Genomic DNA, 229384 nt, shown 5'->3' on the forward strand with positions numbered 1-229384 from the left:
ATGACGTGCTGGAGAAGGCCGACGGCGGCAGTGGAACTTCCAGCCCCACGTCCACCAGCACCTCCGGCTCCACGAGCCCGTCCTCGTCGGGCCGGTCAGAGTCGCCGACGCCGACGGCGACGTCAACGGCAACGGAGACCGAAGACAGCAGCACGTCATCGGCATCGCCGACACCGTAGCGATAGGGCTTTCAAGCGACAGAGGGCGGGCAGGACCAGATGGTCCTGCCCGCCCTTCTGTTGTGCTGCGGCTATTCGGCGGGGATGCCGGCCTTGGCCCGCTCAGCCTTGCTCATCTGGAACTGGGGAATGTCCTCGGGGTGCGGCCCGCCGCGGAACTTCGGTGACGGGTCCTGCCCCTCGCTGAGCCGCTGGAGCTCCTGGCCCTCAAAGACCTCCTCCTTGCCCAACATGATGGCGGAATCGTGGTTGGTGATCTCGCCCTTGAAGGCGCGCAGCATAACGCTCCGGTCGAACTGGCCCTCCCATTTGGAGACCACGAACGTGGCCACGCAGTTGCCCAGCAGGTTCACTACCACGCGCATGGAATCCATGAGCCGGTCGGCTCCAAGGAGGAGTGCGACGCCGGCTACCGGGAAGATGCCCAGGGCGGCGGCGGTGGCCGAGAGCGCCAGGAAGGATGACCCCGGGACGCCCGCCATGCCCTTGGAAGTCAGCAGCAGCACGCCGAGCGCTGCAAGCTGCTGGCCAAGGTCCAGGTTGTGGCCGAACGCCTGGGCGAGGAACAGCAGCGAGATGGACAGGTAGATTGCTGCCCCGTCCAGGTTGAAGGAGTAGCCGGTAGGGACCACCAGGCCGGTGGTGGCGCGGGAGCATCCGGCGTTGGTCAGCTTGGTCATGATGCGAGGCATCACAGCCTCAGTGGAGGCGGTGCCCAGGGCCAGGAGGAATTCTTCGCGGGTGTACTTGAGGAACTGCCAGAGCGGGACGCGTGCGGTAACCCAGGCCACCACGAACAGCAGGCCGATGAACACGATCGCCGCGGCGTAACAGGCGGTGATCAGCAGGGCGTAAGTGCTGAGCGTGTCCAGGCCGTACTGGCCGATGATGAAGGCCATGGCTCCGAAGGCTCCGATGGGAGCAACTTTCATAATCCAGGACATGATCTTGAAGATCAGTTCCAGGACGGTCTCCATGAGGCTGATCACGGGCATGCACCGCTCGCGTCCAATGACCACGATCGCTGCGCCGAAGAACACCGAGAAGAAGAGGACCTGCAGCAGGCTGTTACTGGCGAAGGCTCCGATCACGCTGGCCGGAATGACATCGAGGATGAACGATGCTGCGTCCTTGGGGGCGGCAGATCCGGTCTTGGCATCCAGGTCCGCCTGGGACAGTGTGGCGGGATCGATGTTTAGCCCGGCGCCGGGCTGGACGATGTTGCCCACCACCAGGCCGAAGACCAGGGCAAACAGGGTGGCTGCCGTGAAATAGACAAGGGCTTTGACCCCTACCCTTCCAACCGCCTTGACGTCGCCTACGGCTGAAATTCCGGTGACGATCACCAGGAAGATCAGCGGCGCGATGATCATCTTGATCAGTTTGATGAAGCCATCTCCGAGCGGCCTCAATTGTGATCCGAGGTCCGGCCAGAAATGCCCTATAAGGACACCTGCCACGACGGCGATCAGAATCTGGAAGAAGAGCGACTTGTACAGCGGCTTCCTCTTCGTGGGCACCGAACTCGCCTTCAGTGCCTCAGGGTTGGGGATCTTCATTGACCTTTACCTATCCAAATAGGGGATGCGCCCGCTGATCCGGGCCTTGGGTAAAACGTAACCCCGATCACACCATTTCCGCAAGGGGAAATTGTAATTCCATGATGTGAAAGCCGCCGCGGACCCGATTGGGGTCAAAAATCCGATTGTGACTGGTGGCACCGTAGGCTGGAGTCCATCCCGGACAGGATTTCCGGGATGGAAAGAAACAGGTACCTAGGTGAAAGGCAGGACCCATGACCACGTCCAATGAGGAGCCCCAAAACACCGCCGATCTCCGCGGCCCGGGTGACCCCGACGAAGCCAAGCAGGCAGCACAGGCGCCCCAGGGCGGCATGCATCCGGAGCTTCCCGGCGCCGCCAACATCCGCGAGGAGCAACAGGCCCACGCGGCCGGAACGGTGCCTGCGTCGTACACCGGAAGCGGCGAGCCGCCGGCAGGGCACAAACCCGAGGAAGCCCTGGAAGAGCCCGGAACCTGGGACGACGAACTCTGACGTGATTGCCCGAGCAGATGTTGAGGACGCGGCCCGCCGGACAGCCGGCCTCACCCGAGTAACGCCCGTGCTGCAGGCGGATACGGAGGCGTTCCCCGGCGAGGTCTGGTTCAAGTGCGAATTTATGCAGCACACCGGCACTTTCAAAGCCCGCGGCGCGCTGAACCGAATCCTGGCCAGCAAGGAGCGCGGCGAGCTGGATCCCGCCGTTGGTGTGGTGGTTGCCTCGGGCGGCAACGCCGGGCTTGCCAATGCCTACGCGGCAGCCCAGCTGGGAGTGCCGGCAACGGTATTCGTGCCGGCGGCTGCTCCGGCCGTGAAGGTTCGCAAACTCGAGGTGATCGGCGCCACTGTGATCCAGGGTGGCGCCGAATATGCCGAGGCGTACCAGGCCGCCGTGGAACATGCACGGCGCACCGGAGCTGTTTACTGCCACGCCTATGACCAGCCCGAGATCGCTGCCGGCGCCGGAACCGTGGGGATGGAAGTACTGGAGCAGATCGCCGGAGTGGACACCGTGCTGGTGGCGGTGGGCGGAGGCGGGCTGATGGCGGGCATCGCGGCGGCCGTGGAAGGCCATGCCCGGGTGGTTGGCGTGGAGCCCCGGAATGCGCCCACGCTCCATGCGGCCCTGGCCGCGAACGAACCGGTCGACGTCACTGTGTCGGGAGTCGCCGCAGATTCGCTGGGAGCCCGCCGCGTTGGCGACATCGGCTTCTCCGTCGCGGTCCGCACCGGCGTCGAAAGTGTCCTGGTGTCCGATGACGGCATCGTGACCGCACGCTCGCTGCTGTGGAACGACTACCGGCTGGTAGTGGAACACGGCGCGGCAGCGGCCTACGCGGCCCTGACGTCCGGCGCCTACGTGCCGAAGCCAGGGGAACGCGTGGCAGTCATTCTATGCGGCGCAAACACGGACCCGGCCACCCTGTAAGGCGGCCGGGTCCGTTCAGCAAAAGGCAAAGCAGTGAAGGCTAGCTGCAGAACTTCTGGTAGGTGCTGCCGGCTTCCTCGTAGCCAGCCTGCAGCTCCGCAATCTTGCCTTCGTCCGGGGTTTCCTTGGCCTGCTCGTCCGTGTATTCAAGGATGGACTCGAGGGCGGGCTTGAGATCGTCGGAAGCGACCTCGTGAATGGGGCGGATCTGGTTGGCCAGGCGGTTCATGCCCGTCTTGCCGGCGTTGTTGGCCGGGTTGGAGACCACGCTCTGGATCCGCTCACACGTTTCCGCGGTGGTGAGCTGGTTCGAGGCGGTGCAGGCCGTGGCGGAGACAACGAGCCCGGCGGCGATCAAGGCTGTGGCGAGTTTCTTCATGGGTCCCTCAGTAGTTGATTGAGGTTTCGATTGTAAGCAGAATCCGGAGATGAATGCGGTCCGGGTGCATTGCCCCCTTCCTTATGAAGGGGGCACCAAGTTCTGGCGGGGCTTCCTGCCGGTCCTTAAACTGGCAGCACCATCGTGCGGAGCTGCCGCTGATTGGCCCCGCGCAAAAACCCACATCGAGGAAGCATCATGCGCCGAACAGTACAACGCCGTACAGCCGTGGGATTCACCGCCCTTCTGGCACTGTTCTTACCCATTGCCCTGCCGGCAGTGGCCTCCGCATCCAGCAGCGACGACGTCATAGTGCTCGACGGCGCCACCTCCGCCGAGGGTATTGCGGCTGGGGAGGGGGCCACTTTCTATGCCGGAGACCTGAATACCGGCGATATCTACCGCGGCGATATCCATGACAGCGAGGCCAAACGTTTCATTAATGTGCCGGACGGCCGGATGGCTGTAGGGATGAAGGCGGACGTCGACAATGACCTGCTCTTCGTGGCGGGCGGGGCTACCGGCAAGGCCTACGTCTACAGCACCGAAACCCGCAAGACGGTGGCCGAGTTCACGCTGACCACGAAGGCCATGCAGTTCATCAATGACGTCACCCTCACCGAAGACGGCGCCTGGTTCACCAACTCTGCTTCGCCGGAACTCTATTTCGTCCCTGTGGGCGACTGTGGCGAGCTGGGAGACTCCGACGACGTAGAGACCCTGAAAGTGAGCGGCAGGGCAGCCAAACCCTTGAAGGAAGGCGAGTTCGGATTCAACGGCATCGCAAGCGCCGAAGACGGGGACACGCTCATAGTTGCGCACACTGCGCAGCAGGCGCTTTACGCTGTGGATCCCGAGACGGGAAAGAGCGACAGGATCGACGGACCGGACCTGGAGTTCATCGACGGCATCCTGGTTAAGGGCCACACCGTGTGGGCGGTCCAGAACATGGTTAACCAGATCAGCCGCCTGGAGCTTTCCCGGGACCTGTCCTCCTTCAAGGTTGAAGACGTGATCAAGAGCAAGCACTTCAACATCCCCACAACGGTGGCCAAGTTTGGGGACACCCTCGCAGCCGTGAACGCGAAATTCGGAAAGCAGGCAACCCAATATGACGTGGTCCTGGTCCCGGCCTGGGACTAGGTCAACCCCAACTGGCTGGCAGCAGACGTTCCCAAAACGCGGGTTCACAACGCCTGCTGCCAGCCAGTTTTATGTCCGGACCCGCCAGCGGGGAAACGGTCCGGGCGGCGGAAAGGTCCGCAGCTAGATGGTCCTCGTGGCCTTGGCCAGGTTGTCCTTCAGCTCCTGGGCATTCTGCCGCACCACGTACGCGGGCCGATCCCGCTCCACGCGCCAGCTGTCCTCCAGGAGTCCGATGTTCACGGTGTCGAAACCAAACTCGTCGTACAGGCGCGTTACCAGTTCGGCGGCTTCCGGGTAGTCGCTGGCCGTTGCCAGTGCCCGGCGGTTCTCCGTGCCGGTAGGAGTTCCATCAGTGGTGATCTGGGACGCCATGATGTGGTTGAAGCCCTTGGCCACTTTCGACTCCGGCAGGTGCTCCTGGAGCAGTCCCGAGGTGGTGGCCTCGCCCTTGTCCAGCTCCGGGATGCGGCCGTCCCGCTCCCAGTAGTAGTTGTTGGTGTCGATCACGATCTTGCCGGCCAGGGGCTCCACCGGAATGTCCTTGTAGTTCCTAAGCGGCACTGTCACCACGGCGAAATCGCCTGCCGCCGCGGCCTCCGCGGGGGTGGCTGCCCGGGCCTTCGGGCCAAGCTCCGCAACGAGGTCCGCCAGCGTCTCGGGCCCGCGTGAGTTGCTGATGACCACGTCATAACCCAGCTCCACCGCCTTCCGGGCAACTGCGCTTCCGATATGTCCTGCACCGATGATTCCGATTGTTGTCATACCGGCGCCAACAGCGGCTCCTCCGCGGATATTTCAGCGGAGCCCAGGGAATAAAAGGCGTCGGAAAAGCGTACGACGGCGTCGTTCCGCCTTCTGCGCCCGGCGGCACGCCGCCGTCGTGCTTCCGCTCTGAGACGACGTCCAGAGTCTGTCCCATATCGAAAGGTAATGGAACAAATTCGCCCATTAAGTAACGGAAAAGCCTTGACCTCTCTTGCGGCCCGCTGATAAACCTAAAGGGCAGAAAGCGCTTTCCCTCCTGCTTCATCCCGCCCGAACCGCCCAGAAAGGTTCGTCAGCGACGAGGAGTGAAACGTTCCAACAGTCGTTCGGCGGACTCAGCTGCCGACGCATCAAAGGAGATGTTCTTTTGGTTTTTCCCTCGAAATGTTCCCCCTCATCCCGGGCCGGCCGTGCCTGGAAAGCGGCTCCGCTTGCCGCAGCAGCCTCACTGACGGCCGCAGCCCTCGCCTTTACCGGCGTCCCCCTGGCGCAGGCAGACCCCGGCACCGCTCCCGGGCAGTCCGGCACAGAGCTCAAGCGCCAAGTGGAGAACCTGGACCGCGCACCGGTTGCCGTGCTGACGGACCAGGGCGTCACCTTGGGCTGGCGCATGCTTGGCCTGGACAAGGACAGCGTCGGATTCCATGTGCTCCGCGACGGCGTCCAGCTCACGGACGAGCCTATCCGGGACACCACCACCTACGTTGACCCGGCGGGTACCGCGGCGTCGAAGTATGTCATCAAGGCCGTGGGCAACGGCAACGGGCAGGACAAACTCAGCGCCGAGTTCACGCCGTTGGCCCAGAACTACCTGGCCATCAAGCTGGACAAGCCGGCCGACGGCGTGACCCCCACCGGGCAGGCCTACAGCTACACAGCCAACGACGCGAGCGTCGCGGACCTGGACGGCGACGGCACCTACGAGATCGTCCAGCTCTGGAACCCCACCAACGCCCAGGACAACTCGAAGTCCGGCTACACCGGCAACGTATACGTCGATGCCTACAAGATGGACGGCACCAAGCTGTGGCGCATCGACCTGGGCCGCAACATCCGCGCCGGCGCCCACTATACCCAGGTCCTTGCCTACGACTTCGACGGTGACGGCAAGGCCGAGGTGTCCATGAAGACGGCGGACGGCACCACGGACGGGGCCGGAACCGTGATCGGCGATGCTGCGGCGGACTACCGGAACAGCGCCGGTTATGTCCTGTCCGGCCCCGAATTCCTCACCGTGTTCAACGGTGCCACCGGAACCATCATGGACACCGTTCCCTACGATCCGCCGCGGGGCAGCGTCTCTGCCTGGGGCGACGGCTACGGCAACCGCGTGGACCGCTTCCTTGCCGGCGTGGCCTACTTGGACGGCGAGCATCCCTCCATGATGTTCAGCCGCGGCTACTACACCCGCGCCGTCCTTGTCACTTATGACCTGGTGAACGGCAAGCTGGTGAAGCGCTGGACGTTCGACTCGGATATTGCCGGCGCCCAGTACAGGGGCCAGGGCAACCACAACCTCTCCGTTGCGGACGTGGACCAGGACGGCAAGGACGAGTTTGTGTTCGGCTCCATGGCCATCGACGACGACGGCAAGCCGCTGTACAACACCAAGCTGGGCCACGGCGATGCCATCCACACCAGCGACCTGGATCCGTCCCGCCCGGGCCTGGAAACCTTCGCGGTGCACGAGAGCATGAGCCAGAGCGGCAACCGCGGCGCCACCTTCCGCGACGCTGCCACCGGCAAAATCCTCTGGAGCATTCCCGCCACCCGGGACACGGGCCGCGGCGCCGCGGGGGACATCGATCCGCGCTATGCCGGCGCTGAAGGCTGGGCTGTGGGCGGGGACGCTGCCTGGAACTCCCCGGTCGGCCAGCTCCGTTCTGCCAAGGGTGAGCTGATTGCTGAAAAGATCCCGGCTGCCAACTTCCTGGCCTGGTGGGATGGTGACCTGCTCCGTGAAATCGTTGACCACGATTTCGATGCCGCCACTCAGGTAGGTGTCCCCACCGTTTCGAAGTGGAACTGGGAAACCGAAACCAGTGACAGGCTGTTGACCGCCACCGGCGCGCGCACCAACAACGGCACCAAGGGCAACCCGTCCCTGCAGGCGGACCTCCTGGGCGACTGGCGTGAGGAACTGGCTTTCCCGTCGTCGGACAGCACGGAACTGCGGATCTACACCAGCACCTCGCCCACCGAGGTCCGGCTCCGCACCCTGATGCACGATCCGATGTACCGGACGGGCGTTGCCCGCGAGGCCGTCGCGTACAACCAGCCGCCGCACCCGAGCTTCTTCATCGGCGAGGGCATGGAGACCCCCGCAGCGCCGTCGGTCTTCTACGCCGGCACGGACAAGTAGCAACAGCACAGCAGTAACGGCAAAGCGCCGCCCGCCCCGGGGGAAGGGCGGGCGGCGCTTTGCTTTCCGTGGAACGTCCGGTTGTGAGTGAACCTCCGACGCCGGGACGTCCCCTCAGGCGGTCAGGTTGCCGTCAGTGCTGGCCGAGGTTGCCGCCTACAGGCGGCAGGCCGCCGTCCGGCCGGCGCTCGCTCTCGCGCCGTTCGCCGGCGCTCAGGTTCTCACCCTCAAGCGTCTCGTCCGACTCACCGGTGGTGTCCACCAGGCCGTTGGTCTGGTCGAAGGCGTGGCCGATCCTGTCATCACCCAGGTCCGCCACAGAACCGGTGGAACCGGCTGCCGACGTTGTGCCTGTTGTTGTTGTGCCTGTTCCCGTGGTGCCGGTGTTTGCGGTATCGGTAGCCGTGGTGTCGGTGGTCAGTGGCGTGACGGTGACGGGCTCTCCGGGAGTCACGGGGGTCACTGTTTCATCGGCGGCCCCCGTTGTGTCCTTGTTGCTGCTGGCTGCCATGGCTGCCGCAGCACCTGCTGCCGCTGCCAGGCCCACGCCTGCAGCCACCTTGCCGGATACGCCGGCCTTGCCCGAATCGCCGCGCGATCCTGCAGCATCCTCGATGCCGGGGGTGCCGACGGGAGCTCCGGAGCTGACACTGCCGCGCCATGCGCCACTGGCGTAGCCTTCGTCCTCGATGAATTCCTTGAACCGCTGCAGGTCTGCTTCGGCCTGGCGGTCCACCACGTTGAGCTTGTCGCCCACCTTCTCGATAATTCCCTCGGGCTCGTATTCGAGCGTCAGACGGATGGAGGTTTGGCCGCCGCCTACGTCTTCGAAATCCACGGAACCGGCGTTGGTGGCGCCTTCGGTGGCTGCCCAGGCGACTTTGCGGTCCGGGACCTGCTCCAAAATCTTGGCTTCCCACTGCCTGCGGATGCCGCCGATCTCGGCTACCCACTCGAGCCGGTCGTCACTGAGCTGCGTAACGCTCTTGACACCGCCCATGAAGTGCGGGAATTCCTCGAACTGGGTCCACTGGTTGTAAGCAGTGCCCACCGGTACGTTCACCAGAATGCGTTTTTCCACCTTCGTGCTCATAACGTCTCCTTTGCTGTGTAACCGGGACTGATGATTCCGTAAAAATCATCAGCATGCTTACCAACATACCTTTTGGGGGCGGAGGTTGCCAGAGCCGGTTCCGGGAAGCAGATGTCAGAAGCCCAACACGTCCGCACCGCCGGGATTCGGCGGAAGGCTCCTGCTGTGCTCCTCCCTTTGCCGGCGTTCGGCGGCACTGTAGTTCTCGCCGTCGGCGGTTCCGCCCGACTCCCCCTCAAGATCAACCAGGCCGTTGGTCTGGTCGAAGGGGTGCTCAAACCGATAGTCCTGGCGCCGCTCGTCGGTGGACCGTGCAGTGTACCGGGCAGCGGTGGAACGCTCCTGGCGCTCGATGAATTCCTTGAACTGCTTCAGGTCGTGTTCCGCCTGGCGGCCGACGACGTGGAGCAGGTCGCCCACCCGTTCCACCACACCCGCGGGCTGGTATTCAAGGGTCAACGCCAGCTCCGTCCTGTTGCCGCCGGCATCCTTGAAATCAACCGCGCCGGAGTTGGTGACGCCTTCCAGGGCGGCCCAGGCCACTCTCCGGCCAGGGATCTGCTCGAGGATTTTGGCCTCCCATTCCCGGCGTACTCCGGCGATGTGGGCCACCCACTTCAGGCGCTCATCGGCCGCCCGGACCCGGCCCACCACCCCTCCAATCACCCCCAACTGGGTCGCATTTAAGGCAGTGAAAACGCGGAATCACGACGTTAAATGCGACCCGGTTGGGGCAACGGGGTGGGCTGCTGCGCGGCTGCGCCTGCAGGGGGTGGCCGGAAGGCGCCAGCTATTGAGTGCCGGGGGAAGGGGCGTCCGGGGTGTCCGGTCCCTCGGCCGGATCCTGGCTGTGCGCCCTGATTTCGGTGGCATCCGCATCGGGATCGCCCTCGGCAGGTGCCTCGGTATGGACCCGTTCATCCTGCAGGGGATTTTCGCTCATGACTGCTCCTGACCGCGCCGGGGGTTTCGGTACAGATCATTCAGCGCTCCCGGGTGCGGCCTGTCAAGGACTCGGGGCGGCTCTGGCCGAGCGTTGCCTTCTGTGCTGGACTGGGGGGTGCAGTGGCACCAAGCGCCGTCCGGCCGCGGGCGGCACCTTTTCCAAACAGAACATGGACGGCCGGCGCTGACCGGCCATTGGAAGGAACACTCATGGCACCGTTCAAGATCGGATACTTCGTGGGGAGCCTCGCTACCGGCTCCATCAACAGGGTCCTCTCCCAGGCATTGATCAAACTGGCTCCCGAGGACCTGGAGTTCACAGAGATTCCCATCAAGGACCTACCCCTGTACAGCTACGACTACGACGCCGATTTTCCACCGGAAGGCCTCGCCCTTAAAGAGGCCATTGAAGCGTCTGACGGAATCCTGTTCGTGTCCCCGGAGTACAACCGTTCCATTCCCGGCGCCCTCAAAAATGCCATCGACTGGGGCTCCCGGCCGTGGGGCAGCAACTCGTTCGCCCGCAAGCCCACCGGCATCATCGGTGCCTCGGTGGGCAGCATCGGGACCGCGGTGATGCAGTCTTCTTTCCGCAGCGTCCTCAGCTTCCTGGATGCCCCGCAGCTCAATGCACCGGAGGCCTACATCCATTACAACGCCGAGGTGTTCGGTGAGGGTGGCGAGGTGAAGGACGAAGGGACCGCCAAGTTCCTGCGCCACTACATGGACGAGTACGGCGCGTTTGTTGCCCGCGTCCTGGCCGCGAACGCACCCGGCCACATTGGCGACCTGGAACCGGATGAGGCGAAACTCTCCCGGTAGCAGGACAACCCGGGCTTACGGATGCCCGCCGTCCCAGCGAAGGCGGGCATCCGGGTCTTCAGTCCAGCGGAAGGGTGACCGTCACGCTGGTTCCCTGGCCGGGGGCGGAGCAGATGGCCACGGTGCCGCCGGCCTCATGGACGGCCACGGACATCAGCCGGAGGCCATAACCGTGGTGACGGCCGCAGGAGGCGAGTTTGCTGTCAAAGCCCTTGCCGTCGTCGGATACCACCAGGCGGATCCCGTGGTCCACCGCGGCGAGCTGGACATTAAGGTGTGATGCTCCGGAATACTTGTAGGCGTTGCTGAGCGCCTCGCGCGCCGACTGGTACAGAAGGGACGCGCAGTCCGCGGGAATCTCGATGCCCCAATGGGGAGTGTCCCAGTGGACCGCGGTCCCGTGCTGGCGGAGAGGCACCGTGAGCCGGTCGATGCAGCCGGCGAGTCCCAAAGTATGGAAGTCGAGCGGATGACTGTCCGTCAGCACTCCCGCTACGGCTGTGACTTCATCAATTACTGCTTTGTGTCCCATGACTTCCTGCTCCCCACAAGCTGGTTGGTCCGTTGCCTCTGTTGGTTCGATGGCTCCAGAGTGGACCTGCAACGTCAATGGTCGGCAAGGTTTCCCGCAAGATCGCATCAATTCTGCGCGGCGGGTTAGAGGGGGCCTCTTTGGAGGGACATGGACGGTAAAACCGGGCCTTGTGGGGACGCCGGATGGCTGCCGGCCATGCCGGCAGCCACCGTGGTCAGCTTGCGTCCGGCGTCAAAGCGTAGAAGGGCGTGCAGCCCTCCCGGGTTCCGGGGGAGATATCGGAGCGGACCATCGAGGCGCGTTCCAGGGCTGCCAAGTGGTATCTCACGCAGTCACGGGAGGCGAAAATTCCACTGCTGATATCCGCCACCTTGCTGGCGCCGTTCTGTGCCAGGTAGTCGATGATCATCGACCTGACAGGGCTGCGGCGGTAAGGGGCGCGGAGGGGGCTTGTCCGGGTCTGGAGGTTAGTGGACATTGTGCACTCCCTTCAGCGGACGGAGGCGTGCTCTGGCGTCCCGACCGCCACATCGGTGGGATGGACGCCTGATGGTTGATTTGCTCTTCATGCTCAATCCTTTGGTTCAGGCCGGGCTGGCGGCCCGGTAGCGGAACGGTCCTCGTCATCGAGTGCCGTTTTTCTTTGCCCGCCCCGGAATGCGGGCACGTCAATGTGCCCCTGTTCCTGGGAACGGGCTGGGAGGGCGTGCTGCCTGGTGGTTGACCTTGTCGAAACCGGGTTTCGGTTTTGCTCGACTGCCGGTGGTTATTTGCTGAGGTTGGCGAGGCGTTCGGGGCTGAGGAGTTCCTGGAGCTGGGTGTGGGTGAGGAGCCCGTGTTCGAGGACGAGTTCGGCGACGCCTTTGCCGGTGGCGAGTGCTTCCTGGGCGATGGCGGTGGCGGTGGTGTAGCCGAGGTGGGGGTTGAGGGCGGTGACCAGGCCGATGGATTGTTCGACTGTTTGGCGGAGGTGTTCGGTGTTGGCGGTGATGCCCTGGATGCAGCGTGCGGTGAGGGTGTGGCAGGCTGCTTCGAGGTGGGAGATGCTCTTGTGGAGGCTGTGGACGATGATGGGTTCGAAGGCGTTGAGTTGGAGTTGCCCGGCTTCGGCGGCCATGGTGATGGTCACGTCGTTGCCGATCACTTCGTAAGCGACCTGGGAGACGACTTCGGGGATGACCGGGTTGATCTTGCCGGGCATGATGGAGGAGCCGGACTGCACGGCGGGGAGGTTGATCTCGCCGAACCCGGCGCGGGGGCCGGAGGAGAGCAGGCGCAGGTCGTTGCAGATTTTGGAGAGTTTCACGGCGACGCGTTTGAGGACGCCGGAGAGGTGGACGAAGGCGCCGACGTCCTGGGTGGCTTCGATCAGGTCCGGGGCGGTGACCAGGGGCAGGCCGGTGATGGTGGCGAGGTGCCGGCAGGCGGTGGCGGCGTAGCCGGCGGGGGCGTTCAGGCCGGTGCCGATGGCGGTGGCGCCGAGGTTGATTTCGTGGATGAGCAGTTCGGCTTCGGCGAGGCGGAGCCGGTCTTCGCCGATGGTGATGGCGTAGGTGCCGAATTCCTGGCCCAGGGTCATGGGCACGGCGTCCTGGAGTTGGGTGCGGCCCATTTTCACCACGGTGCGGAATTCCAGGGCTTTGGCGGCGCATGCTTCTTCGAGCCCGGCCAGCGCGTCGAGCAGCTCCCGGGCGGCGAAGATGGTGCCCAGTTTCACCGCGGTGGGGTAGACGTCGTTGGTGGACTGGGAGAGGTTGACGTGGTCGTTGGGGTGCAGCCGGGCGTAGTCGCCCTTGGGGTGGCCCAGGATTTCCAGGGCGCGGTTGGCGATGACTTCGTTGGCGTTCATGTTCGAGGACGTTCCGGCGCCGCCCTGGATGACGTCCACCACGAACTGGTCGGCGAGGCGGCCGTTCATCACCTCGGTGCAGGCCTGCTCGATGGCGTCGGCGCGTTCGGCATCCAGCAGCCCGAGCTCGCGGTTGGTGCGCGCCGCGGCGAGTTTCACCGCGGCCAGGCCCCGGACCAAGTGCATGTTCGAGGACAGCTTCTGCCCGGTAATGGGAAAGTTCTCCACTGCCCGGAGCGTATGCACACCCCAGTACGCCCCGGCCGGGACATCCCGGTCCCCCAACAAATCATGCTCAGACCGGACAAGTGCGGGTGCGATATCCGGGATGGTGCTGGCGGGGGAGTGCGCGGTGGTCATGGTGTCCTTAAATCTTTCTGGTGCCGGCGGGGCACGCCGGAGGCATGGAGGTAGTACGGAATCTGGGCGCGCGGAAGCCACACCGGATGGCGGCACGCGAAGTAACTGGTGGTTTTGGTTGGGATGGGAGAGCTGGCGGGGGCGCAGTTAGCCGGTAAGGCCTGCCCCGGATTTCCCGCTGCCCGGGATGACGGTGCCCAGGGCACACTCCACCCCGTGCAGATGCATGGTCATGGCCTGTGATGCGTCCTCCGCCGAACCGCGTTCGATGGCCTCGAAGATGCGTGCATGCTCTTCACCCGATTCCTTGCGCCGGTCGGCCACAAGGTTGAGGGTGTTGGACTGGTTGGCCATAGCCTCACAGATATCCGAGAGGAAGGATTCGAAGACGCCGTTTCCGCTGGAGCGGGCGATGGTCACATGGAATTCGGTGTTCAACTGGACCCACTGCTGAAGGTCTTTCGCGTCAGACATTTCGCGCAGTATTTCCCGCAGCGCTTCCAGATCCTCACTGGTGCGCCGTTGGGCGGCAAGCCCGGCGGCGGGAACCTCCACATGGGGACGTGCCTCCACGAGGGCACTCGCGGAGTACTTTCCGAGCTTAAGGTCCTGCGCCACTTTGTCAGCGATGACAAAGGTGCCTTTGCCGGTGTGGGTGGCAGTCAGTCCGAGGGCGGTGCAGGAACGTAGTGCTTCCCGCACCATGGTGCGGCTGACACCGTATTGCTTGGCCAGCGAGGCTTCCGAGTCCAGGCGGGTGCCTACCGGAATCTTTCCTGCTTCGATGGCGCCGCGGAGGGAAGCAAAAACCGCTTCGGCCGCACCAACGCGTACCACCGGTTCTTGTCTAGCTGTCCAGCTGTCCAACAGGTCCATGTAACGAGCATGGCATCAGTCGCAGGGTGTGTCAATGAAGCGGCGGCAATGTTGCGCAAGGTGCCAACCTGCCGTGCGACGACGGGTGGCCGGCGCTGCAGGAACACGCAGCCAGGTGTGCCTCCCGGCCCGCCTTCCTGTCCCGGTTTCCGGCCTGTACTACTCTGGGCTTTTTGAGGCTTGCCGGCTCCGGTGCCGGCGGCTGCGTGAGACAGGTTCCACGAGAGTGGGCCGGAAAGCGGGAACACGTGCCGGTATGGATGCAGGCGCTGCTATGGGGAACTGCTGCCGGTGCGGCACTGGTCCTGGGAGCCGCGTTGTCCTGGCGGTGGAACCTGCCGCCCAAGCTGGTGTCCTCCATCATGTCCTTCGGGGCCGGCGTACTGATTTCTGCCCTGGCCTTCGAGCTGGTGGACGAGGCTGTGCAGGGCGGTGGCCTGTGGCCCACCGTGGTGGGGTTCCTGGCAGGGGCCGTGGTGTACGTGGGCGCCAACATGATGCTGGCGCGTGCCGGGGCCAAGCACCGCAAGCGCTCCGGGGACCAGCAGCCCTCCGAATCCGAGGACCCCGGCAGCGGCACGGCCATCGCTGTGGGCGCATTGCTGGACGGCGTCCCGGAGTCAGTGGTGCTTGGTGTGGGCATGCTGGCCGGGGGAGCGGTGAGCCCTGCCATGATGGCGGCGGTGTTTATCTCCAACGTTCCCGAGGGGCTTTCCGGGACGGCAGGCATGAAGAAGGCCGGCAGGAGCGCCGGATATGTCTTCGGTATGTGGGGCGGGATCGCGCTGCTGTGTGGTGTGTCCTCGCTGATTGGCTATGCAGCACTGGAGAACGCACCCGGCGAAGTTGTTGCGCTCATTACCGCCGTGGCCGCAGGAGGAATCCTGGCGATGCTCGCGGACACCATGATCCCCGAGGCCTTCGAGCAGCACCACAACCTCACCGGACTCACGGCCTCGGTTGGGTTCCTGACCGCCTTCACCGTCCATCACATCGGAGGATGAAGCGCGACGGCGGGACGCGGCACTGTGCCGCGTCCCGCCGTCGTCAATGCAGGGGTTAGAGGCCCTGGCGGGCCAGGTCCTCGGCGACGAGGCGCGCCACTTCGGTGGCACCGGTGCGGTTGGGGTGCAGCGTGTCGCCGGTCATGAACAGTGCCAGCGTTGCCTCGGGGCCGATCCCGGTGAAGTACTGCGAGGCCAGGACGTTCAGGTCCACCAGGTGCACGCCCTCTTCCTCTGCCAAGGCCACTGTGGAGTGGCGGTACCAGCGGTCCACTGAAGAATGGACACCGTCAACGAAATCGGTGGCACGGCCCTGGGGCGTGACCAGAACGGGAGTGGCGCCGGTAGCCGCAACCTGCCGGACCATGTCCCGCATGATCTCCTTGAACTCGGCCTCGGTGGTGGCGTTCTTGGCGGCCGTATCGTTGATGCCCATCTCCAGCAGGAACAGGTCGCCGGGCTTGATGTACTGCAGGATTGCCTCAAGCTGGCCGTCGTTGCGGAAGCCGCGGGCGATCTGTCCGCCGGTGGCCATGTTCCGGACGTCAAACGCTTCCGGGTCCACAAACTGCGGCAGCATCTGGCCCCAGCCGCCCTGGACACTTGTCTCCAGGGGGTAGTAGCTGGCCACCGTGGAGTCGCCGCCCACCCAAATGGTGGGATCCATCGCCGGGTGCCGCGACACTTTCTCGATTTCCAGTGCGCTCAGCGTAAAGGCGGTGCCAACCTTGCCTTCGGTAACCAGCAGGTTCAACTGGCCGTCCGTCACGGGAATCTCGAAGGACGCCGTGGCTCCGTTGCCGGTGAGATTCATTTCCTGGAACACGCCCTCGGCGGCGATGCTGGCCCGGGAGGTGTCACCCAGCGTCACCGATACCTTGTACAGGCCCTCCTTGAGGTCCACGTTGAACGTGTTCGCGCTCTTGGTGCCGAACTCAAGGAAGCGGACGGCATCACTGCCGGCCCCGGTGCCTTTCGCGGGTACGTTCACCATGTGCCCGGGGGTGTTGAAGCCGTAGCGGGTCTCGGGGCTGTAGGCGTCGGTGGCGCTGACGCCGATATAGCCGTCCTCTACCGGCCCGCTGCCGAAATCGAACCTGTAGTTGCTTGGCTCCGCGTAGGCTGCGGGGGCGCTGAGGGTCAACCCCGCCCCGGCGGCCAGGGCGGCGCTGGCCAGGCAGCCGGCGAGGACCTTCCGAAAGGGTTTAGTGGAGGGCTGTTGCGAATGGTGCTCGGTCACGTTCATCTCCTTTGATGACGGGTGGAAGCGGGGCCACGACGTCGAGGTTTTGTATCGATTCAAAAGCAGGGCAAAGTGAGTCCCTGACATCTAAAGGGGGTGCGCGGAAGGAGGGGTGGTTCGTTCTGCGTTACAAGATTTGTAACAGCCCCCGCCGTTCGAAGTCAAGCACTTTTGGTAGTTCTCTGTGCTCTTTTGTTCCGGAATGTAGCAGCGGCACTTCGTGGCGTTTCCAATTTCTTGCGCCATGCCGGAGCCTTTCTGCCGCAGGACTGCTAGCGTGGAGGCCCGGCCATTGAAGGAGGAACAATGACGATCAACTCACCCGACTCCCTTCCTGAGGACGAGCCGCAGGGCGGCGCAGAGGGATCGAAGGGGAAGAACGACGGCGGCATCCCTGGCGGTGCGGACGGCGTGGGAATCGGTGCGGATGGAGAGCCGAACACCTTCGAACCCGAAGAGGACCCGGACGCAACCGACAGGCCCGAACCCGACTGAAGGATCCGTCTGCTCGCGCTCCCGCAGGCGTGGGCCCGTTGACAGCTTGGCTCAAGGTTCCATCAAGAATCGCGCAGTCAGGCCAAAATGGCCGGTTGGCATGGTTACCAGCCGGTAGATTTCTCTCTGTTTCCACGTTATTTCCCCCAACACGGAAGCGCAGAAAGCCCCCGCGCTGGAGTTCGACTCGCGCGGGGGCTTTCGTCATTTTCCGGCGGCGTCGGGCATGCGTCTACACGAACCCTTCGCCTGGCCCCCGATGAGGAAGGGCTTGTCGTCGCTTCCGAACAGCGCCACGACGTCGAACACGACACTCGCAGTCCAGGCGCCGATGGGGATGGTCACCAGTGTGGGGTGGAGCGGGTGCCCATAGGGTCCGGCCAGGGGGCTTTTAGGGTGCTTTGACCGCTGGTGGGCTGTGAGGTTTTCCATCACTGCTCCTTTTCTGTCTGTGCGTCATCGGTTGGAGGCTGGGGATCGGGCGCAGTGTCCCGGAGGGCAAGCGCGGCCTGGACCAGGGCAGAGTGGATGAGCGCCTGCGGAAAGTTGCCCAGGAACCTGCCGGACGCCGGGTCCATCTCCTCACTGAAAAGCCCCAGCGGGGAACCCTTTTCGAGCACGGCCTCGAACAGCGCAACGGCGTCTTTGTGCTGACCGGTGTTCGCCAGTGCTTGGACCAGCCAGAACGAGCAGGGCAGGAACGCCCCCTCCGTTCCGGGAAGGCCGTCCTGTCCGGGCGGATAGCGGTAGAGCAGCGGGAATTCGGCGGACAGTTCCCTGCGAATGGCCTCGACTGTTCCCGCCAGGCGGGGCGAACCTGGTTCTTCCAGGCCCGTGAGCGGCAGCACCAGCAGGGCAGCGTCCAGGTCGTCAGAACCGTACGTGCGCATGTAAGAGTTCCTGGCGGGGTTGTAGCCCCGCTCCCGCACCTGCGCGGCAATACGACTGCGTGTGGTTTCCCAGCGGAGCCGCCGCCGCTGGCTGACATGGTGCGTCGCCGCGATGCGGAGCGCGCGGTCCATTGCGAGCCACGCCATGACTTTGGAGTGGACGTGCTGGGCGGCGTCGCCGCGGACTTCCCAGATTCCGGCGTCGGGCGCCTCCCAGGTGGCGGCAACCAGGTCCGCGAAGCCGCGCATCGCGCACCACGTCTCCGAATTCAGCCTGCGCCCCCTCTCCACAAAGGCCCAGGCGGCGTCCAGCACCCAGCCGTAACCGTCGAGCTGGTGCTGGGCGGCCGCCAGATTTCCGGTCCGCACCGGGCTGCTATGGGCGTAGCCCGGCCAGCGGGACAGGTTCCGCTCTTTCGGGACACGTCCTCCGGTCAACGTCAGGAGCGCAGGCAGATGCGGCCGCTGCAGCCGGCTCGCGTGCAGGAGCCAGCCGAGGAAGTCCTCGGCCTCGCGCGTTTTGCCCGCCCGCAGGAAGGCGCCGACGCCGATGCTTGCGTCGCGGGGCCAGGCGTACCTGTAGTCCCAGTTGCGGATGCCGCCAGGGTCCTCGGGCAGCGAGGTGGTGGGAGCCGCCACCGGGGCGCCGGAGGGGGAGTAGGTGAGCAGCCGGAGCGTGAGCAGGCTGCGCACCACCTCGGAGTGGAAGGGGATGGCTGGGTCAATCTCCTCCGCCCACGTCCGCCAGCATGATTCATCCCGGCCCACGAGGTCCCACGCGGTGCCTGGGTCAACGTGGATCAGCGGCTCACCGTAGGCCAATGAAAAGACGAGGGTCAGCGGTTCTTCCGGCGTGATGTCGAACGTCAGGAGCCGCCCCGGCACAACATCGAGGCGGGGGCTCGTGGCGAGGGAAGCCGCCAGCTGACCCCACTCGCAGACGACGTCCCGCCCCCGGCGGACGCGCGGGTGTCGGTGCTGTTCGCCCAGCCGCGGGTCAAAAAGCAGGGCCACCCGTACAGGACTTCCTTCCGCGGCCAGGCGCCGGACCAGAATAGTGGTGGGCAACAACTGGCCGGCCACTTCCGCGATCATGGCCTCAGTGAGCGTTAGCCGCCCGTTGCCCGTGGCCCACACCGTTTCCAGCGTGGCCGTGTTGCGGCGGTAGCTGCGCGAGACCACTGCCGCAGGATGAGCAGGACCCGCGAGGAAGCTGCCCGCCTCCGGTCCGCCCAGCAAGGCACCAAAGAGAGGCTCGCCGTCGAACGCGGGAGCGCACAGCCAGTCCACCGATCCGGCAACGGAGACAAGCGCGGCCGTCCGCGTGTCGCCCAGGAGCCCATAGTCCGCGATGGGTGTGGGCCCTGGCTGGGCCGCGGCCTCCGCGGGACGCTCGCATTGCAGCGGGGCAGGATCCAGGTGGTCCAGGCTCATCGTGCCCCCAGGAGGAGCCCAAGCACCGCGCCGTAGATCACGTGCGCCACCACGGCAACGGCCGGCGTCTGGATGCCGTAGTTCAGGCCTAGCAGGCCCGGCGGTTCCAATGCCGCCGTGGTGGTGAGCCCGGCCCTGGTGGAGGCCATCCGGGGATGGATTCCGGGCAGCAGGGGCAGGATGACTGTCAGCGCAACGGCAACGTGGAGGAGTCCCAGCAACGCCCCAAGCCACCAGGTTGCCTGGTGCAGGAGCGCGAAGACGGCGGCGTAGCCCAGGGCAAATGCCTGCCCCGCGGCGAGATGGATGAAGAAGCCGGCCACCCGTGCCTTGTCCGGGTCGGCCGTGACCAGCGTCCCCAGCACCAGCGGCAGGTCGAGGCGGGTGAGCCCGGCCATTTGGGCGGCAATCATCACCGCGGTCAACACCGACGTTGCCACCAGCCCGAACAGGACCCAGCCCTGCCAGTCCATCTCAGCTCACCCGGCCCGGGCGCCTTGGCGCCGAATGCCGGAACCACATAACCCGACCCCGCCACTGCATCGTGGACTCCTTCTAAAAGTAGGTTCTCTAATTTTAGAAGCTCGGGTGCGTATTAGACAAGGAGTGCGTTTTTAGCGCCCGGTGCCGATCCAGTAGCGGCGCTTGCCGTTGCGGCTGTCCTCGTAGGTTCCACCGTTCTTCTCGATGGTGGCCCGGGAGCCGGCGTTGTCCTCGCTGCAGGTCACGAGCACACGGGGGATTCCCAGCCGGCCGGCCAGGGGGATGGCGTCAGCCAAAGCCTGTGCGGCGTGGCCGCGTCGCCTGGCCGATGGCCTGACGCTGTAGCCGATGTGCCCGCCCTCGTTGAGGAGGTACTCGGTCAGTTCATGCCTGATGGCCAGGGAGCCAAGGAACGTTCCGCCGTCCACGATCCACAGGTAGGTGCAGGGCACCTTGCCGGGCTTCCGGGGACTTTCGGGCAATGCATCGCTGACAAGGGCGTCCACGAAGCGTCGGAATCCATCGGCATCCTTGAGGTCATCCGGGTCCCAGCCGTCCGTGCCCGATCCGTCCTGCCGGGTGCCAGCGAACTCTGCAGCTGCTTCGAGCCAGGAGGAGTGGAGTTTTACGTTCGGAGCGACAAGTTGGGCCATCACAAGATCCTATGTTTCCCGGCGCCCTCATGATTCCACCCGCCCATGGCGGGAGCACTGCGCCGTCCAGCCCAGCGGTGTCACCTGGACTTTCATGCGCCGCCGGCACGAGGCGCAGTAGCGCGGCGGCTCCATCGCCAGACGCTCGCCACAGCGTTGGTGAACGTCCGACGGCGGGCCGTCACCGCCGTCAGACGCCTCACCGCAGTGCCCGCAAAAGTTTCCGGTGGTTGGGACTGTACTTCCGGAGGTTGAGCCCGCTGTGTTCCCGGTGGTTGAGCCGGCTGTGTTCCCGGTGGTTGAGCCGGCTGTGTTCCCGGTGGTTGAGCTTGTCGAAACCTCTTTCATAGGGTCTTCTGGAGTTCCTTGATGGGCATGTTGAGGTCCACGAGCAGGTTCAGGTCTGCGGTGGCGGGACGGCCCAGGGTGGTGAGGTAGTTGCCCACGATGACGGCGTTGATGCCGCCGAGCAGGCCGTCGCGGGTGCCGAGGTCCCCCAAGGTGAGTTCACGGCCGCCGGCGTACCGGAGGACGGTGCGGGGCATAGCCAGGCGGAAGGCGGCGATGGCACGGAGGGCGTCCTTGCCGTCCATGATGCCCTGGTTTTCCAGCGGGGTTCCGGGGCGGGGGTTGAGGAAGTTCAGCGGAACTTCGTGGGGTTCCAGGGCGGCGAGCTGGGCGGCGAGTTCGGCCCGCTGCTCCAGGCTTTCGCCCATGCCGATCAGGGCGCCGCAGCACAGTTCCATGCCGGCGTCCTTGACCATGGCGCAGGTTTCCAGCCGTTCCTCGTATGTGTGGGTGGTCACGACTTTGGGGAAGTAGCTGCGCGCCGTTTCGAGGTTGTGGTTGTAGCGGTGGACGCCCCAACCCGCCAGCTGGTCCACCTGATGCTGGGTAAGCATGCCCAGCGAACAGGCGATGTTGATGTCCACTTCCTCGTTGATGCGGCGGATGGCGAACTTGATCTGGTTCATCAGTTTGATGTCCGGGCCGCGGACGGCGGCCACGATGCAGAACTCGGTGGCTCCGGTGGCGGCGGTTTCCTTGGCGGCTTTGACCAGTTCCGGGATGTCCAGCCAGACGCCGCGGACGGGGGAGTCGAACAGGCCGGACTGGCTGCAGAAGTGGCAGTCCTCGGGGCAGCCGCCGGTCTTGATGGAGATGATGCCTTCCACCTCCACGTCCTCGCCGCAGTGCCGGAGCCGGACGTGGTGTGCCAGCTCCAGTGCGGCGGGAAGTGCTTCATCCGGGAGCCGGAGGACGTCTTCGAGCTGGGCTTGAGTCAGGCCGATGCCGTCCTCCAGAACCTGCCGGCGGGCGGTCTCCAGGATCTGGTAGCCCTTGCTTTGGTGCCCGTTGCCGGCGCTCGCGGAGTTCGGGCTGGTGGGCACGTTCGCCTGAATCGTCATGGATGGGTCCTTTGCGCTTGCCGTGGAAATGCCTCACAGCAGACGCTAGTTCTCCCTTTAGCCCGCCATTTTGGAGGGATCCAACAAGAATTTTCTTGTTCAGGAGTGCGGCCAGGTTCTGTCGGTGCTGGTCAGGCCGGGATCAGGCCGCGCCCCTGAAGGTCCTGCCACAACTCTGCAGGGACTGGAGTGGACATGCGTTCCGCGCTTTGGCTGATCTGTTGCGGTTTGCTGGCTCCGACGGTCACGTTGACGACGGCGGGGTGGCGGATGGGGAACTGGATGGCCGCGGTGGGAAGTTCCACGCCGTGGTCGTTGCAGATTCGGGCCAGCTGCCTGGCTCGTTCCAGGACCTCTTCGCTGGCCTGGGAGTAGTTGTAGTGCGCATCGGAAGGCAGCTCGGGCTTGGCGAGGATGCCGGAGTTGTAGACGCCGACGCTGACCACCCCGGTACCCACCTCCAGGCAGCGGTCCAGCAGCCCCTCGCCTGGACGGCCGTCCGAGCCGGGCTGCTCCAGCATGGTGAACCTGCCGGCCAGCATAAGGAAATCCAGGTCTGCCGCTTCCACGCATTCGAGGGCTGCGCCGGCAGTGTTGGTGCCGACGCCGATGGCGCGGACAAGACCCTCGGCCCGGACTTTCTCCAGAGCAGGCAGCGCCGACTTCACGGCGTCTTCCATGCTGTACACGTCGGGATCATGCAGGTAGGCGATGTCTATGTAGTCCAGGCCCAGCCGTACCAGCGAATCTTCGATGCTGCGCCTCACCCCGGCCTCTGAGGGATCCCACTCGCGCCTCAAAGCAGCAGGCACATCAAAACCTTCCGGATCCCGTGCATCTTCGGTTGCAGGCGACGGCACCAGAACCCTGCCCACCTTGGTGGAGAGGACGAATTCCTCGCGGGGTTTCTTCGCCAGGGCCTCGCCCATTCGCCGCTCGGACAGGCCCAGCCCGTAATGCGGTGCTGTATCGAAGTAGCGGATCCCGGCATCCCAGGCCGCCTCCAAGGTCGATGAAGCCTGCTCATCGGAGATAGCGCGGTACAGGTTGCCCACCCCTGTACCTCCGAAGCCAAGGCGGCCAAGCCGGTCCCGCAACTGCCCGTTCTCCTTGTCCACAGCTCGGCTCCTTCTCCTTTGGCCACGATGGCAGGAGCTTAAATTCGCAGGGTTGGCAGTGTCAACGGCAACGCGGACTTCGGATCAGGCTGCGGAACCGGCGGGGACTGGTTTGGACGCCACATCCCGCCGCATCAGTACTGCCTGAATAACGATACCCAGTGCGGCGAAGGCCATGATGGCAGCGGCATAGGACTGCAGGGTGGGAACCAGTCCGAGGAGTGGTACGAGCTGGCCGGCGATGATCAACGGGACACTGAACGCAAGGTACGCGGCCGCATAGATACCGGAGAAGACACCGGCGCGCTGGTGCGGCTGGATGTGCGGGGCCATCAGCCGAAGCTGGCCGCCGAACGAGCCGCCAAAGCCGATACCGCCCAGCACCGCACCAACCCAGACGGCGGGCAGCCAGGTTTCGTTGATGCCGAGAAGGACCAGGACTATTCCGGCGAGGATGAGGATCACGCCCAGGAGGGTGCTGCGCCGTGCAGGGTGCCGGGCGAACACAAAACTTGAAACTGCTGCCGCGAACGGGCCGAGGAATGAGGTGAAACCAGCTGCCAGGCCGCCCTCCACGGCGAAGTGGAGCCGGAGCACCGCGGGGGAAAGCCCCAGGAAGAGGGCCGGGAACATCCAACCGGCGATGTGCACCGGAATGCCGGCATAGAACTCGCCCCGGATATCGGCGGGGAGTTCAAGGCGCGGGGTGAGTGACCGGAGTGCGCCCGGCCGTTTTGCAGTTGTTTCACCGGTTCGGCCTACAAAGACAATGGCGACCACCATGACTCCGCTGAGGGCCGCGAAAATGAGTGTGTTGGCGTCCGGGTTGAACTGAACGGCCACTCCGGCCAGGAGTGCGCCGAGGCCCAGGCCGCCAGCCACGGACGCTCCCGCCAGGGCGCCTGCGAATTTCTTCAGGTGGGCGGGTGCATGCTCAACGATGGCTGCGTTGAAGGCGCTGGTGGCCAGCCCGGTGGCCAGGCCCTGAAGGGCTCGGGCCAGGATCAGCCAGGTGATACTTGGGGCAAACAGGAACAGCAGCATGGACGCCAGTTCGCCGTACAGGGCGGCGAGCATCACCGGCCGACGGCCGATGTGGTCCGACAGTGAGCCGCCCACCAGGAGTGCGGCCAGCAGCCCTAACGCATAAATCGAGAAGGCGATGGTCAGGGTTCCCGCAGAGAATCCCCATTCCTGCTGGCGGAGTGAGAGGAGCGGTGTGGGGGCACCGGCCGCGAAAAAGAACGCAGCAAAAACTGCGGCCAGTCCCGCGAATGATAAACGGGGTGAGAGCAAACGGGGCAAGATGGTTCTCCTTAGACAGAAAGGTCTAACAAGAACCAGTTAGACAGATCGGTACAACGAAGTCAAGCTGTTTTAGACAGATCTGTCTGATAAACTCGCTGTATGACTTCCACCCGAGTCCCGGCCCGGCAGCGCCTCCTCGAGGCTGCAGACAAATTGTTCTATGCCGAGGGCGTCCATACTGTAGGGATCGACCGGGTTATCGAAGAGGCCGGAGTGGCGAAGGGCTCACTCTTCTACAACTTCTCCGGCAAGGACGAGCTTGTGGCCGCCTATCTTGCTGGCCGTGACCAGCGCCGGCGTGACCGGATCGCACGGTACCAGCAAGGCCTGGAAGATCCCGTCGAGAAACTGCTCGCCATGTTTGACGCCCTGCAGGAAGCCGTCAGTGAGCCCGGCTACAAAGGCTGCGCGTTTGCCAATGCAAATGCTGAAGCACTGCCGGGCAGCGTTGAGGCCAAAGCCCTGCGTAGTTTCCGGGACTGGCTCAGCAGTATGCTTCTGGCGCTATGCGAGGAAGCGGGGTTCGCTGATGCTGCCGGGGTTTCGGCCCGCCTCGGCCTGCTCTACGACGGTGCGGTGGCAAATTCGCAGCTCGACGCGCACACGGACGCGGTCCGGTTGGCCAAGGAACTTGCTTCGTTGGTCCTGGAAACCTCACCAAGACTGTCCTGAGCAAGCCGCGCGGGGAGAAGAAAACTCGAACGGCGGCCGCCTGCTGTCACCTCCGCCACGGCGTGGGCCGCGGCCACCATCCCGGCACGTTGCGCTTGTAGTCAAGGTACTGCTCGCCGTATGTCTCAGTGAGGGTGGGCTCCTCGTAGCCCAGCACAAACGTGACCACTGCAGTGAGGGCAATCGCTGCGTAGAGCACCAGCCACCAGCTGCCGAACAGCAGCGCCTGGCCGAGGATGATGGCGAGCACCGCGAGGTACATCGGGTTTCGCACATGCCGGTAGGCGCCCGTCACCACGAGTGTCTCAGTTGGAGCGACCGGCGCGGGCGTCCCTCGGTGCAGGGCAAACAGCGCGAAGGCATGCAGGAGGAAAGCCACTCCGAGGACTATTGCGATCCAGGCAACCGGCACCACCCAGTCGGCGCCTCCCCAGTCATGCGGCCGCCAGCCGGAAATGAGCCATGGGATGAAGCCCGCCACGATGCCGGGCGCAAGGAACAGGAACACGACGGTGCCGATCCAGTCCCTTGCGCGGGCGGCAGACTGCCTCATAAACGTCAGGCTAATCCGGTTGCGCTAACCGCGCGAGTATGCGGTGAAGGTGCCGGAGCAGAACTGCGTCCGGGCGGGCTGCAAAAGTGCAGCCCGCCCGGACGTGTCCTTACTACATCGAACTCACTTCAGGTCGAAGCGGTCCAGCTCCATGACCTTTACCCAGGCCGCCACGAAGTCGTTGACGAACTTCTCCCCGGCGTCGTCGCTGGCATAGACCTCGGACAGTGCCCGGAGCTGGGAGTTGGAACCGAAGACCAGGTCCACCGGCGTTGCCGTCCACTTCAGTTCGCCGGTAGCAACATCGGTGATCTCGTAGACGTTCTCCTCCGACTCGGATGCCTTCCACTTGGTGCCGGGGGACAGGAGGTTGACGAAGAAGTCGTTCGTCAGGACCTGTGGCCTGTCGGTGAGCACGCCGTGGTTGGAGCCTCCCACGTTGGTGCCCAGGGCACGCATGCCGCCAATGAGCGCCGTCATTTCCGGCGCCGAGAGGTCCAGCAGGTACGCCTTGTCCAGCAGGAGCGTCTCCGGCTGAAGCTTCTCGCCGGGGCGCACGTAGTTCCGGAACCCGTCCGCCCGCGGCTTCAGGTACTGGAAGGACTCGACGTCGGTCTGGTCCTGGGCTGCGTCGGCGCGGCCTGGACGGAACGGCACAGTGACGGGGAACCCGGCGTCGCCCGCGGCTTTCTCCACCGCGGCACAGCCGCCGAGGACGATCAAGTCCGCGAGCGAAACCTGCCCGCTGGCCTGGGCGGAATTGAACTCCTGCTGCACTCTCTCGATGGCCTGCAACGCCGTCGAAAGCTGCTCGGGCTCGTTCACCTCCCACCCGCTCTGGGGCTCCAGTCGGATACGCGCACCATTCGCCCCGCCGCGCTTGTCGGTCTTGCGGTAGGTGGAGGCGGCGGCCCAGGCGGTGCTGGCCAGTTGGGAGACGGACAGGCCCGAATCCAGGAGCTTTGCCTTGAGCGAGGCGATGTCCTGCTCGCCGATCAACTCGTGGTTCACGGCCGGGATGGGATCCTGCCACAGCTGGGCTTCGGGAACCCAGGGCCCGAGCATGTGCGGGCCCACCGGTCCCATGTCGCGGTGCAGCAGCTTGTACCAGGCCTTGGCGAAGGCGAGCTGGAACTCGTCCGGGTTCTTCAGGAAGCGCCGCCCGATCTCCTCATAGACCGGGTCGAAGCGCAGGGACAGGTCCGTGGTCAGCATGGTGGGCCGGTGCTTTTTCCCGGGGTCGTGCGCGTCCGGAATGATCTCCGGAGCATCCTTGGCGACCCACTGGTGGGCTCCGGCCGGGCTCTTCACGAGCTCCCACTCGTACTCGAACAGGATCTCCAGGAAGCGGCTGCTCCACTGGGTGGGCCTGTCCGTCCAGGTGACTTCGAGGCCGGAGGTGATGGTGTCTCCGCCCTTGCCGCTGCCGTAGGTGCTGAGCCAGCCCAGCCCCTGGGCTTCGAGGTCGGCGGCTTCCGGTTCGGGGCCAACATGGGCGTCGGCGTCACCGGCGCCGTGGGTCTTGCCAAAGGTGTGGCCGCCAGCGATCAGCGCGAAGGTCTCCTCGTCGTTCATCGCCATGCGCTTGAAGGTCTCGCGGATGAATGCCGCCGCCAGCTTGGGATCCGGGTTGCCCATGGGGCCCTCAGGGTTGACGTAGATCAGGCCCATCTCGGTGGAGCCTACCTCCTCGGACATCTGGCCTTCGCCGATGTAGCGTTCGTCGCCCAGCCAGGTGTCCTCAGGCCCCCAGAAAATTTCTTCGGGCTCCCAGACGTCCTCACGGCCGAAGGCGAAACCAAAGGTCTTAAAGCCCATGGACTCCAGGGCCACGTTGCCCGCGAGGACCAGCAGGTCCGCCCAGGAAAGCTTCTGGCCGTACTTCTGCTTGACCGGCCACAGCAGCCGCCGCGCTTTGTCCAGGTTGGCGTTGTCCGGCCAGCTGTTCAATGGGGCAAAGCGCTGGCTGCCGTCGCCTGCGCCACCGCGGCCATCGTGGACGCGGTAAGTGCCTGCAGCGTGCCAGCTCAGCCGGATCATCAGGCCGCCGTAATGGCCGAAGTCCGCCGGCCACCAATCCTGGGACGTGGTGAGGACTTCGGTGATGTCCTGCTTGAGGGCCTCGACGTCGAGCTTTTGGAACTCCTCCCGGTAATTGAACGAGGGGCCAAGGGGGTTGCCTGCCGGGTGGTTGGAGTGCAGCACGGAGAGGTCCAGCTGGTTGGGCCACCAGTCCGCAACCGTCCGCGGCCGGTGTCCCTTGGGCTCGGGGGAGTCAATAGCCGGGTTTTCACTCTCGCTGCCGTGCGAGGTGACGCTGCCGTGGTCCACCGGGCACCCGCCCTCGACCTTGCTGTCCAGGCCTTGGGCGCTTCCCGGGGTGGGGACCGGAGGATGGTCCTGTGGATCGGTCATGTGCTTCCTTCCCTATGGCCGAGGCCGTGGAGCGGACTCGGGCAGCCGGTTCAACCTTTCCATTTGACCATGAGAGGGTGCCCGGGGGAGAGCCCCTTAAGCCATTCGAGAACCGGCGGGTTTTCTCCTTGCAGGAACCGTCGATGTGCCCTTCAGGTGGCTGCGGCATGCGCCGCAGCAGGTCGCTTTGACGTGTCGCCCATCACTCGCTAGTATTTATGAAACGATTCAAGCGGCGCCAGGCAGATAAATGAACTGCCTGTCCCTTGCCACCCCGCCAGCAGTCACGAGAAAAAGCCAAGCCGGAAAGAAAATCCGGTTCCTTGCCAAAGACGCCGAAGGAAACAGCGCATGACCACCATTCCCGCCGCGGACACCCCACAAAAGCTCGACGCCGGCCATCAACGCAGGGATCCGAAGAAGGCCGCGATGAGCGGCTGGATCGGCGGCGCCCTCGAGTACTACGACTTTGCCCTGTACTCGCTCGCTGCGACGCTGGTCTTCCCGGCCATCTTCTTCCCTTCGGGAAATCCCACCGTGGCGATCATCGCCGCGCTGGCGACGTACGCCGTCGGATATGTTTCCCGTCCGGTGGGCGCGATCGTCCTGGGCGCCATCGGTGACAAGCACGGCCGCAAGAACGTCCTCGTTTTCGCGATGCTGCTCATGGGTTTCGCCACCTTCGCCGTGGGACTCCTGCCAACCTATGGCCAGGTGGGCCTCCTCGCGCCCGCCCTGCTGGTGATCCTCCGCCTCATCCAGGGCTTCGCCGTCGCCGGTGAACTGGGCGGTGCCAGCGCGATGATCGTTGAGCATTCCCCGGACGCCCGGCGCGGCTTCTTCGCGAGCTTCAGCCTGCAGGGAACCCAGGTGGGCTCCATCCTGGCCACCGCTGTGCTGCTTCCCCTGTCCGCGCTGCTTCCCAAGGACCAGTTCGAGACGTGGGGCTGGCGCATCCCGTTCCTGCTCAGCGCCTTCGTGATCCTGGCCGGATACATCATCCGCCGCCGGGTCCAGGAACCGCCGGCCTACCTCGCGCAGTCCGAAGCGGGCCAGGCAAAGCGCCGGTTCCCGCTCATCGACCTGATGCGGACCCACCCGCGCGTCCTGATCCGCTGCATCATCATGACCTTCACCAACGTGGTGGGCATGGCCACCCTGATCTTCGGCGTTTCCTACGCCACGCAGAAGGGCTACGGCATCGGATTCTCCAGCAGCGAGTTCCTCTGGGTGACGCTGGTAGCCAACATCGCCGCCGTCATCACCATTCCCGTGTTCGGCGCCCTGTCCGACAAAATCGGCCGTAAAACGCTGATGATTGCGGGCGGCCTGGGCGGCGGCCTCCTGACCTGGGGCTACCTGTGGGCCATTGACCAGAGGAGCCTGTTCCTCGTCTTTGCCTGCGTCCTGATCGTGCAGGGCATCTTCTTCCAGATGTGGAACGCCACGTTCGCCACCTTCTTCCAGGAACAGTTCCCCATGCGGATCCGGGTCACCGGCTTTGCCGTATCCCAGAACGTCGGCCTGATGATCGCCTCGTTCTTCCCGAGCATCTTCACTGCAGTGGCACCTCCGGGCTCCACCAACGTTCCGATGGTGATCGGCATGATCACGTTCGGTATCTCCCTGGCCGCCGCTCTGGCCACCTTCCTGTCCTCGGACACCAGGGGCAAGTCCCTCGAGGACCTCGAGGCGCAGAAAGCCTGACAGCAAACTTACGACGCCGTTGCCCGCCTGTGCGGGCAACGGCGTCTTTGTCGTGAGCCGTCAGCTGCGGCTGAACCGTTCCGGCCGGAACGTTTCCAGCATGGGGTGCTTTTGGCCGGTAACGATTTCGAAGGAGAGCAGTTCTCCCGCGATGAGCCCCACGGTCGCGCCAGAGTGGGAGAAAGCCACAAAGCAGCCAGGCAGCTTTTCCAGTTCTCCAAACACCGGCTCGCCATCTCCGGGAACCGGCTTCCGGCCGACCTTGCAACTGGCGGCCGTCAGTTGCGGGTTGCCTTCCAGGAGCCGTGAGGCTTCCTCTGTCAGTTCCCCTACCACGTCATCCGGTAGGGAGAAGGTACCGTCTGCTGCTTCTACGATCTGTTCCTCATACCATGAATGGTCGAGCGCGAGGCCGCCTCCCGGGTTGGGTCGAACTGCCGCGCGGGGCGTGTTCAGGACGGCTTTAAGGCCAGTGCCGGCGGGCTCCGTGATGACGAGCGCTGAGACAGGCGATGCGTCTGCGATGTAGACGCCATGCTCTTCAACAACGCCCGGTGTCGCCGCACCACAGGCGACAACGATCCTATCGGCGGCGTATGTGGTCCCGTCTTCGGTGACGATGCCCGCAGCCTTTCCGTCTTCGGCGAGGACCCGTGATTTGCCTGCGTTCGTGACCAGTTCGCCCCCGCGGGCCCGGAACTCTTCCATGAGGTGGGCCACCAGGTGGGGAAGACTGACCCATCCTTCTCCGGGGTTGAAGACGGCAGCGTCGGAGACCGCGGTGGCGTCTATTGCGGGGGTAAGTGCCGAAATCTGCTCAGGTTTGACCAGGACGGAGTCGTATCCATGGGACTGCTCGTACTCATGCCGGGCTTCGGCCTTCGGCGCGTCCCCGGCCGGTGCCCAGAAGAGGCCCCCTCCGAACTGCAGCCATTCCCGCGTGGGGTCCGCTGCGAAGAGCGTCCGGTAGCGGTCGATGCCGGCCATGCGGAGGTGGTGATAGGCGTCGGACCGCTTTCCTGCGGAGTTCAGCCATGACAAGGAACGTCCGGTGGCGCCGCTGGAGAGTTCACCTTCGGTAATGAGGACCACGGAAGCTCCGCTCCGCAGGAGATGGACGGCAGTGGAAACACCCAGAATGCCGCCTCCGAGCACTGCGACGTGGGTTTCACTCTTTGGGGAAGTCATATCAGGGGATTCACTTTCTTCAACTTGAATGGTTGCTTTTGTCCGCGCTCTGGCTGGCCGCGCCTGGATTGGGAGTCCCCGCCCGTCCGCCCATATAAGTCCATATGGCTGCTGAACCTGCAGCAGGAGGCATGAGTTCGCCTTCGCTGACCCAGGCCTCGACATTTTGCCCTTCAGCCCGGGCGGCCCACATGCCCGACAGCGGACAGTGGCTTCCGGTCTTCATACCGTGACGCATGCCTGCCTCGAAGTTTGCGGGCCTTGCGTGGAGCAGGACGTTCGCTAGTACATCCCTTGCAGGCTGCTCCGTAAGGGCTGGTAAGTCAGACTGCATCGACAGGCGTGCGGGGAGGGGTGGGCGCCTTTTCAAGGTCTCATCCTTTTGCGTCGTTGCGAATAGGGTGGGGAACGTTCCCAAAGGAGCGTTTACATGACGCTACCGCCAGCTTCTGGAGCTAGTCAATAGGTCAGGCGCGCGAGGTAGGGCTTGCTGCCAGGGCGGAAATCGGCGGCTGTAGTGCCGGGATGAGAACGGTCCCAAAAAATCGTTGACGTGTGATCCAGCTCATGTCACACTCGATATCAGATCCCGATGGGAACCTTCCCAGTCTTCTCCCATTGCGGGACCAAAGACCCCTTATCAGCAGCCGCACGACAGGCAGGCAGAAAATCATGAGTCTAAGAATCGGTGTCGACACCGGAGGTACGTTTACGGATCTCTGTGCGTTCGACGAATTGACCGGACAGGTGCATGTCCGCAAGGTCTCCTCGACTCCGGATGACCCGGGCCGGGCCATCATCCAGGGTGTACAGGAACTGCTCGACCAGATCGGCGGGCGGAACATCGGTGAGATCAGCTACTTTGCCCATGGGACCACGGTAGGTACCAACGCCCTCCTGACCGGCCGTGGTGTGCGCACAGGACTGATCACCACCAAGGGCTTCCGGGACTTGCTGGAGCTGGGCCGGGGACGCAGGCCGCACATGTACGACCTCCAGGCTGATAAGCCGGAGCCGTTTGTTCCCCGGGACCTGCGCGTGGAGGTCACCGAACGCGTGCGCCACGATGGGCGGGTGGAAACCGGCCTGGACCCCGATGAGGTCCGGGCAGCCGTCCGGAAGCTGAAGGCCAAGGGCGTTGAATCAATTGCCGTATGCCTTCTGTACAGCTACGTCCGCCCTGAACACGAGCGTGAAATCGGCCGCATCATCGCCGAGGAATTTCCGGAAGCCTACGTCTCGCTGTCCAGTGAGGTGCTGCCTGAATTCCGTGAATTCGAGCGGCTATCAACGGTAGTGACCAACGCCTATGTGGGACCGGTGGTTGCCAAGTACCTGGCACGGCTCCGGAGTAACCTCGCGGAGGCCGGGCTTAAGTGCCTTCCGCACGTCACACAGTCAAACGGCGGCATCATCCCCTTCCCGACGGCGGAAGAACTCCCGGTCCGCCTTGTCCTGTCAGGCCCAAGTACAGGCGTGGTGGGAGCCGCAGCCATCACCGCGGCCGCCGGCAGCCCGGACATCATTACCTTCGATATGGGCGGAACATCTTCCGACGTTTCGCTCGTCCAGAACGGCACCCCCAAAGTCACCTCCAGCATGGAGCTCGACGGCCGGCCCATCCGCTCTCCTATGCTCGACATCCACACCGTCGGTGCCGGCGGCGGCTCAATTGCCTGGATCGACAGTGGAAACCATCTGCGTGTCGGCCCTGCCAGCGCCGGAGCCTTCCCCGGGCCCGCCTGCTACGGCAACGGCCAGGAAGCGACAGTCACCGATGCCAACGTGGTCCTGCAGGTCCTGAATCCTGAATACCTGCTTAACGGCCAGCTCAAGATCGATGCCCAGGCATCACACCGGGCGATTAAAGCCATCGCAGACCCGCTCGGCCTGTCAGTGCCGGAAGCTGCACAAGGCATTATCCGCGTCGTCACGGCCAACATGGCCCGCGCCATCCGGGTTATCTCGGTGCAGCGCGGATACGACCCCCGTGACTACGTCCTGGTGCCGTTCGGGGGCGCCGGTCCGCTGCACGCATCCCTGCTGGCCACCGAACTGGGAATCAACAGGATCATCGTTCCGGAGACCCCGGGCGCCCAATCCGCGCTGGGGCTGCTGATGACCGACATCCGCAGCGACTTCATGCGGACCAAGATCCTGGAGGTTACTACGGAATCGTCCAGCGGCTTCAGCCAGGTCTTCGCCGAACTCACCGAGCAGGCATCCGCCTGGTTCGCTGAGGAAAACATCGGAGAGGACCGTCGAAGCCTCCTGCGGCGCATCGAAATGCGCTACGCCGGGCAGAACTATGAACTCCCCGTCGATGTCCCTCACGGTGTCCTGGACGAGGACTCAATCAGCTCACTGATTGAAGCCTTCCAGCGGGCCCACGACCGGATGTACGGCTACAGCGCCCGAAACGAAGTGGTCGAAGCTGTGACCTTCCGCGTCCAGGCCATCGCTACCGTTCCACGTGCAGACCTGCGCCGTTCCGTCGCGGAAGGGCGCAGGCCTGAAGACGCCATCATCGGATACCGGGACGTCTTCCTGCCCGAAGAGGCCGATTACGTCCCCTGCCCCGTCTATGACCGCTCCAAGCTTGACGTCGGCCACCGCATTGCCGGGCCGGCCGTCGTCGAACAGATGGACACCACCACCCTCCTCTTGCCGTCGGACGTCTGCGTTGTGGACGACCTGCGCAACCTTGTCATCGAAATCCGCAGGAGCACCAGTGAATAAGCCACTAACAGCCGACCCCACCCGCCCGGACACTGTCCTGGTCGAGGTCATCGGCTCGGCACTGTCAACCATTGTTGAGGAAATGGGCGGCACCCTCGTCCGTGCCGCCTACTCCACCAACATCAAAGAACGCAGGGACTGCACCGCCGGACTCTTCGACGCCAGCGGACACGGCATCGCCCAGGACGAAGGCGGCTCGCCCCTGCATCTGGGCTCCTTGATGGGAATCGTGGACGGAATCCTGGCACGTTATCCGCTCGAAGAGATCGTCGAGGGCGATACTTTCATCGGCAACGACCCTTACAGCGGCGGCGGTTCGCACCTGCCCGACATCGTCCTGGCCACCCCCATTTTCATCGACGGTGTGCTCACCGCGTGGGCGGCCAACCTTGCCCACCATGCCGACTTCGGCGATCGCGGCCATGCCCACATTTTCCAGGAAGGCCTGCGGATTCCGCCGGTGCGCCTGATCCGGGCCGGCGTACTGCAGCAGGAAATGCTCAACCTGATCCTGCTTAACTGCCAGGTTCCCCACGAGCGTCAGGCCGACCTCCGGGCTCAGCAGGCGGCCAACCGGCTCGCCTGCCAGCGATACAAGGACCTGTGCGACCGTTACGGCCGCGAGGTTATGGTCGCAGCCGCCGCCGAGCTGCTGGACTACACAGAACGCCGGACCCGGGCAGCGATCGGCAACATGCCTGACGGCGTCTACACCTTCACCGACAAATTCGACTGCCCCGAGCTCGACAACGAACTCGAGCTGCAGATCCGGATTACCGTCTCCGGGGAGGAAATCCTCTTCGATTTCGACGGCAACCCGCCACAGGTGAGAGCCAGCGTCAACGTTGTCTGGACGGCTCTTTACGCATCTGTCTACTACTCGCTGAAGAGCCTCATCGACGCCGACATCGTCCCGAACGCCGGCCTGTACCGGCCGGTCCGCATTGAGGCGCCCCAAGGGTCCATCATCAACTGCCAGGAACCGGCCGCCGTCAATGGACGCAGCGAGACGTGCCAACGCATCGTCGACCTGATCCACGGCGCCCTTGCCGAGGCAGTGCCCGAACGCGTCACCGCGGCGAGCAATGGAGCCAACACCGGTGTGCACTTCTCCGGAAAAAACTCCCGCACGGGCAAAGAGTTCGTCTACCTGGAAACGATCGGCGGCGGATGCGGCGCCCGGGCCACCAAGGACGGGCTCGACGGCGTCCAGGTCCACATGACCAACACTTCCAACCTGCCGGTGGAGAGCCTTGAAGCCGAATACCCACTCGTCATCGAGGCCTACGAACTGATCCAGGATTCGGGCGGGGCGGGGCACCACAGGGGAGGCCTTGGCATCCGGCGTGCAGTCCGGGTGGAAGACCCGGACATTCACTTCTGGCTCGATACCAGCCGGCAGAAGTCCCAGCCCTGGGGCCTGGACGGAGGCCTGCCGGGAGCCAGCGCGAAAGCGGTCCTCAACCCCGAAGCACGGCCCATAGACCACGGGTACACGGTGCTGCAGCCCGGCGACCGGGTTGCGATCGAGACGGCCGGCGCCGGTGGCTACGGTTCACCCGCGCTCCGGGAAGCGGAGCAGGTTGCCCGCGACCTGGCCGAACAGAAAATCTCGGACGCCTACGCCCGCCAGGCGTACCCGAGCCAGATGCAGGACCTCACCACGTCTGACGGTTCCTGACGAGGAATGATGCCAAAGCCGGCCGGTGGGTGGCACCAGCAGCCCGCCGGCGGCCCGGCACTCCAACTGAAAACGCTCACCAATCTTTATTTCCCGTAATAGCCGGCTTTCGGCCCGGCAAGGACGCCCCGCCGAAAGCCCCCCCGCTGACGCCACCAGGCTCAGCCTTCACCCAAAGGAAAAATCATGTCTGATAACAGGACGCCGGACACCGACCTCCTGGCGGCCCCGGCAGCACGGCGGCGGATCTTCGCCTCCACGATGCTCGGAAACGTGGTTGAATACTACGATTTCACGCTCTACGGAACACTGGCAGCTATCATCGCCACCCAGTTCTTCCCCTCCGACAACCCCACGGTTGCCCTCCTGGCCGTGTACGTCGGCGTCGTTCTTTCCTATGCCATCCGCCCCATTGGTGGGATTATCCTGGGGCCCCTGGGTGACATCAAGGGCCGTAAATTCGTGCTGATCCTCACGATCGCCCTGATGAGCATCGGGACGGCAGGGATCGGCTTCCTGCCCACGTACGCTGCCATCGGCGTCGCCGCACCCGTCCTGCTGCTGCTGTCCAGGCTCCTGCAGGGAATCGGAGCCAGTGTTGAATACACCACGGCAGCGAACTTCCTCTTCGAACACGAACGGGGCCGCCGCCCCAATTTCATTGCCGGGGTGCTGAATTCCACGGCCTCCGTGGGGTCCTTCCTGGCGGCTGGGCTGGCGTACGTCCTCAGCGTCACCATGCCGGGAGACGCGTTCACCTCGTGGGGATGGCGCATCCCGTTCCTGCTCTCGATCCCCATCGCCCTCATCGGCGTCTACATGCGCAACCATCTCACCGAGACCCCGGAATTCCAGGAAGTTGTAAAGACGGTTGCTGCCGAAAAGGTAAAGCAGACCCCGCTGCGCACGGCCATCCGGTTCTACTGGTCAGACATGCTCAAAGCCATCGGCCTGGGTGCCGGGCAGAGGATTGGCTCCTACACGATCCAGGCGTACTTCGTGACCGCCCTGATCACCGCAGGCTTCCCGGCATCCCAGGCACTCCTGGCCTCAATGCTGACCTACCTCGTTGGACCCATCACCAGCATCTGGGGCGGCCAACTCTCGGATAGGTACGGTGCAAAGCGTGTACTGCTGATCGGATACGGACTCTTCGTGGCCTTGACCGTGCCGGCCTTCTACGCCATCGGCAACAAGTCCATCCTGCTCGCCACCGTCGCTGTCATTGTCTTCACCCTGATCAACAACCTTGTCGCGGCGCCCCTCAGCGTGGCCTATGTGCTCAGCTTCCCGCCGGAGGTACGGGCCACGGCAGCAGCCCTGAACTTCAACATCGGTACATCACTGATCGGAGCCACGGCAGGGCTCGTTGCGGTATGGCTCTTTTCCGTCACCGGGTCCAACGTCTCCTTCGGCTGGTACACCACCGCCGCCTGCGTCGTCTCGATCTGCGTGACCCTCTTCGCCCTTCCCGCAGCACTCCGCCGGGTGCCGCCTGCCAAAAAGGCGGTATCAGTGACGGTCTGACCTCGGTGTGAAAGGCCGGGACGCGGCATGACGCGTCCCGGCCTTTCCCATGCCCAGCCGGGAAAGTTCCAGCGGTCAGTGTTTGCGAGGCCTGGCGGTGGAATCCCTCAGGATCAGGCGGCCGCTCAGCGTCCGGTCGCCCCGCCGGTCCTCAGGCGCACCGATAGCGAGCAGCAGTTCCTTGGTGGCAGCCATTCCCAACTGATGGCTGGGCTGGTCCACCACCGTCAGCTTGGGCCGGACCAGAGTGGCCCATTCCTGATCATCAAAACCGATGAGGGACATATCTTTCGGGCACGCGATGTCCAGATCCTGCAAAGCCGCAAACGTGCCGGCACTCAATTCACTGTCAGTGCAATAAATGGCGGTCAACCCCGGGTTATCCCGAAGCAGGCGCCGGGTCGCCTCGTATGCCGAGGCCTTTGCATAGGCGCTGCGTCCGACGTACTCGTCGCGGTACCGGATCCCGGCGCCGCGGAGTGCATTCACATAGCCCACCAGGCGTGCCGCGCTGGGCCGCAGGTTCTTACTCTCCTGGCGGCTGTCCGGCTGCCATCCCGCGGGCATCAGCGCCTCGGTAACAATTCCAATATCGCGATGCCCAAGGTCAATGAGGTGATTGACGGCAAGTGTGGAAGCCTCCACGTGATTCACCGAGATGTAGGAAGCAGCCTTTACTTTGGGCGCAGGGCGGTCCAGCAAGGTCACGGCTATACCTTGCCCCTCAAGCCTCTCCAGGTGCTCCGTTTCCTCGGTGGAGACCGGCGCAACCACTATGCCGTCCACGCGCTTACCGGCGAGGAGTTCAACGGCACGGCGCTCCAACGCCAGATCGCCCTCTGTGCTGCTCAACAGAACCTCGTACCCGGCTTCGCGTGCAGCGGTGGAAATTCCCCGCATCGCGACGGCGAAGAAGTGGTTTCCCACATCAGGTATCACCACACCAATGGTCCGCGTCCGGCCGGTGATCATGCTGCGGGCAAGGGCATTGGGCTGGTACCCGAGTTCATCCGCCGCTTTCTGGACGAGTTCCCTGGTCTTGGGGCTGACCGACCCGTACCGCGCCAGCGCCCTGGCAGCCGTGGACTTGGACACGCCTGCCTTCAACGCGACGTCGATAATGGTGGCAGGAGGAAGCGGCGGTTGGCTCACGTGGTGGTCCTCTCCTCACGAAGTTTTTCAGCTGCACCCGGGGCTGCCGATTCCAGGCACCCTCGGTTCTGGGATCGTTACCATACTCTCACGGCTGTCCGGAGCCGGAACCTATGTGTTCAGGAATCAGCGGGTGTTGGATGTGGCGTCAGTGGGCCGCCCCGAGCTCGATGAGCAGGACGCCGCCGATGATGAGGCCCAGTCCGAGCATCATCACTGGGGTGATCGTCTCTTTGAAGAAGATGCGGCTGGCCAGGGCAGTCAGTGCGACGCCGGCTGCTGCCCAGATGCCGTAGGCCACTCCGAGGCTCATGCCCTGGTCCAGGGTCAGGGTGAGGAGCGTGAACGCCAGGACGTACCCGACGGCGACCGGCAGGTACCAGCGCCGCTTGCCGGTGGAAGCAACGCGCAGGAAGAGGGTGGCGGTCACCTCGGTGAGGATGGCCCCTGCCAGCAGCAGCCACATCATGAGTTCACCATTTCCTGTTCCGGTTCTTCTGCCGGCTCCCTATGTGACCCGAGTTCAACGCACAGCACTCCGCCAATGACCATGGCGACGCCGATCATCATCACCGGAGTCAGCGCCTCGCCAAAGATCAGGGCGGCCAGCAGCACCGTGAGTGTCACTCCCAGCGCGGCCCAGATGCCGTAGGCGACTCCGAGACCGAGGCCTTTGCGGAGGACTGCTGCGAGGAAGCCAAAGGATGCGGCGTAGCCCGCAACCACAACAACGAAGAACACGGGGTTGTCCAGGGCCGCCTTCAAGGAGAGCGACGCCGTCACCTCACTCAGGATCGCGCCGGCGAGAAGAATCCACTTCATGTAAACAGTCCTTGAGATCCGTTGGGGCTTGGTCCCCGTGTTTGCAACGGCGCGGTTGCTGGTGATGTTCCCGCGCTGCCCACCTGTGGGGGCTGGTGGGCAGCCGGGGCTGCCGTTTAGGCCTGGGGGACGAGCTCCGAACCCGCGATGGCGGAGCTGCCAAGGTCACTCCTGGAGAGGGCCTGCCGGTTGTTCAGAGCGTTGGTCCAGGTAGCCGTATCGGCCACGGCTGCCCAGTTCGAGTTCAGCAGGGTGAGGAGTGTGGTGTGGACGGTCTTCGCGTCGGCGAAGCCTGCCTCATTGGCGAGGTTGATGGCGCCGGTGGCGTCTGAGAGGACCTCGGTGGTGAAGCCGAGGAACTCTGCCTCCACGGCTGAGGCGAGCACGCAGTTGTTGGTCATGTAGCCCAGCAAGGTGACAGTGTCGACGTCGCGCTGCCGCAGCCAGTCGGCGAGGTCCGTGCCGGCGTAGACGGAGCCGTACTGCTTGACCAGCGACTTCCATTCGGTGGTTTTGCGGCGTTCAATCTCGGGGTGCAGCTCGAAGCCGGGCGTGCCGGGCGCGAAGACCGGCGCACCAACACCGGCGGTGTGCTGGATGACGGCAACGGGAATGCCGGCGGCAGTGGCGGCGTCGATGGCCATTGCGATGGTGGGCAGGGACTCCTGGTGCGGCGGGTACTGGATCTCGAGCGGGCCGCTGAAGTACTGCTGCTGCACGTCGATGAGGATGAGGGCGCGGCGGGGGCTGGTCATGTTCTTTGTTCTCCCTGGGTTTCTCTTTACTGCCTTTTGGCGACTTTTCCAGTCTTCCTGCTGCCCCTGCCCGCCGACAGTGGCACGAAGGCAAATGTACGATGGATTTGGGCCAAGGTAGGAAAAAGGAGCATTTTGAGGATCGCGGTATACGCCTTCGATGGGGCGACCATGTTTCACCTGGCCGTTCCGCAGATGGTTTTTGACGAGGTGGCCCGCCAGGGCCTTGCCGGGTGGAAGACTGTCCTTTTTTCCGAGCAGGCAGGCGGAATCACCACCGCTGAGGGCTACCGGCTGGGCGAGGTGAGAGGGCCGGAGGCCGCGGAAGAAGCAGACGTTGTGGTGGTGCCGTCATGGTTCGACGACGGGCGCGTCCCCAGTGATTCGCTGCGGCAGGTGCTCCAAGGGGCACACGGGCGCGGGGCCCCGATTTTGGGGTTGTGCCTGGGTGCGATTCCCGTAGCCGACGCCGGCCTGCTTGCGGGGCGCCGGGCGGTCACGCACTGGCAGGCATTCGACTCGCTGGCCGTTCGGCACCCCGACGTCCCGCTCGACCGGTCTGTGCTCTATATAGACCACGGCGACGTCCTGACTTCGGCCGGCACCGCCTCAGCCCTGGACGCCTGCCTGCACCTCGTGCGCGCCAAGCTGGGAGCGGAAGCCGCGAACCAGGTGGCACGCAGCCTGGTCATCGCCCCGCACCGGGAGGGCGGACAAGCGCAATACATTGAGCACCCCGTGCCGGAGCGCTCCACAGATGACCCGATCTCGCGCCTGCTTGAATGGGCGCTGGCCCGCCTGGGCGAACCGCTGACCATTGACCGGTTGGCGGCCCAGGCGCACCTGAGCCGCCGCACCTTTGTCCGCGCCTTCCGGGCCGTAACCGGGACCACGCCGGCCGCCTGGATCCGGGCCCGCCGCCTCGACGCAGCCCGGCGGCTCCTGGAGACAACAGACCTGTCGATCGACCAGGTCTCCGCCGACTGCGGCTTCGGCAACGCCGTCACCCTGCGCCAGAACTTCGCCGCCGCCTTTTCCACAACGCCCACGGAGTACCGGCGGCGCTTTGACGCGCGGCTTGGGTAATCACGATAAACGCCAGTGCTGTCTTCAAGCGGGGGGCTTGAAGACAGCACTGGCGTTTATGTCGACGACTTCGTGCTCAGAAGGGCCGATGAATCACCCATCCTTACTGCTTGAAGGCGGCGTCGAAGGAGGTGTTCGAGGGCGGGAAGTCGAATTTTTTGAGGTTGGCGAGGGCTTCGGGGGCGCCGTGGAGGCGGTCCATGCCTGCGTCTTCCCATTCGACAGAGATGGGTCCGTTGTAGCCGATGGCGGACAGGGCACGGAAGGACGCTTCCCAGGGGACGTCGCCGCGGCCGGCGGAGACGAAGTCCCAGCCGCGGCGCGGGTCGCCCCAGGCCAGGTGGGAGCCCAGGACGGTGTTGCGGCCGGTCTGGCGGACCTTGGTGTCCTTGCAGTCCACGTGGTAGATCCGGTCCTTGAAGTCCCAGATGAAGGAGACGGGGTCGATGCCCTGCCACATCATGTGCGACGGGTCCCAGTTCAGCCCGAAGGCGGGGCGGTGGTTGATTGCCTCGAGGGTGCGGACGGTGGTCCAGTAGTCGTAGGCGATCTCGGAGGGGTGGACTTCGTGGGCGAAGCGGACCCCGCATTCGTCGAAGACGTCCAGGATGGGGTTCCAGCGGTCGGCGAAGTCCTGGTAGCCGGCGTCGATGACCTTGTCGGGGACGGGCGGGAACATGGCCACGTACTGCCAGACGGAGGAGCCGGTGAACCCGACCACGGTGTCCACGCCGAGTGCCTTGGCGAGCCGGGCGGTGTGTTTCATTTCCTCGGCGGCGCGCTGGCGGACGCCTTCGGGGTCGCCGTCGCCCCAGACCTTGGCGCCGACGATGGCTTCGTGGCGGAAGTCGATGGGGTCATCGCAGACGGCCTGGCCCTTGAGGTGGTTGGAGATGGCCCAGACCTTGAGGTTGTACTTCTCCAGGATCTCGAGTTTGGACTCGACGTAGCCGGGTTCGTCCCAGCGCCAGGCGTCCAGGTGGTCGCCGGAGACGGCGATCTCCAGGCCGTCGTAACCCCACCCGGACGCCAGGCGCGCGACCTCTTCGAAGGGCAGGTCCGCCCACTGGCCGGTGAACAAGCTAAACGACCGGGGCTCTTGGTAGGTCATGATTGTTTCCGTTCTGGTGGGATCGCCTACGCAGCGGCGTAAGCGATGACGTTTTCTTTGGTTGCTTGGGCTTTGTCCAGTTCGGCCACCACTCGGCCGGCCCGCATGACCATCACTCTGTCCGAGAGCTCGAGCAGCTCGGGGAGCTCGCTGGAGATCACGAGCACGGCCACGCCTCGACGGGCCAGCTGTTCGATCAAACGGTGGATTTCGGCTTTAGCACCGATGTCGATGCCCTTTGTCGGCTCGTCCAGGATGAGGACCTTGGGATTGCTTGCCAGGCAGCGGGCGATGATGACCTTTTGCTGGTTGCCACCGGACAGGGATTGTATGGGGGTTTCAGCGGATGGGGTCCTGACATCGAGTTCCTTGATGTAGCCGCTGACCATCTTCTTTTCATAGGCCCGCTGCAGGATCCCCCACTTGCTGACCTGCTTCAGGAGCGTCAGCGTCGTGTTTTCGCGGATGGACAGCATCGGAATGATCGCCTGCAGCTTTCGTTCCTCCGGGACGAGGGCAATACCCGCGGCGATTCCGGCTGAGGCACCATGAAGATTCAGTTTCCGGCCGTGCACCTCTACGGTCCCGGCGTCGGCTTTGTCTGCCCCGTAGATGCACCGGGCGACCTCGGTCCGGCCTGCACCTACGAGTCCTGCGAGTCCAACGATCTCTCCTGCGTGCAGCTGGAGATTCACATCCTCAAACGCGCCGGCGAGGCTTAGACCCCGCGCTTCAAGGACCAGTTCACCGCGTTCGCGGGGAATGTGCTCGTAGAGGTCAACGTCCTTGCCCACCATCAGCTGCACCACGGAACGGGCGTCGAGTTCATCCGCCGGGACGGATGAGGCCACCGTTTTGCCTTCACGGATGACGGTGATCCGGTCGGCCAGTGTGAAAACTTCCTCCAGTTTGTGCGAAACGTACATGATCGCCAGGCCCTTGCTCCGCAGCTCGTCGACAAGTTTGTACAGTTTTTCAACGTCTTGCTCGGTCAGTGCCGTGGTGGGTTCATCCATGATGATGACTCTTGCGTCCTGGGCTATGGCGCGCGCGATTTCCACCATCTGACCGTCCACGGTTGAGAGCGCCATGGCAGGGGTGTCGAGATTGAGGTGGGGTGCCACCTGGTCCAGGGCCTTGCGTGCGCGCTTGCGGATCTCCCGGCGGGAGAGGATGCCGTTGTGTCCACCCCAGTTTCCCAGAAGAACATTCTCGGCCACGGACAGGTCCGGGACCAGGTTGTGCTCCTGGTAGATGGTGGCGATTCCGGCAGCCTTGGAGGCCACCGTGCTGGAGGGCATCAGCTCGCCGTCCACGTATACGCCGCCTTCGTCAGGAGTGTAAAACCCGCTGAGTGTCTTGATCAGCGTTGATTTTCCTGCTCCGTTTTCGCCGCAGACGCAGTGCACCTCTCCGGCATGAAGCTCAAAGTTCATGCCGGAGAGGGCGACGACGCCCGGAAACAGTTTTACGAGATTGCGTGCTTCAACGATTGCTGAAGCGCGTCCGGGCTTCTCGGTCATGCCAGTTCCCTCCTCAGGAAGGTGAGTCCGTCCCGGGCCAGTGCGTCCATGGATGGTGCCACCGGACGCCAGAGCGAAACGGCCTTTGCGATTTCCTCGACCGTGGGAAGGAATGACTCGACCACAATGGAACCTTGGTAGTTGATGGTTTTCAGTGCGTCGAAGGTCTCGGACCACGGCACGTGTCCGCTGCCGGGGGTTCCGCGGTCGTTTTCCGATACCTGGAAGTGGAAGACCTTGTCACCGGCAGCGGTGATGGCCGCACTGATGTTCTTCTCTTCGATGTTCATGTGGAACGTGTCGAGCATCAGGCCGACGTTGTCCCGGCCGATCAGCCCGCACAGTTCCAAACCCTGTTCGACGGTGTTGACCAGGTCGGTTTCAAACCGGTTGAGAGGTTCTATGGCCAGGGTGACGCCGCGTTCGGAGGCGTAATCGGCCACTTCACGCAGGCTGTCTGCCGCCCACTGGCGCTGCTGCTGGCGTTCCTCCTGGGGAAGCAACCGGGCTTTGCCGGTGGCCGAGTACATCGGACCGGCGACGTGGGGCGACCCAACGGCCTGGGCGATGTCGACGCACAGTTTCAGGTAGTCAATGCCCTGCCGCCGCTTCTGCGGGTCCTCGTGCGAGACGTCGCGGTCCGGTCCAAACGCGCCGCAGATGGACACAGGCAGTCCGGTCCGTTCTGAGGCCTTCTTCAGTGCTTCCGCGCTGACCACGGCGGGGTCTTCAATGCAAACCTCGATCAGGTCGTAGCCCATCTCCTTGGCGACATCGAACTGATCGACGTCGTTGTCGGTGAACGGGGAGACGAGGATGAAGGTGCTGACGCCGAACTCGTATTTACTCATTGGGCCACAGCTCCTGTTCCAGCTTCTTCATTTCGCTAATAGCCTTTTCGGTGTAGGAGTCCAGGAACTCCAGGTGGCCGCCGCGTGCCATCATGGCGAAGGGGTTCGACGCGGCGGGCAGGAGCTCGAAGGTCAGGTAGCCATCGAAGTTGATGTCCTTCAGCGTCTGCAGGGTCGGACGGAAGTCGGTGTGTCCTACGCCGGGGGCTGCACGGGTTGAATCGGCGAGGTGGACGTGGTTGACCTTGCTGCCGGCACGGGCGAAGGCGCCATGAATGCTGTCTTCCTCGATGTTCATGTGGAAGAGGTCGCCATGCACGCCGCCGTTTTTCAGGCCGGTGGCGTCCAGGAGTTCAACGGCACGGTCCAGCCGGTTCAGGAAATGTGTCTCGTAGCGGTTCCACGCTTCGAGGGTGATGTTGACGCCAACACTGGCTGCATATTCGCCGAGGGTGCGGACGTTCTCCACAGCCCATTCCCATTCCTGTTCGTCGCTGGCCAGGGCCTCGGTCTTGCCCACCGGGGACGGGCCGACGATGATGGTCGGAGCTCCGACGGCGGCGGCGAAGTCGGCTACCGACTTGCCGTAGTCCAGGGCCTTCTGCCGGTTGGCGGCGCTGGGGTTGATCAGGTCGCGTTCCTCGCCGAACCAAATGCTGCAAATGGAGCTGACATCGATGCCTGCGTCCTTGGTGAGGCGGTTGATTCCTTCGACGTTGTGCGTTGCCGGTTCTCCTACGAGTTCGATGGCGTCGTAGCCGTAGCGGGCGACGCGGTCGATGCCTTTGGCGATGTCTTCCTGGTAGTAGACGATGGCGTTGTAGGAATACTTGAAGCGGGACATGTTTCTCCTTGAAGTGGAATTGGTTTGTTGCTGCCGGGCCAAGGGACTAGCCCCGGCCCGGCCGTCACTGCTCTGGGGCTCTAGTCCTTGAAGATGTTGCCCCAGAGCTTTGGATCATCGACGTTCTCTTTGGTGATGAGCTTGGTGTCGGTCAGCTGCATCTTGGGCACCTGCTTGCCGTCCAGCAGATCAACCTCGGCCTGAAGGGCCAGTGCTCCCATTTCGAACGGGTTCTGGTCCATCGTGGCGTCCTGGATGCCCTTGCGGATGCGGTCCAGGGCCAGCGGTGTGCCGTCGACTCCGACGAGCGGGATGTGGTTTGCGGCTCCGACCGGAGCGTCTTTGTTGATTTGTGAGAGGCCGGAGACGATGCCACGCACCATTTCATCGTTATGGCTGAACAGGCCGTTGATGCTGGAGTCGGCGGTGAAGTTGTCGACGGTCAGGGACAGGGCGTTATCTGCGGTCCACTGGGCGTCACGGCCGACGACCTTGATATCGGGGGACTGCTTGATGCCCTCAGTGAAGCCCTTCCCGCGCAGAATGGCGTGGTACGCGCCCTTGGCTCCTTGGTATTCAAGGACGGTTCCCTTGTTGCCCATCAGTTTGGCCAATGCTTCAGCGCCAAGTTTGCCGGCCTTTTCGTTGTCGAATGCGACGGCGGCGTCGGCGATGTCGCCCGGGATCACCGAGTCGACCGTTGTGACGGTCTTTCCGGCGTCGTGGATCATCTGGACTCCGGGGACCAGTTCTGCAGAGTTGTTCGGGCTGAGGACGATGCCGTCTACGCCCTGGGCGAGCTGGTCCTGGATTTGGCTGATCTGGGTGTTGGAGTCACCTTTGGCGTCAAGGACTGTGACCTCCACGCCGAGTTCCTCCGCTTTATCCTTGACGCCCTGCCCGAGGGCAACCATGAACTCAAAACTCTGGCTGTAGAGCAGGACGGCAATCTTTTTTGTCTTGTTTCCGTCGTCCCCTTCCTGGGCGGCACTCGGTGCGCCGCAGCCGGTCAGGGCGATGGCAGCGGCGGAGATTGCCGCAAGGACCGCAAGTTTGGGTGAGGTCTTCATTGACTTACTCTTTCTGTTGAATGCTTGGCTGTGCCGGGTGAGCCGGGGTGTGGGCAGGTGGCGTGTCAGGCCGGCGTACCGGTGCGCTCTGTGACGGGCCCGCCAGCTGTGGTGCCGGCCTTCTTCGGGTCTGTCGCCGGCGGCGGCCCGATCTTGCGTTTCCGTGACAGGTTCTTTTGGACGTACTTGTAGCGGTACACATCCAGGGCGGCGGCCGCGAAGATGACGACGCCTTGGACAATCCGGTCGTAGGACGAGGGGATGCCGAGCAGGTTTACGGCGTTGGAGACCATGGCGATCAACAGCACACCGAGCAGGGTGCCCTTGATGTTTCCCTGGCCGCCGAAGAGGCTGGTTCCGCCGATGACCACGGCGGCGATCACGGTTAGTTCAATACCGTCGCCGGCGCGGGGGCTTCCGGAGGCCAGCCGGCCGGTGAGCAGGAGGCCGGCCATTCCGGCGGAGAGACCGGCGATGATGTAGGCATTCATCGTCACGCGGTCGACGCGGATCCCTGCGAGCAAAGCTGCTTCCTTGTTGCCGCCGACGGCGTAGATCGACCGCCCGTAGGTGGTGCGGGTCAGGGCCAGGTGGGCCAGTAAAGCCAGCACCAGAACGGCCGGTATGAGCAGGGGAATACCTGCGATTTTCGCGCTGACCAGGCCGGTGAGCATCTTCGGTACGGGGGTGATGTTGCCGCCGTCGGAGTAGGCGAAGGCGATGCCCGACCCGGCGGAGAGTGTTGCCAGCGTCGCGATGAGCGGGGATATGCCCAGCTTCGTGACCATCAGCCCGTTGAGGGCTCCGACTCCGGCGCCAACCATGAGGCCGGTCAGGAGTCCGATTGCCGGTGGCATGTTCATGTTGACGATCACGCCCATGGACAGCACGGAGGACAGGGCAGCGGTCGAGCCCACCGAGACGTCGATGCCGCCGGTAAGGATCACGAAGGTCATTCCAATGGCGAACACACCCAGGATCGTGCACTGGTAGAGCAGGTTCACCAGGTTGACAGTGGTCAGGAATACCGGGCTGAGGAACGTCAGCAGTACACCGAAGAGCAGGACGACGACGAGCAGGCCCTGTGCACCGATGAAGTCGCCAACAACGGATAGCCGTGAACGCGGGTTGTCTTGGGATTTTCCGGGGCCAGCCTTCCCGAAAACCGGACCGGCGGGGCCGGTGGCTGTTTGTGGCTGCATGGTTGTATCTCCAGTCAATTCGACACTTCCTCGGGTCGGAAGGTGCTAGTGGTTGCCGAAGAGTTCGGCGTTGGTCTTCAAGGAAATGGCCGCACCATCCTGGCGGGCGGAGTCGGCCGTGGCCATGACGAGCTGCAGGCTCTGGATGTTGTCGGTGACGTCCGTCTCAGCCTTTTGCCCTGTTTCGATGGCTTCGCGGAATGCGGCGAGGGTCCCCAGGCGTTCCTCGACCGGCAACGGGTCCAGGTCGACGTGCATCACGCCGGAGCGTTCCACCGCTCCGGCGAGGAAAACGGTGTCGAACAGTGAGGCGAAGTTTATGGTGACTTCGTTGTTCTTCCAGGTGATGGCGCCCTTGCTGCCTTGGATTTCCCAGTCGCCGTCCCAGCTGGTTTGCGGGCCGTAGGAGCTCCATGAACCGGTGTATACGACGCGGGCACCGTTGCGGCAGTCGAATTGCACCACCGCGGAGGCGTTGCCCTTGAACCTGGAAGTGCCAGTGTTCCACGAGCGCGCCCGGACAGTGGTGGGTTCAATACCGACGATGCCACGGAGCTGGTCAAGGTGGTGGATCATGGCGTCGACGATGAGGGGTTCGTCCATTTCGAGCCGGAACCCTTCGAATGGCGGGTTCTTCTTGTAGTCGACGAAGACGTGCTCGAGGTCTCCGATGACCCCTTCGCGGATGAGGCGCTGAACGGTGCGCGCGGCGCGCTTGAAACGGTAGTTCTGCGACACCATAGCCTGTTTGCCGGACTTTTCTGCCGCTTCGATGATGCGGATGCCGTCTTCAAGGTTGTGGGCGAGGGGCTTCTCTATCAGTGTGTGCACGCCGGCCTCAAGGGCCGGGATGGCCACGGCTGCATGGTATTCGGGCGGAACGATGACCAGGACAGCGTCGAACGTTTCCTTGTGCTTCAGCGCTTCCTGGATAGTGCCGTAAGCGGGGATTCCGTACTGTTCACCTGCGGCCCGTACGGCCTCGGGGTTGACGTCGACAACGCCGGCCAGCTCCCAGGTTTTGCTTTGGTGAATAACGTTCAGCCATGAAGCGCCCCACGCGCCGAGGCCTACCTGGATGATTTTCATTGCTGCACTCCTTCTAGTTCTTTCACATATGGGACGTCGGCCCACTCGCCGCCCTTGCTGGATTCGATGATGCTTTCGGTGAGGACGGCTGACCTGAGGCCGTCCCGGAAGGTGGGCAGGCCCTCGCGGATGTCTCCATGGATTGCGGCGTAGGTGTCGGCGACAAATGCATTGAAAGCATCCTGATAACCCTGCGGATGCCCTGCAGGCAGGACACTGAGCCGTGCCGCTTCGGGGCTGAGCGCGTCCGGGTCGCGGACAAGCAACTGGGAACCGGCCCGTTTCCCAAGCCACAACGTCTCCGGGGCTTCCTGGTCGAACTGAACGGTGCTCTCCGCACCCGAAATCTCGATCATCAGGCGGTTCTTCCGTCCAGGCGCAACCTGGCTGACCAGGAGGTTTCCCACCGTGCCGCCCTCAGTGGTGAAGACAGCCGCAACCAGGTCCTCGGTCTGGACGTCCCTATTGTTTGCCCGGCCGGAGAATACTGTGCGGCTCAAGGCCCCGACCCGTGATATCCGTTCACCGCTGACGAATTCGAGGAGGTCGCACAAGTGGGACCCGATGTCGGCGAACGCCCGTGAGGGGCCGCCAAGACCGGCGTCGACCCGCCAGTTATCGTCCTCCCGGCTCAGAAGCCAATCCTGAAGATAGGAACCCTGAATGGTGAAGATTTGTCCCGTCTGGCCGGATGCAATGCGTTCCCGGGCTTCCCGGACCATCGGGTGGAACCGGTAGACGAAGGGAACGGTTGCAACCATTCCGGCCGTATCAGCCAGCTCCACGAGTTCGGCGGCATCCTGCAGGTTGGTCGCCAGGGGCTTCTCACAGACAACGTGCTTGCCTGCTTTGAGCGCGGCCTCGGCCAGCGCGTGATGCGTTGAGTTCGGGGTGCAGACGTGGATGACGTCGATCGTGTCGTCCCGGAGGAGGTCCTGGACGGATGCGTATGCCTGTCCGACGCCCAAGCGGTCTTTGGCACGGGCGGCACTGGCAGGATTCGAGGATGCGATGGCGGCGATTTCCGCCCCTGAAGCACGAGCGGCCCTGCTGTGCACCTCAGCCATGAACCCGGCACCGACGAACCCGGCCCGCAATGGGGAGGAGGTTGTCGTGGTTCTGTTGTTTTCCATGGCCAAAACAGTGGCATGCAGCACTTGGCTTTAGTCAGGGCATCAGCAAAAGTCTGCACCTTTTGACGCTTAGGGAGTTGGAATGCGCGGCAAAGTTGCACTTTTTGATGCTGCGGGTATCGATGAGTGGACGGACACAAGCGGGCGGCTTGACACTGGGTGAGAAGCGGCCCCTCTCGGGGTCCTGTGAGCCTGTTGTCACGGCCTCAGCCTCACCGTCCACATCATCGAGCCCCGAAACGGAGAAACATGGACAACGGCGGTCCCGGCGAACTTTTACATATCCTTCGGGACGGACGTCCACGAACCAGGGCAGAGCTGGCCGGCGTAACCGGCTTGGGCAGGGCTGCCATCAGTTCCCGCCTGGAGCCGCTCCTAAAACTCGGACTGGTTGTTCCCGTATCCGATGCCCCTTCCACCGGAGGCCGTCCCTCGGCGCGACTAGCTTTCAATCCGGGGGCAAAGTTTGCCGCTGCCGCTGATGTCGGCGCCACACACGCCACTGTTGCACTCACCGACCTGTCGGGAAGGGTGCTGGTGGAAGCCACCGAACAACTTGAGATTTCATGCGGGCCGGAAGCTGTTCTGGATTGGCTAATGATGACGCTGAAGGGCCATTTGCACGTGATGGAGTGTTCAACAGCGGATATCATCGCTGTCGGTATCGGGCTGCCCGGTCCCGTTGAACACTCAACCGGAAAGCCGACCAGCCCGCCGATAATGCCGGGATGGGATGGATTCGATGTCCCCGCCTACGTGCGGCAGACCTTTGACGTTCCCGTCCTCGTCGATAACGATGTCAATCTCATGGCCCTCGGCGAACGGGCCGCGCGCTGGCCTAATGAGGACAACATGATCTTCCTTAAGGTCGCCACCGGTATCGGCTCCGGGGTAGTAAGTGGGGGAATGTTGCAGCGAGGTGCGGCAGGGGTCGCTGGAGACGTCGGCCATATCGCCGTTTCCAGGGGTGCAGGAATTCTCTGTCGCTGCGGCAAGAGTGGCTGCCTGGAGGCCATTGCAGGCACCCCGGCCATCGCCGCGCAGCTCCGCGGGAACGGACTCGAGGCAATCACCGGAAATGACGTCGTCTCGCTCGTTCGTTCCGGCGATATGGCTGCTATTCAAGCCGTCAGACAGGCCGGACGCGACATCGGGGAAATGCTCAACATGTGCGTGAGCTTCATCAACCCGGCGCTAATTGTGGTGGGCGGATCGCTGTCGCAGTCCGGAGAACATCTGATCGCTGGAATACGTGAAACGGTCTATGCACGCTCCACACCATTGGCGACCCAGCACCTGAATATCACCCAGTCTGAAACCGGGCCGGAAGCTGGAGTGATTGGGGCAAGCATCTTGGCCGTCGAATATGCCCTCGCCCCTCACCGGGTCAATGACCTCGCGAACACGCTGCATTTCGCCGGACATGACGATACCCACGATCTGCAGAAAGTGGTGTAAAACGGCGGGCTGGGTCCTTCTGTGAGCACCGCCATATCAAGAGGTGGAGGCGGGTAAAATGGTCCTGACAGCTGAAGTCTTTTCCGGCCGGTCTTATGAGCCGCCACAATGTCGTGGCAATTCTGAAGGCCGCCGTAAAGATCAGGGGGTCCAGGAGGATGGCATGCCTCAGTCTGATAACGAGAACAGCGGCCGTCTGCGACTCTATAAAGTGCCGGAGGGGCTCAGCCCTGAACAGAGATTCGAGCACTGGCGAGTGTGGTACGGCAGTGCCGTCGAAACCCCCATGCGATTGGAAAAGTCGGCACCTAGGACTTCGGTGTCCTTTAATCCTTCAGCCATTAATCTTGCCGGTCCGGGCTTCAGCCTCATAGAAATACACAACGCCCCTGCGCGGGGCTTATGGATGCCTAATCCCGACAGCACCGATCTACGCTTGGCCTACTTCCGCAAAGCGCCCGGCCTGATGCTCGCTCACAACGGCGTGCCTGAGCCAGTATCACCGGGCTCCGTGAGATTCATAGATACCTCGCTTGGTGGAAGTTTTGATGCCCCCGAAGGCTTTCACGCCTTGCAGGTCAACATCGACCGCAGCAGCCTGAATGTGAGCGAGGCTGCGCTGCGCTCCCTGCTTGGCCTTCCTGACCTTGCAAAACATCCAATTGTGGGCGCTTTCGTGATCCCTGCGCTGATGAGCTGGAAACGGCCAGGCATCGACCGCGAAACATCGGGAACCGCGGAAATCCTCCGTTCCGTGATGGCAACCCTTGTCGGTTCCCTGCTCGAAACGCTGGTGGACGATGAGGCCCAAAGACCCGCACTAAGCCGGGCTATAAAGAAATACCTGGATGCGAGCTATGACAACCCCGATCTGGACGTGACCATGGTCGCCGAAAGGTTCAACCTCTCCCGTCGCTCTTTGTTCTATTTTTTCGAGAATGAAGAACTCCGCTTGGGGGAGCGCATACGAGCCTTGAGAACGCGGAAAGCGCTCGAGCTCCTCCTTCAGGCTGATGACAAAAGGATCACCTACGCAGAAATTGCGGCATCCTCCGGATTCACCAATGTGCAAGGCATGCGACGTGCGGTGAAGGAGTTTACCGGGATGAATGTACGGGAGATCCATCGATCCGAGACCGTCGTTCATGGCGCGCTGCAACAACTGCGGGAGTCACTGAATCCTGGCGCTTGACCAAGCAAACTGACTGCCCGGTGACATGCCCAATTGGGACAAGAAGAATGGGATCGCATGAGCAACAAAGGCCGCGTACAACACCTCATCGAGGAGCATCAAAGAACGGTCGGATTCTGTCAGCTCGCCGTGCTCTCGGACTGGCGTACCCAGGGACCGCCGCTGCCGTCCGGGCAAGGAACAGCAGCAGCGGCCTCGTTGTAAGGGGCGGTGGAAGTCCTTAACCGTTGATGACTTGCGGTACGCCGAGTGCCTTGAGGCCTTCGACGCCGAATTCGAGGCCATAGCCGGACTGTTTGGCGCCGCCGAAGGGGATGCGAGGGTCCACGGCGCCGTGCCTGTTGATCCAGACGGTGCCGGCCTCAAGCCGGCCGGCGACTTCCCTTGCAGTGGTGAGGTCGGAGGACCAGACCGAGGCGCCCAGTCCGACGTCGAGTCCGTTGGCTTTGTCCACGGCTTCGTCGATGGTGCTGTATTTGATGATGGGCAGTGCGGGGCCGAACTGTTCCTCGGCAACGAGTGGGTTGTCGTTGTCGATGTCCGCGACCAGGGTGGTGGGGTAGAAGTAGCCGGGCTGGCTGGTGTCGGGGTTTCCGCCAAGCAGCACGCGTGCCCCGGAGTCCTTCGCTGCCTGCACGAGGTCGGCGACGATGTCGTACTGGGACTGGTTTTGGAGGGGGCCCAGAACGTTGTTCTCGTCCAGGCCGTTGCCCATCGGCATTGCGGCAGCCACGGCGGTGAGTTCTTCGCAGACGGCGTCGTAAATGTCTTCGTGGACGTACAGGCGCTTCAGAGCCGCGCAGGTCTGGCCGGTGTTGATGAAAGCGCCCCAGAAGAGGTCCTGGGCGATGGCTTTGGGGTCCGCGTCGGGCAGGACGATGCCTGCGTCGTTTCCGCCAAGTTCCAGGGTGAGGCGCTTGACGGTGTCAGCGGAGGATTTGATGATGGCCTTGCCGGCTGCGGTGGAGCCGGTGAACATGATCTTTCCGATGGCGGGGTGGTTGGTCAGGCGTGCGCCGACTTCGCGGCCGCAGGAGACTACTGACAGCAAACCTTCGGGCAGCTCTTCGTTGATGACCTTGATTAAGGCCAGGACGCTCAGCGGGGTGTTGCCCGAGGGCTTGACCACAGCCGCGTTACCCATCCGCAGGGCGGGGGCGATCTGCCAGACGGTGATCATCATGGGCCAGTTCCAGGGGCCGATGGCACCGACAACGCCGATGGGCTTGTAGTGCAGCTCCGCCCGGGTCTCTCCGTCATCAACAATCATTTCGGGCGCCAACCGAATAGTGGCCGCGGCGCGCAGCCATGCTGCGCAGGCACCTACCTCGAATCGTGCATTCGGCCCGTTCAACGGCTTGCCCTGTTCCCGGGAGAGGATGTGCGCGAGCTCTTCGGCGGAGCGTTCGACGGCGTCGGCCGCCTTGAGGAGCGCGGCGGACCGGGCGTCGTGGCCCGACGCAGCCCACGCCGGCTGGGCAGCCCGCGCGCCGGCAACTGCCTGCTCAAGGTACTCCAGGTCATGAACGGGCGCCTCACCCACCATCTCACCGGTAGCAGGGTCAAGGATGATGCGGGTCTTACCAGAGAATGCGGTGACCTCGTCAAGCAATGATTCGTACGTTTTCATTCTTTACTCCTCTTCGAGTACGGGGACTAATGCTTCTGAAAGTCCTGCGGGTATTCAGTGGTGTTCAGGACGCTGAGCCGGGAGTTGAAGGGCAGGATGACGGGTTCTCCCGCGGGATCGTCCCAGCCGAACATCCGGCCGATGGAGCGCTGCTCGCGCAGGTCCACCAGCAGCACGGCTTCGACGCACATCACCTTTTCGGTCCAGAAAAAGATGAAGAGGTCGTCTGCCACTTCCCAGGTCATGCAACGGTCAGTATCGGCCAGCCCTGCCTCGCCGCCGCGGACGCAGTTCCAAGTGAACGTGCCCGCGTTGAGGTAGATGTGTTCGTACGTTTCGACGTCGCTGTAGCGGTAGTAGATGCGCTTTCCGACCAGTGCCGTGGAGCGCTCGTGCCTTACGGCGGAAGCCCCGGTGTTGGCCTGGCTGAAATCGGTGGTGCTCCGCGTCCTGCCGTCCACGGTGACGAACCGGGAAACACCGGTTGTTGTGGCCCCCGTGTTGCGGTCCGCGATGATGGTGACGTTTTCTGCGGCCGGACCTTCGCCTCGGATGAAGTCGATGATGAAAATGCCGGGCCGGGCTTCGATCGCCTTGTAGCTGGCGGTTCCGCTGGTGCCGACCTCGCCGCGCCTTACGGTCCATGCGAGGGAGGATTCATCGTCGAAAACGTACCCGGCCTCGAAACCGTCCTCGTCCGAGAGGCTCAAAGCCGTGCCGGCCAGGGCGGGGGAGGCGGGCAGGGTCTGGTCGCCGAAGCCTTCCAGCATTGCCGAGACGGGGGGCCACTGATCTTCGGGGATGTAGTCCTGGATGTCAGCTGAAGTCATGTCCTGATTCCTTGTTCTTTTGATGCTGGTTGGTACTGGTCTGATGGTGGTGTGCCGGGTCAGCCGATGACGGCGGCGAAATTGATGGACGGCTTTTGTGCGCCGCGGGCGATCCCGGCCACGAAGAAGAGCGGGATGCCGAGCAGGAGCCACCGGGCCACCCCGCCTGCGCCGCCGAGCAGGGCGTCGTAGTTGTCCAGGGTCAGGTAGCCAATAACGATGAAGGCCAGGAAGGACAGGGACGGTGCGATCACGGTGACCCAGAGGTTGTCCCGCATGCGGTTTTTGGCGAAGAACACGACGATCGCCGCTGATGTCACCAACAGGATGGTGATGAACCCCGCAGTGCCCAGGGCGACGAACCAAGCGAACACCGTTGTGATCGGGTCCGCACCTGCCAGCAGGAAGATGCTGATGATGGCCAGGACAACGAGGCCGTTCACGAGCCCTGCGAAGTGCGGAGCTCCCGTCCTTGACACGGTCGACAGCTTGGCTGGCAGGGCTCCGGCACGGCCGAGGGAAAACAGGTAACGGGAGAACATGTTGGCCAGGCCCAGGAGCATCGCCAGGAAACTGGTGACAACGAGGATCTGCATGGTCAGGTTCAGCCAATACCCTGCGCTGGATTCAGCGAGATCGAAGACCATTCCTGCGGGATTTTCGGTGGCGACGGTTTGGATGTTGTCGATGCCGATGGCTCCACTGATGGCCCAGGTTGAGATGGTGTAGAAGATGCCGATGAAGGCGATGACAAAGTAAGCGGCCCGGGGGATGGTGCGCCGGGGGTTCTTTGCCTCCTCGGCGAAAACCACGGTTGCTTCGAAGCTGGTGAAGCAAGCGAAGGCAAACAGCAGGGAAATGCCCAGGCCCGGACCGAAGACACTGGACCCCGTAAAGCCTTCAAAGGTGAAGATCCCCAGCCCCTTCTGGGCAACGAGTGACACCACGAGGGCCGCTACCGCGAAGGCTTCACCAAGGATGAGGACTCCCAGCACCTTCAGGCTCGCGTCGACGCCCCGCATGGTCAGGCCCGTCACCACAGCGAGCAATGCCACGATCCAGAAGTAAACCGGCAGGCTAATGCCCGTGAGGCCTTCAATCAGCAACTGCGCAAAGTCGCCGAACTGGGACCACAGCCCAACTTGAAGGCTGAGGTAGGTCAGGATGGCGATCCCGGCCCCGCCAGTTGCCCACTTGTTGCCCAGTCCCTTGGCCATGTAAGCGACAAAGCCGCCCGCGTTGGTGATGTGCTGGCTCATCCGCAGGTAACCGACGGAGAAGAGAGCAACCAGCAGCGCCGCAATCACGTATATGACCGGTGTTCCGGGGCCGCTGGCCGAAAACAGTACCGGGCTGGCCCCCACCACTGCGGCCATGGGGGCGGCTGCGGCAATGGCAAAAAACGCGATTGCTATGACGCCGAGTTTGTTGGGCCTCAACCTCGGGGAGGTCGAGGCAGGTGGTGGATCCTCTTGCAGCGGGCGTGTAGAGATTCCGACTGGTTCTTGGGTCATCCGATTGGCTCTTTCAAGAAAGTGCACGGCGCAGGGCCTATATGCAGAAGTGTTGGAAGGTCCCTTGCTGGCTCGCGACGGTGCGTTCCACGGGAAAGGAAATCTGCTCGAGCTGGCTGAACTTATTGCGTGATATCAGCCACAACCGAAACTATACGTTTGTTTAGTTCTGGCTGTCAATGCTTTTTCTTGGCCGCGCCACGAGGGCTAGACTCGGTGCATGAACGAGCCGTCAACCCGCTTGCCTTATGGAGACGGGCGCGATGCCTTGCTGTCCGCAGTGATCGAGGTGGTCGGAGAAAAGGGTCTGCGTGGGGTTACGTACCGTGCCGTTGCGTCCCGGGCAGGAGTGAACCACACCCTTGTAACGCACCATTTCGGTTCCATCGAGGGTCTTCTGGCCGCCACCATGGAGTGGGCCATCCAGCGGTCCATTGAGGAGACGGGCCTGGAAAAGATCGCGGACTTTGACGAGAACTTCGCCGATTCTCTCCTCGCAACGGTGTCGCGGGAACCGGAGCTGCAACTCTTCCAGTTCGAGATGCTTCTCGAATCCCGGCGCAATCCCGAGGTGCGCGCCCTGGTGGAGCGCCTTTACGCGAACTACATGAGCACCGTTGAAGATGCGCTGCGGCAACGGGGCCTCAACGTCGACGACGGGGCCTCCTTGGCCATCTTTGCCGCCCTTGACGGCCTCATGCTGCAGTTCCTGACGATCAGCGATCCCGAGAAGATCAGGGCGGCCGTCATCCAGGTTGGCAAGCTCGTGAAAACTCTCGAGGGCGCCAGCGAAAGCCCCAACGGCAGCAGCCCCCTCCCGGTTCGATAAGCAGGGGTTTTTCTGAGCCGGTCTTAAAGATGTACCGGACAGTGCTCGATGCCGAACGGGTGGCGGCTATGTCACCCCTGCACCCTGCGCCAGAACTTGGGCGCCGCCTTTTCCACAACCCCCAGGGAGTACCGGCGGCGCTTTGACGCGCGGCTGAGGCCGTGACACTCATCGTGGGGCACTCGGCTTCACAGGCTTTTTGGTTGTTGTGGTCCATTCCGCGGCCATCCATAATGTGGCTGTGGGGATGTCGCTGCTTTTCGGCGTGGTGACTGCCAGTGCTTTGGTGCTGGGGGCCTTCGCGGGCGTGCGTTTTGAACTGCCGAAGCGCGTCCTGGCCATGGTGTTGTCCTTCGCGGCCGGCGCCCTGATCACTGCCCTGACTTTCGAGTTGTTCGAGGATGCCTACGAACGCGGCGGAGCGTGGCGCGCCGGGATTGGCCTGTTCGTTGGTGCCGTGGTCTTCACGGCGTTAAGCGCGCTGCTCGACCGGTGGGCCCAGGCTGGATCGAAGCCGGTTCCCGCGGATGAATACCGGGGCAGTCCCAAGCTCGACACGGACGCAGCCGCCGAGGGGCATGCCCCGTCCGCGGCGTCCACCCGCGGTACGGCGGGCCTGGCTTTGCTGGCTGCCGCCACCCTGGATGGGGTGCCGGAGAATCTCGCTCTTGGCGTTTCGCTGGGAGAGGGGACCGGCGGTCTGGCGCTGCTGGCCGCGATCTTCGTCTCCAATCTGCCCGAGGCCCTTGTGGGGGCAGCATCGATGCGCAGCCAGGGGATGTCCACGGCCGCCATCATCAGGCTCTGGGGCGTGTGCTCAGTGGTACTCATCCTTGCCGTAGTGCTCGGTGCCGGCCCGCTCTCCGGCAGCAGTCCTGAGACGATTTCGTTGCCGCTGGCTTTCGCGGCTGGAGCGGTGATCGCCGCCCTCGCGGACACCATAATGCCTGAAGCGTTTGAACACGGGGGACCGGCAGTGGCATTGAGCACGGCGGCCGGGTTCGTAGCCTCATTCCTGTTGTCCCTGGCGTAGGGGCTGCTGCCGACTCAGTATGCGGACGGTGGACGGGCCTATTAGCAACGCCCCGGATCCGGGCTGAGGCCAGCCGTCCGTTCCCGCTTCCTGGTGTGAGCACCCCCGACGCCGCGCCATGTACTAAGCGCGCTCTGATGGGAGCCCCCAGTGCTGGAACTCTTGAACCGCTCGCCGACAATCGCCCGTGTCCGGGGCGGTTAGTAGAGCGGCATCACGTCCCCCGCGACCACACCGCGTTGGATTTCCAATAGTCCGTTCACGTCGATTTCGCGTAGTACGCCCTTTGTGGCCTGATCGGTGGTTTTCACGAGGATCGCCGCCGAATTAATCCCTTCGCTGAGGGTGCGGGAGGCCGGTTGTTCAAGGGGCCAGGCTATGAGTCCCTGGTCATCGAGTGAAAGGCCCAAAGCCGTACGGTGCCAGACGGCTGCGTCGATAATTCCCCGGTTGAGGGCTGACGGGACTTGCGCGTAACTGACTTCTACGTACTTGTGATCCGGGAACTCGGCTTTGGTAAGGATGGTGTGATCGACTGACATCCGGTCGACGCCTATGCGTATGTCCTCGCCGACTTCCTGGCGTGATGCGCGGGCCATTACCAGCACAGACTCTGCCGCGTAGTAACTGCCTGGCGGGAGGACCGTTTGCATGGATATGTCCTCGTGCTTTGCTGTCCAGCGTTCGGCCGCTCCCAGGGACATGACAGCGATATGGGCCAGACCGTTTTGCAGTGCGGTAATGCGCTGTTCGGAGCCGTGCCCGTAGAGGAATGTAGAGGGGATGCCCAAGCGGTCCAGTTCGGACCGCAGTCCGGTGGCGAGACCTTGAAATTCCCAGCTGTTGGGCAGTGGAAGCAGCACTGAAAGGGTGGGTAACCCCGCGATACGCCATAGCTCACCGCTGCGCCGGCTGATGAGGAAGGTTCCTTGCCGCGGCTTCGGATCGAGGGTTACCCACCCGTTCTGTTGCATGTCCTGAAGTGCCTTTTGCACCGTTCCGGCTCCGACTCCAATGCTGGAGCGGAACTTGTCGACGTTTGGCAGCCGGGACCCGATATCAGTTGTGAGGATCGTCAGGGCAACACCAGCCATCGCCCGCTGCTGGGGCGTTTCTGCCACACGGGCCGGCGATGATGCACTTGGCACTGGCCTGACGGTCGCGTCCATGGACCCTCACATTACCCGACCTGGGCTACCTTCTTCGAGCGGCCAAAGATGGCCATCAGAGCCGCCCCAAGGATGCACACGGCACCGCTGAGGGTGAAGGTTGTTGCCCAGGAACCGGTGTTGTCGATGATCGCGCCGACGATGGCCGGCGCAGCTATGCCCGCCAGATTGGCAATCGCGTGGACGAAACCCATCACACCACCGACGCGGCGGCCGGGAACGATATCGGCGACGATGGCAAAGTACTGCGCACCTGTCAGGTAAAGCACGAAGACCACCGCGGCCATGAGTGTTACGGCAACGACTGTAGTAGTTGCCAGCCCGATCAGGGCAAACATCACCGCGGTGACGGTCAGCCCAACCACGATCATCAGTGCCCGGGCGGCGGCCGGCTTTCCGGTTTTGCTGGCAATCCGGTCTGTGATGAGTCCGCCCACAACGAAGCCAACCACACCGAAAACCCAAGGAATGGTGCCTGCTATGGCCAGTTCCTTAAGGTTCACGCCACGTTCCTGCGTGAGGTAGACCGGGAACCAGGTCAGGAAGGTGTACAGGACCCAGGCATAGCCAAAGAATGCGATCGCGGTGGACCAGATGATGGGCATCTTGAAGTAATGTCGCAACGGAGGCGGTTCTTCACTTTCGGACGCCGGTTCCGCCGCTGAATCAATACGCTCACGCTGCTCCTCGACGTCGTGGGCGCGCGCCCACGGGTGAATATCCGGGCGGTCCCGAACCACCGCGAACCAGCCGATAGTGCACAGACCACCAATGGCGCCGAGCACAATAAAGGACAGCCGCCAGTCCCCGATACTCAGCAGCCACACCACCAGCGGGGTGCCCACCACCCCGCCCAGGGGCGTTGCCCCCTGAACGATGCCCATGGCCGTTCCCATCTGCCGCTGCGGGAACCAGTTGTGCATTGTCTTGGTCGACACCGAACCCTGCGGTCCCTCTCCGAATCCGAAGAGAACACGGATGACCAGCAGGCTGATGAAGCCTGTACCGGCAGCCGTCAGTGCCGTAAACAGGGACCACCAAGCGACGGCTACGCCCATGATCGACCGCGGCCCGTAGCGGTCCGAGAGCCACCCGCCAAGGAAGGCGCAGGGAACGTAGCCGAAGAAGAACGCGCTGGCAATCAGGCCGAACTGGGCCTTGCTCAGTCCGAGCTCTTCCAGCATCTGCGGTCCCGCTACGCCGAGCGCTGCCCGGTCGGCGTAGTTAAGGACCAACAGGAGCGCGGTCATGCCGAGAATGACCCAGCGCAACCGGAACCCTCCCTGACGGGCGGGGGTTTCATTGGCTCCTGCATGGAACCGCTTTCGTACATCTCGTATAGGGGACATTGGTTTCACCTCTCTGTGATTTCCCTTACAAACAAAATACAGTATTCTGTAGATATTGCCAGACCCGAACAGGAGAAAGATCAATGAGCAGTCCCGCACATGCAAAAGTTGAAGCCCCGGAACGCAGCGAGCGGTTCCTGACGCGCCTGCAAAGCTCAGCCCCGTCGGTAGCTGTAACCACCGGAGCCAACGATCGTCTGGCCCGGTCCCGGGACCGTTGGCCTGAGGCCGCTAAGTGGTCGGACAACGACCAGGAGCGGCATCTGCCGGCCGCGGTCGTCGCTCCCGCCAGCGTGGAGGACGTGGCGAAAGTACTCCAAATAGCGCACGACGAGGGTATTTCCGTTGTCCCTTTCGGTGCCGGTTCAGGAGTTGTCGGTGGAGTCGTCAACGATGGACTCTTCATTTCGCTGGACCTTGGCAGCCTGAACGAGGCCCCCGTGTTCGACGATGAACGCGGGGAAGTTACAGCGGGAGCAGGCATGCTGGCAGCTGATTTGGAGGCTGCCCTCAATGCCCGCGGCAGGCGCATCCCGCACTACCCGCAGTCCCTTGCGCTGGCCAGCGTCGGCGGACTGGTCGCGACAAAGTCGTCCGGGACTTTCAGCAGCAAGTACGGAAACATCGAAGACCTGCTGGTGGCGCTGGAAGTTGTACTGGCTGACGGCACCATTGTCAGGACCCACGCCGTTCCCCGATCTTCCACAGGGCCCGGGATTGCCCAGCTTTTCGTCGGCAGTGAGGGAACTCTTGGCGTCATCACCTCCGTCACTTTGCGCACCTTTCCTCTTGCCCGGGCCAGCCGGTTCCGGGGCGTAGCGTTCGACGAACTTGCCGACGGACTGGCGACGGTGCGTGGCGTGCTGGATGCCGGTGTGACCCCGGCGGTGATCCGGCTTTATGACGGCGACGAGGCGGCACATATTTACGAGCGTGCCGGAATCGACGGTGAAGGCCGCGCGCTGCTCATTCTCGGCCATGACGGGCACGAGGCCGTCACGGCCACAGAAGAAGCCGTCGCTCTCAGCGTGGCAGCCGATCACCGCGGAACCGACCTTGGTACGGGACCCGGCGAGACGTGGGAACGCACCCGCTTTGACGCCAGCTGGCTCGATCGTGGCAACGCGGGAGAAACAAATATTGCTGACGCCATCGAGGTCTCTGCGGGCTGGCCAGAACTGGCAGGACTCCATAGCAGGGTTTTGACAGCCATGGCCCCCTACGTGGACAAGGCCTACGCTCACTATTCGCACTTCTACCCCAACGGTGGAGCGGTCTACTTCATCTTCTTCACCAGCGGCAAGGACCGCGAGGAAGTACTTGAGCGGTATCGGCAGGCATGGAATGCTGCCCTCCAGGCCGTCGTCGCGACCGGCGGATCGGTCAGCCATCACCATGGTGTGGGCGAGGCCAGGAAAGACTGGATGTCCCAGGAACACGGAACGGCCCTGCAGGTCCTCGAAAAAATCAAGGACGCACTGGATCCGGCCGGAGTACTGTCTCCGGGAAAGCTGGGAATTGCGGCACGAGTGAACGGACAGAACAATGACTGATAACGCCCCTGTAGCTCTGACCATTGGTGATCCAGCCGGGATCGGTCCCGAGCTAAGCCTCCGCATCGCCTCAGAGCCGGCTCATATGCCTTCCCGGCCGCTGCTGCTGATCGGGTCGTCCGAACTCCTGCGCCGCGTCGCCGATGCGGCCGGCCTGGACGTGGAAATCCGGGTGGTCACCGATCCCCTGGCTGCACGCTCTGATCCAGGCGTCGCCTACGTTCTGGACGTACCGATGGACTCGGCGGCGGTCGTGCCGGGCCAGGTGGCGGCAGCCTGTGGCCAGGCAGCGGTCGATGCCATTGAGGTGAGCGCCCGCCTGGCCCTGGAAGGCAAGGTCGCCGCTGTCTGTTCTGCACCTGCCAACAAAGAGGCGTTCAACGCAGCAGGCCACCACTTCGAGGGTCAGACCGAAATCTACGCCCACCTGACCAAGACGGAGGCATTTCATACCATCCTGGTCGGCGGGCCACTGAGGGTCAGCCTGGTCAGTGCCCACTGTTCCATGCTCGAAGCTGTAGCCCGTGTCCGGGCCGACCGCATTGAAAGGATCCTGGGCGAGCTCCACACAGCCATGCGGGATCATTTCGGCGTGGCCGAGCCTCGGATCGGCGTCGCCGGACTGAATCCTCATGCAGGGGAGAACGGGGTTTTTGGGACCGAGGAGATTGAACACGTCAAACCTGCCCTGGAAAAATGCCGTGCCGCGGGCATGAACCTCAGCGACCCGCTGGCCGCGGACAGCCTTTTCGCTGCAGCGGAAGCAGGGCGCTATGACGCAGTCCTCGCGATGTACCACGACCAAGGCACCATCCCCCTCAAGCGCTACGGATATGTCACCTACGCGGCCGGCCTGCCGATCATCCGCACAACGGCAGGGCACGGCACGGCTTTCGACATCGCATGGCAGGGCAAAGCCGATCCCTCCCTGCTGGCCCGGGCGGCCAACCTGGCAGGTGAACTCGCAGCGACGTCATCGGCGGCAGCGGCATGACCAGTACCAGCAGCCATATTGGCATCATCGCCGATGACCTGACGGGAGGAGCGGCCATCGGGGGCGAAATAGCCTGCCTAGGACACCCCGTCGACGTCGTAGGGCTAGGGCAAGCGCCAAGGCCCGGGCGTTCAATCGTGGTCGAAACAGGCACACGCTACAGCCCCCCTGACGTAGCGGTGGAGCGGCTCAAAAAAGCCGCGGAAATCCTTTCGCAAGCCGGGACATCTGTAACCATGAAAAAAATAGACAGCACCCTGAAGGGAAACGTAGCGATCGAACTCGCCGCGTTCGCCGCGAACTGCCGGGGCCGGCTCCTGATCGCCCCCGCCTGCCCCGAAGTGGGACTAACCCTGCGGGACGGACAGCAGTTCACCCCCCGAGGTCCGGGCAAGAACGTTCTTGAACTGCTGTCCTCCTCCCTTGACGGACCGCTTGCCACCCTCAAACTCGACACCGTCCGGCAGGGACGCCAGGCAGTCACCGACTGGCTGCAGGAAAACCCGGACGGGACAGTGGTCGCCGACGCTGAAACGGACGCTGATCTCGCCACCCTGGCCGCCGGTGCGGCAGAGGCAGGGATCGTCTCGTTTGGAGGCACCTACGGCCTTGGTGCAGCACTCGCCACCGCCTATCTGAGACGTGAAACAAGGACACGCTACAGTCCTCCAACCGTCCCCGGAATGCTCGTGGTGGCCGGCTCCGCCTCGGCCACCACAGCTGCGCAGCTTGCTCAACTGGTCGAAGCAGGGGCGGAAGAAATGGTCCTGGACATGCAAAGGATCCTCACTGGCGGTGAAGAGGAAGAAGCACAACGGGCAACGGCACTTATCCAGTCCTCCAGGGCAAAGCTCCTGGTCGTGCACACTGATGCACAGCGTACCGGCCAGGAGGTCACAGCCCACTGCCGCCGGGTTGGATGGAATGAACGGGACCTCGCCGATCGTCTGGCCATCCCCTTCGCCCAGGCGATGGACACCGCTGCTGGCTACGCCATCTACCTGATCGGTGGCGAAACCACCGGTGCGATTTTCGACAAGCTCGGGCTGAACTCCCTGACCATCGAAGGAGAATGCTCCCCGGCAGTACCCTTCGCAGTGACCATTCCACGGTCCAAATGGCCGCTCATCCTCACCAAACCAGGGGCCTTCGGAACAAAACACACCCTCGTCGAAACGGCAGAACTGATCCTAGGAAGTCGAGAATCGACCCTCCATACCGGCCAAGACAACCATCACCCAAGCATCCGCTAAGGAGCTCGAGCTTCCGCTACATGCATCCCGTCATCAGCCCGACAAGTGACCACAGGCCAGCGGCTCCTGAACGGCACCCACTCATCAACGCCCTGCGGGAGAGTTTCTACAAGAGCTTCAACCTTTCGTCACTCCAGACAGGCCCATCGCCATGGCAGGCGAGGATCGAGTTCTGGGTGCGCTCCTGCCGGGACGCGCTGGGCCGATATCCGGCAGCGATTCCCATCCTCATTGGCCGCATCGTGGACGACGTTCCGACGCTTGCCATCTGAAACCCTTGCAATGGTCCTGACAGAGGCTGGAATTCCAGGAAGCCAACAACTGGGGGTCATTTCGATGCTCGACGCCTAGGTTTGGGGCTCCGCCATCGCTGCCGGCTCACCGGGTCCGTTGTGGGCTGCAAGTGCCGACGGCCAGCCCTACCTCAACCACACCAGCAAGCGGCACCTCGGACAGGGTTGCTTCGGGCCTTGATATGGGAATTGCCGCCGCCATCGCCTACATCGAGCGCCTTACGGCAGCGCTTTAGGTACGAGGGGTTCAGGCTCAGCAAGGGCGCGTGGCCCCTCCTCTACGATCTGGGAGAACCGGCAGTTGTTCCCGAAAAACCCCAGCCAAAGTCCCAGCCCCCGGACGTAAACGTAAACTGACCCTCGGACCACGTTTTGTGGACACTGCGCCAGGTTGGAGCTGCGCATGCTCTGGAACTTGCTTGTTGAATACCTGCGGCCGCACCGGCTGCTGCTGATCGCCGTCGTGATTTTCCAGCTGGCGCAGGGGCATGTAAAGAGGCCGTCACCCCGGTCAGACCTCGAAATCAACGGCAGCATGGCTGCAGCATGAGAGGAAAAAATGACAACATTACCGAGGGAAGAGACCGCGAGGTTTGAACTTGTAGCTAACTCGCTGTACACGCCGGTGATCGGCGACATTCTTGACGGTCTGGGACGTACACATCAGTTTCTACCAGCTGCCGTGCAACCACTGCTTCCGTCGATGACCGTCGTCGGACGGGCAATGCCCGTCCTCATCGCCGATGTTTTCGACGCTGGCAGCAAACCCTTTGGAAAACTTACAGAAGCCCTCGACGCGTTGCAGCCGGGAGATGTATATCTTGCCCGTCGCGCCACCATTGATTGTGCAGCATGGGGAGAAATCATGACCGCGGCCGCACGGAAGAGGTGCGCAAACGGGGCAGTGATAGACGGATACCACAGGGATACGCCCAAGGTGCTGGAACAGAACTGGCCGGTCTTCAGCCGAGGCGCATACGCACAGGATGCTGGCGTTCGGGCCGCGGTCCTCGACCTCGGCGTGCCGGTAGAGATCCGTGGAGCACGCATCAACCCGGGGGATCTTATCGTGGGGGACCGCGACGGGGTCCTTGCCGTACCAGCCGAAATAGAAGACGAGGTCCTGGAGCTGGCGCTAAAGAAGGCAGACACCGAGAACCACGTCCGTAAGGCCATCGAAGATGGAATGACGACAACAGAAGCATTCGCTAGATACGGTGTTCTCTAGGGGGAGCGCCATCCATGGTCCTCGTTCTGCTTTGTAACCCCCCCGCACCCAGCGCTGCTGGATCGCGGCGGCGAAAGCCAGCAGCCGGTGTCGTTCGCAGGCGAAGGGGGTCCAAGGCATGACACCGCAGCTGTATCTACTGCGGAAGGGCGGCCACTACGTCTATCTCGACCAGGATGTCGTAGAGGTCCGACCCCACAGTCGTGCGCACGGGAAAAGGAGCTGGGAAGAATTCCAGGTATGCCTGGTTGTATTCGTCAAAGTCCCTCTTGAGGTGCTGAAGGTGCGTGGTGACTTTTACGACGTCGGCAAAAGTGGCACCTGCTTCCGTGAGGACTGCTTCAATATTTCGCAGCACCTGCCGGGTTTGTTCCGCCACGCCCTCGGGAACTTCGCCAGTGGTGGGGTCCTGAGGGCCGAAACCCGCGGTGTAAAGGAAGCCGTTGGCGACGATGCCTTGGCTGTATGGTCCAGCGGGTGCGGGCGCGTTGGGGATGGTAATAGCCTGCTTACTCATGGTTCTCCTTCTGGGGATTGTGAGTGGTTTATGAGATGGTGACGGCCGTGCGGACGGCCTCGGCGACCACCTCTGCTTCGCCGTCTTGAAGCAGGTCCGGCCCGATCCAGAATCCGTGCGCCGTGCCGTTGCGCAGGTCTGGATGGACTGCGATTCGCGGGGTTGCTGCTGTGAGTGCAGCCAGGACGCGGGCAGCCCGGGCGGTGTCTTCCATGCCGATGTAGAGACGGGGCACCGGCTGGCCCGCTTCGTTCAGGGCTTCAGGACGCAGCGAAACACCCTCGAGGTCGGCGAGTCCCTGATGCCATGCATCCACGGTCGTCAGCCATTGGCTATGGAGTGCACGGTGATCGAGGTTGACGAAACGTTCGACGGCGGCGAGGAGCCCCGCGATCTCTTCCTTCCCGGCCTTCATGGCCCGGGCCCAGCGTTGGAAGGGTGCTCCGTTTTGGCGGGCTGCTTCGATGATGTCGGCGTTTCCCACCATGAATCCGCTGGCTTGCGGGCCGCGTAGCGCCTTTCCCCCGGAAAATACCGCGACGTCCGCGCCCAACTCCTTGGTGAAGTGCCAAAGGTTCTCGACCGGGGGAAGCTGGGCGGCCGCATCGACGATCACAGGTATCCCTTTCTCCCGGGATATGCGTACAACTTCGGGCAGCGGCAGGGCGACCTGCGGGAGATGCGAGCCTGCCACGTATAAGACGGCGGCCGTGCGTTCCGTGATCGCCGACTCCAGTTCCCAGTCAAACGTCTGCTGGATATTGCCGATCTGCCGGATGGTGACGCCTGACATCGCTATCGCTGCGTCATAGGGAATGCGGTGCGCCGCGTGCATGATAACTTCGCTGGGAGCGAGGTCACGGCCGGGAAATTCGGTCAGGACCCGTGGGTCTCCCTTGCTGCGGATGCCCAGGAGCGCAAGGATAAGGGCCGCAGCACAGCCGGAGGTCACATAGGCGGCGTCATTGCGGGTGATTTCAGCCAAACGTTTCCCTGCTGCCAGGTGGAGTTCATGCATATCGACAAAAGCACCTGCCGCCTCCTTCATCGCGTCCAGCACCTCCTCGGGCATCAGAGACCCACCGAGGGCGGTAAAGGTAGTGGCGGCGTTGACGACGGGTTTCAGGCCCAATCCGGAATAGGAGTTCATGCTGCCTTTCGTTGGTGCTTAGCCGAGGTGGCGGGAAATGGTCTGAGCGGTGCTGCGGATGTCGTCCAAGTGCACCAGGAGGTCCTCTACATCGGCCACAGCCTTTATTGCCGTGAGTGAGATGGCGCCTACCGTGCTCGCACTGGAGTTGGTGATGGGCACGGCGATGCAGTTCACGAAGTCCTCGAACTCCCCGTTGTCGATGGCCCACCCACGCTCCTTTATGGCTACCAGCTGCTCATCAAGCGCCTCCCGTGTGGCAAGCGTGTTTGACGTAAACGCTTTCCATTCCACCCCTGCCAGGACGGAATCACGGCGGGTCTGTGAAAGTTGGCTGAGTATCGCCTTCCCCACCCCGGTGACGTGCGGCAACACAGTCTTACCAATACGGGAGTACATCCGGACACTGTCCTGTCCCTCGACTTTGTCCACGTACATAACCGTGGATTCGACAAGCTGCGCCAAGTGGATGGTTTGGCCTGTGCGCTCATGAAGATTCCGGATCTCGTCGTGGGCGACTGCCCGAAGGTCAAGGCTGTCCAGAGCCTGCTGGGCTATGGCGATCATTTTCGGTCCGATGCTGTAGTGACCGTTCCCCCGACGCAACACAAAGCCTGCCTCTTCCAGTGTCTGCAGCTGACGCAGGACGGTGGAGCGGTGCACGTTAAACCGCTTGGCCGTCTCACTCAAACTCCGCGGGCCCTCACCCAAAAACTCCAGGATTTCGGTTGCCCGCTGCACCGCTTGAGACATTCATTCCCCTTATATACTCACTGTGTTCCAACATTCTTGCACACACATGTGCAATGGGTGCAACAGATTTATGCTTCTTGGAGGCTGCGATGGGTGATTTGCTTTTACGAGGCGGTTCGATCATTGACGGGACGGGCAAGCCGGGGTATGCGGCCGACGTTGCGATAACCGGCGGGCGCATTAGCGGAATTTTTCCTCCAGGGGAGCGTTTTGGCGGCGAGGAGCTGGATGTTGCCGGCCTGGCGGTGTCGCCGGGATTCATTGATATGCACGCACACTCGGACCTTGCCGTCCTGGCCGATGGGAAACATGTCGCGAAGGTCGCCCAGGGGATCACGTTGGAGGTGGTGGGCCAGGACGGGCTGGGTTACGCCCCGGTCAACGACGAAGTGATGGTGGCCACCCGGGAGCAAATCGCCGGTTGGAACGGCAACCCTGACCTGGATTACTCGTGGCGAAGCATCGCGGACTATCTGGCAGAGGTGGATAAGGGAGCGGCCGTTAACGTTGCAGTGCTCGTACCTCATGGCACGGCGAGGATGATGGTCATGGGCACGGAGTCGCGTGCTGCCACTGCCGACGAGCTGGACAAGATCCGCGACATTGTTTCTCAGGGCCTGAGGGACGGTGCCATGGGGATGTCGACAGGTCTGACCTACACGCCGGGAATGTACGCCTCGGATGCGGAGCTGGTTCATGCCTTGGCCGCCGTCAAGGAGATTGGGGGCTATTACTGCCCCCACCACCGGAATTACGGCGTGAACGTGGTGGAGGGTTACCGGGCCTGTTTGGGCATCGCCAGCCGGGCAGACGTACCGCTGCATCTGGCGCACTGCCACGTGAATTTCCCACAGAACAAGGGCAGGTCCGTGGAGGTGCTGGCGGCCATCGATGAAGCCATGGCAGCGGGCGTGGACGTCACCCTTGATTCCTACCCCTACCTTGCTGGGGCGACCTATCTTGCCGCCCTGCTCCCGAGCTGGGTGCACGAAGGAGGAAAGGGCGCGATGGGCCGCAGGCTGGAAGACCCGGCGGTACGGAAGCGGATCCTTCGCGAGATCGAGGTGGAAGGATCTGACGGACATCACGGTGTGCCGATGGATTGGACGACGATCGTAATCGCCTCAACCCAGCACCACGGCAATGCGTGGGCCGTGGGTAAAAATGTGTTGGAAATGGCAGCGGAGCAGCGCGCCTCCGCCGGCGATGCGTTTCTGGACCTGCTTATGGCCGATGACTTTGGCGCAGGATGCCTCGTGCAAGTTGGCAATGAGGAGAATGTGCAGGCGGTCATGCGCCACCGCGCCCACACGGTGGGCACTGACGGCATCCTGGTTGGCGACCGGCCCCACCCGCGCGGCTGGGGAACTTTTCCGCGCTTCCTGGGCCATTACGTTCGGGAGCTCGGTGTCATGAGCCTGGAAGAAGCGGTTCTGCATGCAACATCGAGGCCCGCCCGCCGGCTGGGTTTGGCCGACAGGGGAACCGTCAAAGTGGGCAATTGGGCCGACTTAGTTGTCTTTGACGCCGACGAAGTGGGATCCCGCGCGACCTACGACAACCCCAAAGTGTTGCCCGATGGGATCCACCACGTGTTTGTCAACGGCGAGGCTGTCATCCGGCAGGGGACCCGCACGTCCGCAAAACCCGGACGGGCCATCCGCCGTGGACAGAAATGACAGTAGCTATTTACAGCACGGACGGGAGCTGAGAGTATAGCAATTGCGCAACACGTGTTGCAACATATGCACAATCGGGAGTCCTCGTGAAGATTCGAACAGTGATGAAGAGCGGAGCCGTGGCCGTTGCCCTGAGCCTTGCGCTGTCTGGTTGCAGCGGTGGAGGAGGCGGCGGCACCGCGGAGACAGGCCCGGCGGCGGCGGAGGGAGGAACGCTTACCTTCGCAAACTGGCAGTGGCTTGAGAAGGGCCGCGGCGACAACATCCTGGCCGCGGTCAAGGAATACGAAAAGGTCAACACCAAGGCGAAGATCGAAAAGCAGGAAATCACCCGTGCTGACTACGAAAAAACCATCAGCACCCAAATCGGCTCGGGTGCAGGACCGGACATCCTGATCATTCCGGATCCGTTCTTTCCGGAACTGGCCTCCAGCGGTGCTCTTGAACCACTGGATGGACTCTTGGATGCGGACAGTGAAAAAGCGCTCCGGAAGACGAATGAAAACTACAAGTTCGACGGTCAGCAGCTCGGTCTGATCTGGGAAGCGGTGCCCTACGCACTGTTCTACAACAACGACATTATGTCGGCGGCCGGCGTGAAGCCTCCCACGTCCGCGGACGAACTGGCTACGGTTGCCAAGACGATTAAGGATAAGACCGGAAAGACAGGTTTTGTTGTCCGCCACCAGCTCAACGAGGAAGCGCCGTGGTTCACCGACTACAGCAACTGGGTCTACGGATTCGGCGGAAAGTGGTCAGACGGCAAGAAGCTGACCCTGAACAGCGACGAAAATATTGCCGCTGCCGATGCATTCCTCAAGGCGTACAAGTCCGGCGGATTCGGTGTAGGCGACGACGCATCAACGTACAGGAGCAAGTTCTCCGCCGGGGAGGTCGGTATGGTCATTGACAACTCCTCCGCCCTGCTAACAATGGTTTCCAGCCCGAACGGCGTGAAGTCCACCCAGGTGTCGGCCTCGCCATTGCCGTTCCCTGAAGGCGGGTCGGCCTACGCCGGTTTCTCCATCGGGATCAACGCTAACTCCAAAAACAAGGAGCTTGCCAAGGATTTCATCAAGTGGATGATGACGGCCGATGCGCAGTCCAAGTTTGTTGATGCGCTGTTCCCCTCCGGTATCGCTACTGGTGTGTCTGCCCCCGACGCCAAGATAAAAGCCAATCCGTGGATCGACTCCTTTTACAAGCAGTTAGAGAACTCTTCCTCGGTGGTAATTCCGGGGTTCGAAACTAAGACGCCGCAGGTGCGAACTATCGTCCTTACCCAAGTTGCGCGAATGCTCACGACGGGCATCTCGGCCAAGGAAGCGATGGACGCTGCCCAGCAACAGGCCTCCAGCCTGGCTCCCTAGCAAACGCGGGTCTGTCGGGCGGCTTACCGCCCGGCAGACCGCCCCTATCGAGAGACCCATCGATGACCGTCACCACCCCCACTGCAGCCCGCCCGGCACCGGCACAAGCACCCCGGCGCAAGCGCTTCAGCTGGACTCCGTATTTTTTTATTGGACTGGCCGTCCTGTACTTGCTGCTGTTCGCCGTCATCCCGCTACTCAAGGGTCTGGATCTCAGCTTCACCAATACACGCCTTCTAAACCCGACTGCGGGACGCTATATCGGCGTCGACAACTATGAGCACCTGCTGGGCGGAGGGGCGTTCTTCAAGTCAGTGGTCACCACGCTCGTATACACCGCCTTCACTGTTGTCCTGTCGCTAACGCTCGGCACGGTCTCGGCTTTTGTTATCAACCGGTACTTTCCGGGACGCACCTTGGCGCGGGCTGTCATCGTTATGCCTTGGGCTGTTCCTACAGTGGCCGTGGCGCTGGTGTTTAGATGGATCTACAACGACTCGACTGGCATCGCGAACAATGCCAGCAGTGCCCTCGGCCTAGGCGAACGTGGGTGGCTGACGGATCCGGCATACGGGATGCCATCAGTGGTCATCGCGACGGTATGGAAGGTCACTCCCTTCGTGATGCTGGTGGTACTGGCAGCGCTGCAGTCGGTTCCCGAGGACCTTTACGAAGCAACCCGCATCGATGGAGCAGACAGTTACAGCACCTTCAAGCTCGTAGTCCTACCGTTCCTGCTGCCCACGCTGCGCGTTGTCGCACTGCTGATGACCATCTGGTCTTTCAGGCGCTTCGAGATCATCTGGTTGCTGACCGGTGGCGGGCCCGTGGATGCAACAAACACCATAGTCATTGACGTTTATCGGGAGGCCTTCAACAACAGCCAGCTGGGACTGGCGGCCGCGGCCGGCATGCTGGGTCTGGTGCTCTCCCTTGTGGTCACCGCAATATATTTTGTTGTCGAGCAGCGGGCCAATAAGCAGAACGGAATGAACGAATGATTGCGAACAGACGTCTAAGCGTCGGCGTGAGGGCACTTCTGGCGTTGCTTTTGACCTGCCTTGCCGGGTTCCCGCTCTTCTGGATCATCAATACTGCCATGACGCCCACCAACGATTTGTACCAAGGTCAGCAGAGGGTCGTTCCCGATCTATCACGCACCCTTAATCTTTTCTCTGTGCTGACCACCGACACGCCTTTTCTGCGCTGGATGGGCAACTCCGCCGTCGTCGCCTTCGGAACGACTCTGTTGAGTCTGATCCTGGCGACCATGGCAGCATACGCACTTTCCCGTTATAAGTTCGTCGGCAAAGGACCCATGGGTTTCCTGTTCTTCGCCACACAGATGCTTCCGGAGGCACTGCTGGTGGTGCCCTTGTACTCGCTGTTTGCAGCCCTAGGACTGCTCAACCAGCTCGGCGGCCTCGTGCTCGTAAACACGGCATTCGCGATGCCCGTGGCCCTGTTCATCCTCAAGTCCGCCATCGACAACATCCCCTATGAGCTGGAGGAATCGGCGAGGGTTGACGGCTGCAGCCCCCTTAGCATTCTCCAGGTCATGGTGGTCCCGCTCGTGGCTCCGTCCATGGCGGCCGCCGCCGTCATCACGTTCTTTGACGGGTGGAACGAATACCTGTTCGCCACCACGTTCATCCGCGACCGTTCCTCCTGGGTCGCCTCCACCGGCCTCGCCTCCTTCATAGGAGAGTTCTCGACGCCCTTGGATACTGTGTTCAGCGCGGCCCTGGTGTTTACCGTTCCGGCTGTCGTCTTCTTCCTCCTCATGCAGCGCAAGATCGTCTCCGGACTCACCGCCGGATCAGTAAAGGGATAGTCCCATGCCAACGATTGAATTTGACCAGGTCAGCAAGAATTTTGCCGGAAACACCGTTATCAAGGACTTCGACGCAACCGTGCCCGACAAGGAATTCCTGGTCCTGTTGGGGCCGTCGGGGTGCGGGAAGTCAACCATGCTGCGGATGATTGCCGGTCTGACTGATATTTCCTCCGGCGAGCTTCGTTTCGACGGCGTCGTGGTCAACAACCTGGAGCCCAAGAAACGCAACATAGCGTTTGTTTTCCAGTCGTACGCCCTCTACCCCCATATGAGCGTGCGCGCCAATATCGGCTTTCCTTTGGTCATGGACAACTTCCGTTGGTGGCATCACATCCCTGTGGCGGGCGGTTTTGCGCGGCGCGCCTTGATGAAGCGCAAGGACATCGCCGCCAAGATCGACCAGGTGGCCGAAATGCTTGAATTGACGGACTATCTGGACCGTCGGCCAAAAGCGCTCTCGGGCGGGCAGCGCCAGCGAGTTGCCGTAGCAAGGTCGCTGATCCGGGAACCAGCGCTGTACCTGCTGGACGAACCCCTCAGCAATCTCGATGCCAAGCTCCGCACCCAAATGAGGGCTGAAATCTCGGCACTCCACGACAGGGTGAAAAAGACCTTCGTCTACGTCACCCACGACCAGGTCGAGGCGATGACGATGGGCACACGCATCATTGTGCTCAATGACGGGGTGGTCCAGCAGTATGGGACGCCCAAGGAGATCTACGACAGGCCCGCCAACACATTCGTAGCCAAGTTCATCGGGGCCCCACCCATGAACCTTATCCCTGTCTCTCAAACCGGGCAGGGAACGGAGATGTTCGGCAACTTGCTGCCGTTTGCCCCTTCAGTAGCGGAGGACCGGGCCATGCAGCTGGGCATCCGCGCCGAAAAGGTCAAGGTACATCCCGACCGGCAGCAGGGCTACCAGGCGCAGGTCATCACGGTGGAGCACTTGGGTGCGGAAACGGTTGTTGGTTTTAAGTTCGGGACCGAGGCCCATGAGAATGAAGTGGGGGCGCGGGCTTCCCGCGACCTGTTCTACGCAAAGCTGGTGGGCGACGTTTGGCTCGAACACGGCCAGATGTGCACGGTGTCGTTCGACCCTGAGGACGTCCTTTGGTACTCAGCTGACAACGGCGAACTGCTCGACACCGAGCAGATGGCCGCCAGTTAGGTGTCGGCGACACAGTTAGAAAAGCCATGAACACAAAAAGAACGGCAGCGCGCACGCCGCCGCCGATATTGTGCCTGGGCGAAACCATGGTGCTGCTCACACCCGATAGCGGCCGCCTGGCCAAAAGCAGCCACCTTGGCATTCACGTGGGGGGCGCGGAAAGCAACGTGGCGGCGGGGATCGCACACCTGGGCCACGACGTCGAGTGGATCAGCAGGCTCGGCGACGATCCTTTCGGACGCATCATCATCGACTTCCTTCGCGGCCGCGGAGTCCACCTGGACAGGGTGCAGGTGGACCCGGACCGTCCGACCGGGGTCTACTTCAAAGACCGTGAACCGGGGGCAAGCCGCGTGTTTTACTACCGCGCCGGCTCGGCCGCCTCCGCACTCAGCCCCACCGACTCTCCGACACTGGCCCTTGAACACCGGACACTTTGCCATGTCTCAGGGATAACCGCCGCGCTTTCGTCCTCGGCCAATAACCTGCTTCAGCACATCCTCATTGACCATCGCGCCCCGGATGTCCTCATAAGTTTTGACGTCAACTACCGCCCTGCCCTCTGGCCTCTGAAGACAGCTGCCACACGTTTGCTTGAGCTGGCCAGCCATGCAGACATCGTGGTGGTGGGCAGGGATGAGGCGCAAGCACTGTGGGGGACCGAACGAGCAGAGGACGTACGCGCAATCCTTCCGGACGTGCCCCACCTGGTGGTTAAGGACGCCGGCATCGAAGCTGTTCACTTCACCGGCCAGACCATTACCCACCAACCGGCCCTGTCCGCGGAGATAGTGGAACCGGTGGGTGCCGGGGATGCATTCGCTGCGGGATATCTCTCGGGATTCCTGCGGGGTTTTGACACCCCGAGGGCCCTCCGTCTGGGACACCTCATGGCTGGACTGACCCTGCAGCACGTCAGCGACCTGCCAGTGCTGCCCGACTCCGAGGACATCGTAGGAGCCAGCGCACTTGAGGGCGAGGATTGGGCCGGAATCCGGCTTAACGCTACGCACCTTCACGACCTGAAATCCCTCTCACAGAAAGGAAACACGCGTGTCCACTGACCTCATCAGCCTGCTCCAGGGGCAACCCGTCATGGCAATCCTGCGCAACATGGACCCCCAGCGGTCCGTTGAATTGGCCTCGAAGGCATGGGATCTAGGCATAGATCTGGTCGAGGTCCCAATCCAATCCCCCGACGCAGTGCCGTCGCTTGCAGCCGTCGTTCGAGCGGGGGCTGAACGAGGAAAACCGGTCGGATCGGGTACCGTCGTGACGGAAGAACAGGTGCGGCAAAGCGCCAAAATGGGTGTCGCCTTCACGGTCGCGCCGGGTCTGGACCCGGAAGTCATCAGCCTCTGCCGCAACCTGCAACTGCCGCACCTCCCCGGGGTGGCCACCCCGAGCGAGATACAGTCAGCAATACGTCTGGGCTGTACGGTCCTCAAAGCATTCCCGGCATCCATTCTTGGGCCCGAATGGTTCAAGGCCATGCGCGGTCCCTTCCCGGGGGTCTCCTTTGTCGCCACGGGCGGGATTGACGCTTCCAACGCGGCGGTCTTCCTCGATGCAGGAGCCACAACGATCGCGGTCGGTTCAGCACTGGCCGACAGCCGCCAACTCGATCTGATCACAGAAATCATTGCCACTCGGGGTACTCCGAGACCGGTATAGCGCGAAACAGCCAAGCGGGCCTGACTCGGCAGGGGCATTCAAGGCCGGTCGTATGCGCGCACCAGCGGGTCTACTTCCCTTGAAATAAGGCCATCCGCGGTTTCTACTGGAAGCCCGTTCCGGATCCAGTATTCAATCCCGCCAAGCATTTCACGCACTGGATATTTGAGCTCAGCGAAAGCTAGCGCCCCTACAGTGCTCCCGTTGCAGCCGGGGCCCCAGGAGTAGACCACCACATTGCTCCCCAGAGGAATGTGGTGCGGCGCAGCCGTAATAATTTCTGCCGACGGCATGTGTAGGGCTCCGGGGATATGAGCGTGGTCCCAGGACGCGCGCCGCCGAGTGTCCACCAGAACGAGCTCCCCGGCAGACATTCCGTCTGCCACGTCCATTACATCGATCTCATACTGGAGCTTGGATCTGAAGAACTCGGAAGGGGTAGTCATATGGTCAACTTACCGGAAGCGCTCTCGCCTATGTAGGCGCCTACTCGCTGCGTACCGCGGCTTCTGCCGCCGGTGGATTCCAGTGCGAAACAGCCCGTTACGCCGGCCGATGCCGCCGGTCCCCCTACTCCTGAAAGCGTCTGATGAGTACCCGAACCTTGACAGTTTCAGCGGCCCAGCTGGGGCCAGTACCCCGTTCAGCGACGCGAGCGGAGACCTTGGCCCGCCTCATCCGGCTCCTTGAAGCAGCCGCGGCGGAAGGGGCGCAGCTGGTGGTTTTTCCGGAGGCCGCCTTGACTCCCTTTTTTCCGCACTGGCTTGTACAGGACGAAGGGGAACTTCTCAGTTATTTCGAGGAAGATGTCCCCGGGACCGGCACGCAGGCGCTGTTTGACGCGGCCAGCGCACTGCGAGTCGCATTCGTTTTGGGCTTCGCGGAACGAACCATGGATGAGCGGCAGTTCAACACCGCGGCTTTCGTGGACGAGGGCGGCCGCGTCATCCATCGCTACCGCAAAGTCCATTTGCCGGGGTTTCGCGACGTGCAACCAGGAACCCCTTTCCAAAACCTGGAAAAGAAGTACTTCGAGGTCGGGGACCTTGGGTTCGGAGTGCAAGCATGGCGGAACACCAGGATTGGGCTCGCAATCTGCAATGACCGGCGCTGGGCGGAAACATACCGGGTGCTGGCCCTGGGTGGCGCCGAGGTTGTCTGTTTGGGGTACAACACGCCTGCATCCAATCCTCATCTTCCGGAAACTGACCACCTGACCGATTTCCACAACCACCTGTCCATGCAGGCCGGGGCCTACCAAAACTCAATGTGGGTCATCGGAACAGCCAAGGCGGGAATTGAGGAAGGGGTGAGCCAGATAGGCGGCAGCGCCATCATCGCTCCGTCCGGGGAGATTGTCGCAGTCGCCAGAACACTCGATGATGAAATTGTGACAGCCGAAATTGATCTGGATATGGTAACGCGGTATCGGCGGGAGGTGTTCAACTTCTCCGATCACCGGCGTCCAGAGCACTACACAAGCATCACGCGGCCGCGGGTTCAATAGTGTAGCCCTGGGCACCAGAGATAACGCAACGAACTCACCCACCTCCCAGCCTCCGGACGTAAACTGACCTTCGCACCACCACTTGTGGACACTGTGTCAGGCAGGAGCTGCGCATGCTCTGGAAGTTACTCGTTGAATACCTGCCGCCGCACCGGCAGCTGCTGATCGCCGTCGTCGTTTTCCAGCTGGCGCAGTCCATCGCGTCGCTGTACCTGCCCACGCTGAACGCGGACATCATCGATGAGGGCGTGGCCAAGGGGGACACCGGCGTCATCCTCAACCTGGGCGGGCTGATGCTGGGGATCACCCTGCTGCAGATCGCCTGCGCCGTGATCGCCGTGTACTTCGGGGCGAAGGCGGCCATGGGCACAGGCCGGGACCTGCGCGGCGCCATCTTCTCCCGGGTGGGCGAGTTCTCCGAGCAGGAAGTCACCAAGTTCGGCGCGCCCAGCCTGATCACCCGCTCCACGAACGACGTCCAGCAGGTCCAGCAGCTTGTCCTGATGGGCGCCACCATGATGGTGGCCGCGCCGATGCTCGCCATCGGCGGGGTGATCATGGCGGTCCGGCAGGATGTGCAGCTGTCCTGGCTGATCGCCGTCGCCGTGCCCGTGCTGCTGGCCGGGGTGGGGCTGATCATCTTCCGGATGGTGCCGCTGTTCCGGAAGATGCAGAAGCGGATCGACACCGTGAACCGGGTCCTGCGCGAGCAGCTCACCGGCATCCGCGTGGTCCGCGCCTTCGTACGGGAGGACATTGAGAGCGCCCGCTTCGCCCAGGCCAACGAGGACGTCACGGATACCGCGCTCCGGGCCGGCCGGCTGATGGCGCTCGCCTTCCCCGTGGTGATGCTGGTGATGAACGTGTCCAGCGTGGCGGTGATCTGGTTCGGCTCGTTCCGGATCGAGGACGGGTCCATGCAGGTGGGCACCCTCATCGCGTTCCTGAGCTACCTCATGCAGATCCTGATGTCCGTCATGATGGCCACCTTTATGGCCGTGATGATCCCGCGCGCGTCCGTCTCGGCGGACAGGATCGGCGCGGTACTGGGCACGGAGTCGAGCGTGCGGCCGCCGGCGAAGCCCGTCAGCAGTGTTATGTCTCCCGACGGGCGGCGGCGCGGCGAGCTGGAAATGGTCGACGCCGGATTCGCCTACCCGGGTGCCGACCAGCCCGTCCTGTCCGGGATCAGCTTCACCGCCAGGGCGGGGCAGACGACGGCGATCATCGGCAGCACCGGCGCCGGCAAAACCACCCTGGTGAACCTCATGCCGCGGCTGTTCGACGCCACCACCGGCGCCGTCAAGATCGACGGCGTGGACGTCCGCGAGCTGCACCCGGACCTGCTGTGGGGGCACATCGGCCTGGTCCCGCAGCGGCCCTACCTGTTCACCGGCACCGTGCGCAGCAACCTGCAGTACGGCAAACCGGACGCCACCGACGACGAATGCTGGCAAGCCCTGGAGATCGCCCAGGCCCGCGGTTTCGTGGAGGAGATGGAGGGCGGCCTGGATGCGCCCATCTCACAGGGCGGCACCAACGTCTCCGGCGGGCAGCGGCAGCGGCTGGCCATCGCCCGGGCCCTGGTGAAGCGGCCCGAGCTGTACATCTTCGACGACTCGTTCTCATCCCTTGACACCGGCACGGACGCCCGGCTGCGCCAGGCCCTCAAGCGCAGCACCGCCGGCGCAACGCTGGTGATCATCGCCCAGCGCGTGTCCAGCATCGTGGACGCGGACCAGATCTTAGTGCTCGACGACGGCAGGATCGTCGCGCGCGGAACGCACAGTGAGCTGCTGGAGATCTCCGAGACGTACCGCGAAATCGTGAACTCCCAGCTGGCGGCGGAGGAGACGGTATGAGCCCGGAACCCACTCGCGAAGCCGGCACCAAGGCCGCACCTGCCTCCAAAACCGCAAGTGCCGACGTCGTACGCATTCCACGTCCGGCAGGCGGACCGGGACGTGGCGGGCCCTTCGCCGGGATGAACGTCCCGGCGGAGAAGGCGATGAACTTCTGGCCGTCGGCCAGGCGGCTGCTGGGGAAGCTGCGGCCGGAGCGGGCGTGGCTGCTGCTGGTGCTGGCGGCGTCGGTGATTAGCGTTGCGCTGCAGGTGATCGGGCCGCGGCTGCTGGGGGAGGGCACCAACCTGATTTTCGCCGGGGTGGTGTCCAAGGAGCTGCCCGCCGGGGTGGGCAAGGAGCAGCTGATCGCGCAGCTGCGGGCCGCGGGGGAGAACCAGAAGGCGGACATGCTGACGCCCATGGCACTGACGCCGGGGCAGGGGATCGACTTCGCCGCGCTGGGCAGCGTGCTGACGTGGGCGCTGGTGCTGTATGTGCTGGCGTCGGGATTCATGTGGGTGCAGGCGTATGTGCTGAACGGGGTGGTGCAGCGGACGGTGTTCGGGCTGCGCGAGGAGATTGAGGCGAAGATCCACCGGCTGCCGCTGCGGTATTTCGATTCGATCCAGCGCGGCGAGCTGCTCAGCCGGGTCACGAACGATGTGGACAACATTTCGCAGAGCCTGCAGCAGACCATCAGCCAGGCGGTGACGTCGGTGCTGTCCGTGGTGGGTGTGCTGGTGATGATGGTGATCCTTTCGCCCACGCTGGCGCTGATCGCGCTGGTGACCATTCCGCTGACGCTGGGGATCACGGCGCTGATTGCCAAGCGCTCGCAGAAGCTGTTTGTGGCGCAGTGGAAGAACACGGGGGAGCTGAACGGGCAGATCGAGGAGACGTACACCGGGCATGCGCTGGTGAAGGTGTTCGGTCGGCAGCGCGAGGTGGAGGAGCGGTTCCGGCAGAAGAACGCGGAGCTGTACGACGCAAGTTTCGGGGCGCAGTTCATTTCCGGGCTGATCATGCCGGCCATGACGTTCATCGGGAACCTGGTGTACGTGGGGATCGCGGTGGTGGGCGGCCTGCAGGTGGCGTCCGGTGCGATGCAGCTGGGTGATGTGCAGGCGTTCATCCAGTACTCGCGCCAGTTCACCATGCCGCTGGCGCAGCTAGGGTCCATGGCGAACCTGCTGCAGTCCGGGGTGGCTTCGGCGGAGCGGGTGTTCTCGTTGCTTGATGAGGACGAGGAGTCCGTGGAGCCTGCCCCGTCCACTGGTCCTGTATTTGGGCGGGGGCGGCTGGTGTTCGAGGATGCGTCCTTCTCGTACTCGCCGGACAAGCCGCTGATCGCCGGGCTTTCCCTGGTAGCGGAGCCGGGGCAGACCGTGGCGATTGTGGGGCCCACCGGGGCGGGCAAGACCACGCTGGTGAACCTGATGATGCGGTTCTACGAGCTGGACGCCGGGCGGATAACGCTCGACGGCGTGGACGTCACCGCGGTGCCGAGGCGCGAGCTGCGCTCGCGGCTGGGGATGGTGCTGCAGGACACGTGGCTGTTTGGTGGGACCATCCGGGACAACATTGCTTACGGGCGGCCTTCGGCTTCGGAGGCAGAGATTCTGGAGGCGGCGCGGGCGACGTACGTGGACCGGTTCGTGCGGTCACTGCCCGAGGGGTACGACACGGTGCTGGAGGATGAGGGTGGGAACGTGTCCGCGGGGGAGAAGCAGTTGCTGACGATTGCGCGGGCGTTCCTGGCCCGACCGTCGGTGCTGATCCTGGACGAGGCGACGTCTTCGGTGGACACCCGGACCGAGGTGCTGGTGCAGAAGGCGATGAGCGCTTTGCGTTCCGACCGGACTTCGTTTGTGATCGCGCACCGCCTGTCCACGATCCGCGACGCTGACCTCATCCTGGTGATGGAGGCCGGCCAGATCGTGGAGCAGGGGACGCACGCTTCACTGCTGGCTGCCGGCGGGGCTTATGCGCGGCTGTACGAGGCGCAGTTCGCGGCTCCTACGGCGGAGGTTTAGTTCCGAGAAGTGCAGGCCCGGCCAACTTTCAGTAGGAACTGCAGGGCCCACATAATCGTAGGAACTGCAGGGCCCACATAATCGAGCTCAAGCGCGAACTTAGGGACGTCTCCCGAAGCGCGCGTATAGGATAACCGTCTGACGCCTCGCCTTACCAAAATGGGCTAGGCAGGAAACGACGGCCCATCCTATGCGAAGGCCTGGCCAACAAAGGAGTTCGTGTCGCGCTTCGCCTGGACATTCGACGGTCATTAACCCAGGGGAACAGCCCGTGCTTAAACATATCGGCGACCTGCCTGTAATCAGCTCCCATATAACTATGAGGACGGCGACGGTGCTGAGGCTGCTTCCCGCGCATCTGCCGTTCGTGGAGGAATACGGCTCCGTCGGATGGCCCTGACCATCGCCTATCAGGGCAGGGGCTACGTGAGGCGGAGTTCGCGGCACCGGTGCTGAGTTCTACGTGCTTTCGATATCCCGTTCTAAGCAGCGATTCACGTGCCTGGTTACAACCCCAACATGTATAGCCACTCCCGACCCTCGTGTGCCGGCAGTAGAATCTTTTCGTTCTGGTACGGTCAGTGTTGACTTCTCCTAATAGTGACTATTTCCAAGCCTCTTGAGAACGCAGACTTCATCAGGCGGTAGTTCTTAAAGTATGGAACCATCTGTTTAGTGGAAGCATCCGTCCACATAGGCGTGCCAACGCTCGTCTCTGCAAACCTGAATGGAGCCGATAGCATGTCCGAGCTGCGGAATGTTTCCCGTATACGCGCTGAAGGGGTGCTTGACGAATTCAGTTACGATATCCGCTACGGCGGTTCAGATGACGCTGGTCGAATAAGGGTGATCTACGCACCCAACGGCCGTGGAAAGACGAATTTCATCAAGGCGGTCAGCTATCTACTGACCCCGTCTCTGGAATCCCTGCAGGCACTCATTGAGGTGCCTATTAGGAAGCTAACCGTTGAGTTTGAGGGAGGGGGATCGGTTGGCATAGCACGTCAGGCGGCGTTCGCCGGATCATTCACCGCGACGGCTAATCTGCCTTTGGAGAGCGGCGAAAAGCACACGCTTGCAATTGAACCTTCCGATTTTGCGGGACGACTATACAGGCGTGTATGGGACGAACGTCAAGATTTTAATCAGTATGTAGAGGCTGCAACGGCCTTGACCACAGGTGCCGCTCTCATTGGTGACGATCGCCTAGCTTTGTCCGTAGATGAAACGCGGGAATCTATTCGAGGCGATGCGGTTTACGGCTCACCGAGGCGCAAAGGGCCAGGAAGCGTAGGTCGACTCTTGGACCGCGTTGAGCGGATGTTGAGCCAGTCCGCTTTTGCTGGTCTGGCCCGTGAGACCGCTGCCGCTGGTGTATACGCGCAAATAACTAGAACCACATTGGCGGGCAGCAAAAACCTAACGAGTACCTCCGCAAGGCTAGCGCTCGAATCCAAGATCGCGGATTTGATAAGGGCGGGAGCTGCTTACGAACCGTACGGATTATTATCTTTACGACAGCTTCGTGATATTTCATCGCAGCTCACTGAAGCCCGTCAGAACAGCGGACAGCTGCCGACCCTCCACAGGATATTGAATCCTTACCTGGATAGTGTTCAAGACCAAGTTGAATCGCTGGCGCCTGCTTTGCAACTGATAGACACCTTTGTTACTGGCGTCAACAACTTTCTAGACCGGAAAGAACTGCGGTTCTCGACGGCACATGGCATAAGTCTTGTGGGTGGCGGTGATGGAGTTCGACTCCAGCCTGACGTTCTATCAAGCGGTGAACGTCATCTGCTTTATTTGATGTCTCATGCCATTCTTGCTACTGCCGACCGGCCTCTCTTGGTCATTGATGAGCCAGAGCTTTCCCTCGGTATTGACTGGCAAAGAAATTTACTTCCGGAACTGTTGCGGTGTACTGCTTCCGCGGGCGTCCAATTTCTAGTCGCGTCGCATTCACTGCAAGTCATGAATGCAGTACCGCGGCGAGACATCGTTCTTCCGGGTGAGGACTGATGGCCGTACATCCTCCCCGCTTGGACCTAGCTGAGCTTTTTTTGGAAATTGCGTTAACCTCCCAAAAGCACATAATTGTTGAGGGGCGAACAGATGAAAATTTTTTCAAAGCATGGTTGCAGGACGCCGATCCAGCGGAAACGGTAGTCGTAACTCCAGTAGAGAACCTAGAAGTAGGCCCCGATGAGGTGCTTGGTATTGGGTTATCCGACGGGAACCGTAGTCGAGTAGTGTACGTCGCGATGCGTGCAGAAAAGGATGACGTCGACCTCAGATGCGTTGCCGACCGCGACTGCGGACACAACGTTGAGACGCACAACTACGAGCAACTCTTATGGACCGATTACCCGTCTATTGAGAGTTACGCACTCGACGGGGTTACGCTGCAGAAGGCCAACCTGCTTAGCTTCAATGGTCGGCTTCCTGATGGTGGCGTATTGCTTGGCATGTTGGTGCCCGCTTTGCGGGATCTATATGCTGTGCGAGCCGCCAACGAGCATTTAGAGCGGCCAAACTATGCAGCTGGTGTTGGCAAGAATCGCTCTTTGGCGACTTTTAACGTCTCCCTTACAGTTCACCCCTCCCTGAGGTCGCAGGTAGCAGGATACGCAAAGCCGACTAGTCGCGATCCGCGCGAGTTCGCCTATGGCCACGACATCGGCGAATTACTGTTGGCGGCTTTTGGAAACGTGCTGAAAAACAATGTTGGCCTCGTTACCCTGGGTGCTGTTGAGGCTGCCCTACGGAGTGCTGTCCAGGCCGTCGGTAGTTACAAAACCGAGCCACTGTTCATTCGCCTACATAGCTGGATCTCGGCGTAGTAGCTTGCCTATGTCCTGCGTTCGGGTCGGGCGAAGGTACTAAGGGTGGCAGCAGATCACAATCACGAGTCCATCGTTCCAGTCGTATGGCGACGACCAACGGGGTCGGTTCCGGACCTTTCCCGGCACTGGGGCACTCCCGGCGTTGAAAGGGGCTGTGCTACGACGACGACCTCTCACCCCCCGTCGTAGTACACGGACATACGAAGCAATGTTTCGGCGTGTCGCCCTTAACCTGTTTAGATGCCTCGTTTTGCGCTTGATATTGAGTCCGTGCCCCGCCCTGTCCGTGCGCAGGAGCTCCTGAACGCAGTGAACCACCGCGTCGTCATCGCCGACGGCGCCATGGGCACCATGCTGCAGGGCCGGGAGCTGTCGCTCGATGTGGACTTCCAGAACCTCGAAGGCTGCAACGAGATCCTCAACGACACCCGCCCGGACGTCATCGCGGACATCCACGACGCGTACTTCGCCACGGGCATCGACGCCGTCGAAACCAATACCTTCGGTGCCAACTGGTCCAACCTCTCCGACTACGGCATCGACGACCGCATCGCCGAGCTCGCCCTCAAGGGCGCGAAGATCGCCCGCGAACGCGCAGAAGCCGCCGAGGAAACAGACGGACGCATGCGCTGGGTCCTCGGCTCCATGGGCCCCGGCACCAAGCTCCCCAGCCTCGGCCACACCAGCTACGACTACCTCAAGCAGACCTTCGCCCTGCAGGCCGAGGGCCTCATCGACGGCGGCGCAGACGCCTTCCTCATCGAAACCAGCCAGGACCTCCTGCAGACCAAAGCCGCGGTCAACGGCTGCAAGCAGGCCATCGTGTCCCGCGGCGTCCGGCTGCCCATCTTCGTCGAGGTGACCGTCGAGACCACCGGAACCATGCTCATGGGCTCCGAAATCGGCGCCGCGCTCACCGCCCTGGAGCCGCTCGGCGTCGACGCCATCGGCCTGAACTGCGCCACCGGCCCGGACGAGATGAGCGAACACCTCCGCCACCTCTCCAAGCAGTCCTCCGTGGCCATCGCCTGCATGCCCAACGCCGGCCTGCCCGTCCTTGGCGCCAACGGCGCGCACTACCCGCTCTCACCCACTGAACTCGCCACCGCGCACGAGCAGTTCGTGCGCGAATTCGGCCTGGGCCTGGTGGGCGGCTGCTGCGGTACGACGCCGGAACACATGGCCGCCGTCGTCGAACGCCTTGCCCCCTTCCGCACCCGCAAGACGGACGCCGACAGCAACAGCCCAGCCCGCGTCCCCACCGAACGCGAAGCCGGCGTCGCCTCCCTCTACCAGCACGTGAACTTCGACCAGGACGCCTCCTACCTCGCCATCGGTGAGCGCACCAACGCCAACGGCTCCAAGGCGTTCCGCCAGGCGATGCTCGAAGAGCGCTGGGACGACTGCGTGGACATCGCCCGCGAGCAGATCCGCGTCGGCGCCCACCTGCTGGACGTCTGCATCGACTATGTAGGGCGCGACGGCGTCGCGGACATCAAGGAGGTCGTCTCGCGTTTCGCGTCCGCCTCCACCCTCCCGCTCGTCATCGACTCCACCGAACCGCCCGTGCTGCAGGCCGGCCTTGAACTCATCGGCGGCCGCCCGGTGGTCAACTCCGTCAACTACGAGGACGGCGACGGCCCGGACAGCCGCTTCGCGCGCATCATGCCGCTCGTGAAGGAACACGGCACCGCCGTGATTGCCCTGACCATCAACGAAGAGGGCCAAGCCCGCACCACCGAGGGCAAGGTGGCCATCGCCTCCCGCCTCGTCGACGCCCTGGTGGGCGAATGGGGCATGCGCGTCGAGGACATCATCGTCGACTGCCTCACCTTCCCCGTCGCCACCGGCCAGGAGGAAACCCGCCGGGATGGCATCGAAACCATCGAGGCCATCCGCCAGATCACCACCAAATACCCCGGCATCAACACTACGCTCGGCGTCTCCAACGTGTCCTTCGGCCTCAACCCCGCAGCGCGCATCGTCCTGAACTCCGTGTTCCTGCACGAGGCCGTCCAGGCGGGCCTGACCAGCGGCATCATCGACGCGGCCAAGATCGTCCCATTGGCCTCGCTGCCGGAAGAGCAGCGCAAGGTGGCCCTGGACCTCGTCTACGACCGCCGCGAATACGACGCCGACGGCAACACCACGTACGACCCCCTGGCCATCATGCTGGACATGTTCGCCGGCGTCGACACCGCCGCGCTCAAGGACCAGCGCGCCGCTGAACTCGCCGCGCTGCCCACCGGCGCGCGCCTGGAACGGCGCATCATCGACGGCGAAGGCAAGGGCCTCGAAGACGACCTGGACCTCGCGCGCAGCGAGGGCATGACCCCGCTCGGCATCATCAACGACCACCTGCTCGAGGGCATGAAGGTGGTGGGCGAGCGCTTCGGCGCCGGCGAGATGCAGCTGCCGTTCGTGCTGCAGTCCGCCGAGGTGATGAAGAACGCCGTCGCGCTGCTCGAGCCGCACATGGAGAAGTCCGATTCCTCGGGCAAGGGCACCATGGTGATCGCCACCGTGCGCGGCGACGTGCACGACATCGGCAAGAACCTGGTGGACATCATCCTCACCAACAACGGCTACAAGGTCATCAACATCGGCATCAAGCAGGGCATCGCCGAGATCATGGCTGCAGCCGAGGAGCACAATGCCGATGTGATCGGCATGTCCGGGCTGCTGGTGAAGTCCACCGTGGTGATGAAGGAGAACCTCGCGGAGCTGCAGTCCCGCGGCCTGGCGAAGAAGTGGCCGGTGATCCTCGGCGGCGCAGCCCTGACCCGCGCCTACGTGGAGCAGGACCTGGCCGAGCAGTTTGACGGCGTGGTCCGGTACGCCAAGGACGCCTTCGAGGGCCTGGCCCTCATGGAACCGCTGGTCCGCGTGGCCCGCGGCGAGTCGCCGGACGACGTCGGCCTGCCGCCGCTGAAGAAGCGGATCCACAAGGGCGGTGCGAAGTTCACGGTGACCGAGCCGGAGGCCATGCCCGGGCGGTCCGACGTCGTCGCGGACAACCAGGTTCCTTCCCCGCCGTTTTGGGGCACGCGTATCGTCCGCGGCGTCTCGCTCCACGACTACGCTGCGTTCCTCGATGAGCGCGCCACGTTCATGGGGCAGTGGGGGCTCAAGCCCGGCCGCGGCGAGGACGGCGCCTCCTACGAGGAGCTGGTGGAACGCGAGGGCCGGCCGCGCCTGCGGTACTGGCTGGACCGCATCCTCGGCGAGGGCATGCTCGACGCCTCCGTCGCCTACGGCTACTTCCCGGTGGTTTCCGAGGGGGAGCAGGTGGTGGTGCTGCACCACGGCGAGGATTCCGATGGCGTCCTCGGCACCGCGGGCCTGCTCGCCCCCGATGGTGGTTCAGGCGGCCCGATCGGCACTGACCGTCTGCGTTTCGACTTCCCGCGCCAGCGCCGCGACCGGCACCTGTGCCTTGCGGACTTTGTGCGGTCACGGGAATCGGGGCAGATTGACGTGCTGCCGGTGCAGCTGGTCACCGCCGGTTCGAAGATCGAAGAGTTCACGTCCAAGATGTTCGCGGCCAACCAGTACCGCGACTACTACGAGCTCAATGGCCTGGTTATGCAGCTTACCGAGGCGCTGGCGGAGTTCTGGCACGCGCGCATCCGCAAGGAGTTGGGCTTCGCGGCCGAGGAGCCGAAGGACACGGCCGGGTATTTCAAGCTCGACTACCGCGGTGCTCGGTTCTCGCTGGGCTACCCCGCGTGCCCGGACATGGAGGACCGCCGCAAGGTGACAGAGCTGCTGAAGCCTGAGCGGATGGGCGTTGTTTTGAGCGATGAGCTGATGCTGCACCCCGAGCAGTCCACCGACGCGTTTGTGTTCCACCACCCGGAGGCGAAGTACTTCAAGGTGTGAGGTGGGGGCGGTCTTGGGCTGGGGGGAATAAGCCTTCGTGGCTTGCCCTCTTAGCCGTCGTCTACGCAGGTTCGTCACCTCGTCGACAGTACATTTTCGCGGTCGTCTCAGTGGTGTCCGAACCGTTCCCGAGCAGTTCGGGCAGATGTGCCGAGGGCGGCACCGATAACCTCCCACGAGTCCCCCTTGGCGCGGGCGGCGCTGACGGCGGCGTCCAGCTCAGCTTCGGCCTTCGCGGCAGCCGTACGGGCAGCGGTGATCCGGCGGAAGTCCTCGGCGCCCCTGCCCACCTGAGGAGCCGGGCTCAGGCGAAGGAGCGTACCATCCACCCGCAGCGGCGCGGCTAAGTGTTCGACGTGCAGGACATAACCTTCTTCGGGCGCGCGCTGAATGTAGAGGGTGAGGACGGCCTTTCCCTCACCGTCATCAAAGTCCACTTTTCCGTAGCTCTCACTGGGGCCAACAGGCCACGGGCGCGGCTTCAACCGCCATCCAGCTTCGTACTGCGTCGGCTCGTAGGCTGGTGTTTCGCGAGGGGTCATACTGGCCGTTCTCCTTCAATTGCCTTGCCACTGCGTCCCGACGCGTAGAGGCCGCAGCAAGGCCTCTCACCGGGGGCGGGGCCGGCGGCGGCTGGGGGAGATGCACGTGATCTCAGCCGTACACCTTCGCCGCCGGCTCCCGCTTCCACGGTACGGCCGCGGGCTAACGGGCACCCGGGTAGCAGGTACCCGAATCCGGCGAAGGCATTTACCTGCGGTGGGCGTAGGCCGGGGGAGGACCCGGGCCCTTCCGGGTGGACAGGCCGGAAACGGCGTGCGCCGGTTCCTGCTTGTTGCTATTGCGGGCAAGCAAAAGGACGCGCCCCGTTCGCTGAGCGCGTCCTTCGCTGTGTGGTCTGGTCAGTCCTTCTTGAAAGCGTCCTTGACCTTCTCGCCGGCCTGCTTCAGATCACCTTTGGCCTGGTCGGCCTGGCCCTCGGTCCGCATGCTCTCATCGCCCGTGGCAGCGCCTGCCGCTTCCTTGCCCTTACCGCCGGCCTTCTCGGCCGCGTTTTCAATCTTGTCGCCCAATCCCATGGTGTTTCCTCCTCTGGTTGGCAGCCGTTCGCAGGCGGCTCCAAACATCATAAGCAGTCGGGTGGGGCGAGATACTCCGCCACATGCTTAGGATCTGGTTTTCAAGTCCCACCGGGTCCTGAAGGATGCCGCTCCTGAGCAGCATTCGCAATGAGAAGAAAGGCAGCGGCATGGCTGAGCAGCAGCAGCCCAGCCGGCATGAGGAATCCGCAACCTTAAGATTCTGAGCTAGTCCGGCCGCCCTGCCTTGTAATTACTGTCTTTTTGACATTTCCCAAACTCGGATCGCGGAGTATGTTGAGAGGCACCACGCGGCAATGGAGTGAGTTTCGGCATCGATCCGGCATTTGTATTCTGGGTCGGCCAAATCACTGCTACCGCAACCACGAGAGCGGGGAGGCACTCCAATATCCGGGAACCAGCGGACCTAGCACTCTGGGAGACTCCCCATTCCCGCGGGGCTTCTTCCTATGCGTCAGGGGCGGGAATTCAACCAAGCATTCTCTACCAAAACAAATGAAGGAGATTCTCGTGTTGCTTTGGATAGCCATCATCATCGCAGTTCTCTGGCTTTTAGGACTGCTCACCAATATCGGCGGCGGCCTCATACACATACTTCTGGTTATTGCCGTCGTGGTCCTGGTCTTCCACTTCATTCAAGGCAGGACCCGGGCCTAAAACCACAAAATCATTTCGAATACAATGCGTGCGTAAGCGGCGACCTCGCTCCGGGGCCTGTCCTGGAGCGGTCGGTCCGACGGGATGGCAGGTGCAGCCACTGTCAGCGGACGCCGAAGTCGCTGTCAATATACGAACCCGGGCGATTTTCAGTGCCATGCTGGCAATTGCAGCCACCATCCAGCTGCAGCCGAACGGTCACCGGACTCGATGCTTCGAGCAGGATGTCAACATGCTCCTTCCCGTTGCTGCTCAGGCGGAGAATTGATTCTTGGTCTGTGCGAGTGGTTATCTGATTATTTTTTGATGCAGGGGGAGTGGAGGCCCGCCGGTGGCAAGGGCCAGGAAGGCCCGTGCCATCCGAGCGGGTTGCTACTTACGGTGAAGGGCTACTGACTGTCCCGGTCTACGTAGCGGGGTGTGAAGGTGGGGCCGGCGACCGCGAGGCTTGCACCAGGTGATGCTTGCTTCGCAATCTCCGGGCCCCCACCAACTGCGGTACTACGCCTTGACGTACCCGTTCGGATTCAGCACGAATTTCGTTGCCGAACCGGCGTCGAATTCGGCGTAACCGCGCGGTGCATCCTCAAGTGGGATCGCTGTGGCGTTTACTGCCTTGGCGATCTGGACCTTGTCGTGCAGGATCGCCATCATCAGTTGGCGGTTGTAAGACATGACGGGGCACTGTCCGGTAGTAAATGACAGGGACTTTGCCCAACCGGTGCCCAAGGACAGCGACAGGGAGCCGTGCTTTGCTGCCTCGTCAATTCCACCAGGGTCGCCGGTGACATACAGGCCGGGAATGCCAAGTGCCCCGCCTGCAGCGGTGATGTCCATGAGCGAGTTCAGCACGGTGGCGGGGGCCTCGTGGGAGGCGTCCTTGCCGTGACCGCGGGCTTCGAACCCTACGGCGTCGACCCCGCAATCCACTTCGGGGACGCCAAGGATTTGCTCGATCTGGTCCTTCGGATCGCCGTTGGTGACGTTCACCGTTTCGCAGCCGAAGGAGCGGGCCTGGGCCAGGCGGTCTTCGTTCATGTCACCGACAATCACGACGGCGGCACCGAGCAGCTGCGCGCCGACGGCGGCCGCGAGGCCCACCGGACCGGCACCGGCAATGTAGACGGTGGATCCAACGCCCACTCCGGCGGTGACGGCGCCGTGAAAGCCTGTGGGGAAGATGTCGGAAAGCATGGTCAGGTCCATGATCTTTTCCAGGGCCTGGTCGCGGTCCGGGAACCTGAGCAGATTCCAGTCAGCGTAGGGGACCAGCACATATTCGGCTTGGCCGCCCACCCAGCCGCCCATGTCCACATAACCATAGGCGCTTCCCGGGCGGTCAGGGTTGACGTTCAGGCAGATGCCCGTCTTGCGCTCCTTGCAGTTCCGGCAACGGCCGCAGGAGATGTTGAAAGGTACAGAGACAATGTCTCCCACCTTGATGAACTCCACATCCGAACCGACCTCCACCACTTCGCCAGTGATTTCATGGCCAAGGACGAGGTCCTTAGGGGCGGTGGTCCGGCCCCTGACCATGTGCTGGTCCGAGCCGCAGATATTGGTGGTCACCGTGCGCAGGATCGCGCCGTGGGGTACTTTTCGGCCCACATTGGCCGGATTGACGCCAGGCCCATCTTTGAGTTCGAACGTCGGGTAGTCGGTGTTGATGATTTCGACGACACCGGGTTCTTTGTAGGCGACGGCTCTGTTTCCTGACATGGACACTCCTTTGAGTAGGGGTACTTGGTGCCTGGCCTTCCATTCGGATGGCCTTGCACTGGTCCGGCAAAGTTGCAGGCGCTGCCCCATGGCCCGTGAAGGATGCTTCGATGAGGATACCTCCCCAGGTTTCAGGCCACCGAAGCACCCTTCACGGGCACGGGACAGATGGTCGAAGAGCCTGTATTGATGAGATTAGGGTCACAAGAGCTGCAATAAAAGCGCAAGTATCTGAAGATAACCATGCGGAATAGCTGCATGGTCGATGAACGGCGCACCTCGCAATACGTGCGCCCGGGAAAAGCTGAAGGGACTGGGCCCGGTATATTACCGAACTCAGTCCCTTCAGCTTCAGTTCCAGCTCACAGGTGAGCTGGTCATATCGCGGGTGTTATTTCTTTTCGGGGAGGAACATTGCCTTTTCCAGCGGTGTCACGGTGAGTGATTTGAGCTGGGCGGTACCGCCTTCGGCGAAGAGGGCCATCTTGTCGGCTCCCGGGTTGGGGAATACCTGGTCGGTGATGGTCTTCAGGCCGTTCTGGGCGAACACCTCCACGGAGGAGCGGTCCACGTAGATCCGCATGGTCACGTTGCCGTTCTTGTCCAGCGTGACGGGGGCGTCCTCGATAGATGCGAAGGCCGGGTGGAATGCCGTGTTGCCGGATTTGGTGCGGTCAACGAACATCTTGCCGGTGGTGGCATCGTAGCCGATGACGGTGGACGACTGTCCGTCGCCAAGGACGGTGATGCCGGATTTTGTTGCGGTACCGGGGGCGAAGGTGATGTCCACCTGCTGAACCTGGCCTGCCGACTGTGCAGGCAGTGGGTGCGTGCCTGCGGGAATGGGGCCGCCCTTTTTGTCGTTGTAGCTGACTTTCCCTCCCAGTTTTTCCACTTGCTTCACGGCGCTTTGGGTGAGGCGGGGGCCGTCAGGGGTTTGGGTGAGTTTCACTTCGCGGGGAAGGGCCATGGCGCTGCGCCAGGGGTTGGTTGGGATGTTGTTGGCGTAGTCCCAGTTACTCATCCAGCCCAGCATGATCCGCTTGTCCTCGGGCATGTTGCCGAAGGATACGGCGGCGTAGTAGTCCCGTCCGTAATCCAGCCAGTCATAGGACTCCAGCCGGGACGTCGCTGGGGCGGGGCTAGCTGTGAATTCGTCCGCGAGTATGTGCCCCCAGCCGAACCGGTTGTTATCGACAACCTTGATTTGGGCCTGCTGGCCAACGAATTCCTTGACATCCCAAGATGCCCAGTCCAGGCTTTCACTGTCGTTGCCGGTGGCCGTACGTACCACCTTGCCGTCGACGACCAGGTTCACCGTTTCTTCATCGGACCTGGGAACAGCGGCGGTGTCGGTGAGCATGACATGGTCAAGGGTCAGGTGTCCCCACCCGCCGGTAGCTTGGTCAACGATACGCAGCTGGGCGTTTTGGCCCGCAAATTCGGAGACGTCCCAGCCTTTCCAGTTCAGCAACCCGCCGTTGTCGCCGGCCAGAGAGCGGACCACGTTGCCATTAATGAGCAGCTGGACAGCGAGGGTCTGTCCGGAGTCGGCGGACCGGTTGCCGCCTCCGATCAACATACTCATGAAATTCTTCGTGATAGGGAACTCGGGTGATGTCAGGGTGCCTTGGCGGTCATCACCGGGAACGGTGCCGGTTTCGAACGTGTTGATCCGTTTGGCGCCAATGTAATAGTCCCCACCGCTGGTGGCTGGCTGGAAATTGGGGGTCAGGTCTCCTGTTCCGGTCCAGCCGGCATCGGCCAGCGTAGTTCCCTCGGGAACTTCGAAGCCGTCAAACTTGAGCTCGCCCTCGGGCGGGTTATTGTCCAGCTTGTCCGAGACGTGGGGGTGCTTGCCTCCGCCCACGAGGAAGTTCAAGTAGTCGTCGGTCACGGTGAATGTGGGTGACTGCATGGAACCGAGGGGCCAGTCGCCGTCGTTGAAGGAATTGATGAGTCCGCTGCCGCCGAATCCGGTTACCGGGCTCTGCCCGGGCAGGGAACCGGTGGCCGGGGCGTCACCGAAGGGGCCGTTCTTCCAGTTGCCCGGTTCGTTGTTCACCGTCCAGCCGTTGTAGGTTCCTTCGTTGAATCCGGCCAGGACTGTTCCGGCCGGCGCGGCAGCGGCTGGTTTGGTGGTTTCGGAGGTGAACGTGGTGCCGTCGAAGTTGCCCACGAAGTACTGGACGGCAGAGCCTCCAGCGACGCCGCCGGGGTTGATGCTCACGATCATGACCCATTTGACGTTGTTCGGGTCGCCGTCAACAGCCAAGGGGAACAGGTCGGGGCATTCCCACTGCCCGCCGGTGGCGTTAGCGGGCCCGAAGTCGCTCAGCGCGGTCCAGTCCTTAAGGTTGTCGGACTTGTAGAGGACAACCTTGTGCTCCTGCGATTCCACCGCGGTCATGACCCAGTAGCCTCCGCCGGCCGGGTTGTCGTACCAGAAGACCTTCGGGTCGCGGAAGTTGGCTGAGTTTCGGTTGAGGACAGGATTGCCGTCGTACTTGGTCCAGGTCTGGCCGTCGTCCAGGCTGTAAGCCAGGGACTGGGCCTGCAGGCCGCGGTGCGGGGACGCTTCCTTGTAGGCGCTGGTGTAGATCGCGATCAGGGGCGGGTTTTCCTTGGTGCCCAGTCCGGACGTGTTGTTTTTGTCGACAACGACGCTGCCGGAGAAGACATCCTCCTGGGCATCGGTGGAGATGGCCAGCGGCTGCTCTTCCCAGTGGACGAGGTCCTTGGACGTGGCGTGGCCCCAGGACATGTTCCCCCAGGTGTTCCCGGAGGGGTTGTGCTGGTAGTACATGTGGTAGACGCCCTTGTGGAATACGAGCCCGTTGGGGTCGTTCATCCAGTTCTTTTCCGGCGTGAAGTGGATGGCCGGGCGGTGCCGCTCATCCCCGAGTTCGACCGCGGACGCGGGCATGGCACCAGCCAATGCAGTGGCGAGCGAGAGGCTGGCCAGTGTCAGTGCAGAGACGCAGCGCGCGCTCCGCATTGTGGATTGCTTCATGTTGCTTGTGTCGCCCTTCATTGCGCGTGTCTAGCCAGTAGACAACGTTGTCAGTCGGTGCGATGGACTCTAAAAGATGTCTATCGGACAAGTCAACGGTCGCTTTTGTGGCCGATTTCTTGAGTCTGACTACCTTGCGGGGCACGGGAACGACGACTGGCCCCGCGTCCGCAGGACGGGGGCTGAGACGTGCGAAGGGGCGGTCCTTGAGGGCAAAAACCCTGGGGGACGCCTACCCTGGGGCCGCTGTGTGCAGCTGGGCTATAGGACGGGGTTGAGCCAGGTCAGCTCCGAGGCGTCACCTTCGATGTGGCGGGCCAGTTCCTCGTTGAACCTGGCTCCGTAGTCGGCGGTAATGTGCTCCTGGAACGCGGCTTCATCCATGTAGACCTCAAAGACGAAGTATTCCCGGGGGTTCTCTTCGCGGGTGTAGGGAAGAAACAGTTCGTTGCCGGGTTCGTTCCGAACGTGCCGGGTCAATTCGACCATCATTTCGGCAACGCGGGCCTCACTGCCGGCTTTGACGGTGAACTCGGCATACAAGGTTTTGGTCATGATCTCTCTCTTCAGGTTGGTTTTGCAGAGGTGAGGTTTTTGGGAAGGGGTTATGCCGGCGGGCGGATTTCGCCGGTGCCTCTCTGGATGAGCTCGGAGGGGACAATGTAGGTCCGCGGAGGTTGGTCGTCGCCATCGATTCTGGCCAGAAGCCGTTCGGCGGATTTGACGCCAATCCGCTCCGGGTGCTGAGCGATGACAGTAACCCCGGGGTCCATCATGTCGGCGAGCGTGAAGTCGTCAAAACCGACAAGTGCCACACGCGTGTGTGCGCCAAGCTCTTTCAGCGCGCGCATCGTTCCGAAAGTGACGAGGTTCTGGCTGGAGAAGATTGCCGTCGGAGGGTCCTCGGAATTCAGCAGTTCCAGGGCCGCCCGCCTCGCTGCTTCCTCATCATGAAGATCGTCGATGACGGGTAGTGCAGAGGTTGGAAGTCCTGCCCGAGCGACCTCCTCGAGGAAGCCCCGCCGGCGCTCGCGCGCGGTTTGGATGTCTGTGCGGTCGCCCAGGTAGGCCAATTTGGTGTGTCCGTGCATCAGCAGATGTGCGGCCGCTTTGCCCGCGCCCACTGCGTTGTCAGTGACCACGGCATCAGCCTCAACCCCTACCGGCTCGCGGTCAATAAAGACCATTGGCAGGTTTCTGGAGTGCTCCGGGATCATGTAGGCCTGGTTTTTTGCGATCGGCGTCAGGACAAGGCCGTCGACCCGCCTGCCCAGGAAAGCTGCGATGATGGCCTGCTCCCGCTTGGGGTCGTCGTCGAGGCTGGCGGCGAAAACGGCTATTCCCCGGGCGCCGAGCGCATCCTCCATAGCCCGGTGTATCTCACCGCTGAACGGGTTGGAGACGCTGGGCAGCAGTAGGCCGACCGAGAGGGTTCTTCTGCCCGCCCGGCGGAGGCTGCCGGCTGTGACGTCCAGCTGGTAGTTGAGCTGCGCGATGGCATCGAGCACCTTTTGCCGGGTGGCCTCGGATACTCCGGCCTCGTTGTTGATCACTCGTGAAACGGTTTTGATGCCGACACCCGCGAGTGCCGCCACGTGGCGCATCGTGGGTCGGGTTGGGGACAGAGGTGGCTGGTAACGATCGGACATCGTTGTCAAGAAAGTCGCTCCTTCTCGTTCTTTTCCTATTGACTCTAGCCTGTGATCCTGCTTACCTCGTCTATGACATCGTTGTCGAGGCCAGTAAAGGCCTCAAACACCAGGAGATTCAATGTTGAGTTCCAAAGCACCACGTTCAATGGCCACCCGCCTGTTCGCGGCAGGAGCGGTCCTGACGTTGGGAGCGGTCAGTCTTTCTGCCTGCGGCGGCAGTTCCAGTGGCCCCTCAGCCGGCGGAGGCTCCGCTGACGGGAAGGTCGGTGTCTCCCTGATCGTCAAGACCACCACCAACCCGTTCTTCGTTTCCATGCAGGACGGTGCAAAGAAGGCCGCCGAAACTGACGGCGTTGACCTGAAGCTGGCCGCCGGCAAGGCCGATGGCGATGAGGAAACGCAGATCCAGGCGATCGAAAACGCCATCTCCAAGGGCGACAAGGGCATCCTCATCACACCCAACGGCCCCTCCGTGGTTGACGCCCTGAAGAAGGCGAAGGACGCAGGCCTGTTCGTTATCGCTTTGGACACTCCGCCGGACCCGGCCGACGCCGCCGACATCACGTTCGCGACCGACAACTTCGCCGCCGGCGAGCTCATCGGAAAGTGGACCGCCGCACAGCTGGACGGCAAGAAAGCCACCATTGCCCTGCTGGACCTCTTCGACGACAAGATCGTCTCAGTGGACTACAACCGCGACCAGGGCTTCCTGACCGGGTTGGGCATCGACACCGCTGACAAGAAGAAGAACGGCGATGAAGCTAAGACCGGAAAGTACACAGGCGGCAAGGGCGGTGACTACGAAATCGTGGGCAGCCAGGCCTCCGGAGGCAACGAGGACGGCGGCCGCACAGCGATGGAAACCCTTCTCGCCAAAAACCCGAACGTCAACGTTGTTTACACCATCAACGAACCTGCCGCTGCTGGAGCCTTCGAGGCGTTGAAGTCCGCCGGCAAGGAGAAGGACGTGCTCGTGGTCTCGATTGATGGCGGCTGCACCGGCGTGAACAACGTTAAGTCCGGAGTCATCGGCGCCACCGCCCAGCAGTACCCGATCAAGATGGCCGAACTTGGCGTGAAGGCCATCGTGGATCTGGCCAAGACCGGTAACAAGCCTGCCAACTCGCCGGGCCTGGACTTCTACAACACCGGCGTCGAACTCGTCACTGACAAGCCGGCCGACGGCATCAAGAGCATGACCACCACCGAAGCTTCCGAGATCTGCTGGGGTAAGTAGAACCCCGCAGCCATGCGCCCGGGGAGGCCGCGCACCGCTCCGGCCTCCCCGGAGCACCAATTCCGCGTCAGCTACGCGCCAGCAAACCATCATCGAAGATCAGGACCCATCGTGACCCAGCAACAGACCGCCGGCCCGCCCAGTGCCGGGCATGCCGACCTGGCGGAGGAATTCCTTGACCGCCAGACTCCGCTCAGCCGGATACGCAACATCCTCCACCGTTACCCGGCACTCAGCCCGGCCCTCGTACTTGTCATCGCAGTGGTTGTGTTCGGCCTGCTTAATGACAGGTTCCTGCGGGTTGAAAACCTCTCGCTGATTACCCAGCAGGTGTCCGTCGTCGGCACGCTGGCGATCGCCCAGACACTTATCATCCTCACGGCGGGCATTGACCTGTCCGTCGGAGCCGTGATGATCCTGTCCTCCATGGTCGTGGCCCAGCTCGCCGTCAACAACGGAATCCCCGCGCCCGTTGCCCTGCTCGCAGGCCTGATCGTGGGACTCGCCGCCGGAGCCGTGAACGGATTCCTGGTCACCAGGTTCCGGCTCCCCCCGTTCATCGTCACTTTGGGCACGCTGAACATCTTCATCGCCCTGACGCTGCTCTACTCCAACGGAGCGACAGTGCGCGGCTCGGCGATGCCGGGCCTGCTCACCTGGACCGGAACCACCTTCCCTGTGGGCGCCGTCAGGATCTCCACCGGCGTCGTCGTGATGCTCCTGCTCTACATCGCCATCGCCTTCATCCTCGGCAAGACCGCCTGGGGCCGGCACGTCTACGCCGTGGGCGATGACAAGGAAGCCGCCCGCCTGGCCGGCATCGCCGTGAATAAAGTCCTTATGAGCGTCTACCTCGCCGCCGGCGCCGTCCTGGCCATCGGCGCCTGGATCCAGATCGGCCGCACCAACGCAGCCAGCCCCAACGCAGGCGTGGACCTGAACCTGGACTCCATCACCGCCGTCGTTATCGGTGGGACCAGCCTCTTCGGCGGCCGCGGCTCCGTCTGGGGAACCCTCCTCGGCGCCCTGATCGTCGGCGTATTCCGCAACGGACTCTCCCTCGCAGGCCTGGACGTTCTGTACCAGACCCTCGCCGTGGGCGTCCTGATCATCCTCGCTGTGTCCATCGACCAGTGGATCCGAAAGGTCAAGTCATGACCATGACAGAATCAGCAGCCACGCACACCCCCACCCGCGAGCCCATCCTGTCAGCCAGGAACCTCGTCAAGACCTTCGGCCGCGTTGTGGGCCTGGACGGCGTCAGCCTCGACCTGTACCCGGGCGAAGTCCTGGCCATCATCGGCGATAACGGCGCAGGGAAATCAACCCTGATCAAATGCCTCACCGGAGCAGAAGTCCCGGATTCCGGCGAACTCTTCGTCTCAGGACAGCCGGTACATTTCAAGCGGCCCCAGGACGCCCGAGCCCACGGCATCGAAACCGTATACCAGAACCTTGCTGTATCGCCGGCGCTCGATGTGGCGTCAAACCTTTTCCTCGGTCGGGAAGAGCGGGTCCCCGGCCCGCTCGGCAAGCTCTTCCGTGTCCTGGACACCAAAGGAATGCGTCGCAAAGCCAAGGATGAGCTCACGCGGCTCGGCATCTCCACACTCCAGGACGTGACGGTGCCGGTAGAGAACCTCTCCGGCGGCCAGCGCCAGGCCGTCGCGGTGGCCCGTGCCGCGGCGTTCGGTTCAAAGGTCGTGGTGCTGGATGAGCCGACGGCGGCGCTGGGCGTGCGCGAATCCAACCAGGTCCTGCAGTTGGTCCGGGACCTCCGGGACCGCGGCCTGCCCGTCATCCTGATCAGCCACAACATGCCCCACGTGTTCGACGTGGCAGACCGCATCCACATCCAGCGCCTCGGCAAATGCGCGGCCACCATCACCCCGCAATCCCACAACATGACCGATGCAGTGGCAATCATGACCGGCGCAGCCACCGCCTGATCAACTGTTTGCCCCGACGTCAGTCCGCGGACCAGGTCACCGGTCCGCGGACTGACGTCGCTTGAACAGCCCCCACCCCAGCTCCCCACGAGAGACAGACCATGGATTACCTCACAACAGCCCGGCAGGACAATCACCCGACACTTGACGTCACTGTCGTAGGCGAAGCGCTGATCGACGTGGTCACAACCTCAAACGGCCAGGTGGAACACCCGGGCGGCTCGCCGGCCAACGTCGCTTACGGGCTTGGCCGGCTCGGCGTCACCACAGGTCTGCTCACGGCCATCGCCCCGGACGCCCGGGGGACCGCCATCGAAAAGCATCTCCACAGCGCAGGAGTCACACTCCTGCCCGGTTCGAAGTCCCTCAGCCGGACACCGTCGGCAACAGCAACCCTCGCACCGGACGGCTCGGCCACGTACGAGTTCGATATCTCCTGGGACCTGGCCCCCATGCCGCCCGCGTACTTCCCCAAAATCCTGCACACGGGATCCATCGCCACCTTCCTCAGCCCAGGCGCCAGCGCCGTAAAGGCCCTGCTGGAACAGGCCCACCGGCACTGCATGATCACCTACGACCCCAACATCCGGCCGGCCCTCCTGGGCAGCCACACGGAAGCGAAAGCCATCTTCGAAGAGCTCGTGGCCCTCACCGACGTGGTCAAACTCAGTGATGAGGACGCCCGGTGGCTGTACCCCGGGAAAAGCCTGGACGAAACCGCTACACACATCCTCGGACTGGGTACCCGGTTGACCGTCATTACGAAGGGCGCTGGCGGCTCGAAATTCACCACAGCTGCCGCCACCATCAGCATTCCTGCCGTGAAAACGACGGTCGCAGACACCATCGGCGCCGGGGACTCCTACATGTCCGCCCTGATCCTGGGCTTCCTCACCCGAGGAACTGAAGGCTTCGCCCCGGCTGTCCTGGAGCAGCTTGGACACACCGCAGCCGCCGCCGCGGCCATCACCGTGCAGCGCCCGGGAGCGAACCCACCGACCCTTGAGGAACTGAACGCCGCACTCGAAGCCAATGCCCCCGCCCAATACGCGGGTGCGTGAAGCACGTCATTACCAAGGGGCTGGTCCTGCCACTATTTTCGGGGGGGTCCTTAGACCCTAAGGTGATGCCGGTCTTTGGCTTGGGTGGAGTGAGCCTGCTTTTGCCCGCCCGCGCTGGAGACCGGCTTCACGCGCCGGAGTGCGGCGAGAATGGCCCGGCCCACCACGGCCACTCCAATGATTGTGGTGATGGCGCGCAGGGTGTCCCAGCCCGCCGTCGACGTCACCAGTGAGTACAGCAGGAAGCTGCTGAGGTTGGTGCCCAGCGGCGCACCCGGCACGTACGAGATGCCGGTGCCGGCGCCCACCGCGAAGGGCCAGAACCACAGGTTTGTCAGCAGGCCGAACAGGTACGACGCCACCACGCCGTAGCCGGCCAGCATCCACAGCTCGGCCTTGCCACGCACCCGGCGGGGGAGCAGGCCTGCCCCGGCGCCCACCCATGCGCAGGCGAAGATCTGGAACGGCGTCCATGGCCCGATGCCACCCCACAAGACGCTGGAGACGGCGATGGTGGCGGCGCCGAGAAGCAACCCGAAGCGGGCACCGAACGCCCGCCCGGCCAGGATCAGCAGGATAAAGACCGCCTCCACGCCCCCGACGCCGGTACTCGCCACCCGCACCGCGGAACCTACCGCGGCCAGGACGCCGAGCAGCGCCACTGTGTGTGCCGACCGCACCGATCCGTCGAGGGACACCACGATGGCGACGACGGCGATGGGCGCCATGGCCAGCGCAGCGAAAGGGAGCGCCGCGGCGGCATCCTGCGGGAGCGCGGCAGCGAGCAGCGGCCAGCAGAAGGCACCGAGGGCCAGAAGGTTGGCAGCGGCGAGGACGGCGAGCTCGACGGGCCGCGGCATCCGGATGCGGGGCCTCTGTACGCTGTGAGAATCAGCTGGTTCGTCGGTGAACTTTCGCACTGGGATCCGTGCTGTTGCGGGTTGCGCGGGGACGGCATCAGCTGTAGCGGCTTCCGTCTCGGCAGAGGGCGCGACGCCGTCACTCATCGGGAGGATCCGGGCACCGAGGCTGTGGGCAAAGTTGAGGTCGTGCGTGGCGATCAGGACGGCAGTGCCGGCGTCCGCCGCGGCCCGGAGTGCTGCCGAGACTGCTGCGCGCGCCGCAGGATCGAGGCCGCGGGTGGGCTCGTCGATCAGTAGAACCTGCGGATCGTCCATGGTCTGCAACGTGATGGCAAGGATCCTGCGCTCTCCGGCGGAAAGGTCGCGGGGATGCTCTTGTCCGATGGGAATCGTGACGTTTCCGCGGAGACGGGCCAATCGCGCAGTTGCGGAGCCGGGCGCAGGCTGGGTTCCGGCTTTTCGGCGGGCCAGGCGCCGCTCGGCGGCACGAAGCTCTCCCGCGACGGTATCCCTGGTAAAGAGGTCGTCCGAGGCATCCGGCACCAAGGCGACCCGAGCGCCCTCGGCCGTGCCGCCGTCGTACGTAGTTGATCCGCCCGTACTTTCACCGAGCGCGAGTGCCACCAGGAGGGACGACTTCCCGGCGCCGTTCGGCCCCACCAGCGCCACCACTTCGCCGCGGTGCAGGGTCAGGGATGCGTCGCGCACTAGCGGCCTGCCCTTGCGGTGCACCGCAAGGTTGGTCGCCGTCAGCACGGGTGGAACGTCCACCGGCTCGCCCTGTGATTCACCGAGCTCAACAGGGTGTGAAGGGGAGGGGGTGGCGCCGGGGACGAGGGCGCCGTCGGCTATGGTCCACCAGGAATCGGCAACGGGTACGAGTGCTTCCGCCCGGTGCTCGGCAACGACGACACAGACTCCAGCGTCGCGGGCGAGGGCATGAAGTACCGCGATGACACGTGCCCGGGCTGAAGAATCCAGGTCGGCCAAGGGCTCGTCCACCAGCAGCAGGGCCGGATGATCCACCACCGCAGCGGCAATGGCCACGAGTGTTGCTTCCCCTGCGGAGAGGGTGCTGAGGTTCCGGTCCAGCAGCGCCGTCACGCCAATGCGCTCGGCGACCTCCTGCACCCGCGCCTTGGTGGCAGCGGACTGCATGCCGCGCAACTCAAGGGCGAGGGAGATTTCGTCCCGGACCCGGGTGCTGGCAAAGGCGGCGCGGGGATTCTGCAGGACGACGCCGACGTGGCGGGCGGTATCGCGCGGCGGAGTGGTGGCGCGGTCCGCCCCGGCGACGCGGACCGTGCCGGAGAGTTCGCCACCGTCGACGTGGGAGACGAGCCCCGCGATACCCCGCAGGATGGTGGACTTGCCGGAGCCGGTGAGCCCGGTGATGACGCTAATGGAGCCACTGGCGGGGGTGAATCCGGCAACGCGAACGGTCGCGCCACCGATGCGGAACTGTGCGTCCCGGACGAGAAGCGGAGCTTCGAAACCGCTCCCAAACTGCTGTACTGCCCGGCTCCCGAAGCCGCGCAGCTCGAGGGCGGCAGCCACCCGGCTGGCATGTTCCAGGGTGCGCTCGAGCACGGGCACCAGGGCGCGGGGGCCGAAGCGCTCGCCCCGCAAACGGAACGCCAGGCGTACGGAGGTGACGGCGTCGGCCAGCGCGGGGAGAGCTGCCCATGCCACCACAAGCATCCGGGCAATGCCCTGCATGGGGCCGTGGCGCGCGAGGTGCACGAAGCCGCGGGCCACGTCCACCCAGGCGTTGAGCAGGCCGAAGCCGACGAACAGTCCGGCAATGGGAAGGGCGGACAGGACCGCTGCCCATAACCCAGGCCCGGTGACCGGACCAAGGAAAACTACATGGGCGTACGGGGCCGGCAGCCGCATGGCCGGCAGGTCGAGCAGGATGGGCGAGCCAATGCCCGCGCCGTTGAAGAGGACGCGGTAGATGACCCGCGCCGCGATGAACACGACGGCCAGAGCAATGCCGGCGCGCAGCGGCGCGGGTCGAAAGGTCATGCCTTGGGCGCGGCCGGTTCGCCGTCGACGGTGTAGAGCAGTTCCAGGCTCTCGCCGGGGCTTACCTTCAAGGTTGCGACGCCTTCCTGGGCGTAGCCCCACTCACCGGAGGCCGGCTTGACCCACAGCGACCAGTAGGCGAAGGCAGCGGACATGTCCTTGCATTCCTCGCGGTAGGTGCCGCCCTTGTGCTTGATGTCGAAGTCGGCGGCGGGGACGCCGTTCACGCGGCACACCGCGTCGGGGTACTTCGTGCTGCCCTCGGTCTTGATCTTTGCCTCGTCGAGAACGGTCGAAGCTACGGTGGGTCCGTCCACGGGCACGCACACGGACTTGTCGGCGGCGGCCTGCTTCAGGGAGCCCGAATCGACGATGACCTTCACGCCGGTGCAGGGACCGTCGGAGGCGCTGGGGGAGGAGGCTGCCAAGGAAGCCGGTTCGGAGGCAGCAGGCTGGGTGGCCGGCGCGGAGCAGGCGGCGAGGGAAAACAGGAGACCGGCGGCGGCGAGGGAGCTCGCGGCGGCGGTACGCATCTTAGTCAAAGTCACCTGTCAAGGGTAGGACGTTGCCCGCTTGAATCCGGATGCGATCGCGTTGTATGACGTCAGGTCACTGTTTGCCGTCGTCATTCGGCTATGCCTAGGGAGAAACGCCCTAGGCTCCAGCCGCATATACGCGAATCCAGTCCACCCGCATCTCGCCAGCGTCGTCAGGAGTGCCGTCCGGGAACCAGTCCAATTGCAGTGTCTGGTGCATCGACGCTGGAGGCTGGTGGGTTGGGTCGTAGTCCTCAAACCACTTGACTCCATCGATGTAGCCCACCGTCCCGCTCGGAGACCAGTCAACCGCGTAGTTGTGGAACTGGCTGACGTCCAGAATCTTTGTCCCAGATGTTTGCGAATTTGAACATCCGTAGTGGTGGAAGAATCTGATTAAGCTCCAGTCACCAGTCGTCTCCGCGTAGTCAACTTCGCCCTCGCAGGGCCAATTCTCGCTATCCGGCCACAAAATGGACACCAGGTGGTATTCATTGTCACCGGAGCCCGCCGCGCGGATTTCCCACCGGCCGTACTTCTGGTTTGCGAATTTGGCGCCGATACCGGCAGTGGTGCCATCCGGAGTTCCATTGATAACCATCTTGAAACCGTCCACCGTAACCTGCTGTGGACTGCGGATACCGTTGCCCGCATGCCCTGGGCTGTTGTAAACAGTCCACTTGGTGGCATCGGGTGCACCTGTGTAATTGAACTCGTCGCCAGTTACAGGTGTGCCCCAGCCATGGGCTACCGCAGCCTCCGTGGAGGTCACTATGTCGGCTGCGGTGGTAATTACCAGCCGTGGACGCAGGGCGGCATTCGAGGATTCCTTGGACTTGAAGCCGATCCACTTCTGCGCGTTGCTTTCCAGCTTGAAGTTCGCCTCGCCACCGGTTGCGCCAACGCCCTTGGTAACGTCCCACTCAACCCAGGAGTTGGCAGCGAACCTGCCGGCCTTCCCCAGCCAAGTCGCGCGTGCCGGTGCGGTATTCCAGGTGACTCCCCGCTCGGTCCAGCCGCCGGAGGTAGTAAAAACATCCACGAACTGGGTGGACGTTGTTGAGGTCTCCGAATAGGCCCGCAGTTTAGCCGAAACAACATGTTCGCCGGCGGGAACTTGGACATTGAACCGTAGGAGTGTGTTCCGCCAAATATTGGTACGGCCTTCGGTTGATAAACGGATGCTGGTCCCGAAGTTGGTGGTCGCCTTGTCCGCCTGTACGTAGGTGTCCATTGTGGGGGAGATGGTCGCTGCTGCGGCGTTTGCCGATGGTGGAGTAAATACTGCGAACACAACCAGAACGGATGATGCGACCGCCACGTACTTACGCCAGAACTTGCCCTCGGCCCTTGTCAGGCCTGGAAACTTTGTTGGACGCGCACTTCGGTTTGTCCCGTGGATTGGCAATTCCTGGGTTATTAAGCCGGCGGATGTAGCTTTCATTTTAATCGGCTGTTTCTGTTGGGGATTTACCTTTTTGCCGGGTAAAGCAAGCGTCGACCCCAGAAACAACGACGGCTAAATGCCAGCTATGCCAAAGCGTAGACCCGAAACGAAAGTAGGCGCAATGAAGTAATGTACCTCTGTCCGGGGACGCTCGACACCCTAATACCTAAGTATTGAATGGTGCGGTAACCCCTATACCTAAGAAATGAACCGGCACCACAAGGAGGTTCGCTCCAGTGGATCCTAGCCGGCATCGCCTCCCTCTTGGGAGGAGCTGATGGACGCCGGCGCGTGCGGGATCGTCCCGGTCAATGGAAATTATCGGCTCAAATCTACCGGCTGACACTGCGGAATCCTCAACTCTGACCTGGGAATCCTAGGGTCTGGACCCCGGCAGCGGCCGGATTTATGGTGAAAAGGTGGCGGCTGCCTGACTGGCAGGATGGCCAGTGCTGCCGGTCCGCTGTTGCGGCCGTCCGTCACGAGGAGGAAGCAGATGGAACACGTTGAAGAAACAGTCGACGTGGCAGTGCCGGTGCGGACCGCGTACAACCAGTGGACCCAGTTCGAGTCCTTTCCGCAGTTTATGTCCGGGGTGGAGTCCGTAACCCAGCTGACCGATACCACCAACCACTGGGTTACCAAGGTGGGTGGTGTCCGGCGCGAATTCGATACCGAAATTGTTGACCAGGAGCCGGATGACCGGATCGCCTGGCGCAGCACCGACGGCAAGTCCCACGCCGGAATCATCAGGTTTACGCCGCTGGATCCCAACCATACGAAGGTCAGAGTCCATTTCGAATGGGCGCCCGAAACCGTCACCGAGAAGGCAGGCGCGGCCCTGAAGATCGACGAGATGCAGGTAAAGGCCGACATGCGGAAGTTCAAGGACTTCATCGAATCGCGCGGCACCGAAACCGGCGGCTGGCGCGGCGAAGTCCAGGACAGCGGCCCCACCGGGCAGTTCTAGAAGTGCCTGTGTGTCCGTCTGGGAAGTGACCCATCACCAACAGAAAGCGGACGACGGCGGGCGCCTCCCGCCGTCGTCCGCTCGCCTTTGCGTGGTTTTCCTCAGTGGGGCGTTAGGGTCATCGCCCTACGAGGCCCATGTGCAGATCGTTGTAGCGGTTCCCCTGCACGCCGATCCGGGCGGCGACCGCGTTGAGGTCTGCCACTTCATCGGCGGACAGCGCAACGGCGGTGGCCGCTGCGTTCTCCTCGAGGCGCTCGCGGCGGCGGGTCCCGGGGATCGGCACAATCCATGGCTGCTGCGCCAGGAGCCAGGCCAGCGCAATCTGTCCCGGCGTGGCGATTTTGGCTGCCGCGAGCCCGGCCACGTGATCAACCAATGCCTGGTTGGCGACGCGGTTCTCCGGCGTGAAACGCGGGATGGTGCCGCGCACGTCTCCCTCGGAGAATTGCGTGGCCGTATCGACGGTTCCCGTGAGGAAGCCCTTGCCGAGCGGGCTGAAGGGCACAAAACCGATCCCCAGTTCCGTCAGCGTTGGCAGCACCTCCGGCTCCGGGTCCCGTGTCCACAGCGAGTATTCGCTCTGGACAGCTGTCACCGGAAAGACGGCGTGGGCGGCACGGATGGTCGCAGCCGACGCCTCGGACAACCCGAAATGGCGCACCTTTCCGGCCTGGACGAGCTCGCCCACGGCGCCGGCTACTTCTTCAATGGGCACGTCTGGGTCCACGCGGTGCTGGTAGAAGAGGTCGAGCGTGTCCACCCGCAGCCGGCGCAGGGACTCCTCCGCGACGCGCTTGATCCGCTCGGGTGAACTGTCGAGGCCCACGGATTTGCCGCCCTCGATCCGCCAGCCGAACTTGGTGGCGATGACCACGTCCTCCCGGACCGGTGCGAGTGCTTCCCCGACGAGTTCCTCGTTGACGTAGGGGCCGTACACCTCGGCTGTATCGAAAAAGTTGATGCCGATCTCCACCGCGTCGCGGAGCACACCGATCATTGCCTGGCGGTCTCCGGGGTTGGGGCCGTAGCTCTGCGACATTCCCATGCAGCCAAGGCCGATGGCCGAGACCTGCAGACCCTGCCCAAGTGTTCGTATATGCACCGTGTCTCCTTTGCTGATGATCGTCCTGCCGACGCCGATGTGCCGGGCCTTCCTCCAGTCAACGCCTTTCAGTACGCGTAAGGGAGTCCCTGCTGGAACGGGTACTGGCAGGTCCCCCTTTGGCGGGAGGTAACATCGTCAGCAAGCCACCTGCAGCGGCATCGGCTGCCTGCTGGTTGGCACGGTGGGTTTGAAAGGGGAGCAGTGCGCGCAACAGTCAAGGACGTCGCGCGCCGCGCCGGTGTTTCACCCAAGACTGTCTCGAACGTGATGAACGGTATCGTTCCGGTGAGCGGGGCCACCAGGTTGAAGGTGGAGCAGGCGATCCTGGACCTGGATTACGTGCCCAACCTCTCGGCCCGCGGGCTGCGCAATGGAAGGTCCGGCGTGATTGCGCTGGCACTGCCTGACCTTGCCACGCCCTACTCGGCAGAGATTGCCCACAGCATCGTGGAAGTGGCGCATGAGCAGGGCTGGGTTGTGCAGATCGAGGAAACCGGTTCCGATCCCCAGCGCGAGCAGGAACTCATGGTTCGCGCCCGCACCAACCTGATCGACGGGCTGATCCTTAACCCGGTGGTGCTGGATGAGAGTGCCGTCCAGGTGGGCGTTGCCCTTCCGCCCGTGGTCCTGCTCGGCGAGGTCACGCAGAAGCTCGCTGACCGCGTGTTCGTGGACAGCTTCGCGGCCGCACGGGACATGACCGTGGCTTTGGCCAAGCCGGGGCGCCGCCGGATCGCCGTCCTGGGAACCACCCAGGGAAGGGGAGCAGCCGCGGCGATCCAGAGAACCCAAGGCTACGAGGAAGCGTTGCGGATCCTCGGAATTGGCCGGGACGAATCGCTGCTCATTCCCTGCGAAAAATGGACGCCGCAGACTGGTGCCGAAGCACTCACCGCCTACCTGGACTCGCATCCGCTTCCTGAAGCCCTGTTCTGCTTCACCGACTCCATGGCAATCGGCGCCATGAGCGTGCTCTGGAAGAGGGGCCTGCGGATTCCGGAGGACATTGCTGTTGCGGGCTTCGACGACATCGCCGACGGACGATACGCAGTTCCCTCCTTGACCACCGTCTCCTTTGACAAGCGCGCTATTGCCAGCGAAGCCCTGCGGCTCCTGACGGAGCGGATGGCGGACAGGGGCCATGAACAGCGCCTGGTTTCCATCGACTACAGGATTGTGGAGCGGGACAGCAGCCGCGGCTGAAACGGGAGCGGTCCATCAAGTTGTTGGCGCTAACAATTTTCCCTTGCAGGGGCGATTACATCGATGTAATGTGAGACCCGCGTCACTCCCCAGCAGCATTGGCCAGGGGCGCAGCGCGCCGGAACCGGAGTTTTGAGCAATAAGAAGTGACCTTCAGCGGACCCATCCAAAGGAGTGATTGGTGAAGCAGTTTGAATTATTTCCCGGGAAGCAGTTGTCCCGGAGGCAGTTACTGACGGGAACCGCGGCCTTCGGCAGCCTCCTGGCAGCAGGCGCACTGACAGGGTGCGGCGGAAACGCCCAGGCCGCCGGTGTCCGGGACATCGGGTTCTGGCATCTGCTGTCCGGTGGCGACGGCATCAAGATGCAGGCGATGATCAACAGCGCCAACCAGGCCAACCCGGGGTTCAAGGTGCACCCCACGGTGCTGGCCTGGGGACCCCCGTATTACACCAAACTGGCCATGGCCTCGGCAGGCGGGCGCCCGCCTGAGGTAGCCATCATGCACGCCAGCCGGGTACCCGGTTATGCGCCGGGCGGGCTGATCGACCCCTGGGACCTCTCCTTGCTGGCAGAGCACGGCGTTACCGGTGCTGACTTCGCCCCGCGCATCTGGGAGAAGAGCCAGCAGGACGGCAAGGTATTCTCCATCGCCCTGGATTCGCATCCGTTCGTGATGTTCTACAACACGGACGTGGCCAGCAAGGCCGGCGTCCTGGCCGGTAACGGACAACTGGAGGAAGTGGCTTCCCCGCAGGAGTTCATGGACCTGGCCAGGGAAATGCAGAAGGTCACCAAGGCCCATGGCCTGTCCTTTGGCTACCTTGGCAGCGGATCCCAGATGTGGCGGCTCTTCTACACGCTCTACAAACAGCACGGCGCGGACATCACCCTCACGCCGGGCCAGCCGATGAAGGTTGACCGGGACGCAGCCATTGAGTCGCTGGAATTCATGGCATCGCTTTTCGATGACACCATCGCGGCCAAGAGCGGTGACATCAGCACCGGCATCGCGGAATTCGCCCGCGGCGACTCGGGGATGCTCTTCAGCGGAGTCTGGGAACTGCCCACCCTCAAGAAGGCAGGCCTGCCGGTGGACGCAGCAACAATTCCCACGCTCTATGGAACGCCGGCCGCCTACGCGGACTCGCATTCCTTTGTCCTTCCACGGCAACTGAACGTGGACGAAGCGAAGCGCCGCGATGTCTACAAGTTCGTCAGCGACGTACTCAAGGGATCGCTCTCCTGGGCAGAAGCAGGCCACATTCCCGGGTACCAGCCCGTGGTCCAGTCGCAGGCCTACAAAGACCTAACACCGCAGGCGCACTACGCCAACGCAGCGGACGTCATTGCCTACGATCCGGAATCCTGGTTCAGCGGCTCGGGTTCCGATTGGCAGACCTACTTCGCGGAGAACGTGCAGAACGTCCTCCTCGGCCGCGACAAGGCAGTTGCGGGTTGGGGCGCCTTCGAAGAGCGGACCAACCACCTTCTTTCCATGCCCAACCCGGTCTAACCCCACCGAGCGACAAAGGAGTCCTTCATGAGTTCTTCACTAGCAGCCCGGCGGAAACCGGGGAGCCTCACCAGGAGCAACCTCAGCGGGTGGGGGTTCGCCGCCCCCTTCCTGGTCTTCTTCCTTGTGTTCCTTGTCTGGCCCCTTCTTTACGGCCTCTACATGAGCCTCACCGGCAAGTCCCTGACCGGAGCCAATGACAGCCTGATCGGCTTCGCCAACTACGCCGAGGCCCTGGCCGACGCGGGGATGTGGCGCTCACTCGGCAACACCCTCTACTTCACCGTCATCAGCACCGTTCCGCTGGTACTGGTGGCCCTGGTGATGGCGGCACTGCTCAACGTGGGACTCCCGGCCCAGTGGCTGTGGCGGCTCTCCTACTTTGCCCCCTACCTGCTTGCGTCCACCGTGGTCTCACTGTTCTTCACCTGGATGTACAACCCGCAGCTCGGCCTCATCAACGACGCCCTGTCCAAGATCGGCATCCCCAAAGTCGCCTGGCTCAACGACCCCAACGTGGCCATGTGGGCGATCGTCATTGCCACGCTGTGGTGGACGGTGGGTTTCAACTTCCTGCTCTACCTGGCCGCGATGCAGAACATCCCGCACCAGCACTATGAGGCGGCATCCCTGGACGGCGCCGGAGCCTGGCGGCAGTTCTTCTCCATCACCCTGCCGCAATTGACCCCCACCACCGTGATGATCGTGCTGCTCCAGATCCTGGCCTCGCTCAAGATCTTCGACCAGGTGTACCAGATGACAGCCGGCGGCCCCGGAGGATCAACCCGGCCTGTGGTGCAGTACATCTTCGAAACCGGGTTTACCGGATACCGGCTGGGCTATTCGGCAGCCATCTCCTACATCTTCTTCGGACTGATCGTGCTCGTCTCGGTCATGCAGTTCGCCGTCACCCGCCGCAGGAGTGCATAACCATGGCAATTCAGACCCTCGACCGCCCCACGTCGGGCACCAGCACCAGCCCGGAACTCCGCCAACCCCGCAAAAAGATGACCGCGGGCAAGATCGCCGCCGTGGTGGTGGCCGCGCTGATCGCGGTTCTCTGGTTGGTTCCCTTCGCCTGGGCCACCGCCACCGCTTTCAAGACCGAGACGGATGCCGCAGCGCCGAAGATCAGCTGGGTGCCGCCGTCGGGCTTTACTCCCGAAGCGTTCGTGAAGGTTTTCCAGGACGGCAACATCCCGCTCTGGACGTGGAATTCGCTGTACACCTCGGCGGCCATCACGGCCATCACCCTGGTGATCTCGGCACTGGTGGCCTATGCGCTGTCCCGGATCGACTTCAAGGGCAAGAAGGTGCTGATGACGGTGATCATCGCCTCCATCATCGTCCCGCCGCCGGTCCTGATCATCCCGCTGTTCTACCAGATGCTCGCCCTGCACATGATCGATACCTCATGGGCCATCATCCTGCCGCAGGTCATCCACCCGGCCATGGTGTTCGTGCTCAAAAAGTTCTTCGACCAGATTCCACGGGAACTTGAAGAAGCCGCGGTGATGGACGGCGCCAGCCGCATGCGGATCTTCACCCAGATCATCCTGCCGTTGTCCCGGCCCATCCTGGCCGCCGTCGCCATCTTTGTGTTCATCGGCGCCTGGAACAACTTCCTGTGGCCCTTCATCGCCACCAACGACGGCGCGCTCCTCACCCTTCCGGTGGGCCTGCAGACCATCAAGAGCGCCTACGGCATCCAGTACGCACAGAACATGGCCTCCGCCCTGCTCGCGGCGCTGCCGCTGATCCTGGTGTTCCTCTTCTTCCAGCGCCAGATCATCAAGGGCGTTGCGACGACGGGCCTCGCCGGGACCTGATCCGGCACCTTCCGCTTACCAAACCCACCGCTTTCAAACAGACCTCCCACACCAAGGAGAAACTCCGCCATGTCCCGCGCACGGATCACCCTCGACCGCGACTTCACCGTCGGCGAAGTTCCCCGCCGCCTCTTTGGCTCCTTCGTGGAGCACATGGGCCGCTGCGTCTACACCGGCATCTACGAGCCGGGCCATCCTGAAGCTGATGAGAACGGCTTCCGCCTCGACGTCCTCAAGCTCGTCAAGGAACTCGGTGCCACCGTTGTCCGCTATCCCGGCGGCAACTTCGTCTCCGGCTACAACTGGGAGGACGGCATCGGCCCGCGCGGGGACCGTCCCCGCCGGCTGGACGGTGCCTGGCACACGGTGGAGACCAACGCATTCGGCCTGCACGAATTCGTGGACTGGTCCCGCCTGGCAGGCACGGAAATCATGGAAGCCATCAACCTGGGCACCAGGGGAGTGGACGCTGCCCGCGAGATCGTCGAATACGCCAACCACCCCGGCGGCAGCTACTGGTCCGATCTCCGGGCCAAGAACGGCCACAAGGATTCGTTCAACATCAAGCTCTGGTGCCTCGGCAACGAGATGGACGGGCCCTGGCAGATCGGCCACAAGACCGCCGGGGAATACGGCCGTCTGGCGCAGGAAGCTGCCAAGGCCATGCGCTTCGTGGATCCGGACATCGAGCTGGTGGCCTGCGGAAGTTCCAACTCCGGCATGCCTACGTTCGGCGCCTGGGAGCAAACGGTCCTGACGCACACTTATGACGAGGTGGACTACGTGTCCCTCCACGCCTACTACCAGGAGCACAACGGCGACGCCGGCAGCTTCCTCGCCAGCGCAGTGGACATGGACTATTTCATCGAATCAGTCATCGCAACTGCCGACGCCGTCCGGGCCAAGGGGAAGCACAAGAAGCACATCAACCTTTCCTTCGACGAGTGGAACGTCTGGTACCAGCGCGGCCTGGATACCCAGGACCAGCCCCACAACGTGGCCAAAGCCGGCTGGCGCGAGCACCCCCGCGTCATCGAGGACAAATACAACGTAACCGATGCCGTGGTGGTGGGAACCCTCCTGAATTCGCTGCTCCGGCACGGCGACCGCGTCAAGATCGCCAACCAGGCGCAGCTGGTCAACGTCATCGCACCGATCCTCAGCGAGGAAAACGGGCCGGCGTGGCGGCAGACCATCTTCCACCCGTTCGCCCGTATGGCAGAGCTGGCCAAGGGCCAGATCCTGCGTTTGTCCGTTGATTCGGACAAGTATGAAAATGCCCGCTTCGGCGGCACCGACCTGGTGGATGTCAGTGCCACCTGGGACGAGGAGACAGGCCGCGTGGCGCTGTTCTTCGCTAACCGCGGCCTTGAGGAAGCGGCAGACATCGAAGTAGCACTTCGCGGGTTTGATGCCCGCCAGGTCCTCCGCGCCGAGGTCCTGGAAATCCCTGAAGACGGCAACCGTTTCACCATCAACACCCAAAGCGCCCCCAACCAGGTGGGGCTCAAACCGCTGGAAGGGGCGAAGGCGAGCGGTTCCGAACTCCGGGCAACTCTCCCGGACCTGTCCTGGGCAGTGATTGAGCTGGACGTGGCAAAGGACTGACCACGCACTTACGGCAGCTTTAGTCAGCGGCAGCTTCTAAGCGGACGACGGCGGGAGGTCCCGCCGTCGTCCGCTTACCACTGCCGCGGCCGGCCTCCCCGTGGGACGATAGGTCCAGCGGACCAAGGGTGGACTGCGCGTGACGATATTTTGCCGGGGGGCATCATGGCAGTTGCTTCGAATATGGGTGTGCCGGGAGGACTGGACAGCCCAGGCGTGGAAACCGCCAAGCTTTCCGGACTGCTGGACGACTCCGGGGCCGTCATGACGGTGCTGGTTGTCGACGACGACGAAGGGTCCCTGCTCGTGGCGAAGGCCGCCGTCGAAAAATCCGGGCACAAGTGCATCCTGGCTGCGGACGGGGACACAGCCTGGCGGCTCTACCAGGAGCGGCGGCCGCACGTGGTGGTCAGCGACCTGATGATGCCCGGGCTCAATGGGCTTGATCTGTGCCGGGCGATCCGGGCCGCCGAAACAAGCTCCTATACCTACGTGATGCTGCTGACCTCGCACGGCGCCCAGGAGGACGTGCTGGAGGGCATGAGGGCCGGAGCGGACGATTACGTGGCTAAGCCGCTGGACCCGTTCGTCCTGCGCACCCGCCTGCTGGCCGCCCGGCGGGTCACGGCGCTCCACGCTGCCCTGGCCAACGCGCTGGATGAAACCAGGGAAAGCAACGAACGGCTCGCTGAATTCACCGGGCGGGTCAGCCATGACCTCCGCACACCGCTGACCTCCATTTTGGGCTACGTCGAACTGGCCGGCATGGACGCAGAATCGGGCCAGACGGAGGACACCGCAGAGTACCTGGAGATCATCGGCAGCAGTGCGCGGAGGCTGCTGTCCATGGTGGAGGAGCTGCTGGGGTTCGCTTCCATCGGCGGTTCGCTGTCCAGGACCCGGCTGTCGTTGGCGGGCCTGGTGAAGGAAGTCACCGAAGACCTGAGCCTGGGCCTGCGGGAAGCTGGTGCCGCAGTGCACTGTCAGGATCTTATTTTCGACGCTGACGAGAGCCAGCTGCGGGTTGCAGTGCAGAATCTGATCCAGAACGCAGTGGCATACCGCCGCCCGGACGTGCCACCGGTCATCCGCGTCAGTGGTGAGCGCGCCGGGGCTGGCGTGGTGATCCGGGTAGAGGACAACGGCAAGGGAATCAGAGAGGGGGACCGGCGCCGAGTGGTTGAACCGCTGGTCCGCCTGCACCGGGAAGGCGACCCTGCAGGTACCGGCCTGGGTCTGGCGACGTGTGCCAGGATCGCCGCCGCACACGGGGGACGGCTGGAGATTTCTCCAAGCTCCAGCGGCGGTACTACCGTCAGCATCTACCTCGGGGTGCTGTAGCAGCGGCTTTTGGTCCCTCCCGGTTCACCTTTTCGAAACCCGGCGGTCCTTCTTAGTTCTCCCGCAGCCAGCAGTCTTTTCACGCACCCTTTTGTCCGGCACACCCCTTTGCCGGGCAGACATCCCCGAGGTATCAGGAGTACTCCGTGTTCGTGAAAGCACCCTCGGCAGTTCCTCACCGCCCGCCCGGCCTAAGCCTTTCCCCGAGACAGGAACATTTCCGATGCCTGCACACACCATGAAAATTACGACGGCGGCCCTCACCCTGGCGCTTGGCCTCCTTGCGTCCCAGCCCGCCACAGCCGCTGACAGCACCGGCGAGGCCTTCACCTTCGGCGTCATTGGCGATATCCCTTACGGTGCCGCCGAAATCGCCCAGTTCCCGGGCCGGATCCAGGACATCAACGCCGACCGGGACCTGAAGTTCGTCACCCATGTGGGCGACATCAAGAACGGCTCGTCGGTCTGCTCCGACGAATATTTCGCCAACATCCGGGCCCAGTTCGACACCTTCGAGCACCCGCTGGTCTACACCCCCGGCGACAACGAGTGGGTGGACTGCCACCGCACCAACAACGGCGCCTACAACCCGCTGGAGCGGCTGGACAAGCTGCGGGAAGTGTTTTTCAGCGAGCCCGGCAAGACGCTGGGCGCCACCATGCCGGTGAAGTCCCAGGAGAGCCTCGGGCTGCCGGAGAACGTCCGCTTCACCCAGAACCGGGTGGCTTTTTCCGTGGTGGACATCCAGGGCAGCAACAACTCCCTGCAGCCGTGGACCGGGCTGGGCGAAACAACGGCCACCCCGGAGCAGCTGGCTGAGGTGCAGCACCGGACGGACGCCGTCATCGCCCAGATCCACGAAACGTTCGCAGACGCGGAGCGCCGCAACGAACGGGCCGTGGTGCTGATGACCCAGGCCGACATGTTCGATCCGTCGCTGCTTGCCGCGGCCACGGCCAACCCGGAAACGGTCTCCGGGTTCCGCGAGATCGTCAAGACCATCATCGAGGAGACCAACGGCTTCCACGCCCCGGTGTACCTCATCAACGGCGACAGCCACGTCTTCGCCGAGAACCAGCCGCTGGCCGAGGGCTCTCCCTGGCTGGAGGTCTACGGCCAGGCCGCCGCGGACAACCTGCAGCGCATCACCGTGGACGGCTCCGCCAACGCCACGAACTATGTGCGGTTTACTGTGGCCGGCAACAGCGCCGGTGGCGAGGTCCTGAGCTGGGAGAAGGTCCCCTTCAGCCAGTAGGCCCCAAAGGGGGAGCGGACGACGGCGGGAGGCCCCCGCCGTCGCCCGTTTCCTTTTGTATGGAGGAGGTGGGGCGGCCCTTCGGCCGCCCCGCCTCCCTCGCGTTAACCTCGTCCTGCGCCCGACTTTCGGGTTGCTGTTGCGAAGGCATGCAGGACTCGGCCTCACGCATGCCGGAACTGCATCCGGCGGTCAATAAATCCATGGCCGCGGTTGCCGCTTCTGCAGCGCGCCGGAGGCTACCGTTGGGAGCGGTAGCTTGTCAGCGGATGATGCAGGGCTGTCTCCCGGAGAAGCTGCAGCCGCAGGGCACGGGCAGTTTCCATGTGCTTCCTGGCAATTTTGCCGGCGGCGTCGCTGTCCTGCTGTTCGATGGCCTGGATCAGCGCTTCGTGCTCGTCAAGGGACTCCGTCCAACGGTTTCCGGTAGACAGCGTGGACCGAGGGGCGTGGATGAGGTGCGTGGACAGGCGGTCCAGCAGGTCCTCTAGAACACCATTGTGGGCGGAACTCCAGACGGCGGCATGGAACTCCAGGTTTGTGGTGATTCTGGTCTGGTCATCCGGATCCTCGAGCTGCCGGTCCCGGTGAAGAAGGGCCTCGAGCCTCATGAGGTCCGGGAACTGGCGGGACCTGGCTGCTTGCCGGGCAGCTTCCTCTTCGAGAAGTATCCGCATGTCATAGATCTGGATGACCTGTTGCGGGTCAACCTGTGGAACCTGCAGTCCTCGGGCTACCCGTTCGAGGAGACGCTCCTGCTGGAGGCGGGACAGCGCCTCCCGGACGGGGGTCCGGGAGACGCCGAAGCGTTCGGCAAGTGATGTTTCACGAATGGCCGTGCCGGGCTGGTGGACTCCGGACAGGATCTCGCCCCGCAATGTCAGGAAGATGGTCTCGCCATCCACTCGTGGCGTTGATGCTGTATCCGTCACTTGACTGGTCCTTGAAGAATATGGGCTGTGCTTCGTACTCGTAGCGCAGGGTCGGCGGGTTCGAAGCAAACTTTACGCCAGGGTCCCCGCCCGTCGCCCGAAGACGCAACCGGCAGCAAGTCCGCTGCCACCGGGATAGTTGGCGCTGAACAGGCCGCCGAGCATTTCGCCCGCCACGTACAGGCCCTGGATGTGCTTTCCCTGGCCGTCGAGAACCCTGCCATGGGTGTCTGATTTGATGCCGCCGAACGTGAAGGTGATTCCGCAGGTGACACCGTAAGCGTAAAAGGGCCCGGTTTCGATGGGTGCCGCCCAGTTGCTCTTCACCGGCTCTGTAGCGGCGGAGCGCCCGTCTTTGACATTGGGATTGAAAGCGATGCTGCGGTCGATTGAGTTGTTGAAGTCGCTGACAGTCTTTGACAGTTTTTCGGGATCGACGCCGATCCTGGATGCCAGTTCCTCCAGTGTGTCCGCCACTTCCACGGATATACCGGGCATGTCGTACTCTTCGGTGCGCAGCATGGGGCGAAGGGTCGCATCAAAAATCTGGTACGCCACTGATCCGGGCTGCTGCAGGATCTCCTTGCCGTACTTCGCGTAGGTGTAGTTCCGGAAGTCCGCGCCTTCATCCAGGAACCGCTCACCGTTGGTATTGACGATGATTCCGAAGGGGTAGCTCTGACGGGTCAAGCGGTTGGTGAGTTCGCGGTTGCTCTCGTTAGTGGCGGTGAAGGCATCCCACTGGACGCTGTGGCACGTTCCCCAGTCACCTCCACGTGCTGCCCCGATCTCAAGGGCAGCGGTGATCATGTCGCCAGTGTTGTTCGGCGTTCCCCTGACTTTGGCGTTTTCCCAGCCTTCGCCCAGGTACTCCCTGCGCAGTTGAGGATCGGATTCGAAACCTCCTGCCGTGAGGATGACGGATTCGGCACGCAATGCCAGTTCGCCCGACGGTGAATCTGCGACGACGCCAACCACGCGTCCGTCCTCGACGATGAGGCGCTTTGCTGCATGGCTGTACCGGACATCGGTACCCAGCTCGGCGGCCACCCGGGTGTGGTCCGCGATCAGTCCCTCACCTCCGCCGACGTTGCCCACGTGGAGCCCGCCCCAGAACAGGTAGGAACCATCGGGCCGTTCGAAGGCCTGGCGTTCATACATCAGGCGGTACTTCAGGCCCAGGCTGTTGAGCCAGCGGAGCGTGGGCTGGGATTCCTCAACCAGAACCTTCGTCAGGTCCGGGTCATTCCGGCCTTCTGTCACCTTGGCGAGGTCCGCCGCGTACTCCTCCGCCGAATAGGGCGGCACTTCAGTGCGGCCGTGCCGCTCGTCCGGTTCCACCCAGTCCGCCAGGTCCGGGAGGCCATCGTGAGCGATGCGGGTGGCACCGGCGGTGTAGAAGCTGTTGCCGCCGGCAAGGTCTTCGCTGCCTTTTTCAAGCAGCACCACTTTCCGCCCGCGGACCGCCGCCGCATGCGCCGCAGTGAATCCTGCGTTGCCGCCGCCAACCACAATTACGTCAAAAGCCTCCATGCCTCGGGGCTCCGACCCATTTCCGATAGACATTCCTTGTCCTTTCCGTTGATGTTGCATCCGACTGTATACAAACGTATGCAAAAGAACAAGAGGCAATTTTCATGCTGGTCGCTTGCCAGTGAATGGCATCACAGATATAAATGTATTCCGTTGTGTACAAACGTATCCGCGTGGATGCCCGTTGTGCTTCACTTACTGCTGGCCTGGCCCGCAATTACTTTCGCACGGCCCAACAATGTCGTTACGGAACGAGAACTATGAAAAATCCCCTACGCAATGCCCTGTTCGGCCTGGTGGTTGCTGTTGTGGCCGCACTTGCGTTCATCAGTGCCGGTGCTGCCGGCGGATCGAGTACGGCCCGAAACAAGCTCACCCTGATCGCGCCGGCCGCACCCGGTGGCGGCTGGGACGGTTTTGCCCGTGAAGGCCAGCAGTCGCTCAAAAGCGGCGGCGTGGTCAACAACCCGCAGGTGGTCAACGTGCCGGGAGCCGGCGGAACGATCGGCCTGAGCCAGTTTGTCCAGACGCCCGGGCGCGAGGATGCCCTTCTGGTGACCGGCGGGGTGATGGTGGGCGCCATCGAACTCGGTGACAATCCGGAGTCCATGGCCGACGTTGTCCCCATCGCCCGGATGGCCGACGACTACTCGGCCCTGGTTGTTCCTGCCGACTCCACGTTCCAGACGTTGAATGACTTCCTGGACGCCTGGAAAAAAGATCCGGGAGGAACCTCGATCGGAGGCGGATCCCTGGGGTCCATCGACCACCTTCTCAGCGCGATGGTGGCCAAGACCGTCGGGATCGATCCGAGGGACGTCAACTACATCGCCTATTCCGGAGGCGGCGAGGCACTGACCTCCCTGCTGTCCCACACCACGGCCGCCGGGATGTCCGGCTACAACGAGGTCAGGGACCAGATCGAGGCGGGAACCTTGCGGGCCCTTGCCATTTCGTCGCCGGAGCGGCTCGACGGCGTGGCCGTTCCCACCTTCAAGGAACAGGGAGTGGACGCGGCAATGTCCAACTGGCGCGGTTTCGTTGCCGCCCCCGGAACCACCGAAGAAACGAAAGCTGAATTCATCAAAATCATCACCGAGATGCGCAGCACCAAGCACTGGCAGGAAGCCCTGAAGCGCAACAGCTGGACGGACACATTCTCCACCGGTGAAGAATTCGAGCAGTTCATCACCAACGAAGTCGCAACGGCCCAAGAAATCGTAAAGGACCTCGGCCTATGAGCATCACCCAGCACCAACCCGAAGCAGGATCCACCACGGGGCCCCACGGCAAACAGAAGCCTCGCTTCAGGACCGGCCGCAGCGAATTTGTGGTGGTAGCCGTGCTCTACGCAATTGCCATCTTCCTCACGATCGGCACCGCCACCATGAACGTGCAGGGCAAATCTGCTCCGGGACCGCAGTTCTTCCCCATCCTGGTATGCATTGTCCTGTACGTGGCCGCTACCCTGCTGGCCGTCCACATCCTCCGCACACCGAACGTTCCGGACAACACCGTCCACCCCGGACACGGCCAGTTCTCCGCTGACATGCTGCACGACCTCGGCCACCTGGGGAAGGAAGAAGACGCAGCCTACGAAGGTGCGCCGTCCCAGACACCAGGCAAGACCTGGAAGACCTATTCCGATTGGCGCACAGTTGGCCTGCTGATAGGGGCCGTCGTGGCCTTTGTCCTGCTGCTGGAACCGCTGGGCTGGGTCATCAGTGCCGCAGCGCTGTTCTGGCTGGTCGCCTATGCCCTTGGCAGCCGCCGCCCCATCTTCGACGTCGGTGTAGGCCTGCTTTTTTCATCAATTATTCAACTGGCCTTCGGCGCCGCCCTGGGCCTCAGCCTGCCCTCCGGCCTGATAGGAGGGATCCTCTAATGGAACAACTCGAACTCCTCATGGGCGGCTTCGCGCACGCCCTGACCCCCATGAACCTCCTCTGGGTGCTGATCGGCGCCCTCCTTGGCACCGCCGTCGGCGTGGTCCCCGGGCTGGGCTCTGCCATGGCAGTGGCGCTGCTGTTGCCCATCACTTTTTCACTTGAGCCCACTGCGGCCTTCATTATGTTCGCCGGCATCTATTTCGGCGGACTCTTCGGCGACTCCACCTCCGGGATCCTGCTCAATACCCCAGGCCATTCCTCCGCCATCGCATCGACGTTCGAGGGCCACCGCATGGCCAAAAGCGGACAGGCCGCCAAGGCTTTGGCCACCTGCGCAATCGGCGCGTTCATCGGTGGGCTGATTGCCACAACCCTCGTGGTGTTCTTCGCTCCCACGCTGGTCAAGATGGCTACCGTCTTCGGCCCGGCCGAGTACTTCGCCCTGGCAGTATTCGCATTCCTGGCCATCTCCGCCGTTGTGTCCGAATCCGTGATCCGCGGCGTCGCAGCCCTTGGAATCGGCCTCGCCCTGGCCCTGGTCGGGATTGACGGCCCTAGCGGCACCGCCCGGTTCACCCTGGGTACTCCCCAGCTTTTCGACGGGATCTCCGTCATCGTCATTACCGTCGGGCTCCTGGCCCTTGGCGAGGTCTTCCACATCGCCTCCCGCATCCACCGCGACCCTGTGGTCACCCGAATCCACACCAAGGGCCGTGCCCGGTTGGGCCTGGCCGACTTCAGGAAGGCGCTGCCCGCGTGGCTGCGCGGCACGGCGTTCGGTGTCCCGTTCGGGCTGATCCCAGCCGGCGGTGCAGAAGTGCCCACCTTCCTGGCTTACGGAACCGAAAAACAGTTGGCCAAACGCCGGAACGACCCGGAGTTCGGCACCACCGGCTCCATCCGCGGCCTTGCCGCCCCCGAAGCGGCCGCGAACGCCACCGCCGGCACCGCCATGGGTGCGCTGCTCGCCTTGGGACTGCCGGTATCAGCCACGGCCGCCATCATGCTTGCCGCGTTCCAGCAGTACGGAATGCAGCCGGGACCCCTGCTTTTCGAGCGAAGCGGCGACCTGGTTTGGGCGCTGTTGGCCTCATTGTTCATCGGCCTGGTCATCCTGGTGATGATCAACATTCCGTTCGCCTCCGTCTGGGCCAAGCTGTTGAGCATCCCCAAGCATTACCTATACGCCGGCATCACAGTCTTCTCCATGCTTGGCGTCTATGCAGTAAGCTCGGCAATCCTCGACCTCTGGCTGCTCATCGCTATCGGCCTCATCGGATTCCTGATGCGCCGTTACAACATCCCATTGGCGCCGGTACTGATCGCCGTGATTCTCGGGCCCATGGCAGAAACCGAACTGCGCCGTGCACTGGCGGTATCTGAGGGGGACTTGGGCATCCTGGTGGACAGCCCCATCACCATCACCCTATACCTGGTCCTGGCCGCCGCCCTTGCCCTCAGTGCCGTCCAGCACCTGCGGCACCGGGCCAGCCGCAAGGCCTGATTACCCTGGCGAAAAGCAAAGCGGACGACGGCGGGAGGTCCCCGCCGTCGTCCGTTTCGTTTTGTCCTTTGCCTAGAACTCAGTAGTCCCGCGCATTTTCCGGGGGCGGCCGTCCGGGTCTATCAGGAGGCGGTTGACGGGATTCGCCCAGATGCGCTGGAGCCGCCGCACCGGTTGCGGATGGTGCTGCCGCACTTGTCCCCGGGGGCGGTCGGAGCCGCGTCCGGCTCTGTGCCACTGGTCCAGCGCGCCGGCAGTGGCCGTCCACAAGCCGAGCCCGGCTGCCGGGTCGTTGAGCTGGGGGTCATTCTGGTCCAGGCCCAAGTGTTCGGCCCAGAGCTGGCGCCGCAGTGAGTGGGCCAGCGAACGGGATGCATCAGAACCAGCGCTGGTGTCGATGACCGCGCAGGTAAGCTCGCTGTCCGTGGTCCAGGACCGGCGGTTGAAGTTGTCCGACCCGATGGTGAACCAGGTGTCATCGATGATGCAGATCTTGGCGTGGACATAGATCGGAGTCCCGGCCTTGTTCTCCAGATTGAACACGCCGAACCTGCCGGGGGCAACGCGGCGCATCCTTTCGATGGCGCGCAGCTGCCCCACCCGCTTGGGCGGCCCTCCGAGCGGACCGTCCGAGTCCGGGTACCGGGGCACGACGGCGATCACGTTCAACTCCCGGTTCTGTTCGAGGGCCGCAGCGATTCCGGCGGCCACCTCAGAGGACCACAGGTACTGGTCCTCGATGTAGATCAGCGAGCGGGCCTGGGAGAAGGCTTTCGTGTAGGCCCGGGCAACGCTCCGCTCACCGCCGGGGGCGAACGGGAACGGCGGGTGCTTCACGCCGTAAGTGCGCAGCAGCTGCACGGCGTGGGGCCCGGCCGGCGGCGGTGGCGGCGCAGTCTCCGGCAGGGGTTCAGGATGCCGGGGCATATCGGCCAGGCGCTGCAGCAGCATCCGGTACGGTGTGCGGTGGTCCAGCGGGTGCGGGTCGTTCCACCTTTCGGCGAACAGCTCCAGCACATCCGTCACCACCGGGCCGCGCAGTTCCAGGGCGGCATCGTGCCACGGGGGTTGTTTCCCGTACCGGGGGTCCATGTCCACCGCCTGCGGGTCTCCCGCATGATCGGCGTCGTCCCTGCGTCCGTGCGAGAGGTCGATTCCGCCCACAAATGCAACGTCCCGTGACGGGTCGTCACGACGGCGGATGACCACCAGTTTCTGGTGATGGCAGCCGAAGAGGCGAACCCGCTGATCCAACAGGACTTCACCGCCGGCGTCATTGATCTGGCGGCTAAGGAGCTCGTTGGACCGGTTGCTCATCGGGGCCGAGATGCGCTCTCCGTGCGACCTCCAGATCAGTCCGCGCACCTCCACCCCCGCTTCTGCCAACCGCGCCAGCAGCTCACCGATCGTGGGTCCGTCCGGGGTGAGCTTCTCGTCGCCGTCGCCGCGCCAGTCGGTGAACCAGACCCGGTCTCCGGCCTGCAGGGCTGTCAGCTCCTCATGCAGCCGCGCGAAGTAGGTGGCCCCGTGAATCAGGGGCCGCACCAGGTTTCCCTCGGACCAGGACTGCGATCCGACATCTCCGGCGTGCACGCCGGTGGCCGTGTTCCCCCGCTCAGCGCCACTCAAGAACCAGGTACCAGGATTACTGTCCACTCGATGTTCCCTTCGGGCCCGAGGCCTGCGTTGGTGTTCAACCTCCTCAGTAGCCTACGACGGCGTTGAGCAATGTCATCGGGTTGGACTCACCTCCCAGCATCGTGATCTCGCAGATTCCGCCTGCACCAGGCCGTTCAGCACGTCCCTGTGGGGGTGCCTGATGGACGCTGCCACTGGCAGAAGCGGACGACGGCGGACCTCCCGCCGTCGTCCGTTTCTGTTTGTCAGTTGTCCAGCATCCCGCCGCTGGCCCAGCGCCGGACTGCCAGCTTCTCCGCCGCGTCGAATTCCAGAAGCGCCACCCGGCACAGTTCTTCCACATTCTCCGTCCAGGCTGCGGCCAATTCCTCCGCTGTCGCCTGGTCGTGAAGCTGGAAATTGGCGTAGGCGAGGCCCTGCAGGACAAAACTGACCGCACTGCGGGAGACCGGCTGGCCCGCATTGACGCAGTCATCCCGCACCTGCCGGGACAGTTCAGTGCGGCTGAGCGGCGGATGCTCCCGCAACCGTTCTGCCATGGCCTCAAAGACCTGCCGAAACTGGGCTTCCGAGAGCGCCGGCACGTCCGTCACGCGGGTGACCCGCTCCTCGACACCCGGCTGCGCATCGGCCGGCAGGGGAAGGTCCTCATTGGAGAACCGCTTCGAGTCCCAGACCCAGCCACCCTGCGCCGCCGAATACTCGACGTTCTTGCCGATGTGGGAAACCCAGGTCCCAAACTTTCCGAAGCCGCCCCAGTCCGTCTTCAAGGAAGGATCTGCCGTGAGAGCCCGGTGAGCCACCATCGCTCCGACCACCGGTCCGGGGGCGGTCCGGACGAATTCCGCCACCTCACGGATCGCGAGGGAGTGGGCTTTGGCCTTTGCTTGAGCTGCGGCAGGTGCCTGGGTTTGCGGCAAGGAGGCTGCTGGGTGGAGGGGCTCAGCTGTGGTGCCGTTGAGGATCGAGACAAAATCGTGGGACTCCACCACATGGTCAGCCATCTCCCTGTAGGCGAAGGCCACCGCGCCGGCTGCGATGACGGTGGTCATCCGGTCGGCGGCGCGGAACCGCTGGATCAGGGACGTGAAGTCGGCATCGGCTGACGCGATAAAGAACTCCTCGATGCCACCGCCGCCGGAGAGTGCGTCCATGGCGTCGAGCACCAGGTTGATGTCCGTGCTGCTCTTGCCCCGCTGGGTGAGGGAGGGGCAGTCTATGACGCGGAATCCGGCGCGGGTCCAATACGTGCGGTATTTCGAATACACCATGGGGTTCAGGTAGCAGTTGCGGATCAGGAAGCGCCGGGCTCCCTCACCGGGACCTCCTGCAGACAAGGCATCAGCCCAGTGTTTGGGGTCTTCTGCAAACCGCTTCGCCGCTTGCGGATCCAAAGCCTGGAGGCCGGTGAAGACGTTGTCGAAATCAACAAACATCGCCGCGCGGATGCCAGGCCGGCGGGAAGGTGTGAGTGCCGCATTCATTGGGCCAGTGTGCCAGCAACAGTGCGCCGCCCGCTTCCCCTTTGGGTGCGACACGCGAGCATACGGCGGCGGGAGGTCCCACCGCCGTCCGCGCACCTTGTAGTGCGACCCGACTGTTCGCAACTGAAGGTCACGCCATCCAATTGTTGGTGGGTGTTCAGGTTACAGCCGGCCGGTGACGAAATTCCTTTAGGCAGGTTGAGGGAGGTAAAGATGGAATCTCTGCAACTCGTCCGTTTTTTCGCATTAAGTTCTACCGTCGGCGGCACTTCTTGGCAAAAATTCGAAAACGCTTATTGGTCAAATTGAGAAAAGCCCAACCGGCTTAGTCGGGCGCGGGCGACCTTCAGGCTGCGGCTAGAGGCCCAGTTTCCGGGACTGGCTTAAAAAATAAAAGTAGGTATGGTACTGGGTAACGCAAGCAAAGAAAGGCGTGATTCCGATGTCCGGAAAATCCCCCAAAAGCGGCGCTGCTAAAAAAGCCGGCAAGTCGATTCTCGAAAAAAGGGCCGACAAAAGGGCCAAAAACGAGAATAGCGAACTTAATTTCGCAAAGCCGCGCAAAAACCAACGCTAAATAGCCCGCGGGCAGCCGGACAAGGGACTCCTAGCCCGAAACGGCTGCCCGTTCTCCGCGGCGGTCAGGCGCCGCACACCGGATCGAGCGTCAAGGACAACACCATGAACACTTCCTTCACGGCCTTAGTGGTCCCCGGCCCGCTGGCCCACCCCGTGCATATCCTGCCCGTGGAGTTGGACCGGGCAGCGCTGCTGCGGGTGGCGGCGGGGGACATTGGGCATATCGGCGGGACGGGCTGGCATGCCTACCTGGACAGCGAGGGAACCAAATACGCCGAGAACCTCCGGGCGGAAGTCCTGATCCGCGAAGTCGGCGTTGACGTGGAAGCGACAATCCACGGGACGGCCCTGTTCTTGGGTGAGGCGGAGTCAGGGGAGCACGCCGACGCTCCGCGCCACTTGATCCGGCTTGCCGAGCAACTGTTCGACATGCCTTTGGACGCCTAGCCGGAATGGTCTTGGAGGGCGCAATGGCGGGCCCTACAAGAAGCAGCGGACGACGGCGGGAGGCTCCGCCGTCGTCCGCTGTCCTGCTTGCCGGCACGCTGGCTCCTGCCGCGTTTATGTGCCGGGGTCCGCGCGGCGCGCCCCGTCCTCCCTCGCCTTCGACAGGGTGAATATCCCATAGCGCATCGCACCGGTGCGATAGGCCAGAATCATGCGGGGGAGGCTTAGAGCGAAGAGGTTGCGTGCGCCAAGGGCCACGCGACGGGTCTCCCGATCGACGAGCAAGGCCTTCACGAGTCGACGGGCGCAGATCGTCCAGGTGCGTGCGACGCGTCGGCTGACATCCTCATAGTCATTGACCATGAAGCCCGCTGCCCTTGCCATCGCCTCGTACTCCTCGCGCGTACCCATCGAGGGCAGGCGCCCTTCGCGGCAGATCGGCTCGAGCAGGTGGCGAAGCTTCCAGCCGCTGGCATCAGTCTCGGCCAGCCACGCGCAGACCACGAAGCGGCCGCCGGGCGCCAGCACCCGATGTGCCTCGGCGAAGAACCTTTGCTTATCGACCATGTGCTCGCTCGACTCGATCGCCCATGCGGCATCGGCCGAGGCGTCGGGCAGCCCGTTGGCCAGCCAGTCCCGGAGCTGGATGTCCACGCCAGGTACGGGATGCGCGGCGGCGAAGCGGGCCTGCTCGGCGGACAGCGTGAAGCCGGTAACGCTGACCCTGTGTGTCAGCGCGAGCTGCCGTGCGGTTGAGCCATAGCCGCAGCCAATGTCTACGCACGCTTCGCCGGGCAGAAGGCGAAGCCGCTCGTCGACAGTATCGACCAGCGCCTCGACGGCCTCGGCGGGCTTCTCGCGACCGGTCGACCATAGCCCGTGATGGACATGCTCTCCCCACACCCGGCGATAAATCGGGTCGAGCTCGTCGTAGTGATCCGCAACTGCCGCGGCGTTCTGGGAAATAGTGGGGACGATCACGCCGTCACCCTACAACGCCGATCCACGCGATCGTAAGGTCCAGGCTCAGATCTCCTCAGCTTCTAAAGGGGGTGGTGTCTGCCTGCCGGGCAGCGGAGAGAAGGGTGCCAGGAGCGACCAACAGGAAATCCTTTATGCCGATCGGGTATGGCCTTCCCCCAGGTTTGGTCTTAGACAGCATTGGGATTAAGCCCTGACATTGGGGTTACTCATGGATGAAAGGAACCCATGTCCATTTCCGTGGAATCTTCCGCAGACGCACCTGCCTACCCGGAAATCTGCCAGGATGCCCAGCACCATCTTGCACGGCGGGCGCTGGCAGCCCGGCCCTCAGAGGTCCGCAAGGTGTTCCGGGCAGCCCAACGGCCAGGAATGATTTCCTTTGCCAACGGCGCTCCCTACCTGGGAGCCCTGCCGTTTGACCGGATCGCCCTGGACGCGCACCGGATCCTGCTCGAAAGCGGAGAGCGTTCGTTCCAGTATGGAGCCAGCGACGGCATCCCCGAACTGCGGGGCCATATTGCCGAGCTCATGAAGCTCGAAGGCATCACCGCGGAGGCGGACCAGGTGCTGGTGACGTCCGGAAGCCAGCAGGCCCTTGACGTGGCTGCGCGCGTCCTGGTCAACCCCGGTGATGTCATCTTCGCCGAGGCGCCCTCCTACGCCGGCGGAATGGCCGTCTTCACGAGTTACGAGGCTGAGATCGTCCATGTGCCGATGGATGCTGACGGGCTCATCCCGGAGGAACTGGAGCGGCTGATCGGTGAAGTACGGGCAGCCGGGAAATCCGCCAAAGGCCTTTACACCATTCCCAACTTCCAAAACCCGGGTGGCGTCAACCTTTCCCTGCAGCGGCGCCGCCGGGTGGGTGAGCTGTGCCGCAGCAACGATCTGCTGATCTTCGAGGACAACCCCTACGGGCTCCTCGGGTTAGTCCAATGGGTAAGGGCTGGGGTCAGTGAAAGGGAAGTTCTGAGCCCCGGGGGAAAGACACGATTCCTTGTGCGGGGGTCATGGTGAGCCACTCGCCGCCTCGGTTGTTGGCAAAAATAATGACTCTTTCAGCGGTGTCGAGTGGGTCGCCGTCCCGGTAGGGCCCTCCTGCAGTGCAGGTCGGGGGGCGTGGAGGTGATGCGCAGGTTCCCCTCTCCGGGCTTCCCTTTGAGTACCTGCTCGACTTCCACGAGGTGGGTCGTGGCCTGGTGACCGTAAATTGTGGTCTCTCCGGCCTGGCTTACAGGCTTTCCGATGAGCACCAGGCCGGCGTTGTCGTATTGGTCCTGAGGGTTGGCGAACCGGACCCAGTCCACGCACGCAAAGGGGCCACCGCTTGGAACGGGGCTGCTGGCGGGGCCAGGGATTGAGCTAGTGGCCTTCGTCGTGGGTTTGGCAGTTCCCGGCCCGCCCGCCAACTTGTCGCCGCACGATGTCAGCAGCATGGTGAGAAGTAGGGGCAGGATCAGGTATCTCTCCATAACCGAACGCGTTTCATTGTGCTCCCTCAAAGGTGGATGCTGATCGGCGGAAATAGAGTTGCGTACCTGCACTCACGGATGGCGCTCTCGGGGGAACGACATCATAAGGCGCAGTATGTGAAGACGGGCGACTGATCGGTTCATCCTGGCGCACTTCGCGTGGGGTAGGAGGGTATCCCTCCGCCGGAGCCGGAGGCCATAAAGACACCAACTTGGGTTTCTCCATCGCTTTGGAAGACGGGGATCTCGCGCGGAGGGCGCGGGCTGCTGAAGTTCTTGACGGCGTCTTCCGGGCTGGTTGGCATGGGGCCGCCATATAGGTCGCTCGCGTAGGCGTAACCGGACTGCCCGTTGGTGGCCATCACAGCGATAAGATCGGGCGTTCCGTTCTCCTGGCTTTCGACGCCGTAGGTTTCGCCCTTGGCATTGACACCCAGTGGTGTTCGTTCCTGCTTCACATACTCGGCCGTAAGCTGCCAGCGGGCCTCGGGGCCGGCCTTGATCGTTACACTGTCCTGGCCGGGGGCGAGGGGGATGGTGTAGCCGCTCCAGCCCAGCCTGTCGCTGACCGCATCCTCCTCCGAGCAGCTGCTGGACGCACCGTCAGGAAACTCAAACCAGCCAGGGGTCAGGCACCTGAGTTCCATTTGAATCCCCGTGGTCCCCTGGGGAGGAGTGCCCAGCTCAACGGTTGCTGTGCCCGCGTAGGTTGTGGTCACAGGCGACGCCAACGGGGTCACCTTTTCGCCCCCGGGGATGAAGAAGAGCCCTGCCGCCGCCGCTCCAATGCCAAGCAGTCCGGCACCGGCCAGAGCGCCGGTACCAAGCCACACCCTGGTGCGCCTCCGCTTAGCGGCCGGTGTTTCCTTCATGACCTGGGAGACGAGTTCTGCCCGCAGGGCGTCACTGAAGCGATCATCGACGTGGAGCTGATTCATGGCCGTCCTCCTTCCAATACCGGGGTTGGAGTGGTCGGCGGGTTTGTTGTTGCATCCCCGTCGAGGGCTGCTCTGAGCCGCTGCCGGGCCCGGTGGATCCTTGATTTCGCTGCTGCAGGGGTCAGATTTAGAACAGCGGCGGCGGCAACGATGGTGTGTTCCTCGAAGACGACCAGCGTGACCAGGTGCAAGTCCTCGGCCGTCAGTGTGGCCAGAGCCCGTGCAAGGTCATGGTCAAGAGCGTCCTGGTAAGAGCGGTAAGAATCTGCTGTTGGGTCGCTGACGTCCTCGGTTCGAGGAAGGGCTTTCAGGAGGCGTTGGTAGCGCAATGCCGTCCGGGCGCTGTTACGTGCCATGTTCGTGGTCGTCACCAGCAACCACGGAAGTATCGATCCTTCCACGACCCGGACCTGCTTTCGCCGCCGCCAGAGCTCAAGGAAGGAGGCAGCAATAATGTCTTCAGCGTCGTGGTGATTCCCGCACAGCCGGTACGCATGGCGGAAGACCCTGTCCCGATGCCTGTCGTAAAGGGCACCAAAGGCATCCCCCTGGCCCAGAAGACTCTGGCGCCACAACCCATCTTCGCTGTCTTCGTTCTTCCCCATGCCCATTAGTGTCCGGCAAAGCCCAAAAGGTTTCACTGAATCCGAAAAAGTTTAAGATCCACGCACGAGTGCACAGAAATACCCCTGCCCCGAATCAACGAGCGGTTATTCCCAAAAGCAAATGCCCTTCTAGAACCCGGGTCACTGGTGATAACAGTCGCCCAGTCCTAATGAGGTCCAAGACCAGCACACTCCGGCACAACCGGGCTATGGGCAATTGCCCCTAGATCGTCTCGGTAGCCGATCTTCAACGGACACCCTGCAAGCCCCATTGGTGTTCTAGATGGGACTGTGGCCGGCGGCCGGGGTGTCCTAGCAGCTTCAAGTTTCTGGGGCGCCCCTACGCGTTTTGATCGATGTGATTTGATCCATATCGGGTGGCGGAGGGGCTGGCGGCGGGGCGGTAGCTGCCGGGGAGCTTGTCGGAGTGCATTGCGATTCCGCGCCACACCTGGGTCATTCCTCGCCGCCCCAGCTTGCTAGCGCGTCGATCGCCTCGCGCAAGGCGAGCCCGCGATCGGTCAGCGCGTAGGCCCGGGTGTTGTGCCGGAGGGGCAGGCGGGACAGTACGCCGGCGGCCTCGAGCTCGCGCAGGCGGGTCGCGAGAATGTTCGTCGGCACTCCGAGGTCGCGCTGCAGATCGCCGTAGCGCTGTGGCCCGTCGAGCAGCCGCTCCACGATGAGCAAGGCCCACCGCGCTCCGACGATGTCGAGGGCCGCGGCGAGGTTGCTCACTCGGTCGGATCGGCGTCCGGTTTCATCCAAAACGGCGAGTAGTGGTAGCCGTCGGGGTCGTCAAATTGGCGCTGGTACATGAAGGGGTAGTCGTCGGTGTCACCGATCCGCCCGCCGGCGGCGCGGGCGCGTTCGGTGAGCTCGTCGACCGCCTCGCGGCTGCCGAGGTCGAATGAGACCGTGACCTTCGAGGGGGTGTCGGGTCCGCCGACCAGCTCCTCGGCGCCGCCAACGCGCGCGTACATCTCGCGGCTGCCGAGCATGACGTACTGCTCGGGCGCGATCGCGAAGCATGACACGTTGTGATCGGACATCTCGGCGTTGAGGGTCCAGCCGAGGGCGGTATAGAAGGCTGTCGCGCGCTCAACGCTCTCAACCGGGCATGTGATGAAAAGGCTCATGCGGCCTATACTTGCAAAATGCAAGTACGGCGTCAAGCCTCAGCCGCACTTCACGACTTGCGGGCTTGTGGGAGCCCATTCAGAGGTACGGCGAGTGATAGGGACCAGACCGTGCGTCCGGCATTGGTGCAGACGGGGATCCCTCACCGCGCTTCTAGCGCCCAGTCAGAGAGCCTGTTTTTAGCGCTTCAGCGTGGTGCATGACGAGAGAAGCTGCGACCAAGACCGCAGAGAATAAGACACACACGACTGGGGCTAGCAGGTAGATGGTCGTAACCAGTATTGCCACGGGTGCGTCCGCTGCGAATGTAGTGGTGCCGAAATTACCAATGATGAGCGGGCTCATCACTACCAATAGGGCGGCGATTACAGCTAGAGCTATCCCTGTACGCATCGTCTTCGTTGGCAACCTTGACGCTTCCATCTTGGACCCCCATCCATCAATCAGGTGAGTACCAGACAAACAGCAGAACCCGCCTGCCGCAAGGAGTTGGCCAAGAACGTTACCTCCTGGACACCGTTATGGCTTCGACGCGCCTTGAAGCGGATCCTACGTGCCGGGGGAAAACTGCCATGGGCCGGAGGGACGGCCATGAGCACATCCCGAGAGACGCCCGCCCGCAACCCGTCCCGTTAGGCAATCCTCTACCGGACTGGTTGGAACGGCCAATGGTCTGGATAAGTGTGAGGAACAGCGACGACTTGCACTTCGTCCTCGTAGACAAGTCGGCCCGGGCTGCGGGTGCGAAGCGCCATCCAGGGGATGTTGTGCCGGTCGAGTAGGTCTAGGTATGCAGCCGTCATATCGAGAAGTTGCGTGGACTCAGCTTTGAACCACGACCTGGCGCCAGGGTTCAGCTCCAAGTCGTAGCAATCAGCCACAATGGTTGTCGGGTCCGTATACGCCGCGTTCGCGTTGGCGTTGGCAATTTGGAGCCACTGCTTATCTGCTTCACCCAAAAGCCCTTCATTCCTAAGGCCGTTGGCCATCGCGAAAACTCCTGGAAATCGTCCGCGACGGTTAGGGACGGCACTTTGATAGCGAATGAACTCACCCATGCAAAGAGAGTACGCAGTCATGGGCCACCCTCAGATCACCTGCCCCGTGAACACCGGCTCCATGCTCCTTTAAGCCAGTAGAGTGCGTCCCATGACATTGGGGGATGCCACGCCGAACGCTGACCGTCGTCCGTGGACCTTCGCCGCGGTCTGCGTCATGGTCCCCGCTCTTACGCTGATGGTGTTCAACCTGACCGATCCGGTGACCCAAATGCTCCCCTGGTACGTGGCCACCTACCTGCTGATCGGGGCCTGCATCTTCGGTCCAACCCGAAAGCTCCTGTCGCTGCGCCAGGCCGGGGCCGTTCCTGCTTCCCGGCGCCCTGCTCGTGCCGCTGGCGCTGACGAACGTCGCCTGGTGGTGCGGCGGCTGGCTGCTCGGGCTGCCGGCCTGGGGCTTGCTCCTGAGCCGGTGGACGCCGGAGAACCCGCTCCCGGCAATGCGGGTGCTGAAATTCCTTGGGCTGTTACTGCTGGGCATGACGATCTACACGTTCAACGGGATCTACCCGATCCCCAGCCTGGGCCTGTTCCTGCTCCCGATCATTCCCCTGGTCCGGCTGGCCGACCGTGAGTACCGGGCCAGACCGCTGCAGGCGGCCGTGGAGGTTGTTCTGGCCGTGGTTGCCTTTGCCATTCCCACCCGCGAAGGGTCATGGTCCTCGCCCTGGGCCTACGCGGGTGGGGCCGCGACGGCTGGACTCCTGATCGCATATTGGGCATGGAGGCTCCCCTGCCGTTCCCGGTACCGGCAGATCAATAACGGAGCCAGCGTCTAGCCCCGGTCTTCTAATAGGGAATTGTCTGAGGCCCTGTCTCGAACCCCTGTGTCTCGAATCCCTAGGGTTGGTGAGACGCCCTGATATGGCTGTATCTGCGCCTGAAGTAAGGTTGCTATGTCCTTCTTGGACAAGTCAACATGCGGGGGAAGAGCAATGAATATTGTCTTGGTTGTGGTGTTTGCAGCCATTTTCTTTTATGTCCTCTATGGAGTCATCAGGGCGGCGACGCGGGACGGAATCATTGCAGCCCGTCAGAGCCTGAATGTGGATGCAACGCAAAATGGCCGAGAGGGCACATGACAAGGCCCCATCAAGATCAATGGCCTCCCAGTGACCACAAGTACAGACGCTCAGAAGTGAATGGCTTCGTCGGGAGTGGTGACGCGGTTTGGCACCGTGCCGCTCATGAAGTGCTCCGTTGGAAGTTAAAAACCCAGAGTGGCTTTGTCGTGGACTCACTAGGGCCGGTATCGCCGGGTGAGCATGTCGTCGTAACTGCGCGGGTGTTGGGCGTGACTGTTGTGGAACCAGTGGAAGTTGTAGACGTTGTCCAAGAACCAGGAAGATGCGGGTTTTCGTACCGCACCCTGCCTGGCCACCCGGTAGATGGGGAGGAAGCCTTTTTCGTTTACCGACGTGGCGACGAAGTGCACCTGACCATTCGCTCCCTTACGCGAGCTGCACCACGACAACCATGGCGGCTCCTCTTCCCTCTCATCCTTATCGCACAGCGGATAGTTCAAAGACGGTACCTGCGCGCTCTGGAGTAATGCTCATAAAGGCAGCGCGGCAAAACCTAGGGCCAGTGACAGATCAAGTTGGACTTGGAGAAGGGATCGGCTGTCCATAAGGGGATCCCCTTACGGGCTGCACCGTGGCGCCAAATAGCGCTGCGAATAGACCGAAATTTTATCGCCGAAAGCCAAACCGTTAGCATGCGGGGTCGCCGCGAACAGTGTCTTGAAAAGCTTTTGGATACGAGACATCGACTAGTTGAAGTCAGAGCTCTCGCATAGAGGGCAATCCGCGGTCCCCTAGTGGCGAGAGGCTTGGGGCCGGAGCCAAGGCACCTTGAGCGAGGTCGGAACTATCGACGCACGCTGCCATGGAGAGATGTCGGCGTGGACGCGTTAGTCTGCTGGGATGGAATCCTGGCACCGGAACCGGCTTAGTGCCGGACAAACCGAGTTCGTGGAAACCCGGCTCCCGGGCGTTCGATTCCTGACTGATCTTTCCTGGAATCTCGTGGATACCGCTGTGCTTGAAGTGGCACACGGACAGGGTAGGTATGTCATCAAGGCTGCGGGACCTTCCAACCGTCACATAAGTCGTGAACTAGACGCTCATGAGGCCTGGACAGGAGTCTGGACCCGCCAGGAGAGGGCACCCAGACTCGTACACGCCAACCGTTCCTTGAACCTCCTGATAGCGGAGTATCTGGAGGGTTACCTGGTGGAGGGAAGCGGAGCTGAATATGAGAGCGGTACTTACCTGCAAGCCGGGCATCTCCTGCGTACATTCCACGTCCAAACGGTACGGACGGACTCGCGGTATGAGGCGGCAGCTACGGAGAAAGCGATGGCCTGGCTGGAGACGCCCCACCGCATTGAAGAATCTGCGGCGGAGAAAGTGCGGGGCATACTCGCCGCATACCGTCCGGAACCGGTGCCGGTGGTGCCGACCCACGGTGACTGGCAACCACGCAACTGGCTCATGAACGGCAGTGAGTTAAGAGTCATAGACTTCGGCCGGTTTGAATTCAGGCCGGCCATCAGCGATTTCTGCCGCCTCGCTGTGCAGCAATGGCGGTCCGGTCCCGAGCTGGAAGCGGCCTTCTTTGAGGGATACGGTTCAGATCCGCGAGAGAGCAGGCTCTGGAATATAACACTGCTGCGTGAAGCCGTCTCCACTGCCGCCTGGGCTTTCCAGGTTGGCGACCACGAGTTCGAGAAACAGGGCCACCGGATGCTGGCTGATGCGCTCGCAAACTACAGAAGCAACTACCTCCCGGTACTGCCCGGCCGGCACGGTGATTTTGGCTGATGACTTACTTTGGAACCGGCGCCAGCCCAGGGACCGCCTGCGGTACGGCAAGGACGGTGCATAGCGTGGATGAATTTTCGACAGTGATGCCCGGCGACATCCTTGTCTGCCGGACCACTGACCCTGCCTGGACACCGCTGTTCGGGCTGGCCGCTGCAATTGTCACGGAAACAGGCGGCATGCTTTCGCACGCCGCTATCGTGGCTCGCGAATATGGCATTCCCGCTGTTTTAGGTGTGGCCGGCGCCCTTAACCTTTTCCCGGCCGGAACCACCATCGTGGTCGACGGAACCCAGGGAACCGTCACCGAACCGCCGGCAAAGGATCCGTGATGAGCTCGGACCAGCCCACAATGCTGCTCACCCTCCACTCCATCAGGCTCCTCGGCTTCGCCGACGCTGGGGCAGTTGCGAAAAGGTTCGGCCAGGATCCGCAACAAGTCGAACGTCTTCTCATCGAAGCCGGCCTGAGGGGGTGGGCCGTACGCTCCTCGTTCGGGGACTCGCGGGGATGGTCGCTGACGGTCGCCGGAAGGGCGGAAAATGAACGGCTCCTGGCCGAGGAACTTGAAGTGGCGGGTGCACGTGCCGCGGTCACCTCCGTGCACGCGGAGTTTGTGCCCCTGAACACGGATATTGTCGCCGCCTGCAGCCAGCTTCAGCTCGACCGGCTGTTCCAGGACAACCAGCCAGATCAAGGGCTGGACCACAGGAAGCATCAAACTTTTACCGACGCCGTGACATCCTTCCGCGGACTGGAAACCCGTCTGGCTGGAGCGTTGCCGCGGTTTGGCGGATACGCGCAACGCCTCGACCAGGCGGTGGCGAATGCAGCCACAGAAGCAACCTGGTTGATCGCCACAGACCGTGATTCCTTTCATCGCATTTGGTTCGAGTTCCACGAGGACCTGATCGCCACTCTCGGCATACAGCGATAAATACCGCACCCCGACTGACCGGAAAGGGTTATTGGGTTCCTCAAGAACGTGGAATAGTGCGATAAATAACCGGGGGTAAAAATGACGATAAACAGGTGTTTGCGGAATGTTGCAGTGGCGGCTTTTCTTGTGGCTGCTCCGGTCACGGGATGTGAAGCCAAAGAGCAGCCGGGAGGCGAGAACTTACAGGAATTCAGGTCCATGGATGAGGCTTACATGGCCGTCGATGGTGCGCTGGCCTGCGAAGCTGATCCTGTTGGTGATCCAATTGTGCCAATGGGCGATGACATCAGGCTGGCCTCGGCGCAGAAATTGTGCTTTGAAAAGGTCCAGATAGACCTTTTTGTAAATGAGAAAACATTTCGCGAAACCTATCAGATCTTGTCTGACTCCAACCAAGGCAAAATCCATCTCGTCCATGGGAAGAATTGGATGGTTGTCGACTTCACTGAAATAGCAACGGGCCAACCGTCAACGAGGGACATCGGACGCCTGGTCAAGGAGCTCAATGGTGAGTACGTCATCGCCGGCTCTTAGTGGAACTGAGCCAATCAGCTTGAGGAAAGCGACGATGCCGGCGCTTACGAAGCAGCCAACTGGTCACCGTTGCTTCCGGCCCCAGGCGGCTGAATCTTCAAACCAGCCGAGGGCGGCCACAGACTCAATGTCGGCCGGGGTGCGCACTTCCACTTGGTGGGTGTACTTGTCATGACGAAACGGGATGACATCACGGACGAAGGAGCCGTGGTGCTCATCCCACATGTCCATGGTCAGCAGTGCTTTGGTCTTCGTGATGGGGGTGAGCCACGTGAACTTCCGCGCCGCCCCGTAACTCACCTGGGTTCTTGAAAACTCTTCGACGATGTCGTCACCCAGCCCGGACATCCGCGCTGAAAGCGCATCATAGATCTCCGTGAGCGCGCCGGGGAAAAGCTGCTGTGCATCCACAGTCACCATGGTGGCCTACTTGCCCTGACGACGGCGGGAGGTTCCGCCGTCGTCCGTTGCTTTCTGTTCTTAAGCCTCGATGGTGACCCCGCGCCAGAACGCGATCCGGTCCTCGATCTGCTTTGCCCGCGGCTTTGTTGCCGGGTAGTACCAGGCCGCGTCCACGTTCAGCTTTCCGTCCACTTCGAGCGTGTGATAGCTGGCCTTGCCCTTCCAGGGGCAGATGGAGTAGAGGTCGCTGTCCCTGAGGTAGTCGGCGTTCACGGCGTCGCGCGGGAAGTAGTGGTTGCCTTCCACCACCACGGTGTCCGTGGATTCGGCGATGACTTTTCCGTTCCAGATAGCCCTGGCCATAAGGTTCCCTTCGGTAAGCCCCGCCGCGTTCAAAGGCGGCGCGGGTCGTAGGGATACCAACGGCATGGCGGACAGGAATGTTCCCGGGCGGCCTTGAAGAAAGCGTTCGACGGCGGTGCTACCGCGGGCTCTTGTCGATGACCAGAACCTGTTCCCGTCAGGATCAGCGAGCACAATGAAGTCCGGGTCCTCCGGATACAGGTCCCAGTCCACGCGCTGGGCGCCGAGCGAGACCAGCCGTTCCACCTCGGCAGACTGGTCATCCGCGTACAAGTCCAAGTGGATCCGCGGGTGTTCCTGGACGGGCGTCCCGCTCCGCATCAGTGACAGTTGCGCTCCAGGTCCCGACGCCGGCGCAAGGGTCACCCACGTCTCGTCGCCTTGCTCCCGCGGGACATAGCCCAGGGCTGCGTGCCAGAAACTGGTGGCGGTGGCAACGTCGTTGACGCCGAGGACAATGGTTCCGATAGTCAACATCCGCCCAGCCTAATCCCGGCCGCTCCAGCCCGGCTAGACTCGCCTGCATGGGGGAAAACAATGCTGCCGAGCAGCCGAACACGCCAAAAAGAGTCAATGTCCGTGCCGCCGTCGTGCCTCTTGCAGGCTTCGCCGCGGTGCTGGCAGGCGGGCTCATCGCCTTCCTGAACAGGGATTACGTGGGCTGGTTCGCGTACGCACCGCTCAGCAATTCGCCGTTCAGCGGAAACGGCATCGCCTTTATCACCCAGGGAACCCAGATCGGCCTGGCAATCGCCGTGGTGGGCCTGCTCCTGCTCGCGTTCTGGGCGGGGCACAGGATCGGCCGGAGAAGCCATCGCTAGATATGTCGGAAAATTCCGACATATACTGGTGCGGTGCTTCCTGATGTGTTCGGCGCTGTCTCCAACCCGGCACGGCGGGTGATCCTCGACGAGCTCCGCCAGGGTCCCCGGACAGCGGGCGAGCTCACCGGGCTGCTGAACCTCAGCCGTTCGGCAGCATCCGAACACTTGGCCGTCCTCCGGGAGGCCGGGCTGGTCCGCGAGGAGCGGCACGGCCGCAACCGGCTGTACCACCTCCAGCCGCAGGGCCTGGCCGAGGTGGGCGGTTGGGTGAAGCACTTCGAGCACTACTGGAACCGGCGCCTCGACGCGCTGGCAGAACTTCTGGACGAGGAGAAACCGTCATGACCGAGAATGCCATCCGGCTCGAACGCCGCTATTCACACCCGGCGGAATCCGTGTGGGCTGCGCTGACTACTCCTGAACTGCTGGCCCGCTGGTGGGCGCCGGGCGATATCGCACCGGTCGTCGGCCACCGCTTCACCATGGACATGGGCTCGTGGGGGCAACAGCAGTGCGAAGTCCTCACCGTGTATCCCGGCACGTCCATCAGCTTCCTCTTCTCCGAAGGCATGCTGGACACCACCATTACCTGGCGGCTCGAGGCGGTGGAAGGTGGCACCATCCTCCACCACGAATACGCCGGCTTCCGCCTCGACACGTCCATGGGCAAGCAGGCCATCGAAGGCATGGGCAACGGCTGGCCCGGCCTGCTGGAACAGATTGACGGAGTGCTCGCCGGCGTCTCCTGACCTCCTACCGGAATGCCCACAGGGGACTAAAATGGGCCCTCCACGGCACGCTTGGAACTCCGCCACCTGATTCCGTCCGAGTGCGAAACTCCGTGTACAAAGGGGAGGCCTGCCGTGGAAACTGACGACAACAAAGAGCTCGTGCGCCGCTTCTACGCCCAGATCGACGCCGGGAATATCGACGCGATGGATGAACTGGTTGCGGAAGATTATCTCGACCATCACCCGCCATTCCCGGGATTGCCGGCAGGACGCGAAGGACTGAAACAGGCGTTCCGCATTTTCATGACGGCTACGCCTGGCGTCCATGAGATTGAGGACCAGGTTGCAGAAGGGGACAAGGTGGTGACCAGGTTGACAGCTACCGGGCGGCATGTGGGCGAGCTTCCCGGACCGCTGCCTCCCACCGGCGCCCAGCTGCGGGAGACTGCAGTGGCCATCCATCGGATCCAGAACGGGAAGATCGTGGAGCACTGGTCTGACCGGGACGATCTTGGGCTGATGCAGCAGCTCGGCGTAATCCAATTGCCCGGGGCTTAGCCCCCTGAAACTTCAGGTAACCGCACGACGGCGGGACCTCGCCGTCGTTCCCTCACCCGCGCTGCACCTCAGCAGGCAGTCACCCCAGCAGGTCGTCCTGGTAGCACCAGCGCCAGTCCTCGCCCGGCTCGATGCTCCGCATAACCTGGTGTCCCGTCGCTTGGAAGTGCTTGGAAGCGTGGGTTCCAGGCGAGGAATCGCAGCACCCCACCTGCCCGCAGGCCAGGCACATCCGCAGGTGCACAGTGGTGGTGCCTTCCCGCAGGCAGTCCTCGCAGTACGCGTCGCGCGGCGCCTCAACGAGCGGGGCCTGCTCGAGGTGCCCGCACACGCCGCCAGGCCGCGCGATCCCTTCCCCGCCGCCCTCGCCGGACGCATCCACCTCGTCCAGCGCCACATCCAGCATCGATTCCTCAACATCCAGCCGCTCCAGGACATCGCTGAGGACCTCCTGCGCGTACTCGCCGCCGCGCCGCAGCTCCAGCACCTTGGCCCGTTCGGCCTCCAGCATGGCAAGCCGCAGCCGGGCATAACGCTCGCTGGGCGTAGCCGTCTCCGCCGACGGCCGGCCCAGCCGTTCCCACGCCGCCAGCCCCCGCTCCTGCGTTCGCCGCTTCAGCATGGCCACCACCTCCGGCGGGTCGTCGTCTGTCCGCAATTCCTGCAGCCGGGTCACGCCGGCAGCGGTGGCGAGCTGCATCAGCGACGCCTTGTTCAAAGCATCCTCGCGCTGGTCCGGACCCTGGACCCGCAACAGGCGGACCAGCGCCGGAAGGGTGAAGCCTTGCAGCGTCAGCGTGCCGCCCACCACCACGAGGGCAGCGAGGATCAGCACCGAACGGTGCTCCAGGTCCTCAGGCAGCACCAGCACCGCGGCCAGGGTGACCACTCCACGCATCCCAGCCCAGGAGACAATCGCAGGAAACTGCCACGGCGGGGACGGATCGCTGCGCCGCACGGCCGGAATCAGGCGGGGCAGATAGGTGGCCGGGAACACCCACACCGGCCGGAGCACCAGAACCGCCAGCAGGATCACGGCGCAACCAGCCCAGATCCGGCCGGCACCCAGGGAATCGTCCTGGACGCCCTCGATGATGGTCCGGACCTGGAGTCCGATCAGCAGGAACACCGAATTTTCCAGCAGGAACTGCACGGTGTTCCAGTTGCTGCGCTGGCTCAGCCGGGCGGCACCGTTGGGCATGGACGGCGCCTTCGTGCCCATCACCAAGCCAGTAACTACGACGGCGAGTACCCCGGAGGCGTGCATGGCCTCCGCCGGCAGGTACGCCACAAAGGGGGCCGCGAGAGATGTTGACGTGTTGATCGCGACGTTCCTGATGCGTTTGCGCAGCATGGTCAGCACGTAGGCCGCGGCCAGGCCCACCACCAGCCCGCCGCCCACGGCGAGCAGGAAGTCCCCGGCGATCCCCGCCGCGGACACCGACCCCGAAATGGCCGCGATCGCTGCCCGAAGGCAAATCAACGCCGTGGCGTCGTTGACCAGGGATTCGCCCTCCAGGATGGTGACAATCCTGCGCGGCATCCCCACCTTCCGGGCGATGGACGTCGCGGCCACTGCATCCGGCGGCGCCAGGACCGCACCCAGGGCGATCGCTGCGGCCAGCGGGATCTCCGGGAACAGCCACCAGACCACCAGGCCCACCGTGATGGTCCCGAAGATCACGTAGCCCACCGAGAGCAGCCCGATGGCCCGGCGGTTGGAACCGAAATCGAACAGCGACGTCCGCAGCGCCGCGGCGTACAGCAGCGGCGGCAAAAGGCCCACGAGGACCAGTTCAGGGTTCAGTTCAATGTCCGGAACAAACGGGAGGAAGGAGCCGATCACGCCGGCCAGCACCAGCAGCAGAGGAACCGAAATGTTCAGCTTCCGGCCCAGCGCGCTTCCGGCGCATACCACCGCAACGAGAACCAGAAGTCCCAGGGCGATCTCCATTCGGCCATTGTCTCAGGCCCTGCCAAGGGTGTCCCCGCGGGCGCTGCCCTTAACTCGTAGGGGACAGGACGACGGCGGGGCGTCCCGCCGTCGTCCTGTCCCCTAAAGCGCGCAGCCGCGCCAGGCAAGCAGTGACGCGTGCCTCGCGCCTGGCGCTTAGCGCGCCGCGCCGGCACCGGCCAGCAGGCGCTGCTGATGCAGGTATTCGAACAGTTGCCGAAGCCCGAAAGACCATTCCGGCAGATCTTCAGCCCGGCCCACCTGGTTGACAAGCGCACCAAGGTGGCGGCTGCGGATGGTCACGGTGTCGCCCATTCTGTGGGTGAAACCCTGCCCCGGCTCGTCCCGGTCCTGCGTGGGGGCAAAAAGGGTGCCGGTGTACAGCGCAAAGCCGTCCGGGTACTGGTGGTGGCGTCCGCGGGTTGCGGCCACCAGTTCCTCGAACGGCCGGCTGATCCGGGCAACGGAATTGCGGCCCTCCAGCACATAGCCGTCGTCCCTGCCCTCCACCCGCAGCAGGATCTCCTCGTCACGCAAAGTGTCCAGCGTAAATCCTCCGTCGAACAGCCGGATGAAAGGACCCAGTGCACTGGACGCATTGTTGTCCTTCGCCTTGCCCAGCAGCAGTGCGCTGCGGCCTTCAACATCGCGCAGGTTGACGTCGTTGCCCAAAGTCGCACCCACCACAGAGCCCGCGGACGTGGCCACGAGCACCAGCTCGGGTTCCGGGTTGTTCCAGCGGGAAAACGAGGGAATCCCCACCTGCGCGCCGAGCCCCACCGAGGACAGCACCGGGGCCTTGGTGAACACTTCAGGGTCCGGCCCGATACCCACCTCGAGATACTGCGACCACAGCCCCTCGGCGATAAGCACCTTCTTGGCCTCGGCGGCTTCCGGGGAGCCCGGCCGGATGGACGCGATGCTGCCGCCCAGCGCCTTCGCCACCAGCTCACGGGTCTGTTGGGCCTTGCTGGCGTCGCCGCCGCAGCGCTCCTCGATGACGCGTTCGACCATGCTGTCCACAAACGTCACGCCGCAGGCCTTGATGACCTGCAGGTCCACCGGCGCCAGCAGGTGCGGCCGGGTGGTGTCGCGGGCCAGTGACGCCCCGATGATCTCGGAAACCGACCATTGCGGCGAGGCCATTGCGGCCCGGACATCCGCCACCAGGCCGGGACGTTCGAGAAGTTCCGAAACCGTCCCGGCGAGGGACTGGAGGCTGTACACGTCCTGGCCCTGAAGGGCGACGACGCGCGGGCCGGACGCTTGGGGGTCCCAAATCCGGCCGATGAGGAGCGCGGAGTCCGCGTCCTCGGGGAGCACGGAACTGAAGTCCTTCAATGTGTTCACTTCACCTCACCGGCCCGCGTTCCGGAGTCAGTCCCCGGCCGCCGCCATTCGCCGTCGACGCGCTGCGGCACCCGCCAGGGGTTGGCGTCCTGCAAGGGCTCGGGCAGCCGCTCCACGGGAAAGGACTGGTAGGCAACAGGGCGCAGGAAACGCCGGATGGCGGCCGTCCCCACCGAGGTGGTGTTGGACGAGGTGGCAGGGTAGGGCCCGCCGTGGTGCTGGGCGTAACTGACGGTGACGCCCGTGGGCCAGCCGTTCCACAGGACCCGGCCACTGATGTCGGTGAGCCGTTCGGCCAGGTCCGCGACGTCGTCGTCCGCTTCCGCCTGCAGGGTTGTGGTGAGCTGCCCCTCCAGGAGGCCCGCCAGGGCCGGAAGTTCTGACTCGTCCCCGTACTCCACCATGAGGCTGGCCGGCCCGAACATCTCCTGCCGCAGGATGGACGGATCCTCGCGGACCGCGGCCGCCGAGGTGCGCAGCACGGTAGGCGCCGGGCACTCCGCGAAATCGCCCTCCACCAGCACGTCCACACCCTTCGTGGCGCGCAGGCCGCGCACGGCACCGGTGAAGCCCTCGTGCAGGCGCTCACTGAGCAGTGGTGCCGGAGTGAATCCTGCCAGCGCCTGCTCCAGGCGGGTCCGGACTGCATCCGAGTGCCCGCGGGGAACGAACAGCAGCCCCGGCTTGGTGCAGAACTGGCCCATTCCCAGGGTGAAGGAGTTGGCGTACCCGCCGATGATCTCGCCGGCACGGGCATTCCAGGCCTTGCCGGTGACAAAGACGGCGTTGATGCCCCCAAGTTCGCCGAAGAACGGAATGGGTTCGGGCCGGGCGGCGGCACGGTTGAACAAAGCGCGGCCGCCCGCCGTCGAGCCGGTAAAGCCGATGGCTTTGACCAGGGGGTGGTCAACGAGTGCCTCGGCGGCGGCCCGCCCGGTGACCAGGGAGAAGAGGCCCGACGGCGCCCCGGCGGCATCGAGGGCGGCCACCACTGTCTCCGCGGTGCGCAGCGCAAGCTGCAGGTGGCCGTCGTGCGCCTTGTGCACCACGGCGCACCCGGCGGCAAGCGCCGAGGCGCTGTCCCCGCCCATCACGCTGAAGGCAAAGGGGAAGTTGGAGGCGCCGAAAACGCCCACGACGCCGAGTGGCACGTTATAGCGGCGCAGGTCCGGCCGCGGGCCCATGCCCCATTCCTGGTCGGCGTGGTCAATGGTGGCGTCAAAGTGCTCGCCGTTACGGATCTCGTCGGCGAAGAGGCCCAGCTGGAAGGTGCTGCGCTTCAGCTCGCCGCGGAGCCGCGCCTCGGCGAGGTGCGTTTCCTTCGCTGCGAGGGCCACGAGCACATCGGCGTCCTTTTCCAGCCCGGCCGCGACGGCATCGAGCCAACCCGCGCGGGTGGAGGGATCCGCGGTCCGCGCCTTCTCGAAGGCGGCGTGCGCTGCGTCGACGGAGGCCCGCAGCCCAGCGGCACTGGTGGTCATCGAGCCCCACCCGCCTGTGCCAGTTGGGCTCCGGTGACTGCGGCGCGGCCGCCTACTTCCACCCAGCCTGCTCCGGCCGGGAATTCCCACCGGGCCCGGGAGGCGGCCAGCATCTCGGCGCCGGTTCCGGGCAGCTGCGGGGCACCGTAGCGGCCGTTGATGATGCGGACGGGCTCGGCGAAATGCTCGTGCAGGTGGTCCACGTATTCAATCATCCGGCCGTCCTGGCTGCCGGTGATGGCGGCGTAGTCGAAGAAGGAGAAGTGCTGCACCAGTTCGCAGAGGCCCACTCCGCCGGCATGCGGGCAGACCGGGACGCCGAACTTGGCGGCGAGCAGCAGGTTGGCGATGTTCTCGTTGACACCGCCTACCCGGGTGGAATCCAGCTGCAGAACGTCAATGGCGCCGGCCTGCAGCAGTTGCTTGAAGACGATCCGGCTGGCGACTGCCTCACCGGTGGCCACCCGGACCGGGGAGACGCCCTTGCGGATTTCGGCATGGCCCAGGATGTCGTCAGTGCTGGTGGGTTCTTCAATCCAGTACGGGTTGAACTGGGCCAGCTGGTTTACCCATTCGATCGCCTCGGACACCTCCCACCGCTGGTTCGCGTCAATGGCGATGGGAAGCCCGCCCACGGCTTCCCGGGCCAGGGCCATCCGGCGGCGGTCATCGTTGATGTCCCCGCCCACCTTGAGCTTGATCATGGAAAAGCCGTCAGCGGCGGCCTGCTTGCTGAGCCGGACCAGCTTTTCGTCGCTGTAGCCCAGCCAGCCGGGTGAGGTGGTGTAGGCCGGGTAGCCGTCCGCCTTGAGTTCGGTGATGCGCGCCGCCTTGCCGTCTTCGCCCGCCCGCAGGATGTCCAGTGCCTGCTGCGGGTTGAGGGCGTCGCGGATATGGGTGAAATCGACCACGTCCACAACCTCTTCGGCCGGCATCTCGCTGAGCAGGAGCCACAGCGGCTTGTTTTCCCGCCGGGCCCGGATGTCCCAGAGCGCACTGATCAGGGCACCGGCCGCCATCTGGGTGACGCCCTTCTCCGGCCCGAGCCAGCGCAGCTGTGAATCGTGGATGAGCCGTCTGGACGCACCGCCGAGGTCGTAGATCAGCTCGCCTATGTCACGGCCCTGCAGGAGCGTGGCATAGGCATCGATGGCGTGGGTGATGACCTCGTTGCCGCGGCCGCAGCTGAACACAAACCCGTGGCCTTCGTCACCCGCGTCAGTGCGGATCACCACGTAGGCGGCGGAGTAGTCGGGGTCCACGTTGACCGCGTCTGAGCCATCAAGTTCCAGGGACGTGGGGAAACGGACGTCCTGGGTGCGGATGGAAGTAATGGAAGGCATGCTGTGCTTCTCTCTGCGTTGGGAGGAGTGTGGGGCAGTTCCTATATGAATTCTCATAATCATATAGGAATAGTGATGTGGATCAAGTACCTGCCCGGTCTGACGGCAAAAAGAAGCCCGGCGCAAGGCCGGGCTTCCTGGTGAATGGGACTAGACGATGCGGGTCCTGGGGGGACCGCCTTCCTCAAGGGGTTCCAGATCCACTGCTCCCTCGAATGCCTGTGCGAAGCGCGTAAACGAATTCCTGATGTGCAGGGCCATCGCCGCCTCCGCTTCCTCCGGCCGGCAGGCCTGGATGGCCTCCCGTACTGCCGAGTGCTCGGCCATGGTGCTCGCGCCGTCGACGTCCGCGGGGTAGAGGCGGAAGGTGTGCAGGTGGCAGTGCGTCTGGGCGAAGGCGTGGCGCACTACGGGATTTCCTGCTGCAGCCAGGATGGTGTCGTGGAAGCGGGTGTCGTGGGCCACCAGGTCCTGCCGCAGGTCCCCGCCGGCCTGGATGACGCCCTGGAAAGCCGACAGTTCCTTCTCCAGTGAGCGGGCAGGATTGGCGAGCCGGTCCACCGCCGCGGCCCGGGCTGCCCACGGTTCAACCAGCAGCCGGAATTCGAAAAGGGAGCGCAGTTCATCCAGGCCCAGCAGGGGAGTGGTGCTGTATCCCCGCCCAGGCGTGTAGACCACCAGATTGTCGCCCTCCAGCCGCTGCAGCACTTCCCGGACAGGAGTTTGGGAAACGCCCATGCTGCGCGAGACGGCGTCGATGTTGATTCGCGTGCCGGGCTCGATCTCACCGTTGAGGATCGAGGCCCGCATGGCCGCATAGACGTCCATCACAGCCGCCTTGGAGCGGGCGGGATCGGACGATTGACGTGGTGGCACGCTTCTTTACCTCTTTGCATGGTGACTGGAGTTGCTGTGGGAATCATAAGCCACAGGCGCCAAAGCGCCTTGGGAAAGAGTTTCTGCGCCAGGGGGTTGTCCTGGATCACTATCCATATATGATTAATAGCATTCCTATATGATTGTCCTTCAAAAACTGCGCCCAGCCACTCCCGATGACACTGCGCGCAAAGCCCGCCCTTACGTCAAAGGAGACCGTATGACTGCCATCAGCAGTAGGCTTGCCCCTAAAACTTCCCCAAAGGCTCCCCGCGCCATGACCCGCAAACGCTGGATGATCATCTGGCTCGCCTTCATCGGCCTCAGCATCAACTACCTCGACCGGTCCAGCCTCAGCGTTGCCCTGCCGTTTATGGGCAAGGACTTCGAACTTTCCGCTACCCAGCAGGGCCTGATCTTCGCGGCCTTCTTCTGGGCTTACGACTTCTGCCAGCTGGCCGCGGGCTGGTACGTGGACAAGGTGGGCCCACGCAGGTCCTTCTCCCTGGCAGCCGTATGGTGGTCCATCTTCACCATGGCTACCGCCGCGGCCACGAGTTTCTGGTCCCTGTTCGCGGCCCGGTTTCTGCTCGGAGTAGGCGAAAGCCCCGCCCCGAGTACCGCGGCCAAAGTGGTGGCCACCTGGTTCCCGGTCCGCGAGCGGGCGTTTGCCACCAGCATCTGGGACTCCGGATCCCGCGTGGGTGCAGTGATCGCCCTGCCCATCGTCACCCTGATTGTTGCCTTCACCTCGTGGCATGCCGTGTTCATCATCATCGGCGTTGCGGGCCTTATCTGGGCCGCCGTGTGGTGGAAGGTCTACCGGAGCCCCGAGGAGCACCCGACGGCGGACGCCGCCGAAGTTGCCTACATCCAGGACGGCGGTGCGCGCAGCGCAGCCAATGACGACGAGGGTGCCGCAAAGCTTCCCTGGCGGGCACTGTTCAAGTACCGGACCATCCTGAGCATGATGTTCGGCTTCTTCTGCCTCAACAGCGCCATCTACTTCTTCATCACCTTCTTCCCGAGCTACCTGGTCAAGGAGCGCGGTTTCGACCTGCTCAAGCTGGGCTTCTTCGGCGCCATCCCCGGGATCTGCGCCGTGCTGTTCGGCTGGCTCGCCGGCTATGTAGCCGACCGCGCCGTCCAGCGGGGCGTATCGGTGACGCGGGTCCGCAAGACCGCCATCGCCGGTGGCCTCGCCGGCGGTTCCGTCATCATGTTTGCCGCGCTGGTACCCGAGGCCTGGATGGCCCTGGCCCTGCTGTCCGTGGCATACTCCAGCCTGACCGTCGCAGCCACCGGCATCTGGTCGCTTCCGGCCGACGTTGCCCCCAGCTCCCGCCACGTCGGATCCATCGGTGGACTGCAGAACTTCGCCTCCAACCTGGCCGGCATCTTCACGCCCATCCTCGTCGGCGTCCTTGTGGACCAGACCGGCTCCTTCGTGGCGCCGCTGGCCGTCATCGGGGCGGTGGCCCTGATCGGTGCCGCCAACTACTTGTTCGTCATGGGCAAGATCGAACCGCTGAAGGTGGCCGAACCCGCCAACGTGTGACGTTCCCTTGAGTACGGAGCCCCGGCCAGTTACCCGGCCGGGGCTTCCGCTCGTATCGGCTCAAGGGAGCGCGCGACGGCGGGAGGTGGCGCCATCGTCTGCCCGCCTGAAACCGGCCCTCGTTTTGCATCCCGCCCCAACGTCCTGTAATCTGTGAGCCGTGTCACCCACCAGTGGCACGTGCTTATGATCTGCGGCGGGAGAGTCCTGCCGGTACGTTCTGCAGGCGCCGTAGGAGCAAATCCTCCCCAGGAATCTCTCAGGCCCACGTACCGCCGCGGCAAGGCAACTCTGGAAAGCAGTCCGGGCAACCGGGCTCACCGACGGTGCAAGCGGCGCCCTGCGAAACGGCAGGACAACGCAAAACTCTCAGGTCCAATACAGAGCGGGGAGGAACCCGAATCAACGTGGTGCTCCGGCACCACCTGAATTATGGAGTTCCTCTTATGACGGTTCAGTCGTCCCCCACCACCTTCGCAGACCGCCATATCGGCGCGCGCCGCCAGTCCGACATCGACACCATGCTCAAGGCCGTCGGCTACGACAGCGTTGATGGCCTCGTTGACAGCGCCGTGCCCGATTCCATCCGCCAGGATAAGCCGCTCACCCTCGAGAGCGCGCTGAGCGAAGTCGAGGTCCTCGCCGAGCTCCGCAAGCTGGCCGGCAAAAACAAGATGGCCGTGCAGATGATCGGCCAGGGCTACTACGACACCGTGACCCCGCCGGTGATCCGCCGCAACATCCTCGAAGCCCCCGCCTGGTACACCGCCTACACCCCCTACCAGCCCGAAATCTCCCAGGGCCGGCTCGAGGCGCTGCTGAACTTCCAGACCATGGTGCAGGACCTCACGGCACTTCCCGTGGCCAACGCCTCCTTGCTCGACGAAGCCACCGCCGTGGCCGAGGCCGTGCTCCTGATGCGCCGGGCCAACAAGAACAAGACCGCGAAGGACGGCAAGACCGTCCTGGACGCCGACCTCCTCCCGCAGACCATCGCCATCGTGCTGGGCCGCGCCGAAGCCCTCGGCTTCGAGGTGGAAATCGCTGATCTCACGGGCGGCCTGCCCGACGGCGACATCAACGGCGTGGTCCTCCAGCAGCCTGGCGTTTCCGGCCGGGTCTGGGACCAGTCCGCCGTCATCGCCGAGGCCAAGGACCGCGGTGCGCTGGTCACCGTCGCAGCCGACCTGCTTGCCCTCACTTTGATCACTCCGCCGGGCGAGCAGGGCGCGGATATCGCCGTCGGCTCCACCCAGCGCTTTGGCGTGCCGCTGTTCTTTGGGGGACCCCACGCCGCTTACATGGCGGTCCGCGACGGCATGGAGCGGACGCTCCCCGGCCGCATCGTGGGCGTCTCCAAGGACAATGCCGGCGTCCCCGCATACCGCCTGGCCCTGCAGACCCGCGAGCAGCACATCCGGCGCGAGAAGGCCACCTCCAACATCTGCACTGCGCAGGCGCTGCTGGCCATCGTCTCCTCCTTCTACGCGGTCTACCACGGCCCCGACGGCCTGAAGGCGATCGCCGAAACCGTCCACAACAACGCCCGTGCCCTGGCCACCACGCTTAAGATCGCCGGCCGCGAACTGGTGTCCGACACCTTCTTCGACACCATCACCGTCCGCGTCCCCGGCAAAGCCGCCAAAGTGATCACCGCCGCCGAAGCCAGCGGCATCAACCTGCGCCTCATCGATGCGGACACAGTTGGCGTGTCAGTCGATGAAACCACGACGCCGGAGGTCCTCTCCGCGGTTGTCATCGCCTTTGGCGCCGGTCCCGTGGCTGAGGCTGCCGGATTTGAGCTGCCGGAGCCGGTGCTGCGCACCTCCACCTACCTGCAGCACCCGGTGTTCAACACCCACCGCTCCGAGACCCAGCTGCTGCGCTACATCCGCCGCCTCTCCGACCGGGACCTGGCGCTGGACCGCACCATGATCCCGCTGGGCTCCTGCACCATGAAGCTGAACGCCACAGCGGAGATGGAAGCCATTTCCTGGCCCGAGTTCGCCTCGATCCATCCCTTTGCTCCTGATTCCCAGACTGCCGGCTGGCGTGAACTGATCTCCGGGCTGGAAGCGGACCTCGCCGAGATCACCGGGTACGACCAGGTGTCCATCCAGCCCAACGCCGGTTCCCAAGGCGAACTCGCCGGCCTGCTGGCCATCCGCGGCTACCACCACTCCCGGGGCGAGGCACAGCGCAACGTCTGCCTGATCCCCGCGTCGGCGCACGGTACGAACGCCGCCTCCGCCGTCCTGGCCGGGATGAAGGTTGTTGTGGTGGCCACCGCTGCCGACGGCACCATTGACCACGCGGACCTGCAGGCCAAAATCGAGGCCAATAAGGACGTCCTCTCGGCCATCATGATCACCTACCCGTCCACTCACGGCGTTTACGACTCGGATGTCCGCGAAGTCTGCGACGCAATCCACGCGGCCGGCGGCCAGGTGTATGTTGACGGGGCCAACCTGAACGCTTTGGTAGGGCTTGCCCAGCCGGGCAAGTTCGGCGGCGACGTCTCGCACCTGAACCTGCACAAGACCTTCTGCATCCCGCACGGCGGCGGCGGACCCGGCGTCGGACCGGTTGCTGCCAAGGCGCACCTGGCACCGTTCATGCCCGGTGACGCAAACAAAGCCGCGCATGAGGCCGGGCACGGAGTCGCGATTTCCGCTTCGCGCTTCGGTTCCGCGGGTGTGCTGCCCATTTCCTGGGCCTATGTGAAACTGATGGGCGGCCAGGGCCTCACCGAAGCCACCAAGTCCGCGCTGCTCGCCGCGAACTACGTTGCCACCCGCCTGGATGAGCACTTCCCGGTCCTCTACACCGGCACCAGCGGCCTGGTGGCCCACGAGTGCATCCTGGACCTGCGCGACCTGACAGCCAAGACCGGCGTCACGGCCGAGGATGTGGCCAAGCGCCTCATCGACTTCGGTTTCCACGCCCCCACACTGTCCTTCCCGGTGGCAGGCACGCTGATGGTGGAGCCCACCGAGTCCGAGGACCTCGCGGAGATCGACCGCTTCATCGAAGCCATGATCACCATCCGTAAGGAAATCGACCAGGTGGCCGGCGGCGACTTCCCGGTGGAGAACTCCCCGCTGCGCAACGCGCCCCACACGGCAGCCGCCGTCGTCTCCTCTGACTGGAACCGTTCCTACCCGCGTGAGCAGGCCGCTTTCCCTGTGGCCTCGCTCCGCCAGGACAAGTACTTCCCGCCGGTGGGCCGCATCGACGGCGCAGCAGGGGACCGCAACCTGGTCTGCTCCTGCCCTCCGCTTTCCGAGTTCGAGGTTTCGACAAGCTCAACCACCGGATTGGAAGGCTGATCCCATGACTGAGAACTACACCGCGCTGTATGAGCAGCACAAGATTGCCGGCGCCTCCTTCACGGACTTCGGCGGCTGGCAGATGCCCCTGAAATACAGCTCCGAACTGGCCGAGCACCACGCCGTGCGCAACGCCGCCGGCCTGTTCGACCTCTCCCACATGGGCGAAGTCTGGGTCTCAGGCCCCGACGCCGCTGCATTCCTCGATTACGCACTGGTCGGCAAGCTGTCCGCCGTTGCCGTGGGCAAGGCAAAGTACTCGCTGATCTGCCAGGAAGACGGCGGCATTATCGACGACCTCATCTCCTACCGCTTGGCCGAAGACAAGTACCTGGTGATCCCCAACGCCGGAAACGCTGCGGTGGTTGCCGCTGTGCTGGCCGAGCGTGCCGCAAACTTCGATGTCACCGTGGAGGACGTGTCCGCCGAGACCTCGCTGATCGCCGTCCAGGGACCGAACGCCGAAGCCATCCTCCTGAAACTGGTTCCCGCCGCGCAGCACCCGCTGGTGACGGAGCTGAAGTACTACGCCGCTGTTGAGGTAGGCATCGCCGTCAACGGTACTGTCCAGGAACTGCTGCTGGCCCGCACCGGTTACACCGGCGAGGACGGCTTCGAGATTTACATCCCGAACGAGGACGCCGCCGGCCTGTGGGACGGGTTGCTCGAAGTCGGCGCCGGCCACGGGCTCATCCCCGCAGGCCTGGCCTGCCGCGACTCGCTCCGCCTCGAAGCCGGCATGCCGCTCTACGGAAACGAACTCTCCCGTGAAGGCAACCCCTACGCCGCCGGACTGGGCCCGGTTGTGTCGCTCAAGAAGGAGTCCGACTTCGTGGGCAGGGCCGTGCTGGCCGAGCTCAAGGAACTGGGCGCCGGTTCCACTTCCGGCCGCAAGCTCGTGGGCCTCAAAGGCCTGGGCCGCCGCGCCGGCCGCAGCCACTACCCCGTTCTCAAGGACGGCAACGTAGTGGGCGAGGTGACTTCAGGCCAGCCGAGCCCTACCCTCGGCTACCCGATCGCCCTGGCATACGTCGACGTCGAACACTCAGCACCCGGAACCGCCCTGGACATCGACCTCCGCGGCAAGGCAGAGCCGTTCGAAGTAGTAGAGCTCCCGTTTTACAAACGCCAGAAGTAACGGACCTGGGTTTCGACAGGCTCAACCACCGGTGGTTGAGCCTGTCGAAACCCTCGCGGCCCATCCAAACGCTCTCTCAATTAATGCGGGTTTAAACCAAACGCTCTCTCACTTTTCACACACCTAACTAAGGAAATACACATGGCGAAAGTTGTTGCTGAACTCAAATACTCGGCCGAGCACGAGTGGATTGCTTCTGACGGATCCGGGCCCACCGGCGTCGGAATCTCCGCAGTGGCTGCCGAAGCCCTGGGCGACATCGTGTACGTGGACCTGCCCGAGGTTGGCTCCACGGTGACCGCGGGGGAGACCTGCGGCGAGGTGGAATCCACCAAGTCGGTCTCGGACCTCTACGCACCCGTGACCGGCGAAGTGGTGGAGATCAACGACGAAGTGGTCTCCGATCCCGCCCTGATCAACAACGATCCCTACGGCGCCGGCTGGCTCTTCAAGGTGGCCGTCACCGAAGAGGGCCCGCTGATGTCCGCCGAAGAGTACGCAGCAGCCAACGGCGGCGAGCTGTGAGCGCCACTGCCGCAACAGCGGCCTTTGAGCAGGTAGTCTCCCCGTCGCTGGACGCCGACCTGTCCGCCCTGGACCCCGAGATCGCCGCGAAGATCGACGACGAACTCACCCGCCAGCGTGACGGCCTGGAGATGATCGCCTCCGAGAACCACACCGCCGTCGCCGTGATGCAGGCGCAGGGCTCGGTGCTGACCAACAAGTACGCCGAAGGCTACCCGGGCAAGCGCTACTACGGCGGCTGCGAGCACGTGGATGTCATCGAACAGCTCGCCATCGACCGGATCAAGGCGCTGTTCGGCGCGGAGTTCGCCAACGTGCAGCCACACTCCGGCGCCCAGGCCAACGCCTCGGTGATGCACGCGCTGATCAAGCCGGGCGACACCATCATGGGCCTGAACCTGGCTCACGGCGGCCACTTGACCCACGGCATGAAGATCAACTTCTCCGGCAGGCTCTACAACGTGGTGCCGTACGGCGTCCGCGAGGACACCCACACGGTGGACATGGCCGAGGTGGAGCGTCTGGCCCAGGAGCACAAGCCGGCGCTGATCGTGGCCGGCTGGTCCGCCTACGCCCGGCAGCTGGACTTCGCCGAGTTCCGCCGCATCGCCGACTCCGTTGGCGCCTACCTGATGGTGGACATGGCGCACTTCGCCGGCCTCGTGGCCGCAGGGCTGCACCCGTCGCCCGTGCCGCACGCGCACGTCACCACCTCCACCACGCACAAGACCCTCGCCGGTCCGCGCGGCGGCATCATCCTGACCAACGACGCCGGCATCGCCAAGAAGATCAACTCTGCGGTGTTTCCCGGTCAGCAGGGCGGCCCGCTGGAGCACGTGATCGCCGGCAAGGCTGTAGCGTTCAAGATCGCCGGATCCGCCGAGTTCAAGGAGCGCCAGGGGCGAGTCCTGGCCGGCGCCCGGATCCTGGCCGAGCGCCTGGTCCAGCCCGATGTCAGCGCCAAGGGCATCAGCGTGGTCTCCGGCGGCACCGATGTGCACCTGGTCCTCGTTGACCTGCGCAACTGCGAGCTCGACGGCCAGCAGGCCGAGGACCGGCTCGCGGCCATCGACATCACGGTGAACCGCAACGCCGTGCCGTTCGACCCCCGCCCGCCGATGGTCACGTCCGGCCTGCGCATCGGCACGCCCGCGCTGGCCACCCGCGGGTTCGGCGAGGACGCCTTCCGGGAGGTTGCGGACATCATCGCCGAGGCATTAACGGCCGACGCCGATGCAGACCTTTCGGGCCTGCGTCACCGAGTCGAGGCCCTCGCCGCCGCCCACCCGCTCTACCCGGGCGTCGCCGACGTCGCTAGTTGAGCACCAGGTTTCGACAGGCTCAACCACCGGTGGTTGAGCCTGTCGAAACCCCCTGAACCACCGCACCTCTTCTGTTAGGAATCGCGCATGGCTGTTGGAGTCTTTGACCTCTTTTCCATTGGCATCGGGCCTTCCAGTTCCCACACTGTGGGCCCGATGCGGGCTGCTGCCGTTTTTGCGGAGGAGCTCAAAGGCCTGGGCAAGCTCGCGGACGTGGCGTCGCTGCGGGTGGACCTTTATGGTTCGCTCGCGGCGACCGGCCACGGGCACGGCACCATGACCGCAGTCCTGCTGGGGCTGGAGGGGTTCCATCCGGAGCTGATCCTGCCTGACGAGGTGGAGGAACGGCTGGCCGCAATCGCCGATACCGGCACGCTGCAGCTGGCTGGTGCGGTCCCGCTGCCGTATGGGGTGAAGGACATGGTGCTGCGGCCGCTGACCGTCCTTCCCCGGCACACCAACGGCATGACGTTCACGGTGTCCGACGCCGAGGGCAACGTCCTGCACACCGCCACGTTTTTCTCGGTGGGGGGTGGTTTCATCGTCCGCGAGGGCGAGGAGGACGCGGCACAGCAGGAGCTCGAGGAATCCAAGAAGGAACTGCCGCTGCCCTTCCGCACCGCCGCCGAGCTGCTGGAGCACTGCCGGGCAACCGGCCTGGGCATCAGCGACGTGATGCGGGTCAATGAGGAGGACAGCCGCACTCCCGACGAGATCCGCGAAGGCCTGCTGCATATCTGGTCGGTGATGGAGGACTGCGTGGCCACCAGCCTGAAGCGCGAAGGCGTGCTGCCCGGGGGACTGAAGGTCCGCCGTCGGGCGCCGGACTGGTACGACCGGCTGAAAAAGGAAAGTTCACGGCCTGACAGTGAAGGCCAGGACGAGGACTTCTATGACCAGAAGTATTGGCAGGAGTGGGTTAACTTGATCGCGCTGGCGGTTAATGAGGAGAACGCCTCCGGCGGCCGGGTGGTCACCGCCCCCACCAACGGTGCGGCCGGGATCATCCCGGCGGTGCTGTTCTACGCGCTGCATTTCGCGCCGGGGATGGAGAACGCGTCGCAGGAGGACCGTGACGACGTTGTGGTGAAGTTCCTGCTCGCCGCCGGTGCGGTGGGGGTGCTGTACAAGGAGCAGGCGTCCATTTCCGGGGCTGAGGTGGGCTGCCAGGGCGAGGTGGGATCGGCGTCGTCCATGGCAGCGGCGGGACTGGCCGAGGTGATGGGCGGAACACCGGCCCAGGTGGAAAACGCGGCCGAGATCGCGATGGAACACAACCTGGGCCTGACCTGCGACCCCATCGGCGGCCTGGTCCAGGTGCCCTGCATTGAACGGAACGCGATCGCGGCGGCGAAGGCGATCAACGCCGCGAAGATGGCGCTCTGGGGCGACGGTTCCCACCGGGTCTCGCTCGATGAGGTCATTGTGACCATGCGCGAGACCGGCAAGGACATGAGCTCCAAATACAAGGAAACGGCCATGGGCGGCCTCGCCGTCAACGTCGTCGAATGCTGAAGGAAGTACGGAAATGACATTGGCACCTGAAGGCCGGAAGCTGTTGCGCGTGGAACAGCGCAACTCTGCTGTTCCGGTGGAGCGCAAGCCGGAGTGGATCAAGGCCAAGGTCCAGATGGGCCCGGAGTTCGTGGGGCTGAAGAACCTGGTAAAAAAAGAGGGCCTGCACACGGTGTGTGAGGAGGCCGGCTGCCCCAACATTTTTGAGTGCTGGGAGGACAAGGAAGCCACGTTCCTGATCGGCGGGTCCGAGTGCACCCGGCGGTGTGATTTCTGCCAGATCGATACCGGCAAGCCCTCCCCGGTAGACATGTTCGAACCCACCAAGGTGGCCCGGTCCGTGCAGGCCATGCAGCTGCGCTACGCCACCGTCACCGGTGTTGCCCGGGACGACCTGGCGGACGAGGGCGTGTGGCTGTACGCCGAGACGGTCCGGAAGATCCACGAGCTGAACCCGGGCACCGGGGTGGAGCTGCTGATCCCGGACTTCTCCGGCAAACCCGAGCACATCGCCGCGATCTGCGATTCCAAGCCCGAGGTGTTCGCGCACAACGTGGAGACCGTGCCGCGGATTTTCAAGCGGATCCGGCCGGCGTTCCGGTATGAGCGGTCCCTGGATGTGATCACGCAGGGCCGGAGCCTGGGCATGGTGACCAAGTCCAACCTGATCCTGGGCATGGGCGAAACCCGCGAGGAGATTTCCGAAGCCCTGCGTGACCTGCATGAGGCCGGGTGTGACCTGATCACCATTACCCAGTACCTGCGCCCGAGTGAGCGGCACCTGCCCGTGGACCGGTGGGTCAAGCCGCAGGAATTCGTGGACCTGCAGGACGAGGCCACCGAGCTGGGCTTCCTGGGCGTGATGTCCGGCCCGCTGGTCCGTTCCTCCTACCGGGCCGGCCGGCTCTGGGCCACCGCCATGCGGAAGAAAGGCCGCGACATCCCCGCCGAACTCGCCCACATCGCCGAGGGCATCCAGGACTCCGGGACCACCCGCCAGGAAGCCAGCTCACTGCTCGCCGCCACGGCGTGATGTGCCGGCGGCTAAACGGAACTGACCCCAAGACCTGATGCATAGACAGGACCAATGATGTTCCCCGTTAGAATCGAAATCATCCCTGCCCAGGGAATCGTGGAGCAGGTGCAGGCTCTGGTGCCAGCGACCACCACACTCAGTGTGACCTGCCTGCCGCATCACGGCATCGAGCGGACGCTGCGCACCGCCGTGGAGCTGAGCGACGCCGGCTACAACGTGGTGCCGCACCTCGCCGCCCGGAGCATCAGCAGCCGGGCTGGGCTCACGGAGATTGTCCGCGGCTGCGAGGCAGCGGGTATCCGCGAAGTCTTCGTTATTGGGGGAGACCGGAAGGAGGCCGCCGGCGTCTACGGCTCGGCGCTTCCGGTCCTCGAAGACATCGCGCAGTACACCGGCGGCACCATGCGGGCGGGCGTGGCGGGGTACCCTGAGGGCCACCCTGGGGTGAGCCCGGTGGATCTGCTGGATGGGTTGCTGGCCAAGCAGCACCTGGCCTCGCACGTGGTCACCCAGATGTGCTTCTCCGCGGGAAAAATCCAGGACTATGCGGCGCTCCTGCGCCGCGAAGGCGTCCGTTTGCCCGTATGGGCGGGTGTGGCCGGGACCGTCCCGCGGACCAAGCTGGTGGCACTCGCCGCGCAGATCGGCGTCGGAAGCTCCCTGAAATTCCTCAGCCGCAAGGGCCCGCTGGCCCGCAAACTCCTCAGCGGCGACCGCTACTCGCCGGACAGCCTCATCGCTGGCCTCGAAAGCCAGCCGGGCAGCATCGCCGGCATCCACCTCTACAGCTTCAACAGCCTTGACTCGGTCCCAGCCGGACCGGAGCACACATCCACTACCGCAGCACTTCAACCAACGATGATTCGAGGAGCAGCACGTGAGCACTAAACCTCCGATTTCCCACCAGGAACCGCACCTGGAGCGGCAGCTTACCAACCGGCACATCCAGCTGATCGCCATTGGCGGCGCGATCGGCACCGGCCTGTTCATGGGCTCGGGCAAAACCATCTCCGCGGCAGGGCCGTCCGTCATTTTCGTCTACATGATCATCGGCTTCATGCTGTTCTTCGTGATGCGGGCCATGGGCGAACTGCTGCTCAGCAACCTGAACTACAAATCCTTCAGCGACTTCGCCGCGGACCTGCTGGGCCCCTGGGCGGGCTTCTTTACCGGCTGGACCTACTGGTTCTGCTGGGTAATCACCGGAATCGCGGACGTGATCGCGATCGCCGGCTACTCCAAGGAACTGTGGCCGGGACTGCCGCTGTGGATCCCGGGCCTGGCCACCGTGGCCATCCTCCTGTTCCTGAACCTCGTCACGGTCAAGGCGTTCGGCGAGACTGAGTTCTGGTTCGCCCTGATCAAGATCATCGCCATCGCGGCGCTCATCATCGTGGGCCTGTTTATGATCTTCACCGGTTTCCAGTCCGACGCCGGCCCTGCCACCTTTACGAACCTGTGGAGCCACGGCGGGATGTTCCCCAACGAGTTCATGGGTTTTGTGGCCGGCTTCCAGATTGCGGTGTTCGCGTTTGTGGGCATTGAGCTGGTGGGCACCACTGCCGCCGAGGCGAAGGATCCCGAGAAGAACCTGCCCAAGGCCATCAATTCCATCCCGATCCGCGTGCTCCTGTTCTACGTGGGCGCCCTGATCATCCTGATGGCCGTCACCCCGTGGACCCAGTTCCAGGCAGGCCACAGCCCGTTCATCGGCATGTTCTCCCTGGCCGGCCTTGGTGCCGCCGCCACTGTGGTGAACCTGGTGGTGCTCAGCTCGGCCATGTCCTCGGCCAACTCCGGCATCTACTCCACCTCCCGCATGGTGTACGGCCTGGCGCAGGAAGGGGACGCGCCGTCGGTGTTCCGCCACCTGTCCACCCGCAAAGTCCCGCAGAACGCCCTGTTCCTCTCCTGCGTGCTGCTGCTCTCCGGCGTGGTGCTGATGTACGCGGGCCAGGACATCGGCAAGGCCTTCGAAATGGTGACCACCGTGTCCGCCGTCTGCTTCGTGTTCGTCTGGTCCATCATCCTGGCAAGCTACCTCGCGTTCCGCCGCCGCCGGGCCCACCTGCACGAGGCGTCCAAGTACCGCATGCCCGGCGGGATCCCGATGGTGTGGATAGTGTTCGCGTTCTTCGCCTTCGTCCTCTGGGCCCTGACCACGCAGCCGGACACCCTGCTGGCGCTGCTGGTCACACCGGTCTGGTTCCTTGTGCTCGGCGCCGCATGGCTGGTGCTGCGACGCCGGCCCGCACACCTGGCCCGCTACGAGACGTTCAAGTCCGAGCTTGCCCAGGACCTGGATACCGAGGCGTCCTCCATTGGCCGGGACGTCATCCGGCGGTAGGCGCAATGAAACTTAGCGAACCGCACAGCTGGCGGCGCGTCTCCTGGAATGCTCTGCCGCCCGGGCAGTGGGTGCGGCTTTCCCGCGACGGCCAGCTTCTCGGCTGCGGCGTGGTGGACGGGACCACACCTGACGGCTCCATCATCTGGGTGGTGATGGACGGCTGGGCCGAGCGGCGGATGTTCCACCGGGATGACTTCGTCAAGGTGGAGATCGCAGGGTAGGCCCCGGACAACGGAAGCGGACGACGGCGGGAGGCCCCGCCGTCGTCCGCTTTGCCTTTTTCGCCGTTCCCGTCATTGACCGCCCGCCGCGGACCCGCAACGATGAAGTATGACTGACGCAGCTGATACCGGTGCCCCTTTTGACGACGACAGCGCGGAGGAGGTTGACGCCGTGGAGACCGCGGAAAGCATTGCCGAAGAGGTCAAGGACGAGATCCGGCTGGGCCACGTGCAGGACGACGTAAGCCACGTGCTGGAGGAACGCTTCGATGAGGCGGGAATCAACCTGCGCCCCGAAGCGGTGGACGACCTTGCCGAGGAAATTGAGCGGGACGCCTCGACCTAGTGCCGCATGCGCGGCCCGGGATTGGCCTAAGCTTCCCCCATGGGACTTATCATCACACTGCTGATCATCTGGCTTGTTCTGTCAATCCTGGGCTTCGTGATCAAGGGCCTGCTGTGGCTGGCGTTCATCGGCCTGATTCTGTTTGTGGCCACCGCTGTGTGGGGCTGGCTGAAGCGCCGAACCAGCGTGTGATCCTTCCCGGCTAGAGACCGTGCGGGCCTGAAACGGCAGGGAACAACCTGGATTAGTGCGCTGGCCGTGTTGGGCGCATGGCTCCTTGAACTTTCGGGCGCGGGAGCAATACCAGTGATCCAGGTGGCCCGCACTTGTCCCCGAGTTTTCGTCCAGATATGCGGACTTATGGGCTTCCCAGCCCTGCATATCTGGACAAAAACTCTGGGGGGATGAGTCAGTGCCAGAGGCCGAGGGCGAATTCCGCAATCACCGTGGAGAGCAGGAAAGACGCCGTGATGGCCACCAGGCCCACGGGGATGATCTTCCAGCCGATGTTTTTCAGCAGCGGGATGTCCTTGCCGAGCGACAGGCCCGCGAGGGTCAGCATCACGGTGGCGATGGACAGGAAGTCCACGGTTTTGACCGCGGCATTCAGCGGTTCCGCCGCGAAGAACCACGGGCTGGAAATGTAGGCGCCAATGGTCGTGATGAAAACGATGGCCGAGATCTTCCGGGTGGCCTTCGCCAGCGCGATGCTGACCAGAACCAAAGCCAGCATGACCGCATAGCCGCCCACGATGGTGAGGCTGAAGCCCTTCGCCGCCACTGATGCCGTGGCGATGCCCAGGACCGTGAGGACCGAGAGGGACAGCCAGAGCGGCAGTTTCATGGCTGCCGCGGACTCGGCCACGCGTTCGCGGAACCGCCGGTTTTCCTCCGCCTGGGCGGCCTCGCGGTCCACGTCGGCAGCAGTTCGTGCGGCAGGTGCACCGGCGGAAGCGCCGGCGGGTGCACCGGCTGTTACGGCTGCTTCTTCCCGGGCTGTCTGCTTACGGGTGAGGAGTTTGTAGAATCGGTCGGCCAGCGGCAGGGCGATGTAGATGCCCACATAGACGCCCAGGACCGTGGTGATCAGGTTGGACACGGCGGCCATGCCCAGGACGGCTTCCTGGTCCGCCGGGTAGCCCGCAACGATGCTCGCGGCGGACGCCGCCATCATGGAGCCGGACCCCACGCCGGCGCCCATCGCCAGGGCCAGCGGATCGAAGATCTTCCAGTTGGCCACGAGCGAGGTGAGGAGCGTGATGTAAACGGCGCCGAACAGCGTACCGAACACGTACATGGCCAGCACGCCGCGGTACTGGTCCGAATCCGGCCCGTACTTCTCAGACACCATGGCGAAGGAGGGCTCGCGGTCCAGCGAGAACGTGGCGCCCACCGTTGCCTTGCCCATCCTCAGCAGCACCGCCAGGGGGAGCGCCAGCACGATGGTGCCGAGCAGGTGGCCCACCTCCTGGAGCAGCAGCGCGGGTCCTGCCTTGAGCAGGGTGGGCAGGCTCGGACCGATGTTGAACGCCAGCCGGGCCACCAGCAGCAGTACGGCCACGCCCACCAGGGCCGCCGCCACCCGCTGGAGGTCGATGCCCAGGGGCTTGAACTTCTGGATCGAGACCAGCAGGCCCAGGATGAGGCCCCACACCATGGGGAAGATGATGATGGAGCCGATTCCCACATCGATCTTCACCTGCCCGATGAACTGGACCGCCACGGCGATCACCAGGGCCAGGGCGGCGATCGGGATGGTCAGTTTGGTCCCGGCCTTATCAATCCGGGCTGTTTTGGTGGTGCTCATGATGTGCCTTCCTGCGTGAAAGTACGACGGCGGTACGCAGCTTTGATGAAGCGGTCCCGTTCGGAGGGGGTGGAGGCGGCGGCCGCGGCAGTCCAGGCCAGCGCAACGGCTGCCTCGAACATCACGCCGTACGCCTCGGGAGTGTCCGCAAGTGCGGCAAACGCGTGCGAGTGGATGGGGACGTCCGCACCCGGGATGCTGAGCCACGGGTGCAGGGACGGGATGACCTGGGAGATGTTGCCCATGTCGGTGGAGCCGCCGCTGAGGCCGGAGGACCGCGACGTGTCCTTGCCGAATGCATCCATCGCGTCGGTCCAGTGCGCTGCGAGGGCGTCATCCTGGAGCAGTGGTTCGTACAGGGGCTCCGCTTCCTCGATGACCAGGGTTGTTCCCGTGGCCAGCGCGGCGCCTTCGAAGCAGTTCCGGACCCGCTGGTGCAGGGCCTCGTACTCGGGCAGGGTGAAGGCCCGGCATTCGAACTGGACCACCGCCTTTTCCGGAATGATGTTGGTGACGTGCCCGGCCTCGGCCACAAAGCAGGCAACGCGGTGGTCGCTGGGGATCTGCTGGCGCAGCAGGCCGATGGCCACCTGGCTCAGTACCGCCGCATCGGCGGCATTGACGCCCTGGTGCGGGGCCGCCGCCGCATGCGCCGCTTTACCCGTGAACGTTGCCTGGTACCGGCCCACCGCCTGCGCGCTGGTGCCGGTGGGGTTGTAGGTGAGCCCGTCCTGGACGGGGTGGACCATCAAAGCCAGCCCGACGCCGTCGAACGCTCCGCGTTCCAGCATCAGCGCCTTGCCGCCGCCATGCTCCTCGGCGGGGGTGCCGATGGCCTTCAGCGTGATGCCGAGCTCGTCCATCAAAGGGAGGAGGGCGAGGGCGGCGGCCACCGAGGCGCCGGCGATCAGGTTGTGCCCGCAGGCGTGGCCGATGTCCGGAAGCGCGTCGTACTCAACACAGAGCGCCACCGTCAGTTCACCACTTCCCGCGCTCGCCGAGAAGGCGGTGGGCAGGCCGGCCGTGCCGCGCTCCACCTCGAAGCCGGCTTCCTCCAGCAGGGCGGCAATCGCGTGGGCGGAGCGGACCTCCTCGAAAGAGATCTCCCTGAATGCGTGGATTTCCTGCGCCAATGCCTGGACGCGCGGTTTCCAGTGGTCGACGCCGTCTGCCAGGGCGCCGCGAAGGGCCGCCGGGGCGGGGGATGGGTTGGTCAGTTCCATGGGCATCTTCCTTTGGGGTGCGGCGTTTCAGGGCGGGTTAGTAGGACAGGGACGGGAAAGGAGACCCGGCCGCGCGGGTGGGCACCCAGATGGCCTTCGTCTGCGTGTATTCGTCCAGCACGCCGGGGCCGGAGGAGCGGCCGTGGCCGGAATCGCCGAAGCCGCCGAACGGAACCGCCACGTGGATGGTCTTGTACGAGTTGATCCAAAACGTGCCGGCCTTCACCTCGCGGGCCATATGGTGGCCACGGGACACGTCGGAGGTCCAGACGGCACCGGCCAGGCCGAAGTCGGTGTTGTTGGCCCGGGCGATGGCTTCGGCTTCGGTGTCGAAGGCGTCGGCGCCCACTACGGGGCCGAAGACTTCGGTGGTCTCCAGCCGGTTGGCCGGTGTGACGCCGTCCAGCAGGGTGGGCATCACCCAGTGCCCGCCGGCCAGGGCGGACCCGGCCAGGGACTCCGGCAACGCTGCCTCTGTGACCCGGCGGCCGCCGTCGTTCATGCCCGCTTCGATGAGCGTGGTGACGGTGGCGAACTGCTGGGCGGTGATGATGGGGCCCACCTCGGTGTCGGCGCTGAGCGGGTCGCCCACCCGGAGGCGTGCGGCCCTGGCGGCCACCAGCTCCACGAACTGTGCGTGCACGCTGCGCTCCACAAGCAGGCGCGATCCGGCCACGCAGGACTGGCCCGCACCGGAGAAGATGGCCGAGATGGCGCCGTCCGCAGCACGGTCCAGGTCCGCGTCCGCGAAGACGATGTTGGCGCTCTTGCCACCGAGCTCCAGCAGGGCGGGAATCCCGGCGTGGGCTGCAGCCACGGCAACGCGGCGGCCGGTAGGGACCGAACCGATGAAGCTGACTTTGCCCACGCGCGGGTCCGTGGTGAGGGCTGCGCCGACGGTCTGGCCGAGCCCGGCGGCCACGTTAAAGACGCCTGCCGGCAGTCCGGCTTCGTGCGCGAGCTGGGCCAGCCGGACCGATGATGCCGGGGTGAATTCGCTGGGCTTGATGATCACGGCGTTCCCGGCCGCGAGCGGGGCTGCGGAGTTCCAGCCGGCCGTGAACAGGGGAGCGTTCCACGGCGTGATGGCGACGACGACGCCCCACGGGACGCGTTCAGTGTAGGTGTGCCAGTTGCCCGGGACCGGGATGGTCTGGCCGGTCAGCTTGTCCGCCCAGCCGGCGTAGTAGCCGAACATTTCCGCCACCTTGACGGCTTCGGCGCGTGTGTCGCGGATGGGCTTGCCCGTGGTGGCGGATTCGAGGATGGCGAGTTCCTCCCCGTGCTGTTCCACGGCCCGGCTGACGTTGCGGAGGACGGCGGCGCGTTCGAAGCCGTTCATCGCGCCCCAAACCTTGGCGCCCGCCGTCGAACTTTCCAGGATGGCGTTGGCGCCCTCGGCGCCGGGGTCCGCGTAGGTGGCGAAGGCTTCGCCGGTGGCAGCAGCGGTGAGGGTGATGGCTTCGCCGCTGCCGGTCACCACCGTGCCGTTGACGAAGGCGCCGAGGCCGGCCGGGAAGGCCGCGTCCAGGACGGTTTTAGCGGTGGCTGCCGAGGAGGAAGTTGGTGCTGTAGTGACGCTCAATGTGGTGTTCCTTTGGGGGCTGGGGTTTGGGTATTAGGCGACGGCGGAGGTGCCGGCCGGTGTGCCTGGTTTGGTGCCGGGTGCCGCGATTGGTTCGGTGCTTGATGTGGTGCCTGGTGCTCCGGCGGGGGTGATGGCCGGGGCCACGGTCCGGGCGATCTCGGTGAAATCCGCCTTCGGGCCGAGCGCGACCAGGGCATCCTGCCACTGGCTGGCCACGGCGGCCAGGAGCGCGGGCTTTTCGCCGATCTGGGCGGCGACATCGACCGCGAGGGCGGCATCACGGGCCATCAGGCCCAGCGAAAAACCGGAATCGTGCGTGCCGCTGAGCACCCAGTTGGGGTACATGTTGGCGGAGACCTTGCTGCCGCCGGACGCGTTGCTGATGCTGGCCGCGGCGGTGGCGGGGTCGATGCCGTAGGCCTTGGCAACACCCAGTGCTTCACCCACCGAGACGAGGTTGGCGGCCGCGAGCACGTTGTTGAGGAGTTTGACCACATTGCCGCTGCCGGGGCCGCCGATGTGGCTGTACTTCCCGCCCGTTAATGCCTGGAGGACGGGTTCGGCGGCAGCGAGGGCCTCGTCCGTGGCGCCGACGAAAGCGCTCAACGAACCGGTTGCTGCGCCGTCGCGGCCCCCCGAGACGGGTGCGTCCACGAAGGCCGCTCCCTGGGCCTGGGCAAGCTCGGCCATGTTTTTACTGGTGCCCGGTTCGGAGGTGGTGGTATCGATGATCGCCACGGTGCCCGGCGCTTTGAGGAGCTGGGGCACGGTGGTTTCCACGATGCTGGCCGCGGGCAATGACAGCACTGCGTAGGGCGTCCCGGCGGCATCCGCGAGGTTGGCAATGGTTTTGATGCCGGTTCGTTCCGCAGCAGTACGTGCCTCGCCGGAGGGGTCGAAGCCGGTGACGTCCCAGCCGGCTTTGTGGAGGGTGGCGGCCATTGCTCCGCCCATGGCGCCGAGTCCTATGACGGCAATCCGGCGGGTGTTCTGGTCATTCATGGAGGTGCTCCTGTGATGTATTGCGGTCAGTCGAGGTAGATGTCGAGGTCTTTCCACAGCTGCTGGGTGCGGCGGATGGCGGTCCGGCTGCGATCGGGGTGGGCTGCCTCCATGCCGGCGAGCAACCCGTAGACCAGCGAGTTCGCGGCTGTGACCGACTGGAAGAAGGAGATGCCCTCCGAGGCCACCACCAGCAGGTGGTCGGCGGCGGCTGCGAGGCGGCCGCGCCGCATATCGCTGATGGCGATGACCGTGGCACCGGCAGCTTTGGCTGCTTCGGCGGCCACGATGACCTGCCGGACGGAACGCCACATGTTGATCACCACCAGCACGTCTCCCGTGCCAAGGGTGTTCGTGCTTGAAGCCAGGTGGACACCACCGCGGTTTTCCAGCGAGATGGGATACCCCATCGTGGAGCCGAGGTGGGCCATCACGCTTGCGGGGCCGGCGAAGGAGCCAATCCCGACGACGGTGATGGACTTGGCAGCGGCCATCGCCGCGATAGCGGCCTCTGCTTCGTCTGCCGTATTTGATTCGAGGGTCAGCCGGAGGTTTTCAATGTCGTGGTTCAGTGCGTCGTGCAGGGGACTGCGGTGTTCGCCGTGCTCGGTGAGGGTGTCCTCCGTGGAAATCATCACGAGGTAGCGCGAGCGGAGTTCCCGCTGCAGGTCCGGCCAGCCGCGGTAGCCAAGGTGCTGGGCGGCGCGGACCACAGTGGAGTTGTTGACATCGGCGCGCTGCGCGATTTCCGCGATGTCCGCGTAGGAGGAGAGCTGCGGATTCCGCGTGATGACCTCCACTACCCGGCTTTGCGCCTTGGTGAGCGGAACATCCGGGATCGCGTCGCCGAGCCATGCCTGGGAGCTGTCCCCGGCACCGGTGCTGGCGTTGGCGTCAATCGCGGGGGCTTCCGCTTCTGCAGTGTTCGTGTTCAAGGAAGACCTGTTCTGTAACGCAGATCACTCTGCAAGTTCGATTGCATTAAATGTACTCTGCAATTTCGCTTGCTTCCAGTGGTTTGCGTTACCCGGATGTAAATCCTCGTTGTGGTGACCCGCTTCCCGCGGGACCATAGTGGTATGGATGCTGAATCTCCCAAGGCCTGGGAGCTGAGCCTTTCCCAGGCGTTCCTCCTTCTGGCAACCAACGATGCCGATGGCGGGGCAGAAATCACCCAGCCCGTTCTACAGGCGGGTGTGGCCGGGGCAATACTGGCGGAGCTGGATCTGCTCGGTGCCATCGAACTGCAGGGCAAGCACGTCGGAGTCACTGGCGCCCCTGTGCCCGCCGAGGTTCAGCACCACCTGGAGCTCATCCGGCATAAATCCAGGCCGCACACTCCCCATCGCTGGGTTTCAATCCTGGAAAGCCGTGCCGAGGTGCATCGGATTTACGAGGAGCTGGCGGAGCAGGGCGTGGTGAGGCACGTCGGCGAAAAGCGCCTGGGACTGTTCAGGATTACGCGGTATCCGGAGCAGGACCATGCCCCGAAGGCGGCGCTCCTCAAGGACATTCAGGCCGGGCTGGGAGGCGGAACAGCCGACGCGCGGATTACGGCCTTGATCGGTCTGCTGCACGTGACGGGGCTGCTGGAGAAGCTCTTTGCCGATGCTGATCATCACCGGGGCAGGGACATAGCCAACAGCCACTGGCCCTCCCACGCGGTCGCGGAGGAAATCCGGATGATCGTGCTGGCGGAGGCGGAGGCGGCCACCTAGCAGTCTTTGCGGCAGCGCGCTCCCGGGAGCGTGCCTTAAACGCAAGCGGACGACGGCGGGAGGTTCCCGCCGTCGTCCGCTTTGCTTTTGTTTTTATGTAAAGTGCGCCGTCAGTCGTCGTAGGTGTTGGCGATGTAGACGTCGCAGGGGGCGTTGTGCGCCACGCTGTTGGCCACGCTGCCCAGGAGCCGGCCGATGCCGCGCATCCTGCGGTTTCCCACCACGATGACCTTCGCGTCCAGGCGGATGGCTTCCTTGATCAGGGCGTCGGCCGGCTTGCCGCGGGCGGCCGAGTGGGTGATGGACACTTGCCCGGAGTTGGAGAGCGAGTTCGCAACCATCTCGGCAGCGTCCGCATTCGAGATCCGCACCTTGTCCGACCCGACGCCGAAGGTTTCGGCGCTCTCGGTCTCGAATGCTGTCACCACGTGCAGTGAAGCTCCCAGCGACGCCGCAAGGTCGCGCGCGGCCTCCGCAGCCTTCTTGGCGGACTCGCTGCCGTCCACGCCTACAACAACTACGTCACTCATGCATTGCTCCTTTACTGGTATCCGTTACTTGGCGTTCAGATGCCAGTCTAGAGAACGTGGACCGGTTGCCCCCATGTCATTTTGCGGATGGCGTCGCTTTGGAGTCCGCTGAGGGCGGCCAGTTCGAAGTCGTCCATCGCGCCGAGCCGGCGTGCCGCGGCCAGGAGGGTCAGGCGCTGTTCTTCGAGTGCTGCCCTGGATTCCTCCAGCTCAGCGAGCTCGGACTTCAGGCTTGCGATGACCTTGAGCTGCTGCCCGGCGGGTTGGTCTGAGGGAAGCAGGTCGTTATACGTCAGGCCGATGGTCCGGATGGTCCAACGGGAAAGGCCGGCAGTTTGGGCCAGTCGGGTGACCTTGATACCGTCCCGGAGCGCCTGCGCAACGTGCTGGTTCAGCCGGGCGGACACGGGGCGGATGCTGCTGGCGTTGAAGGCAAGCCGCTGCCGGTTCGCCTTCAGCAGTGTGCGGATCTCCTCCGCCTGAGGGGCCGCCTTGTCCGGCCTGGGCGTTCCGCGGTAGCGGTAGTAGCCGGCGTCGCCATAGTGCGTAACGGCCAAGATCACTCCTCGGTTGGAATATTGCCGGATGGACCACTTACCCGGATGGGTCACCGTCGAGGCTAGGCAGTAACGGATGCATGGCGGAGATACCAATTATGAGTGGACCCATAACGGAAAACTGTGGGCTTGCCAGCCATAAGGGACGCTTATCCGTCCACGCAGTATTGGTCTTATCCATACCCGCCGGATTTCCCTAGTGTCGAAGAAACGAGTACCGCTCGCTCCTGACTCCCTAGGAAAAGACCATGCCTGAATTTGTCCCTGCATCGCGGGTGTCCCGTATCAAGTCTTCCGCAAGCGTGGCCGCCGCCGCCCGTGTGCGTGAGCTTAAGGCGGAAGGGCGCCGCATCCTCGACCTCACAGTTGGCGAGCCGGACTTCGATACCCCGGAGCACATCAAGGCAGCCGCAGTCGAGGCCATTAGCCGCGGCGAAACCAAATACACGTCCGTCACCGGCACTCCTGCCCTTCAGCAAGCCATCCTCCAGAGCCTGGCGCAGCGGACCGGCCTTCAGTACACCCCGGCCGAGATCACCATCGGTGGCGGCGCGAAACAGGTCATCTTCACCGCGTTTATGGCCTCCCTTGACGCCGGCGACGAAGTGATCGTCCCCGCCCCCTACTGGGTTTCTTATCCGGACATGGTGCTGGCCAATGACGGCATCCCGGTGGTGGTTCCCTGCGGCGAGGATGTTGGCTTCAAGCTCACGCCCGAAGCCCTGGCCGGTGCCCTGACCGGGCGCACCAAATGGGTCATCCTCAACGCGCCGTCCAACCCCACCGGCGCCGTCTACTCTCCTGCTGAACTGCGGGCGCTCGCCGATGTCCTGGCCGGCTTCCCGCACGTTTACGTCCTCACCGACGAGATTTACGACCAGATCTACTTCGGCGAGGGGAAACTCACCAGCCTGGTGGAAGTGGCCCCTGAACTGAAGGACCGCATCCTCGCGGTCAACGGTGTGTCCAAGGCCTACGCCATGACCGGCTGGCGGTTGGGGTACGCTGCCGGGCCGGCTCCGGTGATCGCCGCCATCAACAAGCTGCAGTCCCAGATCTCGTCCTGCCCCTCCTCCGTGAGCCAGGCCGCCGCCGCCGCGGCCCTCACCGGCGACCAGCGATTCGTCCGGGACAGCCTCGAGGTGTACCGCAAGCGGCGGGATAAGGCAGTGGCCGCCCTGAACGCCGTCGACGGTTTGTCATGCACGACGCCGGAAGGCGCCTTCTACGCCTACGTCAACTGTGCGGGGGTTATTGGCAAGGCAGCTCCGGATGGAACTGTCATCCGCGACGACCAGGACTTCACCCTCTACCTTCTTGAAGCCGCCTCCGTGGCGGTCATCCAGGGATCGGCCTATGGCCTGGGCCCGTACTTCCGCATCTCCTACGCCACCAGCCTGGACGTCATCGAAGAGTCCATCGCTGCCATCGACAAGGCCGTCCAGGCCCTCAACTGACCCAACCCACACGAAGGAAAACGCCGTGATTCACGTCAAAACTAATATCGACCGCCCCAGCGCCGACGCCGTCAGCCGGCTCTCGAAGTTCTCGTCGGCGACCATCCACGAGGCACAGGGGCGCAAGGGCGCACTGAGCTCCCGCATTAAGCCCATCGACAGGTCCATGTCCTTCTGCGGCCCGGCCACCACCGTCCGCTGTGCACCCCGTGACAACCTCATGCTGCAGGTGGCCATCCATTACGCCCAGCCAGGTGACGTTGTCCTGGCCGCGGCGGGGGAGTACGAGGAAGCCGGGACGTTCGGCGATGTCCTCGGCAACGCCATGAAAGCCAAGGGCCTGGCCGGCCTGGTGACCGACTCTGGCGTCCGCGACACCCAGGACCTGATTGAGCTGGGACTGCCCGTCTTCTCGGGCAGTGTGTCCATCAAGGGCACAGTCAAAGAGACGATCGGCCCCATCAACCACCCGGTGGTGTTCGGCGACGAAATCATCTACCCGGGCGACGTCCTGCGCGGCGACGCCGATGGTGTAGTGGTGGTCCGCAAGGACGAGATCGAGGAAGTCATCCGCCTCTCGCAGGAGCGCGACGACGCCGAGCGCGAGCTCATCAGCCTGTACAAGGCCGGCGGCACTACCATCGACCTCTGCAACCTGACGGACGTGTTGAAGGCTAAGGGACTACTGGTCGAGCAAGCGTAGGAGCCTCGAATTCCAGCCGTGCAGCCGCCGCGGGCATGGTCCTGCGGCGGCTTCGCTGCGCCCGGTGGTTGAGCTTGCACTGAGCATGACTGATCCGGTGGTTGAGCCTGTCGAAACCCCAAGATTCGGTGGTTGAGCCTGTCGAAACCCCAAAGCCCGGTGGTTGAGCCTGCCGGAACCCCAAGATTCGGTGGTTGAGCCTGTCGGAACCCCAAAACCCGTGGGTGAGCCTGTCGAACCCCCGGGGAGGTCAGGGATGGCGCAAGCGAAACCGAAAGCCGCTGGTCAATCCCGGGACTGGGCAGGACCTATCCGGCGGTTGAGCCTGTCGAAACCCAGCGATCAGTCAGGCGGGTGGGGCATGCAGGAACCACTCGAGTGCTTCTTCGCCTGGCGAGAGCCCAAGGTAGACAAAATCCGGAGGATTCCCAGTCGCGGACTGTAGTTGGGCAGGCCAGTGTGGTGGTTCCCAGTCCTGGTGTTCGCTTTTGTAGTGGCGACCGGTGGGTGAGGTCCAGCCGGGTGGTTCATTTTTGGTGGCTGGGGTTGGTGTCCAGCCGGTGGTGTGCCGAAGCTTGTGGTGTTTGGGGCAGGGTTGTCCGAGGTTGCTGATGCCGGTGGTGCCGCCCTTGTGCCAGGCGAGGAGGTGGTCTGCCTCGTTATCCAATGAACTGTTGCTGCACCCGGGGAAAGAGCATTTGCCGTCCCGCAGCCGCAGCCAGTTCCGCATGGCCTTGGTGACCCGGTAGCTGGTGCGGCCGATTTCCAGTGGCGCCCCATCCCTGGGGTCCACGAGCACCCGGTAGAACGAGGTGGCACCGTTGGCGACGAGTCTGCGGGCCATGGACGCGGGGATCGGACCGTAGCCGTCCAGGTTTGCCGGTTCCTCCGTGATGCCGAACAGGGCGAGTACCGGCACGGTGACGAGGACGTCCGCTTTGGGTGCCGGGACGGTGCCTAAGGCGGCACCTGCGTACGTTTCACCCGGCCTGCCTGCGGCCGGGTCGCATTGTCCCGTGCTGCTTTGTTCTGTGCTGGCCTGTCCCGCGCTGCTTTGTCCTGTGCTGGTTTCCGGGCCGGGGTGAAGTGCGGTTCCGGCGCCGAGCAGGAGGCTGGCGGCGATGTCGGGGCGGAGTTGGGTGATGGTCCGGGGTTCGTCGGGGCTTTGGAGGCCGCGGGCGATGGCGGTGGTGCGGTTCCAGATGGCTGAGGCCTGGTCCGCCGGGACGTAGAGGGAGACCCGGGCCATGCCGTCGCGGTCCGGGGTGTATTCCATCCGCCGGTCCGCGGCGCATTTGGCGTGGCGCTTCTCGATGGATTCGGGGTGGTGGCGTTCCCGCCACTTCCTGGCCTTGGCACGGAACCGGTACGCGGGCAGCTCCCCGACCTGCGCGGCGGTGGCCGGCCGGGGCACATCGGGGGCCAGGAACTGCGCCTCCAACGCGGCAGCGCCGGCGGGGTCAAGGCCGGCCGTTTCCTCCACCACCGCCAGGGCGTGCTGCCAGGTGATCGTCCCCGCCTGCAACGCCGACAACGTCAGCGGCCGTTCCTTCGCTACCGTGTGGGACGCGGCCAGGAACGCACCGGCTGCCCGGGAACCAAGGGTCAGGAGGGCGCCGATTTCCGCGGCCACGGACATTTCCAGCGCCTGCACAGGTGTGTCCGGCCCCGCAATCGCCTGGGCAGTATCCGCGTACGTCACGGCAGCCCGGGCCTTCAAGCCCGCGATCCCGGCCTCCGCCACCCGCACCCCGGCAAGAATGTCCAGGCACCCATCTCCCAGCCCGGCCAATGGATCAGCATCCGAGAACGGCTCCGAACCACACCCCTCCACCTCCGCGTTGAGCACGGCAAGGGCGGCATTGATGTCCTCAAACGCCTTCGCCACCGCCGCTTTCCCCATAAACCCATCATGACAAGGGGGTGTGACATTTTCCCTCGAGGGAGGGGCAGGGACGGGATGACCCGGACGGGCACCATTGTCCAGATTGGGAGCAATCACCGGAGTGGGCAGGAACCCGAGGCAGGAAGGGGAGGTCCCGATACGAAAAGACAGGCTTGGATAGGGGAGAGGCAGGCCTGCGGAAACGCAAGCAGGCGAAAATGGCTGCTTTCCCCGGAAGAGCCTTCTAGCGTGCCGGAAGCGGGTACTCCGGCGGTCCGAACAGAGCGTCCTCCAAGAGCCAGACCGTGGACCCGCCCCTGCCCGCCGGCATGAGGCTGCCTTCGAAGACGAAGATGGGGTCCATCGAGCGGTCCTCCGGACGCCAGAATCCATTCGCCGGGCAGTGGAATCCAGTTTTGGCCATCAGGCCCAAGCCCTGACCGCTAATTCTCCGCAACGTATCTATCTTTTTCACGGCGTGCTCCAATTAATTCTTCAAAGATTGAATCGGCCGTAATTTCCGGCCTTGAATTAATTTTAGGATCCGCAGTGAAGCAGCGCTAAGACCAAAGACGCGTGCCCCAATAAGCGGGCGCTATGGAAACTTACCGCCCATACTTATCGTTGAGCATTTCCAGAAGCATTTCCTTCAGGACCAGCAAAACGGCGGAAGCGGCCTCGGACAGCGGATCGTGGTCCGGCGTGCACAGGGCGATCTTGCATTGGAGCACGGGGTCCACGATCCGCAGGACGTTGAAGTCTTCCTCATGGAACAAAGCGTCCGCGGCGGACTTGGGCATGATGGTGGCACCGAGGTCCGCGCGGAGGAGCCTGGCGAGGGATGGAACGGACTCCACCTCGCCCACCAGCCGCAGCCCAAGCCCCTTGCTGGTGAGTCCCGCCTCGACTGTCTGGCGAAGGGTGTGGTTCTGTTCGGGCAGGAAGAGCCCGTGGCGGGCAACTTCCCCAAGGGAGATCTCGCCGTCCGCGTGGTTCACGGCGGCCCTGTTGGCGTTGACCACAAAGTGGAGGTCCTCCACGATCATGGTGGTGAACTGGACGCCCCGGATGCGCCCCGGCTCGTAAATGAGGGCCATGTCCAGCCGGCCGTTCTTAATTGCTTCGCTGAGGACGCCCCCATAAATCTCGGTGACGTGCAGGACGATGTCCGGGTACCTGCGGGCCACTTCGCTAATGATCCTCGGCGTAAGGCTCGAGGCCATGCTGTAGGGAGCGATGGCAATGGAAACCCGGCCGGAGGGTGCCGCTCCAGATTTGGCGACGTCCTGCCGGGCCTGGTCAACGAGTCGCAGGATGGACTGCGCGTGCCGGTACAACGTATGCCCGGCAGCCGTAGGCACCACACCCTGTTTACTGCGGATCAGCAGGCGCTGCTTGAGGTCTGTCTCCAACGCCGAGACCTGCTGGCTCAGGGCAGGCTGGGCCACGTGCAGCGCCGCAGCAGCCTTGGTGATGCTTCCCGAATCCACAATCTGCACAAAGTACGCAAGCTTCCGCGTATCCATGCTGCCTTCTCTCTCTGCGGCGTTCTGAAGCCGGAAAGGTCATAACCGGATGCTATGGAGGGATACGCAACTGGTCTTTGTGTGATCCGCATCTCTGACACTAGGTTGAACCCAGAACGCTATTTCACCAGCACTATATTCTAACCCCCGGCCAGGTATGCAATTTCGCGATGATGTCAGATGCATTCTGCATAAAGCGGAGGTTTACCGAAACGGACGTTTTCTTTTACATTTCCGAAATATGCCACCCATAACTTCGGAGCATCCAGGATCCGCCCCTACGGCCGGGTTCTCTTTTAGAAAGAGATGGCACATGCGAGCAATAATCAAAGGCAAAATGGCAGCCGTTGCCGCGCTTTCCGCGGCGGTGCTGGCACTCTCCGCTTGCGGGGGCGGCAATGAAGCCGCCAGCAGCGGCAGCTCCACCTCAGGCGAAGTAAATCTGATTGCGTACTCCGGGGTGTGGCAGGACCAGTACACCGCTGCGGTCATTGAACCCTTTAAGGCGAAGTACCCGGATATCAAGATCAACTTCTCCTCGAAGCGGTCCTCTGCGGAGATGCTCAGCGCACTTCAGGGTCAGAAAAGTAGCCCCGCCACGGACGTAGCCATCATGGACAACTCCGTATCCACCACCGGCAACAAACAGGGACTCTTTGAGAAAGTGGACGAGGCTGCCGTCGCCAACCTGGCCAACGTGCCCGAGAAGTTCCGGGACAAGGACGGTTACGGTCCTGTGGCGATGGTCGACGCCGTCGGCCTGCTCTACGACACGGCCGCGTTCCCCCAGGCGCCTGAGAGCTGGAAAGTCCTCTGGGACCCCGCCTATGCCGGCAAGATCAACGTCAACGCTCCGCCGTCCCTGCTGGGACTCTCACTCACCGCCATCACGGCCAAGATGGAGGGCGAGGACTACACCAAGAGCATCGACAAGGCCGTGGCAAAGCTCAAGGAGATGGCGCCCGGCGTGCAGACGTTCGCCCCTAACCCGGACGAATACCAGAACGTGATCACCGGCCAGACTGTCCTCGGTCTCGGCCAGAACGCCCGGGGTCAGTTCTACAGCGACCAGAGCAACAAGAAGATGGGCGTGACGTTCCCCGAGGAAGGAACCGTCTACCAGATCAACACGGTCAACCTGGTCAAGGGTGCCCCGCACTCCGCGGCAGCCAAGACGTTCATCAACTACGCACTGTCCCCCGAAGCGCAGACGGCGTTCGCCAAGGCACTCTTCTACGCCCCGTCCGTCACGAACGTTGACCTGCCGGCGGACGTGAAGAGCCGGGTGGTGCCCACCGACGGTTCGCTGAACATCATCCCCCTCGACGTCAACTTCCTGTCCTCGGCCCGCGATAAGTGGACCGACACCTGGAAGCGCGAAATCATCACCAAGTAGCCGTCCCCGCCGGCACCCCTTTCCTCCCTTCGCATCTGGAGAACTGAACCGTGAGTCAAACAAAACTGTCGATCGTGGATCTGACAAAGCGATACGCCGCAGGCTTGGAGCCCGCCGTCGACCGCCTGAACATGCAGGTGGAGGAGGGGCACCTGGTGGCGCTGCTGGGCCCGTCAGGGTGCGGTAAAACCACCACGCTGAGGATGGTGGCCGGACTGATGGACCCCACCGCCGGCTCCATCGTGGTGGACGGCAAGGAAATAACCCACACCCCCGTGAACAAACGCGGTATGGGCATGGTCTTCCAGTCCTACGCGCTGTTCCCGCATATGAACGTTGAGCAAAACGTGGCCTTCGGTCTGCAAATGCGCCAGACGCCGAAACCCGAACAGAAAAGGCGGGTTGCCGCAGCCTTGGATATGGTGCAGCTCGGGCACCTCGGCAAGCGCCAGACCCGGGAACTGTCCGGCGGGCAGCAACAGCGCATCGCGCTGGCCCGCGCACTGGTTGTGGAACCCACGCTGCTCCTGCTCGACGAGCCTCTTTCCAACCTGGATGCGAAGCTCCGCGAAACCATGCGGACGGAGATCAGATCCATCCAGCAGCGAACCCGTGCTACCACCCTCTTCGTCACCCACGACCAGGACGAAGCCCTGGACATGGCGGACCGGATCGCCGTTATGAACGGGGGACTGATCGAGCAGTTCGGCTCGCCCACCGAGGTCTACGAACGCCCGCGCACGCACTTCGTGGCCAACTTCATCGGCCAGGCCAACTTCCTGCAGGCCACGGTCGTCTCTGAAGTAGGGCCGGGCGGTGCCGGTGAGTCCCATTACAAGGTGGACATTGAAGGCCTGGGTGGGTTCGGGGCCGTCGGTTCAGCGGGACTTACCGGAAGCCATGAACTGGTGATTCGTCCACACAGGCTCAAGGTGACTGTGGCCAGCCGCGGTGACAGGGACGCCATCGAAGGGATCATTGAGCGCGTCAGCTACACCGGCGATGCGTTGTCGGTCGCCGTCAGGGTGGACTCGAAGACGTTCAATGCACAGTTGCACACATCCAGCGGCGAACTGCCCCGCCCGGGCGACACCGCGTACCTTTCCTGGTCACCCGAGGATGCCTACATTCTTCCGGTGACCATGAGAGGGCAGGCATCATGACCATGTTGCAGTCGAAGGGGCAGTCGCCCCTTCGACCACCGGCAGAAGCTGGAGAGCTCGAAAGGGCCACGGAGAAGCGCAACCGCCGCGCCTACCTCGCCCTGCTCATCCCGGGGTTATTGGGACTCCTGGTCAGCTTCGTCTTTCCGCTGGCCTACATGGTCCGGATGTCCTTCAACCGTGGAGCACCCGACGGGGTGATCGAGGAAACCTTCACCTTCGACACCTACCTCCAGCCACTGACTGACCCGTATTACTGGAAGGTCACCCTGGATACCTTCCAGATGGGTGTGACCGTCGGCGTCCTGTGCATCCTGGTCTCCTATCCGGTGGCGTTGTTCCTGGCCAGGAGCCAAAGCAAGTACCGCAGCCTGCTGCTGGCCATCGCGATCGCACCTCTCCTGACCTCCGCGGTGGTCCGGACGTACGGTTGGATGGCCATTTTGGGCACTAACGGCCTGGTCAATTCCTCACTGACCGGGTTGGGCCTCATCGATACGCCGTTGAAGCTCACCAACAACATGACCGGGGTGACCATCGGCCTGGTGGAAATCTTCATGCCGTACGCGATCCTTGCCATGATTTCCGGCTTCGGCCGTCTCAGCCCGCAACTGGAGGAAGCGGCCGGCTCCCTCGGCGCCAGCAAGCTCAACGTGTTCACCCGCGTGACGCTGCCCCTGAGCCTGCCCGGCATCCTCACCGCGTTCCTGCTGGTCTTTGTCCTGTCCATCAGCACCTTCATCACGCCGCGCCTACTGGGCGGCGGCAGCGTCCAGGTCCTTGCCACCGAGATCTACGACCAGACCACCGGGCTCTTGAACTGGCCTTTCGCAGCGGCGCTGTCAGTCATCCTGCTGGTTCTGTTCGGCCTGATCATCGCCGTTTACCAGCGTCTCACGCGAAAGATAGGCGGTTAGCCATGAACGAAGCACCTCTTTTCAAGCCGCGCTTCAATGCAGCGAAACCGGCCTTCGGAATCCTCGTGTTCCTGCTTTACCTGTTCCTGCTTGCCCCGCTGCTGATCGTCTTCGTTGTGTCCTTTGCCTCCAACCAGTACCTGTCCTTCCCGCCCGAAGGATTCACGCTGAAGTGGTACGAGATGCTTCCCCAGGAAAGCACCTTCATGAACGGCATGCGGGTGAGCCTGATCGTCGCCGTCGTGGTGACGGTTATTGTCCTGGCGCTCGGCGTACCGGCCGCCCTGGCCCTTGACCGCTACGAGTTCAAGGCAAAAGCCGCGGTCCAGTCGTTCTTCCTGTCACCGCTGCTGATCCCCAGCATCGTGCTGGCGCTCGGCATGGTCCTGCTCTTTGGTCCGCTGAGGCTGACCAACACCTATGCGGGCATCATCATCGGCCACGTGGCGATCACTATCCCGTTCGTCATCAGGACCACCCTGATGAGCCTGGCAACCACGGACACGTCCTGTGAAGCAGCAGCCCGGATTTTGGGTGCCGACTCGTGGACCGTCTTCCGCCGCGTGACCCTGCCCATCATCCAGCCCGGCGTCATCGCAGGCGGCGTCATCGCGTTCATCGTCTCATTCGACGAAGCTGTCATCTCCCTGTTCGTGGCCGAATCGGGCCTGCCCACCCTCCCCGTGCAGGTGCTCAGGTACGTGGAAAATTCCGCCGATGCCGCAGTTGCCGCCCTGTCCGTGATCCTCATCCTCATCTCGCTGGTGGTGGTGGTCGTCGTCGAACGCGTTATGGGCCTCCGCAAAGCCCTCCGCTGACACTTCCGGCAAGTCAGGCTGCCAGTGCCGGCATTAACAGAACAACGAAATTGTCCTGCCCGGTCCGCAAAAGCGGGCCGGGCAGGACGTCGTTGACGGCGCCGGGGGTCATAACCGGCACCTATCCCGTGACACCTATTACGTCTTTGTGTGATCCAAGTCCCGGTGCCAGACTTTTTCTACAACCCCGGTCATCCGGGCATCGGACCGAAGCCCCATCGGCTGGTCCACACCACTTCCGCTTCCGCTTCCGGCAGCAGATGCGGTGCCCTTGGCCCGCGCTGCGAAAACACCCCTAAGGAGGGCTCAGATGGGACCCATGGTTGATCTCGTGGCAGATCTCGGAGAAGGCTTCGGCACCTACTCCATGGGCGACGACGCGGCCCTGCTCGAAGTGGTGTCCAGCGCCAACATCGCCTGCGGCTTCCACGCCGGAGACCCGGACATTATGAATACCACCGTTGCCGAGTGCGTGCGCCGCGGGGTCGCCATCGGCGCGCACCCCAGCTTCCCGGACCTGCGCGGCTTTGGCCGCCGCGCCATGGACCTTACGGCTGACGAAGTCCGCAACGACGTCCTGTACCAGTTCGGCGCCCTCAGCGCCTTCGCCGCCTACCATGGCGCCGGCGTGGTCCATCTTGCGCCGCACGGCCGCCTCGGCAACCTCGTGGCCACGCGCCATGACTATGCAGAAGCCGTGGCGGACGCGGCCGCTCGCATCAACCCGGACCTCATCGTCCTCGCCCAGGATGGCGCACTTGCCGACGCCGCCGCCGCCCGCCGGCTCCCCGTGGGCATCGTGGGCATCGCAGACCGCGCCTACGAAGCGGACGGCACCCTGGTGCCGCGCAGCCGCCCCGGCGCCGTCATCCACGATTCCAGAGTGATCGTGGACCGCACCATCCGTATGGCCTGCGAAGGCGTCATCGAAACGGTCGCCGGAACAGACCTCCCGATCGTCGCCGACACCATTCTGCTCCACGGGGACACCCCGGGTGCCGTCCAGCTGGCCCGCCAGGTCCGTTCTGAGCTGGAACGCGCCGGCGTGGCCATCGCCCCGCTCACCCAGGTCTTGGCCGCCAAAGCGAAAGTGGCCTGACATGCCAGCCACTCCAACTCCAGCTCAGCCTCCGGTGGAGGTGTTCGAATCCGGTGACGCCGCACTGCGCGTCGTCGCTTCCTCCCCGGACCGGGAAGCCAACTGGGCCACTGTCCACGCCCTCGCAGAGTGGCTGGATGCTGCAGGGGCCGACGGCGTCCACGGCGCAGTGCCGACGTATGACTCGCTGCTCGTTGAGTTCGATCCCGGCGTCACCTCTGCACGTCAGGTCAAGGCTTTTGTCCTGCTGGGCCTTCGCCAGCTCGAATTCACCGGCGTGCCCGCCCGGACACCCCACGAATTCAGGGTCCCGGTGGTGTACGGCGGCGAGTACGGCCCCGACCTCGAGCGGGTTGCCGAACAGCAGGAGCTCTCCGTCGAGGAAATCATTGAGCTTCATACCACCAAGTCCTACGTGATCCGCTGCCTGGGCGCACCGGCAGGCTCGCCCATGATGGACGGCCCCGATTTCCCCTTCCCCGTGCCCCGTTTGAAGGACCCCCGGTTGTCCGTGCCGGCAGGCGCCGTATCGGTTGCCGGCCGGCAGGCAGTCATTGCCCCGGCTGCGGCACCCGGCGGCTGGTGCGTCATCGGCCAGACCCCGCTGACCGTCCTCGACGCAACGGCCGAGCCGCTGGTTCCTTACGTACCAGGCGACCTGCTGCGGTTCCACCAGATCCAGCCCGAGGACTTCGCCGCCTACGCCGGCCGGAAACTGCAGGCAGCGCGATGAGCGGCTCACTGATCATCCAGCAGCCCGGCAACTCCGTGGTCACAGACCTGGGACGCTTCCGCGGCCCCCGCTTCGGACTGCCCGTCAACGGCGCCCTGGACCAGTTCTCCGCCCGCGCCGCCAACATCCTCGCCGGCAACGGCGACAACGCCCCGCTGCTGGAAGTCACCGCACTGGACTTCCGTATGAAGGCCACCACTGACATCCTCATTGCGGTCACGGGCGCACCATTGCACCTGACGGTGGGCGGGCGCGAGTGCCAGCAGTGGGAGCCCGTGTCCGTCAGGGCGGGGGAGACGGTGGCGCTGCGCCGAATCGACGGCGGCCTGCGGGCCTACGTTGCGGTCCACGGTTCAGTGGAGGCTCCGGTACTCCTCGGTAGCTGCGCGCCGGACACCGTGGTCGGATTCGGCCTGCGGCTCGCCGAAGGCACCGAACTGAAGACCAACCGATGCGTCCCGCCCATCCGCCAGCCATACTTCGACCTCCCCCTGTTCCGCCTGGGCCTCACCCGGCCGGAATTCCACAGTACGGCGGTAGTTGAGGTCACCGACGGGCCGGACGTGGAGGAGTTCGGCGACACCGCCGACCTGCTCTACAACACCGAGTACACCGTCAGCGGCAGGAGCAACCACATCGGCCTGCGGCTGGGCGGAGCACTCCCCGAACGCCAATCCACCGCCGAGGTGCTGTCCCGGGGCGTCCCGGTGGGAGCCATCGAAGTGCCGTCCCGTGAAGAACTCCTGGTCCTGCACCGGGGCCGCGGAGTAACCGCCGGCTATCCCGTCCTCGCCGTCGTCACCAGCCGCTCTCTGGACGTCCTGGCCCAGGCCCGCCCCGGCCACAAAATCACTTTCCGCAAGACCACCGTCCCCGAAGCAACAGCGAAACACCGGGCGGCGCTGCGGGAACTGGAGACCCTCCGATCCAATGTCAGTACCGTCTTTGCCCTCCTGGGCGTCGGCAACGAACCGGGCTGGCCCCGGCTTGCGCCAGCAGCCGGAGGCTAACAACCCTCGCCCCAGCTTCTAACTCTTGTTACCATCCCCTTAAGTAAGGAAAGCCATGTCCACCTCTACGCACGCGGCCCAGCCGCATACAGAGCGGCTCAGCAGCAAGCAGACCCGCAAGGTCGTCACGGCCGGCTGCGTCGGCATTTTCGTGGAACTCTATGACAACGGCATCTTCGCCTTTATGGCCGGAACGCTTGCCCTCGTCTTCCTGGCACCGGGAAACCCGGACAACGCCCTATTGTTCGTCTTCGCCGGCTACGCCGTTTCCTTCTTCGTCCGCCCCCTCGGCGCCGTGGTCTGCGGGTACCTGGGCGACCGGATAGGGCGGCAAAAGCTACTGGTCTTCGTCATCCTGCTGATCAGCGTGGCCACAGCAGGCATCGGCCTGCTGCCCAACTATGCGGCCATCGGCATCGCGGCGCCCATCCTGCTGGTGCTGCTCCGACTGTTGCAGGGCTTCTCCGTCGGCGGTGAAGCCGCCGGTGCCATGACCTTCCTCGCCGAGCACGCCCCCGAAGGCAAGCGCGGCATCATCACCTCCTACGCCCAGATCGCCTCCTTCGCGGCACTGCTCACCGGCACCCTGGTTGCCTTCTCCATGTCCCCGTGGCTCACCCAGGCAGCGATCGACGGCGGCGGGTTCGGCGCGTTCGCATGGCGCATTCCGTTCCTGGTTGCGATCCCCATGGGCATCATCGGCTGGTACATCCGCAAGGCCATCGCGGACACCCCCAACTTCCAGAAGCTCAAGGAAGAGGGCGGGCTGTCCAAGAACCCGCTCAAGGAAGCCTTCGCCTCCGCAGAGCACCGCCGCGCCATGCTGCTGGCCCTGTTCATCCCGCTGATGAACGGCTCCGGCTACTACGTCCTGTTCTCCTACATGCCAACGTTCCTCAAGGGCAAGCAGCTCAACTTCACCATCGGCGAGGCCCTGCTGGTCACCGCCTGCAGCCTGGTGGTCATCTGCATCGCAATCCCGTTCATGGGTGCACTCTCTGACCGGGTAGGCCGCAAGAAGGTCATCGCCGGCTCCGCCATCGCCATGGCCGTCCTGGGCATCCCCTCTTACCGCCCTGATCGCCACCGGCGAGATGGCCCTGGCCATCCTGGGTGCCTGCATCATGGCAGTGGTCTTCGCCGGACACACGGCAGTGATCCACATCCTGATCGTGGAACTCTTCCCCACCCGCGTCCGCTACTCCGCCTACGGCCTGGGCTACAACATCTCCTCGGCCCTCTTCGGCGGCACGGCGCCGCTGCTCATGACCTGGCTCATCTCGTCCACCGGCAACATTTACATGCCCGCCTTCTACGCAGTGATCACCGCCCTGGGCACACTTGCAGCAGTCAGCACGGTCAAGGACCGGGCACACCAGCCCCTCCGCGACGCCTAACTTCCCACCCGGCAGCTCAGCGCTGCACCTTCACAGGAGATCCCCATGACTTTTTCTGACTACAAAACCGCCCTCGTCACCGGCGCATCCACCGGTATGGGTGCCGCCATCGCAGAACGCCTGGCCAAGCGCGGACTCACCGTGCACGCCGTGGCCCGGAACGAGGACCGCCTGAAGGAACTCGCGGACAAGACCGGCGCGGTGCCCCACGTGGTGGACCTGACGGACACCGCAGCACTGACTGCCGCCGTCGGAAGCCTTGAAGTGGACGTCCTGGTGAATTGTGCCGGCGTCTCCCGGCCCGGCAACATCCTGGATTCCAGCGAGAGCGACATCGACGAACTCGTGGACGTCAACCTCCGCAGCCTGCTCCAACTGACCAGGCTGGTGCTGCCGGGTATGGTGGAACGCGACCGCGGGCACGTCATCAATGTCAGCTCGATCGCCGGCGTGTACAACTTTTACGGCCACACGGTCTACCACGCCACCAAGGCCGCCGTGCACCAGATCTCCCGCCAGCTCCGCAACGACACCGTGGGCAAGCGTATCCGCGTCACCGAAATCTGCCCCGGCCGGGTGGAGACGGAGATCTTCGGCCGCAACATGGGCGGCACTCCGGAGGCCATGGAAGAGGCGTGGAAGACCTACTACGAGGGCTACGAATCGTTGACCACCGATGACATCGTCAACGCCATGGATTACGCCATCGAAACACCCCGGCACGTAAATGTTGGCATGCTTGAACTCATGCCCACGTTCCAGGTGCCCGGCGGCCTCACGTTCGACCGGCGCTAGCCACCGCCCCGCCAACCAGCTCCACCGATTGATAGGTTCCCGATGCAAACAGTCCGCACCGTCAGCTTCCCCGACCAGCAGCTCCTCGACGATCTCTCACCCCTGCCCGAAGGGCTGCGGGGAGTGGTCTGGGACCTGAAGGCGGATCCCGACGGCGGGACGCTGGCTGAGATCGACGGCGTCATCCTCCCGTACATCGGCGCGGGAGCGGTGTTGGGTTCCCTTGGCAAGGTGCCGGACCTGAAGTTCGTCCAGACGCAGTCCACCGGATACGACGGCGTGATTGAGGCTGCCGGCCCCGCGGCCGGAGTCGCCAATGCCTCCGGAGTCCACGCGGCAGCGACGGCGGAGCTTGCCATCGGCCTGATCCTCGCCAAGCTGCGCGGCATCGACCAGGCCGTCCGGGACCAGCAGTACGGCCTGTGGCGCCCGGAGCGCCGGCAGTCGCTGGCGGACCGGCGGGTGCTGCTGGTGGGTGTGGGCGGAATCGGGCACGAGATTGCCCGCCGCCTTGAGCCCTTCGAGGTCACCGTCACCCGGGTGGGAAGCTCGGCCCGTACCGATGAGCATGGCCAGGTGCATGCGTCCTCGGAACTGGCGGCGCTCGCTGCCTCGCACGACATCCTGGTATCGGTGCTGCCCCTGAACGAGGACACCCATCAGCTGATCGGCGAAGAAGTCCTGGCTGCCCTTCCGGACGCTGCCCTCGTGGTGAACGTGGGCCGTGGCTCCGTGGTGGACACCGCTGCGCTGACCAAGGAGGTCCTCTCCGGACGGCTGCAGTGCGCCATCGACGTGGTTGATCCAGAGCCGCTGCCGCAGGACCACCCGCTCTGGTCCACCACCAACGCCCTGATCACCCCACACGTGGGCGGCAACGCCTCGGCGTTCCAGCCGCGGATCCTCAAGCTCCTCCGAAAGCAGCTTGAGGCGCTGGCCACCGGCCAGACTCCGGCCAACCTGGTCCAGGCAGGGCCGTTCGCATGAGCTCACTTTTTGACCTGACCGGCCGGGTTGCCCTGGTCACCGGTTCCAGCCGCGGAATCGGTAACGCGCTGGCCCGGGCATTGGCCGACGCCGGTGCAACAGTGGTGCTGAACGGTATCAATGAGGATCGGCTCAAGGATGCGGCGGCGACGATGGCTGCCGGCTTCGCACCCGGGCGGGTGCACAGTGTGGCCTTCGACGTCACGAGCGACGCCGAGGCGGCACGTGGTGTTGCCTGGGTGGAAGAGCATGTGGGCCCGCTGGAGATCCTGGTGAACAACGCCGGGATCCAGCATCGGGTGCCCATGCTGGAGCTGGACGTGAAGGACTGGGAACGGGTGATCTCCACGGACCTGACCAGCGCATTCCTGGTGGGCCGGGAGGCTGCCCGGTTCATGATCCCGCGCGGTCACGGGAAGATCATCAACATCTGCTCGGTCCAGACCGACCTCGCCCGCCCCACCATCGCCCCCTACATCGCGGCGAAGGGCGGGCTGCGGAACCTCACCCGTGCAATGACCGCCGAGTGGGCGGCGTCCGGGCTGCAGATCAACGGCATCGCGCCGGGCTACATCCACACCGAAATGACACAGAACCTGGTGGACGACGAGCAGTTCAATTCCTGGATCCTGGGCCGCACCCCGGCCAGCCGGTGGGGGACCGTGCAGGACCTCGCCGGGCCCGCCGTGTGGCTGGCCTCCAGCGGCTCGGACTTCGTCAACGGCCAGACCATCTTCATCGACGGCGGAATGACGGTGGTGGTCTGATGACACTGGACACAGCTCTTCCCATTACTGGTCCGGCCGTGGTGGCCCATGCCGCCAACGATCTGCGGATCGATGAACTGACCCTGGCCGCTCCGGCCCCGGACGAGGCCGTGATCGAGGTGCACTACGGCGGCATCTGCGGCTCCGACCTGCATTACTGGCTGCACGGCGCCGCCGGCGAATCCATCCTGAAGGCGCCGCTGGTGCTGGGCCACGAGATTTCCGGGACGGTGGTCCATGCCGCTGCTGACGGAACCGGCCCGGCCGCCGGCACTCCGGTGGCGGTCCACCCGGCAACCCCGGGCCCGGGCGCCGCACGCTACCCGGAGGACCGGCCCAACCTTTCACCTGGCTGCACGTACCTGGGCAGCGCCGCACGGTTCCCGCACAAGGATGGCGCATTCAGCCGGTACGTGAACCTCCCCGCCCGGATGCTCCGGACTTTGCCGGACAGCATCAATCTTCGCACCGCCGCCCTGATCGAGCCGGCCTCCGTGGCCTGGCATGCAGTGGCGCGGGCCGGAGACGTGGCAGGAAAGTCCGCACTCGTCATTGGCAGTGGCCCCATCGGCGCGCTCGCCGTCGCCGTCCTGAAGCGGGCCGGCGTAAGCCGTATCACCGCCGTCGACATGCACAACAAGCCGCTGGAAATCGCCACAGCCGTGGGGGCGGACCAGGTGATCACCGCCGGTGACGCCGAGGCGATCGCCGCCGTTGAGGCCGACGTCGTGATTGAATCCTCCGGCAACCACCATGGCCTGGCGTCCGCCATCCAGGGAGCCACCCGCGGCGGCACCGTGGTGATGGTGGGGCTGCTGCCCACCGGGCCGCAACCGGTGCTGATCTCGCTGGCCATTACCCGGGAGCTCGAGCTGAAGGGCTCGTTCCGCTTCAACGACGAGATCGACGACGTCATCGCCGCCCTCGCCGAGGGCTCACTGCACATCGAGCCCGTCATCACGCACGAATACCCGGTGGAGGACGCGCTGGAAGCGTTCGGCGTGGCCCGGAACTCGGCCGAATCAGGGAAGGTCCTGCTCAGGTTCGGCGCAAAGGCTTAGCACCAGCTTCCGGGCGGCGCACAAAACAGAAGCGGACGACGGCGGGAGATCCCGTCGTCGTCCGCTTCTGTTCCTACGCCGGTTCTATTCCGCGGCGTTTGCCGGGACCGGAACCGACCTCTCATCAGACGCTGCCGACTCAGCCGCAGCCGGGGGTGCCGGCTTCTTTTTGAAACGGCTGGTGATGGTGGTGCCGCCGCCGGTGCGGTTCTTGTTGAAGATGTCGAACCCTACGGCGAGCAGGAGGACCAGTCCCTTGATGAGCTGCTGGTAGTCGGTGCCGAGGCCCAGGATGGACATGCCGTTGTTCAGCACGCCCATGATGAGGCCACCGATCATGGCGCCGGCCACTGTGCCGATGCCGCCCTGGACGGCGGCGCCGCCAATGAACGCAGCAGCGATGGAGTCCAGCTCGAAGCCTGTGCCACCGGCCGGTTGGGCCGAGTTGAGGCGTGCCGTGAAGACAAGGCCGGCCAACGCTGCCAGGACGCCCATATTAACGAAGAGGCGGAAGGTGACGGCCTTGGTCTTGACGCCGGACAGCTCGGCGGCATGGAGGTTTCCGCCGATCGCGTACGTGTGCCGGCCGAAGACGCTGTTGTTCATCAGCGCCGTGTAGGCGATCACCAGGACGGCCAGCACGATCAGGACGATCGGCGTGCCGCGGTAACTGGCAAGGAGGAACGTGATGATCAGCATAAGCAGTGCGATGAAGGTGGTCTTGGTGGCGAACCAGGCCATCGGTTCGTTTTCGAGATCGAACTTTTTCCGGATGCGGCGCTCCTTGAGCGCCTGGATCAGCAGTGCCACGGTAGCTCCCACGCCCAGGATGACCGTCAACCATTCCAGCACCGAAGTGCCGCCGGAGATGTCCGGAAGGAAGCCGCCGCCCAGGGCACGGAGTTCGGCGGGGAAAGGGGTGATCTGCTGGTTTTTGAGCGTGATCAGGGTCAGGCCGCGGAAGATCAGCATGCCCGCCAGCGTGACGATGAACGCAGGGATGCCAACGTAGGCGATCCAGTAGCCTTGCCAGGCCCCGACCAGTGCTCCCACCAGGAGGCATGCGGGGATGGCGATCCACCAGGCCCAGCCCCAGTGGACGATCATCACGCCGGCAACGGCCCCGATGAACCCTGCGATCGAACCGACCGAGAGATCGATATGACCGGCAATGATCACCATCACCATGCCAATGGCGAGGATGAGGATATAGCTGTTCTGGACCACCAGGTTGGTGACGTTTTGGGGTTCCAGGAGGATGCCGTTGGTCAAAACCTGGAACAGCAGGACGATCAGGATCAGGGCAACGAAGATGCCAACCTGCCGGAGGCGGCTTGTCAGGAAGCCGAGCGATTCTCGTAGGGCGGACATGGTCCTATTCCTTCTCTTTGGTCATGTAGTGCATGAGTGTTTCCTGGGTTGCTTCGGCGATGGGTACCTCGCCGGTGATGTGGCCGGCCGAGAGGGTGTAGATCCGGTCGCAAATGCCAAGGAGCTCGGGCAGCTCCGAGGAAATGACTATCACCGCTTTTCCCTCCGCCGCCAGCTTGCCGATGATGGTGTAGATCTCGAATTTGGCGCCGACGTCGATGCCCCGGGTAGGTTCATCCAGGATCAGCACGTCAGGGTCCGAGAACATCCACTTGCTCAGCACCACTTTCTGCTGGTTTCCGCCGGAGAGTTTCCCCGTTATGGCAGCCACGGACGGCGCCTTGATGTTCATGCTTTCGCGGTAGCCGTTGGCCACCATGGTTTCCTGGTTCTTGTCCACCCAGCCGCCCTTGACCAGCTTCCGCAGCGCCGCCATGGAGATGTTTCGCTTGATGTCCTCAATCAGGTTCAGGCCGTACCGCTTGCGGTCCTCCGTAGCGTAGGCAATGCCGTTGGCGATGGCAGCGGGAACCGTGGAAGTGTTGATTTCCTTGCCGTACTTGTAGACCTTGCCGGATGTCGCGGTGCCGTACGTGCGCCCGAAAACGCTCATGGCCAGTTCGGTCCTGCCCGCACCCATCAGGCCGGCAAGGCCCACCACCTCGCCCTTGCGGACGGACAGGCTCGCGTTGTGCACCACCATCCGGGAGTGGTCCTGGGGATGCCTGACGGACCAGTCCTCGATCCGGAGGACTTCCTCACCGATCTGGGGGTTCCTGTCCGGGTAGAGGCTTTCCAGGTCCCGGCCCACCATGCCGCGGATAATCCGTTCCTGCGTGATCTGGCCTTCATCCAGGCGCAGGGTCTCGATGGTTTTGCCGTCACGGATGATGGTGACGGCATCGGCCACCTTTCGGATCTCGTTGAGCTTGTGGCTGATGATGATGCTGGTGATTCCCTGACCCTTCAGGTGGAGGATCAGGTCCAGGAGGTGGCCGGAGTCTTCGTCGTTGAGCGCGGCCGTGGGTTCGTCCAGGATGAGGAGCTTAACTTCCTTGGACAGCGCCTTGGCGATCTCCACCAACTGCTGCTTCCCCACACTGATGTGCTGGACCGGAGTGACAGGGTTTTCACTCAGGCCCACCCTGGCCAGCAGCTTGGAGGCCTCCAGGTTGGTCTTGCGCCAATCCACCCAGCCGTTTTTGGCTTGCTCGTTTCCGAGGTAAATATTCTCGGCGATCGAAAGGTAGGGGCTCAAGGCGAGTTCCTGGTGGATGATGACGATGCCGCGCTTCTCACTGTCGCTGATGCTGGAGAAGTTGCAGGGCTCGTCTTCGAACAGGATTTCCCCGTCGAAGGAGTTGTGCGGGTAGACACCGGACAGGACCTTCATGAGGGTGGACTTCCCTGCCCCGTTCTCGCCGCAGATGGCGTGGACCTCACCCCGGTTGACGTCGAGGGTGACGTCCTGGAGGGCCTTCACGCCCGGAAAGGTTTTGGTGATTCCTCGCATTTGAAGAATGGGTGTGTTCATCGTCGATTCCCACTGACTGGTTGGAAAACTGGGGCGCCTGCGGCTGCAGGAGCCGACGGGAAGGGGTTGCGGCGAGCCTGTGTGGCCGGCCGCAACCCCAAACAATGCTTACTTGACGTCGGCGTCGCTGTAGTAGCCCGACTCGATCAGTTCCTTCTTGTAGTTGTCCGCGGTGATGATCACGGACTTAAGCAGGTAGGCCGGTACTACCTTGACCTTGTTGTCGTAGGTCTTGCTGTCGTTGACCTCGGGCTCCTCGCCCTTCAGCACGGCGTCGACCATTTTCACGGCCTGGGAACCCAGCTGGCGGGTGTCCTTGAAGATGGTGGAGTACTGCTCGCCGGCGATGATGGACTTCACCGAACCCTTCTCGGCATCCTGGCCGGTAACCACCGGCAGGTCGCCCTTGGCGTAACCGCCGGTGCTGGTCAGGGCGGAGATGATTCCAATGGAGAGGCCGTCATAAGGGGAGAGCACGCCGTCGAGCTTGGTGCCGGAGCTGTAGGCAGCGGTGAGGATGTCCTCCATGCGTTTCTGCGCAACAGGGGCCTGCCAGCGCAGGATGGCCGCCTGCTCGAATTTGGTCTGCCCGCTCGGCACCTTGAGGGTGCCGGCGTCCATGTACGGCTTCAGCGTGTCCATTGCGCCGGTCCAGAAGAAGTTGGCGTTGTTGTCATCCGGGCTGCCGGCGAAAAGCTCAACGTTGAACGGGCCCTTTCCGTCCACCTTCTTGCCGCTGGCATCCACCAGGCCAAGCCCGGTCAACAGGGACGTGGCCTGTTGCACGCCTACGGTGTAGTTGTCGAACGTGGTGTAGTAGTCAACGTTCGGGGTGCCGTTGATGAGGCGGTCATAAGCGATGACCCTGACGTTCTGTTCCTTTGCCTTGGCCAGCACATCGGTAAGGGTGGTGCCGTCGATGGCGGCAATGATGAGCGCCTTTGCTCCCTTGGTGAGCATGTTTTCGATCTGCGACACCTGGGTGGGGATGTCATCGTTGGCGAACTGCAGGTCGGTTTTGTAGCCCAGGTCCTTCAAGGACTTTTCCACGTTTCCGCCGTCGGCGATCCAGCGCTCCGACGTCTGCGTCGGCATGGAGATACCCACCAGCGACTCACTGGGGTTTGCCGAGGCAGCCGGTTCAGACGCTGCCCCTCGGGAACCGCAACCTGTGGCACCCACAGTGACTGCGAGGGCGACTGCAACGGCGCCCAGGAGTTTCCTCATTCTCACGATCTTCTCCTTCTGCGGAGGTTTCTCCGCGAAGTGGTGCTGGGCCGGCAAGCATCTGCGCCTGTCGGCAGGTAAGGCTCCAGGTTCCTGCTGTCTGCAGGGCCCGACTGTTCTGGACATGAAAGGGGCAGCCGGCCAAGGCCTATTAAGCCTGCCGGTTGCCCCGTTTAGTGGTTGGTGCTGATACTGCTGTTAGCGCTAACAGCAGATGCTACTTCGCAGTAGGCTGTGAGTCAATCCACTCGCCGCGCTGCAGGCCACGAGGCGAGATCGCTCCCCATCGTGGGCCTGGCGAAGAGCATCATCCAGCGGCCAGCCGCATCCGCAGCGACTCCAGGAGCAGTTCGAGGCCGGTCTCGAAGGCCTTGTCGCTGCGTTCCCGGCCGTGGCCGGATTCTTTGACCAGCCGGGACAGGGTGGCCGCGGATTCGGTGGGCGCCCACACGTCGTCAGGTGCGGCGAGGTCCAGGCCCGCGCCGAGCGAAAAGGAATCGATCACGGAGATGATGGTCAGCACATCCCCGTCCGGAAATCCACCGGCGACGAGTGCTGAGGCCATGTGCTCGTAGGCGCTGATCACGCCGGGATCGGTGATGGTCTTGCCAACGATGAGTGGCACCACGAATGGATGGGCTGCATACATTTCCCGCTGCCCGCGCACAATCAGCGACAGTGCGGTGTCCCACGCGGCGTCCTCGGGAACGTCCGGGATGGACTGCGTGGCCAGCCGGGCCCGCATGAGTTCGATGATCTCGTCCCGGCCCGAAATGTGGTTGTACAGGGACGACGCCGTGACGCCCAGCCGTCGGGCGAGGGCATTAACGCCGAAGCCGGCCCCTTCATCCACCAGTTCGATGGCGGCATCCGCGATGCGGTCCACCGAGAGGATCGGCGTCCTGGGCCGTGGCATGGAACTCCCTTCGTCAGATGCCAGTCTAGGGACTCTTCCCTTTGACACAGGTCACATGCATAATAAAACGAACGCCATTCGTTTTAGCGGGAACTGCCATCAAAGGCAGCAGGCACGCCGGACGCAAGGAAGCATCCGGCCCAGCCTTAAAAAACCGCGCCTTCACCTGTTCAAAGGACTACCAATGACCCAGCCAGAACCCCAGCGGCTTCCGCTGACCACCAAACGCGCGGTCTCCACCTTCGGCATCGGCGTGGTGGGCTTCATGAGCGCCAACCTGGTCCCGTTCATGATCCTCGCCATCCAGGATTCCCTGAAGGTGGGAGCCACCGAGGCGGGAACGCTCATGACCGCCTGCCTCCTGGCCACCGCCCTTGCCTGCCTGGCGGTGACCCGCTTCACCGAGGGGCATGGCCGCTACCTGGTGGCCCGGCTGGGGCTCCTCCTGACGGCCGCCGGCTTCGGACTCGCCGCCCTTGACCTGGCACCCGCCGCAGTGATCACCGGAATCATCGCCGGCGGCATCGGAGCCGGCGGCGCCGTGGCCTCCGGCGGGGCCGCTTTGGCGGCATTGCGCAATCCGAACCGCGCCTCCGGCATCAGCGGGCTCGCAAACCGGGCCATCGTCACCGTGGTGCTGGCGGTCATTCCGGCCGTGGGCATCGGCATGGGAAGCGCCTTCGGCTTCGTGGCGGGGCTCGCCCTCGCGCTGCTGTTCACGGCCGGGTGGCTGCCCATGGCGGAGCGAGGGGTGGCCCAGGAGGGCGCGCCGCACGCGCCAGCGGAAAGTACGACGACGGCCATCACCCCCGCGGGCACCGTCGGCACCAGGACCATCACCATTGCCGGCTTCGCCTTGCTGTCAATCTTCGCCCTCTGGGCGATCGGCGAGGACTCCCTGTGGGCCATGTCCGGGGCTATCGGAGTAGCCCAGGCGGGGATGACGGAGGAACAGCTGGGGCTGGTACTGAGCGCGTCCACCGGCGGCGGCCTGCTCGCTGCCATCGCACTGATTTTCCTCGGCACCAGGCTGGGCCGGGCGCTCCCGCTGGGCATCCTGCTGGCGCTCGGTGCCGCCTTGAAGCTGACCGCCTGCCTGACTACCGACTCCACCACCTACCTCGTCACCATGATCGCCTGGAACACCGTGTACGCGGTCGCCTTTATGTACTTCATCGCCACCGCCGCAGCCCTGGACGCCAGTGGCCGCTGGTCGGGGCCCGTGCTTGGGGTGTACCTGGTGGGATCCAGTTTCGCGCCCATGTTCGGAGCCTGGATCGGGGAGTCGTTCGGCTTCCCGGCACTGGGCTGGGTCCTGGCCGGCTTCAGCCTGGTGCTCCTGGTTCCCGCAGTCCTGATCGCCCGGCTCTCGTCTCGGGTGGAGGCAGTGAACGCCGCCAAGACTTCCAACTCACCCGATATCGCCACCATCCGAACTGCAGGAGTATAAAAGCCATGACCGAGCTGTACCGCAATGCCCGCGTCTTCACCGCCGACGAATCGGCTCCCTGGGCGGAAGCATTCGTTGTCGACGCCGGCAGGCTCACCCATATTGGCACCAACGCCTCTGCCCAAGGGGCGGCCGGGGAGACTGCAGAGGTCATCGACCTTGGCGGCCGGCTGGTGGTGCCTGGATTCATCGACGCCCACACCCACGTGATGATGCTTGGCGAGGCCCTGGGGAAGGTCGCACTCACCGACGCCCGGTCCCTGTCCGACATCCAGGAACGCCTGAGCGCCGCCCGCGCCGCGGACACCGGGGCTCCGCGGGTCCTGGGCAGGGGCTGGCTGTTCGACTCCCTTCCCGGCGCCCCCACCGCGGCCATGATCGACGAAGCGGTGTCAGATGTACCCGTCTACCTCGATGCCAATGACTACCACTCCTGCTGGGTGAACCGGGCCGCCTTGAAGGAACTGGGCATCACCCGAGGCACCCCGGACCCGCTCGGCGGCCGCATAGGACGCGACAGCCAGGGCGAGCCGGACGGAATGCTCTACGAGACTGCCGCCCAGCACTTTGTGTGGCCGTTCCTGGCGAAGGTGACGTCCGACGCTGACCGGGACGCCGCCGTCGAACGCTCCATCGAGGCGTATCTCGCCGCCGGAGTGACCGGTGCGGTGGACATGGCGTTGGGCGAACTGGACCTGGCTGCCTTCCGGCGGGCCGCGGAACGGTGCGGCGGGAGGCTGCCGCTGCGCATTGTGGCGCACTGGTTCATCCACAACACCGGTGACGAGGCGGAAAACCTCGCGCAGGTGGAACGCGCCGTACTTCTTGCGGAGGAAGTCAGCACGGAGTGGCTGCGGGTGGCCGGCATCAAGCTGGCCCTCGACGGCGTGATCGACGCGTGCACCGCTGCCATGAATCAGCCCTACGCGGACGGCTCCCAGTCAGGGCCCATCTGGTCGCCGGAGCAACTCAACCCGGTGGTGGCAGCAGCCGATGCTGCCGGTCTGCAGGTGGCACTGCACGCCATCGGGGACCGCGCGAGTAATATTGCCTTGGACGCCCTGGAACACGCTGCGGAGATCAACGGCCCGCGCCACCGCCGGCACCGCATCGAGCACCTCGAATACACCTCGCCGGAAACGCCCGCACGGATGGCCCGGCTGGGCGTGACCGCCTCCATGCAGCCCGTCCACGCCGACCCTGCAATCTACGGCAACTGGGTGGCGATGCTGGGCGATGACCGGGCGGACCGCAGCTTCGCCTGGCCCGAATACGTGGCAGCCGGAGCCCTCCTGGCGTTTTCCACCGATGCTCCCACCGCGCCCTACGATGCCCTGCAGAACATGTTTGTGGCGGCCACCCGGAAGTCGGCGTTGGACCCGTCGTATCCGCCCAACAACCCGCATTTCGCCCGGCCCCTGGCGGAGGCGATCGGGCACGCCACCCGCGACGCCGCTGCCTCTGTGATGGAGGAGGACCGCAGGGGCCGGCTGGCGGCCGGACTCGCTGCCGACTTCGCCGTGCTGGACGCAGATCCCTTCGTTCACGGAGAGGAGTCCCTGCTGAACGCACGCATACTCCGCACCGTGGTGGGCGGCCGCATCGAGTACCTCGCCTGACACGGCTCCCCGCTGTTCCCGCTACTCCACCGTGAATTCGCCGGAACGCGTTCGGGACGCCGAAACTCTTCAGCGTCCCGGACGCTTTCCGGCGAATTGGACGCTCGGTAGGGAAGTGGACGACGGCGGGAGGTCCCGCCGTCGACCGCGTTCTGGGGGAGTCCGGTACCCTGTTGAAATGGTGCGAGGAATGGCCGAGTACGGCGCAGAAGGCATCCTGCTCGCCGGCGCGGGACGGGCCCTCCTCCTGCAGCTTGCCGATCCGGCGGTTGGCCGGGGCGTTGACGAGCACAGCACCTTCGTGGGCCGGCCGGTCAGCAGGCTCAAAGGCACCCTCACGTACGTCTACGCCATTGTCTACGGCACCGACGAACAGGTGAATGAGGTCCGCCGCAGAGTGAACCGGGCCCACGTTCCGGTCCGCAAGGACGACACCGAAACTTCACCGGGCTACAACGCCTTCGATCCCGAACTGCAGCTCTGGGTGGTGGCCACGCTTTACGACACTGCGATCACCGTCATCGAGAAGATCTACGGCCCTCTCGACGACGAATCGGCCGATGCCATGTACCAGGACTATGCGCGGATCGGCACAGCCCTGCAGCTTCCGCCCGGGATGTGGCCCGCGGACCGGGAAGCGTTCGGCCGCTACTGGGACGCGCGGATCTCCACGCTGCATGCGGAGGGCGGCGGCGTGCACGTGGGCCGCGGGTTGCTGTACCCGAAGCACACCGCGCTTTGGTACCGCGCCATCATGCCGTCAGCCCGGTTCCTCACCGCGGGCCTCCTCCCGGATCAGCTCCGCCAGGACTTCGGCCTGCCCTGGAGCGGCCGCCGGGAACGCCGCTTCAACCGCACCATGCGGGTCCTGTCCGTTGCCTACCCGAAGGTCCCGCGGCGCATCCGGCACTGGTTCAAGGACTACTGCCTGAACAGCCTGGATGCCGACATCCGCGCCAACAGCCAGGCCGGCAAGCGTCAGGGAGTTCGTGCGTAGTTCCACCTCCGTTGAGAAGCGCCTGGACGATCGCGCGCGCCGCTTCCTGGACAGCGCACCGGCCAGCCGCATCCGCCCCAAGCTCACCGAGTTCGTGGTCTTTGGCCTCAAGCAGGGCTGGGCCTGCATCTTCGGGGCGGCCCTCCTGGCGGTGCTGATGGGAGCACGGCTCTGGTACCCGGACGGTGCCGCACTGGCCAGGAACGATTTCCTGACGCTGGCCGCCGTCGCCATCCAGGTCCTGATGGTCGTGTTCAAACTGGAGACCCTCCGGGAACTGCGGGTCATCATCCTGTTCCACCTGGTGGGTACGGTGATGGAGCTGTTCAAGACCGACGTCGGCTCCTGGTCCTATGAAGCGGAGGGCGTCCTGCGGATCGGCGCGGTCCCGCTCTTCAGCGGGTTTATGTATGCAGCGGTGGGCTCGTACATGGTCCGCGTCTACCGGCTCTTCGACCTTCGCTTCGCCAATTACCCGCCGCGGTGGATCACGGCCATCGTGGCCGCCGCCATCTACGCGAACTTCTTCAGCCACCGCTACATCTGGGACCTGCGCTGGGTGCTGCTTGCCGCCGTCGTCATCGTCTTTGGCCGGTGCGTGATGCACTTCCGCGTGTTCCGGAAGCACCACCGGATGCCGCTGGTTATCGCGTTCCTGCTGGTGGCGCTGTTCATCTGGATCGCCGAGAACATCGCCACCTGGTCCGGCGCCTGGCTGTACCCCAGCCAGGTGGACGGCTGGCATCCGGTGTCGCTGGACAAGCTGGTGTCCTGGTTCCTGCTGATGATCATCTCCGTGGTGCTGGTGGCCTGGGTCTACAAACCCCAGCCGCCGGACAGTGGGGAAGGGCGGGAGGAATCCGCCGAACAGCAAGGTAAGGTTGCTTACTAATTCCTTATCTGCCGTTCGGGAGGGCCCAGGAAATGGTTGCAGGCAAAAATCCGGCGGAGACCGGCGTCGCCGGTGAAGTCCAGCAGGACCGCTTTGTTGGAGGACAGGACCTCACCAGGTGGGATACCACGCCGGGCCGGCTCCTGGCCTCGGTGGTCAAGCGGATCAGCAGCCTTCTAGGCTCGCACGCCGCGCTGGTGCTCACCCTGGCCGTTGGTGCGGCGCTGGCCGTTACGCTGGCGTCAGTCTTCGCCCAGGTGTACGAGTCCGTAGTCGAAGCAGACGGCGTGGCCGGGCTGGACCACCCGGTCCTGGATGGCGCCAAAACACTGCGTTCCCCAACCCTGAACCTCCTGATCACCGCTTACACGGATGTGGGCGGCACCATCGGAATGCCCGTGCTGGCCCTGGCCGTTATGGTCCTGCTTGCATGGCGGCGAAAGTCCTTGACCCCCGTCATCCTGATGCTCGTTGCCGGGCTCGGTTCGCTGTTGATGACCATCGCCGGCAAGGAACTGGTGGGCAGGACCCGGCCGGACCTGGCGGACGCGGTGCCGCCTTACGAATACTCGGCCTCATTTCCCAGCGGCCATTCGCTGAATTCGGTGGTCATCGCAGGAATTGTGGCGTACCTGATCATCCTTCGTCTCAAGTCTGCCCGCGCCCTCACCGCGGCGGGCGCGGCAGTCTTCGCTGCCACCATGGGGCTCAGCCGGGTGTACCTCGGGCACCACTGGCTCACGGACGTGCTGGGAGCATGGGCGCTGGGCGCCGCCTGGTTGTCGCTGGTCATCACCGCCCACCGCCTCTACCTCACCACCCGCGTACACCCGGCCTGATCAGCTTCAGCGGGCGGACCGGACGACGGCGGGAGCTTCCCGCGCCGTCCGGCCCGCCGGCATCCCTGCAGCCAGCACTCCAGCCAGCGCCGGTTCAGCGGCTGCGGCGCCGCAGCAACGGGTCCGTCAGCGACGGCGGCCGGTAGCCGGCGTCGGCCTGGTTCAGTGTGGTGCCCGGCGGGACGATCTCGTCAATCCGGTCCAGCACGTCCTTTGACAGGCTCACCTTGTCCGCGCCCAGTGCCCCTTCGAGGTGCTCCAGCGTGCGCGGACCGATGATCGCGGATGTAACGGCCGGGTGCTCCAGCACAAAGCCGAGCGCCAGATGGATCAGGGACAGGCCCGCCTGGTCGGCGAGTTCGGTCAGCTCCAGTACCGCCCGGGTCTTGCGGGCATTTTCCGACGACGACGGGTCATGCCGCTCCGGCTGCCGCGCGGCGCGGCTGGAGGTGGCATGGGCGCCGTCAGGCCTGATCCTGCCGGACAGCCACCCGCCGGCCAGCGGACTCCACGGCAGCACACCGAGCCGGTGCTTGCGGGCCAGCGGCAGCACTTCGCGTTCAATGCCGCGGGCCAGGATGGAGTAGGGCGGTTGCTCCGTGACCGGGCGCTCGCGGTGGCGTTCCCGGGCCACGTACTGGGCCTCCACGATCTGCCCCGGCTCGAACGTGGACGTGCCGATGTACCGGATCTTGCCCTGCCGCACCAGGTCAGTGAGCGCCCCGAGGGTCTCGTCGATGTCCGTGTCCGGTTCCGGCCGGTGCACCTGGTAGAGGTCGATCCAGTCGGTCTGCAGCCGGCGCAGGCTGTCCTCCACCTCGCGGATGATCCACCGGCGCGAGTTTCCCGCCTGGTTCACGTCCTCGCCGAGGCGGCCGTGGACCTTGGTGGCCAGCACCACCTCGTCCCGGCGGCCCTTCAGCGCCTTGCCCACGATGACCTCGGACTCGCCCTGGGAGTAGACGTCCGCGGTGTCCACCAGGTTGATGCCGGAATCCAGGGCGCGGTGGATGATGCGGATGGAATCCTCGTGATCCGGGTTGCCGATGGCGCCGAACATCATGGTGCCCAGGGTCAGCGGGCTGACTTTGAGGCCGGTGGATCCCAGGTTGCGGTAGTCGGTCATGCGGATGCTCCCAGTAGTTGCTTGCTGCGTTGGTTCTGGCTGTATTGGCTTTGCGGCCGGTCCAGGCCGAAGTGCTCGCGCAGGGTCCGGCCCGTGTACTCGGTGCGGAAGAGTCCGCGGGACTGCAGGATGGGCACCACTTCGTCGGCGAAGGCCTCGAACCCGCCGGGCAGCCAGGGCGGCATGATGTTGAATCCGTCCGCTGCGCCGTCCTCGAACCAGCGCTGGATCTCGTCCGCCACTTGCACCGGAGTTCCGGCGAAGACGTAATGCCCGCGGGCCCCGGCGAAGCGGTGCAGCACCTGCCGCACGGTCAGGTTCTCGCGGCGGATGATGTCCAGGACCAGCTGGCTGCGGCTGCCGGCCTTGCCTGCCGAGGCCAGCAGTTCCGGCGGAAAGGCCTCGTCCAGTTTCACCCCGTCCAGGTCAACGCCCAGCAGCTTGCGCATGATCCCCAGCCCGTACTCCGGCTGGGTGAGCTCGTCGAACTCCTGCTTCAGCGCCCGCGCCTCCGCCTCAGTCGAGCCCAGGTAGGGGCTGATGCCGGGCAGGATCAGGAGTTGTTCCGGGTCCCGGCCGTTCGCCGCGGCCTGCGCCTTGATGTCGGCATAAAACCCCTGCGCGCTCTGCAGGGTCTGGTGGGCCGTAAAGACAGCTTCGGCGTGCTGGACCGCGAAGGCCTTGCCGTCCGCCGAGGAGCCGGCCTGCACAAACACCGGCCGGCCCTGCGGGGAGCGCGGGGTGTTCAGCGCGCCCTCCACCCGGAAGTATTCGCCCTCATGCTGAATGGAATGGATCCGGGACGTGTCGGCGAAAAGCCCGCTGTCGGCGTCGGCTATCACCGCGCCGTCCTCCCAGCTGTCCCACAGCTTGCCCGCCACCCGGACAAACTCATCCGCGCGGGCGTAACGCTCGGCGTGCGGCGGGTGCTCATCCAGCCCGAAGTTCCGGGCCGCGCGTTCGGCGCCGGTAGTCACGATGTTCCAGCCCGCGCGGCCGTTGCTGAGATGGTCCAGCGACGCGAACAGCCGGGCCGCGTTGTACGGCTCCAGGTAGGTGGTGCTGGCGGTGCCGATCAGGCCGATCCGTTCGGTGGCGACGGCGATCGCGGACAACCAGGTGAACGGCTCGATCCGGAATCTGGTGGCATACTGCACGTTGTTCTCCAGCGCGGGACCGTCAGCATAGAACACCGCATCCAGTTTGGCGGCTTCCGCGCGCTGGGCCAGCTCCTGGTAGAAGCGGATGTCCAGCAGCCGGTCTGTCTGGGATTTCGGGTGCCGCCACGCGGCCTCGTGGTGCCCGCCAGGGTAGATGAACAGGTTGAGTTTGAGCTGCCGGCCCATCAGAACGCCGCACCGATCGAGGCCAGCTCCGGTGCAACATCACCGGCGAAGCGGTTGTCCGGGCGCTTCAGGCCGTAGTGTTCCCGCAGGGTGGTACCGGTGTAGTCGGTGCGGAAAAGGCCACGCGCCTGGAGGATGGGCACCACCTGGTCCACAAACGTCTCCAGCCCCGAGGGCAGCACCGGCGGCATGATGTTGAAGCCGTCCGCCGCGCCGCCGTCGAACCATTCCTGGATGGCGTCCGCCACCTGCACCGGCGTCCCGGTGAACGTGCGGTGCCCGCGCCCGCCGCCCAGGCGGCCGATCAGCTGGCGGACCGTCAGCTGTTCGCGGCGGGCGAGCTGGACGATCAGGGTGTAGCGGCTCTTGGCGCCCTCGATCTCGTCCTCGCTGGGCAGGTCCTCCGGCAGTTGGCGGTCCAAAGGCAGGTCCTCCGGAGCCACGCGCAGGGTCTTTGCCAGCTGGATCCGGGCGTACTCGGGCTTGATCAGCCGGTCCAGTTCCCGCTCCAGCTCCAGCGCTTCCTCCTCGGTGGCGCCGATGACGGGCACGATGCCCGGGAGGATCTTGATGGTTTCGGGGTCGCGGCCGGCCGCAGCGGTACGGGACTTGAGGTCGCGGTAGAACTCCCGGGCGTCGGCGAGGGTCTGGTGGGCGGTGAAGACGGCGTCGGCGTACCGGGCCGCGAGGTCCTTGCCGTCCTCGGACGATCCGGCCTGGACAATCAGCGGGTGGCCCTGCGGCGAGCGGGGCACGTTGAGGGGGCCGCGGACCTTGAAGTGCTTGCCCTCGTGGTCGATCACACGGATCTTTTCCCCGTCACCCCACACGCCCTCGGCCTTGTCCGCAAGCACGGCATCGTCCTGCCAGCTGTCCCACAGCTTCTGTGCCACCTCGATGAACTCTGCGGCACGTTCGTACCGGACTGCGTGGGCGGGCTGGTCGTCCACCCCAAAGTTCCGCGCCGCGTCGGGGCCAGCGGTGGTGACCACGTTCCAGCCTGCGCGGCCGCCGCTGACCCAGTCCACCGAGGCGAAGCGGCGGGCCAAGTTGAACGGTTCGTTGTAGGTGGTGGAGGCCGTGGCGATCAACCCGATGCGTTCAGTGGCGCCGGCGATGGCGGTCAGCAGCACTGTGGGCTCGAGTTTGCCGGCCGGCCGGCGGCCCACCTCGCCGAACAGGACGGGAGAGTCGGCGAAGAAGATGGAGTCCAGTTTGCCGCGTTCGGCCGTGCGGGCCAGCTGCTTGTAGTGCTCGATGTCGGTGCTGGACTGCGGGTCGCTTTCGGGCAGCCGCCACGATGCTTCGTGGTGGCCGGTGCTCATGAGGAAGGCGTTGAGGTGGAGCTTGCGGTTTTGGGAAAGGTTTTCGGAAGTCATGGAGTGGTCCTTTGGGTAGGTTCAGTGGGAAGCGGCGACGACGCCGAGGTCGGTGAGCAGTTCGCGGCGCAGGGTTTCGTGTCCGGCAGCGTCGGTGGCAGTCCCGACCTCCGGTGAAACCGTGCGGATGGTGGCCACGTGGCCCCTGTCCAGCACCACGATCCGGTCGGCCAGGGAGATGGCCTCGTCCACGTCGTGGGTGACCAGCAGGACGGCGGGCCGGTGGGCGGCCACCAGGTCACGCAGCAGCCCGTGCATCTTGATCCGGGTGAGGGCATCGAGGGCGCCGAAAGGTTCGTCCGCCAGCAGCAGCTGCGGTTCACGGACCAGCGACCGGGCCAGTGCCACGCGCTGCTGTTCACCGCCGGACAGTTCGTGCGGCCAGGACTTTTCGCGGCCGGCGAGCCCCACTTCGGCGAGGGCCTTGCGCGCCCGGGCCTCGGCGTCGTGCTCCCGCAGACCCAGGGTGACGTTACCCAGCACCGTGTCCCACGGCAGGAGCCGGGAGTCCTGGAACACCACGGAGACCCGCTCGGGGACGCTGATGACGCCGCTGCCGCGCACATCGTGGTCCAGCCCGGCGAGTGCCCGCAGCAGCGTGCTCTTGCCGCAGCCGCTGGGGCCGAGGAGGGCCACGAATTCGCCCGGTGCAATGTCCAGGTCCACGCCGTTCAGGACGCCTTTGGGCCCAAAGCTGCGGATCAGGTTCCGGACGGAAACTGCGGTGACGTCGCCGGAAGCGGGCCTGCCGGCAGGGTTGACGACGGCGGATGTTGCGACGGCGGTCAGCCCGCCAAGGTGCGTTGCCACGAGAGGGCCTTTCGTTCGATGAGGCGGACGGCGCCGTCGGAGATCAGGCCGAGAATGCCGTAGACGGCCAGTCCGAGGACGATGATGTTGGTTTGGCCGTAGGTGCGGGCGAGCTCCATCATGTAGCCGATGCCGCTGGTGGCGTTGATCTGTTCCACCACCACCAGGGACACCCAGGCGCCGGTGACGGCGAAGCGCAGGCCCAGGAAGAAGCCGGGCAGGGCGCCGGGGAGGACCACCTTGCGGATGAACGCCGCCCGGCTCAGGCCCACGGTCTGGGCGAGCTCCACGTAGCGCAGGTCGATGCCGCGCAGTCCGGCATGGGTCTGCAGGTAGATGGGGACGAAAACGCCGAGGGTGATGGTGAGGACCTTCATGGTCTCGTCGATGCCGAACCACAGGATGAGGAGCGGGATCAGGGCGAGGCCGGGGATGGCGCGCTTGATCTGCACCGGCCCGTCGATGAGCGCCTCACCCACGCGGCTCAGCCCCGACACGAGGGCGAGCAGGGCGCCGACCACTATGCCGAAGAAGAGCCCCAGGCCTGCCCGCTGGGCTGAGATGGCGAGGTTTTCCTGGAGCCGGCCGTCGGCGAGGAGCTCACCGGCGGTGGCCACCACAGTCCAGGGTTCGGAGAGGATCCTCGGGTCCAGCAGGCCGGTGGCCGAGGAGACGGTCCAGAGCGACAGCAGGGCGCCGGGGCCGAGCAGCCAGGCCAGCCGCCGGCGGCGTCCCGGTCCCAGCCGCCTGCCGGCGGGCCGGATATCGTCCCGCGCCGTGAGCGCCGGATCCAGGTGGGGTTCGACGGCCGGCCGTTCCAGCACGGTAGCGGCGCTCATGCTGCACCTCCCTTGGCTGCCTCGGCGAAGGCGGTGCCGGCGATGGCCTCATACCGGGTGTCATACAGGTCCGCCGCCTTGAGCTGGGGCTTTTTCTGTTCTTTCGACAGCAGGTCGATGGTCTGCTGGTGCCGCTCGATGCCCTCGGTCCAGGAGGTGGGAACGTCCCGCTTGCCGGCGGCGTCGATCAGGTATTGGCCGTCTTCGCGCGACAGGCCCTGGTCCTTGACGTAGTAGCCCGCCAGCCATTCCTCGGGGTGGTCCTCGATCCAGCGCTGGGCCTTGCCCCACACCTTGACGTACGCGGCCAGTGCGGCGGCCTTGGCCGGGTCTGCCAGCACCTTGGCGGGGGAGTAAAGGTGCCCCGGATCATCCCGCAGGCCGTGCCGCAGGGTGGTGCCGCCGTCGGCCTTGTACTTGGCGAGGTAGCGCTTGATCTGTACCCCACCCAGCGGCGCGGCATCCACCTGCTTGCTGGACAGTGCCGTGGAGTAGGTATCACCGGTGCTTGGCAGCTCGATGAGTTTGACGTCATCCTGGGCGAGGCCTGCCTTTTCGAGGATCCGCAGCACCAACGCACCCTGGGCCTGGCCCGGGCTGTAGGCGATCTTCTTCCCGCGCAGCTCCGCCAGGGAGGAAATGCCCGCTCCGGGGGCGATGCCCAGCTCGTAGATCGGGTGGTTCACAGCGTCCTGGCGGTAGGCACTGGCGATGATGCGCACATCGAGCCCGGTCCAAGTGGCATGGATGGGCGGGATGTCCGCCACGGAGCCTACGTCCAGGGCGTTGGCGCGGAACGCCTCTGTTGTCTGGGGCCCGCCGGAGATGTTGGCGAACTCCACGTTGAATCCTTCGAGCTCCTTCTTCAGGCCCGAGAGCTCCAGGGCCACCTTGACGGTGGGGTCTCCCACTTTGATGGTGGTTCCGGCGGGAACGGTGGTGGCCAGCGGCGCCAGTGACACCTGGCTGGTGGAGTTGCCGGCGGTGGCGGTACCGGCGCAGGCGGTCAGGAGCCCCAGTGCGGGCAGGGCCAGGAAGGCGCCGAGGGCTCGGCGGCGGGTGACGCTGGAGGCCCCGGATATAGCGGACGGGGGCTGGGAGGAGGCGGCGAAGGTCATGGTTGGCCTTTCGGTGGATTGGCGTGGGAGAAGTGGCATGCGAAGTTGGAAGGAAGGCACGGCCGAGCTGGCCCTCGAAGAGAGCCCGGAGCGGGATGGGGTAATACCGGAGGTGCTGCGCGCTGTCAGGTGCCGGCAGTCAGGAGCGGGGGAGCCGCCGCCGTTGGGCACTGCGCATGCCGCACATTCGGTGTGTGGGGCAACAGGCGGAACCGAAGGGGCTGCCTTGGCGGCGGATGATGGTATCCGGCATCGGGTCCTCCTGTTCGTTCTGCGAGGTTCTACTGCTGTTCGGTGCTGCTGGCCGAGGCCGTGGAAACACCTAAGCACGGCAGTCAGGGCCTTGGCCAGCACCTTGCAAAAGACGCGAAACGGGAGGAAACGGCGCTACTTACTGCGCCATCAAAAGGACAAAGCGGGCAATGCTGCGCCATGATCCGCAACGGTGGTTAACGTGACTGGAAAACCGGGCCAGCCCGCTTGGTCGAAGCTAGCCGGCGCTGGCCTGGGCGAGTTCGGTGATCTTTTCGGTTGCCGCCCAGGAGGCGAGGAGCTTGAGGCTTTCCTCTGAAGGGCTGCCCGGAGTTGCGGGGTAGACCGTGAGCGAATGTCCGGGGTCCTCCTCGAGTCCCAGGACCTGGTAATTCAGTTCGAGCAGCCCCACCACAGGATGCTGGAAGAACTTGGTCCCGGCATAGTGCCGGCGGACGTTGTGGGCTGCCCAGCGCGTACGGAAATCGTCGCTGCGCATGGACAGTTCGCCCACCAGCTCTGCGATGCCCTTGTCATGCGGGTTTCGTCCGGCCTCACGGCGGAGGATGGCCACGTTGGTGTTCGCTGCCCGCTCCCAGTCCGTGTAGAAGTTGTGCGCACGGGGGTCCAGGAAGATGAAGCGTGAATGGTTGGCCGGGCGTGCCGGGCCGCGGTACATGTCCGAATACAGCGCGTACCCCAGGGTATTGGCGGCAACGATGTCCATCCGGTTGTTTCCGATGAAGGCCGGCGCTCCCGTGATGGTGTCGAGGAGGTAATGGAGTTCCGGGCGCACGCGGCTTGGCGCGGCGCTCGCCGCACGCTTCCGGCCCGTCCTGTTGGCCGTGCGGGCCAGGTCGTACAGATGATCATGTTCGGCCCGGTCCAGTTCCAGGGCGCGTGCGATTGCATCGAGGACACTGTCCGAGACGCCCGTGAGGTTCCCGCGTTCCAAGCGGGTGTAGTAGTCCACGCTGACGCCGGCGAGCCTGGCCACCTCTTCCCGGCGGAGCCCGGGCACGCGGCGGCGTCCGCCGTACGGTTCGATCCCTGCCTGCTCCGGAGTGATGCGCCCGCGGCGGGTGGAGAGGAACTGGCGTACCTCGGCTCGGTTATCCATAAGGACACGTTACGACGAATGGCCAATCCGTAAGGAGGGTCTGGCAAAACCCGTTTCAGCAGAGCCCTCGCTAGGACTTCCGGGGGCCGGTTTGATGGAACCATCCCCTTTTCGTCATCAACCAGATGGAGTGCTCAACAGATGCTGCCAACCGCTACGCGGGCGCCCGCGGCCGGCGCCGTTCCCGCGACGCTGGTGGCCACGGTCATCTTCCTGACGGCGGTGGCACCCCTGGCGACGGACATGTACGTCCCGGCCTTCCCGCGCGTCTCCGCGGATTTCGGCACCACGGCCTCGGCGGTGCAACTGACCCTCAGCACGTTCTTCGCCGGGATGGGCCTCGGCCAGCTGGTGGGCGGCCCGTTCAGCGACCAGCGCGGACGGCGGCTGCCGCTGGTGGCGGGCACCGTCCTGATGGCAGTGGCATCGGTGGCCTGCGCCCTCGCCCCGAACATAGCACTCCTGATGATCGCCCGCTTCCTGCAGGGCTTTGGCGGCGGTTGGGCCATGGTGATCGGCCGGGCCGTCATCGTGGACCTGGCTCATGGGTCCCAGCTGGTCCGGGTGCTGAACATCGTGATGGGCATCGGCGGAGTGGCACCCATCATCAGCCCGCTGCTCGGGGCGGTGATCCTGCAGCTGACCGGGTGGCGGATGACGTTCTGGACACTGGCCGCCCTGGGCATCCTGATGACATTCTGTACCTTGTTCGTCGTCCCGGAATCGCTTCCGCCGGAGAAACGCCACTCCGGCGGGCTGGCTGAATTCGGCCGCGCGGCGAAGGAGGTGCTCTCGAACCGCAGCTTCGTTGGGTATGTGGCGGTGGCGTCGTCGGCCTTTATCGCCTTGTTTGCGTACGTGGCAACGTCCGCGTTCATCCTGCAGAACATGAACGGCCTCTCACCGGTGATGTACTCCATCGTGTTCGCCGCGAACGCGGGCGGCATGACCATCGCGGCCCTGGTATCAGCGAGGATGGCCGGCCGCGTCCCCACCCGGAAGGTCATCCTGGTGGGGCAGCTCATCGCCCTCGCCGCCGGGGTGGCAATGCTGGCCGGAGCACTGTGGTGGGCCACCCCCCTGCTCGTGGCCATGGGCAGCTTCTTCGCCCTCATGGTGGCGCAGGGCCTGATCAACACCAACGGCGGCGCCCTCGCCTCCGCGGAGGTGCCCCGGCACCCAGGTACCAGTTCCGCCGTCCTGGGACTCGTTCAGTGGACCACCGCAGGCATCGTCGCGCCGATCGCTGGCCTCGGCGGCGAGGACACGGCCGTGCCCATGGCCCTGCTCATGATCGGCGGGGCACTGCTGTCCCTGTTCGGGCTCCTTGTCCTGGCCCGGCCCCACGTTCACAGTCAGAGGAAGGAATCAGCATGAATATCGAACCAGCCCGTGAAACCATCAAGAATCCGCCGGAGCAGTTCGCCGGCGACGTGTGGTTGGACGTCATTGCCGCACCACACGGTCCTGAGCAGCGTGCAGTGGTTGCCAAAGTGCGTTTCGCGCCCGGCGCCCGCACTGCCTGGCACTCGCATGAACGCGGCCAGTACCTGCATGTCACCGCCGGCGTTGCCCGCTTCGGCAGCCGGGACGGCACGATCATTGAAGTGCATCCCGGGCAGACGCTTTACACCCCGCCAGGGGAGGAGCACTGGCATGCCTCGGCCAACGGAACCTTCATGGAGCACATCGCCATCCTCGAGAACGGTGACGACCCCGCCGTCACCACCATCTGGGCAGAGCACATCACGGACGACGAGTTTGAAGGCCGCCAAGGGTAGGACTGCCAAACCCAGTATCAACAGGGCCACCCCTGCCGGCCTGATATGCCGGTGTGATGGCCTGTGACCCCGCTAGCATTCTAGAGAACCCCCAAGAACAACAGGAGAGCCATGACTACCGTCAAAGCTTATGCATCCCCGTCCGCCACAGAGGACCTCATTGCCACCACCATCGAACGCCGCGAGGTGGGCCCGCACGATGTCCTGATCGAGATCAAGTTCGCCGGCATCTGCCACTCGGACATCCACACTGTCCGCGGCGACTGGGGCCCGCAGCAGTACCCGCTGGTCCCCGGCCACGAGATCGCCGGTATCGTCACCCAGGTGGGTTCCGCCGTCACGAAGCACGCAGTAGGCGACCGGGTGGGCGTTGGCTGCATGGTCAACTCCTGCAAGGAGTGCGCCAACTGCCTGAAGGGCGAGGAGCAGTACTGCCTCAAGGGCATGGTGGGCACCTACGGCGCGGTTGACCGCGACGGCACCATCACCCAGGGCGGTTACTCCAGCCATGTTGTGGTGACCGAAGACTTCGTGGTGCGCATTCCGGAAGGCCTGAACCTCGACGTCGCCGCCCCGCTGCTGTGCGCCGGCATCACCACGTACTCACCCCTGCGGCACTGGGGCGCCGGTGCCGGCAAGAAGGTCGCCGTCGTCGGCCTCGGCGGACTCGGCCACATGGCCGTCAAGCTCGCCCACGCCATGGGTGCTGACGTGACGGTCCTGTCCCAGTCGCTGAAGAAGCAGGAGGACGGCCTGCGCCTGGGCGCGGACCACTACTACGCCACAAGCGACGAGGACACCTTCCAGGAGCTCGCCGGCACCTTCGACCTGATCATCAACACCGTCAGCGCCTCGATCGACATCAGCTCCTACCTGCAGCTGCTGGCCCTGGAAGGCGCCCTGGTTAACGTCGGCGCCCCCGCGGAGCCGCTCCCGGTGAACGCGTTCGCGCTGATCGGCGGACGCCGGTCCTTCGCCGGATCCATGATCGGCGGCATCCGTGAAACCCAGGAGATGCTGGACTTCTGCGCCGAGCATGGCATCGGCGCCGAGATCGAGGTCATCCCGGCAGAAAAGATCAACGACGCTTACGAGCGCGTCCTGGCCTCGGACGTCCGCTACCGCTTCGTGATCGACACCGCCACCCTCTAGTACCAAAAAGCGTTCGACGGCGGCCGGCTCCCAAGGGGCGGGCCGCCGTCGGGCTTAATCGCCGGAGCTTTCCGCGTCGTCACCAAAGAGCTGGTCCACAGCATCCGGGGCGAAGATCTTCCGCACAACGAGGGTGGTGAGCCCGTGGCAGGCGGCGAGGTCCTCCGGATGGCCGGCCTCCACCACCATGCCCTCGGCGATCCGCTCCACCACATCGGTGAGGACACGGGAGGACACCTTTTCCACAAACCCGGGCAGGGCACCGATCTGTCCACCCAGCACCAGGCGGTCGGGGTTGAGGGTGGTGACGGTGGCTGCGAGAGCCCGGCCAAGCACGTCGGCAGCATCAGCAAGGGCATCCTGGACCTCCGGGTTTTCCGTCCCTGCTGCAGCACTGATGTCGTCGATTTTCGTCAGACCCAGATGGGCAAGCCTGTCCCTGAGCGCGCGTCCCGAACTGTAGGCGGCCAGGCACCCGTGACGGCCGCAGCGGCAGAGAGGGCCCTCGGAGGACATACGGATGTGGCCGATGTCGCCGGCAGATCCATGGGCGCCGCGGAGGATGGAACCTTCCACCACGATGCCGCAGCCGATGCCGGTTCCTACCTTGACATAGACGACAGTCTCAGCGTCACTTGCCCTTTCGCCCAAGGCTGCGGCACGGGCATCGTTCTCAATGACCAGGGGCAGGTCCCAGGTTGCCTTGACTGCCTGCACCACTGAATCGGGGGACCACCCGGGGATGGTGGTCTGATGCTTCACGTGCCCGGTTCCGGCCTCCACTGGTGCCGGAAGGCTGACGCCAACACCAAGCAGCGTCTCACCGGTGCCCTGTTCCAACAGTTTCCTTCCTGCTTCCAACAAAGGGGTCAGGACCGAGTCCGCCGGCGCACTGATGTCCAATTGGAAGGTCTCGGCGCGCAACTGGCGGCCGGTGGTGTCGGTGACACTCACGGTGCCGTGGGTCTGGCCGAGAGTCAGCGCCAGGACAACGCGCCCGCGGTCCTCGAAACGGATCTTCCGGGAAGGCCGGCCGCCCGTGGAAGTGAGGGGTTCCGCCTCATAGATGTAGCCGCGGCGGGTGAGTGTATCCAGCCGTTCGTAAAGCGTGGCACGCGACATTCCGGTGGTCGACAGCAGCTGCTGGCGCGATAGTCCGTCTGCCGAACGGATCAGCTCCAGAAGATGCCCATGCGAGGTTGCCCCGCCCAGACTCGCAGGCATTCTTTCAACTGTCACAGCCGCCCCCTTTCCCGGTCTACAAGCCTACTTCCCCACAGGCTCAGGGAACTCCAGTGGCCGGCACGGCGTCGGCGGCGAGGAGGGCGCCGGCCAGGTGGAAGGCACCAAAAACCGGCTCGACCGCGAGGGGCCGGGCGGCGGGCAGGCCTTCCCCGGCCAGGTGGACATTCAGAGCTTCCACAAGCGCAGGCTGGTGGACTCCGAGCCCGCCGCCGACTACCACCGGCCCAATCAGGGCGAGGCGCCGGGCAACCTGCACCACCTGGTCCGCCAAATGCCATCCGCCCTCGCGGATGATGGCCTGACTGAGCACGTGCCCGCGGCCCGCCGCCTCGAAAACCGCCCCGGACCGTTGCGCCCAGTAGCGTCGGTCGTGGTTGGTGTGGAAGTGGCTGATCAGCTCTGCGGCGTGTTCCAGCCCGCACTCGAACAGCAGCAGCCGTGTAAGCTCGTCCGGCGGAAGGCCCAGATCGTTCTGCCGGAGGCTGTGGCGTACAGCTTCCCGTCCGAACCAGTAACCGCTGCCTTCGTCGCCCAGCAGGTAGCCCCAGCCCCCGCTCCTGGCTTCTTCACCGGCATGGTTGATTCCCCAGACGGCGGAGCCCGTGCCGGCGATCAGCGCCATCCCCACGTCCTGGCCTGCTGCTGCCAGGATCAGTCTGGTGTCGTGGACAATTTCTACCTTCGCGCGTGGAGCATATGGCGAAATGAGCTTCCGGAGGTTGGCGGCGTCCTGTTCAGTGTCGATCCCGCCGGCCCCGACATACACCTCGTCAGCCTCCACGCCGCCAAGGGCAGACATAAGCCCTTCAAGGTTTCGACTGGCAGTGGACTTGTCCACGTTCTGGACGTTGGCGCTCCCCGCAACCTCGTCCCGGGTGACCCGGCCGCCGTCGACCCTGACACCGTGCGTCTTCGAGCCGCCGATATCCAGCCCCACGATGATTCTTTCCTGGGACGCCGGAATTGAGTTCATTGGGGGTTCTCTCCGGATTGTCCCGGAGCAGGCTCAGCTCCCATCCACTCCAGGGCAGCAGCCGCGGTCCAGGCCTGGGCAAGGCTCCCCAAAGGTTCGCCGGTTAATGGTTCGTAGTACTCCCCGAACTGCAGATCGGCCAGCTGTTCAAGCGAAGCCGACCTGAGCTGGCTGTAAAGCCCGGCTTCGCCGTCCCTGGCAGCGGCCCAGCCCAGCAGGAGGTTGAGGAAAGGCCACACCGGCCCCCTCCAGTACGTCCGGGGCCTGAAAGCGTCGCTTGCAGGCGAGGTCGACGGCGGCAGCGGGAACCGGAGGTCCGGGAAGCCCATCCATCGCGGTCCTTGCAGCAGCTTGCGCTGGGCGGCCAGGAGGTCCGGGTCTCCGCCGGAAACGAGCGGGGCAAAACCGGAGATGGTTTCGGTGCCGATCCACTCTCCGGCCAGCACGTCGTAGTCCCGGGCCAGGCCGGTCGAGGGATCCACAGTTGATGCCACTCCGGCCTGGAAGCGGGCAGCCATCAGCCTCAGTTCTTCAGCTTCCCCGCCCTTCCCGATTTCATCGGCAAGGTCGGCCAGAACTGCACTGGAGGCGGCCATGATGGCGGAGAAGAACACGTCCCGCACCCGGAAGTGGACCACTTGCTGTACCGCGTCGTCGTCGAAGGCTGCATCCGACATCTGCTGGACCAGCCAGAGGTACTTTGTGTACTCGGCATCGTCCGGCCGTTCGCTGACGTCCGCCACGTGCAGGGTGTCCCGCCGTGTGAAGGGGGCGACGTCGCCGGGAACCACGCGAGCGTAAGGTCCATCCCAGCGGGGGGAATTGTCGAAGCCGGATTCCCAGCCGTGGTGGATCTCGATGAGGCCAACACCGTCGGGGTCCCGGACCGTGGCGAGCCAGCGGTGCCACGCGAGCCAGCCGTCAAAGGACTCGGCAAGAAACTCTTCGGCTGCTGCCTGGTCCGCGCCGCCATTTTCCCGGCCGCGGTCAACGATATGGCGAAGCGCGATGGCGTGCACCGGGGGCTGGCAGATTCCGCTGCTCTTCACACCTGGGGGCAGGGCTGCCGCGTTCGCCGTTCCCCAGCGGTCAAAGCCGGGAAAATAGCCGGTGTCATTGTCGCTGAACACAATATGCGGGATCATTCCGGTTGCCCACTGGGCCTTGAGCAGGGTACGCAGCTCGGTAACGGCGCGCGGGACGCTGGTACGGGCCAGTCCTATGGCTACGAACGCCGCATCCCAGCTCCACATGTGCGGGTAGAGGTTCGGCGCGGCGCTGGTCATGGTGCCGAGGTCATTGAGGCGCAGGACCTCAATGGCGGCGCTGCGGAGCTGTTCCTTGGAAACGGAAGTGACGGGGTTCAATTGGCCTCCAGAGCCATCGAGGTTTCGCGGTCATAGACGCGCATGGTGTTGGGGGCAAAGCCGAGCCAGATCGTCTTGTGGGGTGCCGTGCGGAACGTCGGCGGCGCCTGGACTTTCAGGGTGTGGCCGTCCACTTCTACCGTGAGGAGAATGGTTGAGCCCATTGGTTCAACCACCAGGACCGTGGCCGCGACGTCTCCCGAGGAACGCTCGTTGCTCACCGTCACGTTTTCGGCCCGGACGCCCAGCAGGACGTTCCTTCCGGCGAAGGACCGCAGGATGGACGGCGCCATAAGCTGCTGTTCGCCCAGGACAAGGGTCCCGCCGTCGTGACTCACTGCGGCATCCATGAAGTTCATGGGCGGAGAGCCGATGAAGCCGCCCACGAAGCGGTCCGCCGGTGCATCGTAGACGTCCAGCGGGTCGCCGAGCTGGGCGATCCGGCCTTTGCGCATCACGGCCACCTGGTCACCGAGGGACAACGCCTCGCTTTGGTCGTGAGTGACGTACACGGTGGTGGTGCCCAGGTCCTGGACGATCTTTTTCAGTTCCGACCGGAAGGTCAGCCGCAGCAGGGCGTCCAGGTTGGAGAGCGGCTCATCCATGAGCAGGACGTCGGCATCCATGACAATGGCCCGGGCGACGGCGACGCGCTGGCGCTGGCCGCCAGACAGGTTGGCGGGAAGCCGGTCCAGGTACGGGCCCAGCTGCAGCAGGTCCGCCGCCCACTGCACCTTGCGTTCGATTTCCTCCGCGGGCACTTTTGCCATGCGCAGCCCGAAACCGATGTTGTAACGGACTTTGCGGTGGGGGAACACTGCGTAGGACTGGAACACCATGGACAGGTTGCGCTTGTTGGGCGGCAGGTAGGTCACGTCCCGGCCGCCGATGGAGATGGAGCCCGAATCGGGAAGTTCGAGCCCGGCGATCATGCGCAGCAGGGTTGTCTTGCCGCAGCCGGAGGGGCCCAGGAGGACAGTAAATTCGCCGTCCTGGATCTGCAGGGACACGTCATCGGTGGCCCGTTCGGATCCGCCCGGATAGGTCTTAACGAGGTTGGAGATCTGGATATCAGCCACGATCGGCTCCTTCTGAAGTGCGGTGGTAGGTCGGGCGGACCTAACGGATGGTTGAGCCCCACATGTTGGTGAGGTAACGGCGCATCAGCGCAATGAAGATGATGGACGGGATCACCAGTGCAAAGCCGCCGGCAAACCGGTATGCCAGTGGCGAGTCGGACAATGAGCTGAGCACCTGGGCAGGCAATGTGCGGTGGTCCAGGGTCAGGATGGAGGCGCCCAGGACCTCATTCCAGGACATAACGAACGTAAAGATGGACGCCGCCGCCAGGCCCGGCAGCGCCATGGGCAGGACCACCCTGGCGAAGGCTCCAAGCGGTGTGCAGCCGAAGAGCCTCGCCGCCTCCTCCACGTCGATGGGCACGCTGAGGAAAACGCTGGCCGAGATGAGGATTGTGGTCGGCAAGGCAAGCGCGGTGTGCAGCAGGATCACGGCGTACGTCGTGTCGTAGATATCCACCGTCAGGAAGAGCCTGGCCAAGGGAACGGAGAGGACCACGATGGGAAGGGCGCGGGTGAAGAGCAGGAACAGCTGGTAGGGGTCTTTGCCTTTGAAGGTGTAGCGGGCAAGCGCATATCCGGCGGGAACACCGATAACAGCGGCGAGGAGCAGTGTTCCCAGCCCAACGATCAGCGAGTTGCCCAGGGCTCCGAAGATCCCGGTGGACCCAAGGAACGCGTTGAGCGTCTCAACGGACAGGTTGGTGGGCAGCAGCGACAACGGAAACTGGTTGAGGGAGTCCCTCGTGGACAACGCCGCGAGCGAGATCAGGTAGATGGGGACCAGCATAAAAAGTGAGACGGCGATGCAGGCGGCCTGGAGCAGGAAGCGGTTGCGTTTCTGCCGCGCGATGGGGGTTGTGTCCACTGGTGTGCTCATCGGAGCCCTCCCTGGTTTTTGTCGCGGAGTGCCCGCAGGTAGAAGATCGACGTCAGCATCGAGACGACGAGGATGACCAGTGCCAGCGCAGCGGCGACGTTGGGGTTCTGCAGGCCGGTGTACCAACGGTAGGTCTCGCCCACCACAAGGGGGAAGTTTTGTCCGGTGAGGGCCTGGGCCACGGCAAACGTCTGGAAGGCGAGGATTGTCCGGAGAATGAGGGCGACCTGAAGGCTCGGCTTCAACAGTGGCAGGGTCACGTGCCGCAGCCGCTGCCAGAACGTGGCGCCGAAAACCTGGGCGGCTTCGTCGTAGTCCTTGGGAATGCCCTGCAGGCCTGCCACCACGATGATCAGCACCAGCGAGGTTGCCCGCCAGAGTTCAGCGATCAGGACGCACATGAACATGCTCGCCTGGTTGTCGTAGGCCAGCCAGGAGCCGCCTTCGATGCCGAACCATGACAGGATCGAGTTCAGGTAGCCACGATCGTTGAAGATTGCGAGCCAGACGAGTCCCGCTGCAAGGTCGCTGAGTGCCAGGGGTATGGCCCAGACAAAGAAGTGGACCTTGTGTAACCGGGGATTGGTCCGCAGCATTAGCGCCATGCCGATCGCCAACGCGAACTGCAGCGGAATCATCACCACGATGAGCAACAGGGTGTTGCGCACGGCAGGCCAGAAGTAGGGGTCCTGGACCATCCGGGCGACGAAGTCCAGCGTGAAGCCGTTTTCATCACGGAAAGCCTGGAGTATCCCCTGGATAACGGGCCAGCCAAGAAGAAGCGCCATAAAGACCACCGAAGGGGCAATCAGCAGGATCGCGGGCGGTATTTTGCGCCGGCGGGGCGGGGCCAGGGTTTCGGCGTGAGTGGGTGGTGCCTCGACGGCCATTACGCTACCTCGCACTTCGTTGAGATGGGATCTGGTGCCCAGCACGGAACATTCAAACCCTGCAGGATGGTGTTGAGCTGTGTCGCCTGGGCATCAAGGACCTGCCGGATGGGGCGGTTTTCCAGGCAAATCTGCTGGAAGCAGTTCTTGAAGATTTGGGATACTTCGCCTTCCTTCGCTCCCAGCCCCACCGGGGGAAGGGCAAGGAGTGCGCCTTCAGATCGTTGCTGCCGCCGGACGGCGGCGGCTTCCAGCGCAATGGCTCCCGTCAAGTCCGAGGGGAGTTCCGTCTGGACAACGGGGAAGAAGGCGTTGCTGCGCAGTGTCTCGATCTGGGACAAGGGTTCGGACAGGGCACGGATGGCCTTTTCTGCCAGGTCCCTGTCCTTGCCGTTCCTGGGCAGTGCGAGGCCGGCGATGATCAGCATGTATCCGCGGCCTTTGGGGCCTCGCGGTGCGGGGACCATCAACCACTCTTCCGGGTTGTTGGCTGGTGCATTGACCAGCCGCGCAACGTGGTCCCATCCCACCAGCACCTCGCCACGCGCCAGGGGTTCCTGCATGTTGTCGTAGTTGGTGGATGCAGGGGTCAGGGCGGACCACAACTCCTGCATGTAGGTCCAGGCTGTGACGGCGTCCTCGTTCCGGAATGTGGTGATTTGGCCACCCGTGAAGCTGGGCAGCAGGAAGCCCTGGTAGAAGCGGTGATGCAGGCCCTTGGGGCCAGCGGGCATGCCAAAAACAGGGCGGCCGGCGCCTTGTTGTGCTGCCTTCGCCCACGCAAGGTAACCCTCATAGGTCAGATCATTGACGTCCACTCCGGGCGGCAGCCACTCAAGGGCCTTCTTGTTCACGGCCACCACGTATGTGGCCTGCATCCAGGGGACGTAGCGGGATGTAGAGCCGCCCACTTTCGTCAGCTCGAGCATCTCCTTGGTGAAACCACGGCCGGAAAGATCGCGGAGCAGGTTGTCCACATCCTCAAGGGACTCGGCGAGTGGGGCGAGCTCACCGTGCAGCCCGCCAAGCAGGGAGGTTTTGATGTTGCCGGCGGAAGCCTGGGTGCTGACAGTGGAGGAGAAGACGCCCGGATCCACGGAGTTGTATGCGACCGGTGCCTTCGCGAATTTCTTCAGCACCGCCTCATACCGCTGTTTCTCCTCAACGGGCGTGAACTGTGTGGAAAGGAAGCCGACAGTCCCTTCCCCGGCGGCCGCGCCACTTGTATCAAAACCAGCGCAGGAAGCCAGGAAGGGGACTGACATGGCCGTTCCCAGTCCGGCCAAAAGGAGGCTTCTGCGGGACATCGAGGTGTGCTTGGGCTGGAAATACATGTCTTTCATTGACTGCTCCAATCGAGTGTGCGCCACTGCACAAACTTTCGTTTAAGCATTAGACATAAGATCCAGCCTGTCAACCCCCGTCGAGGGCGGGGTCTCTTGCTGCATGCAAAGAAGTCAGGTCTCCACCTGGGATCCGGGGAGCCTCTCGTGGTGTCGAGGGTGCAGCCGGCAGCAGCAATGCGGCGGCAACAACGCCATCCACGTCGCGCGGGATTTCCCGCGCATCTCACCTCAGGCCTTCGCCTGCATCCGCGAAAGCCTCGTTAGCGGCAGGGGCTATTCGCTGCCCGATTCCTCTTCGAGTTCTGCCAGCACGTCGGCTGCGTCCGAGTTGCCTGCGGCGGCCAGGCGCCGGAGCTCATCAAGGTCGCCCTGTTCGCCGGCGGTTTCCACCAGTTGGTCCGCCGCGTCCCTGCTGCCGGACTCCGCCAGCCGCCGCAGTTCGGCCAGGTCCCCGCGTTCGGCGGCGCGTTCAACCAGTTCATCCACGGCGTCGGAATCACCGTTCGCCGCACGCTGCCGCAGGGCCTGAAGTTCAGGGTCGGGTGTCTGCACGCTTCAACTATGGGCGCCGCATCAGTGCCCGTCGAGAGCAAAAGATGTCAGTACAGGAAGATGTCGATCCATTCCCGGTTGTGTGCGTGGATCAGCACCAGGAACAGCACGAAATCGAACAGCAGATGCACGCTCACAATGTAGGACAGCGACCTGGTGATGGTGAACAGCCGCGCCTGCAGCAGCGCAAACGGGAAGATGAAGAACGGCGCCCAGGCGTGGAATCCCAGCTCCCACAGGAAGGATGTGAAGAGCACGGCCTGGAGCAGGTTGGCCTGCCAGTCCAGGAGGTGCCGGCGCAGGAGCGTGAATGCCGTGCAAATGAAGAACAGCTCATCCCAGATGCCCAGCACGTTGGTCCCCAGGAAAAGCCTGGCAATGCCCTCCGGGTCGCTGACGGCAGGCCAGTTGTTGTAGACGCCGGTCCGGATCATATAGACCGGCATCAGCGCGTACCCGATCACCAGGACCGCGGGCAAATACCACTTCTCGGCGCGGGTCCACGGCTCCCCGGTCCGGACAGGGAACCGGATGGCATGCTCCTTGTTGATGAACCGCGAAACGACGTACGGAATACCAACGGCCAGAATCATCGCCGTGCCCATCACGGCCATATGTCCGGTGCTGATGTCCGTGGTGATGGGCACCAGGCTCATCGCGGTCAACCCAACGGCGATCAGTGCCAGGTCGATGAGCAACCGGCGGTTGATCATTGCGGCCAGTACAAGGGCGGCGGCCAGGAGCAGGAAGCCGGAAAGGCGGTCCTCGCGGACAAACAGCAGAAAGCCTGACGCCGAGACCAGCACCGCCGGGATCACATTAAGCGAGGCACGGCTCAGCCCAGTGGGCCGCGCCTGGTGCAGGCGGGCTTGGGCAGAAGGCTGCGTCATGGACTCTTCCTTCCCACTGGTGTTCCGACGTGATGCCACACTTTTCCTTGCCGTCCGCGTAGATTCTGTAGGAGCCGCGCGCACATTAACGCACACAATTAAAACCGTATCCCGCCGGCCGCTGACCCACGAGTCCCTCGATAAACGGGTCAGCACCCGGACACCCGGAAGCCTGTTCCCGAACGCCCGAAAGCAAAGGAAGCCCGCCGTGACCATTGATGCGAACCACCAACCCGCAACCGAACAGCTGATCATCATCGGTTCCGGCCCCGCCGGCTACACCGCCGCCATCTACGCCGCCCGTGCGGGCCTGGAACCCTTGGTGCTGGCCGGATCCGTCACGGCGGGCGGCGCGCTGATGAACACCACGGAGGTGGAAAACTTTCCCGGCTTCCCGGGCGGCATCCAGGGCCCCGAGCTCATGGACGGGCTGCAGGAACAGGCTGAGAAGTTCGGCGCCAAGGTGGTGTTCGACGACGTCACGAAAGTTTCGCTGAAGGGTCACGTCAAGACTGTGGTCACCGGCGGCGGTGAGACCCACCGGGCCCCGGCAGTCATCCTCGCAACCGGCTCGGCGTACAAGGAACTCGGCCTGCCGGAGGAGAAGAAGTTCAGCGGCCACGGGGTGTCCTGGTGCGCCACCTGCGACGGGTTCTTCTTCCGTGAACAGGACATCATCGTCGTCGGCGGCGGTGACTCGGCCATGGAGGAAGCGATGTTCCTGACGCGGTTCGGAAAGTCCGTCACCGTCGTCGTCCGCCGCGAGGAGCTGCGTGCGTCCCGGATCATGGCGCAGCGCGCAAAGGACAACCCCAAGATCACGTTCGCCTGGAACTCCGCAGTTACGGCGATCCACGGTGATGGGAAGGTCTCCGGGGTGACGCTGAGGGACACGCGTTCGGGGGAGACGCGGCATCAGGCCGCTACGGGGATTTTCGTCGCCATCGGTCACGTCCCGCGCACCGAACTGCTGACCGGGCAGGTGGACCTGGACGAGGACGGCTACATCAAGGTGGATGCACCCACCACTGTCACCAACCTGTCCGGCGTTTTCGCCTGCGGTGACGCCGTGGACCACCGCTACCGGCAGGCCATTACAGCCGCCGGCACCGGTTGCGCCGCCGCCCTCGATGCCGAACGCTACCTGGCCGCCCTGAATGACGCAGACAGCATCGCCACAGCCCTGGTGGAGGAACCCACCCACAGCTGAGGGACTTCCGGGAGGGCAGTCAACTGAAGCGGACGACGGCGGTTACCTCCCGCCGTCGTCCGCTGCAGTTTTGTTTCGCGAGTTAGACGGAGGCCAGTGCCCGGTCCTCGCCGCGGACGCTCAACGTGAACGTGTTGGGCCCGCTGCAGGTGACAGCAATGCGGCACGTGGTGGTGTTGTGGCGGGCCGAGAGGTCACTCACCGCGGCGTCAAGCGTGTGGTGGAGGGCTGACCGGTCCCAGATCTTGAGGGTCACGGAGTCATTGGCATCGAACGTCATTATTCAACTTCCATTTCATGCGGTGGGCGGCCCGGAATCTTCTTTGCCCGGACCGTGTCCTCGTCGATGAGGACGGACTGCAGGTGGGAAAGCGCATTCCCTTGCTTCCATGGTGCAGGCTGCTTTGAGTATTAGCAACCGGTGCAGGGGTGATGTGACCAAGCACACCGAACCGTCGCGAGCGTGAGCCCGTCGCTGGCGGCCCTGCTTTTCCATAGTGCCCAGAGTCGGCGAAGTGCCTCAACCGAAACGGCAATTATTGCAAGTGATTCTCATCACGGCAGTAGGGGCGGCGTAGCCGTACGCCTATTCGTCGAAGTAGGTATCGATCTGCTTCTCGCCCGAAATGGAAGCGATGACGGCCGCTGCCACGTCCCGCAGCTTGATATTGCGTGTGCTGGAGGCCTTGGTGAGGATTTTGAAGGCCGCGTCCCGGCTGCACCTGTTTTCGGCCATGATGGCGCCGATGGCCATGTCAATCACCGTGCGGGACTGCATGGCGACTGCGAGGTCATTCCGGGCTTCGTTGAGTTGGGCGATGCGAAGAACCAGGCGCAGCGAAGTCGCCGCCTGGTTGGCGAACGCTTCCGCCGTGGAAATGTCCTCGTCCGTGAATCCGTTGCTGCAGCCGGAATACAAGTTCATCACGGCCTCGGCCTCACCGGCCAGGTCCAGCGGCACGGCAAGGATGGATGAGACACCGTTCTCCTGGGCGGCCTTGGTGTAGTGGGCCCAGCGGCGCTCTGCGGCCAGATCAGGAACCAGGAGCGTGGTTCGGTTCCGGAGGGCGGTCAGGCAGGGGCCGTCCCTGTACCCGTTTTGCAATTCGTCCAAGGCACGGGCTGCCGCGTCGCTGCTGGCCACAACTTGGGGCCTCTTGCGCCGCATGACCGTCACGCCGCTGTGGATCCGGTTGCCCGGGGAGGACAGCCGGGCAGCGGCAATCAGCGCCAGATCGGTAAGGAAGCCGGCCACATCCTTGCTGTTCAGGACCAGTTCCTTCAGCCGCGTCTCCACGTCCGGGACGGGAACCGGGGCCGCCTGCGGCACGATGCTGAAGTTTCCGGCGCCGGACTCCTGGTTGGTCATAGCGATTCGCCTTCCAACAGTTCCGTCATGGCCATGGCGATCAAGGCAACCTGACCCGACGGGATGTCAAGTGCCTCATGAAGATAGGCGTCCAGTGACATCTCGTCGATTCCGCCGCCCAGCCCGTAGTAATAGGTCCACAATTTGGCCAGCGGAAGGTCGGTCTTCCGGAAACGCTCCGCTGTGCCCCGCCGTACTTCGGCGGCAAAATCCGATCCTTCGGGACCATCGGCTCCGTAGGGATACATTTCTATTCTCCGTCCCCCTCTGTTCCGGGAAGTCCGGCTCCGTGCACGATGTCAGTGGCGATGTCGTGCATTCGGCGGTTGGTTGACTTGGCGGCCAGTTGCAGGATCTGCAGGGCATCTTCACGGCCGCCATGCTGCTGGAGCATGATCAGGGAGACGGCCGCGTCCACCACTGCCCGCGACCTCAGGGCGGCGCGAAGGTGCTCTGGATGCGCGTCAGTTCCGTGCAGCCGCAGGGCGATTCTCAGGACACGCGACATGGCGGCGGCGTGCTCTTCGAGAAGCCCCACTGTCTCCTCATTGAAGGTGCCCGCCGTGCCTGCATAGCAGTTCAATCCGGCATGCGAGAAGGGGTCAGTGGGGATGGGTACGGCCAGCACGGAGCGAACGCCCTCCTGGAGGGCAGCCTCCAAGTAATCGCTCCAGCGTTCGTCGTTTTCCAGGTCCGCAATCAACACCAGGCGCTGCTGCCGTGCGGCAGTCAGGCATGGTCCGTCGCCGAACGAGTACTGCGTTTCATCCAGCCGGCGGCCCTCATCGCTGCTGCTGGCAACCGTTGCAGCTCCTCCGCCGCGTTCCACTGTGATGGTGCAGGTGACAGTGCCATCGGATCCCAGAAGCGAGGCGGAGATCGTGGCCAGGCCAAGGAGGAACTCGGGGAACCCGGGGCTTTCGAGGAGCAGATCCTGCATCCGGTCCAAAGTGGTAAATCTGCTGTCCTGGGCCATGGGCCCTCGATCCATAGGTGCGCCCTGGGCAGTTGCCCCTGGCTGGCGGCCTCCGCTCTCTACGCGGCGGACCTGTGCATTCAACCCCTGGATCTGATGGGTATCCCGAAATCTCCTAGTACCGACACTACGCCGGTACCGGACCTATTGATATGCCCGGTCCTTGATCTACTCGTCCGGTTCCGCCTGCCGGCCGATGCCATCTTCCCGGATCTCCGATGCGGCAGGGGCAGGACCCGGACCGCCGTCGAAATCGTCAGAATACGGCGCGCGGGGCCGGGGGAGATCGTCAATCAGCTCATTGGCCGCCAGCGCCAGCAGGTCGCGCTGCACGGGCGGCAGCGACAGCAGCCCCTGCAGGTAGGCCTCCACCTCGTACTCGCCGGCGTCTCCGGACATCCCAAAATACTTCAGCCACAGCTCGGATATGGAGATGCCGGCGGCCCTCATGGCCGAACGGAGCCTGCGCCGTTGTTCCGGTTCATTAGGATCGAAACCCATGGGTACGGCCTACGATCCGGATGCCGGCGTCCCGGCCAGGACTCGTGCGCTGATGTCCTGCAGTGCTGTGTTTTCGTCGCGGGCATGCCTGATCAGCCACTGCAGCGCTGCTTCATGGGTCAGGCCCATACGCTCCATCAGCACGCCGCAGGCCCGGTTCACAAGGTCGCGGGTGTACAGGGAGGCCTGCAGGCCCTCGGTCATTTTGTGGGGTGCCTCGCTGGCCTGGATGTGCGAAAGCAGCGTGGCGGCCGGCGCTGCAAAAAGTTGCAGCAGGGTGGTGCTGGACTCGTTATAGGTGTTGGGCTCCGCGGCATACAACTTCAGTGCGCCGATGGTCTCTTTGCCCGCGATGAGGGGAGCGCTGACAACCGAACGCACGGGCAGCCCTGCCACCGCCCTGCGCCAGTCCGGCCAGCGGGTTTCAGCCCGGATATCCTCGAGCAGCACGGGCTTTTCCGTGGCCCAGGCGGTCAGGCACGGACCCTCCCCGCGCTCGTATTGTGTAGCGTCGGCCTCGGCCACAATCCTGTCGGTGTACCCGCTGCTGGTCCGGCGTCCACGGGCATCCATGAGGGACACTCCCGCTCCGATGGTGCCCGGAACCGACTCTTTGGCCGCTTGGGCAAGGAGCCGGACTGCCGTGTTCACCTTTTCCTCGGTGAGCAGCAGCCCCTGGATGCGAGCGATCACCGTGCTGAGCTCGTCAAGGGGAAGTTGCTGCGCCATAGTTCCAGCATAGGGCCAAGGCCTTCCTGCCGTCCCTCGGCTCACAGGGAGGCTGCTTCGGTTCAGAAGGATGTACGACGGCGGGAGGGCGCCGCGGTGCGCTCGTTCAGGCGATCAGCCTGGGCTGGCATTCGGCGGGCTCCCAGCGATGCGGCTCCTTTTATTGGATGAGGTCCTGCAGGTACGGTGCCCGGGGCAGTGGCGGCAGCTCGTCGATCAATTCATTTGCAGCATGCGCCAGCAGGTCGCGCTGGCCCGGCGGCAGGGAAAACAGCGACTGGATGTAGGCGTCTACTTCGTATTCACCCACAGTTCCTCCAATGCTGAAGTAGCGGAGCCACAGATCTCCATGCCTGAGGCCGGAGCCCTGCAGGGCTTTGCGCAGGAGCCGGCTTTGCTCCTGTTCAAGACCCGCCGAGGAGTCGGGGCCGCTCATTTCATGGTCCGTCATCAGGGGTTCTCTTGGTTCCGGTGAGGATCTCGGTGCTGATGTTCAAGAGTGACTGCCTGCTGGCCTTGGAGAGCTCCACGAGCTGCTGAAGGGCCGTGGCCTGGTCAAGGCCGTGCAGGTGCATCAGGAAGCCTTGGGCGCGGTTGATGGTATCCCGGCTGTTCAGGGCAGAGGCCAGGACCTGGGTGAAGCGTTGCGGAGCATCAGCGCTCTGGATGTTGTCCAGCAGCGTCGCTGCGGGGACCACGAGTTTTTCCAGTGGCCGGGCAGTGGCAGCGTCGTACGCGCCGGGCTGGGTTGAATAGATTTTCAGAGCCCCGAGGCAACGCGTGCCAGCCACTAACGGTGCGCTGATGACTGACCGGATGGCGAGGTCCTTTACCGCTTGGGACCACAACGGCCAGCGGTCTTCGGAGCGGACATCGTGGATCACCACTGTGCGTTCGGTGGCCCAGGCAGTGATACATGGACCTTCGCCGAGCTCGTATTGGGCCGCGTCTGCCTCCAGGACAAGGCCATCTGTGGCGCCGGTACTGGTTCTGTTTCCCTGTTCGTCCATGAGCGAGACTCCCGTACCCGAACTGCTGGGAAAGGCATCCCGGATACCTTCGGCCAGCAGTTGGACAGCGCGATCCACCTTCTCCTCGGTCAGGAGCAGGCCGTTGATGCGGGACATTGCGAGAGTGAGTTCATCCAGGGGGAGCTGCTGTGGCATGGTAGCCGACCTTCTGTGCAGGACGAGGCTGTTCTTGGAAATGCCCCCTGCTGGGCCGGGAGCGGAAAGATTTTTCCCACTCCATAACCAGCATAACCCTCCGAGTCGTCCTCGGCGCCGGGTCAGACAACCCGGCTTGCCCCTTTACCGGTTGAATTCAATGTAGGCTGGGGAAACGTTTGGAAGTGGGCGTCTTAAGCCGCACGGGAAAAACTGGATGTGGCTGAAAGCTCGACTTCAGGAAGTGCCATGGACGCTTTGCCCCACACCGCCGACGCTTTGCCGAGGGCTGCAGACGGTTACACCGCTCTCGCCGTCATGCAGGACGGCATCATTTCCCGCCTCCAGGACCTCGTCCTGCAGGCCGACGACGCCCAGGACTTTTTCCAGGAACTCGCCGTTTTCTCGGCTTCCCTCCTGGCCCCCGCCGGGGGAGAGGTGCATTGCAACGTGACGGTGGCGCGCCGGAAGCGGCCCGTCTCTATCGCCTCCAGTACACCCAGGGCGCGTGTCATGGACGACCTGCAGTACGCATTCGGCGACGGACCATGCCTTACTGCCATGCGCACAGGAAAGACCACGTACGTTGCGGATGTGGCAGAGGAACAGCGCTGGCCGGAATATGTGCAGGCAGTCTCGGCCCACGGCGTCGGTTCAATTCTGGGCGTGCCCCTGCACCTTGAGGGAGATTCCTCGGCCGCTTTGAACATCTACTCAACGGCAGTGCATGGATTCTCCCCGGAGGACATCGCACGTGCGGAGTTGTTCGGCGAGCAGTCCGCCAAGACGCTGCGGCTTGAACTGCGCCTCGCCCAGTTGAGGGATGCCAAGGAGGATCTGGAGGCCGCGATGAAATCGCGGACGGCCATCGATATTGCTGTCGGCGTGATCATGGCACAGAACCGTTGCAGCCAGGAATCAGCGATGGCCATCCTCAGGAAGGCGTCCAACAGCCGCAACATCAAGCTGCGGGACGTAGCGGCAGGCATCATCGAATCAGTTTCGCCGGATTCCGCCCTGCGTACGCATTTCGACGAGTGACTTGCGCGAGTGTCGACGAATAAGCCCTGGCGTTAACCGGCGGCAGGGGACCATGACAGGACCATTCGAAGGAGCGAGGACGTCGATGCAGCCTTCCAAAACAGCAAAACTGCAAGGAACCTTCTACATCATCAACGGCTTGTGGCCGCTCGTCCATATGCGCAGCTTCGAGGCCGTGAGCGGACCTAAGGCAGATAAATGGCTAGTGCGCACGGTATCGGGCCTGCTCATCGCCATCGGCCTTGAACAAGTGCGTGCCACCCCCGACAGGGAAAGCGCGGCCGTTGCAAGGCGACTCGGCATCGGTGCTGCCGTAACGCTCGCTGCAATTGACTTGTATTACGCCTTGAGTGGGCGCATCAGCAGGGTCTACCTGTTTGATGCCACAGTCGAGCTTTTCTGGATCCGGGCTTGGCTGGGCAAGGACTTGGCTGCCGGCAGGGGAAAAGTCCCATTGGACAGAAGCACGCAGAGTGCGTAAATTTTTCAGTGGTAGGCGTCACATTTGTGGCGACCTGCCCTTCCGGACCTAGTGCAGGGCCTTCGGGAGTGACCGCTGTAGCACCACGGCGGATGGATGCACACCAGCGAAAGAGAGCCATCATGGCTGCCTCGCATTTCTCACAGTTCCTTGCTGAAGCCACCGTTCCGGAATTCGATACCGACTGCCCCATGTCTGCCGATTGCCTCTATGGGCTTTACGTCAGTTGGTGCCTGATCAACGGTCTGGAAGCCAAACCGGATGTCACCTTCCGGGCCGCGATGCACCGCGCCGGCATCGACCTCACCGACACCAGGCTTCGGATGGTGGGCCCGGCAGCGGCCGATTACATCCTGTCCAGCTACCCTGCCGCGGCCTGACGATGTCCATAAATCCGGAGGGTCCCAAGAACCGCATTGACGGCGTCCTGGCCTTTGGCGGGCAGTTTGTCCACTGTGGCCAGCCAATGCAAAAGACGGGCTCCGAGCTGCGCAGGCTCATTGCGCCGGCCTTCACTGACAAGCCATTCGAGGACGCCTTGGACGTCTACCTGACAACGCAGGTACTGCACTGCCAGTGCGGTTTCCAGATGGAGGTGCCCGAATAGGCGCCTTGCGGGGGGTGGGCCGGCTGCAGAGCGGGGTGGCAGCCGGTCCGCCTGTTTCTTTCAGAGCAACACCGCCCGCGTTCTATGGGCGGGACATAGGATAGGCGCATGTCGAATTCACCGGACAACGAATCGGTCGCACAGCTACAAGACATCCTGGTGCGCGCCGAAGACGGAGTGGAGTTCCTGTCGGGACTCTCGGGACTGGCAGCAGCAGCGGTTTCCGAGGCAGCAGGCGATGCCATCGAATGCGCAGTCACCGTCAAGCTGAGGCGCAGGCCCACTACCGTTGCAGGCAGCAGTGATCGTGCCATTGGGCTCGACCACATTGAGCAGGCCATCGGTGATGGCCCCTGCATGAGGGCCCTGAGGGAAATGTCACCGGTGATTATCGACGACGTCGCCTCGGACTCCCGATGGCCCGAGCTCAACAAAAGGTTCGCGGAGGCAGGCATCTACAGTTCACTGGGCGTGCCTTTGGAAATCAGCAGCGAAGCCAGCGCCGCACTGAACTTTTTTGCCTCCAGGCCGGGCGTCTTCACCCCGAATGTCTACGACAAGGCCGTGGGCTTTGGTGCCGCTGCGCACAGCACCCTTCATCTCTCCGTCCGCATCAAAACCGCTGAGAACCGGGCGGAGGACCTTGAGGCGGCCATGGAACACAGGACGGCCATCAACCTGGCCTGCGGCGTCATTATGGCGCAGAACAGGTGCTCGCAATCAGAAGCGATGGAGATCCTGACCAAGGTCTCCAGTAACCGCAACCGCAAGTTGCGGGACGTGGCCACGGAACTGGTTGAACAGCTGCAGGGCACCAGGGTCCAGACGCACTTCGACGCTTAGCTCCCGTCAGGTGCCGGCGGGCCGGACAGCCACGCTGCAGCCTTCGCCTGCCCTGCGGATATCACAGCAGTTGCCGCCGCCTATCACTTGAAAGTGTTCGGCCCCGGCGCCGGACAGGAGAACCGCCGTGTCTTCGTCCACCGCCACGGCCTGGTCCGCCGGAGTCAGCCCGCCGCCCACCACGATGCCGTCGGCCATTGTGAAAATTCCCGGACCGGCCGGATTTCCGTCGCCCAGCAGGACCGGCACCACGTCACAGGAGGCCAGTGCCCTGAGCGGCTGGACGTACGCCCGGAGGGCATCCTGCGGGTTCCCGTCACGGGAGTGGACGGCCACGGCAATCCGGGCCGGACTATCTTTTCCCTGCCTTGGAGGCAGGGCCTGGACAAAATGCTTGAACACTTCCGGAAACGCGTCATAGTCCGGACCGGCCCCGGCGAGGAAGATGCCCATGGGCTTCAAGATACCGCCGCAGGCTGCGCGCCGCCGTGAATCAAGGCTGGCAAAAATCATTGACAGGGGCAGTATCCGCGATTATCGTACAACCAAATGGTTGTAGATCAGCTCAGCGAAACCGAACTGGACCGCCTCTTCCAGGCGTTCGCCGACTCCACCCGCCGGGACATTGTTCGCCGGGTGACGGCCGGCGAATACTCGGTCTCCGGGCTCGCGGGCCTCTATACCATGAGCTTCGCCGCCGTCCAGAAGCATGTGGCGGTGTTGGAGCGCGCCTCCCTGGTAACGAAGGAGAGGCGCGGAAGGGAGCAGATCGTGCGGGGAAACCATGAAGGGTTGCAGAAGGCCCGCCGGCTGCTCGATGACTATGAGACGATCTGGCGGCAGCGCGTAAGCCGGATCGCCGACATTCTGGCTGAAGGATAGGGAAAGGGTTCTGCAATGTCGGTTATCAGTTCCACCAAGAATCTTGAGGCGCTCAGCTTCATTCTGGTCGCCGAGTTCGACGCCGGAGTCGAACGCGTCTGGCAGCTCTGGGAAGACCCGCGCCAGCTGGAGCGCTGGTGGGGTCCGCCCACCTGGCCGGCCACTTTTGAGCAGTTCGATTTCGAGTCCGGCGGCAAAGCCGGCTACTACATGACCGGGCCGGAAGGTGAAAAGGCCGGCGGCTGGTGGCGGTTCACTGCCATCGAGGCTCCCCGCAAGCTGGAGTTCGACGACGGTTTCGCGGACGAAAACGGCGCTCCGGTCGAGTCCCTGGGCACCACCCACGCCACCGTCACGCTCGAGGACACAGGCGGACGCACCAGGATGACCATCGTCTCCACCTTCGAATCGGAAGAGCAGATGGAACAGATGGTCCAGATGGGCATGGAGGAAGGCATGCGGGAGGCCGTCGGCCAGATCGACGCCATCCTCGCCGAACATGCGAACGCCTGACCGGCTAAGCCTCCCGGCACCCAAGTAGAAAGTACGACGGCGGGACCTCCCGCCGTCGTACGCTTACTTGGCCTCGTGGGGACCAGCGGCGAAAACCAGCAGGGAACTGGTTGCGGTGGCCAGGAGCTCCCCGTCCGGCCCGGCAATTCGGCCCTCCGCAAAGACGACGCGCTGCCCCTGCTTCACCACGGCGCCCTCCGCCCTCAGAAGTGTGTGCTTGAGCGTGATGGGGCGGAGATAGCTGACCGAAAGATCAATGGAGGTATAGCCGAAACCCAGTGGCAACGTGCTGTGGGCGGCGCACCCCACCACGGTGTCGAGGAGCGTGCATGCGAGGCCGCCATGCACCACCCCGAGTGGGTTATAGTGAGCCTCGCCCGGCCGGCATTCAAACTCCACCCGGCCCGGTTCCACCCCGATGAGGGCCAGGTTCATCAGCGACGCCATGGGCGGCCGGGGTATGCTCCCGTCCCGCATCCTGCAGAGGTAGTCGAACCCGGAGAGGCGAGGCAGCTGTTCAAGCCCCACGCGGGGATCCACCCAACTGAACGTTTCCGTCCGCTCCGCGGATTCCTTGGCATCCATAGGCAACTCCTCCTCGACTGGCCCCGCCTGAACAGCTTAAGCCTGCCCCATGCTTTGGGTTACGGCGTCCTGCATTGAAGCGGGCGGGAACCTTCTGAATACTGGAAGGAAGCATCATTTCGACGTGAGGCGGTGGCAGCAATGAGCGGCGGGGCGGGAGATTTCCGGAAGCGCCTGGAGCGCGCCGCCGAGGTCCGGTCCTACCGCGGAGCAGGCATCAGCGCCGAGGAGGAAGCCGCACTCGACGCCCTCGACGCGCAGGAGCGGGAGAAGCGCAAGAAGGTCAGCGACGCCGCCCGGGCTGAGTATCTGGTGCGGGACGCGATGGCGCAGGGCAAGTTCGACAACCTCAAGTATGCGGGCAAGCCGATCCCGGGTCTGGGGGAGTCCTACGACCCCGACTGGTGGGTCAAGGGCCTCATCCAGCGGGAAAACATCAGCGGCCTTGGCCCGGCCGCCATCCTGCTCCGCACTGAGGACGCCGAACTGGACGCCAAGCTCGACGCGCAGTACACCGAGCAACAGGTGCGGGACCTCCTGGCGGACTTCAACCGCCGCGTCATCGATGCCCGGCGCCAGCTCCAGGGCGGCCCGCCGGTGGTCACCAGGACCCGGGATGTGGAGGAGGAGGTTTCCCGGTGGCGGGAGCGCCGTGCCGCCCGGAATGCTGATGCCCCGCCGCCGGAACCGGAACCTTCGCGTTCGTGGTGGCAGCGGCTCTGGAAGGGCGCGGGCTAGTCCGGCTGGGGCTGGGGCGCCCTGGCTTCGAAGAGCTCGCAGAGTGCGTTGTAGTACCTGTTGGTCTGTCCCAGGCGGGTCATCCCGATGCGTTGGCAGACCCTCTGCGATGCCGTGTTGGCGGGGGCCGTCACCGCCACCACCCTGTCCAGCCCGCCATGCAGCGCGGTGGCAAGGACTGCGGCAGCAGCTTCCGTCGCGTAACCATGACCCCAGTGGTCGGGGTGGAAGTGCCAGCCGATCTCCGTATCACCGGAGGGCTGAAGCGGGAGTGTTTCGCCCGACGCCGGGATGGACTTCAGGAGCAGGGTGCCGGCCAGGGGTGTTCTGGTCTTGGGCTGGAGTGGCTCTTTCAACTGAACAGCCCAGGCGCCGTGGAGCGGGTGGTCCATGGTCCGCCATACGCGGATCCGTTCCTCGGCCTCGGCGAATTCCCTCATCACCTGTGGATGGTTGCCGATGAAGCGCTGCACCTCCCAACGGGAGTAGAGGTTCAGCACGAACCCGGCGTCCTCCGGCTCCCACGGGCGCAGAATCAGCCGCTCTGTTTCGAGGCTTATCACCCGCCAATCCTGCCACTTGATGTGCCGCCGTTGGAGGATCTTTGGTTATCCACATAGGACTTGTGGGTCCGTGCCGTTGGCGGGGCCCTCTGGAAGATTTTGGTTATGGAAGCGGTGACGACGGCGGGGCAGCAGGGGGCGGCAACCTTCCGGTGCCTGTGGTTGCGGATGTCCTGCGCGCCTTGTCATCGG

General features: G+C 63.9%; 220 protein-coding genes, 2 pseudogenes and 1 riboswitch (2 of these 223 cut by a window edge). Of the genes and pseudogenes, 112 read left to right on the top strand and 110 right to left on the bottom strand.

Annotated features, from left to right (window positions below):
• Positions 1-179: the 3' portion of a hypothetical protein gene (locus QF038_RS01290; RefSeq protein ID WP_307607967.1), read on the top strand. It extends 646 nt beyond the left edge of the window; only the last 179 of its 825 coding nucleotides appear in the window; its start codon lies off the left edge, out of view; the stop codon is at positions 177-179.
• 71 nt (positions 180-250) lie between these two features.
• On the opposite strand, the gene dctA is transcribed toward QF038_RS01290, so the two are convergent.
• The gene (dctA, locus tag QF038_RS01295; RefSeq protein ID WP_307607969.1) at positions 251-1738 is read right to left on the bottom strand and encodes a C4-dicarboxylate transporter DctA; all 1488 of its coding nucleotides are present in this window, start codon (positions 1736-1738) and stop codon (positions 251-253) included.
• A gap of 236 nt (positions 1739-1974) precedes the next feature.
• On the opposite strand from dctA, the gene QF038_RS01300 reads away from it, so the two are divergent.
• Both QF038_RS01300 and QF038_RS01305 read left to right on the top strand, forming a co-directional pair.
• Entirely contained in the window at positions 1975-2235 is a 261-nt protein-coding gene (locus tag QF038_RS01300; RefSeq protein ID WP_307607971.1) for a hypothetical protein, read from the top strand.
• 1 nt (position 2236) lies between these two features.
• Positions 2237-3169 (top strand): threonine/serine dehydratase, encoded by a 933-nt coding sequence (locus tag QF038_RS01305; RefSeq protein ID WP_307607973.1) that lies wholly within the window; start codon positions 2237-2239, stop codon positions 3167-3169.
• 40 nt (positions 3170-3209) lie between these two features.
• Here QF038_RS01305 and QF038_RS01310 read toward each other — a convergent pair whose 3' ends face one another.
• Positions 3210-3548: a hypothetical protein gene (locus QF038_RS01310; RefSeq protein WP_307607974.1), complete on the bottom strand. Its 339-nt coding sequence runs from the start codon at positions 3546-3548 to the stop codon at positions 3210-3212.
• A gap of 198 nt (positions 3549-3746) precedes the next feature.
• On the opposite strand from QF038_RS01310, the gene QF038_RS01315 reads away from it, so the two are divergent.
• The gene (locus QF038_RS01315; protein ID WP_307607976.1) at positions 3747-4691 is read left to right on the top strand and encodes a hypothetical protein; all 945 of its coding nucleotides are present in this window, start codon (positions 3747-3749) and stop codon (positions 4689-4691) included.
• 123 nt (positions 4692-4814) lie between these two features.
• Here QF038_RS01315 and QF038_RS01320 read toward each other — a convergent pair whose 3' ends face one another.
• Complete coding sequence (locus tag QF038_RS01320) at positions 4815-5456, bottom strand: NADPH-dependent F420 reductase (protein ID WP_307607978.1); 642 nt, start codon at positions 5454-5456, stop codon at positions 4815-4817.
• Between the two features lie 370 nt (positions 5457-5826).
• Between QF038_RS01320 and QF038_RS01325 the strand changes: the two genes are divergently transcribed.
• Positions 5827-7821: a rhamnogalacturonan lyase gene (locus QF038_RS01325; RefSeq protein WP_307607980.1), complete on the top strand. Its 1995-nt coding sequence runs from the start codon at positions 5827-5829 to the stop codon at positions 7819-7821.
• A gap of 133 nt (positions 7822-7954) precedes the next feature.
• Here QF038_RS01325 and QF038_RS01330 read toward each other — a convergent pair whose 3' ends face one another.
• The 3 genes from QF038_RS01330 to QF038_RS01340 all read right to left on the bottom strand — a co-directional run bounded on the left by QF038_RS01330 (position 7955) and on the right by QF038_RS01340 (position 9857).
• The gene (locus QF038_RS01330; RefSeq protein ID WP_307607982.1) at positions 7955-8914 is read right to left on the bottom strand and encodes an SRPBCC family protein; all 960 of its coding nucleotides are present in this window, start codon (positions 8912-8914) and stop codon (positions 7955-7957) included.
• Between the two features lie 114 nt (positions 8915-9028).
• The gene (locus tag QF038_RS01335; RefSeq protein WP_307613374.1) at positions 9029-9580 is read right to left on the bottom strand and encodes an SRPBCC family protein; all 552 of its coding nucleotides are present in this window, start codon (positions 9578-9580) and stop codon (positions 9029-9031) included.
• Between the two features lie 124 nt (positions 9581-9704).
• Positions 9705-9857, bottom strand: a complete 153-nt coding sequence (locus QF038_RS01340) for a hypothetical protein (protein ID WP_307607984.1) — start codon at positions 9855-9857, stop codon at positions 9705-9707.
• Between the two features lie 212 nt (positions 9858-10069).
• On the opposite strand from QF038_RS01340, the gene QF038_RS01345 reads away from it, so the two are divergent.
• Entirely contained in the window at positions 10070-10681 is a 612-nt protein-coding gene (locus tag QF038_RS01345; protein ID WP_142058262.1) for an NADPH-dependent FMN reductase, read from the top strand.
• A gap of 58 nt (positions 10682-10739) precedes the next feature.
• Here QF038_RS01345 and QF038_RS01350 read toward each other — a convergent pair whose 3' ends face one another.
• From QF038_RS01350 to QF038_RS01365, 4 genes are all read right to left on the bottom strand, one after another.
• Complete coding sequence (locus QF038_RS01350; RefSeq protein ID WP_307607987.1) at positions 10740-11213, bottom strand: sensor histidine kinase; 474 nt, start codon at positions 11211-11213, stop codon at positions 10740-10742.
• Between the two features lie 217 nt (positions 11214-11430).
• Positions 11431-11694: a winged helix-turn-helix domain-containing protein gene (locus QF038_RS01355; RefSeq protein WP_307607989.1), complete on the bottom strand. Its 264-nt coding sequence runs from the start codon at positions 11692-11694 to the stop codon at positions 11431-11433.
• 288 nt (positions 11695-11982) lie between these two features.
• Positions 11983-13425 carry an aspartate ammonia-lyase gene (locus tag QF038_RS01360; protein WP_307607991.1) on the bottom strand — a complete coding sequence of 481 codons (1443 nt, stop codon included), beginning with the start codon at positions 13423-13425 and terminating at the stop codon, positions 11983-11985.
• A gap of 147 nt (positions 13426-13572) precedes the next feature.
• Positions 13573-14301, bottom strand: a complete 729-nt coding sequence (locus QF038_RS01365) for a FadR/GntR family transcriptional regulator (RefSeq protein WP_307607993.1) — start codon at positions 14299-14301, stop codon at positions 13573-13575.
• A gap of 248 nt (positions 14302-14549) precedes the next feature.
• Between QF038_RS01365 and QF038_RS01370 the strand changes: the two genes are divergently transcribed.
• Positions 14550-15305, top strand: a complete 756-nt coding sequence (locus tag QF038_RS01370) for a ZIP family metal transporter (RefSeq protein WP_307607995.1) — start codon at positions 14550-14552, stop codon at positions 15303-15305.
• 55 nt (positions 15306-15360) lie between these two features.
• Here the strand turns inward: QF038_RS01370 and QF038_RS01375 are convergent, their stop codons facing one another.
• Positions 15361-16545, bottom strand: coding sequence for a rhamnogalacturonan acetylesterase (locus tag QF038_RS01375; protein ID WP_307607997.1), 1185 nt, complete (start codon positions 16543-16545; stop codon positions 15361-15363).
• A gap of 309 nt (positions 16546-16854) precedes the next feature.
• On the opposite strand from QF038_RS01375, the gene QF038_RS01380 reads away from it, so the two are divergent.
• Complete coding sequence (locus tag QF038_RS01380) at positions 16855-17043, top strand: hypothetical protein (protein ID WP_307608000.1); 189 nt, start codon at positions 16855-16857, stop codon at positions 17041-17043.
• 204 nt (positions 17044-17247) lie between these two features.
• On the opposite strand, the gene QF038_RS01385 is transcribed toward QF038_RS01380, so the two are convergent.
• From QF038_RS01385 to QF038_RS01415, 7 genes are all read right to left on the bottom strand, one after another.
• On the bottom strand, positions 17248-17475 hold the full coding sequence (locus tag QF038_RS01385) for a DUF2231 domain-containing protein (protein WP_307608002.1): 228 nt from the start codon (positions 17473-17475) through the stop codon (positions 17248-17250).
• A complete protein-coding gene (locus tag QF038_RS01390; RefSeq protein WP_307608004.1) occupies positions 17475-19367 on the bottom strand; it encodes a glycoside hydrolase family 15 protein in 1893 nt (630 codons plus the stop codon). Before QF038_RS01390 ends, QF038_RS01385 begins: the two co-directional genes overlap by 1 nt.
• The gene (locus tag QF038_RS01395) at positions 19364-19840 is read right to left on the bottom strand and encodes a hypothetical protein (protein ID WP_307608006.1); all 477 of its coding nucleotides are present in this window, start codon (positions 19838-19840) and stop codon (positions 19364-19366) included. The genes QF038_RS01390 and QF038_RS01395 overlap by 4 nt, the downstream gene beginning before the upstream one ends.
• Before the next feature lie 141 nt (positions 19841-19981).
• Entirely contained in the window at positions 19982-20503 is a 522-nt protein-coding gene (locus QF038_RS01400; RefSeq protein ID WP_307608008.1) for a GNAT family N-acetyltransferase, read from the bottom strand.
• A gap of 344 nt (positions 20504-20847) precedes the next feature.
• Positions 20848-21912, bottom strand: a complete 1065-nt coding sequence (gene bioB / locus QF038_RS01405) for a biotin synthase BioB (protein WP_307608010.1) — start codon at positions 21910-21912, stop codon at positions 20848-20850.
• Between the two features lie 131 nt (positions 21913-22043).
• A complete protein-coding gene (locus QF038_RS01410) occupies positions 22044-23030 on the bottom strand; it encodes an aldo/keto reductase (RefSeq protein ID WP_307608012.1) in 987 nt (328 codons plus the stop codon).
• 84 nt (positions 23031-23114) lie between these two features.
• Entirely contained in the window at positions 23115-24335 is a 1221-nt protein-coding gene (locus QF038_RS01415) for an MFS transporter (protein ID WP_307608014.1), read from the bottom strand.
• A gap of 102 nt (positions 24336-24437) precedes the next feature.
• On the opposite strand from QF038_RS01415, the gene QF038_RS01420 reads away from it, so the two are divergent.
• Positions 24438-25010, top strand: coding sequence for a TetR/AcrR family transcriptional regulator (locus QF038_RS01420; protein ID WP_307608016.1), 573 nt, complete (start codon positions 24438-24440; stop codon positions 25008-25010).
• A 46-nt stretch (positions 25011-25056) separates the two neighbouring features.
• Here the strand turns inward: QF038_RS01420 and QF038_RS01425 are convergent, their stop codons facing one another.
• Both QF038_RS01425 and katG read right to left on the bottom strand, forming a co-directional pair.
• On the bottom strand, positions 25057-25563 hold the full coding sequence (locus QF038_RS01425) for an isoprenylcysteine carboxylmethyltransferase family protein (protein WP_307608017.1): 507 nt from the start codon (positions 25561-25563) through the stop codon (positions 25057-25059).
• A gap of 123 nt (positions 25564-25686) precedes the next feature.
• Positions 25687-27978, bottom strand: a complete 2292-nt coding sequence (gene katG / locus QF038_RS01430) for a catalase/peroxidase HPI (protein WP_307608019.1) — start codon at positions 27976-27978, stop codon at positions 25687-25689.
• A gap of 351 nt (positions 27979-28329) precedes the next feature.
• Between katG and QF038_RS01435 the strand changes: the two genes are divergently transcribed.
• The gene (locus tag QF038_RS01435; RefSeq protein ID WP_307608022.1) at positions 28330-29685 is read left to right on the top strand and encodes an MFS transporter; all 1356 of its coding nucleotides are present in this window, start codon (positions 28330-28332) and stop codon (positions 29683-29685) included.
• A gap of 60 nt (positions 29686-29745) precedes the next feature.
• Here the strand turns inward: QF038_RS01435 and QF038_RS01440 are convergent, their stop codons facing one another.
• Positions 29746-30873: an FAD-binding oxidoreductase gene (locus tag QF038_RS01440; RefSeq protein ID WP_307608024.1), complete on the bottom strand. Its 1128-nt coding sequence runs from the start codon at positions 30871-30873 to the stop codon at positions 29746-29748.
• Between the two features lie 672 nt (positions 30874-31545).
• On the opposite strand from QF038_RS01440, the gene QF038_RS01445 reads away from it, so the two are divergent.
• From QF038_RS01445 to QF038_RS01455, 3 genes are all read left to right on the top strand, one after another.
• Positions 31546-33612: a hydantoinase/oxoprolinase family protein gene (locus tag QF038_RS01445; RefSeq protein WP_307608026.1), complete on the top strand. Its 2067-nt coding sequence runs from the start codon at positions 31546-31548 to the stop codon at positions 33610-33612.
• Entirely contained in the window at positions 33605-35293 is a 1689-nt protein-coding gene (locus QF038_RS01450; RefSeq protein ID WP_307608028.1) for a hydantoinase B/oxoprolinase family protein, read from the top strand. The genes QF038_RS01445 and QF038_RS01450 overlap by 8 nt, the downstream gene beginning before the upstream one ends.
• Before the next feature lie 186 nt (positions 35294-35479).
• Entirely contained in the window at positions 35480-36820 is a 1341-nt protein-coding gene (locus tag QF038_RS01455) for an MFS transporter (protein ID WP_307608030.1), read from the top strand.
• Between the two features lie 75 nt (positions 36821-36895).
• Here QF038_RS01455 and QF038_RS01460 read toward each other — a convergent pair whose 3' ends face one another.
• The 4 genes from QF038_RS01460 to QF038_RS01475 all read right to left on the bottom strand — a co-directional run bounded on the left by QF038_RS01460 (position 36896) and on the right by QF038_RS01475 (position 39549).
• Positions 36896-37972 carry a LacI family DNA-binding transcriptional regulator gene (locus QF038_RS01460; protein WP_307608032.1) on the bottom strand — a complete coding sequence of 359 codons (1077 nt, stop codon included), beginning with the start codon at positions 37970-37972 and terminating at the stop codon, positions 36896-36898.
• 148 nt (positions 37973-38120) lie between these two features.
• The gene (locus tag QF038_RS01465) at positions 38121-38441 is read right to left on the bottom strand and encodes a multidrug efflux SMR transporter (protein WP_307608034.1); all 321 of its coding nucleotides are present in this window, start codon (positions 38439-38441) and stop codon (positions 38121-38123) included.
• Positions 38438-38794 (bottom strand): multidrug efflux SMR transporter, encoded by a 357-nt coding sequence (locus QF038_RS01470; protein WP_307608036.1) that lies wholly within the window; start codon positions 38792-38794, stop codon positions 38438-38440. The genes QF038_RS01465 and QF038_RS01470 overlap by 4 nt, the downstream gene beginning before the upstream one ends.
• Before the next feature lie 116 nt (positions 38795-38910).
• Positions 38911-39549 carry an isochorismatase family protein gene (locus QF038_RS01475; RefSeq protein WP_307608038.1) on the bottom strand — a complete coding sequence of 213 codons (639 nt, stop codon included), beginning with the start codon at positions 39547-39549 and terminating at the stop codon, positions 38911-38913.
• Positions 39550-39684: 135 nt separating this feature from the next.
• Between QF038_RS01475 and QF038_RS01480 the strand changes: the two genes are divergently transcribed.
• Positions 39685-40635 (top strand): GlxA family transcriptional regulator, encoded by a 951-nt coding sequence (locus QF038_RS01480; RefSeq protein WP_307608040.1) that lies wholly within the window; start codon positions 39685-39687, stop codon positions 40633-40635.
• A 103-nt stretch (positions 40636-40738) separates the two neighbouring features.
• Here the strand turns inward: QF038_RS01480 and QF038_RS01485 are convergent, their stop codons facing one another.
• From QF038_RS01485 to QF038_RS01520, 8 genes are all read right to left on the bottom strand, one after another.
• Positions 40739-41746: a sugar phosphate isomerase/epimerase gene (locus tag QF038_RS01485; protein ID WP_307608042.1), complete on the bottom strand. Its 1008-nt coding sequence runs from the start codon at positions 41744-41746 to the stop codon at positions 40739-40741.
• Between the two features lie 26 nt (positions 41747-41772).
• The gene (locus tag QF038_RS01490; RefSeq protein ID WP_307608044.1) at positions 41773-43269 is read right to left on the bottom strand and encodes a sugar ABC transporter ATP-binding protein; all 1497 of its coding nucleotides are present in this window, start codon (positions 43267-43269) and stop codon (positions 41773-41775) included.
• Complete coding sequence (locus tag QF038_RS01495; protein WP_307608046.1) at positions 43266-44120, bottom strand: sugar phosphate isomerase/epimerase family protein; 855 nt, start codon at positions 44118-44120, stop codon at positions 43266-43268. Before QF038_RS01495 ends, QF038_RS01490 begins: the two co-directional genes overlap by 4 nt.
• Entirely contained in the window at positions 44113-44964 is an 852-nt protein-coding gene (locus QF038_RS01500) for a sugar phosphate isomerase/epimerase family protein (protein ID WP_307608048.1), read from the bottom strand. The genes QF038_RS01495 and QF038_RS01500 overlap by 8 nt, the downstream gene beginning before the upstream one ends.
• An 80-nt stretch (positions 44965-45044) precedes the next feature.
• Positions 45045-46034 carry a sugar ABC transporter substrate-binding protein gene (locus QF038_RS01505; RefSeq protein ID WP_307608050.1) on the bottom strand — a complete coding sequence of 330 codons (990 nt, stop codon included), beginning with the start codon at positions 46032-46034 and terminating at the stop codon, positions 45045-45047.
• A 65-nt stretch (positions 46035-46099) separates the two neighbouring features.
• On the bottom strand, positions 46100-47236 hold the full coding sequence (locus tag QF038_RS01510) for an ABC transporter permease (RefSeq protein WP_307608052.1): 1137 nt from the start codon (positions 47234-47236) through the stop codon (positions 46100-46102).
• A 45-nt stretch (positions 47237-47281) separates the two neighbouring features.
• The gene (locus QF038_RS01515; protein ID WP_307608054.1) at positions 47282-48325 is read right to left on the bottom strand and encodes a Gfo/Idh/MocA family protein; all 1044 of its coding nucleotides are present in this window, start codon (positions 48323-48325) and stop codon (positions 47282-47284) included.
• Entirely contained in the window at positions 48322-49458 is a 1137-nt protein-coding gene (locus tag QF038_RS01520) for a Gfo/Idh/MocA family protein (RefSeq protein WP_307608057.1), read from the bottom strand. The genes QF038_RS01515 and QF038_RS01520 overlap by 4 nt, the downstream gene beginning before the upstream one ends.
• Positions 49459-49707: 249 nt before the next feature.
• On the opposite strand from QF038_RS01520, the gene QF038_RS01525 reads away from it, so the two are divergent.
• Positions 49708-50916 (top strand): ROK family transcriptional regulator, encoded by a 1209-nt coding sequence (locus tag QF038_RS01525; protein WP_307608059.1) that lies wholly within the window; start codon positions 49708-49710, stop codon positions 50914-50916.
• Positions 50917-50974: 58 nt separating this feature from the next.
• Positions 50975-52108, top strand: coding sequence for a helix-turn-helix domain-containing protein (locus tag QF038_RS01530; protein ID WP_307608062.1), 1134 nt, complete (start codon positions 50975-50977; stop codon positions 52106-52108).
• Between the two features lie 220 nt (positions 52109-52328).
• Here QF038_RS01530 and QF038_RS01535 read toward each other — a convergent pair whose 3' ends face one another.
• From QF038_RS01535 to QF038_RS01545, 3 genes are read right to left on the bottom strand one after another with little or no spacing between them, the layout of a single operon-like run.
• Positions 52329-53738, bottom strand: coding sequence for an aldehyde dehydrogenase family protein (locus tag QF038_RS01535; protein WP_307608064.1), 1410 nt, complete (start codon positions 53736-53738; stop codon positions 52329-52331).
• A gap of 26 nt (positions 53739-53764) precedes the next feature.
• Complete coding sequence (locus QF038_RS01540) at positions 53765-54568, bottom strand: MoaF C-terminal domain-containing protein (protein ID WP_307608067.1); 804 nt, start codon at positions 54566-54568, stop codon at positions 53765-53767.
• Positions 54569-54627: 59 nt separating this feature from the next.
• A complete protein-coding gene (locus QF038_RS01545; protein WP_307608069.1) occupies positions 54628-56082 on the bottom strand; it encodes an APC family permease in 1455 nt (484 codons plus the stop codon).
• 220 nt (positions 56083-56302) lie between these two features.
• Here QF038_RS01545 and QF038_RS01550 point away from each other — a divergent pair, with 220 nt between their 5' ends.
• Both QF038_RS01550 and QF038_RS01555 read left to right on the top strand, forming a co-directional pair.
• Positions 56303-56911, top strand: coding sequence for a TetR/AcrR family transcriptional regulator (locus QF038_RS01550; RefSeq protein ID WP_307608070.1), 609 nt, complete (start codon positions 56303-56305; stop codon positions 56909-56911).
• A 241-nt stretch (positions 56912-57152) separates the two neighbouring features.
• Positions 57153-57944, top strand: a complete 792-nt coding sequence (locus QF038_RS01555; protein WP_307608071.1) for a ZIP family metal transporter — start codon at positions 57153-57155, stop codon at positions 57942-57944.
• A gap of 200 nt (positions 57945-58144) precedes the next feature.
• Here the strand turns inward: QF038_RS01555 and QF038_RS01560 are convergent, their stop codons facing one another.
• Entirely contained in the window at positions 58145-59113 is a 969-nt protein-coding gene (locus QF038_RS01560; RefSeq protein ID WP_307608072.1) for a YhfZ family protein, read from the bottom strand.
• Between the two features lie 11 nt (positions 59114-59124).
• Positions 59125-60462, bottom strand: coding sequence for an MFS transporter (locus QF038_RS01565; RefSeq protein ID WP_307608074.1), 1338 nt, complete (start codon positions 60460-60462; stop codon positions 59125-59127).
• 83 nt (positions 60463-60545) lie between these two features.
• Here QF038_RS01565 and QF038_RS01570 point away from each other — a divergent pair, with 83 nt between their 5' ends.
• From QF038_RS01570 to QF038_RS01595, 6 genes are all read left to right on the top strand, one after another.
• A complete protein-coding gene (locus QF038_RS01570; RefSeq protein ID WP_307608076.1) occupies positions 60546-62015 on the top strand; it encodes an FAD-binding oxidoreductase in 1470 nt (489 codons plus the stop codon).
• On the top strand, positions 62008-63009 hold the full coding sequence (gene pdxA / locus QF038_RS01575; RefSeq protein WP_307608078.1) for a 4-hydroxythreonine-4-phosphate dehydrogenase PdxA: 1002 nt from the start codon (positions 62008-62010) through the stop codon (positions 63007-63009). Before QF038_RS01570 ends, pdxA begins: the two co-directional genes overlap by 8 nt.
• The gene (locus tag QF038_RS01580) at positions 63006-64262 is read left to right on the top strand and encodes a four-carbon acid sugar kinase family protein (protein WP_307608080.1); all 1257 of its coding nucleotides are present in this window, start codon (positions 63006-63008) and stop codon (positions 64260-64262) included. The genes pdxA and QF038_RS01580 overlap by 4 nt, the downstream gene beginning before the upstream one ends.
• A 20-nt stretch (positions 64263-64282) precedes the next feature.
• Positions 64283-64534 carry a hypothetical protein gene (locus QF038_RS01585; protein WP_307608082.1) on the top strand — a complete coding sequence of 84 codons (252 nt, stop codon included), beginning with the start codon at positions 64283-64285 and terminating at the stop codon, positions 64532-64534.
• Positions 64535-64958: 424 nt separating this feature from the next.
• Complete coding sequence (locus QF038_RS01590; RefSeq protein WP_307608084.1) at positions 64959-65105, top strand: hypothetical protein; 147 nt, start codon at positions 64959-64961, stop codon at positions 65103-65105.
• A 9-nt stretch (positions 65106-65114) separates the two neighbouring features.
• Entirely contained in the window at positions 65115-65783 is a 669-nt protein-coding gene (locus tag QF038_RS01595; RefSeq protein ID WP_307608086.1) for an RraA family protein, read from the top strand.
• A gap of 136 nt (positions 65784-65919) precedes the next feature.
• Here QF038_RS01595 and QF038_RS01600 read toward each other — a convergent pair whose 3' ends face one another.
• Genes QF038_RS01600 through QF038_RS01610 form a run of 3 tightly spaced genes read right to left on the bottom strand, consistent with a single transcriptional unit; the run spans position 65920 to position 68203 of the window.
• Entirely contained in the window at positions 65920-66300 is a 381-nt protein-coding gene (locus QF038_RS01600) for a RidA family protein (RefSeq protein WP_307608088.1), read from the bottom strand.
• A gap of 28 nt (positions 66301-66328) precedes the next feature.
• Positions 66329-67450, bottom strand: coding sequence for an aminotransferase class V-fold PLP-dependent enzyme (locus QF038_RS01605; RefSeq protein WP_307608089.1), 1122 nt, complete (start codon positions 67448-67450; stop codon positions 66329-66331).
• Between the two features lie 18 nt (positions 67451-67468).
• On the bottom strand, positions 67469-68203 hold the full coding sequence (locus QF038_RS01610) for an IclR family transcriptional regulator (protein ID WP_307608091.1): 735 nt from the start codon (positions 68201-68203) through the stop codon (positions 67469-67471).
• Between the two features lie 89 nt (positions 68204-68292).
• Between QF038_RS01610 and QF038_RS01615 the strand changes: the two genes are divergently transcribed.
• From QF038_RS01615 to QF038_RS01645, 7 genes are all read left to right on the top strand, one after another.
• Complete coding sequence (locus tag QF038_RS01615) at positions 68293-69882, top strand: amidohydrolase family protein (protein WP_307608093.1); 1590 nt, start codon at positions 68293-68295, stop codon at positions 69880-69882.
• A gap of 119 nt (positions 69883-70001) precedes the next feature.
• Positions 70002-71252: a sugar ABC transporter substrate-binding protein gene (locus QF038_RS01620; protein ID WP_307608095.1), complete on the top strand. Its 1251-nt coding sequence runs from the start codon at positions 70002-70004 to the stop codon at positions 71250-71252.
• A 62-nt stretch (positions 71253-71314) separates the two neighbouring features.
• The gene (locus tag QF038_RS01625) at positions 71315-72253 is read left to right on the top strand and encodes a carbohydrate ABC transporter permease (RefSeq protein WP_307608097.1); all 939 of its coding nucleotides are present in this window, start codon (positions 71315-71317) and stop codon (positions 72251-72253) included.
• 176 nt (positions 72254-72429) lie between these two features.
• The gene (locus QF038_RS01630; RefSeq protein WP_307608099.1) at positions 72430-73086 is read left to right on the top strand and encodes a carbohydrate ABC transporter permease; all 657 of its coding nucleotides are present in this window, start codon (positions 72430-72432) and stop codon (positions 73084-73086) included.
• Between the two features lie 4 nt (positions 73087-73090).
• Complete coding sequence (locus tag QF038_RS01635; RefSeq protein ID WP_307608101.1) at positions 73091-74260, top strand: ABC transporter ATP-binding protein; 1170 nt, start codon at positions 73091-73093, stop codon at positions 74258-74260.
• Between the two features lie 26 nt (positions 74261-74286).
• A complete protein-coding gene (locus QF038_RS01640; RefSeq protein ID WP_307608103.1) occupies positions 74287-75324 on the top strand; it encodes a sugar kinase in 1038 nt (345 codons plus the stop codon).
• Positions 75314-75934, top strand: coding sequence for a bifunctional 4-hydroxy-2-oxoglutarate aldolase/2-dehydro-3-deoxy-phosphogluconate aldolase (locus QF038_RS01645; protein WP_307608105.1), 621 nt, complete (start codon positions 75314-75316; stop codon positions 75932-75934). Before QF038_RS01640 ends, QF038_RS01645 begins: the two co-directional genes overlap by 11 nt.
• Positions 75935-75972: 38 nt before the next feature.
• Here the strand turns inward: QF038_RS01645 and QF038_RS01650 are convergent, their stop codons facing one another.
• Positions 75973-76380, bottom strand: coding sequence for a rhodanese-like domain-containing protein (locus QF038_RS01650; protein WP_307608107.1), 408 nt, complete (start codon positions 76378-76380; stop codon positions 75973-75975).
• A 143-nt stretch (positions 76381-76523) separates the two neighbouring features.
• Here QF038_RS01650 and QF038_RS01655 point away from each other — a divergent pair, with 143 nt between their 5' ends.
• From QF038_RS01655 to metH, 6 genes are all read left to right on the top strand, one after another.
• Positions 76524-77441: a nitrilase-related carbon-nitrogen hydrolase gene (locus QF038_RS01655; RefSeq protein ID WP_307608109.1), complete on the top strand. Its 918-nt coding sequence runs from the start codon at positions 76524-76526 to the stop codon at positions 77439-77441.
• Between the two features lie 113 nt (positions 77442-77554).
• Positions 77555-79303 carry an ABC transporter ATP-binding protein gene (locus tag QF038_RS01660; protein ID WP_307608111.1) on the top strand — a complete coding sequence of 583 codons (1749 nt, stop codon included), beginning with the start codon at positions 77555-77557 and terminating at the stop codon, positions 79301-79303.
• On the top strand, positions 79300-81318 hold the full coding sequence (locus QF038_RS01665) for an ABC transporter ATP-binding protein (protein WP_307608113.1): 2019 nt from the start codon (positions 79300-79302) through the stop codon (positions 81316-81318). The genes QF038_RS01660 and QF038_RS01665 overlap by 4 nt, the downstream gene beginning before the upstream one ends.
• Positions 81319-82059: 741 nt before the next feature.
• Positions 82060-83340, top strand: coding sequence for an AAA family ATPase (locus tag QF038_RS01670; RefSeq protein WP_307608115.1), 1281 nt, complete (start codon positions 82060-82062; stop codon positions 83338-83340).
• Between the two features lie 20 nt (positions 83341-83360).
• Positions 83361-84161 carry a hypothetical protein gene (locus QF038_RS01675; RefSeq protein ID WP_307608117.1) on the top strand — a complete coding sequence of 267 codons (801 nt, stop codon included), beginning with the start codon at positions 83361-83363 and terminating at the stop codon, positions 84159-84161.
• 243 nt (positions 84162-84404) lie between these two features.
• The gene (gene metH, locus QF038_RS01680) at positions 84405-88046 is read left to right on the top strand and encodes a methionine synthase (protein ID WP_307608119.1); all 3642 of its coding nucleotides are present in this window, start codon (positions 84405-84407) and stop codon (positions 88044-88046) included.
• Between the two features lie 107 nt (positions 88047-88153).
• Here metH and QF038_RS01685 read toward each other — a convergent pair whose 3' ends face one another.
• Together QF038_RS01685 and QF038_RS01690 are read right to left on the bottom strand one after the other, a co-directional pair.
• Complete coding sequence (locus QF038_RS01685; RefSeq protein WP_307608121.1) at positions 88154-88588, bottom strand: hypothetical protein; 435 nt, start codon at positions 88586-88588, stop codon at positions 88154-88156.
• Positions 88589-88948: 360 nt separating this feature from the next.
• Positions 88949-89125 carry a CsbD family protein gene (locus QF038_RS01690; RefSeq protein ID WP_307608123.1) on the bottom strand — a complete coding sequence of 59 codons (177 nt, stop codon included), beginning with the start codon at positions 89123-89125 and terminating at the stop codon, positions 88949-88951.
• Between the two features lie 531 nt (positions 89126-89656).
• Here QF038_RS01690 and QF038_RS01695 point away from each other — a divergent pair.
• Positions 89657-89803: a lmo0937 family membrane protein gene (locus QF038_RS01695; protein ID WP_139205044.1), complete on the top strand. Its 147-nt coding sequence runs from the start codon at positions 89657-89659 to the stop codon at positions 89801-89803.
• A gap of 501 nt (positions 89804-90304) precedes the next feature.
• Here QF038_RS01695 and fdhA read toward each other — a convergent pair.
• The 4 genes from fdhA to QF038_RS01715 form a co-directional block, all read right to left on the bottom strand.
• The gene (gene fdhA, locus QF038_RS01700) at positions 90305-91522 is read right to left on the bottom strand and encodes a formaldehyde dehydrogenase, glutathione-independent (RefSeq protein ID WP_307608126.1); all 1218 of its coding nucleotides are present in this window, start codon (positions 91520-91522) and stop codon (positions 90305-90307) included.
• 391 nt (positions 91523-91913) lie between these two features.
• Positions 91914-94535: a GH32 C-terminal domain-containing protein gene (locus tag QF038_RS01705; RefSeq protein ID WP_307608128.1), complete on the bottom strand. Its 2622-nt coding sequence runs from the start codon at positions 94533-94535 to the stop codon at positions 91914-91916.
• Between the two features lie 261 nt (positions 94536-94796).
• Entirely contained in the window at positions 94797-95090 is a 294-nt protein-coding gene (locus tag QF038_RS01710) for a putative quinol monooxygenase (RefSeq protein ID WP_307608131.1), read from the bottom strand.
• 50 nt (positions 95091-95140) lie between these two features.
• Positions 95141-96139, bottom strand: coding sequence for a LacI family DNA-binding transcriptional regulator (locus QF038_RS01715; protein WP_307613375.1), 999 nt, complete (start codon positions 96137-96139; stop codon positions 95141-95143).
• Positions 96140-96305: 166 nt separating this feature from the next.
• On the opposite strand from QF038_RS01715, the gene QF038_RS01720 reads away from it, so the two are divergent.
• The 4 genes from QF038_RS01720 to QF038_RS01735 all read left to right on the top strand — a co-directional run bounded on the left by QF038_RS01720 (position 96306) and on the right by QF038_RS01735 (position 100434).
• Positions 96306-97424: a substrate-binding domain-containing protein gene (locus tag QF038_RS01720; protein WP_307608133.1), complete on the top strand. Its 1119-nt coding sequence runs from the start codon at positions 96306-96308 to the stop codon at positions 97422-97424.
• Between the two features lie 111 nt (positions 97425-97535).
• Positions 97536-98582, top strand: coding sequence for an ABC transporter permease (locus tag QF038_RS01725; RefSeq protein WP_307608135.1), 1047 nt, complete (start codon positions 97536-97538; stop codon positions 98580-98582).
• On the top strand, positions 98579-99373 hold the full coding sequence (locus tag QF038_RS01730; protein WP_307608138.1) for an ATP-binding cassette domain-containing protein: 795 nt from the start codon (positions 98579-98581) through the stop codon (positions 99371-99373). Before QF038_RS01725 ends, QF038_RS01730 begins: the two co-directional genes overlap by 4 nt.
• 101 nt (positions 99374-99474) lie before the next feature.
• Positions 99475-100434, top strand: a complete 960-nt coding sequence (locus tag QF038_RS01735) for a carbohydrate kinase (RefSeq protein ID WP_307608140.1) — start codon at positions 99475-99477, stop codon at positions 100432-100434.
• Between the two features lie 50 nt (positions 100435-100484).
• On the opposite strand, the gene QF038_RS01740 is transcribed toward QF038_RS01735, so the two are convergent.
• From QF038_RS01740 to QF038_RS01750, 3 genes are all read right to left on the bottom strand, one after another.
• Positions 100485-103325: an ATP-binding cassette domain-containing protein gene (locus tag QF038_RS01740; protein WP_307608142.1), complete on the bottom strand. Its 2841-nt coding sequence runs from the start codon at positions 103323-103325 to the stop codon at positions 100485-100487.
• Positions 103322-103873, bottom strand: coding sequence for a hypothetical protein (locus QF038_RS01745; RefSeq protein WP_307608144.1), 552 nt, complete (start codon positions 103871-103873; stop codon positions 103322-103324). Before QF038_RS01745 ends, QF038_RS01740 begins: the two co-directional genes overlap by 4 nt.
• A 106-nt stretch (positions 103874-103979) precedes the next feature.
• Entirely contained in the window at positions 103980-105182 is a 1203-nt protein-coding gene (locus QF038_RS01750) for a DNRLRE domain-containing protein (protein WP_307608146.1), read from the bottom strand.
• A 622-nt stretch (positions 105183-105804) separates the two neighbouring features.
• Here QF038_RS01750 and QF038_RS01755 point away from each other — a divergent pair.
• Entirely contained in the window at positions 105805-106278 is a 474-nt protein-coding gene (locus QF038_RS01755; protein ID WP_307608148.1) for an SRPBCC family protein, read from the top strand.
• Between the two features lie 118 nt (positions 106279-106396).
• Here QF038_RS01755 and QF038_RS01760 read toward each other — a convergent pair whose 3' ends face one another.
• Positions 106397-107383, bottom strand: a complete 987-nt coding sequence (locus QF038_RS01760; RefSeq protein WP_307608150.1) for an aldo/keto reductase — start codon at positions 107381-107383, stop codon at positions 106397-106399.
• Positions 107384-107587: 204 nt separating this feature from the next.
• Here QF038_RS01760 and QF038_RS01765 point away from each other — a divergent pair, with 204 nt between their 5' ends.
• The 7 genes from QF038_RS01765 (at position 107588) to QF038_RS01795 (ending at position 116138) form a co-directional block, all read left to right on the top strand.
• Positions 107588-108589, top strand: coding sequence for a LacI family DNA-binding transcriptional regulator (locus tag QF038_RS01765; protein ID WP_307608152.1), 1002 nt, complete (start codon positions 107588-107590; stop codon positions 108587-108589).
• Positions 108590-108770: 181 nt separating this feature from the next.
• Complete coding sequence (locus QF038_RS01770) at positions 108771-110105, top strand: ABC transporter substrate-binding protein (protein WP_307608154.1); 1335 nt, start codon at positions 108771-108773, stop codon at positions 110103-110105.
• Positions 110106-110132: 27 nt separating this feature from the next.
• Complete coding sequence (locus tag QF038_RS01775) at positions 110133-111035, top strand: carbohydrate ABC transporter permease (protein WP_307608156.1); 903 nt, start codon at positions 110133-110135, stop codon at positions 111033-111035.
• Positions 111036-111037: 2 nt separating this feature from the next.
• The gene (locus QF038_RS01780) at positions 111038-111934 is read left to right on the top strand and encodes a carbohydrate ABC transporter permease (RefSeq protein WP_307608159.1); all 897 of its coding nucleotides are present in this window, start codon (positions 111038-111040) and stop codon (positions 111932-111934) included.
• A 69-nt stretch (positions 111935-112003) separates the two neighbouring features.
• A complete protein-coding gene (locus tag QF038_RS01785; protein ID WP_307608161.1) occupies positions 112004-113542 on the top strand; it encodes an alpha-N-arabinofuranosidase in 1539 nt (512 codons plus the stop codon).
• Between the two features lie 165 nt (positions 113543-113707).
• Positions 113708-114883 (top strand): response regulator, encoded by a 1176-nt coding sequence (locus QF038_RS01790; RefSeq protein WP_307608163.1) that lies wholly within the window; start codon positions 113708-113710, stop codon positions 114881-114883.
• Positions 114884-115106: 223 nt separating this feature from the next.
• Positions 115107-116138 carry a hypothetical protein gene (locus QF038_RS01795; protein WP_307608165.1) on the top strand — a complete coding sequence of 344 codons (1032 nt, stop codon included), beginning with the start codon at positions 115107-115109 and terminating at the stop codon, positions 116136-116138.
• Between the two features lie 239 nt (positions 116139-116377).
• On the opposite strand, the gene QF038_RS01800 is transcribed toward QF038_RS01795, so the two are convergent.
• Both QF038_RS01800 and tcuA read right to left on the bottom strand, forming a co-directional pair.
• On the bottom strand, positions 116378-117070 hold the full coding sequence (locus QF038_RS01800) for a GntR family transcriptional regulator (RefSeq protein ID WP_307608167.1): 693 nt from the start codon (positions 117068-117070) through the stop codon (positions 116378-116380).
• Between the two features lie 72 nt (positions 117071-117142).
• Complete coding sequence (gene tcuA / locus QF038_RS01805) at positions 117143-118636, bottom strand: FAD-dependent tricarballylate dehydrogenase TcuA (RefSeq protein WP_307608169.1); 1494 nt, start codon at positions 118634-118636, stop codon at positions 117143-117145.
• A 227-nt stretch (positions 118637-118863) separates the two neighbouring features.
• Here tcuA and QF038_RS01810 point away from each other — a divergent pair, with 227 nt between their 5' ends.
• From QF038_RS01810 to QF038_RS01820, 3 genes are read left to right on the top strand one after another with little or no spacing between them, the layout of a single operon-like run.
• A complete protein-coding gene (locus tag QF038_RS01810; RefSeq protein ID WP_307608171.1) occupies positions 118864-119844 on the top strand; it encodes a tripartite tricarboxylate transporter substrate binding protein in 981 nt (326 codons plus the stop codon).
• A complete protein-coding gene (locus QF038_RS01815) occupies positions 119841-120488 on the top strand; it encodes a tripartite tricarboxylate transporter TctB family protein (RefSeq protein WP_307608173.1) in 648 nt (215 codons plus the stop codon). The genes QF038_RS01810 and QF038_RS01815 overlap by 4 nt, the downstream gene beginning before the upstream one ends.
• Positions 120488-121996 carry a tripartite tricarboxylate transporter permease gene (locus QF038_RS01820; protein ID WP_307608175.1) on the top strand — a complete coding sequence of 503 codons (1509 nt, stop codon included), beginning with the start codon at positions 120488-120490 and terminating at the stop codon, positions 121994-121996. Before QF038_RS01815 ends, QF038_RS01820 begins: the two co-directional genes overlap by 1 nt.
• Positions 121997-122068: 72 nt before the next feature.
• Here the strand turns inward: QF038_RS01820 and QF038_RS01825 are convergent, their stop codons facing one another.
• Both QF038_RS01825 and QF038_RS01830 read right to left on the bottom strand, forming a co-directional pair.
• Positions 122069-123652 (bottom strand): phospholipase D-like domain-containing protein, encoded by a 1584-nt coding sequence (locus QF038_RS01825; RefSeq protein ID WP_307608177.1) that lies wholly within the window; start codon positions 123650-123652, stop codon positions 122069-122071.
• Between the two features lie 227 nt (positions 123653-123879).
• Positions 123880-125118 carry an NYN domain-containing protein gene (locus QF038_RS01830; protein ID WP_307608179.1) on the bottom strand — a complete coding sequence of 413 codons (1239 nt, stop codon included), beginning with the start codon at positions 125116-125118 and terminating at the stop codon, positions 123880-123882.
• Between the two features lie 681 nt (positions 125119-125799).
• Here QF038_RS01830 and QF038_RS01835 point away from each other — a divergent pair.
• Positions 125800-126144 carry a hypothetical protein gene (locus QF038_RS01835; protein WP_307608181.1) on the top strand — a complete coding sequence of 115 codons (345 nt, stop codon included), beginning with the start codon at positions 125800-125802 and terminating at the stop codon, positions 126142-126144.
• A 114-nt stretch (positions 126145-126258) separates the two neighbouring features.
• Here the strand turns inward: QF038_RS01835 and QF038_RS01840 are convergent, their stop codons facing one another.
• On the bottom strand, positions 126259-127125 hold the full coding sequence (locus QF038_RS01840; protein WP_307608183.1) for a class I SAM-dependent methyltransferase: 867 nt from the start codon (positions 127123-127125) through the stop codon (positions 126259-126261).
• Positions 127126-127353: 228 nt separating this feature from the next.
• Between QF038_RS01840 and QF038_RS01845 the strand changes: the two genes are divergently transcribed.
• Positions 127354-128145 carry an aminotransferase class I/II-fold pyridoxal phosphate-dependent enzyme gene (locus QF038_RS01845; RefSeq protein ID WP_307608185.1) on the top strand — a complete coding sequence of 264 codons (792 nt, stop codon included), beginning with the start codon at positions 127354-127356 and terminating at the stop codon, positions 128143-128145.
• A 595-nt stretch (positions 128146-128740) separates the two neighbouring features.
• On the opposite strand, the gene QF038_RS01850 is transcribed toward QF038_RS01845, so the two are convergent.
• From QF038_RS01850 to QF038_RS01870, 5 genes are all read right to left on the bottom strand, one after another.
• Positions 128741-129538 carry a peptidase M56 family protein gene (locus QF038_RS01850; protein ID WP_307608187.1) on the bottom strand — a complete coding sequence of 266 codons (798 nt, stop codon included), beginning with the start codon at positions 129536-129538 and terminating at the stop codon, positions 128741-128743.
• Positions 129535-130143 (bottom strand): RNA polymerase sigma factor, encoded by a 609-nt coding sequence (locus QF038_RS01855; RefSeq protein WP_307608189.1) that lies wholly within the window; start codon positions 130141-130143, stop codon positions 129535-129537. Before QF038_RS01855 ends, QF038_RS01850 begins: the two co-directional genes overlap by 4 nt.
• A 456-nt stretch (positions 130144-130599) precedes the next feature.
• Positions 130600-130878 (bottom strand): helix-turn-helix domain-containing protein, encoded by a 279-nt coding sequence (locus tag QF038_RS01860; RefSeq protein WP_307608191.1) that lies wholly within the window; start codon positions 130876-130878, stop codon positions 130600-130602.
• Complete coding sequence (locus QF038_RS01865; RefSeq protein ID WP_307608194.1) at positions 130875-131279, bottom strand: VOC family protein; 405 nt, start codon at positions 131277-131279, stop codon at positions 130875-130877. The genes QF038_RS01860 and QF038_RS01865 overlap by 4 nt, the downstream gene beginning before the upstream one ends.
• A 645-nt stretch (positions 131280-131924) precedes the next feature.
• Positions 131925-132338, bottom strand: coding sequence for a hypothetical protein (locus QF038_RS01870; RefSeq protein WP_307608196.1), 414 nt, complete (start codon positions 132336-132338; stop codon positions 131925-131927).
• A 329-nt stretch (positions 132339-132667) separates the two neighbouring features.
• Here QF038_RS01870 and QF038_RS01875 point away from each other — a divergent pair, with 329 nt between their 5' ends.
• From QF038_RS01875 to QF038_RS01905, 7 genes are all read left to right on the top strand, one after another.
• Positions 132668-133117: a hypothetical protein gene (locus QF038_RS01875; protein ID WP_307608198.1), complete on the top strand. Its 450-nt coding sequence runs from the start codon at positions 132668-132670 to the stop codon at positions 133115-133117.
• Between the two features lie 156 nt (positions 133118-133273).
• Positions 133274-133420 (top strand): hypothetical protein, encoded by a 147-nt coding sequence (locus tag QF038_RS01880; protein ID WP_307608200.1) that lies wholly within the window; start codon positions 133274-133276, stop codon positions 133418-133420.
• Positions 133417-133890: a DUF1990 family protein gene (locus QF038_RS01885; RefSeq protein ID WP_307608202.1), complete on the top strand. Its 474-nt coding sequence runs from the start codon at positions 133417-133419 to the stop codon at positions 133888-133890. The genes QF038_RS01880 and QF038_RS01885 overlap by 4 nt, the downstream gene beginning before the upstream one ends.
• Before the next feature lie 421 nt (positions 133891-134311).
• Entirely contained in the window at positions 134312-135163 is an 852-nt protein-coding gene (locus QF038_RS01890; protein WP_307608204.1) for a phosphotransferase, read from the top strand.
• Between the two features lie 65 nt (positions 135164-135228).
• Complete coding sequence (locus tag QF038_RS01895) at positions 135229-135495, top strand: PEP-utilizing enzyme (protein WP_307608206.1); 267 nt, start codon at positions 135229-135231, stop codon at positions 135493-135495.
• On the top strand, positions 135495-136100 hold the full coding sequence (locus QF038_RS01900; RefSeq protein ID WP_307608208.1) for a hypothetical protein: 606 nt from the start codon (positions 135495-135497) through the stop codon (positions 136098-136100). Before QF038_RS01895 ends, QF038_RS01900 begins: the two co-directional genes overlap by 1 nt.
• 114 nt (positions 136101-136214) lie before the next feature.
• A complete protein-coding gene (locus QF038_RS01905; protein ID WP_307608210.1) occupies positions 136215-136637 on the top strand; it encodes a hypothetical protein in 423 nt (140 codons plus the stop codon).
• A gap of 63 nt (positions 136638-136700) precedes the next feature.
• Here the strand turns inward: QF038_RS01905 and QF038_RS01910 are convergent, their stop codons facing one another.
• A complete protein-coding gene (locus QF038_RS01910; protein WP_307608212.1) occupies positions 136701-137057 on the bottom strand; it encodes a DUF5655 domain-containing protein in 357 nt (118 codons plus the stop codon).
• A gap of 60 nt (positions 137058-137117) precedes the next feature.
• Positions 137118-137879: a DUF427 domain-containing protein gene (locus QF038_RS22265; RefSeq protein ID WP_373461497.1), complete on the bottom strand. Its 762-nt coding sequence runs from the start codon at positions 137877-137879 to the stop codon at positions 137118-137120.
• Positions 137880-137926: 47 nt separating this feature from the next.
• On the opposite strand from QF038_RS22265, the gene QF038_RS01925 reads away from it, so the two are divergent.
• The 4 genes from QF038_RS01925 to QF038_RS01940 all read left to right on the top strand — a co-directional run bounded on the left by QF038_RS01925 (position 137927) and on the right by QF038_RS01940 (position 139515).
• Positions 137927-138223, top strand: a complete 297-nt coding sequence (locus tag QF038_RS01925) for a hypothetical protein (protein WP_307608216.1) — start codon at positions 137927-137929, stop codon at positions 138221-138223.
• Between the two features lie 33 nt (positions 138224-138256).
• On the top strand, positions 138257-138571 hold the full coding sequence (locus QF038_RS01930) for a helix-turn-helix transcriptional regulator (protein ID WP_307608218.1): 315 nt from the start codon (positions 138257-138259) through the stop codon (positions 138569-138571).
• Positions 138568-138975, top strand: coding sequence for an SRPBCC domain-containing protein (locus tag QF038_RS01935; protein WP_307608220.1), 408 nt, complete (start codon positions 138568-138570; stop codon positions 138973-138975). The genes QF038_RS01930 and QF038_RS01935 overlap by 4 nt, the downstream gene beginning before the upstream one ends.
• A gap of 114 nt (positions 138976-139089) precedes the next feature.
• Positions 139090-139515 carry an ester cyclase gene (locus QF038_RS01940; protein ID WP_307608222.1) on the top strand — a complete coding sequence of 142 codons (426 nt, stop codon included), beginning with the start codon at positions 139090-139092 and terminating at the stop codon, positions 139513-139515.
• A gap of 79 nt (positions 139516-139594) precedes the next feature.
• Here QF038_RS01940 and QF038_RS01945 read toward each other — a convergent pair whose 3' ends face one another.
• The 5 genes from QF038_RS01945 to QF038_RS01965 all read right to left on the bottom strand — a co-directional run bounded on the left by QF038_RS01945 (position 139595) and on the right by QF038_RS01965 (position 146519).
• Positions 139595-141469: a Na+/H+ antiporter gene (locus QF038_RS01945; protein WP_307608226.1), complete on the bottom strand. Its 1875-nt coding sequence runs from the start codon at positions 141467-141469 to the stop codon at positions 139595-139597.
• A gap of 156 nt (positions 141470-141625) precedes the next feature.
• On the bottom strand, positions 141626-142819 hold the full coding sequence (locus QF038_RS01950) for a fumarylacetoacetate hydrolase family protein (RefSeq protein WP_307608228.1): 1194 nt from the start codon (positions 142817-142819) through the stop codon (positions 141626-141628).
• The gene (locus tag QF038_RS01955; protein ID WP_307608230.1) at positions 142816-144300 is read right to left on the bottom strand and encodes an aldehyde dehydrogenase (NADP(+)); all 1485 of its coding nucleotides are present in this window, start codon (positions 144298-144300) and stop codon (positions 142816-142818) included. Before QF038_RS01955 ends, QF038_RS01950 begins: the two co-directional genes overlap by 4 nt.
• Positions 144297-145643, bottom strand: a complete 1347-nt coding sequence (locus tag QF038_RS01960) for an enolase C-terminal domain-like protein (protein WP_307608232.1) — start codon at positions 145641-145643, stop codon at positions 144297-144299. Before QF038_RS01960 ends, QF038_RS01955 begins: the two co-directional genes overlap by 4 nt.
• 150 nt (positions 145644-145793) lie before the next feature.
• A complete protein-coding gene (locus tag QF038_RS01965; RefSeq protein ID WP_307608233.1) occupies positions 145794-146519 on the bottom strand; it encodes a GntR family transcriptional regulator in 726 nt (241 codons plus the stop codon).
• A 220-nt stretch (positions 146520-146739) separates the two neighbouring features.
• Between QF038_RS01965 and QF038_RS01970 the strand changes: the two genes are divergently transcribed.
• The 12 genes from QF038_RS01970 (at position 146740) to QF038_RS02025 (ending at position 160051) form a co-directional block, all read left to right on the top strand.
• Positions 146740-148077, top strand: a complete 1338-nt coding sequence (locus tag QF038_RS01970; RefSeq protein ID WP_307608235.1) for an MFS transporter — start codon at positions 146740-146742, stop codon at positions 148075-148077.
• Between the two features lie 187 nt (positions 148078-148264).
• A riboswitch (glycine riboswitch) is annotated at positions 148265-148362 on the top strand.
• Positions 148363-148523: 161 nt separating this feature from the next.
• Positions 148524-151406 carry an aminomethyl-transferring glycine dehydrogenase gene (gene gcvP, locus QF038_RS01975; protein WP_307608237.1) on the top strand — a complete coding sequence of 961 codons (2883 nt, stop codon included), beginning with the start codon at positions 148524-148526 and terminating at the stop codon, positions 151404-151406.
• Between the two features lie 4 nt (positions 151407-151410).
• Positions 151411-152544: a glycine cleavage system aminomethyltransferase GcvT gene (gene gcvT / locus QF038_RS01980; protein WP_307608240.1), complete on the top strand. Its 1134-nt coding sequence runs from the start codon at positions 151411-151413 to the stop codon at positions 152542-152544.
• 141 nt (positions 152545-152685) lie between these two features.
• Positions 152686-153069, top strand: coding sequence for a glycine cleavage system protein GcvH (gene gcvH, locus QF038_RS01985; RefSeq protein ID WP_307608242.1), 384 nt, complete (start codon positions 152686-152688; stop codon positions 153067-153069).
• Entirely contained in the window at positions 153066-154391 is a 1326-nt protein-coding gene (gene glyA / locus QF038_RS01990; RefSeq protein ID WP_307608244.1) for a serine hydroxymethyltransferase, read from the top strand. The genes gcvH and glyA overlap by 4 nt, the downstream gene beginning before the upstream one ends.
• A gap of 87 nt (positions 154392-154478) precedes the next feature.
• Entirely contained in the window at positions 154479-155906 is a 1428-nt protein-coding gene (locus QF038_RS01995; RefSeq protein WP_307608246.1) for an L-serine ammonia-lyase, read from the top strand.
• Positions 155907-155919: 13 nt separating this feature from the next.
• Positions 155920-156939, top strand: coding sequence for a lipoyl synthase (gene lipA / locus QF038_RS02000; protein ID WP_307608248.1), 1020 nt, complete (start codon positions 155920-155922; stop codon positions 156937-156939).
• A gap of 54 nt (positions 156940-156993) precedes the next feature.
• Positions 156994-157830, top strand: coding sequence for a methylenetetrahydrofolate reductase (locus QF038_RS02005; protein ID WP_307608250.1), 837 nt, complete (start codon positions 156994-156996; stop codon positions 157828-157830).
• Entirely contained in the window at positions 157820-159289 is a 1470-nt protein-coding gene (gene cycA, locus QF038_RS02010; RefSeq protein ID WP_307608251.1) for a D-serine/D-alanine/glycine transporter, read from the top strand. The genes QF038_RS02005 and cycA overlap by 11 nt, the downstream gene beginning before the upstream one ends.
• A 5-nt stretch (positions 159290-159294) precedes the next feature.
• Positions 159295-159513 (top strand): hypothetical protein, encoded by a 219-nt coding sequence (locus tag QF038_RS02015; protein ID WP_307608254.1) that lies wholly within the window; start codon positions 159295-159297, stop codon positions 159511-159513.
• Positions 159514-159622: 109 nt separating this feature from the next.
• Positions 159623-159859: a hypothetical protein gene (locus tag QF038_RS02020; RefSeq protein ID WP_307608256.1), complete on the top strand. Its 237-nt coding sequence runs from the start codon at positions 159623-159625 to the stop codon at positions 159857-159859.
• Positions 159860-159898: 39 nt separating this feature from the next.
• Positions 159899-160051 carry a hypothetical protein gene (locus QF038_RS02025; protein ID WP_167344656.1) on the top strand — a complete coding sequence of 51 codons (153 nt, stop codon included), beginning with the start codon at positions 159899-159901 and terminating at the stop codon, positions 160049-160051.
• A 217-nt stretch (positions 160052-160268) separates the two neighbouring features.
• On the opposite strand, the gene QF038_RS02030 is transcribed toward QF038_RS02025, so the two are convergent.
• From QF038_RS02030 to QF038_RS02050, 5 genes are read right to left on the bottom strand one after another with little or no spacing between them, the layout of a single operon-like run.
• A complete protein-coding gene (locus tag QF038_RS02030; RefSeq protein ID WP_307608261.1) occupies positions 160269-161666 on the bottom strand; it encodes a DUF3100 domain-containing protein in 1398 nt (465 codons plus the stop codon).
• Entirely contained in the window at positions 161663-162889 is a 1227-nt protein-coding gene (locus QF038_RS02035; protein WP_307608263.1) for an amidohydrolase, read from the bottom strand. The genes QF038_RS02030 and QF038_RS02035 overlap by 4 nt, the downstream gene beginning before the upstream one ends.
• A gap of 37 nt (positions 162890-162926) precedes the next feature.
• Positions 162927-164474 carry an aldehyde dehydrogenase gene (locus tag QF038_RS02040; RefSeq protein WP_307608265.1) on the bottom strand — a complete coding sequence of 516 codons (1548 nt, stop codon included), beginning with the start codon at positions 164472-164474 and terminating at the stop codon, positions 162927-162929.
• Positions 164475-164507: 33 nt separating this feature from the next.
• On the bottom strand, positions 164508-165479 hold the full coding sequence (locus QF038_RS02045) for an NAD(P)-dependent oxidoreductase (RefSeq protein ID WP_307608268.1): 972 nt from the start codon (positions 165477-165479) through the stop codon (positions 164508-164510).
• A 26-nt stretch (positions 165480-165505) separates the two neighbouring features.
• On the bottom strand, positions 165506-166414 hold the full coding sequence (locus QF038_RS02050) for a MurR/RpiR family transcriptional regulator (RefSeq protein ID WP_307608271.1): 909 nt from the start codon (positions 166412-166414) through the stop codon (positions 165506-165508).
• Between the two features lie 144 nt (positions 166415-166558).
• Here QF038_RS02050 and QF038_RS02055 point away from each other — a divergent pair, with 144 nt between their 5' ends.
• Entirely contained in the window at positions 166559-167197 is a 639-nt protein-coding gene (locus QF038_RS02055; RefSeq protein ID WP_307608273.1) for a GPP34 family phosphoprotein, read from the top strand.
• Between the two features lie 110 nt (positions 167198-167307).
• On the opposite strand, the gene QF038_RS02060 is transcribed toward QF038_RS02055, so the two are convergent.
• Positions 167308-167727, bottom strand: a complete 420-nt coding sequence (locus tag QF038_RS02060; RefSeq protein ID WP_142056741.1) for a universal stress protein — start codon at positions 167725-167727, stop codon at positions 167308-167310.
• 47 nt (positions 167728-167774) lie between these two features.
• Entirely contained in the window at positions 167775-168284 is a 510-nt protein-coding gene (locus tag QF038_RS02065; RefSeq protein ID WP_307608275.1) for a hypothetical protein, read from the bottom strand.
• A 248-nt stretch (positions 168285-168532) separates the two neighbouring features.
• Between QF038_RS02065 and QF038_RS02070 the strand changes: the two genes are divergently transcribed.
• Together QF038_RS02070 and QF038_RS02075 are read left to right on the top strand one after the other, a co-directional pair.
• On the top strand, positions 168533-169741 hold the full coding sequence (locus tag QF038_RS02070; protein WP_307608277.1) for an aspartate transaminase: 1209 nt from the start codon (positions 168533-168535) through the stop codon (positions 169739-169741).
• 25 nt (positions 169742-169766) lie between these two features.
• Entirely contained in the window at positions 169767-170444 is a 678-nt protein-coding gene (locus QF038_RS02075) for a 4-carboxy-4-hydroxy-2-oxoadipate aldolase/oxaloacetate decarboxylase (protein ID WP_307608279.1), read from the top strand.
• Positions 170445-170790: 346 nt separating this feature from the next.
• On the opposite strand, the gene QF038_RS02080 is transcribed toward QF038_RS02075, so the two are convergent.
• The 3 genes from QF038_RS02080 to QF038_RS02090 form a co-directional block, all read right to left on the bottom strand.
• The gene (locus QF038_RS02080; protein WP_307608282.1) at positions 170791-172347 is read right to left on the bottom strand and encodes an HNH endonuclease signature motif containing protein; all 1557 of its coding nucleotides are present in this window, start codon (positions 172345-172347) and stop codon (positions 170791-170793) included.
• A gap of 226 nt (positions 172348-172573) precedes the next feature.
• Entirely contained in the window at positions 172574-172753 is a 180-nt protein-coding gene (locus QF038_RS02085; protein WP_307608284.1) for a hypothetical protein, read from the bottom strand.
• 181 nt (positions 172754-172934) lie between these two features.
• A complete protein-coding gene (locus QF038_RS02090) occupies positions 172935-173855 on the bottom strand; it encodes a LysR substrate-binding domain-containing protein (RefSeq protein ID WP_307608286.1) in 921 nt (306 codons plus the stop codon).
• Between the two features lie 313 nt (positions 173856-174168).
• Here QF038_RS02090 and QF038_RS02095 point away from each other — a divergent pair, with 313 nt between their 5' ends.
• The 13 genes and pseudogenes from QF038_RS02095 to QF038_RS02155 all read left to right on the top strand — a co-directional run bounded on the left by QF038_RS02095 (position 174169) and on the right by QF038_RS02155 (position 185998).
• Complete coding sequence (locus tag QF038_RS02095; RefSeq protein WP_307608287.1) at positions 174169-175251, top strand: ABC transporter substrate-binding protein; 1083 nt, start codon at positions 174169-174171, stop codon at positions 175249-175251.
• Positions 175252-175325: 74 nt separating this feature from the next.
• Entirely contained in the window at positions 175326-176414 is a 1089-nt protein-coding gene (locus tag QF038_RS02100; protein WP_307608289.1) for an ABC transporter ATP-binding protein, read from the top strand.
• Complete coding sequence (locus QF038_RS02105) at positions 176411-177331, top strand: ABC transporter permease (protein WP_307608291.1); 921 nt, start codon at positions 176411-176413, stop codon at positions 177329-177331. The genes QF038_RS02100 and QF038_RS02105 overlap by 4 nt, the downstream gene beginning before the upstream one ends.
• 2 nt (positions 177332-177333) lie before the next feature.
• Positions 177334-178149 (top strand): ABC transporter permease, encoded by an 816-nt coding sequence (locus QF038_RS02110; RefSeq protein ID WP_307608293.1) that lies wholly within the window; start codon positions 177334-177336, stop codon positions 178147-178149.
• A 310-nt stretch (positions 178150-178459) separates the two neighbouring features.
• On the top strand, positions 178460-179248 hold the full coding sequence (locus tag QF038_RS02115) for a LamB/YcsF family protein (protein ID WP_307608295.1): 789 nt from the start codon (positions 178460-178462) through the stop codon (positions 179246-179248).
• Position 179249: 1 nt separating this feature from the next.
• Positions 179250-179981, top strand: a complete 732-nt coding sequence (locus tag QF038_RS02120; RefSeq protein ID WP_307608298.1) for an allophanate hydrolase subunit 1 — start codon at positions 179250-179252, stop codon at positions 179979-179981.
• A complete protein-coding gene (locus QF038_RS02125) occupies positions 179978-180991 on the top strand; it encodes a biotin-dependent carboxyltransferase family protein (protein WP_307608300.1) in 1014 nt (337 codons plus the stop codon). Before QF038_RS02120 ends, QF038_RS02125 begins: the two co-directional genes overlap by 4 nt.
• Before the next feature lie 184 nt (positions 180992-181175).
• Positions 181176-181994, top strand: a pseudogene (locus QF038_RS02130) (MFS transporter); the annotation flags it as partial.
• Between the two features lie 121 nt (positions 181995-182115).
• Positions 182116-182388, top strand: coding sequence for an MFS transporter (locus tag QF038_RS02135; protein ID WP_307613376.1), 273 nt, complete (start codon positions 182116-182118; stop codon positions 182386-182388).
• 45 nt (positions 182389-182433) lie between these two features.
• Positions 182434-183183, top strand: a complete 750-nt coding sequence (locus QF038_RS02140; protein WP_307608302.1) for an SDR family oxidoreductase — start codon at positions 182434-182436, stop codon at positions 183181-183183.
• 42 nt (positions 183184-183225) lie between these two features.
• Entirely contained in the window at positions 183226-184170 is a 945-nt protein-coding gene (locus QF038_RS02145) for a 2-hydroxyacid dehydrogenase (RefSeq protein ID WP_307608304.1), read from the top strand.
• A complete protein-coding gene (locus tag QF038_RS02150; protein ID WP_307608306.1) occupies positions 184167-184937 on the top strand; it encodes an SDR family oxidoreductase in 771 nt (256 codons plus the stop codon). Before QF038_RS02145 ends, QF038_RS02150 begins: the two co-directional genes overlap by 4 nt.
• Positions 184937-185998, top strand: coding sequence for an L-idonate 5-dehydrogenase (locus QF038_RS02155; RefSeq protein ID WP_307608308.1), 1062 nt, complete (start codon positions 184937-184939; stop codon positions 185996-185998). Before QF038_RS02150 ends, QF038_RS02155 begins: the two co-directional genes overlap by 1 nt.
• A gap of 84 nt (positions 185999-186082) precedes the next feature.
• On the opposite strand, the gene mmsB is transcribed toward QF038_RS02155, so the two are convergent.
• From mmsB to QF038_RS02175, 4 genes are all read right to left on the bottom strand, one after another.
• Positions 186083-187369: a multiple monosaccharide ABC transporter permease gene (mmsB, locus tag QF038_RS02160; RefSeq protein WP_307608311.1), complete on the bottom strand. Its 1287-nt coding sequence runs from the start codon at positions 187367-187369 to the stop codon at positions 186083-186085.
• A 4-nt stretch (positions 187370-187373) separates the two neighbouring features.
• On the bottom strand, positions 187374-188903 hold the full coding sequence (gene mmsA, locus QF038_RS02165) for a multiple monosaccharide ABC transporter ATP-binding protein (RefSeq protein WP_307608313.1): 1530 nt from the start codon (positions 188901-188903) through the stop codon (positions 187374-187376).
• A 108-nt stretch (positions 188904-189011) separates the two neighbouring features.
• Positions 189012-190130: a multiple monosaccharide ABC transporter substrate-binding protein gene (chvE, locus tag QF038_RS02170; protein ID WP_307613377.1), complete on the bottom strand. Its 1119-nt coding sequence runs from the start codon at positions 190128-190130 to the stop codon at positions 189012-189014.
• Positions 190131-190437: 307 nt separating this feature from the next.
• Entirely contained in the window at positions 190438-191046 is a 609-nt protein-coding gene (locus tag QF038_RS02175; RefSeq protein ID WP_307608315.1) for a TetR/AcrR family transcriptional regulator, read from the bottom strand.
• A 184-nt stretch (positions 191047-191230) separates the two neighbouring features.
• Here QF038_RS02175 and QF038_RS02180 point away from each other — a divergent pair, with 184 nt between their 5' ends.
• From QF038_RS02180 to QF038_RS02200, 5 genes are all read left to right on the top strand, one after another.
• On the top strand, positions 191231-192496 hold the full coding sequence (locus tag QF038_RS02180) for an MFS transporter (protein ID WP_307608317.1): 1266 nt from the start codon (positions 191231-191233) through the stop codon (positions 192494-192496).
• A gap of 5 nt (positions 192497-192501) precedes the next feature.
• The gene (locus QF038_RS02185) at positions 192502-194115 is read left to right on the top strand and encodes an amidohydrolase (protein WP_307608319.1); all 1614 of its coding nucleotides are present in this window, start codon (positions 192502-192504) and stop codon (positions 194113-194115) included.
• A 178-nt stretch (positions 194116-194293) separates the two neighbouring features.
• Entirely contained in the window at positions 194294-195112 is an 819-nt protein-coding gene (locus QF038_RS02190; protein ID WP_307608321.1) for an oxygenase MpaB family protein, read from the top strand.
• Positions 195105-196004 carry a DUF817 domain-containing protein gene (locus QF038_RS02195; protein WP_307608323.1) on the top strand — a complete coding sequence of 300 codons (900 nt, stop codon included), beginning with the start codon at positions 195105-195107 and terminating at the stop codon, positions 196002-196004. Before QF038_RS02190 ends, QF038_RS02195 begins: the two co-directional genes overlap by 8 nt.
• A gap of 32 nt (positions 196005-196036) precedes the next feature.
• Entirely contained in the window at positions 196037-196843 is an 807-nt protein-coding gene (locus tag QF038_RS02200; RefSeq protein WP_307608325.1) for a phosphatase PAP2 family protein, read from the top strand.
• Positions 196844-196937: 94 nt separating this feature from the next.
• Here QF038_RS02200 and QF038_RS02205 read toward each other — a convergent pair whose 3' ends face one another.
• The 7 genes from QF038_RS02205 to QF038_RS02235 form a co-directional block, all read right to left on the bottom strand.
• Positions 196938-197969 carry an aldo/keto reductase gene (locus tag QF038_RS02205; protein WP_307608327.1) on the bottom strand — a complete coding sequence of 344 codons (1032 nt, stop codon included), beginning with the start codon at positions 197967-197969 and terminating at the stop codon, positions 196938-196940.
• Positions 197966-199315 carry an LLM class flavin-dependent oxidoreductase gene (locus QF038_RS02210; protein WP_307608329.1) on the bottom strand — a complete coding sequence of 450 codons (1350 nt, stop codon included), beginning with the start codon at positions 199313-199315 and terminating at the stop codon, positions 197966-197968. Before QF038_RS02210 ends, QF038_RS02205 begins: the two co-directional genes overlap by 4 nt.
• Positions 199315-200694: an LLM class flavin-dependent oxidoreductase gene (locus QF038_RS02215; RefSeq protein ID WP_307608331.1), complete on the bottom strand. Its 1380-nt coding sequence runs from the start codon at positions 200692-200694 to the stop codon at positions 199315-199317. Before QF038_RS02215 ends, QF038_RS02210 begins: the two co-directional genes overlap by 1 nt.
• A gap of 21 nt (positions 200695-200715) precedes the next feature.
• Complete coding sequence (locus tag QF038_RS02220) at positions 200716-201504, bottom strand: ABC transporter ATP-binding protein (protein WP_307608333.1); 789 nt, start codon at positions 201502-201504, stop codon at positions 200716-200718.
• Entirely contained in the window at positions 201480-202343 is an 864-nt protein-coding gene (locus QF038_RS02225; protein ID WP_307608335.1) for an ABC transporter permease, read from the bottom strand. The genes QF038_RS02220 and QF038_RS02225 overlap by 25 nt, the downstream gene beginning before the upstream one ends.
• Positions 202340-203461: an ABC transporter substrate-binding protein gene (locus QF038_RS02230; RefSeq protein ID WP_307608337.1), complete on the bottom strand. Its 1122-nt coding sequence runs from the start codon at positions 203459-203461 to the stop codon at positions 202340-202342. The genes QF038_RS02225 and QF038_RS02230 overlap by 4 nt, the downstream gene beginning before the upstream one ends.
• Positions 203462-203951: 490 nt before the next feature.
• Positions 203952-204833, bottom strand: coding sequence for a helix-turn-helix transcriptional regulator (locus QF038_RS02235; protein ID WP_307608339.1), 882 nt, complete (start codon positions 204831-204833; stop codon positions 203952-203954).
• Between the two features lie 141 nt (positions 204834-204974).
• Between QF038_RS02235 and QF038_RS02240 the strand changes: the two genes are divergently transcribed.
• From QF038_RS02240 to QF038_RS02250, 3 genes are all read left to right on the top strand, one after another.
• Complete coding sequence (locus QF038_RS02240) at positions 204975-206210, top strand: multidrug effflux MFS transporter (protein WP_307608341.1); 1236 nt, start codon at positions 204975-204977, stop codon at positions 206208-206210.
• Positions 206207-206614: a cupin domain-containing protein gene (locus QF038_RS02245; RefSeq protein WP_307608343.1), complete on the top strand. Its 408-nt coding sequence runs from the start codon at positions 206207-206209 to the stop codon at positions 206612-206614. The genes QF038_RS02240 and QF038_RS02245 overlap by 4 nt, the downstream gene beginning before the upstream one ends.
• Before the next feature lie 111 nt (positions 206615-206725).
• Positions 206726-207766 (top strand): NAD(P)-dependent alcohol dehydrogenase, encoded by a 1041-nt coding sequence (locus QF038_RS02250; RefSeq protein WP_307608345.1) that lies wholly within the window; start codon positions 206726-206728, stop codon positions 207764-207766.
• A gap of 54 nt (positions 207767-207820) precedes the next feature.
• Here QF038_RS02250 and QF038_RS02255 read toward each other — a convergent pair whose 3' ends face one another.
• From QF038_RS02255 to QF038_RS02295, 9 genes are all read right to left on the bottom strand, one after another.
• Entirely contained in the window at positions 207821-208990 is a 1170-nt protein-coding gene (locus QF038_RS02255; protein WP_307608347.1) for an ROK family transcriptional regulator, read from the bottom strand.
• Positions 208991-209048: 58 nt separating this feature from the next.
• Positions 209049-209984, bottom strand: coding sequence for an N-acetylglucosamine kinase (locus QF038_RS02260; RefSeq protein WP_307608349.1), 936 nt, complete (start codon positions 209982-209984; stop codon positions 209049-209051).
• Positions 209981-211351 carry a glycogen debranching protein gene (locus QF038_RS02265; protein WP_307608351.1) on the bottom strand — a complete coding sequence of 457 codons (1371 nt, stop codon included), beginning with the start codon at positions 211349-211351 and terminating at the stop codon, positions 209981-209983. Before QF038_RS02265 ends, QF038_RS02260 begins: the two co-directional genes overlap by 4 nt.
• A complete protein-coding gene (locus QF038_RS02270) occupies positions 211348-212430 on the bottom strand; it encodes an ABC transporter ATP-binding protein (protein WP_307273427.1) in 1083 nt (360 codons plus the stop codon). Before QF038_RS02270 ends, QF038_RS02265 begins: the two co-directional genes overlap by 4 nt.
• A 40-nt stretch (positions 212431-212470) precedes the next feature.
• Entirely contained in the window at positions 212471-213310 is an 840-nt protein-coding gene (locus tag QF038_RS02275) for a carbohydrate ABC transporter permease (RefSeq protein WP_307608354.1), read from the bottom strand.
• Positions 213307-214200, bottom strand: a complete 894-nt coding sequence (locus QF038_RS02280) for a carbohydrate ABC transporter permease (RefSeq protein ID WP_307608356.1) — start codon at positions 214198-214200, stop codon at positions 213307-213309. Before QF038_RS02280 ends, QF038_RS02275 begins: the two co-directional genes overlap by 4 nt.
• Positions 214200-215543 (bottom strand): ABC transporter substrate-binding protein, encoded by a 1344-nt coding sequence (locus QF038_RS02285; protein WP_307608358.1) that lies wholly within the window; start codon positions 215541-215543, stop codon positions 214200-214202. Before QF038_RS02285 ends, QF038_RS02280 begins: the two co-directional genes overlap by 1 nt.
• A gap of 276 nt (positions 215544-215819) precedes the next feature.
• Positions 215820-216098, bottom strand: coding sequence for a hypothetical protein (locus tag QF038_RS02290; protein ID WP_307608360.1), 279 nt, complete (start codon positions 216096-216098; stop codon positions 215820-215822).
• 47 nt (positions 216099-216145) lie between these two features.
• A complete protein-coding gene (locus tag QF038_RS02295) occupies positions 216146-216988 on the bottom strand; it encodes a type II CAAX prenyl endopeptidase Rce1 family protein (protein WP_307608362.1) in 843 nt (280 codons plus the stop codon).
• A 208-nt stretch (positions 216989-217196) separates the two neighbouring features.
• Between QF038_RS02295 and trxB the strand changes: the two genes are divergently transcribed.
• Positions 217197-218198 carry a thioredoxin-disulfide reductase gene (gene trxB / locus QF038_RS02300; RefSeq protein WP_307608364.1) on the top strand — a complete coding sequence of 334 codons (1002 nt, stop codon included), beginning with the start codon at positions 217197-217199 and terminating at the stop codon, positions 218196-218198.
• 82 nt (positions 218199-218280) lie between these two features.
• Here the strand turns inward: trxB and QF038_RS02305 are convergent, their stop codons facing one another.
• The 8 genes from QF038_RS02305 to QF038_RS02340 form a co-directional block, all read right to left on the bottom strand.
• Positions 218281-218478 carry a hypothetical protein gene (locus QF038_RS02305; protein WP_307608365.1) on the bottom strand — a complete coding sequence of 66 codons (198 nt, stop codon included), beginning with the start codon at positions 218476-218478 and terminating at the stop codon, positions 218281-218283.
• 306 nt (positions 218479-218784) lie between these two features.
• Positions 218785-219567, bottom strand: coding sequence for a GAF and ANTAR domain-containing protein (locus tag QF038_RS02310; protein ID WP_307608366.1), 783 nt, complete (start codon positions 219565-219567; stop codon positions 218785-218787).
• Positions 219564-219815 (bottom strand): hypothetical protein, encoded by a 252-nt coding sequence (locus QF038_RS02315; RefSeq protein ID WP_307608368.1) that lies wholly within the window; start codon positions 219813-219815, stop codon positions 219564-219566. The genes QF038_RS02310 and QF038_RS02315 overlap by 4 nt, the downstream gene beginning before the upstream one ends.
• A gap of 2 nt (positions 219816-219817) precedes the next feature.
• Complete coding sequence (locus tag QF038_RS02320) at positions 219818-220543, bottom strand: GAF and ANTAR domain-containing protein (protein WP_307608370.1); 726 nt, start codon at positions 220541-220543, stop codon at positions 219818-219820.
• A gap of 168 nt (positions 220544-220711) precedes the next feature.
• Positions 220712-221044: a hypothetical protein gene (locus QF038_RS02325; RefSeq protein ID WP_307608372.1), complete on the bottom strand. Its 333-nt coding sequence runs from the start codon at positions 221042-221044 to the stop codon at positions 220712-220714.
• Positions 221045-221053: 9 nt separating this feature from the next.
• A complete protein-coding gene (locus QF038_RS02330) occupies positions 221054-221773 on the bottom strand; it encodes a GAF and ANTAR domain-containing protein (RefSeq protein ID WP_307608374.1) in 720 nt (239 codons plus the stop codon).
• Positions 221774-221933: 160 nt separating this feature from the next.
• The gene (locus QF038_RS02335) at positions 221934-222224 is read right to left on the bottom strand and encodes a hypothetical protein (protein WP_307608376.1); all 291 of its coding nucleotides are present in this window, start codon (positions 222222-222224) and stop codon (positions 221934-221936) included.
• Positions 222211-222939, bottom strand: coding sequence for a GAF and ANTAR domain-containing protein (locus QF038_RS02340; RefSeq protein WP_307608378.1), 729 nt, complete (start codon positions 222937-222939; stop codon positions 222211-222213). Before QF038_RS02340 ends, QF038_RS02335 begins: the two co-directional genes overlap by 14 nt.
• Positions 222940-223188: 249 nt before the next feature.
• Between QF038_RS02340 and QF038_RS02345 the strand changes: the two genes are divergently transcribed.
• From QF038_RS02345 to QF038_RS02365, 5 genes are all read left to right on the top strand, one after another.
• A complete protein-coding gene (locus tag QF038_RS02345) occupies positions 223189-223980 on the top strand; it encodes a GAF and ANTAR domain-containing protein (RefSeq protein WP_307608381.1) in 792 nt (263 codons plus the stop codon).
• Positions 223981-224065: 85 nt separating this feature from the next.
• On the top strand, positions 224066-224461 hold the full coding sequence (locus tag QF038_RS02350; RefSeq protein ID WP_307608384.1) for a hypothetical protein: 396 nt from the start codon (positions 224066-224068) through the stop codon (positions 224459-224461).
• 122 nt (positions 224462-224583) lie between these two features.
• Complete coding sequence (locus tag QF038_RS02355; protein WP_307608386.1) at positions 224584-224841, top strand: hypothetical protein; 258 nt, start codon at positions 224584-224586, stop codon at positions 224839-224841.
• A 2-nt stretch (positions 224842-224843) separates the two neighbouring features.
• Positions 224844-225068 (top strand): hypothetical protein, encoded by a 225-nt coding sequence (locus QF038_RS02360; RefSeq protein WP_091421495.1) that lies wholly within the window; start codon positions 224844-224846, stop codon positions 225066-225068.
• 108 nt (positions 225069-225176) lie between these two features.
• Positions 225177-225911, top strand: a complete 735-nt coding sequence (locus QF038_RS02365) for a GAF and ANTAR domain-containing protein (RefSeq protein WP_307608389.1) — start codon at positions 225177-225179, stop codon at positions 225909-225911.
• Positions 225912-225917: 6 nt separating this feature from the next.
• Here QF038_RS02365 and QF038_RS02370 read toward each other — a convergent pair whose 3' ends face one another.
• A complete protein-coding gene (locus QF038_RS02370) occupies positions 225918-226364 on the bottom strand; it encodes a hypothetical protein (RefSeq protein ID WP_307608391.1) in 447 nt (148 codons plus the stop codon).
• Between the two features lie 96 nt (positions 226365-226460).
• On the opposite strand from QF038_RS02370, the gene QF038_RS02375 reads away from it, so the two are divergent.
• Positions 226461-226793: a helix-turn-helix transcriptional regulator gene (locus tag QF038_RS02375; RefSeq protein WP_307608393.1), complete on the top strand. Its 333-nt coding sequence runs from the start codon at positions 226461-226463 to the stop codon at positions 226791-226793.
• A gap of 15 nt (positions 226794-226808) precedes the next feature.
• The gene (locus tag QF038_RS02380; protein ID WP_307608395.1) at positions 226809-227306 is read left to right on the top strand and encodes an SRPBCC domain-containing protein; all 498 of its coding nucleotides are present in this window, start codon (positions 226809-226811) and stop codon (positions 227304-227306) included.
• A gap of 63 nt (positions 227307-227369) precedes the next feature.
• On the opposite strand, the gene QF038_RS02385 is transcribed toward QF038_RS02380, so the two are convergent.
• Positions 227370-227891 (bottom strand): PaaI family thioesterase, encoded by a 522-nt coding sequence (locus tag QF038_RS02385; protein WP_307608397.1) that lies wholly within the window; start codon positions 227889-227891, stop codon positions 227370-227372.
• A gap of 141 nt (positions 227892-228032) precedes the next feature.
• On the opposite strand from QF038_RS02385, the gene QF038_RS02390 reads away from it, so the two are divergent.
• Entirely contained in the window at positions 228033-228629 is a 597-nt protein-coding gene (locus tag QF038_RS02390; RefSeq protein ID WP_307613378.1) for a DUF1992 domain-containing protein, read from the top strand.
• On the opposite strand, the gene QF038_RS02395 is transcribed toward QF038_RS02390, so the two are convergent.
• A complete protein-coding gene (locus tag QF038_RS02395; RefSeq protein ID WP_307608399.1) occupies positions 228626-229192 on the bottom strand; it encodes a GNAT family N-acetyltransferase in 567 nt (188 codons plus the stop codon). The genes QF038_RS02390 and QF038_RS02395 overlap by 4 nt on opposite strands.
• A 158-nt stretch (positions 229193-229350) precedes the next feature.
• Between QF038_RS02395 and QF038_RS02400 the strand changes: the two are divergent.
• A pseudogene (locus QF038_RS02400) lies at positions 229351-229384 on the top strand (HNH endonuclease); it runs 1414 nt beyond the window's last position.

The sequence above is a fragment of the Pseudarthrobacter sp. W1I19 genome (assembly GCF_030817835.1).
GTDB lineage: Bacteria > Actinomycetota > Actinomycetes > Actinomycetales > Micrococcaceae > Arthrobacter.

Bases quoted from the DNA above. Each gene is read 5' to 3' on its own strand.
- dctA (WP_307607969.1), bottom strand. From the start codon at position 1,738: ATGAAGATCCCCAACCCTGAGGCACTGAAGGCGAGTTCGGTGCCCACG.
- QF038_RS01300 (WP_307607971.1), top strand. From the start codon at position 1,975: ATGACCACGTCCAATGAGGAGCCCCAAAACACCGCCGATCTCCGCGGC.
- QF038_RS01310 (WP_307607974.1), bottom strand. From the start codon at position 3,548: ATGAAGAAACTCGCCACAGCCTTGATCGCCGCCGGGCTCGTTGTCTCC.
- QF038_RS01315 (WP_307607976.1), top strand. From the start codon at position 3,747: ATGCGCCGAACAGTACAACGCCGTACAGCCGTGGGATTCACCGCCCTT.
- QF038_RS01320 (WP_307607978.1), bottom strand. From the start codon at position 5,456: ATGACAACAATCGGAATCATCGGTGCAGGACATATCGGAAGCGCAGTT.
- QF038_RS01330 (WP_307607982.1), bottom strand. From the start codon at position 8,914: ATGAGCACGAAGGTGGAAAAACGCATTCTGGTGAACGTACCGGTGGGC.
- QF038_RS01340 (WP_307607984.1), bottom strand. From the start codon at position 9,857: ATGAGCGAAAATCCCCTGCAGGATGAACGGGTCCATACCGAGGCACCT.
- QF038_RS01345 (WP_142058262.1), top strand. From the start codon at position 10,070: ATGGCACCGTTCAAGATCGGATACTTCGTGGGGAGCCTCGCTACCGGC.
- QF038_RS01350 (WP_307607987.1), bottom strand. From the start codon at position 11,213: ATGGGACACAAAGCAGTAATTGATGAAGTCACAGCCGTAGCGGGAGTG.
- QF038_RS01355 (WP_307607989.1), bottom strand. From the start codon at position 11,694: ATGTCCACTAACCTCCAGACCCGGACAAGCCCCCTCCGCGCCCCTTAC.
- QF038_RS01360 (WP_307607991.1), bottom strand. From the start codon at position 13,425: ATGACCACCGCGCACTCCCCCGCCAGCACCATCCCGGATATCGCACCC.
- QF038_RS01365 (WP_307607993.1), bottom strand. From the start codon at position 14,301: ATGGACCTGTTGGACAGCTGGACAGCTAGACAAGAACCGGTGGTACGC.
- QF038_RS01380 (WP_307608000.1), top strand. From the start codon at position 16,855: ATGACGATCAACTCACCCGACTCCCTTCCTGAGGACGAGCCGCAGGGC.
- QF038_RS01385 (WP_307608002.1), bottom strand. From the start codon at position 17,475: ATGGAAAACCTCACAGCCCACCAGCGGTCAAAGCACCCTAAAAGCCCC.
- QF038_RS01390 (WP_307608004.1), bottom strand. From the start codon at position 19,367: ATGAGCCTGGACCACCTGGATCCTGCCCCGCTGCAATGCGAGCGTCCC.
- QF038_RS01395 (WP_307608006.1), bottom strand. From the start codon at position 19,840: ATGGACTGGCAGGGCTGGGTCCTGTTCGGGCTGGTGGCAACGTCGGTG.
- QF038_RS01400 (WP_307608008.1), bottom strand. From the start codon at position 20,503: ATGGCCCAACTTGTCGCTCCGAACGTAAAACTCCACTCCTCCTGGCTC.
- bioB (WP_307608010.1), bottom strand. From the start codon at position 21,912: ATGACGATTCAGGCGAACGTGCCCACCAGCCCGAACTCCGCGAGCGCC.
- QF038_RS01420 (WP_307608016.1), top strand. From the start codon at position 24,438: ATGACTTCCACCCGAGTCCCGGCCCGGCAGCGCCTCCTCGAGGCTGCA.
- QF038_RS01425 (WP_307608017.1), bottom strand. From the start codon at position 25,563: ATGAGGCAGTCTGCCGCCCGCGCAAGGGACTGGATCGGCACCGTCGTG.
- katG (WP_307608019.1), bottom strand. From the start codon at position 27,978: ATGACCGATCCACAGGACCATCCTCCGGTCCCCACCCCGGGAAGCGCC.
- QF038_RS01435 (WP_307608022.1), top strand. From the start codon at position 28,330: ATGACCACCATTCCCGCCGCGGACACCCCACAAAAGCTCGACGCCGGC.
- QF038_RS01440 (WP_307608024.1), bottom strand. From the start codon at position 30,873: ATGACTTCCCCAAAGAGTGAAACCCACGTCGCAGTGCTCGGAGGCGGC.
- QF038_RS01445 (WP_307608026.1), top strand. From the start codon at position 31,546: ATGAGTCTAAGAATCGGTGTCGACACCGGAGGTACGTTTACGGATCTC.
- QF038_RS01455 (WP_307608030.1), top strand. From the start codon at position 35,480: ATGTCTGATAACAGGACGCCGGACACCGACCTCCTGGCGGCCCCGGCA.
- QF038_RS01465 (WP_307608034.1), bottom strand. From the start codon at position 38,441: ATGATGTGGCTGCTGCTGGCAGGGGCCATCCTCACCGAGGTGACCGCC.
- QF038_RS01470 (WP_307608036.1), bottom strand. From the start codon at position 38,794: ATGAAGTGGATTCTTCTCGCCGGCGCGATCCTGAGTGAGGTGACGGCG.
- QF038_RS01475 (WP_307608038.1), bottom strand. From the start codon at position 39,549: ATGACCAGCCCCCGCCGCGCCCTCATCCTCATCGACGTGCAGCAGCAG.
- QF038_RS01485 (WP_307608042.1), bottom strand. From the start codon at position 41,746: ATGACCTACCAAGAGCCCCGGTCGTTTAGCTTGTTCACCGGCCAGTGG.
- QF038_RS01490 (WP_307608044.1), bottom strand. From the start codon at position 43,269: ATGACCGAGAAGCCCGGACGCGCTTCAGCAATCGTTGAAGCACGCAAT.
- QF038_RS01495 (WP_307608046.1), bottom strand. From the start codon at position 44,120: ATGAGTAAATACGAGTTCGGCGTCAGCACCTTCATCCTCGTCTCCCCG.
- QF038_RS01500 (WP_307608048.1), bottom strand. From the start codon at position 44,964: ATGTCCCGCTTCAAGTATTCCTACAACGCCATCGTCTACTACCAGGAA.
- QF038_RS01505 (WP_307608050.1), bottom strand. From the start codon at position 46,034: ATGAAGACCTCACCCAAACTTGCGGTCCTTGCGGCAATCTCCGCCGCT.
- QF038_RS01510 (WP_307608052.1), bottom strand. From the start codon at position 47,236: ATGCAGCCACAAACAGCCACCGGCCCCGCCGGTCCGGTTTTCGGGAAG.
- QF038_RS01515 (WP_307608054.1), bottom strand. From the start codon at position 48,325: ATGAAAATCATCCAGGTAGGCCTCGGCGCGTGGGGCGCTTCATGGCTG.
- QF038_RS01520 (WP_307608057.1), bottom strand. From the start codon at position 49,458: ATGGAAAACAACAGAACCACGACAACCTCCTCCCCATTGCGGGCCGGG.
- QF038_RS01525 (WP_307608059.1), top strand. From the start codon at position 49,708: ATGGACAACGGCGGTCCCGGCGAACTTTTACATATCCTTCGGGACGGA.
- QF038_RS01530 (WP_307608062.1), top strand. From the start codon at position 50,975: ATGGTCCTGACAGCTGAAGTCTTTTCCGGCCGGTCTTATGAGCCGCCA.
- QF038_RS01535 (WP_307608064.1), bottom strand. From the start codon at position 53,738: ATGAAAACGTACGAATCATTGCTTGACGAGGTCACCGCATTCTCTGGT.
- QF038_RS01540 (WP_307608067.1), bottom strand. From the start codon at position 54,568: ATGACTTCAGCTGACATCCAGGACTACATCCCCGAAGATCAGTGGCCC.
- QF038_RS01545 (WP_307608069.1), bottom strand. From the start codon at position 56,082: ATGACCCAAGAACCAGTCGGAATCTCTACACGCCCGCTGCAAGAGGAT.
- QF038_RS01550 (WP_307608070.1), top strand. From the start codon at position 56,303: ATGAACGAGCCGTCAACCCGCTTGCCTTATGGAGACGGGCGCGATGCC.
- QF038_RS01560 (WP_307608072.1), bottom strand. From the start codon at position 59,113: ATGGACGCGACCGTCAGGCCAGTGCCAAGTGCATCATCGCCGGCCCGT.
- QF038_RS01565 (WP_307608074.1), bottom strand. From the start codon at position 60,462: ATGTCCCCTATACGAGATGTACGAAAGCGGTTCCATGCAGGAGCCAAT.
- QF038_RS01570 (WP_307608076.1), top strand. From the start codon at position 60,546: ATGAGCAGTCCCGCACATGCAAAAGTTGAAGCCCCGGAACGCAGCGAG.
- pdxA (WP_307608078.1), top strand. From the start codon at position 62,008: ATGACTGATAACGCCCCTGTAGCTCTGACCATTGGTGATCCAGCCGGG.
- QF038_RS01580 (WP_307608080.1), top strand. From the start codon at position 63,006: ATGACCAGTACCAGCAGCCATATTGGCATCATCGCCGATGACCTGACG.
- QF038_RS01585 (WP_307608082.1), top strand. From the start codon at position 64,283: ATGCATCCCGTCATCAGCCCGACAAGTGACCACAGGCCAGCGGCTCCT.
- QF038_RS01590 (WP_307608084.1), top strand. From the start codon at position 64,959: ATGCTCTGGAACTTGCTTGTTGAATACCTGCGGCCGCACCGGCTGCTG.
- QF038_RS01595 (WP_307608086.1), top strand. From the start codon at position 65,115: ATGACAACATTACCGAGGGAAGAGACCGCGAGGTTTGAACTTGTAGCT.
- QF038_RS01600 (WP_307608088.1), bottom strand. From the start codon at position 66,300: ATGAGTAAGCAGGCTATTACCATCCCCAACGCGCCCGCACCCGCTGGA.
- QF038_RS01605 (WP_307608089.1), bottom strand. From the start codon at position 67,450: ATGAACTCCTATTCCGGATTGGGCCTGAAACCCGTCGTCAACGCCGCC.
- QF038_RS01610 (WP_307608091.1), bottom strand. From the start codon at position 68,203: ATGTCTCAAGCGGTGCAGCGGGCAACCGAAATCCTGGAGTTTTTGGGT.
- QF038_RS01615 (WP_307608093.1), top strand. From the start codon at position 68,293: ATGGGTGATTTGCTTTTACGAGGCGGTTCGATCATTGACGGGACGGGC.
- QF038_RS01625 (WP_307608097.1), top strand. From the start codon at position 71,315: ATGACCGTCACCACCCCCACTGCAGCCCGCCCGGCACCGGCACAAGCA.
- QF038_RS01635 (WP_307608101.1), top strand. From the start codon at position 73,091: ATGCCAACGATTGAATTTGACCAGGTCAGCAAGAATTTTGCCGGAAAC.
- QF038_RS01640 (WP_307608103.1), top strand. From the start codon at position 74,287: ATGAACACAAAAAGAACGGCAGCGCGCACGCCGCCGCCGATATTGTGC.
- QF038_RS01650 (WP_307608107.1), bottom strand. From the start codon at position 76,380: ATGACTACCCCTTCCGAGTTCTTCAGATCCAAGCTCCAGTATGAGATC.
- QF038_RS01655 (WP_307608109.1), top strand. From the start codon at position 76,524: ATGAGTACCCGAACCTTGACAGTTTCAGCGGCCCAGCTGGGGCCAGTA.
- QF038_RS01660 (WP_307608111.1), top strand. From the start codon at position 77,555: ATGCTCTGGAAGTTACTCGTTGAATACCTGCCGCCGCACCGGCAGCTG.
- QF038_RS01665 (WP_307608113.1), top strand. From the start codon at position 79,300: ATGAGCCCGGAACCCACTCGCGAAGCCGGCACCAAGGCCGCACCTGCC.
- QF038_RS01670 (WP_307608115.1), top strand. From the start codon at position 82,060: ATGTCCGAGCTGCGGAATGTTTCCCGTATACGCGCTGAAGGGGTGCTT.
- metH (WP_307608119.1), top strand. From the start codon at position 84,405: ATGCCTCGTTTTGCGCTTGATATTGAGTCCGTGCCCCGCCCTGTCCGT.
- QF038_RS01685 (WP_307608121.1), bottom strand. From the start codon at position 88,588: ATGACCCCTCGCGAAACACCAGCCTACGAGCCGACGCAGTACGAAGCT.
- QF038_RS01690 (WP_307608123.1), bottom strand. From the start codon at position 89,125: ATGGGATTGGGCGACAAGATTGAAAACGCGGCCGAGAAGGCCGGCGGT.
- fdhA (WP_307608126.1), bottom strand. From the start codon at position 91,522: ATGTCAGGAAACAGAGCCGTCGCCTACAAAGAACCCGGTGTCGTCGAA.
- QF038_RS01705 (WP_307608128.1), bottom strand. From the start codon at position 94,535: ATGAAGCAATCCACAATGCGGAGCGCGCGCTGCGTCTCTGCACTGACA.
- QF038_RS01710 (WP_307608131.1), bottom strand. From the start codon at position 95,090: ATGACCAAAACCTTGTATGCCGAGTTCACCGTCAAAGCCGGCAGTGAG.
- QF038_RS01715 (WP_307613375.1), bottom strand. From the start codon at position 96,139: ATGCGCCACGTGGCGGCACTCGCGGGTGTCGGCATCAAAACCGTTTCA.
- QF038_RS01720 (WP_307608133.1), top strand. From the start codon at position 96,306: ATGTTGAGTTCCAAAGCACCACGTTCAATGGCCACCCGCCTGTTCGCG.
- QF038_RS01730 (WP_307608138.1), top strand. From the start codon at position 98,579: ATGACCATGACAGAATCAGCAGCCACGCACACCCCCACCCGCGAGCCC.
- QF038_RS01735 (WP_307608140.1), top strand. From the start codon at position 99,475: ATGGATTACCTCACAACAGCCCGGCAGGACAATCACCCGACACTTGAC.
- QF038_RS01740 (WP_307608142.1), bottom strand. From the start codon at position 103,325: ATGACCTTTCGACCCGCGCCGCTGCGCGCCGGCATTGCTCTGGCCGTC.
- QF038_RS01755 (WP_307608148.1), top strand. From the start codon at position 105,805: ATGGAACACGTTGAAGAAACAGTCGACGTGGCAGTGCCGGTGCGGACC.
- QF038_RS01775 (WP_307608156.1), top strand. From the start codon at position 110,133: ATGAGTTCTTCACTAGCAGCCCGGCGGAAACCGGGGAGCCTCACCAGG.
- QF038_RS01780 (WP_307608159.1), top strand. From the start codon at position 111,038: ATGGCAATTCAGACCCTCGACCGCCCCACGTCGGGCACCAGCACCAGC.
- QF038_RS01785 (WP_307608161.1), top strand. From the start codon at position 112,004: ATGTCCCGCGCACGGATCACCCTCGACCGCGACTTCACCGTCGGCGAA.
- QF038_RS01790 (WP_307608163.1), top strand. From the start codon at position 113,708: ATGGCAGTTGCTTCGAATATGGGTGTGCCGGGAGGACTGGACAGCCCA.
- QF038_RS01795 (WP_307608165.1), top strand. From the start codon at position 115,107: ATGCCTGCACACACCATGAAAATTACGACGGCGGCCCTCACCCTGGCG.
- tcuA (WP_307608169.1), bottom strand. From the start codon at position 118,636: ATGTCTATCGGAAATGGGTCGGAGCCCCGAGGCATGGAGGCTTTTGAC.
- QF038_RS01810 (WP_307608171.1), top strand. From the start codon at position 118,864: ATGAAAAATCCCCTACGCAATGCCCTGTTCGGCCTGGTGGTTGCTGTT.
- QF038_RS01815 (WP_307608173.1), top strand. From the start codon at position 119,841: ATGAGCATCACCCAGCACCAACCCGAAGCAGGATCCACCACGGGGCCC.
- QF038_RS01820 (WP_307608175.1), top strand. From the start codon at position 120,488: ATGGAACAACTCGAACTCCTCATGGGCGGCTTCGCGCACGCCCTGACC.
- QF038_RS01830 (WP_307608179.1), bottom strand. From the start codon at position 125,118: ATGAATGCGGCACTCACACCTTCCCGCCGGCCTGGCATCCGCGCGGCG.
- QF038_RS01835 (WP_307608181.1), top strand. From the start codon at position 125,800: ATGAACACTTCCTTCACGGCCTTAGTGGTCCCCGGCCCGCTGGCCCAC.
- QF038_RS01845 (WP_307608185.1), top strand. From the start codon at position 127,354: ATGTCCATTTCCGTGGAATCTTCCGCAGACGCACCTGCCTACCCGGAA.
- QF038_RS01850 (WP_307608187.1), bottom strand. From the start codon at position 129,538: ATGAATCAGCTCCACGTCGATGATCGCTTCAGTGACGCCCTGCGGGCA.
- QF038_RS01855 (WP_307608189.1), bottom strand. From the start codon at position 130,143: ATGGGGAAGAACGAAGACAGCGAAGATGGGTTGTGGCGCCAGAGTCTT.
- QF038_RS01865 (WP_307608194.1), bottom strand. From the start codon at position 131,279: ATGAGCCTTTTCATCACATGCCCGGTTGAGAGCGTTGAGCGCGCGACA.
- QF038_RS01870 (WP_307608196.1), bottom strand. From the start codon at position 132,338: ATGGGTGAGTTCATTCGCTATCAAAGTGCCGTCCCTAACCGTCGCGGA.
- QF038_RS01880 (WP_307608200.1), top strand. From the start codon at position 133,274: ATGAATATTGTCTTGGTTGTGGTGTTTGCAGCCATTTTCTTTTATGTC.
- QF038_RS01885 (WP_307608202.1), top strand. From the start codon at position 133,417: ATGACAAGGCCCCATCAAGATCAATGGCCTCCCAGTGACCACAAGTAC.
- QF038_RS01900 (WP_307608208.1), top strand. From the start codon at position 135,495: ATGAGCTCGGACCAGCCCACAATGCTGCTCACCCTCCACTCCATCAGG.
- QF038_RS01910 (WP_307608212.1), bottom strand. From the start codon at position 137,057: ATGGTGACTGTGGATGCACAGCAGCTTTTCCCCGGCGCGCTCACGGAG.
- QF038_RS22265 (WP_373461497.1), bottom strand. From the start codon at position 137,879: ATGTTGACTATCGGAACCATTGTCCTCGGCGTCAACGACGTTGCCACC.
- QF038_RS01925 (WP_307608216.1), top strand. From the start codon at position 137,927: ATGGGGGAAAACAATGCTGCCGAGCAGCCGAACACGCCAAAAAGAGTC.
- QF038_RS01935 (WP_307608220.1), top strand. From the start codon at position 138,568: ATGACCGAGAATGCCATCCGGCTCGAACGCCGCTATTCACACCCGGCG.
- QF038_RS01945 (WP_307608226.1), bottom strand. From the start codon at position 141,469: ATGGAGATCGCCCTGGGACTTCTGGTTCTCGTTGCGGTGGTATGCGCC.
- QF038_RS01955 (WP_307608230.1), bottom strand. From the start codon at position 144,300: ATGACCACCAGTGCCGCTGGGCTGCGGGCCTCCGTCGACGCAGCGCAC.
- QF038_RS01960 (WP_307608232.1), bottom strand. From the start codon at position 145,643: ATGCCTTCCATTACTTCCATCCGCACCCAGGACGTCCGTTTCCCCACG.
- QF038_RS01970 (WP_307608235.1), top strand. From the start codon at position 146,740: ATGACTGCCATCAGCAGTAGGCTTGCCCCTAAAACTTCCCCAAAGGCT.
- gcvP (WP_307608237.1), top strand. From the start codon at position 148,524: ATGACGGTTCAGTCGTCCCCCACCACCTTCGCAGACCGCCATATCGGC.
- gcvT (WP_307608240.1), top strand. From the start codon at position 151,411: ATGACTGAGAACTACACCGCGCTGTATGAGCAGCACAAGATTGCCGGC.
- gcvH (WP_307608242.1), top strand. From the start codon at position 152,686: ATGGCGAAAGTTGTTGCTGAACTCAAATACTCGGCCGAGCACGAGTGG.
- QF038_RS01995 (WP_307608246.1), top strand. From the start codon at position 154,479: ATGGCTGTTGGAGTCTTTGACCTCTTTTCCATTGGCATCGGGCCTTCC.
- lipA (WP_307608248.1), top strand. From the start codon at position 155,920: ATGACATTGGCACCTGAAGGCCGGAAGCTGTTGCGCGTGGAACAGCGC.
- QF038_RS02005 (WP_307608250.1), top strand. From the start codon at position 156,994: ATGATGTTCCCCGTTAGAATCGAAATCATCCCTGCCCAGGGAATCGTG.
- QF038_RS02015 (WP_307608254.1), top strand. From the start codon at position 159,295: ATGAAACTTAGCGAACCGCACAGCTGGCGGCGCGTCTCCTGGAATGCT.
- QF038_RS02020 (WP_307608256.1), top strand. From the start codon at position 159,623: ATGACTGACGCAGCTGATACCGGTGCCCCTTTTGACGACGACAGCGCG.
- QF038_RS02025 (WP_167344656.1), top strand. From the start codon at position 159,899: ATGGGACTTATCATCACACTGCTGATCATCTGGCTTGTTCTGTCAATC.
- QF038_RS02030 (WP_307608261.1), bottom strand. From the start codon at position 161,666: ATGAGCACCACCAAAACAGCCCGGATTGATAAGGCCGGGACCAAACTG.
- QF038_RS02035 (WP_307608263.1), bottom strand. From the start codon at position 162,889: ATGGAACTGACCAACCCATCCCCCGCCCCGGCGGCCCTTCGCGGCGCC.
- QF038_RS02045 (WP_307608268.1), bottom strand. From the start codon at position 165,479: ATGAATGACCAGAACACCCGCCGGATTGCCGTCATAGGACTCGGCGCC.
- QF038_RS02055 (WP_307608273.1), top strand. From the start codon at position 166,559: ATGGATGCTGAATCTCCCAAGGCCTGGGAGCTGAGCCTTTCCCAGGCG.
- QF038_RS02060 (WP_142056741.1), bottom strand. From the start codon at position 167,727: ATGAGTGACGTAGTTGTTGTAGGCGTGGACGGCAGCGAGTCCGCCAAG.
- QF038_RS02070 (WP_307608277.1), top strand. From the start codon at position 168,533: ATGCCTGAATTTGTCCCTGCATCGCGGGTGTCCCGTATCAAGTCTTCC.
- QF038_RS02080 (WP_307608282.1), bottom strand. From the start codon at position 172,347: ATGGGGAAAGCGGCGGTGGCGAAGGCGTTTGAGGACATCAATGCCGCC.
- QF038_RS02085 (WP_307608284.1), bottom strand. From the start codon at position 172,753: ATGGCCAAAACTGGATTCCACTGCCCGGCGAATGGATTCTGGCGTCCG.
- QF038_RS02090 (WP_307608286.1), bottom strand. From the start codon at position 173,855: ATGGATACGCGGAAGCTTGCGTACTTTGTGCAGATTGTGGATTCGGGA.
- QF038_RS02095 (WP_307608287.1), top strand. From the start codon at position 174,169: ATGCGAGCAATAATCAAAGGCAAAATGGCAGCCGTTGCCGCGCTTTCC.
- QF038_RS02105 (WP_307608291.1), top strand. From the start codon at position 176,411: ATGACCATGTTGCAGTCGAAGGGGCAGTCGCCCCTTCGACCACCGGCA.
- QF038_RS02110 (WP_307608293.1), top strand. From the start codon at position 177,334: ATGAACGAAGCACCTCTTTTCAAGCCGCGCTTCAATGCAGCGAAACCG.
- QF038_RS02115 (WP_307608295.1), top strand. From the start codon at position 178,460: ATGGGACCCATGGTTGATCTCGTGGCAGATCTCGGAGAAGGCTTCGGC.
- QF038_RS02120 (WP_307608298.1), top strand. From the start codon at position 179,250: ATGCCAGCCACTCCAACTCCAGCTCAGCCTCCGGTGGAGGTGTTCGAA.
- QF038_RS02125 (WP_307608300.1), top strand. From the start codon at position 179,978: ATGAGCGGCTCACTGATCATCCAGCAGCCCGGCAACTCCGTGGTCACA.
- QF038_RS02135 (WP_307613376.1), top strand. From the start codon at position 182,116: ATGGCAGTGGTCTTCGCCGGACACACGGCAGTGATCCACATCCTGATC.
- QF038_RS02140 (WP_307608302.1), top strand. From the start codon at position 182,434: ATGACTTTTTCTGACTACAAAACCGCCCTCGTCACCGGCGCATCCACC.
- QF038_RS02145 (WP_307608304.1), top strand. From the start codon at position 183,226: ATGCAAACAGTCCGCACCGTCAGCTTCCCCGACCAGCAGCTCCTCGAC.
- QF038_RS02150 (WP_307608306.1), top strand. From the start codon at position 184,167: ATGAGCTCACTTTTTGACCTGACCGGCCGGGTTGCCCTGGTCACCGGT.
- QF038_RS02155 (WP_307608308.1), top strand. From the start codon at position 184,937: ATGACACTGGACACAGCTCTTCCCATTACTGGTCCGGCCGTGGTGGCC.
- mmsB (WP_307608311.1), bottom strand. From the start codon at position 187,369: ATGTCCGCCCTACGAGAATCGCTCGGCTTCCTGACAAGCCGCCTCCGG.
- mmsA (WP_307608313.1), bottom strand. From the start codon at position 188,903: ATGAACACACCCATTCTTCAAATGCGAGGAATCACCAAAACCTTTCCG.
- chvE (WP_307613377.1), bottom strand. From the start codon at position 190,130: ATGAGGAAACTCCTGGGCGCCGTTGCAGTCGCCCTCGCAGTCACTGTG.
- QF038_RS02175 (WP_307608315.1), bottom strand. From the start codon at position 191,046: ATGCCACGGCCCAGGACGCCGATCCTCTCGGTGGACCGCATCGCGGAT.
- QF038_RS02180 (WP_307608317.1), top strand. From the start codon at position 191,231: ATGACCCAGCCAGAACCCCAGCGGCTTCCGCTGACCACCAAACGCGCG.
- QF038_RS02185 (WP_307608319.1), top strand. From the start codon at position 192,502: ATGACCGAGCTGTACCGCAATGCCCGCGTCTTCACCGCCGACGAATCG.
- QF038_RS02190 (WP_307608321.1), top strand. From the start codon at position 194,294: ATGGTGCGAGGAATGGCCGAGTACGGCGCAGAAGGCATCCTGCTCGCC.
- QF038_RS02200 (WP_307608325.1), top strand. From the start codon at position 196,037: ATGGTTGCAGGCAAAAATCCGGCGGAGACCGGCGTCGCCGGTGAAGTC.
- QF038_RS02205 (WP_307608327.1), bottom strand. From the start codon at position 197,969: ATGACCGACTACCGCAACCTGGGATCCACCGGCCTCAAAGTCAGCCCG.
- QF038_RS02210 (WP_307608329.1), bottom strand. From the start codon at position 199,315: ATGGGCCGGCAGCTCAAACTCAACCTGTTCATCTACCCTGGCGGGCAC.
- QF038_RS02215 (WP_307608331.1), bottom strand. From the start codon at position 200,694: ATGACTTCCGAAAACCTTTCCCAAAACCGCAAGCTCCACCTCAACGCC.
- QF038_RS02225 (WP_307608335.1), bottom strand. From the start codon at position 202,343: ATGAGCGCCGCTACCGTGCTGGAACGGCCGGCCGTCGAACCCCACCTG.
- QF038_RS02230 (WP_307608337.1), bottom strand. From the start codon at position 203,461: ATGACCTTCGCCGCCTCCTCCCAGCCCCCGTCCGCTATATCCGGGGCC.
- QF038_RS02235 (WP_307608339.1), bottom strand. From the start codon at position 204,833: ATGGATAACCGAGCCGAGGTACGCCAGTTCCTCTCCACCCGCCGCGGG.
- QF038_RS02240 (WP_307608341.1), top strand. From the start codon at position 204,975: ATGCTGCCAACCGCTACGCGGGCGCCCGCGGCCGGCGCCGTTCCCGCG.
- QF038_RS02245 (WP_307608343.1), top strand. From the start codon at position 206,207: ATGAATATCGAACCAGCCCGTGAAACCATCAAGAATCCGCCGGAGCAG.
- QF038_RS02250 (WP_307608345.1), top strand. From the start codon at position 206,726: ATGACTACCGTCAAAGCTTATGCATCCCCGTCCGCCACAGAGGACCTC.
- QF038_RS02255 (WP_307608347.1), bottom strand. From the start codon at position 208,990: ATGCCTGCGAGTCTGGGCGGGGCAACCTCGCATGGGCATCTTCTGGAG.
- QF038_RS02260 (WP_307608349.1), bottom strand. From the start codon at position 209,984: ATGAACTCAATTCCGGCGTCCCAGGAAAGAATCATCGTGGGGCTGGAT.
- QF038_RS02275 (WP_307608354.1), bottom strand. From the start codon at position 213,310: ATGAGCACACCAGTGGACACAACCCCCATCGCGCGGCAGAAACGCAAC.
- QF038_RS02280 (WP_307608356.1), bottom strand. From the start codon at position 214,200: ATGGCCGTCGAGGCACCACCCACTCACGCCGAAACCCTGGCCCCGCCC.
- QF038_RS02285 (WP_307608358.1), bottom strand. From the start codon at position 215,543: ATGAAAGACATGTATTTCCAGCCCAAGCACACCTCGATGTCCCGCAGA.
- QF038_RS02295 (WP_307608362.1), bottom strand. From the start codon at position 216,988: ATGACGCAGCCTTCTGCCCAAGCCCGCCTGCACCAGGCGCGGCCCACT.
- QF038_RS02305 (WP_307608365.1), bottom strand. From the start codon at position 218,478: ATGACGTTCGATGCCAATGACTCCGTGACCCTCAAGATCTGGGACCGG.
- QF038_RS02310 (WP_307608366.1), bottom strand. From the start codon at position 219,567: ATGACCAACCAGGAGTCCGGCGCCGGAAACTTCAGCATCGTGCCGCAG.
- QF038_RS02315 (WP_307608368.1), bottom strand. From the start codon at position 219,815: ATGTATCCCTACGGAGCCGATGGTCCCGAAGGATCGGATTTTGCCGCC.
- QF038_RS02320 (WP_307608370.1), bottom strand. From the start codon at position 220,543: ATGGCCCAGGACAGCAGATTTACCACTTTGGACCGGATGCAGGATCTG.
- QF038_RS02325 (WP_307608372.1), bottom strand. From the start codon at position 221,044: ATGGGTTTCGATCCTAATGAACCGGAACAACGGCGCAGGCTCCGTTCG.
- QF038_RS02330 (WP_307608374.1), bottom strand. From the start codon at position 221,773: ATGGCGCAGCAACTTCCCCTTGACGAGCTCAGCACGGTGATCGCTCGC.
- QF038_RS02335 (WP_307608376.1), bottom strand. From the start codon at position 222,224: ATGACGGACCATGAAATGAGCGGCCCCGACTCCTCGGCGGGTCTTGAA.
- QF038_RS02340 (WP_307608378.1), bottom strand. From the start codon at position 222,939: ATGCCACAGCAGCTCCCCCTGGATGAACTCACTCTCGCAATGTCCCGC.
- QF038_RS02345 (WP_307608381.1), top strand. From the start codon at position 223,189: ATGGACGCTTTGCCCCACACCGCCGACGCTTTGCCGAGGGCTGCAGAC.
- QF038_RS02350 (WP_307608384.1), top strand. From the start codon at position 224,066: ATGCAGCCTTCCAAAACAGCAAAACTGCAAGGAACCTTCTACATCATC.
- QF038_RS02355 (WP_307608386.1), top strand. From the start codon at position 224,584: ATGGCTGCCTCGCATTTCTCACAGTTCCTTGCTGAAGCCACCGTTCCG.
- QF038_RS02360 (WP_091421495.1), top strand. From the start codon at position 224,844: ATGTCCATAAATCCGGAGGGTCCCAAGAACCGCATTGACGGCGTCCTG.
- QF038_RS02365 (WP_307608389.1), top strand. From the start codon at position 225,177: ATGTCGAATTCACCGGACAACGAATCGGTCGCACAGCTACAAGACATC.
- QF038_RS02370 (WP_307608391.1), bottom strand. From the start codon at position 226,364: ATGGGCATCTTCCTCGCCGGGGCCGGTCCGGACTATGACGCGTTTCCG.
- QF038_RS02375 (WP_307608393.1), top strand. From the start codon at position 226,461: ATGGTTGTAGATCAGCTCAGCGAAACCGAACTGGACCGCCTCTTCCAG.
- QF038_RS02380 (WP_307608395.1), top strand. From the start codon at position 226,809: ATGTCGGTTATCAGTTCCACCAAGAATCTTGAGGCGCTCAGCTTCATT.
- QF038_RS02385 (WP_307608397.1), bottom strand. From the start codon at position 227,891: ATGGATGCCAAGGAATCCGCGGAGCGGACGGAAACGTTCAGTTGGGTG.
- QF038_RS02390 (WP_307613378.1), top strand. From the start codon at position 228,033: ATGAGCGGCGGGGCGGGAGATTTCCGGAAGCGCCTGGAGCGCGCCGCC.